Origin of the sequence: Pseudomonas sp. NyZ480, assembly GCF_029537255.1 — a bacterium.
Taxonomy (GTDB): Bacteria; Pseudomonadota; Gammaproteobacteria; order Pseudomonadales; family Pseudomonadaceae; genus Aquipseudomonas; species Aquipseudomonas taiwanensis.
On sequence record NZ_CP120626.1, the window covers coordinates 343,661 to 574,346 of the forward strand.

At 62.9% G+C, this 230,686-nt stretch carries 190 protein-coding genes, 1 pseudogene and 2 riboswitches (1 of these 193 only partly in view); of the genes and pseudogenes, 100 read left to right on the plus strand and 91 right to left on the minus strand.

Features of this window, described 5'->3' with window-relative positions; genetic code table 11:
* From P3R38_RS01565 to P3R38_RS01610, 10 genes are all read left to right on the plus strand, one after another.
* Window positions 1-1,093 carry the 3' portion of a secretin N-terminal domain-containing protein gene (locus P3R38_RS01565; protein WP_081669738.1) on the plus strand. 176 nt of this gene lie to the left of the window's left edge, so the window shows 1,093 of its 1,269 coding nt (coding positions 177-1,269); its start codon lies beyond the left edge, outside the window; the stop codon is at window positions 1,091-1,093.
* Window positions 1,094-1,097: 4 nt separating this feature from the next.
* Window positions 1,098-1,616: a shikimate kinase AroK gene (aroK, locus tag P3R38_RS01570; RefSeq protein ID WP_023378227.1), complete on the plus strand. Its 519-nt coding sequence runs from the start codon at window positions 1,098-1,100 to the stop codon at window positions 1,614-1,616.
* A gap of 97 nt (window positions 1,617-1,713) precedes the next feature.
* On the plus strand, window positions 1,714-2,811 hold the full coding sequence (gene aroB, locus P3R38_RS01575; RefSeq protein ID WP_023378228.1) for a 3-dehydroquinate synthase: 1,098 nt from the start codon (window positions 1,714-1,716) through the stop codon (window positions 2,809-2,811).
* Window positions 2,812-2,826: 15 nt separating this feature from the next.
* Window positions 2,827-4,452, plus strand: a complete 1,626-nt coding sequence (locus tag P3R38_RS01580; RefSeq protein WP_104883044.1) for an AAA family ATPase — start codon at window positions 2,827-2,829, stop codon at window positions 4,450-4,452.
* Window positions 4,453-4,826: 374 nt separating this feature from the next.
* Window positions 4,827-9,272, plus strand: coding sequence for a glutamate synthase large subunit (gltB, locus tag P3R38_RS01585; RefSeq protein WP_023378230.1), 4,446 nt, complete (start codon window positions 4,827-4,829; stop codon window positions 9,270-9,272).
* Between the two features lie 106 nt (window positions 9,273-9,378).
* Window positions 9,379-10,797, plus strand: coding sequence for an FAD-dependent oxidoreductase (locus P3R38_RS01590; protein ID WP_023378231.1), 1,419 nt, complete (start codon window positions 9,379-9,381; stop codon window positions 10,795-10,797).
* Between the two features lie 207 nt (window positions 10,798-11,004).
* The gene (gene hemE / locus P3R38_RS01595) at window positions 11,005-12,069 is read left to right on the plus strand and encodes a uroporphyrinogen decarboxylase (protein ID WP_023378232.1); all 1,065 of its coding nucleotides are present in this window, start codon (window positions 11,005-11,007) and stop codon (window positions 12,067-12,069) included.
* Between the two features lie 245 nt (window positions 12,070-12,314).
* Window positions 12,315-12,827 carry a cytochrome b/b6 domain-containing protein gene (locus P3R38_RS01600; RefSeq protein ID WP_277686768.1) on the plus strand — a complete coding sequence of 171 codons (513 nt, stop codon included), beginning with the start codon at window positions 12,315-12,317 and terminating at the stop codon, window positions 12,825-12,827.
* A 121-nt stretch (window positions 12,828-12,948) separates the two neighbouring features.
* Window positions 12,949-13,395, plus strand: coding sequence for a type II secretion system major pseudopilin GspG (gene gspG / locus P3R38_RS01605; RefSeq protein WP_027907913.1), 447 nt, complete (start codon window positions 12,949-12,951; stop codon window positions 13,393-13,395).
* Window positions 13,396-13,476: 81 nt separating this feature from the next.
* The gene (locus P3R38_RS01610; protein ID WP_104882279.1) at window positions 13,477-13,824 is read left to right on the plus strand and encodes a NirD/YgiW/YdeI family stress tolerance protein; all 348 of its coding nucleotides are present in this window, start codon (window positions 13,477-13,479) and stop codon (window positions 13,822-13,824) included.
* Window positions 13,825-13,860: 36 nt separating this feature from the next.
* Here P3R38_RS01610 and P3R38_RS01615 read toward each other — a convergent pair whose 3' ends face one another.
* On the minus strand, window positions 13,861-15,018 hold the full coding sequence (locus P3R38_RS01615) for an MFS transporter (RefSeq protein WP_238546552.1): 1,158 nt from the start codon (window positions 15,016-15,018) through the stop codon (window positions 13,861-13,863).
* 195 nt (window positions 15,019-15,213) lie between these two features.
* Here P3R38_RS01615 and P3R38_RS01620 point away from each other — a divergent pair, with 195 nt between their 5' ends.
* Window positions 15,214-16,107 carry a LysR family transcriptional regulator gene (locus P3R38_RS01620; protein WP_027907915.1) on the plus strand — a complete coding sequence of 298 codons (894 nt, stop codon included), beginning with the start codon at window positions 15,214-15,216 and terminating at the stop codon, window positions 16,105-16,107.
* A gap of 68 nt (window positions 16,108-16,175) precedes the next feature.
* On the opposite strand, the gene P3R38_RS01625 is transcribed toward P3R38_RS01620, so the two are convergent.
* From P3R38_RS01625 to P3R38_RS01705, 17 genes are read right to left on the minus strand one after another with little or no spacing between them, the layout of a single operon-like run.
* Window positions 16,176-17,402, minus strand: a complete 1,227-nt coding sequence (locus P3R38_RS01625) for a beta-ketoacyl-ACP synthase (protein WP_023378238.1) — start codon at window positions 17,400-17,402, stop codon at window positions 16,176-16,178.
* Window positions 17,402-18,130: a 3-oxoacyl-ACP reductase FabG gene (gene fabG, locus P3R38_RS01630; protein ID WP_023378239.1), complete on the minus strand. Its 729-nt coding sequence runs from the start codon at window positions 18,128-18,130 to the stop codon at window positions 17,402-17,404. Before fabG ends, P3R38_RS01625 begins: the two co-directional genes overlap by 1 nt.
* Entirely contained in the window at window positions 18,123-18,593 is a 471-nt protein-coding gene (locus P3R38_RS01635; protein WP_023378240.1) for a hotdog family protein, read from the minus strand. The genes fabG and P3R38_RS01635 overlap by 8 nt, the downstream gene beginning before the upstream one ends.
* Entirely contained in the window at window positions 18,590-19,783 is a 1,194-nt protein-coding gene (locus tag P3R38_RS01640; protein ID WP_277686769.1) for a beta-ketoacyl-[acyl-carrier-protein] synthase family protein, read from the minus strand. Before P3R38_RS01640 ends, P3R38_RS01635 begins: the two co-directional genes overlap by 4 nt.
* Window positions 19,780-20,265: a hypothetical protein gene (locus P3R38_RS01645; RefSeq protein WP_277686770.1), complete on the minus strand. Its 486-nt coding sequence runs from the start codon at window positions 20,263-20,265 to the stop codon at window positions 19,780-19,782. Before P3R38_RS01645 ends, P3R38_RS01640 begins: the two co-directional genes overlap by 4 nt.
* Window positions 20,262-22,571 (minus strand): MMPL family transporter, encoded by a 2,310-nt coding sequence (locus P3R38_RS01650; RefSeq protein WP_277686771.1) that lies wholly within the window; start codon window positions 22,569-22,571, stop codon window positions 20,262-20,264. Before P3R38_RS01650 ends, P3R38_RS01645 begins: the two co-directional genes overlap by 4 nt.
* The gene (locus P3R38_RS01655) at window positions 22,561-23,271 is read right to left on the minus strand and encodes an outer membrane lipoprotein carrier protein LolA (protein ID WP_277686772.1); all 711 of its coding nucleotides are present in this window, start codon (window positions 23,269-23,271) and stop codon (window positions 22,561-22,563) included. Before P3R38_RS01655 ends, P3R38_RS01650 begins: the two co-directional genes overlap by 11 nt.
* A complete protein-coding gene (locus P3R38_RS01660; protein ID WP_023378245.1) occupies window positions 23,268-23,693 on the minus strand; it encodes an acyl-CoA thioesterase in 426 nt (141 codons plus the stop codon). Before P3R38_RS01660 ends, P3R38_RS01655 begins: the two co-directional genes overlap by 4 nt.
* A complete protein-coding gene (locus P3R38_RS01665) occupies window positions 23,686-25,230 on the minus strand; it encodes an aromatic amino acid ammonia-lyase (protein ID WP_104883040.1) in 1,545 nt (514 codons plus the stop codon). Before P3R38_RS01665 ends, P3R38_RS01660 begins: the two co-directional genes overlap by 8 nt.
* Window positions 25,211-26,152, minus strand: coding sequence for a hypothetical protein (locus P3R38_RS01670; RefSeq protein ID WP_023378247.1), 942 nt, complete (start codon window positions 26,150-26,152; stop codon window positions 25,211-25,213). The genes P3R38_RS01665 and P3R38_RS01670 overlap by 20 nt, the downstream gene beginning before the upstream one ends.
* Window positions 26,149-26,883: a glycosyltransferase family 2 protein gene (locus tag P3R38_RS01675; RefSeq protein ID WP_277686773.1), complete on the minus strand. Its 735-nt coding sequence runs from the start codon at window positions 26,881-26,883 to the stop codon at window positions 26,149-26,151. The genes P3R38_RS01670 and P3R38_RS01675 overlap by 4 nt, the downstream gene beginning before the upstream one ends.
* Window positions 26,876-28,555 (minus strand): AMP-binding protein, encoded by a 1,680-nt coding sequence (locus P3R38_RS01680; RefSeq protein WP_027907919.1) that lies wholly within the window; start codon window positions 28,553-28,555, stop codon window positions 26,876-26,878. The genes P3R38_RS01675 and P3R38_RS01680 overlap by 8 nt, the downstream gene beginning before the upstream one ends.
* The gene (locus tag P3R38_RS01685) at window positions 28,552-29,097 is read right to left on the minus strand and encodes a membrane protein (protein WP_027907920.1); all 546 of its coding nucleotides are present in this window, start codon (window positions 29,095-29,097) and stop codon (window positions 28,552-28,554) included. The genes P3R38_RS01680 and P3R38_RS01685 overlap by 4 nt, the downstream gene beginning before the upstream one ends.
* Entirely contained in the window at window positions 29,094-29,348 is a 255-nt protein-coding gene (locus tag P3R38_RS01690; protein WP_023378251.1) for an acyl carrier protein, read from the minus strand. The genes P3R38_RS01685 and P3R38_RS01690 overlap by 4 nt, the downstream gene beginning before the upstream one ends.
* 9 nt (window positions 29,349-29,357) lie before the next feature.
* A complete protein-coding gene (locus P3R38_RS01695) occupies window positions 29,358-29,630 on the minus strand; it encodes a phosphopantetheine-binding protein (protein WP_023378252.1) in 273 nt (90 codons plus the stop codon).
* Window positions 29,599-30,417, minus strand: coding sequence for a lysophospholipid acyltransferase family protein (locus P3R38_RS01700; protein ID WP_023378253.1), 819 nt, complete (start codon window positions 30,415-30,417; stop codon window positions 29,599-29,601). Before P3R38_RS01700 ends, P3R38_RS01695 begins: the two co-directional genes overlap by 32 nt.
* Window positions 30,393-31,109, minus strand: a complete 717-nt coding sequence (locus tag P3R38_RS01705) for a beta-ketoacyl synthase chain length factor (RefSeq protein ID WP_023378254.1) — start codon at window positions 31,107-31,109, stop codon at window positions 30,393-30,395. The genes P3R38_RS01700 and P3R38_RS01705 overlap by 25 nt, the downstream gene beginning before the upstream one ends.
* Window positions 31,110-31,429: 320 nt before the next feature.
* Between P3R38_RS01705 and P3R38_RS01710 the strand changes: the two genes are divergently transcribed.
* Window positions 31,430-32,203 (plus strand): ParA family protein, encoded by a 774-nt coding sequence (locus tag P3R38_RS01710; protein ID WP_023378255.1) that lies wholly within the window; start codon window positions 31,430-31,432, stop codon window positions 32,201-32,203.
* Between the two features lie 201 nt (window positions 32,204-32,404).
* Here P3R38_RS01710 and trxC read toward each other — a convergent pair whose 3' ends face one another.
* The 7 genes from trxC to betI all read right to left on the minus strand — a co-directional run bounded on the left by trxC (window position 32,405) and on the right by betI (window position 43,733).
* Window positions 32,405-32,839 (minus strand): thioredoxin TrxC, encoded by a 435-nt coding sequence (trxC, locus tag P3R38_RS01715; protein WP_023378256.1) that lies wholly within the window; start codon window positions 32,837-32,839, stop codon window positions 32,405-32,407.
* Between the two features lie 47 nt (window positions 32,840-32,886).
* Complete coding sequence (selO, locus tag P3R38_RS01720; RefSeq protein WP_023378257.1) at window positions 32,887-34,347, minus strand: protein adenylyltransferase SelO; 1,461 nt, start codon at window positions 34,345-34,347, stop codon at window positions 32,887-32,889.
* Between the two features lie 152 nt (window positions 34,348-34,499).
* Window positions 34,500-37,808 (minus strand): mechanosensitive channel MscK, encoded by a 3,309-nt coding sequence (mscK, locus tag P3R38_RS01725; RefSeq protein ID WP_027907922.1) that lies wholly within the window; start codon window positions 37,806-37,808, stop codon window positions 34,500-34,502.
* A gap of 36 nt (window positions 37,809-37,844) precedes the next feature.
* Window positions 37,845-39,587, minus strand: coding sequence for a potassium/proton antiporter (locus P3R38_RS01730; protein ID WP_023378259.1), 1,743 nt, complete (start codon window positions 39,585-39,587; stop codon window positions 37,845-37,847).
* Window positions 39,588-39,790: 203 nt separating this feature from the next.
* Window positions 39,791-41,488, minus strand: a complete 1,698-nt coding sequence (betA, locus tag P3R38_RS01735) for a choline dehydrogenase (RefSeq protein WP_023378260.1) — start codon at window positions 41,486-41,488, stop codon at window positions 39,791-39,793.
* A 77-nt stretch (window positions 41,489-41,565) separates the two neighbouring features.
* Complete coding sequence (gene betB / locus P3R38_RS01740; protein ID WP_023378261.1) at window positions 41,566-43,038, minus strand: betaine-aldehyde dehydrogenase; 1,473 nt, start codon at window positions 43,036-43,038, stop codon at window positions 41,566-41,568.
* Window positions 43,039-43,076: 38 nt separating this feature from the next.
* Entirely contained in the window at window positions 43,077-43,733 is a 657-nt protein-coding gene (betI, locus tag P3R38_RS01745; protein WP_023378262.1) for a transcriptional regulator BetI, read from the minus strand.
* Window positions 43,734-44,267: 534 nt separating this feature from the next.
* Here betI and P3R38_RS01750 point away from each other — a divergent pair.
* Window positions 44,268-46,214 (plus strand): BCCT family transporter, encoded by a 1,947-nt coding sequence (locus tag P3R38_RS01750; RefSeq protein WP_238546553.1) that lies wholly within the window; start codon window positions 44,268-44,270, stop codon window positions 46,212-46,214.
* Between the two features lie 119 nt (window positions 46,215-46,333).
* Window positions 46,334-51,007 carry a DUF6543 domain-containing protein gene (locus P3R38_RS01755; RefSeq protein WP_277686774.1) on the plus strand — a complete coding sequence of 1,558 codons (4,674 nt, stop codon included), beginning with the start codon at window positions 46,334-46,336 and terminating at the stop codon, window positions 51,005-51,007.
* 4 nt (window positions 51,008-51,011) lie between these two features.
* On the opposite strand, the gene P3R38_RS01760 is transcribed toward P3R38_RS01755, so the two are convergent.
* The 4 genes from P3R38_RS01760 to gpmI all read right to left on the minus strand — a co-directional run bounded on the left by P3R38_RS01760 (window position 51,012) and on the right by gpmI (window position 56,154).
* Window positions 51,012-51,779 carry a divergent polysaccharide deacetylase family protein gene (locus P3R38_RS01760; protein WP_023378265.1) on the minus strand — a complete coding sequence of 256 codons (768 nt, stop codon included), beginning with the start codon at window positions 51,777-51,779 and terminating at the stop codon, window positions 51,012-51,014.
* 8 nt (window positions 51,780-51,787) lie between these two features.
* Window positions 51,788-53,104, minus strand: a complete 1,317-nt coding sequence (locus P3R38_RS01765) for a S41 family peptidase (protein WP_023378266.1) — start codon at window positions 53,102-53,104, stop codon at window positions 51,788-51,790.
* A gap of 81 nt (window positions 53,105-53,185) precedes the next feature.
* Window positions 53,186-54,478 (minus strand): murein hydrolase activator EnvC, encoded by a 1,293-nt coding sequence (locus P3R38_RS01770; protein ID WP_027907925.1) that lies wholly within the window; start codon window positions 54,476-54,478, stop codon window positions 53,186-53,188.
* A 140-nt stretch (window positions 54,479-54,618) separates the two neighbouring features.
* Entirely contained in the window at window positions 54,619-56,154 is a 1,536-nt protein-coding gene (gene gpmI / locus P3R38_RS01775; RefSeq protein ID WP_023378269.1) for a 2,3-bisphosphoglycerate-independent phosphoglycerate mutase, read from the minus strand.
* 205 nt (window positions 56,155-56,359) lie between these two features.
* Between gpmI and P3R38_RS01780 the strand changes: the two genes are divergently transcribed.
* The 3 genes from P3R38_RS01780 to secB are packed head-to-tail and all read left to right on the plus strand — an operon-like array spanning window position 56,360 to window position 57,548.
* Entirely contained in the window at window positions 56,360-56,773 is a 414-nt protein-coding gene (locus P3R38_RS01780; RefSeq protein ID WP_023378270.1) for a rhodanese-like domain-containing protein, read from the plus strand.
* Between the two features lies 1 nt (window position 56,774).
* A complete protein-coding gene (gene grxC, locus P3R38_RS01785) occupies window positions 56,775-57,029 on the plus strand; it encodes a glutaredoxin 3 (RefSeq protein ID WP_023378271.1) in 255 nt (84 codons plus the stop codon).
* A gap of 39 nt (window positions 57,030-57,068) precedes the next feature.
* Entirely contained in the window at window positions 57,069-57,548 is a 480-nt protein-coding gene (secB, locus tag P3R38_RS01790; RefSeq protein WP_027907926.1) for a protein-export chaperone SecB, read from the plus strand.
* A gap of 121 nt (window positions 57,549-57,669) precedes the next feature.
* Here the strand turns inward: secB and trmL are convergent, their stop codons facing one another.
* On the minus strand, window positions 57,670-58,131 hold the full coding sequence (trmL, locus tag P3R38_RS01795; RefSeq protein ID WP_013974580.1) for a tRNA (uridine(34)/cytosine(34)/5-carboxymethylaminomethyluridine(34)-2'-O)-methyltransferase TrmL: 462 nt from the start codon (window positions 58,129-58,131) through the stop codon (window positions 57,670-57,672).
* On the opposite strand from trmL, the gene P3R38_RS01800 reads away from it, so the two are divergent.
* Together P3R38_RS01800 and P3R38_RS01805 are read left to right on the plus strand one after the other, a co-directional pair.
* Window positions 58,130-58,567, plus strand: a complete 438-nt coding sequence (locus tag P3R38_RS01800) for a hypothetical protein (RefSeq protein ID WP_104882271.1) — start codon at window positions 58,130-58,132, stop codon at window positions 58,565-58,567. The two genes, trmL and P3R38_RS01800, sit on opposite strands and share 2 nt — an antisense overlap.
* A 568-nt stretch (window positions 58,568-59,135) precedes the next feature.
* Window positions 59,136-59,321, plus strand: a complete 186-nt coding sequence (locus P3R38_RS01805; RefSeq protein WP_023378274.1) for a hypothetical protein — start codon at window positions 59,136-59,138, stop codon at window positions 59,319-59,321.
* A gap of 85 nt (window positions 59,322-59,406) precedes the next feature.
* On the opposite strand, the gene ntrC is transcribed toward P3R38_RS01805, so the two are convergent.
* From ntrC to glnA, 4 genes are all read right to left on the minus strand, one after another.
* Complete coding sequence (ntrC, locus tag P3R38_RS01810; protein ID WP_023378275.1) at window positions 59,407-60,843, minus strand: nitrogen regulation protein NR(I); 1,437 nt, start codon at window positions 60,841-60,843, stop codon at window positions 59,407-59,409.
* Window positions 60,840-61,925, minus strand: a complete 1,086-nt coding sequence (gene glnL, locus P3R38_RS01815; protein ID WP_023378276.1) for a nitrogen regulation protein NR(II) — start codon at window positions 61,923-61,925, stop codon at window positions 60,840-60,842. The genes ntrC and glnL overlap by 4 nt, the downstream gene beginning before the upstream one ends.
* 255 nt (window positions 61,926-62,180) lie before the next feature.
* Entirely contained in the window at window positions 62,181-62,723 is a 543-nt protein-coding gene (locus tag P3R38_RS01820; protein WP_023378278.1) for a chorismate mutase, read from the minus strand.
* 148 nt (window positions 62,724-62,871) lie between these two features.
* Window positions 62,872-64,278 (minus strand): glutamate--ammonia ligase, encoded by a 1,407-nt coding sequence (gene glnA / locus P3R38_RS01825; protein ID WP_023378279.1) that lies wholly within the window; start codon window positions 64,276-64,278, stop codon window positions 62,872-62,874.
* A 614-nt stretch (window positions 64,279-64,892) separates the two neighbouring features.
* On the opposite strand from glnA, the gene thiI reads away from it, so the two are divergent.
* Window positions 64,893-66,347, plus strand: a complete 1,455-nt coding sequence (gene thiI / locus P3R38_RS01830) for a tRNA uracil 4-sulfurtransferase ThiI (protein ID WP_023378280.1) — start codon at window positions 64,893-64,895, stop codon at window positions 66,345-66,347.
* Window positions 66,348-66,476: 129 nt separating this feature from the next.
* Window positions 66,477-68,297 (plus strand): translational GTPase TypA, encoded by a 1,821-nt coding sequence (typA, locus tag P3R38_RS01835; protein ID WP_023378281.1) that lies wholly within the window; start codon window positions 66,477-66,479, stop codon window positions 68,295-68,297.
* A gap of 97 nt (window positions 68,298-68,394) precedes the next feature.
* Here the strand turns inward: typA and P3R38_RS01840 are convergent, their stop codons facing one another.
* Complete coding sequence (locus P3R38_RS01840; protein WP_023378282.1) at window positions 68,395-68,799, minus strand: YkgJ family cysteine cluster protein; 405 nt, start codon at window positions 68,797-68,799, stop codon at window positions 68,395-68,397.
* Between the two features lie 188 nt (window positions 68,800-68,987).
* On the opposite strand from P3R38_RS01840, the gene P3R38_RS01845 reads away from it, so the two are divergent.
* The 3 genes from P3R38_RS01845 (at window position 68,988) to P3R38_RS01855 (ending at window position 73,256) form a co-directional block, all read left to right on the plus strand.
* Window positions 68,988-71,438, plus strand: coding sequence for a glycogen/starch/alpha-glucan phosphorylase (locus P3R38_RS01845; RefSeq protein WP_027907930.1), 2,451 nt, complete (start codon window positions 68,988-68,990; stop codon window positions 71,436-71,438).
* Between the two features lie 207 nt (window positions 71,439-71,645).
* Window positions 71,646-72,656 (plus strand): class 1 fructose-bisphosphatase, encoded by a 1,011-nt coding sequence (locus P3R38_RS01850; protein ID WP_023378284.1) that lies wholly within the window; start codon window positions 71,646-71,648, stop codon window positions 72,654-72,656.
* A gap of 3 nt (window positions 72,657-72,659) precedes the next feature.
* Window positions 72,660-73,256: a DUF924 family protein gene (locus P3R38_RS01855; RefSeq protein ID WP_023378285.1), complete on the plus strand. Its 597-nt coding sequence runs from the start codon at window positions 72,660-72,662 to the stop codon at window positions 73,254-73,256.
* Between the two features lie 63 nt (window positions 73,257-73,319).
* On the opposite strand, the gene P3R38_RS01860 is transcribed toward P3R38_RS01855, so the two are convergent.
* On the minus strand, window positions 73,320-75,212 hold the full coding sequence (locus P3R38_RS01860; RefSeq protein WP_277686775.1) for a methyl-accepting chemotaxis protein: 1,893 nt from the start codon (window positions 75,210-75,212) through the stop codon (window positions 73,320-73,322).
* 226 nt (window positions 75,213-75,438) lie between these two features.
* Between P3R38_RS01860 and bamE the strand changes: the two genes are divergently transcribed.
* Complete coding sequence (bamE, locus tag P3R38_RS01865) at window positions 75,439-75,693, plus strand: outer membrane protein assembly factor BamE (RefSeq protein WP_023378287.1); 255 nt, start codon at window positions 75,439-75,441, stop codon at window positions 75,691-75,693.
* Entirely contained in the window at window positions 75,690-76,262 is a 573-nt protein-coding gene (locus P3R38_RS01870; protein ID WP_277686776.1) for a lipocalin family protein, read from the plus strand. The genes bamE and P3R38_RS01870 overlap by 4 nt, the downstream gene beginning before the upstream one ends.
* Before the next feature lie 73 nt (window positions 76,263-76,335).
* Here P3R38_RS01870 and P3R38_RS01875 read toward each other — a convergent pair whose 3' ends face one another.
* Complete coding sequence (locus P3R38_RS01875; protein ID WP_277686777.1) at window positions 76,336-77,700, minus strand: formimidoylglutamate deiminase; 1,365 nt, start codon at window positions 77,698-77,700, stop codon at window positions 76,336-76,338.
* A 144-nt stretch (window positions 77,701-77,844) separates the two neighbouring features.
* Between P3R38_RS01875 and hutC the strand changes: the two genes are divergently transcribed.
* The 10 genes from hutC to hutG all read left to right on the plus strand — a co-directional run bounded on the left by hutC (window position 77,845) and on the right by hutG (window position 89,085).
* A complete protein-coding gene (hutC, locus tag P3R38_RS01880; RefSeq protein WP_177325254.1) occupies window positions 77,845-78,555 on the plus strand; it encodes a histidine utilization repressor in 711 nt (236 codons plus the stop codon).
* Complete coding sequence (locus P3R38_RS01885) at window positions 78,552-79,130, plus strand: HutD family protein (RefSeq protein ID WP_023378291.1); 579 nt, start codon at window positions 78,552-78,554, stop codon at window positions 79,128-79,130. Before hutC ends, P3R38_RS01885 begins: the two co-directional genes overlap by 4 nt.
* A 317-nt stretch (window positions 79,131-79,447) precedes the next feature.
* Complete coding sequence (gene hutU / locus P3R38_RS01890) at window positions 79,448-81,127, plus strand: urocanate hydratase (protein WP_023378292.1); 1,680 nt, start codon at window positions 79,448-79,450, stop codon at window positions 81,125-81,127.
* Between the two features lie 165 nt (window positions 81,128-81,292).
* Complete coding sequence (locus tag P3R38_RS01895; protein WP_023378293.1) at window positions 81,293-82,261, plus strand: ABC transporter substrate-binding protein; 969 nt, start codon at window positions 81,293-81,295, stop codon at window positions 82,259-82,261.
* 26 nt (window positions 82,262-82,287) lie between these two features.
* Complete coding sequence (locus P3R38_RS01900; RefSeq protein WP_023378294.1) at window positions 82,288-83,139, plus strand: proline/glycine betaine ABC transporter permease; 852 nt, start codon at window positions 82,288-82,290, stop codon at window positions 83,137-83,139.
* Window positions 83,136-83,966: a glycine betaine/L-proline ABC transporter ATP-binding protein gene (locus tag P3R38_RS01905; RefSeq protein WP_023378295.1), complete on the plus strand. Its 831-nt coding sequence runs from the start codon at window positions 83,136-83,138 to the stop codon at window positions 83,964-83,966. Before P3R38_RS01900 ends, P3R38_RS01905 begins: the two co-directional genes overlap by 4 nt.
* 8 nt (window positions 83,967-83,974) lie before the next feature.
* Entirely contained in the window at window positions 83,975-85,498 is a 1,524-nt protein-coding gene (gene hutH / locus P3R38_RS01910; protein ID WP_023378296.1) for a histidine ammonia-lyase, read from the plus strand.
* 21 nt (window positions 85,499-85,519) lie between these two features.
* On the plus strand, window positions 85,520-87,052 hold the full coding sequence (hutH, locus tag P3R38_RS01915; protein ID WP_023378297.1) for a histidine ammonia-lyase: 1,533 nt from the start codon (window positions 85,520-85,522) through the stop codon (window positions 87,050-87,052).
* Window positions 87,053-87,065: 13 nt separating this feature from the next.
* Window positions 87,066-88,271 (plus strand): imidazolonepropionase, encoded by a 1,206-nt coding sequence (gene hutI, locus P3R38_RS01920; RefSeq protein ID WP_023378298.1) that lies wholly within the window; start codon window positions 87,066-87,068, stop codon window positions 88,269-88,271.
* Window positions 88,272-88,281: 10 nt separating this feature from the next.
* The gene (gene hutG, locus P3R38_RS01925) at window positions 88,282-89,085 is read left to right on the plus strand and encodes an N-formylglutamate deformylase (RefSeq protein WP_277686778.1); all 804 of its coding nucleotides are present in this window, start codon (window positions 88,282-88,284) and stop codon (window positions 89,083-89,085) included.
* A 69-nt stretch (window positions 89,086-89,154) separates the two neighbouring features.
* Here the strand turns inward: hutG and P3R38_RS01930 are convergent, their stop codons facing one another.
* The gene (locus P3R38_RS01930) at window positions 89,155-94,680 is read right to left on the minus strand and encodes a DUF6543 domain-containing protein (RefSeq protein WP_277686779.1); all 5,526 of its coding nucleotides are present in this window, start codon (window positions 94,678-94,680) and stop codon (window positions 89,155-89,157) included.
* 147 nt (window positions 94,681-94,827) lie between these two features.
* Here P3R38_RS01930 and pip point away from each other — a divergent pair, with 147 nt between their 5' ends.
* The 7 genes from pip to P3R38_RS01965 all read left to right on the plus strand — a co-directional run bounded on the left by pip (window position 94,828) and on the right by P3R38_RS01965 (window position 103,587).
* Window positions 94,828-95,799 (plus strand): prolyl aminopeptidase, encoded by a 972-nt coding sequence (gene pip / locus P3R38_RS01935; protein ID WP_023378301.1) that lies wholly within the window; start codon window positions 94,828-94,830, stop codon window positions 95,797-95,799.
* Window positions 95,796-96,233 carry a D-aminoacyl-tRNA deacylase gene (dtd, locus tag P3R38_RS01940; protein WP_023378302.1) on the plus strand — a complete coding sequence of 146 codons (438 nt, stop codon included), beginning with the start codon at window positions 95,796-95,798 and terminating at the stop codon, window positions 96,231-96,233. The genes pip and dtd overlap by 4 nt, the downstream gene beginning before the upstream one ends.
* Before the next feature lie 263 nt (window positions 96,234-96,496).
* Window positions 96,497-98,227 (plus strand): glucan biosynthesis protein G, encoded by a 1,731-nt coding sequence (locus P3R38_RS01945; protein WP_209439668.1) that lies wholly within the window; start codon window positions 96,497-96,499, stop codon window positions 98,225-98,227.
* A complete protein-coding gene (mdoH, locus tag P3R38_RS01950; protein WP_023378304.1) occupies window positions 98,220-100,793 on the plus strand; it encodes a glucans biosynthesis glucosyltransferase MdoH in 2,574 nt (857 codons plus the stop codon). The genes P3R38_RS01945 and mdoH overlap by 8 nt, the downstream gene beginning before the upstream one ends.
* 230 nt (window positions 100,794-101,023) lie before the next feature.
* Window positions 101,024-101,821, plus strand: coding sequence for a transporter substrate-binding domain-containing protein (locus P3R38_RS01955; protein ID WP_027907935.1), 798 nt, complete (start codon window positions 101,024-101,026; stop codon window positions 101,819-101,821).
* Between the two features lie 76 nt (window positions 101,822-101,897).
* Window positions 101,898-102,860, plus strand: coding sequence for an amino acid ABC transporter permease (locus P3R38_RS01960; protein WP_027907936.1), 963 nt, complete (start codon window positions 101,898-101,900; stop codon window positions 102,858-102,860).
* Window positions 102,853-103,587: an amino acid ABC transporter ATP-binding protein gene (locus tag P3R38_RS01965; RefSeq protein ID WP_023378307.1), complete on the plus strand. Its 735-nt coding sequence runs from the start codon at window positions 102,853-102,855 to the stop codon at window positions 103,585-103,587. Before P3R38_RS01960 ends, P3R38_RS01965 begins: the two co-directional genes overlap by 8 nt.
* A 254-nt stretch (window positions 103,588-103,841) precedes the next feature.
* On the opposite strand, the gene P3R38_RS01970 is transcribed toward P3R38_RS01965, so the two are convergent.
* From P3R38_RS01970 to ubiE, 11 genes are all read right to left on the minus strand, one after another.
* A complete protein-coding gene (locus P3R38_RS01970; protein WP_104882266.1) occupies window positions 103,842-105,785 on the minus strand; it encodes a methyl-accepting chemotaxis protein in 1,944 nt (647 codons plus the stop codon).
* Between the two features lie 199 nt (window positions 105,786-105,984).
* The gene (locus P3R38_RS01975) at window positions 105,985-107,901 is read right to left on the minus strand and encodes a methyl-accepting chemotaxis protein (RefSeq protein WP_277686780.1); all 1,917 of its coding nucleotides are present in this window, start codon (window positions 107,899-107,901) and stop codon (window positions 105,985-105,987) included.
* 102 nt (window positions 107,902-108,003) lie between these two features.
* The gene (locus P3R38_RS01980) at window positions 108,004-108,711 is read right to left on the minus strand and encodes a 16S rRNA (uracil(1498)-N(3))-methyltransferase (RefSeq protein ID WP_277686781.1); all 708 of its coding nucleotides are present in this window, start codon (window positions 108,709-108,711) and stop codon (window positions 108,004-108,006) included.
* Window positions 108,708-109,496 (minus strand): twin-arginine translocase subunit TatC, encoded by a 789-nt coding sequence (gene tatC, locus P3R38_RS01985; RefSeq protein ID WP_023378311.1) that lies wholly within the window; start codon window positions 109,494-109,496, stop codon window positions 108,708-108,710. The genes P3R38_RS01980 and tatC overlap by 4 nt, the downstream gene beginning before the upstream one ends.
* A complete protein-coding gene (gene tatB, locus P3R38_RS01990; protein ID WP_023378312.1) occupies window positions 109,493-109,864 on the minus strand; it encodes a Sec-independent protein translocase protein TatB in 372 nt (123 codons plus the stop codon). The genes tatC and tatB overlap by 4 nt, the downstream gene beginning before the upstream one ends.
* Window positions 109,865-109,867: 3 nt before the next feature.
* A complete protein-coding gene (locus P3R38_RS01995) occupies window positions 109,868-110,140 on the minus strand; it encodes a twin-arginine translocase TatA/TatE family subunit (RefSeq protein ID WP_023378313.1) in 273 nt (90 codons plus the stop codon).
* Between the two features lie 167 nt (window positions 110,141-110,307).
* The gene (locus tag P3R38_RS02000; protein WP_023378314.1) at window positions 110,308-110,643 is read right to left on the minus strand and encodes a phosphoribosyl-ATP diphosphatase; all 336 of its coding nucleotides are present in this window, start codon (window positions 110,641-110,643) and stop codon (window positions 110,308-110,310) included.
* Between the two features lies 1 nt (window position 110,644).
* A complete protein-coding gene (gene hisI / locus P3R38_RS02005) occupies window positions 110,645-111,037 on the minus strand; it encodes a phosphoribosyl-AMP cyclohydrolase (RefSeq protein WP_023378315.1) in 393 nt (130 codons plus the stop codon).
* 73 nt (window positions 111,038-111,110) lie between these two features.
* Entirely contained in the window at window positions 111,111-112,730 is a 1,620-nt protein-coding gene (ubiB, locus tag P3R38_RS02010; RefSeq protein ID WP_023378316.1) for a ubiquinone biosynthesis regulatory protein kinase UbiB, read from the minus strand.
* Window positions 112,727-113,350 (minus strand): SCP2 sterol-binding domain-containing protein, encoded by a 624-nt coding sequence (locus P3R38_RS02015; protein WP_027907938.1) that lies wholly within the window; start codon window positions 113,348-113,350, stop codon window positions 112,727-112,729. The genes ubiB and P3R38_RS02015 overlap by 4 nt, the downstream gene beginning before the upstream one ends.
* A complete protein-coding gene (gene ubiE, locus P3R38_RS02020; protein ID WP_023378318.1) occupies window positions 113,350-114,120 on the minus strand; it encodes a bifunctional demethylmenaquinone methyltransferase/2-methoxy-6-polyprenyl-1,4-benzoquinol methylase UbiE in 771 nt (256 codons plus the stop codon). Before ubiE ends, P3R38_RS02015 begins: the two co-directional genes overlap by 1 nt.
* 123 nt (window positions 114,121-114,243) lie before the next feature.
* Here ubiE and P3R38_RS02025 point away from each other — a divergent pair, with 123 nt between their 5' ends.
* The 3 genes from P3R38_RS02025 (at window position 114,244) to P3R38_RS02035 (ending at window position 115,877) form a co-directional block, all read left to right on the plus strand.
* Window positions 114,244-114,519: a polyhydroxyalkanoic acid system family protein gene (locus P3R38_RS02025; protein ID WP_023378319.1), complete on the plus strand. Its 276-nt coding sequence runs from the start codon at window positions 114,244-114,246 to the stop codon at window positions 114,517-114,519.
* 139 nt (window positions 114,520-114,658) lie between these two features.
* Window positions 114,659-115,078 (plus strand): phasin family protein, encoded by a 420-nt coding sequence (locus P3R38_RS02030; protein WP_023378320.1) that lies wholly within the window; start codon window positions 114,659-114,661, stop codon window positions 115,076-115,078.
* A gap of 10 nt (window positions 115,079-115,088) precedes the next feature.
* Window positions 115,089-115,877: a phasin family protein gene (locus P3R38_RS02035; RefSeq protein WP_277686782.1), complete on the plus strand. Its 789-nt coding sequence runs from the start codon at window positions 115,089-115,091 to the stop codon at window positions 115,875-115,877.
* Window positions 115,878-115,969: 92 nt separating this feature from the next.
* Here P3R38_RS02035 and P3R38_RS02040 read toward each other — a convergent pair whose 3' ends face one another.
* The 14 genes from P3R38_RS02040 to gshB form a co-directional block, all read right to left on the minus strand.
* Complete coding sequence (locus P3R38_RS02040) at window positions 115,970-116,584, minus strand: TetR/AcrR family transcriptional regulator (protein WP_023378322.1); 615 nt, start codon at window positions 116,582-116,584, stop codon at window positions 115,970-115,972.
* 13 nt (window positions 116,585-116,597) lie between these two features.
* Window positions 116,598-118,280 carry a class II poly(R)-hydroxyalkanoic acid synthase gene (phaC, locus tag P3R38_RS02045; RefSeq protein ID WP_023378323.1) on the minus strand — a complete coding sequence of 561 codons (1,683 nt, stop codon included), beginning with the start codon at window positions 118,278-118,280 and terminating at the stop codon, window positions 116,598-116,600.
* Window positions 118,281-118,345: 65 nt separating this feature from the next.
* Window positions 118,346-119,197, minus strand: a complete 852-nt coding sequence (gene phaZ / locus P3R38_RS02050; RefSeq protein ID WP_023378324.1) for a poly(3-hydroxyalkanoate) depolymerase — start codon at window positions 119,195-119,197, stop codon at window positions 118,346-118,348.
* A 63-nt stretch (window positions 119,198-119,260) separates the two neighbouring features.
* Complete coding sequence (gene phaC / locus P3R38_RS02055) at window positions 119,261-120,940, minus strand: class II poly(R)-hydroxyalkanoic acid synthase (RefSeq protein WP_023378325.1); 1,680 nt, start codon at window positions 120,938-120,940, stop codon at window positions 119,261-119,263.
* Window positions 120,941-121,293: 353 nt separating this feature from the next.
* On the minus strand, window positions 121,294-121,671 hold the full coding sequence (locus P3R38_RS02060; protein ID WP_023378326.1) for a DUF971 domain-containing protein: 378 nt from the start codon (window positions 121,669-121,671) through the stop codon (window positions 121,294-121,296).
* A 143-nt stretch (window positions 121,672-121,814) separates the two neighbouring features.
* Complete coding sequence (gene hslU / locus P3R38_RS02065) at window positions 121,815-123,158, minus strand: ATP-dependent protease ATPase subunit HslU (RefSeq protein ID WP_023378327.1); 1,344 nt, start codon at window positions 123,156-123,158, stop codon at window positions 121,815-121,817.
* Window positions 123,159-123,234: 76 nt separating this feature from the next.
* Window positions 123,235-123,765 carry an ATP-dependent protease subunit HslV gene (hslV, locus tag P3R38_RS02070; protein ID WP_023378328.1) on the minus strand — a complete coding sequence of 177 codons (531 nt, stop codon included), beginning with the start codon at window positions 123,763-123,765 and terminating at the stop codon, window positions 123,235-123,237.
* A gap of 213 nt (window positions 123,766-123,978) precedes the next feature.
* A complete protein-coding gene (locus P3R38_RS02075) occupies window positions 123,979-125,250 on the minus strand; it encodes a dihydroorotase (protein WP_023378329.1) in 1,272 nt (423 codons plus the stop codon).
* Window positions 125,247-126,251 carry an aspartate carbamoyltransferase catalytic subunit gene (locus tag P3R38_RS02080; protein ID WP_027907939.1) on the minus strand — a complete coding sequence of 335 codons (1,005 nt, stop codon included), beginning with the start codon at window positions 126,249-126,251 and terminating at the stop codon, window positions 125,247-125,249. Before P3R38_RS02080 ends, P3R38_RS02075 begins: the two co-directional genes overlap by 4 nt.
* Before the next feature lie 12 nt (window positions 126,252-126,263).
* Window positions 126,264-126,782, minus strand: coding sequence for a bifunctional pyr operon transcriptional regulator/uracil phosphoribosyltransferase PyrR (gene pyrR, locus P3R38_RS02085; RefSeq protein WP_023378331.1), 519 nt, complete (start codon window positions 126,780-126,782; stop codon window positions 126,264-126,266).
* A 48-nt stretch (window positions 126,783-126,830) separates the two neighbouring features.
* Window positions 126,831-127,256 carry a Holliday junction resolvase RuvX gene (gene ruvX / locus P3R38_RS02090; protein ID WP_023378332.1) on the minus strand — a complete coding sequence of 142 codons (426 nt, stop codon included), beginning with the start codon at window positions 127,254-127,256 and terminating at the stop codon, window positions 126,831-126,833.
* Window positions 127,256-127,825, minus strand: coding sequence for a YqgE/AlgH family protein (locus P3R38_RS02095; protein WP_023378333.1), 570 nt, complete (start codon window positions 127,823-127,825; stop codon window positions 127,256-127,258). Before P3R38_RS02095 ends, ruvX begins: the two co-directional genes overlap by 1 nt.
* 255 nt (window positions 127,826-128,080) lie before the next feature.
* A complete protein-coding gene (locus P3R38_RS02100; RefSeq protein WP_104882261.1) occupies window positions 128,081-128,986 on the minus strand; it encodes an energy transducer TonB in 906 nt (301 codons plus the stop codon).
* Between the two features lie 91 nt (window positions 128,987-129,077).
* Entirely contained in the window at window positions 129,078-130,031 is a 954-nt protein-coding gene (gene gshB, locus P3R38_RS02105) for a glutathione synthase (RefSeq protein WP_023378335.1), read from the minus strand.
* A 265-nt stretch (window positions 130,032-130,296) separates the two neighbouring features.
* On the opposite strand from gshB, the gene P3R38_RS02110 reads away from it, so the two are divergent.
* The 7 genes from P3R38_RS02110 (at window position 130,297) to P3R38_RS02140 (ending at window position 140,234) form a co-directional block, all read left to right on the plus strand.
* The gene (locus tag P3R38_RS02110; RefSeq protein ID WP_023378336.1) at window positions 130,297-130,698 is read left to right on the plus strand and encodes a response regulator; all 402 of its coding nucleotides are present in this window, start codon (window positions 130,297-130,299) and stop codon (window positions 130,696-130,698) included.
* Window positions 130,699-130,745: 47 nt separating this feature from the next.
* Entirely contained in the window at window positions 130,746-131,111 is a 366-nt protein-coding gene (gene pilH / locus P3R38_RS02115; protein WP_023378337.1) for a twitching motility response regulator PilH, read from the plus strand.
* The gene (locus P3R38_RS02120; protein WP_023378338.1) at window positions 131,108-131,662 is read left to right on the plus strand and encodes a chemotaxis protein CheW; all 555 of its coding nucleotides are present in this window, start codon (window positions 131,108-131,110) and stop codon (window positions 131,660-131,662) included. The genes pilH and P3R38_RS02120 overlap by 4 nt, the downstream gene beginning before the upstream one ends.
* 11 nt (window positions 131,663-131,673) lie before the next feature.
* Entirely contained in the window at window positions 131,674-133,734 is a 2,061-nt protein-coding gene (locus P3R38_RS02125; protein ID WP_277686783.1) for a methyl-accepting chemotaxis protein, read from the plus strand.
* Window positions 133,735-133,744: 10 nt separating this feature from the next.
* The gene (locus P3R38_RS02130) at window positions 133,745-139,036 is read left to right on the plus strand and encodes an Hpt domain-containing protein (RefSeq protein WP_277686784.1); all 5,292 of its coding nucleotides are present in this window, start codon (window positions 133,745-133,747) and stop codon (window positions 139,034-139,036) included.
* Window positions 139,029-139,502, plus strand: a complete 474-nt coding sequence (locus P3R38_RS02135) for a chemotaxis protein CheW (RefSeq protein WP_023378341.1) — start codon at window positions 139,029-139,031, stop codon at window positions 139,500-139,502. The genes P3R38_RS02130 and P3R38_RS02135 overlap by 8 nt, the downstream gene beginning before the upstream one ends.
* Window positions 139,503-139,616: 114 nt before the next feature.
* A complete protein-coding gene (locus P3R38_RS02140) occupies window positions 139,617-140,234 on the plus strand; it encodes a hemolysin III family protein (protein ID WP_023378343.1) in 618 nt (205 codons plus the stop codon).
* Here the strand turns inward: P3R38_RS02140 and P3R38_RS02145 are convergent.
* Together P3R38_RS02145 and P3R38_RS02150 are read right to left on the minus strand one after the other, a co-directional pair.
* Window positions 140,231-140,950 (minus strand): 16S rRNA (uracil(1498)-N(3))-methyltransferase, encoded by a 720-nt coding sequence (locus P3R38_RS02145; RefSeq protein WP_186598249.1) that lies wholly within the window; start codon window positions 140,948-140,950, stop codon window positions 140,231-140,233. The genes P3R38_RS02140 and P3R38_RS02145 overlap by 4 nt on opposite strands.
* Window positions 140,951-141,008: 58 nt before the next feature.
* Complete coding sequence (locus P3R38_RS02150; RefSeq protein ID WP_027907943.1) at window positions 141,009-142,415, minus strand: adenosylmethionine--8-amino-7-oxononanoate transaminase; 1,407 nt, start codon at window positions 142,413-142,415, stop codon at window positions 141,009-141,011.
* A gap of 290 nt (window positions 142,416-142,705) precedes the next feature.
* On the opposite strand from P3R38_RS02150, the gene P3R38_RS02155 reads away from it, so the two are divergent.
* The 3 genes from P3R38_RS02155 (at window position 142,706) to P3R38_RS02165 (ending at window position 145,855) form a co-directional block, all read left to right on the plus strand.
* Window positions 142,706-144,472: an FAD-dependent oxidoreductase gene (locus tag P3R38_RS02155; protein ID WP_277686785.1), complete on the plus strand. Its 1,767-nt coding sequence runs from the start codon at window positions 142,706-142,708 to the stop codon at window positions 144,470-144,472.
* 221 nt (window positions 144,473-144,693) lie between these two features.
* Complete coding sequence (locus P3R38_RS02160) at window positions 144,694-145,245, plus strand: cytochrome b (RefSeq protein ID WP_277686786.1); 552 nt, start codon at window positions 144,694-144,696, stop codon at window positions 145,243-145,245.
* A gap of 31 nt (window positions 145,246-145,276) precedes the next feature.
* Window positions 145,277-145,855, plus strand: coding sequence for a YceI family protein (locus P3R38_RS02165; RefSeq protein ID WP_027907944.1), 579 nt, complete (start codon window positions 145,277-145,279; stop codon window positions 145,853-145,855).
* Window positions 145,856-145,914: 59 nt separating this feature from the next.
* Here P3R38_RS02165 and P3R38_RS02170 read toward each other — a convergent pair whose 3' ends face one another.
* The 5 genes from P3R38_RS02170 to ahcY all read right to left on the minus strand — a co-directional run bounded on the left by P3R38_RS02170 (window position 145,915) and on the right by ahcY (window position 152,439).
* Entirely contained in the window at window positions 145,915-147,816 is a 1,902-nt protein-coding gene (locus P3R38_RS02170) for a DEAD/DEAH box helicase (protein ID WP_023378358.1), read from the minus strand.
* A 218-nt stretch (window positions 147,817-148,034) separates the two neighbouring features.
* Window positions 148,035-148,823 carry a transporter substrate-binding domain-containing protein gene (locus tag P3R38_RS02175; RefSeq protein WP_104883028.1) on the minus strand — a complete coding sequence of 263 codons (789 nt, stop codon included), beginning with the start codon at window positions 148,821-148,823 and terminating at the stop codon, window positions 148,035-148,037.
* Between the two features lie 52 nt (window positions 148,824-148,875).
* The gene (locus tag P3R38_RS02180) at window positions 148,876-149,952 is read right to left on the minus strand and encodes a hypothetical protein (protein ID WP_027907945.1); all 1,077 of its coding nucleotides are present in this window, start codon (window positions 149,950-149,952) and stop codon (window positions 148,876-148,878) included.
* Between the two features lie 92 nt (window positions 149,953-150,044).
* A complete protein-coding gene (gene metF / locus P3R38_RS02185; RefSeq protein ID WP_023378361.1) occupies window positions 150,045-150,890 on the minus strand; it encodes a methylenetetrahydrofolate reductase [NAD(P)H] in 846 nt (281 codons plus the stop codon).
* Between the two features lie 139 nt (window positions 150,891-151,029).
* Window positions 151,030-152,439: an adenosylhomocysteinase gene (ahcY, locus tag P3R38_RS02190; RefSeq protein ID WP_277686787.1), complete on the minus strand. Its 1,410-nt coding sequence runs from the start codon at window positions 152,437-152,439 to the stop codon at window positions 151,030-151,032.
* A 21-nt stretch (window positions 152,440-152,460) separates the two neighbouring features.
* Window positions 152,461-152,556: riboswitch (S-adenosyl-L-homocysteine riboswitch) on the minus strand.
* Between the two features lie 179 nt (window positions 152,557-152,735).
* Between ahcY and P3R38_RS02195 the strand changes: the two genes are divergently transcribed.
* A complete protein-coding gene (locus tag P3R38_RS02195; protein WP_023378363.1) occupies window positions 152,736-153,137 on the plus strand; it encodes a hotdog domain-containing protein in 402 nt (133 codons plus the stop codon).
* Window positions 153,138-153,243: 106 nt separating this feature from the next.
* Here the strand turns inward: P3R38_RS02195 and P3R38_RS02200 are convergent, their stop codons facing one another.
* The gene (locus P3R38_RS02200; protein WP_023378364.1) at window positions 153,244-154,482 is read right to left on the minus strand and encodes a sodium:proton antiporter; all 1,239 of its coding nucleotides are present in this window, start codon (window positions 154,480-154,482) and stop codon (window positions 153,244-153,246) included.
* A 234-nt stretch (window positions 154,483-154,716) separates the two neighbouring features.
* Between P3R38_RS02200 and P3R38_RS02205 the strand changes: the two genes are divergently transcribed.
* Together P3R38_RS02205 and P3R38_RS02210 are read left to right on the plus strand one after the other, a co-directional pair.
* On the plus strand, window positions 154,717-155,550 hold the full coding sequence (locus P3R38_RS02205) for a DMT family transporter (RefSeq protein ID WP_277686788.1): 834 nt from the start codon (window positions 154,717-154,719) through the stop codon (window positions 155,548-155,550).
* 28 nt (window positions 155,551-155,578) lie between these two features.
* Window positions 155,579-155,962 (plus strand): MAPEG family protein, encoded by a 384-nt coding sequence (locus P3R38_RS02210; protein WP_023378368.1) that lies wholly within the window; start codon window positions 155,579-155,581, stop codon window positions 155,960-155,962.
* A 49-nt stretch (window positions 155,963-156,011) separates the two neighbouring features.
* Here the strand turns inward: P3R38_RS02210 and P3R38_RS02215 are convergent, their stop codons facing one another.
* Window positions 156,012-157,163, minus strand: coding sequence for an MltA domain-containing protein (locus tag P3R38_RS02215; RefSeq protein ID WP_023378369.1), 1,152 nt, complete (start codon window positions 157,161-157,163; stop codon window positions 156,012-156,014).
* Between the two features lie 114 nt (window positions 157,164-157,277).
* Between P3R38_RS02215 and P3R38_RS02220 the strand changes: the two genes are divergently transcribed.
* Window positions 157,278-157,724: a cytochrome c gene (locus tag P3R38_RS02220; protein WP_023378370.1), complete on the plus strand. Its 447-nt coding sequence runs from the start codon at window positions 157,278-157,280 to the stop codon at window positions 157,722-157,724.
* Between the two features lie 44 nt (window positions 157,725-157,768).
* Here P3R38_RS02220 and P3R38_RS02225 read toward each other — a convergent pair whose 3' ends face one another.
* The 4 genes from P3R38_RS02225 to P3R38_RS02240 all read right to left on the minus strand — a co-directional run bounded on the left by P3R38_RS02225 (window position 157,769) and on the right by P3R38_RS02240 (window position 162,339).
* Entirely contained in the window at window positions 157,769-158,161 is a 393-nt protein-coding gene (locus P3R38_RS02225; protein ID WP_023378371.1) for a DUF1090 domain-containing protein, read from the minus strand.
* A gap of 118 nt (window positions 158,162-158,279) precedes the next feature.
* Window positions 158,280-159,989 (minus strand): NAD-dependent DNA ligase LigB, encoded by a 1,710-nt coding sequence (gene ligB / locus P3R38_RS02230; protein ID WP_277686789.1) that lies wholly within the window; start codon window positions 159,987-159,989, stop codon window positions 158,280-158,282.
* Window positions 159,990-160,133: 144 nt separating this feature from the next.
* The gene (gene metK, locus P3R38_RS02235; protein WP_023378373.1) at window positions 160,134-161,324 is read right to left on the minus strand and encodes a methionine adenosyltransferase; all 1,191 of its coding nucleotides are present in this window, start codon (window positions 161,322-161,324) and stop codon (window positions 160,134-160,136) included.
* A gap of 19 nt (window positions 161,325-161,343) precedes the next feature.
* Window positions 161,344-162,339: a metalloregulator ArsR/SmtB family transcription factor gene (locus P3R38_RS02240; RefSeq protein ID WP_023378374.1), complete on the minus strand. Its 996-nt coding sequence runs from the start codon at window positions 162,337-162,339 to the stop codon at window positions 161,344-161,346.
* Between the two features lie 284 nt (window positions 162,340-162,623).
* Here P3R38_RS02240 and tkt point away from each other — a divergent pair, with 284 nt between their 5' ends.
* From tkt to P3R38_RS02305, 13 genes are all read left to right on the plus strand, one after another.
* Complete coding sequence (tkt, locus tag P3R38_RS02245) at window positions 162,624-164,621, plus strand: transketolase (protein WP_023378375.1); 1,998 nt, start codon at window positions 162,624-162,626, stop codon at window positions 164,619-164,621.
* Window positions 164,622-164,772: 151 nt separating this feature from the next.
* On the plus strand, window positions 164,773-165,834 hold the full coding sequence (gene epd, locus P3R38_RS02250; protein ID WP_023378376.1) for an erythrose-4-phosphate dehydrogenase: 1,062 nt from the start codon (window positions 164,773-164,775) through the stop codon (window positions 165,832-165,834).
* 12 nt (window positions 165,835-165,846) lie between these two features.
* Entirely contained in the window at window positions 165,847-167,010 is a 1,164-nt protein-coding gene (locus P3R38_RS02255; RefSeq protein WP_023378377.1) for a phosphoglycerate kinase, read from the plus strand.
* Between the two features lie 32 nt (window positions 167,011-167,042).
* Window positions 167,043-167,261, plus strand: coding sequence for a hypothetical protein (locus tag P3R38_RS02260; protein ID WP_023378379.1), 219 nt, complete (start codon window positions 167,043-167,045; stop codon window positions 167,259-167,261).
* A 99-nt stretch (window positions 167,262-167,360) separates the two neighbouring features.
* Window positions 167,361-167,690, plus strand: coding sequence for an MliC family protein (locus tag P3R38_RS02265; protein WP_023378381.1), 330 nt, complete (start codon window positions 167,361-167,363; stop codon window positions 167,688-167,690).
* A gap of 100 nt (window positions 167,691-167,790) precedes the next feature.
* Entirely contained in the window at window positions 167,791-168,855 is a 1,065-nt protein-coding gene (gene fba / locus P3R38_RS02270) for a class II fructose-bisphosphate aldolase (protein ID WP_023378382.1), read from the plus strand.
* 239 nt (window positions 168,856-169,094) lie between these two features.
* Window positions 169,095-171,215, plus strand: a complete 2,121-nt coding sequence (locus tag P3R38_RS02275) for an EAL domain-containing protein (RefSeq protein ID WP_023378384.1) — start codon at window positions 169,095-169,097, stop codon at window positions 171,213-171,215.
* 39 nt (window positions 171,216-171,254) lie between these two features.
* On the plus strand, window positions 171,255-171,755 hold the full coding sequence (locus P3R38_RS02280) for a M48 family metallopeptidase (RefSeq protein ID WP_023378386.1): 501 nt from the start codon (window positions 171,255-171,257) through the stop codon (window positions 171,753-171,755).
* 12 nt (window positions 171,756-171,767) lie between these two features.
* Complete coding sequence (locus P3R38_RS02285; protein WP_023378388.1) at window positions 171,768-172,064, plus strand: winged helix-turn-helix domain-containing protein; 297 nt, start codon at window positions 171,768-171,770, stop codon at window positions 172,062-172,064.
* A 74-nt stretch (window positions 172,065-172,138) separates the two neighbouring features.
* Window positions 172,139-172,774, plus strand: a complete 636-nt coding sequence (locus tag P3R38_RS02290) for a PAS domain-containing protein (RefSeq protein ID WP_027907947.1) — start codon at window positions 172,139-172,141, stop codon at window positions 172,772-172,774.
* Window positions 172,775-172,888: 114 nt separating this feature from the next.
* The gene (locus P3R38_RS02295; RefSeq protein ID WP_104882252.1) at window positions 172,889-173,866 is read left to right on the plus strand and encodes a threonine/serine dehydratase; all 978 of its coding nucleotides are present in this window, start codon (window positions 172,889-172,891) and stop codon (window positions 173,864-173,866) included.
* Window positions 173,863-174,810 carry an ornithine cyclodeaminase family protein gene (locus tag P3R38_RS02300; RefSeq protein ID WP_023378393.1) on the plus strand — a complete coding sequence of 316 codons (948 nt, stop codon included), beginning with the start codon at window positions 173,863-173,865 and terminating at the stop codon, window positions 174,808-174,810. The genes P3R38_RS02295 and P3R38_RS02300 overlap by 4 nt, the downstream gene beginning before the upstream one ends.
* Before the next feature lie 187 nt (window positions 174,811-174,997).
* Window positions 174,998-175,735, plus strand: a complete 738-nt coding sequence (locus P3R38_RS02305; RefSeq protein WP_104883025.1) for a transporter substrate-binding domain-containing protein — start codon at window positions 174,998-175,000, stop codon at window positions 175,733-175,735.
* Window positions 175,736-175,782: 47 nt separating this feature from the next.
* Here the strand turns inward: P3R38_RS02305 and yccS are convergent, their stop codons facing one another.
* The 6 genes from yccS to P3R38_RS02335 all read right to left on the minus strand — a co-directional run bounded on the left by yccS (window position 175,783) and on the right by P3R38_RS02335 (window position 185,154).
* The gene (gene yccS / locus P3R38_RS02310) at window positions 175,783-177,966 is read right to left on the minus strand and encodes a YccS family putative transporter (protein WP_104883024.1); all 2,184 of its coding nucleotides are present in this window, start codon (window positions 177,964-177,966) and stop codon (window positions 175,783-175,785) included.
* Between the two features lie 134 nt (window positions 177,967-178,100).
* A complete protein-coding gene (locus P3R38_RS02315; RefSeq protein WP_023378398.1) occupies window positions 178,101-179,282 on the minus strand; it encodes an NAD(P)/FAD-dependent oxidoreductase in 1,182 nt (393 codons plus the stop codon).
* Window positions 179,283-179,403: 121 nt separating this feature from the next.
* A complete protein-coding gene (gene dbpA, locus P3R38_RS02320) occupies window positions 179,404-180,741 on the minus strand; it encodes an ATP-dependent RNA helicase DbpA (protein WP_238346403.1) in 1,338 nt (445 codons plus the stop codon).
* Window positions 180,742-180,853: 112 nt separating this feature from the next.
* The gene (gene mdtD / locus P3R38_RS02325; RefSeq protein WP_023378401.1) at window positions 180,854-182,281 is read right to left on the minus strand and encodes a multidrug transporter subunit MdtD; all 1,428 of its coding nucleotides are present in this window, start codon (window positions 182,279-182,281) and stop codon (window positions 180,854-180,856) included.
* Window positions 182,282-182,392: 111 nt separating this feature from the next.
* Window positions 182,393-183,712 (minus strand): TldD/PmbA family protein, encoded by a 1,320-nt coding sequence (locus P3R38_RS02330; RefSeq protein ID WP_023378402.1) that lies wholly within the window; start codon window positions 183,710-183,712, stop codon window positions 182,393-182,395.
* Window positions 183,712-185,154: a TldD/PmbA family protein gene (locus P3R38_RS02335; protein ID WP_277686790.1), complete on the minus strand. Its 1,443-nt coding sequence runs from the start codon at window positions 185,152-185,154 to the stop codon at window positions 183,712-183,714. The genes P3R38_RS02330 and P3R38_RS02335 overlap by 1 nt, the downstream gene beginning before the upstream one ends.
* A gap of 274 nt (window positions 185,155-185,428) precedes the next feature.
* Between P3R38_RS02335 and P3R38_RS02340 the strand changes: the two genes are divergently transcribed.
* Both P3R38_RS02340 and P3R38_RS02345 read left to right on the plus strand, forming a co-directional pair.
* Window positions 185,429-186,142, plus strand: coding sequence for a hypothetical protein (locus P3R38_RS02340; RefSeq protein WP_277686791.1), 714 nt, complete (start codon window positions 185,429-185,431; stop codon window positions 186,140-186,142).
* Entirely contained in the window at window positions 186,143-186,592 is a 450-nt protein-coding gene (locus P3R38_RS02345) for a hypothetical protein (RefSeq protein ID WP_277686792.1), read from the plus strand.
* Between the two features lie 48 nt (window positions 186,593-186,640).
* Here the strand turns inward: P3R38_RS02345 and P3R38_RS02350 are convergent, their stop codons facing one another.
* Both P3R38_RS02350 and putA read right to left on the minus strand, forming a co-directional pair.
* Entirely contained in the window at window positions 186,641-188,443 is a 1,803-nt protein-coding gene (locus P3R38_RS02350; protein WP_023378409.1) for an acyl-CoA dehydrogenase, read from the minus strand.
* Between the two features lie 502 nt (window positions 188,444-188,945).
* Window positions 188,946-192,899 (minus strand): trifunctional transcriptional regulator/proline dehydrogenase/L-glutamate gamma-semialdehyde dehydrogenase, encoded by a 3,954-nt coding sequence (gene putA, locus P3R38_RS02355; protein WP_277686793.1) that lies wholly within the window; start codon window positions 192,897-192,899, stop codon window positions 188,946-188,948.
* A gap of 355 nt (window positions 192,900-193,254) precedes the next feature.
* Here putA and putP point away from each other — a divergent pair, with 355 nt between their 5' ends.
* The 9 genes from putP to P3R38_RS02400 all read left to right on the plus strand — a co-directional run bounded on the left by putP (window position 193,255) and on the right by P3R38_RS02400 (window position 204,097).
* Window positions 193,255-194,733, plus strand: coding sequence for a sodium/proline symporter PutP (gene putP, locus P3R38_RS02360; RefSeq protein ID WP_023378411.1), 1,479 nt, complete (start codon window positions 193,255-193,257; stop codon window positions 194,731-194,733).
* A 153-nt stretch (window positions 194,734-194,886) separates the two neighbouring features.
* Entirely contained in the window at window positions 194,887-195,723 is an 837-nt protein-coding gene (gene rlmJ / locus P3R38_RS02365; protein WP_023378412.1) for a 23S rRNA (adenine(2030)-N(6))-methyltransferase RlmJ, read from the plus strand.
* A 229-nt stretch (window positions 195,724-195,952) separates the two neighbouring features.
* Window positions 195,953-197,710 carry a carbamoyltransferase gene (locus P3R38_RS02370; RefSeq protein WP_277686794.1) on the plus strand — a complete coding sequence of 586 codons (1,758 nt, stop codon included), beginning with the start codon at window positions 195,953-195,955 and terminating at the stop codon, window positions 197,708-197,710.
* Window positions 197,694-198,824 carry a glycosyltransferase gene (locus tag P3R38_RS02375; RefSeq protein ID WP_277686795.1) on the plus strand — a complete coding sequence of 377 codons (1,131 nt, stop codon included), beginning with the start codon at window positions 197,694-197,696 and terminating at the stop codon, window positions 198,822-198,824. The genes P3R38_RS02370 and P3R38_RS02375 overlap by 17 nt, the downstream gene beginning before the upstream one ends.
* Window positions 198,824-199,720 (plus strand): antimicrobial resistance protein Mig-14, encoded by an 897-nt coding sequence (locus P3R38_RS02380; RefSeq protein WP_023378415.1) that lies wholly within the window; start codon window positions 198,824-198,826, stop codon window positions 199,718-199,720. Before P3R38_RS02375 ends, P3R38_RS02380 begins: the two co-directional genes overlap by 1 nt.
* Entirely contained in the window at window positions 199,717-201,120 is a 1,404-nt protein-coding gene (locus P3R38_RS02385; protein ID WP_023378416.1) for a PIG-L family deacetylase, read from the plus strand. Before P3R38_RS02380 ends, P3R38_RS02385 begins: the two co-directional genes overlap by 4 nt.
* Before the next feature lie 46 nt (window positions 201,121-201,166).
* Complete coding sequence (locus P3R38_RS02390) at window positions 201,167-202,123, plus strand: glycosyltransferase (protein ID WP_023378417.1); 957 nt, start codon at window positions 201,167-201,169, stop codon at window positions 202,121-202,123.
* 64 nt (window positions 202,124-202,187) lie between these two features.
* Entirely contained in the window at window positions 202,188-202,961 is a 774-nt protein-coding gene (locus P3R38_RS02395; RefSeq protein ID WP_023378418.1) for a hypothetical protein, read from the plus strand.
* Window positions 202,962-203,005: 44 nt separating this feature from the next.
* Window positions 203,006-204,097 carry a glycosyltransferase gene (locus tag P3R38_RS02400; RefSeq protein ID WP_023378419.1) on the plus strand — a complete coding sequence of 364 codons (1,092 nt, stop codon included), beginning with the start codon at window positions 203,006-203,008 and terminating at the stop codon, window positions 204,095-204,097.
* A gap of 3 nt (window positions 204,098-204,100) precedes the next feature.
* Here P3R38_RS02400 and P3R38_RS02405 read toward each other — a convergent pair whose 3' ends face one another.
* Window positions 204,101-204,706, minus strand: coding sequence for a toluene tolerance protein (locus P3R38_RS02405; protein ID WP_023378420.1), 606 nt, complete (start codon window positions 204,704-204,706; stop codon window positions 204,101-204,103).
* 99 nt (window positions 204,707-204,805) lie between these two features.
* Between P3R38_RS02405 and P3R38_RS02410 the strand changes: the two are divergent.
* The 3 genes and pseudogenes from P3R38_RS02410 to hldE form a co-directional block, all read left to right on the plus strand.
* Window positions 204,806-205,977 (plus strand): annotated as a pseudogene (locus tag P3R38_RS02410) (O-antigen ligase family protein); the annotation flags it as partial.
* Window positions 205,978-205,995: 18 nt separating this feature from the next.
* Window positions 205,996-207,804 carry a lipid A export permease/ATP-binding protein MsbA gene (gene msbA, locus P3R38_RS02415; protein WP_023378422.1) on the plus strand — a complete coding sequence of 603 codons (1,809 nt, stop codon included), beginning with the start codon at window positions 205,996-205,998 and terminating at the stop codon, window positions 207,802-207,804.
* Between the two features lie 131 nt (window positions 207,805-207,935).
* Window positions 207,936-209,357: a bifunctional D-glycero-beta-D-manno-heptose-7-phosphate kinase/D-glycero-beta-D-manno-heptose 1-phosphate adenylyltransferase HldE gene (gene hldE / locus P3R38_RS02420; RefSeq protein ID WP_023378423.1), complete on the plus strand. Its 1,422-nt coding sequence runs from the start codon at window positions 207,936-207,938 to the stop codon at window positions 209,355-209,357.
* Between the two features lie 35 nt (window positions 209,358-209,392).
* On the opposite strand, the gene P3R38_RS02425 is transcribed toward hldE, so the two are convergent.
* From P3R38_RS02425 to P3R38_RS02440, 4 genes are all read right to left on the minus strand, one after another.
* Window positions 209,393-210,355, minus strand: coding sequence for a metal ABC transporter ATPase (locus P3R38_RS02425; RefSeq protein ID WP_104882241.1), 963 nt, complete (start codon window positions 210,353-210,355; stop codon window positions 209,393-209,395).
* Between the two features lie 50 nt (window positions 210,356-210,405).
* On the minus strand, window positions 210,406-211,218 hold the full coding sequence (locus P3R38_RS02430) for an aldo/keto reductase (protein WP_023378425.1): 813 nt from the start codon (window positions 211,216-211,218) through the stop codon (window positions 210,406-210,408).
* Window positions 211,215-212,390 (minus strand): FAD-dependent oxidoreductase, encoded by a 1,176-nt coding sequence (locus tag P3R38_RS02435; RefSeq protein WP_027907953.1) that lies wholly within the window; start codon window positions 212,388-212,390, stop codon window positions 211,215-211,217. Before P3R38_RS02435 ends, P3R38_RS02430 begins: the two co-directional genes overlap by 4 nt.
* Before the next feature lie 143 nt (window positions 212,391-212,533).
* Window positions 212,534-212,866 carry an SMR family transporter gene (locus P3R38_RS02440; RefSeq protein WP_023378427.1) on the minus strand — a complete coding sequence of 111 codons (333 nt, stop codon included), beginning with the start codon at window positions 212,864-212,866 and terminating at the stop codon, window positions 212,534-212,536.
* 86 nt (window positions 212,867-212,952) lie between these two features.
* On the opposite strand from P3R38_RS02440, the gene P3R38_RS02445 reads away from it, so the two are divergent.
* Window positions 212,953-213,843 carry a LysR family transcriptional regulator gene (locus tag P3R38_RS02445; RefSeq protein ID WP_023378428.1) on the plus strand — a complete coding sequence of 297 codons (891 nt, stop codon included), beginning with the start codon at window positions 212,953-212,955 and terminating at the stop codon, window positions 213,841-213,843.
* 36 nt (window positions 213,844-213,879) lie between these two features.
* Window positions 213,880-215,151 (plus strand): lipid IV(A) 3-deoxy-D-manno-octulosonic acid transferase, encoded by a 1,272-nt coding sequence (gene waaA, locus P3R38_RS02450; protein WP_023378429.1) that lies wholly within the window; start codon window positions 213,880-213,882, stop codon window positions 215,149-215,151.
* Window positions 215,152-215,201: 50 nt separating this feature from the next.
* On the opposite strand, the gene P3R38_RS02455 is transcribed toward waaA, so the two are convergent.
* Entirely contained in the window at window positions 215,202-216,632 is a 1,431-nt protein-coding gene (locus tag P3R38_RS02455; RefSeq protein ID WP_027907956.1) for a TolC family outer membrane protein, read from the minus strand.
* Between the two features lie 161 nt (window positions 216,633-216,793).
* A riboswitch (TPP riboswitch) is annotated at window positions 216,794-216,900 on the plus strand.
* Between the two features lie 159 nt (window positions 216,901-217,059).
* Here P3R38_RS02455 and thiC point away from each other — a divergent pair.
* Window positions 217,060-218,946 (plus strand): phosphomethylpyrimidine synthase ThiC, encoded by a 1,887-nt coding sequence (thiC, locus tag P3R38_RS02460; protein ID WP_023378431.1) that lies wholly within the window; start codon window positions 217,060-217,062, stop codon window positions 218,944-218,946.
* Between the two features lie 126 nt (window positions 218,947-219,072).
* Entirely contained in the window at window positions 219,073-220,356 is a 1,284-nt protein-coding gene (gene cytX / locus P3R38_RS02465) for a putative hydroxymethylpyrimidine transporter CytX (protein ID WP_027907957.1), read from the plus strand.
* Here cytX and P3R38_RS02470 read toward each other — a convergent pair.
* Window positions 220,325-221,071 (minus strand): RsiV family protein, encoded by a 747-nt coding sequence (locus P3R38_RS02470; protein WP_023378435.1) that lies wholly within the window; start codon window positions 221,069-221,071, stop codon window positions 220,325-220,327. The genes cytX and P3R38_RS02470 overlap by 32 nt on opposite strands.
* Before the next feature lie 184 nt (window positions 221,072-221,255).
* Between P3R38_RS02470 and P3R38_RS02475 the strand changes: the two genes are divergently transcribed.
* The 9 genes from P3R38_RS02475 (at window position 221,256) to P3R38_RS02515 (ending at window position 230,583) form a co-directional block, all read left to right on the plus strand.
* Complete coding sequence (locus P3R38_RS02475; RefSeq protein ID WP_023378437.1) at window positions 221,256-221,873, plus strand: NUDIX domain-containing protein; 618 nt, start codon at window positions 221,256-221,258, stop codon at window positions 221,871-221,873.
* On the plus strand, window positions 221,864-222,316 hold the full coding sequence (locus P3R38_RS02480) for a DUF1249 domain-containing protein (RefSeq protein ID WP_027907958.1): 453 nt from the start codon (window positions 221,864-221,866) through the stop codon (window positions 222,314-222,316). Before P3R38_RS02475 ends, P3R38_RS02480 begins: the two co-directional genes overlap by 10 nt.
* 85 nt (window positions 222,317-222,401) lie before the next feature.
* Window positions 222,402-223,205 carry a 3',5'-cyclic-AMP phosphodiesterase gene (gene cpdA, locus P3R38_RS02485; RefSeq protein ID WP_023378440.1) on the plus strand — a complete coding sequence of 268 codons (804 nt, stop codon included), beginning with the start codon at window positions 222,402-222,404 and terminating at the stop codon, window positions 223,203-223,205.
* 176 nt (window positions 223,206-223,381) lie between these two features.
* Window positions 223,382-223,990, plus strand: a complete 609-nt coding sequence (locus P3R38_RS02490; protein ID WP_023378442.1) for a YqiA/YcfP family alpha/beta fold hydrolase — start codon at window positions 223,382-223,384, stop codon at window positions 223,988-223,990.
* 35 nt (window positions 223,991-224,025) lie between these two features.
* Window positions 224,026-225,930, plus strand: coding sequence for a DNA topoisomerase IV subunit B (gene parE / locus P3R38_RS02495; RefSeq protein ID WP_277686796.1), 1,905 nt, complete (start codon window positions 224,026-224,028; stop codon window positions 225,928-225,930).
* Window positions 225,927-226,913: an esterase-like activity of phytase family protein gene (locus P3R38_RS02500; RefSeq protein ID WP_023378445.1), complete on the plus strand. Its 987-nt coding sequence runs from the start codon at window positions 225,927-225,929 to the stop codon at window positions 226,911-226,913. The genes parE and P3R38_RS02500 overlap by 4 nt, the downstream gene beginning before the upstream one ends.
* Window positions 226,910-227,428: a TIGR02281 family clan AA aspartic protease gene (locus P3R38_RS02505; RefSeq protein ID WP_023378447.1), complete on the plus strand. Its 519-nt coding sequence runs from the start codon at window positions 226,910-226,912 to the stop codon at window positions 227,426-227,428. The genes P3R38_RS02500 and P3R38_RS02505 overlap by 4 nt, the downstream gene beginning before the upstream one ends.
* A gap of 10 nt (window positions 227,429-227,438) precedes the next feature.
* A complete protein-coding gene (gene parC / locus P3R38_RS02510; RefSeq protein ID WP_023378448.1) occupies window positions 227,439-229,697 on the plus strand; it encodes a DNA topoisomerase IV subunit A in 2,259 nt (752 codons plus the stop codon).
* 175 nt (window positions 229,698-229,872) lie between these two features.
* Window positions 229,873-230,583, plus strand: coding sequence for a PqiC family protein (locus P3R38_RS02515; RefSeq protein WP_027907960.1), 711 nt, complete (start codon window positions 229,873-229,875; stop codon window positions 230,581-230,583).
* Window positions 230,584-230,686 lie beyond the last annotated feature (103 nt).

Below are 230,686 nucleotides of genomic sequence, written 5' to 3' on the forward strand. Positions count from 1 at the left end.
AGGCAACATCACGTTGAGATTGCAGGATGTGCCGTGGGATCAGGCGCTGGAGCTGGTGTTGCGCAGCAAGGGGCTGGGCCGTCGCCAAGAGGGCAATGTGTTGCTTGTGGCGCCGGCCGCCGAGTTGGCCGAGCAGTCCCGGGGCGAGCGGATCGGGCAGGAGCTGGAGGCTCAGTTGCAGCCCCTGAGCCGGGCATTGCTGCCCATCCACCATGCCAAGGCTTCTGAACTTGTCGAGTTGCTCCAGGCGACCCTGGCGGACGACGGTATTCTGACCGGTCGCGGCAGCCTGGCGGTCGATGCGCGTACCAACACGCTGATCGCCCACCAGCCAGCCGATAGGCTGGCCGAATTGCGCAGATTGGTGGCCGAACTGGACGTGCCGCTGCGGCAAGTGGCGATCGAGGCGCGCATCGTCGAGGCCAATGTCGACTACGAAAAGAGCCTGGGCGTGCGCTGGGGTGGACCGCTGTATGGCGAAACGGCGCAGTTGGGTCGTGATTTGTTCGTTGACTTGGGGGTAGACAGGGCGACCTCCGGGGTGGGGTTGGGCTTGCTGCGCGCGGAAGTGCTGCTGGATCTTGAGCTCAGTGCCATGGAGAAAAGCGGCAACGGCGAAATCATCTCGCAGCCCAAGGTGGTGACGGGCGACAAGGAAACCGCCAGAATTCTCAAAGGCACCGAAGTGCCATATCAGGAGACCAGCAAGAGCGGCGCCACGTCTGTCGCTTTCCGCGAGGCATCGTTGTCCCTCGAGGTCACGCCGCAGATCACCCCAGACGGCAAGGTGATCATGGCAGTCAGAGTGACCAAGGACGAGCCGGACTACGTCAACGCCTTGAACGACGTGCCTCCGATCCGCAAGAACGAGGTCAATGCCAGGGTTCGTGTAGCTGATGGCGAAACGATAGTGATCGGCGGAGTCTATTCGACCACGCAAAACAAAGTGATCGACAAGGTGCCATTTTTTGGCGATCTGCCGTATGTTGGGCGGCTGTTTCGACGCGATGCATTACAAGAGAAAAAATCCGAGCTGCTGGTCTTCCTGACTCCGCGTATCATGAGTGACCAGGCGATTGCTGTGAGTCGTTGATTCTGTGCGAAATTTGATACTTGTGGGGCCCATGGGCGCTGGAAAGAGCACCATCGGGCGCCTGTTGGCCAAAGAGTTGCGCCTGCTGTTCAAGGATTCCGACAAGGAAATTGAATTGCGAACCGGCGCCAACATCCCGTGGATCTTCGACAAAGAGGGCGAACCGGGCTTTCGTGACCGTGAGCAGGCGATGATCGCCGAGCTCTGCGGCCTCGATGGCGTGGTCCTGGCGACCGGCGGTGGTGCTGTGTTGCGCGAAGCCAACCGTCAGGCCCTGCATCGGGGCGGGCGGGTCATCTACCTGCATGCGTCGGTCGAGCAACAGGTCGGCCGGACAGCGCGGGACCGGAATCGCCCGTTGTTGCGCACAGCCAATCCGGAAGCGACCCTGCGAGCCTTGCTCGAAGCTCGCGACCCGCTCTACCGTGAAATCGCTGACGTGGTGGTGGAAACCGACGAGCGGCCGCCACGCATGGTCGTGCTCGATATCCTGGAGCGCTTGCAGCAGTTGCCGCCCCGGTAAGCCGGGACTATTCTCGGCGTCCGGCGCCGAGGCGAGGTTCAACGTCACCGCGTGGGTCGCTCTACCGACGCCGCGCCAAAGTACATTGTGGGGATACATGCAGACACTAAAGGTCGACCTGGGTGAGCGTAGCTACCCGATCTACATTGGCGAAGGCCTGTTGGACCAGCCTGAATTGCTGGCACCCCACATTGCCGGGCGGCAAGTCGCCATCGTCTCCAATGAGACCGTCGCGCCTCTGTACCTCGAACGCCTTGCCAATACCCTGGGCGCCTACTCGGTGCTTCCTGTGGTGTTGCCGGACGGCGAGGCCCACAAGAACTGGGAAACCCTGCAACTGATCTTCGACGCGCTGTTGACCGCCCGCCATGACCGTCGTACCACCGTGGTAGCCCTGGGTGGCGGCGTGATCGGCGACATGGCCGGTTTTGCGGCCGCCTGTTACCAGCGTGGTGTCGACTTCATCCAAGTGCCCACCACCCTGTTGTCGCAGGTCGACTCCTCCGTAGGTGGCAAGACAGGGATCAATCACCCGCTGGGCAAGAACATGGTCGGTGCCTTCTATCAGCCCAACGCGGTGCTGATCGACACCACCAGCCTCAAGACCTTGCCCCAGCGTGAGCTGTCCGCCGGCCTGGCTGAAGTGATCAAGTACGGCCTGATCTGCGACAAGCCTTTCCTGGACTGGCTCGAACAGAATATGAAAGCCCTGCGCGCCCTGGAGCCTGCGGCCTTGACCGAAGCCATCCGTCGCTCCTGTGCGGCCAAGGCGGCCGTGGTCGGTGCCGACGAGCGCGAGTCCGGCGTACGGGCGACCCTGAACCTTGGGCATACCTTTGGCCACGCCATCGAAACCCACATGGGTTATGGTGTCTGGCTGCACGGCGAAGCCGTGGCAGCGGGCACGGTAATGGCCCTGGAAATGTCCATGCGCCTTGGCTGGATCGACCAGCCGGCGCGGGACCGCGGAATCCGCCTGATGCAGGAAGCAGGTTTGCCGGTGGTGCCACCACAGGAAATGACCCCGGCGCATTTCATGGAGCATATGGCGGTCGACAAGAAGGTGCTCGACGGTCGCCTGCGTCTGGTGCTGTTGCGCCAGCTGGGTGAAGCCGTGGTAACCGACGACTATCCGAAAGAGATTCTTCAGGCCACGCTGTCGGCGGACTACCGCGCGATCGTGGCCCAGCTTTGAGGTTGTGACAGCGCAATGACCAGTTTGCATGCCGATGAGGCGTTTCTCGACCATTACCAGTTGAGCCACGATCCGTTCGCGCCGCGTGTGCCCGGCTTCAAGTTCTTCCCGGCCCAACGCAAGCCGGTGCTCGGGCAATTGCATCACTTGGCCCGTTATAGCCATTTGATGCTGGTCGTCACAGGTCCTGTAGGCAGCGGCAAGACCCTGCTGCGCCAGGCACTGGTGGCCAGCACCAACAAACAGTCCGTGCAAAGCGTGGTGGTTTCCGCCCGCGGTGCCAGCGATGCCGCCAGCGTGCTCGGGCAAGTCGCGCAGTCGCTGAGTGTGGCCCAGCCGGAGGTGCAGGCTATCCTGTCCCAGGTGGTGCAGCTGGCGCTGACCGGGCAAGAAGTCTACTTGCTGGTGGACGATGCGGAACAACTCGACGAGTCGGCACTCCAAGCGTTGCTGGAATTGGCGGCGGGCATGCCGGAAGGGCGTCCGCATGTGTTCCTGTTCGGCGAGCCGTCCCTGATTGCCGGGTTGGAGGCAATCGAAGTCGAGGAAGAGCGTTTTCATATCATCGAGCTTGCGCCCTACAGCGAGGAGGAAACCCGCGAGTACCTGGAGCAACGCCTGGATGGTGCTGGCCGGGGCATCGAGGTGTTCACCCGTGAACAGATCGTCGATATCCATGAAAACTCCGACGGCTGGCCTGGCAACATCAACCAGGTCGCCCGCGATACTTTGATCGAAGCCATGATCGCCAGCCGTGGAACGGCCAAGCGACCAACCATGGGGTTCAAAATGCCTAAGAAACACGTGCTCGCGCTGTCCGCTGTGGTTGTGGTCGCCGTTGCGGCCGCGGTTCTGATGCCGAAGAAAAGCGACAAGGCGCCCGCCGAAGCCCCTGCCGCACAGGCGCAGTTGCCGTTGGGCGAAGGTCAGCCGGGGGCTGCGCAGTCGAACAATGGTGGCCCGGCCATCGAGTTCTCCGGTACGTCCCAGCCGATGCCGCTGCCGCTGGTAGGGCAGTCGCAGCCAGTGATGCGTGAGCCGCTGGCTCAGGCCGCGGGCATGGGTGAGGGTGAGGAAGGCAGCCCGGCTGGCGACACCGCGCTGCAACCGGGCACTCCCCCTACAGTGACGACCATCGCACCGCCCCAGGGCGTGGCTGCTGGCCCTGCGCCGACGCCTGCGCAACCTGTCACCACGGCTCCGGTGCAGCCGGTTGCGCCTGCGCAGAAGCCTGTTGCAACCCAGCCTGCCAAACCGGTTGCGCCTACCAAGCCAGCCCAGGCACCGACCCAGGTCGCTGCGGCCAAGCCGGCCGCCAAGCCGGCCGAAAAACCGGCAGCCGGTGGCAGTGGCAACAGCGGCTGGTACGCGGGCCAGAAACCTGGCAACTATGTGGTGCAGATCCTTGGTACCAGCTCCGAGGCATCGGCACAGGCGTTCGTCAAGGCGCAGGGTGGCGACTATCGCTACTTCAAGAAAAACCTGCAGGGCAAGCCGCTGTACGTCGTCACTTATGGCAACTTCGCCAACCGCGATGCAGCGGTTGCGGCAATCAAGAACTTGCCAGCCAAGGTCCAGGCTGGTAAACCTTGGCCACGTACCGTCGCCAGCGTCCAACAAGAGCTGGCCTCGGCCCGCTGAAACCTTCCGGGCGGCAATACCCCGCCGCCCAGTTGCTGAGCGACCACTGACATTCGACTAGCCTGCTGCGCCTGAGCGCGGCAGGCTTTTCTGTCCCAGACTGCCGGCCACAAGCCAATCTTGCAGTCATGGCTGAAACGCTTCAGACTCGAGCCAGGCTGCTATCACGGCGCATGGCGCAAAAACATTCAAAATTGCGACATAAATTTTCAATGGTGAGACATGAAAATTTGTGAGTATCACTGTCGCTGTGCAACAATGGTTTTCCATGGCCACCGCAAAAAAGCTGGCGTTTGATCGGCGTGGATGGTAAGTGGTTGTACTAAAAAGAGATTTGCCTCCGGTTGAGAGGTGAACCTGGTGAGAAAGTGTCTATGAAAACAGGTCTGTACCATCCCGAAGAATTCAAGGACAACTGTGGTTTCGGCCTGATCGCCCATATGACGGGCGAGCCGAGTCACCACCTTCTGCAAACCGCCATGCAGGCGCTGACCTGCATGACCCACCGTGGTGGGATCAACGCCGACGGCAAGACCGGTGACGGTTGCGGTCTGCTCATGCAGAAGCCCGATCAATTCCTGCGTGCCGTAGCCCAGGAGCACTTTGCCGTCGAACTGCCCAAGCAGTACGCCGTCGGCATGGTGTTCTTCAACCAGGATCCGGTCAAAGCCGAAGCCGCCCGTGCCAACATGGACCGCGAAATCCTCGCGGCTGGCCTGAAGCTGGTTGGCTGGCGCAAAGTCCCGATCGACACCAGCGTGCTTGGCCGCCTGGCCCTGGAGCGCCTGCCGCAGATCGAACAGGTGTTCATCGGCGGTGAAGGCCTGAGCGACCAGGAATTCGCGATCAAGCTGTTCAGTGCCCGTCGCCGCTCGTCCGTGGCCAACGCCCATGATGCCGACCACTACATCTGCAGCTTCTCGCACAAGACCATCATCTACAAAGGCCTGATGATGCCGCGTGACCTTGCGGCGTTTTACCCAGACCTGAGCGACGAGCGCCTGCAGACCGCGATCTGTGTGTTCCACCAGCGCTTCTCCACCAATACCCTGCCGAAATGGCCGCTGGCGCAGCCGTTCCGTTTCCTCGCCCACAACGGCGAGATCAATACCATCACTGGCAACCGCAACTGGGCCATGGCCCGTCGCACCAAATTCGCCAATGACCTGATCCCCGACCTCGAAGAGCTTGGCCCACTGGTCAACCGCGTCGGTTCCGACTCCTCGAGCATGGACAACATGCTGGAGCTGATGGTCACCGGTGGCATCGACCTGTTCCGCGGCGTGCGCATGCTGGTGCCGCCAGCCTGGCAGAACGTCGAGACCATGGATGCCGACCTGCGCGCCTTCTACGAATACAACTCCATGCACATGGAGCCGTGGGACGGCCCGGCCGGCATCGTCATGACCGAAGGTCGCCACGCAGTCTGCCTGCTCGACCGTAACGGCCTGCGTCCTGCACGTTGGGTGACGACCAAGAACGGCTACATCACCCTGGCTTCGGAAATCGGCGTGTGGGACTACAAGCCGGAAGACGTGCTGGCCAAGGGCCGTGTCGGCCCGGGTCAGATCTTCGCCGTCGATACCGAGACTGGCCAGATCCTCGACACCGATGCCATCGACAACCGTCTGAAGTCGCGTCACCCATACAAGCGCTGGCTGCGTCAGCACGCCTTGCGTATCCAGGCGACCCTGACCGACGACCAGGGCGTGGCCAGCTACGATGCTGACCAGCTCAAGCAATACATGAAGATGTTCCAGGTCACCTTCGAAGAGCGTGACCAAGTGTTGCGTCCGCTCGGCGAGCAGGGCCAGGAAGCGGTCGGCTCGATGGGCGACGACACGCCGATGGCCGTGCTGTCCCAGCGCGTGCGTTCGCCTTACGACTTCTTCCGCCAGCAGTTCGCCCAGGTGACCAACCCACCGATCGACCCGCTGCGCGAAGCGATCGTGATGTCCCTGGAAATCTGCCTGGGTGCCGAACGCAACATCTTCCAGGAGTCCCCGGAGCATGCTTCGCGGGTGATTCTCAGCTCGCCGGTCATCTCGCCCGCCAAATGGCGTTCGCTGATGAGCCTGGAGCGCGAAGGTTTCGACCGCCAGCTGATCGACCTCAACTATGAGGAAAGCGTCGGTCTGGAAGCAGCCATCCGCAATATCGCCGACCAGGCTGAGGAAGCGGTGCGCAGCGGCAAGACCCAGCTGGTGCTGAGCGACCGCTACATCGCCCCGGGCAAGCTGCCGGTGCATGCCTCCCTGGCCGTTGGCGCGGTGCACCACCGCCTGACCGAGCAAGGCCTGCGCTGCGACAGCAACATCCTGGTGGAAACCGCCACCGCCCGTGACCCGCACCACTTCGCCGTGCTGCTGGGCTTCGGCGCCTCGGCTGTCTACCCGTACCTGGCTTACGAAGTGCTGGCCGACCTGATCCGCACCGGTGAAGTGCTGGGCGACCTGGACGAAGTGTTCAAGTACTACCGCAAAGGCATCTCCAAAGGCTTGCTCAAGATCCTGTCGAAGATGGGTATCTCGACCATCGCCTCGTACCGTGGCGCCCAGCTGTTCGAAGCGGTGGGCCTGTCCGAGGAAGTGGTTGGCCTGAGCTTCAAAGGGGTCTCCAGCCGGATCAAGGGCGCGCGCTTCGTCGACCTCGAAGGTGACCAGAAGCTGCTGGCGGCCGAAGCCTGGAGCGCGCGCAAGCCGATCCAGCAAGGCGGCTTGCTGAAGTTCGTCCACGGCGGCGAATACCACGCCTACAACCCAGACGTGGTCAACACCCTGCAGGCTGCCGTGCAGCAGGGCGACTACGCCAAGTTCAAGGAATACACCACGCTGGTCGACCAGCGCCCGGTGTCGATGATCCGTGACCTGCTGAAGGTGAAGGTGGCCGACCAGCCGCTGCCGCTGGATCAGATCGAGCCGCTGGAGGACATCCTCAAGCGCTTCGACTCCGCAGGTATCTCGCTGGGTGCGTTGTCGCCAGAGGCCCACGAGGCGCTGGCCGAGGCCATGAACCGTCTGGGCGCGCGCTCCAACTCCGGTGAAGGCGGCGAGGACCCATCGCGCTACGGCACCATCCGCAGCTCCAAGATCAAGCAGGTGGCCACCGGCCGTTTCGGTGTGACCCCCGAGTACCTGGTCAACGCCGAAGTGCTGCAGATCAAGGTCGCCCAAGGCGCCAAGCCCGGCGAAGGCGGCCAGCTGCCAGGTGGCAAGGTCAACGGCCTGATCGCCAAGCTTCGCTATGCGGTTCCTGGCGTGACCCTGATCTCGCCACCACCGCACCACGACATCTACTCGATCGAAGACCTCGCGCAGCTGATCTACGACCTCAAGCAGGTCAACCCGCAGGCGCTGGTTTCGGTCAAGCTGGTGGCTGAGGCGGGCGTGGGTACCATCGCCGCTGGCGTGGCCAAGGCCTATGCCGACCTGATCACCATCTCCGGTTACGACGGTGGTACCGGTGCATCGCCGCTGACCTCCATCAAGTACGCTGGTGCCCCGTGGGAACTCGGCCTGGCCGAAACCCACCAGACCCTGCGCGGAAACGACCTGCGCGGCAAGGTCCGGGTACAGACCGACGGCGGTCTGAAAACCGGTCTGGACGTGATCAAGGCCGCGATCCTCGGCGCCGAGAGCTTCGGCTTCGGCACCGCGCCAATGATTGCCCTGGGCTGTAAGTACCTGCGCATCTGCCACCTGAACAACTGCGCGACTGGCGTCGCCACTCAGAACGAGAAGCTGCGCAAGGACCACTACATCGGCACCGTCGACATGGTGATCAACTTCTTCACCTTCGTCGCCGAAGAGACCCGCGAGTGGCTGGCCAAGCTCGGCGTGCGCAGCCTCGGCGAGCTGATCGGCCGCACCGACCTGCTTGATGTGCTGCCAGGCGACACCGAGCGCCAGCAGTACCTCGACCTGACACCGCTGCTGGGCAGCTCGCACATTCCGGCCGACAAGCCGCAGTTCTGCGAAGTGGACAAGAACCCGCCGTTCGACAAGGGTGAGCTGGCTGAGAAAATGGTCGAGATGGCCCTTCCGGCGATCCGCGACCAGGCGGGTGGCGAGTTCGCGCTCGACATCTGCAACTGCGACCGCTCCATCGGTGCCCGCATCTCTGGCGAAATCGCCAAGCTGTACGGCAACCAGGGCATGGCCGACAAGCCAATCACCTTCCGTTTCAAGGGGACTGCGGGCCAGAGCTTTGGCGTGTGGAACGCCGGTGGCCTGAATCTGCACCTGGAAGGTGATGCCAACGACTACGTCGGCAAGGGCATGACTGGCGGCAAGGTGACCATCGTGCCACCGGCCGGAAGCCCGTTCGAAACCCAACACAGTGCTATCGTCGGCAACACCTGCCTGTACGGCGCCACTGGCGGCAAGCTGTTCGCCGCTGGCACTGCCGGCGAGCGCTTCGCTGTGCGTAACTCCGGCGCCCACGCTGTTGTCGAGGGTACTGGCGATCACTGCTGTGAGTACATGACCGGTGGCTTTGTCTGCGTTCTGGGCAAGACCGGTTACAACTTCGGTTCTGGCATGACTGGCGGCTTCGCCTACGTGCTCGACATGGACAATACCTTCGTCGACAAACTCAACCACGAGCTGGTGGAAATCCAGCGGATCAGTGGCGAGGCGATGGAGGCCTATCGGAGCCACCTGGCGCGCGTCCTGGCTGAGTATGTGGAAGAGACCGGCAGCGAGTGGGGGCGTGAGCTCTCCGAGAACCTGGACGACTACGTGCGGCGTTTCTGGCTGGTCAAGCCGAAGGCGGCCAACCTGAAGCAACTGCTGTCCAGCACCCGTGCCAACCCGCAGTAAGAACAGCTGCAAGTGACGGCCCCGTGCGCGGGGCCCGTCGTGCTCAAGTGATCGTCTTGCAGCTTGCGGCCTGAGGCTTGCAACTGCGGTAAAGAGGTTTTGAAAAATGGCTGAACGTCTGAACAACGACTTCCAGTTCATCGAAGTGGGCCGCAAGGACCCGAAGAAAAAGTTGCTGCGCCAGCGCAAGAAGGAGTTCGTGGAAATCTACGAGCCCTTCAAGCCGCAGCAATCCGTGGAGCAGGCGCACCGTTGCCTGGGCTGCGGTAACCCTTACTGCGAATGGAAGTGCCCGGTTCACAACTTCATCCCCAACTGGTTGAAGCTGGTGTCCGAAGGCAACATCCTGGCCGCGGCGGAGTTGTCGCACCAGACCAACACCTTGCCGGAAGTGTGCGGTCGTGTCTGCCCGCAGGACCGTCTGTGCGAGGGTGCCTGTACCCTGAACGACGGTTTCGGTGCAGTGACCATCGGCTCGGTGGAGAAGTACATCACCGACACCGCTTTCGCCATGGGTTGGCGCCCGGACATGTCCAAGGTCAAGCCGACTGGCAAGCGTGTGGCGATCATCGGCGCAGGCCCGGCAGGCCTGGGTTGTGCCGATGTGCTGGTACGCGCCGGTGTGACGCCGGTGGTGTTCGACAAGAACCCGGAAATCGGTGGCCTGCTGACCTTTGGCATCCCTGAGTTCAAGCTGGAAAAGACCGTGTTGAGCAATCGCCGCGAAGTCTTCACCGGTATGGGCATCGAGTTCCGCCTGAACACCGAGGTAGGCAAGGACATCACCATGGAACAACTGCTCGCCGAGTACGACGCGGTGTTCATGGGCATGGGTACCTACACCTACATGAAGGGCGGCTTCCCAGGCGAGGACCTGCCGGGCGTGCATGACGCGCTGGACTTCTTGATCGCCAACGTCAACCGCAACCTGGGCTTCGAAAAGTCGCCGGAAGACTTCGTCGACATGCAAGGCAAGAAGGTGGTGGTGCTCGGTGGTGGTGACACCGCGATGGACTGCAACCGCACCTCGATCCGCCAGGGCGCCAAGTCGGTGACCTGCGCCTACCGTCGTGACGAGGCCAACATGCCGGGTTCGCGCCGTGAGGTGAAGAATGCCAAGGAAGAGGGCGTGAAGTTCCTCTACAACCGCCAGCCCATCGCCATCGTTGGTGAAGACAAGGTCGAAGGCGTGAAGGTGGTCGAGACCCGTCTCGGCGAGCCAGATGCCCGTGGCCGCCGCAGCCCCGAACCGATTCCGGGCTCCGAAGAGATCCTGCCGGCCGACGCCGTGGTGATCGCCTTCGGTTTCCGCCCGAGCCCGGCGCCGTGGTTCGAACAGTTCGATATCCAGACCGACAGCCAGGGCCGCGTAGTGGCGCCTGAAAAAGGCAAGTTCAAGCACCAGACCAGCAACCCGAAAGTGTTCGCCGGTGGTGACATGGTGCGCGGGTCCGACCTGGTGGTGACCGCCATTTTCGAAGGCCGTACCGCTGCCGAAGGCATCCTGGACTACCTGGAGGTGTGATCCTGGCCTGTCGCTGGTGCAAGGACTTTGCAGTCTTCGTAGGCGGCGACTTGCCGGCGACAGGGGCGTTAGCGACAGCCTATCAATAGTTTTGTATACAAAATCTATTGATCCAGGACATACCGATAGACAAAAGGCACGGCAAACAGCCGTGCCTTTTCTTTGTGCGTCTGAGAAAATGCCCGCACTTTTTTTCCGGATGCCGACATGACTGCCCTGAAGAACGATCGTTTCCTGCGTGCTCTGCTCAAGCAACCCGTAGACGTCACCCCGGTGTGGATGATGCGCCAGGCCGGCCGCTACTTGCCGGAGTACCGCGCCAGCCGCGCCAAGGCCGGTGATTTCATGAGCCTGTGCATGAACCCGCAGTTCGCCTGCGAAGTCACCCTGCAGCCGCTGGACCGCTACCCTCTGGACGCGGCGATCCTCTTCTCGGACATCCTCACCATCCCCGATGCCATGGGCCAGGGCCTGTACTTCGAGACAGGCGAAGGCCCTCGCTTCAAGAAAGTCATCAGCACCCTGGCCGACATCGAGGCGCTGCCGATCCCCGATCCGCAGAAGGACCTGGGCTATGTGATGGACGCCGTCAGCACCATTCGCCGCGAGCTCAATGGCCGCGTGCCGCTGATCGGCTTCTCGGGAAGCCCATGGACTCTCGCCACCTACATGGTCGAAGGCGGCTCATCCAAGGACTTCCGCAAAACCAAGGCCATGGCCTACGACAACCCCGAAGCCCTGCACCTGCTGCTGGACAAGCTGGCCCAGTCGGTGACCAGTTACCTCAATGGCCAGATCCTTGCCGGTGCTCAAGCGGTGCAGATCTTCGATACCTGGGGCGGTAACCTGTCGGCGGCGGCCTACCAGGAGTTCTCCCTGGCCTACATGCGCAAGATCGTCAGCGGTCTTGTTCGCGAGCACGAAGGCCGCAAGGTTCCGGTGATCCTGTTCACCAAGAATGGCGGCTTGTGGCTGGAAAGCATTGCCGAGGCGGGTGCCGATGCACTGGGCCTGGACTGGACCTGCGAGATCGGCGATGCCCGTCGCCGGGTGGGTGACAAGGTGGCCCTGCAGGGCAACATGGACCCGACCGTGCTGTATGCCAAGCCAGAGGCCATCCGCAAGGAAGTGGCGCGCATCCTGGCCAGCTACGGCAAGGGGAGCGGCCATGTATTCAACCTCGGTCACGGCATTACCCCGGAAGTCGACCCTGAGCATGCTGGCGTGTTCATCAACGCCGTCCACGAGTTGTCGGCGCAGTACCACAACTAAGCGTTCTTCCAGTGGCTGTCAGGTCGCAATGGCCTGACAGCGCCTGGTTAGGTTTTGCAGCCAGCCGCCAGACTTTTCCTATAGGGCGGTCTGGAGCGGTTCTCTAGTCTTGAGGCTTCGCCCGAACCCCTCACGTGCGCCTGGAGCCTTCATGCAAAACACATCCATCAGGCAAGTATCCACCTTCGGTCCTCCCTGTGTTCACGTCAGAGAGCTGCTGGCCTGGCCGCCTCAAAGACCGTGTCATGCATGAACGAAAGTATTGCTGGCAACGGATTCTGCTCCACTGGCTTTCCGCTGTATTGATTCTGTGGGTACTGCTCAGTGACCTTTGCGTCGCACTGATGGATGTAGAGCGCTCGACCTACGAACGCATCAGTGGTTTCAATGCGGCGATCTGCGTGCTCTATATTCCCCTGTTCCTGCTGCGTTGCCTGTTGTACCGGCTCTGCACCCAGCGCGAAGTCGGCCCCGCCGGTCAACCACTGAAATTGATGGTTTGCACGGTGCACGAGGCGCTCTACTTTAGTACCGCTGCCGTTTTGTTGTCCGGCGTATTGATGATCAGGCGCGAGGTCGATGTGCTCGGCTGGTTCATCGTTCCTGCGTTGCTGGACGATCCGCTGTGGCTGGATATCTGGTTTGAACTGCATCGTGTCTCCCGCGCACTCCTGACGGTCTTGTTGCTGGTGCATGTCGGCGCGGTCGTCGTGCAGGGCTATCAGGGACGTAACGTGCTGCGACGAATGCTGCCCTGAGTGGCTGATGCCCTCCTGAGTCCTGGTCTGGCCGGTGACGCTGCATCTTGCGATGTCGGTGGGGAGGGGCGTGTTCGCTGCCTATTGGTCCTCCCCAAACTCCATCAACAGGTTTGTTTACATGCTCATACGTTTTACTCGTCCGCTCCGGCGAGGTTTGACGCTGGTCGAAATCATGATGGTGATGGCGACGCTTGGCATGCTGGGAGTGCTGGTGATGCTCAGCCTCCTGGTTCTCCCCGCTCAGCCGAGTGTGTTCACGGTGCGGGAAGACCTGAAGTCGATCGCCTCGGCGCTGGAGGTGTATCGACTGGACAATGGCACCTATCCCACCACGGCGCAGGGGCTTGAGGCGCTGGTCAAATTGCCTACCCGGCCACCCCTGCCAAGATTCTGGGATGCCCAAGGCTATTTGGCGTCATTGCCAGCCGACCCCTGGGGCTCTGCCTACCAGTACGAAATTCCGGGCACGCGCTCGAACCTGGACTATGACCTGTTCTCCTGGGGCGCCGACGGTGAAGCGGGTGGGGAAGGGGAAAACGCCGACGTTGGCAACTGGGCCGAGTGAGCCCACCGCCGAGCGATTAAGTTTCGCTTCAGCAGTGCTCGCTACTCTGAGGCCATCGAAACCCAAACAAGGACTTACCCTATGAAATTTCGTTACCTGGCCTTCCTGCTTGTGCCTGTGTTCAGCACCGCTGCCCTGGCTGCAGGCTACACCGGCCCCGGTGCCCAACCCGTGATCACCGTGGCAGCGGCCAACGAAGCCGCAGACGACACCCCGGTCGTACTGCAAGGGTTCGTGACCAAGAAGATCAACAACGACGACAAGTACGAATTCAAGGACAACACCGGCACCATCACCGTTGAAATCGACGATGAGGACCTGCCAGCAACGCCGTTCAACGAGAAGACCAAGGTAAAACTGACCGGCGAAGTGGAAAAGCACCTGATGAGCCGTGAGGTGGACGTGGACATCGTCGAGATCATCAACTGACTCGGTGCCTGCTGGGGCCGTTGCCCGGCCCTGGCTTCACGCTGTCTTGGTCGGCAATGTGCTCAGGTGCAGCGCCACCAGGAGTGCCACCGCCAAGAGGCTGCCGATGAACAGCCCGATTCCGTTCCAGCCCGCATGGTGCCAGAACACACCACCTGCCGTCCCGGCCACGCTCGACCCCGCGTAATAGCAGAACAGGTACAGCGATGATGCCTGCCCTTTCGCCTTCAGTGCCCGACGGCCGATCCAGCTGCTGGCCACCGAGTGCGCACCGAAGAAGCCGAACGTGAACACCAGCATGCCGAGGATGACCATCGCCAACGGGCTGAACAAGGTCATCAACAAACCGCTGGCCATCACCAGGATACTGGCCCAGAACACCTTGCGCCGGCCCAGCTTGTCGGCCAGCGCGCCTACCTGCGCGGAACTGTAGATACCCGACAGGTACACCACCGACAGCAGGCCGACCAGCGCCTGGTTCATGTGGTAGGGCTCGGCCAGCAGGCGGTAGCCAATGTAGTTGAACAGGGTGACGAAAGCGCCCATCAGCAGGAAGGCTTCGAGAAACAGCCAGGGCAGGCCTGCGTCTTTGAAGTGCATGACGAAGCCATCCAGCAGGTTGCGCGGGTTCATGGCCTGCGGGCGGAAGTTGCGCGATTCGGGCAGCACTTTCCAGAACACCACCGCTGCCACCAGGGCCAGGCCGCCAATGGTCAGCATCGCCGTGTGCCAGCTGACGAAGTCGATCAGGACGCCGGTGATCAGCCGCCCACTCATGCCGCCAATGGCATTGCCGCCGATGTACAGGCCCATGGCCAGGCCGATGTGCTGGGGATGGATCTCTTCGCTCAAGTAAGTCATTGCCACCGCTGCCAGGCCGCTCAGCGACAGACCGACCAGTGCACGAGTTGCCAGTACCCCTTCCCAGGTCGGCATGACTGCGCTGGCCAAGGTCGACAGTGCCGCGCACAGCAGCGCGAACACCATCACCGGCTTGCGCCCGATGCGATCGGAAATCGGCCCGGTGATCAACAGTCCGAAGGCCAGCATGGCAGTCGAAACCGACAACACCAGGCTGCTCTGCGCGGCGTTGATGGCAAACTCCTTGGAGAGCAGCGGCATCATTGGCTGCACACAGTACAACAGGGCGAAGGTGGCGAAGCCACCGCTGAACAGGGCCAGCACGGTCTTCATGAAGGCGGGGGTGCCTTTTTCGATCCAGGTGTCGTTGAAGGTCGTCGGGTCAGGTTCGGTAGGCTGGGAAGCTACAGCTGTTTTCACGGACAGGTACCTCAAGCGCGATGAAAAAAGCATATAGCTCGCTAATGATTACATCCAATATATTGTTCGACCTATTTGAGATGTTCTGCGACTTGATTGGAGCCCTTCATGGAACTGCGCCATCTGCGGTACTTCATTGCCGTGGCCGAAGAACTGCACTTTGGCCGTGCCGCTCAACAACTGGGAATCTCTCAGCCCCCTCTGAGCCAGCAGATCCAGGCATTGGAACTCGAGTTGGGGGCGCGTCTGTTCGAGCGCACCAACCGCCGCGTCGAACTGAGCGAAGCAGGACGCCTGTTTCTCGAGGAAGCGCGTCAAGTGCTGGCCCAGGTCGAGAAGGCGGCCGATGTGGCGCGTCGGGCTCAGTTGGGTGAGCTGGGTGAAATGAAGATCGGCTTCACCTCGTCGGCACCGTTCACGTCGAAGATCCCCAAGGCCATCCATGCGTTTCGCCAGCGCTTTCCCGCGGTGCATCTGAACCTGAAGGAAATGAGCAGCCGCGATGTTGCCGAAGGGGTGTTCGATGAGTCGATCGAGGTCGGCCTGATGCGTCCGATGCCCTTACCGGACGGGCTGGTAGCCACCGAGCTGTTTCGAGAGCCGCTGGTGGCGGTGATCAACGCATCGCACCCCTTGGCCGTTGGCACCGAGCGGGGAGTGCACATCGCGGCGCTGGCCCATGAACCGTTCGTGTTCTTCCCGCGTAGCTATGGCAGTGGCCTGTATGCGCAACTGCTGAACCTGGCGCGCGATGCCGGGTTCAGTCCGCACTTCGCCCAGGAGGCAGGTGAAGCGATGACCATCATTGGGCTGGTTTCAGCGGGCCTGGGGGTGTCGGTGTTGCCTGCTTCGTTCCAGCGCATGCAGATCGAGGGCGTTGTGTATCGCACCTTGCTGGACGAGGGGGCGACGAGCGCGGTGTGGCTGGTGCAGCGTGAGGGTGGTGGATCGGTCATGGCCAAGGCATTTGCCGAGCTGCTGACGGGATTGTTGATGGGATGAAGGGCTGGGTAAGGGCGCAGCCCCGGCAACCCGGCGCCCACTGCAGGGGCCGGATCGCCGGCGCTTGGTCAGCCCCAGCGACGGAAGATCAGCGAAGTGTTGACCCCACCAAAGGCAAAGTTGTTGTTCATCACGTACTCGTGGCTCATGGTGCGAAAACCGCCGGTCAGGTAGTCCAGCTCGCCACAGCGCGGGTCGATGCGATCGAGGTTGAGGGTATGCACGTAGCGGTCGCTGTTCATCATCTCGATGCTGAACCACGACTCCAGTGCACCGCAGGCGCCCAAGGTGTGGCCTAGGAAACTCTTCTGCGAGCTGATGGGCATGCGTGGGCCGAACAGGCTGCTGGTGGCCAGGGTTTCGGCGATGTCACCCTGTTCGGTGGCGGTGCCGTGGCCGTTGACGTAGCCGATGGCGTCGGGTGCCAGGGCTGCGTCTTCCAGCGCCAGTTCCATGGCTCGGCGCATGGTGGCCTGCTCCGGTCGGGTGATGTGCTGGCCATCGGCATTGCTGCCAAAGCCCACCACCTCGGCATAGATCTTCGCCCCCCGCGCCAAGGCGTGCTCCAGCTCTTCGAGCACCAGCATCCCTGCGCCTTCGCCAATCACCAGGCCGTCGCGGTCGAGGTCGTAGGGCCTTGGGGTCAGGTGCGGCGTATCGTTCTTGAGGCTGGTGGCGTACAGCGCATCGAACACCATGGCTTCGGTGGGGCACAGCTCCTCGGCACCCCCGGCGAGCATCATCGGCAGACGACCGTACTTGATCGCCTCGTAGGCGTAGCCGATGCCCTGGCTGCCGCTGGTGCAGGCGCTGGAAGTGGGGATCAGGCGTCCGGTGAGGCCGAAGAAGATGCTGATATTGGCGGCAGTGGTGTGGGGCATCATGCGCACGTAGGAGTTGGCGTTCAGGCCGTCGGCCACTGCGTTCATCAGCATGTTGCCGAAGGTCTTGATCTCGTCGGTGCTGCCGGTGGATGAGCCGCAGGCTACCCCCATGCGCCCATCGCGGATGCTCGGGTCGTCGAGCAGCCCGGCGTCAGCCAGGGCGCGCTCGGCGCCAGCGACCGCCAGGCGCGAGACACGGCCCATGCTGCGCAGCTGCTTGCGGGTCCAGTGGCTGGGGACCTTGAAGTCATCGACCGGGCCTGCCAGGCGGGTATTGAGCTCTGCATAACGGTCCCATTCGTCCATGCGGCGGATCCCGCTGCGCTGGCTGGCGAAATGCCCGGCGATGGTGGCCCAGTCATTGCCCAAGGAGGTGATGCCGGCCATGCCGGTGACCACGACACGGCGCATCAGCACAACCCTCCATTGACCGCCAGGACCTGGCGGGTGATGTACGCGGCTTCAGGCGACATCAGGAAGTTCACCGCCCCGGCAACTTCTTCGGCCGTGCCCATGCGCCCGGCCGGGATCATCTTGAGCAACTCGTCCACGGGCACATGCTCGTCGAGCATGGCTGTGTCGATCAGGCCAGGGGCCACGCAGTTGACAGTGATGCGTCGTTTGCCCAGCTCGATGGCCAGCGCCTTGGCGGCGCCGATCAGGCCGGCTTTGGAGGCACTGTAGTTGACCTGGCCACGGTTGCCGATCAACCCCGACACCGAGGTGATGCAGACGATGCGGCCCGGCGCGCGGCGGCGGATCATGGGCATCGTCAGGGGATGCAAGACGTTGTAGAAGCCGTCCAGATTGGTGCGCATGACCTGGTCCCAATCCTCGTCGGTCAGTGCCGGGAACGCGCCGTCGCGGGTCAGCCCTGCGTTGCACACCACGCCATAGTAGGCACCGTGGGTTTCGACATCCTCTTCCAGGATGGTCTTGCACGCTGTGCGGTCAGCCACGTCGAATTGCAGCACCCGTGCCTGCTGGCCCAGAGCCCGGACCTCGGCGGCAACCGCGTCGGCTTCGGCACGGCCACTGCGGCAATGCAGCACCAGGTCGAAGCCTGCACGGGCCAGGCGCAGGGCGATGGCTCGGCCGATGCCGCGGCTGGAGCCTGTGACCAGGATGGTGTCAGTCATGGGGGGACTCCTCTGGGTCTGCCTCGGCCAGATAATGGGCGGTTTGCGGCGGGCGATAGACATTCAGGCGCGCGGTGGCATGGATGCCGGGGCCACGCAGGTGGCACTCGAACACACCCATGCCGCTGTCATCTTCCAGTGAACGCAGGGCGTGAAGGTGCAGTTCGGTGCCCGCCGGGAAGTGTTCTACATCGCAGCTGTACTTGCGGGTGCCGAGCAGGAAACCCAACTCCACCGGTTGGCCTTGTCGACGCGCCCGGCAACCGGCGAAGGCGGCCACTGTCTGGGCCATCAGTTCGATCCCGAACCATGCCGGCAGGCTGCCGTCGGCGCGATTGAACAGGCCGCCGTGGCGCACGGTGGCGCGAGCATGAATCTGCTCGTCGTCGCAGCTGTCGACCTGGTCGATCAGAATCATGTCGCCAGCGTGTGGCAACAGCTCGGCCAGTGGCCAGGGGATCATGCGGTGTCTCCGAGAATCAGACTGACATTGTTGCCGCCGAAGGCGAACGAATTGCTCATCAACCGGCGTGGGTGCTGCGCTGGCAGCCGTTGTTGGCCGTCGACGAGGTTCAGCGCTGCCAGTTCAGGGTCGCGCTGGCCATCCCACACGTGGGGCGGCAGCAGCCCCTCAGGGTTGTGCTCGCTCAGCGTCAGCCAGCAGAACGCGGCTTCGAGCGCGCCAGCAGCACCCAGGGTGTGACCGGTCATGGGCTTGCTCGACGAACACGGCAGGTCGGCGCCGAACAGTGCGCTGACGGCCAGGCTTTCCATGGCGTCATTATGCACCGTGGCGGTGCCATGCAGGTTGAGGTAGTCGATCTGCGTTGGGGCCAGGCCTGCATTGTCCAAGGCTTTGGCCATGCACTGCAAGGCGCCGGCGCCAGTCGGGTCTGGCGCTGATATGTGGTGAGCGTCGGAACTGGCGCCGGCCCCGAGCAAGGCGATGGAGGGGCCTTCGTTGTTGACTTCACGGGTCATCAGGAACAGCGCAGCGGCCTCACCGATATTGATGCCGTTGCGGTTGATCGAGAACGGGTTGCAGCGCTGCTCGCTGATCGCTTCCAGCGCGCTGAAGCCATTGAGCGTAAGACCGCACAGGCTGTCGACACCGCCGCACAGCACCGCATCGCAGATACCCTGTCGCAGCAGTCGGTGAGCGCTTGCCAGGGCGCGGCCGCTGGAGGTGCAAGCGGTGGAGATCACGTAGGCCGGGCCGCTCAGTTGCAACCAGTCCGCCAGGAAGTTGGCCGGTGCACTCAGGGCCTGCTGGGCGTAGCGGTAGTCGTCCGGAAAGTGCTGTTGCCGAAGGTAATGGGCAATGCTTTCGGTGGCTTCGGCGATCCCCGAGGTGCTGGTGCCCAGTATGACCGCCACCCGGTGTGCACCATGGCGTGCGATGGCCTGGCGGATGGCAGGCTCGATCTGCAGGGCGGCGCTGTACAGCAGTTGATTGTTGCGGCTGTGCTGGTCAGGCAAGGGCAGTACGGGCAGTTGGCCGGGCACGGCACCGACGGGAGGTCGGCGGTCGGGTATCCGGCCGTCCTCGGGCTGCACGCCCGAGCAGTCGCCTGCGAACAGGCGGGCGGCGACTTCGGCCTGGCCGTGGCCCAGCGCGCAGACCACGCCCAGGGCGTTGAGGTAGGCAGTCATGGCAGGTTCTCGCTGGGCAAAGGGGCAATTACATAACGCAGGCCCTCACCGAGGTTCAAGTCGAATCCATCGGCGTCTCGATAAGCGATGTGCCAGCGGTCTTCCAGCCAGCGTTGCCCGCGCTGTTGGCGAGCGCCGGGGTAGAGCGCCTGCAATTGCTCGCCCGGAGTCAGGGCGAACAGCACGGCGGCGAACAGCTCGCGCGCCGCTGGATTGGGCGGTAAAAGGCCATCCGCCTGCCAGCGCTGGTCTTCGAGCAACTGACGGGCCTGGGGAATGCCGAGCAGGTCGAGCAGCGACCAGCGCAGGTGGCCGTCTTCACGTTGAATCACCAGTAGCCAGTCTTGTTGCTGCCCGGCCTGTTCGCGCCGGACGTGCAACTGCTGCGGCAGGTCGAGCGTAGGCAGGTGTGCCGGCAATGGTGGGCGTGCGCTGCAAGCGCCCAGCAGCGCACAAAAGGCAATCAGCAGCAGCTGTTTCATGCGTGCTCCAGGGGTTTGGCCCATGGGGCCAGTATGAAACTGAACACCAGGCCCAGGCTTACCGCCAGGCCGAAATTGCTCACCGCCGGTGTGCTGGAAAGCGCCAGCAGACCGAACGACAGCCAGGTGGTGAGTGCGGCCAGCAGCGTGCCCAGCAGACTCACAGCGGCCCCGCCGATCTGCTCGTGCATGAGGATCGCGTAGTCGACGCTGATGGCGGTGACCAGCAACAGGCCGAACAGGCTGAACAAGGTCAGCGGTTGTCCCAGCCAGCCCAGGCAGGCCAGGCTGCACAGGGCTGCCAGCAACGGCAGGGCGACGATGCGCAGGGCACCCCGCAGGCCGAATGGCAGCACCAGCAACAGCAGGATCAGCACGCACGACAACAGCTTGAGCTCGGCGGCGCTGAGCTGGGTGGCGGCGAATAGCTGGTTCAGTTCGCCGAGACGGTCCACCAGTTGCACCCCCTCCAGATCGTCGGTCTGCACACGCAGCAGCGCAGTATCGTTCAGGCCCTGCAAGCTGACGATGGCGGCCACCCCCGAGTCGGTCCGCCCCAGCCACAATGGCCGCCAGGCTTCGCCCAGCGGTCCCGCCAGTACCTGTTCGACGGTCAGTGTGGGTAGTTGCAGCAGGTGGTTCAGCTCGTTCTCCAGCGCCGCCTGCGGCACACCTAGCGCCTGCAGCGGTTGCCAATGCTCGCGCAGGACGGCCAGTGCCTGTTGGGTCTGCTGTTGTTCTGCCGGGCTTGCGACGATCTGGTCCAGGCTCATGTAGCCCTTGAGCTTACCCAGTTCGACCAGCTCGTCGAGCTTGGCGGACAGCGTCCCCAGGCGGTCGAGCAACTGCTGCGGGTCGTGGCCACGTACCAGGTAGAACTGGCTGGTGGGTTGGTAGCCGGTGATCCGCGCCACTGCCTGGGCTTGCGCCAGCAACTGGGGTGGGCTGCTGACCCACTGGCGGATGTCATTGCGGCTGTCGAGGCGCCACAGGCCGGCAGCGCAGAACAGCATCACCAGGACCAGCAGCACGGCACTGGGCATTTTGCGCAGCAGGCGTTCACGCCAGCGCATGAGCGTTTCGGCGACCTGTAGCGGCCAGTGCGCCGGGCGTAGTGCCACACCGTTCAGCAGGGCCGGCAGCAGGCATACCGCGCAGAGGTAGGCTCCGAGCAGGCCCGCGGCGGAAAACGCGGCAATCTGGGTCAGCGCCGGGAAGGGCGTGAACGCCAGGGCAAGGTAGCCGATGCAACTGGTCGCCAGGCTCAGGCTCAGGCCTGGAAGTGTCAGGCGCAAGGCGGGCCAGCTACGCCAGGGCTTGAGGCTCCAGCTCTTGGACAGATAGTGCAAAGGGTAGTCCACGGCTACACCAATCAGGCTCGAGCCCAGGACCAGCGTCATGACATGGATCTGGTCGAACAGCGCTACGCACACCACCGTCCCGAAGAGCACTCCCACCAGCACGGGAACGAAGGCCAACAGCCCGCGCCAGCGGCGAAACGCCAGCAGTAGCAACAGCAGAATGGCAAGGGTTGCGCCGCCACCGACCCAGGTGATTTCGCGGCTGGCTTGCTGTTGCCCGGCGGCGGCATACAGCAAGCCACTGGCGGCGACCAGTTGGGCGCCGGATTGCTCCGCTTGTTGGCGACTCTTGTCCACCAGGTCGGCCACTTGCAGCGGCAGGTTCAAGTCGAACGCATTGCCCTCGGTGCGTGCGCGCAGCAGCACCCAGTGCAGGCCCTCGGCGCTGGCCACCAGCGCGCCGCTGGCGGTATCCAGTTCTACGTTCGGCGGTTTCGGTTGGCTGGCCTGGATGCGCCCGGTCAGGCCTAGCCAGTCGTCCTGGCTGGGTACCAGGCTGAAACCGGTGAAGGGGTCGAACAGGCTTTGCACGCGCTGCTCGATGAAAACGTCTGGCTGGAGGCGCAGTTGCTGGCGGTCCTGGGGCGCAAGCATGGCCAGCCGCCCTTGCAGCAGCTGTTCGCGCACGGCGGCGAGGTCGGTTTGCAGGTTCCACTGCACCCTGCTGAATAAACCGCTGGCTTGCCACTGCGCGGCCAGATGCTCGGCGAGGGCGAGTGCCTGCTGGCGTTCGGTGTGGCCAACCAGCACCAGTATTTCGCGGTTGAGCGGCTCTTGTATGCGCAGTTCGGCGCGTTTGACCAGCGGGTCTTGGGTAGCGCCGGGCACCAGTGTCATCAGGTCGGCCGACATCGGCGCCCCACGGTGCCACTGCCAGCCAGCGACCGCGAGCACAATGAGCAACAACCCCAGGAAGGCGCGTGGGAGCAGGCGTTCAATCGGCAAGATCGCGGCGCTCCCTGTCGCTCAGGGCAGTCTCGGCGCTGCTTTCAGGCATGCGCAGGACGGTGCTGTCGCCTTGGGTTTCGCTGAGCTCGATGCGCTCGACGAACGAGCCACCGCTGATTTCGATGGCGCTGAATACCTGCTTGAGCAGCAGCGAGCGAGGCGTCAGGTGCAATGTCCAGTGCGCGGCATCGCCCGACAGGCTCAGGTCGAAGTCGCGTTGCAGGCCACTGCTGTCGCCCTGCAGTACGGCAAAGAACAGGCGGTTTTGTTCGGCTCCAGCGCTGCGGCTGGGCAATGTTTGCCAGCCGCTCGGATCGCGGCGGGCGATGCCGTCGGCGCGAATGCGGTAATCCTGGCGCAGCGGGGTTTGCAGCAGCCATAGCAGGCCGTGGTCGCGGGCCAGGATGAAGTGGCCCTTGCTCAGCAGTGGCTGGGGCAGGGCGCGCAGGTGCTTTTCCTGGATGAACGGGCCTTTGACGACCGCGGGCGTGCTGAGCTGTTTTTGCAGATCGTCCAGGCTGAATGCCAGGGTCAGCGGGCTGATGAACAGCAGGACGAGGACGGTGAGCGTGCACAACAGCGGGTGGACAGGGGTGGCGTGAGCAGGTGGCGCCGCGTCGCGCCTCTGTCGCGACGCAAGGCCACTCCCACGGAATCCGCGCAGTGGCTTCAGGCGTGTCGTGACGAGTCGATTCATGAGAGTACCTTGGCTACCGCGTCGAGCATCACCTGCGGCGAGGCCAGTTGCATCTCGCCGCTTTCCACATGTACGGCGACCTGCACGGTGCTGGCGCGGGTCATGCGCTCGCCCGTCTCGGCATCGCTGATCAGGTAATGGATCTTCAGGCGGTTTTCCCATTCCACCAAGCTGGCACGCACCTTCAGGCGCTGGCCGAAGGTGGCGCCGCGGATGTAGCGCAGCTGCAGGTCGATCACCGGCCAGATGTAGCCGCTGGCGTGCATTTGCAGGTAATTGTGCTCGAGTCGGTCGAGCAGCGCGCAGCGGGCCACTTCGAGGTATTTGACGTAGTGACCGTGCCAGACGATGTGCATGCTGTCGACGTCGAAGAAGGGTACGACGATTTCGCTGTCGACATGGAAGACGCCGGGGTTACGCATGCAACCTCCAGTGGCGCTGGGCGATGCGTTGCAGGCACAGGCGCAAGTCGCTTTCCAGGGCACGGTCTTCGACGACCGGAGCGAACTCCGCCACCAGCGCTTGATGCATCTGAGCCAAGGCTGGCGGCAACGGCCGTGCGTTGTCCTGGCGGCCACGCAGCCACACGCCCTGGTTGGCTGCCAGCAAGGCTGCGGCGGCGACCTGTTCGGTCAGCTCCAGCACCCGCAAGGCGTCACGGGCGGCGATGGTGCCCATGCTCACCTTGTCCTGGTTGTGGCATTCGGTGGAGCGCGAGAACACGCTGGCTGGCATGGTCTGCTTGAGTGCTTCGGCAGTCCAGGCGCTGGCACCGATCTGCACGGCCTTGAAACCGTGGTTGAGCATGGCTCGGTCGGCTTCGGCGCCGGACAGGTTGCTGGGCAGGCCATGGTTGTAACGTACGTCCACCAACAATGCGAGCTGGCGGTCGAGCAGGTCGGCGACGTTGGCGACCAGGGTCTTGAGGCTGTCCATGGCGAAGGCGATATGACCGCCATAGAAGTGCCCACCATGCAGCACCCGCTCGGCGTCGCCGTCGATGATCGGGTTGTCGTTGGCGCTGTTGAGCTCCGTCTCGATGAAGCCGCGCAGCCAGCCCAGGCTGTCGGCCAGCACGCCCAGCACATGGGGTGCGCAGCGCAGCGAATAGCGGTCCTGCAGACGATGCAGGGACGGTAACGGTGCGTCGATGGCGAGGTCCTGGCGGAGCCAGGCGGCAACCTGCATCTGTCCAGGGTGCGGCTTGGCGGCGAACAGGCGCTCGTCGAAATGCTCGGGATTGCCTTGCAGGCCAATGACGTTGAGGGCGGTGATGCGCGTAGCCAGTTTCAGCAGGTAGTCGGCGCGGGCAAACGCCAGGCAGGCCAGGCCGGTCATCACCGCGGTGCCGTTCATCAGCGCCAGGGCTTCCTTGGGCCGCAGCACCAGTGGCTGCCAGCCCAGTTCGCGGTGCACGTCAGCGCTGCCACGGCGTTGACCTTGGTACATCACCTCGCGCTCGCCGGCCAACGTGGCCGCGACGTAGGACAGTGGCGTCAAGTCTCCGCTGGCGCCCACCGAGCCTTCTTCGGGAATCAGTGGGAGGATGTCGTGAGCGAGGAAATCACGCAGACGTTCGAGCAACTCCAGGCGCACCCCCGATACGCCGTGGCTCAGCGATCGCAGGCGGGCAGCCAGCACGGCGCGGGTTGCAGGGGCGTCCAGCAGGCGGCCCAGGCCACACCCATGGAAGGTGTAAAGGTGTTGTGGCAGGGCCTCCACATGCTCAAGCGGCACGGCGACCACGCAGGAGTCGCCGTAGCCGGTGGTTACGCCGTAGATTACGCCTTCCTTGTCCAGCAAGGTGTCCAGGAACCGCGCACCACGCGCGATACGCTCGCGGTACCGGGCATCGTCCTGCAGCCGCGCCGAGGCGCGGCACTCGGCCAGGGCCAGGATGTCTTCGATCGCCAGCGGCGACTCGCCGAACGTGACAGGTTCATGCGGATGCATCGTCATCGGTCTTCCAGAAGGGGTAGAAGTTGAACCACTGCAATGGCGCCTGGCTGCAGTATTGGCCCAGGCGTTCGGCATAGCGTGAGGCCCACTGGGCAATCACCTGGTCACGCTGGCCGCGGCGCCACTGCAGACGCTCGGCGAAGGGCTCCAGGGTGATGCGGTAGCGGCCTTGGCGCTTCAGGCAGAACAGTAGGTTGACCGGGCAATCGAGCAGGCCGGCCAGCAGCCAGGGGCCTTGCGGGAATGGCGCGGGCTGGCCGAGGAAGTCCACCTCGACCGTACGTGTGCCGTGCAGCGGCACGCGGTCGCCGGCAATGGCCAGCCACTCGCCGCGCTCCAGGCGCTCGGAGAGTTGCAGCATCACTGCCGGGTCCAGTTCGCTGACCTGGATCAGTCGCAGGTTGGTCGCGCCGGCCTCGCCCAGCAGGCGGTTGAAGCGCTCGGCATGGCGGGTGTGGACCAGCACGTTCATGGTCACCTGCTCGCCGATTTCAGCCAAGGCGCGGCACACTTCAAGATTACCCAGGTGCGCACCCACCAGCATCTGACCGCGCTCGCCGCGCAGTTGCTGACGCAGATGAGCGGGGTCGACGATGTCGATGTCTTCCAGCCGCAGCCGGCCATTCCATACGTCGAGCTTGTCCAGCAGGGCGTCGGCGAAGGCCATGAACTGGCGAAATACCTGGCGTTGGCTGGGCGCTGGGGTTTGCCCGCCATTCCAGCGATGCAGTCGCTGCTGGTACTGCCAGGCGCTGCGCCGGGCGCGGCGGCCGAACACGAAGAAGTAGGCGACGATGATGCGTATCAGGGGGCCGAGCACACGCCGGCCACACAGCCGCACCAGGGCAGCGGTCAGTTTCATCAGCCAGAAACTGCCACGCTCCTGCTGATCGGCCCAGTGTTGCGAAGGATTGCTGCTCATCCACGCCACCTGCGCCAGAGAATCAGCGGTGCGCGCAGCAGCATGCCGAAGAACAGCTTGGCGTGCATTTTCGAGATCAGCGCATTGTCATGGAACAGGCGAAAGTGCGACAGGCCGTCCTGCGGGTAATGGACCCTGGTCGGCAGCCAGCGCATCGGCTGGTCGCGCCACGACAGGCGTACGAGAATCTCGGGGTCGAAGTCCATGCGCCGGCCGAGTTTGACGCTATCGATCATCGCCAGGGTTGGCGGCAGCGGGTACACGCGAAAGCCGCACATCGAGTCCGGTATCTGCAGCGACAGGCTGTTGATCCATACCCACACGTGGGTGAGGTAACGGGCATACAGACGGCCCTTGGGCACGCTGGCGTCGTACTGTGGATAACCGCATACCAGCGCCTGTGGATAAGCCTGCGACTGTTCGAGGAAGCGGCGAACATCGGTCAGGTCATGCTGGCCGTCGGCGTCCACTTGCAAGGCATGGCTGAACCCCAGCTGTGAAGCTTCACGCAGCCCGGCCATGACCGCGCCACCTTTGCCCTGGTTGGTCGCGAGCGTGACCAGGTGCACGTCAGGATGCAGGGCCAGTTGGCGCAGCACCTGGGCGCAAGGCGCATGACTGGCGTCGTCGACCAACACGCAGGGCAGGCCCGCGTCAAGCAAGTCGGCCACCACTGCTGGAACGGCCAGTTCGTGGTTGTACACCGGGATCACCGCGCAAGGCTTATGCACAGGCAGTCTCCATCAGGATGCGGCCACTGGAGCAGGCCTGCCCGGCGCAGCTGTAGGCGAAATACAGTTTGCCGCGCTCACCATCCCAGCGCAGGTTCAGCACCAGTTCATCGCCAGGGCGCACCACATGCTGGAACTTGAGCACTTCCATGCCGGCGAAGCGGTAGCCCGGCAGCAGGTGTTCGCTGGCCAGGGCGATGGCCCAGTCGATCTGCACCACGCCGGGCAGCACCGGGGCTTCTGGGAAGTGACCGGCAAAGCATGCCAGGTCCACGGGGACGACCAGGGTCAGGTGCAGTTCATCGCCTTCATGGCGCTGCTCCAACACCTCAGGCGTCATGTTGCGCGGCGCCAGCAACAAGGCCTGGACGTCGGCCCGTGGCAGTTTGCCCTGCGCATTGAGCGGCAGTTGCCGCAGCAACCGCCAGCGTCGTGGCAGGGCCAAGGGCTCGCAATGCCCCGCCAGGTGCGCCCGCAGGCGCTCGACCAACGCCTTGCGGCCCTTGCTGCGCAGCGCGTGCAGGCCAGAGGGGGTCAGCACTACCAGCGCGGCGAGGTAGGCGCGGCCGTGTTCGACCATGCCCAGCCGGGCTTCACCGACCCAGGCGTGGGCGCATAGCGCCTGTTCGAGCATGGGCAGGGAGATGCGTTTCTCTTCCAGCTTGACGATGCGGTCGAGACGGCCGAGCAGATGGAAGCGCCCGTCATCGGCGAACGCGACGGCGTCAGCACTCTGCTCGACATGGCCTGCGGGTAAGTATGGCGAAGCGATGCACAAGGCGCCTCGTGCGTCCTGGCTCAGGCGTACATCGGCAAATGGCTGCCACAATGCTTCACCCTGACGCCAGGCAATACCACCTGTCTCCGAGCTGCCGAGGATTTCCGTCGGCCATTGGCCCAGACGCTGCTGCAGGCGATGGGCGGCGTCGGCCGGCAATTCACCGCCGGAGGAAAACACCTGGCGGACCTGGCCCAGGGCTGCCCAGTCGAGATTGTCGCCCATGCGCTTGAGCAGGGCCGGGCTGGCCACCCAGGCGAAGGCAGGATGGGCCAGGCTGGCGCGCTGCAAGTCTTCAGGGAAGGGCAATTGGCGCCGTTCGAAGCCGCGCCCGGCACACAGCGGCCAGAGCACGCGGAACAACAGCCCGTAGATGTGCTGGGTGGCGACACTGCCGACGATCCATGCATCGCCCAGGGTGTGGCCCCACAGTCGCTCCAGGGCCTGGACTTCATTGGCCAGCTGACGAAGGCACTTGTCGATGCGCTTGGGTTCGCCGCTGGAGCCAGAAGTGCACAGGCTGATGCGGCATCGGTCCAGGTCGAGGTCGGCAGGCGTTAGCGGCTCGCCGAGCAAGGAGGCGAAGTCCAGGTCACCGGGCTGGTCGCTGAGCCACAGGTCTACCTGACTGTGCCAGCGCTCGCGGGTCGCCGGTTGCAGGTCCGAAGGCAGCAACACCTCGACATCGGCGCGCCAGGCACCCAGCAAGGCGGCGGCGAGTTCGGCAGCATCTTCCAGGTGCACAGCCAGCTGTTTCACGCCACGCTGGCGCAGGCCGCCGGCCAGGCGCAGTGCCTGTTGGCTCAACTGGGCATGATCCAGGCTCGGGCACTGGCTCACCTGGCGCGGCGCATCCAGCGGGCGCAGCAGGTGTTCGAGGTTGATCCAGTTCATGAGCGTCCTCGCACACGTTGTCTTACCCACCATTCGACCGCGAACAGCAGCCCCATTGCGGCATAGGCGATCACGCCGTTGTACAGCGTCCACCAGCGCAGTGGCGCCCACAGGGTCAGGCTCGCGGCGATCAGGCCGTTGATCACGAAAAACAGGCACCATACCTGCGTTACCTGGCGGGTGTAGTGCACCGCTGCCGGGGGAAGTTGCGGCTCCTGCAGACGGGCCAGGCGCTCGACCAGCGGCATGCCGTGCACCAGGCTGGTGCCGAACAGGACGAGCATGAAGGCATTGACCAGCACTGGGTACCAGCGCAGCAGCTGCTGGCTGTCGGACAGACCCAGGGCGGCGCAGAACGCCAGCGCCGCCGCGGCCATCCACACAGCGCCCGGGCGACGTGGCGTACTCAGCGCACGGGCCAGCCACAGGGCGCCAAGCAGCACGCCGAACTGCCAGGGGGCGAAACGGGCCATGCCGAAATGCACCGCGAAGGGATACAGCACGCCGGCCAGCAACAGGCCGAGGCCGATCAGTCGCTTCATGCCGCGGTGTTGACCAGGCGGTACACCGCTTCGACCACGTCATTGACGGTACGCACTGCCTTGAAGTCTTCGGCGGCGATTTTCTTTCCGGTCTGGCGCTTGATGTGGTCGAGCAGGTCGATGGCATCGATGCTGTCGATTTCCAGGTCCTGGTACAGGTTGGCATCGAGGTTGATGCTGGCGGGGTCGAGCTCGAACAGCTCGACCAGGGCGTCGCGCAGGGTATTGAAGATATCTTCGCGGGTTTGCATGGTGCAGTCTCAGGCAGCCTTACGGGCAGTGACGAACGCGGCCAAGGTGGCGACGTTACGGAAATGGTTGCGGGTGTCCTTGGCATCGGCGTCGATCTTGAAGCCATAGCGCTTCTGCAGTGCCAGGCCCAATTCCAGTGCATCCACCGAGTCCAGGCCCAGGCCTTCGCCAAACAGCGGTTGCTGGTCGTCGATGTCCTGCACGCCGATGTCTTCAAGGCCGAGGGCGTCGATGATCAGTTGCTTGAGGTCACGGTGCAGGTCGTGTTGTGGATCGCTCATCTGTGGCGAGCTCCTTGAGGTAGTACTGATGCAGGTAGTCGTTCAGCTTGCGTGATGCTTGAGGCGCCGGCCCCTGTGTGGCGAAGGCCTGAGGGTCGATATCGGCGCCGACCGTGAGGGTGAAGTGCACGCGACGGCTGGGGATGCGGTACCAGGGTTCGTTCTTGGTCAGGGTGGTCGGGCTGACCTTGATGGTCACCGGCGTGATGATATTCGCACCCCGCAAGGCAATCGCGGCGGCGCCGCGATGAAAGGCCGGTACCTGGCCGGGCGGGGTGCGCGTACCTTCCGGGAATATGATCAACGGCTGTCCTTGGCGCAACACGTCCACGGCTTCTTCGAGCATGTCCATGCTGCCGTCGTTGCCAATGTACTGGGCCTCGCCGACCGGGCCACGGGTGAATGGGTTGTCGAACAGGCTGTGCTTGACCACGCAATTGGCCTGGCGCACCAGGCCGATGAGAAAGACCACATCGATCAGCGACGGGTGGTTGGCGATGATCAGCTGACCAGGGCGGCCCAGGCGTTCGGCGCCAATGACCTGGTAGGTCAAGACGCCAGCGCCCTTCATGAAGCGAATGAAGTGCCAGAACAGCCAACCGATGGTTTGCCGGGCACGCTGGCGGTGGCGTTCGCGACCGCCCGGCATACAGGCCAACAGGGGGAACACCAGCAGCCGCAGGCACAGGCCGCCGAGCCCAAATACGGCAAAGCTCAAGGCGGTGGCCAGCAGGCGCCAGTAGTAGGCATCGCGGGGGCGGTTCACGGCTGTCGTTGCCAGGTCCATACACGACGCTTCACGGTGTGGGTGACGGTATTCTGGTCGGTCAGCGAAGCACGCAGCCAGCTCAGGGCATGGGGCAATGCGGTGCCTTGGCCCGCCGGCGTCTGGCCCAGGGTGAGCTGCCATTGTTGGCCGGATGTCAGCAACAGGCCCAGGGCGTAGGAAAAGGGTACGTCGTCGATCCAGTTGCGGTAGGCCTCGGGTGGTCGCTCTTCGGTGATGATCAGCAGCACGGCCGGGGCGCCCTCGGCCAGCAAGGCCGCAGCTTCGATCACGCCCTGCTCGAAGCCATCCTGCTCGGCTGCCAGCGCGGTCATCTCGCTGGTTTCACTGCGCATGATCGACCACAGGCCGATCACCGCATTGTGCACCGACAGGCTGAACTGGGTGGGCGACAGCGGCTGTTGCTCGGCCAGCTCGCTGAGCATCGCGAAGGTCCGTGGGGTTTCTCCATGGCGCGAGACGAACACCAGCGGCAGTGCATCGTGGCCCTCGGCCAGCGGCCAGCCGACGGCAAATGCCATGCGGGCCAGCAGGCTCAGGCGACGGCGCTGCATGGCCGGCAAAAACGAAACATCGGGAGGCGGCCCGTCGCTCTGCGACGGCTGCGTGCCGTGTGCCCAGGCGTGCCAGTCGGCAGGTGTCTGCAACCCTGGGGACCAGGCGCGCCATTGGCTGATATCGAAGCTGATCACGATAGTGTTGACTTTCCGCCCTGAGGAACTTCCTTGTCGAGGGAATCACTCGAAACAACGACCTGACAGGGTTGGCGCAATCGCCGAGTGGCGCGCATTATCCCGGTGCTGGCGGCGTGTAGCAAATGTTGGTTAGCTGATTGCCATCAGACAATGGGCAGAGGCGATTGCGTCAAGTCCGACCGCGGGCTTGCGTGATTTCCGATGGGCGGTACGAAGAGGTTGTCGGTCGCCGTTCGCTCAAGTTGAGCGAATAGGTGCTGGTCATTGCGCAGACGCCGCCACATACTCGGGCATTCGTTGATACACGGAGGTCTCTCATGCGGCGCGTGGTGTTCAATCAGAAAGGTGGCGTGGGCAAGTCGAGCATCGCCTGCAACCTGGCGGCAGTCAGTGCCAGCGAAGGTTACCGGACCCTGTTGATCGACCTGGATGCCCAGGCGAATTCGACTCAGTACCTCACCGGCCTCACCGGCGAGGACATTCCCATGGGCATTGCCGACTTCTTCAAGCAGAGCCTGTCCAGCGGCCCGTTCAGCAAGAAGAACAAGGTCGATATCTACGAAACGCCGTTTGACAACCTTCATGTGGTGACGGCGACGGCCGAACTGGCCGACCTTCAGCCCAAGCTCGAGGCCAAGCACAAGATCAACAAGCTGCGTAAGTTGCTCGACGATCTGGACGAGGACTACGAGCGCATCTACATCGATACGCCCCCTGCACTCAATTTTTATGCGGTTTCTGCGCTGATTGCCGCTGATCGCGTGCTTATTCCCTTCGATTGCGACAGTTTCTCGCGCCAGGCGCTGTATGGCCTGCTGGCCGAGATCGAAGAGCTCAAGGACGACCACAACGAGGACCTGGTGGTCGAAGGCATCGTGGTCAATCAGTTCCAGTCCCGCGCCAGCCTGCCTCAGCAGATGCTCGACGAACTGCTGGCCGAGGGTCTTCCGGTGTTACCGGTATATCTGGGCAGTTCGGTGAAGATGCGCGAATCGCACCATGCCAGCCTGCCGCTGATCCACTTGGAGCCACGGCACAAGCTCACGCAGCAGTTTGTCGAGTTGCATGACCTTCTTGAGGAAAATGGGTGATCTGCGACGCCTGCCAGAGCGAGCGCCGCCTGCGCGGCGCATCGCGAGCGAGGCTCGCTCCTACAGGCGTACGGCGCGGTATCGAGTCAAATCAAAAAGGCGGCCGTGCGCGACTGTTACAGGCATCATTGGCCCGAAACAAACGTGGCGAGCTTTGCTCGCGATGCGCCGCGCGGGCGGCGCTCGATCTCACAGCCGACCCTAAACCCCCTGGCTGCGCAGCCATTCCAGCAGTGTCTGCAGTGGAAACGCCCCGGCCTGGCGGGCGACTTCGCGGCCGTTCTTGAACAGGATCAGGCTGGGGATCGAGCGGATGCCCAACTGGCCTGCCAGGTTGCGGTTGGCTTCGCTGTCGAGCTTGGCCAGGCGGCAGCGGCCCTGAAGCTGGCGAGCGGCCTGTTCGAAGGTGGGGGCGAAGGATTTGCAGGGGCCGCACCAGTCCGCCCAGACGTCCAGCAGCAGTGGCAAGTCGCCTTTGATCTGGCTGGCATAGCTGCTTTCGGTGAGCGCGAAGGGTTTGCTCAGCAGCACGTCCTGTTTGCAACGCCCGCATTTGGGCGCGTCGCCCAGGCGGGCGGCGGGCAGGCGGTTGAGGCCGTTGCAGTGGGGGCAGGGGATCAGCAGCGGGTCGGACATGAGGGCTCCTTGGGTGTTTGTTCTGGCCTTGTCGCCGGCCGTGTGAATCAGGACGAGCAGCTGATTTCCAGGTGCTTGCCCCACTCAGGTGGCCGTTCGGCATAGGCCTGCATGCCGGGTTGTTCGTCGAACGGCCGGCTCAGCACCAGGTGCAGTCGCCTCACTTCACTGTAATCCCCTGCCTCGGCCGCTTCGATAGCTTTCTGCGCCAAATAGTTACGCAGCACATACAGCGGGTTCACCGCATGCATGCGTTCACGCCGTCCGTCGGCATTACCGGCTTCCCGTTGGCAGCGCGCCAGGTAGTCCACGCCCCAGGCATCGAAGCCGGCCAGGTCGACGAAATCGTCGCGCACCGCCTTCAAGGCATCGGCCACCGGTTGCTCGCCCAGCCTGCGGAAGAACAGGTTGTAGTCCACGCCACCGCTTTGCATACGCTGCAGCAGTCGTTCGACCAGCGCCAGGTCGTCATCCTCGGCAGTGGTCAGGCCCAGGCGCCGCCGCATCAGGTCCAGGTAATGTGCCTGGTACAACGGCAGGAACAATTCCAGCGCTTGCTTGAGCGGTTCCACCTCGATCACAGTGGTCAAGGCCTGGGCCAGCGCGCTGAGGTTCCAGTGGGCGATAGGTACCTGGTTGCTGTAGCTGTAGCGGCCACGGTCATCGGAGTGGTTGCAGATGAAGTTGGCGTCGAAGTCGTCGAGGAAGGCGTAAGGGCCAAAGTCGAAGGTGATGCCGAGGATCGACATGTTGTCGGTGTTCATCACCCCGTGACAGAAGCCATAGGCCTGCCAGCGGGCGATCAGTTCGGCATTGCGCTCGACGATGGTACGGAACATCGCAAGGTAAGGCTGTTCGGCCTCGCGGCACTCGGGGTAGTGCTGTTCCAGTACATGGTCGAGGAGTATGCGCTGCTGCTCGGGTTGGCGGGTGTAGTAAAAATACTCGAAATGACCAAAGCGAACGTGGCTTGGCGCCAGACGCATCAGCATGGCGGCGCTTTCGCGGGTTTCGCGCCACACTGGAGTGCTCGAACCTACCACGCACAAGGCTCGGCTGCTGGGAATGCCGAGGGCGTGCAGGGCCTCGGAGGCGAGGAACTCGCGGATCGACGAGCGCAACACGGCGCGGCCGTCGCCCATGCGCGAGTACGGCGTCTGGCCGGCACCCTTGAGGTGCAGGTCCCAGTGCTCGCCGGCATCGTTCAGTACCTCGGCCAACAGCAGGCCGCGGCCATCGCCCAGGCGCGGATTGTAGGAGCCGAACTGGTGGCCTGAATACACCATCGCTCGCGGGTCGGCTTCTTCCCACAGCTTGTGACCGCTGAACAGCTCGGCGAACAGCGGGGATTGGGCCTCTGTTGGGTCGAGGTCGAGCAGTGCCATGGCCGACTCGCTCGCCACTACCAGGCGCGGCTCGGCGATGGGCTCGGGCAGTACCTGGGTGGAGAACGCATCGCCCAGGCGGGCGAAGCGGTTGTCGAAGCTGAGTTGGTCGAGGGTTTTCACGGGCGGCTCCTGAGTGGGGTGCCTGGGGCCGCTTCACGGCCCAATCGCTGGCGAGCCTGCTCCCCACAGGGCAGTTGCAGGAGCGGGATCGCCTGTGATCGAGGGCATCGCCCTCGCAGGGATTGTGCACAGCATAAAGGATTCGAACCCACTCAGGCCGGTTGAGCTCCATCCGGTTTCGGTTGCTCCATCGGAATCAGCTGCTGCTTGCCACCCTTGGGATCTATCAGGAACACCTCGACCTGGCGTACCGAGATCTTGATGTTGTGTGCCTTGAACTCACGGTTGATGTAGCGGTTGATCTCATCCAGGGTCGGGTTGCGGTCGCCCAGGTCGCGCACATGCATGCGCAGTTCGTGGTCGAGCGAGCTTTCGCCGAAGTTGAGGAAGTACACGATCGGCTCAGGGTCCTTGAGTACCCGCGGGTTCTCATGGGCGCCCTTGAGCAGAATCTCACGGACCAGGTCCAGGTCCGAACCGTAGTCGATACCCAGCTTCAGGGTTACCCGGGTGACCGTGTCCGTCAGCGACCAGTTGATCAGCTGGCCGGTGATGAAGGTCTTGTTGGGGACGATGATGTCCTTGCGGTCGAAGTCGGTGATGGTGGTGGCGCGGATGCGGATCTTGCTCACCGTGCCGGACAGATTGCCGATGGTGATGGTGTCGCCGATTCGTACCGGGCGCTCGAACAGGATCATGATGCCGGAGATGAAGTTGGCGAAGATTTCCTGCATGCCGAAGCCCAAGCCAACCGACAGCGCCGCCACCAGCCATTGCAGCTTGTCCCAGCTCACGCCAAGGGTCGACAGCGTAGTCACGATACCGACGCCGACAATGGTGTACGACAGCAGCGTGGTGGTGGCATAGGCACTGCCTTGCGCCAGGTTCAGGCGTGACAGTACCAGCACCTCCAGCAAACCGGGCAGGTTGCGGGCGAGGGCGAAGGTAATGCCCACGATCACCAGCGCGCCCAGCAGGTCGCCCAGGCTGATGGGCACCATGCTGGCGTTGGCGCCGGTGCCGCTGGTGTATTCGTACAAGGTGAAGTTGTTCAGGTATGCGAACACCGAGATGAGGTCTGCCCAAACCCAGTACAGGCCGGCGATGAAACCACCGAGCAAGGCCAGTCGGATCAGGCGCAAGGACTGCTGGTTGACCTGTTCGATATCCAGGGTCGGCTCTTCGGTGACGACCTCGCCATCGAGGCCCTCCTTGGCCGCCGCACGTTTGCTCAGGGCACGCTGGTACGCCAGGCGCCGCGCGGCAACCGACAGGCCGCGCACGAAGGCGGCTTCGATCACCAGCCAGAACAGCAGCAGGTACAGGGTGTAGATCAGGCGATCGGTAAGCTTCAGGGCGGTGTAGTAGTAGCCGAAGCACACCGCCACGAACAAGGCGATGGGCAGGGCGGTGAAGGCAACCCCGACGGCCTTGCGGAACAGCGACGTGTCGCGGTGAGCAGGGCTACTCAGCAGCAGGCGGCTGAGCAACCAAGCCATCAGTGCGTAGCACGCCAGCACCACGCCGATGCCTAGCACATCGTCGGCCAGTGCCGAGGGCTGGTGCTCGGCGACCGCCACCACACCGACCAAAGCCAGCACCACGGAGCCCAGGCGGCGCACCCAGCCCCGCAGGAACTCGACCTGCGGCTTGTACCAGCGGAAGTGAATTTCCGCCACGCCACCCGGGGCGAGGATGCGGTAGGCGGTGTAGAACACAAGCCACGCCTGTGCCAGCTGCCACAGCGCCGCGCCGAGGTTGGCGTTCTGACCACGTGCATCGATCTGCAAGGCATAGCTGCACAAGGCCAGGCCCAAGCTGACTGGCATGGCAAGGAGGATGTTGATAAGGATGGCCTGCGGCGTGTGCCACTGGCTGTCGCGGCGGAAGTGGCCGATGTCCTGATGCACCTTGCCCAGGCGCTGGTAGAGGTACTTGCGTCGCCACAGCAGCCCGCCAATCACCAGCAGCAATGGCAGGAACAACAGCGGTCGCTGGCCCAAGCCGTCGGCCAGCTCCTTGAGGCCCGACCCCCAGGGCAGGCTGGCAACCTGAGCGGTGAAGCGCTCGGGTACGTAGCGCAGCCAGTCCCAATCCAGCGGCTTGTTGCTGGGAATCCAGAACATCTGCTCTTCGAGGGTGGTGCGCAGCCCTTGTGCGGTGCTGAGCAACTGCTTCTGGTTCAGTTGCAGGGTGATCGACTCATTGAGCAACGCCGACAGTTCGCGGTTCAAGCGTTCGAGCAGGTCGCTGCGGGTGATCGCCACTTCCAGCAGGGCCTTGCGCAGTTGCGGGGTGACGTCGTCCGGCGGCTGGTTGGCCAGCAGCTTGTCGACATAGCTCACCGGGCTGCTCATCTGCTCGCGTTGCTGGTTGATCTCGAACTGGTACAGGCGAATGTCGGCGATCTGGTCGGCCAGGTCGCGGTCGAGCTTCAGGTGCGGCAGTGCCTGCTTCTGCTTGTAGAGGATCTTCGACAGCAGCAGGCTGCCCTTGAGCACGTTGATCTGTTCATCCAGGGCTTGGTCGGCCTGGGTCAGGCTGTCGAGTTGCTGTTTGGTGCGCAGGTTCTGCTGGGTCAGCTCGTTGAGGCGGTCGGTGCTCTTGAGCAGATAGTCGGAGAGCTTGAGGTTGGCGGCACTCTCGTTGGCCAACAAGGTGCTGCCGCCAGCCTTCTGCGCCTCGATCGACTGCTGGGTGACGGTCTGCTGAGACTGGGCCAGGCGCTTGTCGTTGATCAGCGTCTGCAGGTCCTGGATTTCCTGCTCAAGGCGCGCTGCGCGTTCGATCAACAGGTCGTGCCGGGCGTTGCCCAGGTCTTGCAGCAAGCCGTTGCCGGCCAGCTCCTGGCGACGCAGCAGGGTCAGGGCATTGAGCGATGCCAGCTCGGCGTTGAGCTGGTTGCGTTGGTCGGCGTTGAGTGGCTTGCCGTTGTCCTTGCCGTTCTTGAGGCTGCTGTTGATCTGCTGGGTACGGGTCTGGTTGTTGCTGATTTCGGCCTGGGCCCGCTCCGGCCGGGTCTGCGAACTGATGATCAGGCTGTTGGCTTCGGACAAGGCCTTTTGCAACTCGCCTTGTTGGGTGCTGCGCTCGCTGAGCAGTTGTTCAAGCTGAGGCACTGTGAAGTTGGCATAGCGCTGGGCCACCGGCAGTGGCTTGCTGTCCTTGAGCTTGGCCAGTTCGCGTTGGCTGTCGGTGGTTTCTTTCGGCGCTGTGGCCAGTTGTTGCTTCAGCGCAGTGAGCTTCTTCTCGCTGTCTTCTTTGCTGGCCAGCAGGCTCAGGGTCTGTTCGAGAACCTGCTGCAGGGCCTTCTGTTCGGCCTCGGGCAATTTGCGCTCGGCGATCTTGTCGAGGCTGTTCTGGATGCTGGCGGTGGTCGGGACCTCGGCCGCGGTGGCCGCGAACGAGAGGGACAGGCACAGCCCGAGCAGGGCTGCGCGAAGGTGCGCGCGCAGGGACATAGGCAGACTACATTGTGGATCGGGCAGAATCGGAGTTTAGAGGAACAAGCCCGGGCCGGGTCGGGTTCCTTCGGGGAATCTGACGCCGACTTTCTGGACATTGTTCCCGTCCATGGTCGCGACGGTCCAGATGGTGCCATGCCATTCGACCTGGTCGCCTACTACTGGAGCGCCTCCGACCTTCTGTCGGATGAACTGCGCCAGTGGCATTTTTGCGTCGAGACCATCGAGTTTCAGGCCGTAAAGCGCCGCCACCGCACCCAGTTCGGCATCGCCTTCGAGGACGAAGTCGCCGAAGAAGCGCAGGTCGAGGCCGCGCTGCGGCGCCTGGCTGAACAATTTGCCCAGGGCTGGAAGGTTATGTTCATGGCCAATCACGCAGAGCATGTCGCCGACTTCCAGCACGGTGCTTCCGGAGGGGTGCAGCAACTGCTCGCCCCTGAACAATGCAGCGATGCGCGTGCCTTCGGGCATCTTCAGCTCACGCAGGGCGGCGCCGATGCACCATTTCTCGGCGCCCAGGCGATAGACGAACAACTCCCACTCGCTGGTGACGTGCACCTCCAGTGCGGAGCGGGAAATCGGCGCAGGGTCTGGCGGTACGGTGACCTTGAGCAGCTTGGCCATCCACGGCAGGCTGGTGCCTTGGACCAGCAGCGACACCAGGACGATGAAGAAGGCCAGGTTGAAGAACAGCTGGGCGTCCGGCAAGCCCGCCATGAGCGGAAACACCGCCAGGATGATGGGTACCGCGCCGCGCAGGCCGACCCACGAGATGAAGGCCTTCTCGCGGCCATGGAAGGCCTTGAATGGCAGCAGGCTGGCCACTACCGAAAGCGGGCGGGCCACCAGGATCATCCACAGCGCAAGGCCAAGTGCAGGCAGGGCGATGGGGAGCAGGTCATGAGGGGTTACCAGCAGGCCCAGGACCAGGAACATGCCGATCTGCGCCAGCCAGGCCATGCCGTCGAGCATGTGCAGAATGCCGTGGCGGCTGCGAATGGGTTTGTTGCCCAGCACCAGGCCGCACAGGTAGACGGCGAGGAAGCCGCTGCCATGCAGGGCGTTGGTCAGCGAGAACACCACCAGGCCGCCTGCCACCACGAGGATCGGGTACAGGCCACCGGCCAGGTTGATGCGGTTGACCAGTTGCAGCATCAGCCAGCCACCGCCCAGGCCCAGCAGGCCACCGATACCGAACTCGCGGATCAGGTGGGTCAGCAGGCTCCAGTGCAGGCCAGTCTGGCCGCTGGCGATCATGTCGATCAGGGTGACGGTGAGAAACACCGCCATGGGGTCGTTGCTGCCCGACTCGATCTCCAGCGTCGCCGTCACCCGCTCGTTCAGGCCCTTGCCGCCCAGCAGCGAGAACACCGCCGCGGCGTCTGTGGAGCCAACGATGGCGCCGATCAGCAGGCCCTGGATCAGGTTCAGGTCGAACAGCCAGGCAGCGACCATGCCCGTCAGGCCGGTGGTGATCAGCACGCCGACGGTGGCCAGCGACAGGGCCGGCCACAGGGCTACGCGGAAGCTCGCCACCCGTGTACGCAGGCCGCCATCGAGCAGGATCACGGCCAATGCCAGGTTACCCACCAGGTAGGCGGTCGGGTAGTTGTTGAAGATGATGCCGCCACCGTCCACGCCCGCGACCATGCCGACGGCGAGGATGATGACCAGGATGGGGATGCCCAGGCGCGAAGATAGCGAGCTGACCAGAATACTTGCGCCCACCAGCAATGCGCCGATCAGGAACAGGCTGTTGATGGTGCTTGCATCCAAAGGCAGGTACTCCGGGACATCGCGAGAGAAGGGACTTGCGAGAATGAACTAGCAGGTCGCGTGCCAACTGATTCTAACCTGATGAATTAGCAGGCTGTAAAGCGTTTCCGCAGATGAAAAAAAGGCACCGCGCAGGGTGCCTTTTCTGGTGTTGCAGGGGTGGGCTCTTTCGCGGGTTCACCCGCGAAGAGGCCGGGGCAGGTTCATGCCTGCTTCACCTCGCGCATCGGCTTGCCCTTCACCGGTGCACCATTGGCCACGTAGTACTTGGCGGTGCTGCGCGGCAGTGGCTTGCGGCCACGGATCTTGTCCGAGATCTTCTCGGCGATCATGATCGTGGTGGCGTTGAGGTTGCCGGTGATGATGATCGGCATGATCGACGCATCGACCACACGCAGGCCTTGCATGCCATGCACTCGGCCTTCGCCATCGACCACCGCCATGTCGTCGGTGCCCATCTTGCACGAGCAGGACGGGTGGAAGGCGGTTTCGGCGTGCTCGCGGATGAACTTGTCCAGTTCTTCGTCCGTCTGCACGTGCGCGCCCGGGCTGATCTCGCGGCCACGGTACGGGTCGAGTGCCGGCTGGGCCATGATCTCGCGGGTCAGGCGGATACCGTCACGGAATTCCTGCCAGTCCTGCTCGGTGGCCATGTAGTTGAACAGGATGCTTGGGTGCTGGCGTGGGTCTTTGGACTTGAGCTTGATGCGGCCACGGCTAGGCGAACGCATGGAGCCCATGTGTGCCTGGAAGCCGTGCTCCTTGACCCCGTTGGAACCGTTGTAGTTAATCGCGACCGGCAGGAAGTGGTACTGAATGTTCGGCCACTTGAACTCAGGGCGAGTACGGATGAAACCGCCCGCCTCGAACTGGTTGCTGGCGCCGATACCGGTGCCGTTGAACATCCATTCGGCGCCGATGGCCGGCTGGTTCCACCACAGCAGCGACGGGTACAGCGAGACTGGCTGGGTGCAGGCGTACTGCAGGTACAACTCGAGGTGGTCCTGCAGGTTCTCGCCAACGCCAGGCAGGTCGTGCACGACCGGGATGTCGAGGCTTTCCAGCAGGGCGCGCGGGCCCACGCCGGAGCGCTGCAGCAGCTGTGGCGAGGCGATGGCGCCGGAGCTGACGATGACTTCCTTGCGGGCGCGGGCTTCGACGCGCTCTTCGCTGTCGCCGACCAGGTAAGTCACGCCGATGGCGCGCTTGCCGTCGAACAGCACGCGGTCGGTCAGGGCATGGGTGACGATGGTCAGGTTCGGACGCTTCTTGGCCTGGTCCAGGTAGCCTCGGGCGGTGCTCGAACGGCGGCCTTTCTTGGTCACGGTACGGTCCATCGGACCGAAGCCTTCCTGCTGGTAGCCGTTGAGGTCTTCGGTGCGTGGGTAGCCAGCTTGCACACCGGCTTCGACCATGGCGTGGAACAGCGGGTTGTTGCCGGCCTTGGGCGTGGTGACGCTGACCGGGCCTTCGCCGCCGTGGTAGTCGTTCGGGCCGATGTCGCGAGTTTCTGCCTTGCGGAAGTACGGCAGGCAGTCCAGGTAGGTCCAGTCTTCCAGGCCTGGCAGTTCTGCCCAGCCGTCGAAGTCCATGGCGTTACCGCGGATGTAGCACATGCCGTTGATCAGCGAGGAGCCACCCAGGCCCTTGCCACGACCACATTCCATGCGGCGGCCATCCATGTGCGGCTCTGGATCGGTCTCGTAGGCCCAGTTGTAGCGGCGGCCCTGCAGTGGGAAGGCCAAGGCGGCTGGCATCTGGGTGCGGAAGTCGAAGCGGTAGTCGGGGCCACCGGCTTCCAGCAGCAGTACGGTGACGCCGGCGTCTTCGGTCAGGCGGGCGGCCAGGGTGTTACCGGCCGAGCCGGCACCGACGATGATGTAATCGAATTCTTGGGACATGGAAGTACCCTCGTGTTGGCGGTGATCAGGGAGCGGAAACGCCCGTGCTCATTGGCACGGGCGTGGCTAGACAGGGTTCAGAAAACCGAGTTGTAGCCGCCCAGCTCGACCTGGACCGACTTGATGCGAGTGTATTGAGCCAGCGAGCTGACGCCGTTCTCACGGCCGACGCCCGACTGCTTGTAGCCACCGACCGGCATTTCCGCCGGCGATTCACCCCAGGCGTTGATCCAGCAGATACCGGCTTCGAGCTTGTGGATGATGCGGTGGGCGCGGCTGATGTCGTTGGTGCACACGCCAGCGGCCAGGCCGTATTCGGTGTCGTTGGCGCGGCGGATGACTTCTTCTTCGGTTTCGTAGGTGAGGATGCTCATCACCGGGCCGAAGATTTCTTCCTTGACGATGGTCATGTCGTCGGTGCAGTCGGTGAAGACGGTCGGGGCCACGAAGGCACCCTTGGCGAAGTCGCCTTGGGTCAGACGCTCACCGCCGCACAGAACGCGGGCACCTTCTTCCTTGCCCTTGGCGATGTAGCCCAGGACGCTCTCCATGTGCGGGAAGCTGACCAGCGGACCGAAGTTGGTGTTTTCGTCTTCTGGGTTGCCAGCACGGATACGGGCCACGCGCTCGACGATCTTGGCTTCGAAGGCTGCCTTGAGTTCGGCTGGGATGAACACGCGGGTGCCGTTGGTGCACACCTGGCCCGAGCTGTAGAAGTTGGCCATCATGGCGATGTCGGCGGCCTTGTCCAGGTCGGCGTCGGCGCAGATGATCAGCGGCGACTTACCGCCCAGTTCCATGGTCACTTCCTTCAGCGAGGAGCTGGAGGCGCTGGCCATGACCTTCTTGCCGGTGGTGGTGCCGCCGGTGAAGGAGACTTTCTCGATGCGTGGGTGCTCGGTCAGCCAGGTGCCGACTTCACGGCCGCTACCGGTCAGGACGTTGAATACGCCATCCGGCAGGCCGGCTTCGGTGTAGATCTCGGCCAGTTTCAGCGTGGTCAGCGAAGTGACTTCCGAAGGCTTGAAGATCATCGCGTTGCCGGCAGCCAGGGCTGGCGCGGATTTCCACAGGGCGATCTGGATCGGGTAGTTCCAGGCGCCGATACCGACGGTTACGCCCAGTGGCTCGCGGCGGGTATAGACGAAGGAGGATTCACGCAGCGGAATCTGCTCGCCTTCGATGGCCGGTACCAGGCCAGCGTAGTACTCCAGCACGTCGGCGCCGGTGACGATATCGACGTAGCGGGTTTCGGAGTACGACTTGCCGGTGTCCAGGGTTTCCAGCATGGCCAGTTCGTCGTTGCGCTCGCGCAGGATGTCGACGGCGCGGCGCAGGATGCGCGAGCGCTGCATGGCGGTCATGGCAGCCCAGACTTTCTGGCCGCGCTCGGCGCTTTCCACGGCTTTTTCGACGTCAGCCTGGGTAGCGCGCTGTACGTAGGCGAGGACTTCGCCAGTGGCCGGGTTGATGGCTTCGAAAGTGGCATCGCTGCCGGCGTCGACATAACCACCATCAATGTAGAGTTTTTGCGTTCCGAAACGGGCCATAGTGTCCTCGCAAGTGCAGTGTGTGGTTGGCTTTCGCGTCACGCTCCTGCCGGGTTGGCAAGTGCCGTGCGCGGTTGTTCAGCGGCCTGGTCGTCAGTGCCCAGGGTGTGCTGTTTAGCCAGTTGTAGATCCATGTATTCGTAAGCAATCCGTATCGCCTGATCGGTGTCGAATGCGTCACCCGACAGTGCTCCACGCAGCCACAAGCCGTCGATCAGGGCCGCCAGGCCGCGGGCTGCCTTGCGCGCATGGTAGAGCGGCAGGGCGCGGCGGAACTGGCAGCACAGGTTGGAGTACAAGCGGTGGTCATTGATCCGCTGCAACCTGTGCAAATCGGGCTGGTGCATGCTGGAAGCCCAAAAGGCCAACCAGGTTTTCATCGCCGGGCCGTTCACCTGGCTGGCATCGAAGTTGCCCTCGATGATCACTTTCAGGTGGGCTCGCGGGCTGTCGTCGGTCAGTGACTGGCGACGCGCCCTCACGCCTTCGTTGAGCATGCTCATGATGTAACCCATCGTCGCTGCGATCAGGCCGTTCTTGTCCCGAAAGTAGTGACTGATGATGCCGTTCGACACCCCGGCCAAACGGGCAATCAGCGCAATGCTGGCGTCCCCCAGGCCGACCTGATCGACCGCCTGTAACGTGGCTTCGATCAACTGCTGGCGGCGGATGGGTTGCATACCGACCTTGGGCATCTTGCTATCTCCTCAGGCCTGCGAGCAGACGACGGGCGGCTGACTCGGCGAAGGCCAGTCTATTTTGTTTTGATTGAACGTTCAATCAATAAAGAATAAGCTCTGCGACAATTTGTGCCATTGACAGTATTTCACACGGTCGAGAAGGCACGAATCGACACCCCAGGAAATCGTGTAACCCCCGGAATACAAGGCGTTGACGGGCTAGAGCGAAGCGAAAGACAGATTCTGCCAGACGGTCGACGACCTGCGGCAGGCCCTTGGAGCGGGCGGTGTGCTCTGTGACCAATGCGCGCACTTTCAGGGTGAGTGCACAGTCGGACACGGACCACCTGTCTGGTTTTTTGCAACGTTTCGATTCGGGATCACGGTTTCCAGGGTGCTTTTATAACACCTGACGCAGTGGGGCTATTGCACCAATTGCGCGGGAAAAGACTGATTAGCCTCCACAGCCGCACTGCCCGGAGCATTCGTGCAATGAGTTCTGCCTCCCTTACCAAACCCCCCGCCGAGAGGGTGCGGGTCAATCGCGTGGTGTTCTACACCTCCGCGCTGTTGGTCCTTGTTCTGACTGCCTTGCTGATCGCTGTACCCGAAACCGCCGGCCAAGTACTGGGCGTAGCCCAGAAATGGCTCACCCGTACCTTCGGTTGGTACTACATGCTGGTGATCTGCGGTTACCTGCTGTTCGTCGTTTACCTGGCTTTCTCCGATTTCGGAAAACTCAAGCTCGGTGGCAAGGACGACCAGCCCGACTTCAGCTACGGCGCCTGGGCCGGCATGCTGTTCTCTTCGGGTATCGGCATTTCGCTGCTGTACTTCGGCGCTTCCGAGCCGCTGGACCACTACTTCAACCCGCCGGAAGGCACGCCAGCCAGTCTCGAAGCCGCGCGCCAGGGCTTGCAGCTGACCTTCCTGCACTGGGGCCTGCATGGCTGGGCGATCTATGCGCTGGTCGGCCTGGCCGTGGGTTACTTCGCCTACCGTCACAACCAGCCGCTGGCATTGCGCTCGGCACTGTTCCCGCTGGTCGGTGAGCGTTGGGTCAAGGGCGCTGCCGGCAATGCCGTGGACATCTTCGGGATGTTCGTCACCCTGCTGGGTCTGGTGACCAACCTGGGTATCGGCGCGATGCAGGTATCGTCGGGCCTGGAGTACCTGTTCGGCATGCAACACAGCCAGACCAACCTGCTGATGGTGATCCTGGTGATGGCTGGCGTTGCTACCGTCGCTGCGGTATCGGGTGTCGAGAACGGTATCCGCCGCCTGTCGAACCTGAACATCATGCTGTTCAGCGGCCTGCTGATCTTCGTTCTGCTGGGTGGCCAGACCCTGCACCTGCTCAATGGCTTCGTGCAAAACATTGGCGACTACCTCAATGGCATCGTGCTGAAGACGTTCGACCTGTACGTCTATGAAGGCGAAGCGGGCAAGTCCGAGCGCTGGTTGGGCCTGTGGACCGTGTTCTACTGGGCCTGGTGGATTTCCTGGGGTCCATTCGTCGGCATGTTCATCGCCCGTATTTCCAAGGGCCGTACCGTGCGTCAGCTGGTCAGCGGTGTACTGTTGATTCCACTGGGCTTCACCCTGGCCTGGCTGTCGATCTTCGGCAACACTGCGCTGGACCTGGTGATCAACCAGGGTGCTGTGGAATTGGGCAAGACCGCGCTGGAACAGCCGTCGATGTCGATCTACCAGCTGCTGGAATACTTCCCTGCGGCCAAGATCGTGATCGGTGTGGCGGTGTTCGTTGGCTTCGTGCTGTTCCTCACCCCAGCCGACTCCGGCGCGGTGATGATGGCCAACCTGTCGTGCAAAGGCGGTAAGGTCGATGAAGACGCCCCGCACTGGATGGTGGTGTTCTGGTCGGTGGTCATCACCCTGGTAACCATCGGTCTGCTGTTCGCGGGTAACTTCGAGGCCATGCAGACCATGGTGGTTCTGGCAGGCCTGCCGTTCTCGGTGGTGCTGGTGCTGTTCATGTTCGGCCTGTACAAGGCCATGAAGCAGGACGTTGCGGTTGAAAACGAGCGCGCCGAGCTGGCAGCCCGCGGCCGTCGCGGTTTCAGCGAGCGCTTGACTCAGCTGGATCTGCAGCCGACCCAAGCGGTGGTTCAGCGCTTCATGGACAAGCAGGTCAGCCCGGCGCTGAAAGAGGCGGCCACACAGCTGCAGAACCTTGGCTTCGACGTGGAAACCCGTGTAGGCCAGTCGCGCAACATGATGGGCCTGCGGGTGATGATGGAAGAGGGCAACCCGTTCGTCTATGAAGTGAGCCTGGATGGCTACCTGGCCGCGCCGAGCGAGGCCCCCGTGGAGGGCGAACCGCAAGTGCGCCAACGCTTCTACCGTGCCGAGGTCTACCTGCACGATGGCAGTCAGGAGTACGACCTGATGGGCTTCGCGCCTGATCAGATCGTGCGTGATGTGCTCGATCAGTTCGAGAGCCATCGGCAATTGCTGGGACGCGTCTACAGCTGATGCGTATGAAAAAGCCCTGCTGCAATAGCAGGGCTTTTTGTCGGTGCTTGCAATAAGTAGCACCGCAGGCGCGACCCTGCGCGCAAGGCTTCCGGTCCACTCACCAGGAGGCCAAGGGCATGCCCAGTTTCGACACCCCGACATTCGACTTTCAACGCGCCGCTGCCCGGCAGTTCGGCGATCGACCGACGCTGCGCCAGGTCGCGAGCGAACAACTGCTCAAACTGCTGCTTGCCGAGCTGCCGTGGCTGGCATCCGTACAGCCTGCATTGTCGTCCGCCGACCCATTGACGTTGGACAGTCCAGACCCATCGACCCCGTACTGGAACACCCAACCGTTGGTCGAGCGCGTTCTGCAGGCCATGCTCCAGACCCAGTCCATCGACCTGCAACCGCTTGATGGGCGCCACCATAACCTCGGGCTGATCGCACCTTATCGCTTCGCCGGTTCCAGCAGCGCGTACGACACCCGCCAGTTGCCGGACCTAGGCCCGGCGCTCGACGAGCTGATCGAGCGATTGCCGCAACATTTCTGCCAGGCTCAGCTCGACTATTGGAACGGTGTCGGCAGTGGTGCAAGCAGCCGAGACAGCTGGATGCAGTTGCTGTTGAAGACCGCGCTATTGCGTGGGTTGCCATTGCAAGGCCTGGATGCCCAGGAGCAGGCGTGCATACGAGGGCTGATTCGCGGTGGTGGCGATCAGCCTGACGTGAGCTTCGTGCAGGTCGAGTTATCCACAGGCTCGCGTAGCGTGAACGAAACCTTGGGTCATCTGCTGGTCACCGGCGAGTGGGATGAGCGGGAGGTCATCCTATGGTGCGCGCCTTCTGGGCAGGTGAGCAGTTTCGCCTCGATGAAGGCGTTTGCCGTGGCCCTGCGCAATGAACTGGCGCAGCGCTACAGCTTCGATGCCATGAGCTGGCAGCGATACAGGGTGGAGGGCAATGTCGCGGCGCAACAAGTGGTGCAGTTGCTGGAGCAGATGTTCGAACGGGTCCAAAGGGTGCGCTACGGGCGCTTGGCCGATGTGCCGGCGCTGGAACAGCTGTTCGCCCAGCTGAGCGACCCGGCGCAGTGGTTCGTCAGCTACCTGGACGACACGCCTGCGGTCAAACCGCCACCGGGGCTGCTGACAAGCGCAGCCAATGACACGTTCCAATACCGCAATGCGTTGCTGCAGCTCGCTGTGGACCACTTGGATGCCGAAGGCGTGGCTGCCCTGGATGGCGTCATGAGCTTGCACGACTACACCCACCAACGACTGAGCGAGCAAATGCTCAAGGAGCATGGCGATGCCATGTCGCCGGATGAACTGCTCCTTGAATTCTACATCGCGTCGGGTATCCCCGGAGGATCGGCCACAGGAGCCGGTGGGGGCGAGCCTCTTGCCTGGGCGGGCGAAAAGACCTTGACCGAATATGCCATCGGCAAGCTTGGCTCACTCAAGGACGCCTCGGTAATACGTATCCGTCATGCACAGGGGGCCGCAGTACCCGCGTGGCTGAACGCCGAAGCGGCCAGGCGACTGGTCGAGCGCGTCGACATCGGCGGCACCTATCCTCGCTATGTAGCGCAAGTGCTGGATGATCCGCTGCAGCGGGACCGGCGTGTCCAACGGTTTGGCCGGGAATGGCGCAATGCCCTGCGGTTCAGCGCCCTGCAAGGCAAGCTGGACGGTAAGATCACCGATACTGGCCTGCAGTGTGTCGTCAACTTCTGCAATGGTCATGACGATCCGGACGCACCGCGAATTACCCTGATGCCACTGACCTTCAGGCGCCAGCCCCAGTCCCGCCACGATGACACGGTGCGTGGCATGTACGTGTTGTTCTGCGCCGAGCCCACGCGGGTGCTGCTGTATCGTCCGTTGTACAGGCAGGACACACTGCGTGAGTATGCAAGCTTCGAGAAGTTGCTGGAACACGTGCAAACGTCCGTGCGATTGCAAGCGAGCGTACTCGACTGGTTGCAGCCGCAGGTTCGCCATATCTATGACAACGGCGGTTTCATCGAGCCGCATGTCGCCAGCATCGGCCTGGACCCTTCCAGCTTGCCCGAGCGACCGGCTCCGCCAGTCCTTCAGCCGGTGTTCTGGAATACCAGTCTGGACAACAAGCTTTACGACGCGAACCGTGATTTGCTGGTAGAGCTGGCCGACCAGCAGTCCACCTCCAATGCCGAGCGCCGCTGGGAAACGCTTTCACAAGGCGCTTGGCTGCTGTTCGATGTGGTCACGCTGGTGTTGCGCGGGCCTGTGGCCAGCGTGACGTGGATGGTGCAACTGCTAACGTCCCTCGATCACGATTTGCTTGCCCTTGAACAGGAAGGTGACTTCGACCGGTCTGCCGCCGTGGTCGATTTGTTGCTGAATCTGGGAATGGTCCTGTTGCATGCACGCCAACCCGGCGCTTTGCCTGAAGGTTTTGGGCATATCCCTGACGCATTGGCTCTTGAAGGGCTGGCCGCGCAGAGCGGTGCGTTTCGCGAGATTTCCCTGGTGCCCTTAGAAGGGCCGGTAGCGATGGTCGGTGCACTGGGGGCGCTGCCCGACCGCCAGCTGGACTTCACCTGGCGGGGCAACCATGGTTTCAACTGGCTGCCACCTACTCAGCGCCAGGCGTTGCGCGCCATGCGCTCGGGCGTGGCGTTCGATTCCTCCAGCCTGCAGGCCAGCGGAGGTGCCGCGGGCCTGCACCTTGTCGACGGGCAGTTCTATGCCGTCATGAGCGCAGACGCCTACCCTGTGGAGGTGACGGCGCAGGGCGTGCGGGTAATCGACGGCAAGGGCGGTTACGGGCCCTGGTTAGTCCATGTGGATGGCGGCTGGCGAGTGGATAGCACGCTGCGCCTTGCCGGAGGCATGAAGAACAGTCGCTTGGGCAAGAACCTTGCCGCTCAATTCGAAGCGCTCAGGCACTCGGTCGAAGCGCTCGATAGTCAAGGCAAGGTCGCGATCAGTGCCTTCAGCCAGATCAGTCTGGACATCACCGAACTGCTGGAGAAGATCGACAAGCTCAAGGCGCTTCGCCAAGGTGCGCAGGCCACGCTCGAGGCTGGAGGCTCAGCCGACCAACGCAAGTCGACCGAGGCTGTCATCGAGCACTACGACGCTCGGATCGGTCAATGGCAAGCGCAACTGCTCAGCAAGCGCCATGAATCGGTTCCTCACCTTGAGGTGGCCGTGCAAAAAGACAAGCAGATCAAGGTCAAGCTCGACGCCATGCTTGAACCGAAGTATTCCAACAGCCGCAGCCAGGCGCTCGATAGTGCGATCCAGCAACACAGGGACAATGTCCTGAGCAGCCTCATCTATTACAGCGACTTCATCCTCAACGAACTGTGGAGCCTTGCTGACTACACCGAGTTGTTGGCGCTCAAAGCGGCAGTCGAAGGGCAGCCGCTGGTGCAGGTACAAGAACAGTACCTGGCCTATCTCGACAAGCTCAAGCGTGTCGCGGCAGTCCAGGATCGCATTCTGAGCGCCTATGAGGACCTCGACGTGTTGCTGGTCGAGGCTCCTGCCGATCTGGTCATAAGCATCGGCATGGAAGCCGTCACTCGAACCGCTGGTTCACTCATTCCCAAGCGAAAGTTCAGTACGGTGCAGTTTCGCTTTCACCATGTCCTGAATCTGGCCGACCTGGCGCTGAATCTGGGGTCTGTGAATGATCAGCACATCTTGCGTGGTTACCGGAAAGAATTGGCCGGGCATGAGTTGCGTAATGTGGCCGGTGCCCATGGTGAGCTTGATTTCGCCAATCTGCCGGTCGATGACCGCATAACCATTCTCCAGGATGCCTGGGATGGCTACTCCGAGGCGCTGCTCAACAGCGCGCGCATCGGCAGGGAAGGTGGTGCCTTGGTCAGGGGCGAGATGCTTGACCGCTACCGGACCGAACTGGAAAAACTCAAGGCAGATGCAGGACGACGGCTGGTGGACGCCGTCGAGGAGGCCGAGAAAGGCGTCGTGGCAAGCCAACGTAAAGCTTATCTGGCTACCACCAACTCTCAACGGGTGGTGCGTAACGGGAAGGGGCAGATACTCATCGGCACTGTGATCTCGGAGAACGGACAGGACGTCCTGGAGGTGCGGGAGCCATTCAGCGATACGCTGCTGGCCCGTTTCGACCGGGTGAATGACCGTTGGCAAGAGCGCGACTCAGAGCCAGTCTCTGCCGAGCCGGTGGTGCAAGAGACGGATTCGGCGATGCGCGTGCAGCGCTTGTTGGATGAAAATGCTCAGCTCTCGCGCAAGGCTGATGAATATGTCAAAAGCGACATCAAGGGAACGCGGCTGGCGCAACTGTTCGATGAACAAGTCGATAAGCTAGGCCGTGAGGTGGACTGGTTGACCAGGCAAGGTGCTAGCACCAGTTTGATCAAGGCATTGGAGGCTGCCTCCGACGAGCTGCGCGCGGAAAAGAACCTGAAGCTGATCAAACTCTACACCGAAACGCGTTATCCAACCGCCGAGGCGCTTCGCTTCCTGCATTCTCAGCAGCTGCTGAGAGTGCAGTACATGGGCCCGCGACAGGTCATGCGCAATGACAGTGCATTCGATGAGTACAAGATTATGCGCACCCAGGCGGGCGCTGCGTCTGGCAGGCCGTTGTGGGTGGCGCATTTTCACATGCGATCTGCGGACTCGCCGGCGCGGGATTTCACCCGAGGCCACCTCAAAACCTGGGCTCAGCGGCGCGTGAGTAGCCAGGAGGCCGCGCAGATGGGGCGTCGGGTCCATCGTGGCAGGCTGACCCTCGAGCAAGCCGAGGGCATCATCCCGTTCGATTGAAGCCTCAGCGGTTGCTGTAGCGGCCATGCTTGCCATGGGCAGGCATGGCCTGGTTGCTTCGTACGCTTATCATCTGGCGCAGACCAATCAGGACAACACCTTCAGACTTCAGGCGAGGCAGCTCGCGCTCGAGCACTTGCAGGGTCTGTGGGTAAGGATGCCCGATCACCACGGCCGAGCCTTGGCGCTGCGCCAAGGCGACAGCCTGGTGCAGCTGTCCCTCGATCGCCTCCACGGTGCGTACGTCATCCAGGAACACATCCCGCGAGACATGCGCGACGTCCTGGGCCTGCGCCTCGGCTGCGGCCACGGTGGCGGCGCTGGTGCGGCTGTCGACGAAGAACAGATGGCGCCGTTGCAGCTCGCCCATCAGCCAGGTCATGGGCTCGCGTTGGGCGGTCATGCGGCTGCCCATGTGGTTGTTGAGACCGGCGGCATAGGGCACTTTGGCCAGGGCTGCATCCAGTCGACTGGCCAGTTCCGGCAACGGGGTGCCGGGGTGCCAGGCATAGGGGCCGGTGGCCGGATCCATGGGCATGTGCAGGATGACGGTCTTGCCTGCCTTATGGGCCTGGCGGGCGAAGTCGGTGGCATGGGGCGTATCGGGCATCACGGCCAGGGTGATCGGGCCGGGCAGGGCGAGGGTGCGGCTGTCGCGCTCGCTGCTCTGGCCTAGGTCGTCAATGATGATGCTGATGTAGGCCTTGCCGGCCGGTGCCGCTTGCGCGACCCCGGCCAACAGCCATAGCAGTGAGAACAACAGGTACCGCATGGGGGGCATCATTTACCCGAGGTGATGTTCAAACCTTTGAGCAGGCTCAGCGCCTGGCTCAGTTGGAAGTCATTGTCCTGCGGGCGCTCCTTGCGCTTGCCGCTACCGGTCGGACGGTCGGCGCCACCGTTACCGTTGCCCAGGTGGCCTTGCAGGTCGGCTTCCTTGAAGTTGTCATTGTCGACCTCTGCGGTGAGCTTGGCCGGGCGCACTTCGATGTCCGGCACGATACCCTGGGCTTGGATCGAGCGGCCATTGGGGGTGAAGTACAGTGCAGTGGTGAGCTTCAAGGCACGGTCGTTGGCCAGCGGCAATACGGTCTGCACCGAGCCCTTGCCGAAACTGTCGGTACCCATCAGCACGGCGCGTTTCTGGTCCTGAAGGGCACCGGCGACGATCTCCGAGGCCGAGGCGCTGCCGCCGTTGATCAGTACCACCAACGGCACGCCTTCGCTGGCGTCGGCCGGGTCGGCGGAGAAGCGCAGCTCGGAGTTGGCGATGCGGCCCTTGGTGTAGACGATCAGGCCCTTGGTCAGGAAGTGGTCGGCCACCTCCACGGCAGACTGCAGCACGCCGCCTGGGTTGTTGCGCAGGTCCAGCACCACGCCGCGCAGTTTCTTGCCGTTGTCCTTGCGCAGCTTGGCCAGGGCCTTGCCCACTTCGTCGCCGGTCTTGACCTGGAACTGGGTGATACGGATGTAGCCGTAATCGTTTTCCAGCAGCTGGCTCTTCACGCTCTTGACCTGGATCACCGCGCGGGTGAGGGTCACATCGAATGGGTTGCCGCCATCGCGAACCAGGGTCAGGGTGATCTTTTCGCCAACCTTACCGCGCATCTTGTCCACGGCTTCGGTCATGGTCTGGCCGCGAGTCGGTGCGCCGTTGATCTTCACGATCAAGTCGCCAGCCTGGACGCCTGCGCGCGAGGCCGGGGTGTCGTCGATGGGCGAGACCACCTTGATGAAACCGTCTTCCTGGCCGACTTCGATGCCCAGGCCGCCGAATTCGCCGCTGGTGCTTTCCTGCAGCTCCTGGAAGTCTTCCGGGCCCAGGTAGGCCGAGTGTGGGTCGAGGTTGCTGAGCATACCCTTGATGGCGTTCTCCAGCAGGGTCTTGTCGTCCACGGGTTCGACGTATGCGGCCTTGATACGGTCCATGACCTCGGCAAAGGTACGCAGCTCCTCCAGCGGCAACGGCGCCTTGGCCGTCACTTCGGTGGCCGGTACCGAGGCTGGCTTGGCCGGCTCGGCAGCGATGGCCAGGGGCGCGCCGACCACCAGGGCGATGGTCAGGGCCAGCTGGGTGAGACGTGGGGAGTGCAGCATGTCGAACGAACTCCTGATCCTGTAGGCGCTCCCTGCGGGAGCATCGGTGCGGTGCCGGGCACCGCGCCGTAAAAAAGTGAACTAGCCTCGGCACCACTGTGCTGGGTCGGTAGGACGACCCTGCTGACGGATGGCGAAGTACAAACCTGCGCTGTCCTGCCCACCGCTGTCACCCACGGTGGATATGGCCTCGCCGGCCTTGACGATGTCGCCGGCGCTCTTGAGCAGGCTTTGATTGTGGCCGTACAAGCTCAGATAACCATTGCCATGGTCCAGAATGACCAGAAGTCCGGCGCCACGCAACCAGTCGGCGAACACCACGCGCCCGCCATGCACGGCGCGGACCTGGGTGCCGGGGCTGGCGCTGATCATCACGCCGTCCCACTTGGCCCGGGCATCGCTGCCTCGGGCATCGCCGAAGCGTGCAAGCAATCGACCATTGACCGGCCATGGAAGTTTTCCCCGTGCGGCGGAAAATGCACCGCCATAGCTTGCGCCATCGCTGGACACCATCGGGCCCAGGGTGGTGCGGGCCTTTTTCGCAGGCTCGGCATCGTCGCGCTCGCGGGCGGCGGCCAGGGCCTCCTGCTGACGGCGCTTTTCCGCTTCCTGCTGGGCCAGCAGGGCTTTCTTGCGCGCCTCCTCGGCCTCGCGGGCCTGGCGAGCCAAGGTTTCCTCGATGGTCTTGAGCACCTTGGCCAGGTCGGCCTGGTCCTGCTCGCGGGCCTGCAGTTTCTGGTCGCGGTCCTTCATGTCGCTGTTGAGCTTGGCCAGCACTTGCTGACGCTTGCTGCGCTCAGCCTCCAGGGCCTGGCGCTGGGTATCGAGGTCGGCGCGCTGGGTGAGCAATTGTTCCTGCTGGCGAGCGATGTCCTGTTCGACATTGGCCAGTTGGCGCAGGGTTTCGTTGAAGGCGCGCAGTTGCTCCATGCGTGCCTTGCTCAGGTAGTCGTAGTAGGTCAGGGTGCGCGCGAACTTCTCCGGGTTCTGCTGGTTGAGCAGCAGCTTGAGGTACTCCTCGCGACCGTTCTGGTAGGCCGAACGGGCCTGGATGGCAATCAGTCGCTGTTGTTCAGTGCGGGCGCTCTGGAGTTTTTTTTTCTCGGTATCAAGGCGCTCCAGCTCGCCCTCGGTCTTTTTTAGTTCTTGCTGCAGAGCCTCCACCTGCTTTTCGAGGTTGCCGATGTCGGTCTCGGTGCTCTTGAGGTCTTTTTGCACGCCTGATTTTTCTTCCTGGAGCTTGCCCAGCATCTTCTTGAGCTCGGCGATGTCCTGGCGGGTGGCGTCCAGTTGTTGCTGGGTCTGTGCGCGCTCGTCGGCGAAGGCCGGGCTGAGCAGGCAAGACAGGGCGAGGAGGATCAGGGCGCGAAGCATGAGGTTGGGCGTACCAAGGATGGAGACTGGCCTAGTATGCCCGCGCAAGCCTGCAAAAAAAACGCCTCACTGCCGGTGCAGAGAGGCGTTTGTCTGGAATTCATGTGCCAGGGGGCCGCAAAGCAGCCCCTGGGTGTCGATCAGGCATCGACCAGAATCGAGGTGCCGGTCATCTCCACCGGCTTTTCCAGCCCCAGCAGCTTCAGCATGGTCGGCGCCACGTCAGCCAGGACGCCGCCTTCGCGGACCTTGACGTTGCGCTTGCCGACATAGATGAACGGTACCGGCTCGGTGGTGTGGGCGGTGTGCGCCTGGCCTGTGCACTCGTCTTCCATTTGCTCGACGTTGCCGTGGTCGGCGGTGATCAGCGCCTCGCCGCCGACTTTATCCAGAGCCTCGACAATGCGCCCGACACAGCCGTCCAGTGCCTCGACCGCCTTGACCGCTGCTTCGAACACGCCGGTGTGACCGACCATGTCGCCGTTCGCGTAGTTGACCACGATCACGTCATAGCGCTGCTGCTCGATGGCTTCGACGATACGGTCGGTGACCTCGGGGGCGCTCATCTCCGGTTGCAGGTCGTAGGTGGCGACCTTCGGCGAAGGGATCAGGATGCGTTCTTCGCCTTCGAACGGCTCTTCGCGGCCGCCCGAGAAGAAGAAGGTCACATGGGCGTATTTCTCGGTCTCGGCGATGCGCAGCTGGGTCTTGCCCTGTTTCGCCAGATACTCGCCCAGTACGTTGTTCAGGCTGGCCGGGGCGAAGGCGGCGGGTGCCGGGATTTTGGCCGAGTACTGCGTCAGGCCGATGTAGGCGGCCAGTTTCGGCAGGCGGGCGCGAGGGAATTCGTTGAAGTCCGGCTCCACGAACACCCGGGACAGCTCGCGGGCGCGGTCGGCACGGAAGTTCATGAAGATCACGGCATCGCCATCTTCGACCTTGACCGCTTCGCCGATACGCGTGGCCTTGACGAACTCGTCGCTTTCGTCACGGGCGTAGGCGGCTTCCAGGCCAGCAACGGCGCTGTCTGCGGTGTACTCGGCAACGCTGTCGACGATCAGGTTGTAGGCGGCGCTGACGCGGTCCCAGCGGTTGTCACGGTCCATCGCGTAGTAGCGGCCGATCAGGCTGGCGATACGGCCCTTGCCGAGCTTGGCGAAAGTGGCGTCGAGCAGCTCGATGGAGGTCTGCGCGCTACGCGGCGGAGTGTCACGGCCGTCCAGGAAGGCATGCAGGTAGATTTTTTCAGCGCCACGTCGAGCGGCCAGTTCGGCCATGGCGATCAGGTGGTCCTGGTGGCTGTGCACGCCGCCGTCGGAGAGCAGGCCGAGGATGTGCACCGCCTTGCCGGCACCGGCAGCCTTGTCCACGGCGCCAGTGAGTACGGGGTTTTCGAAGAACTCGCCGTCGCGGATGGCTTTGGTGACGCGGGTGAAGTCCTGGTACACGACACGGCCAGCGCCGAGGTTCATGTGACCGACTTCGGAGTTGCCCATCTGCCCGTCCGGCAGGCCGACGTCCATCCCGGAACCGGAAATCAGACCATGCGGCTGACTGGCGCGCAGGCGGTCGTAGACCGGGGTGTTGGCGGCATAGATGGCATTGTATTCGGGGCTTTCGCTATGACCGAAGCCATCCAGGATGATCAGGACCAGGGGTTTGGGCGTGCTCGTCATCAATCAAACTCACGGTTGTTCAAAGATGATAAAGACACGCATTTTAGGGCAAATGCGCCATCAACGGCGAATAATCGTCCCGTTGCCCGACCGGCGCGGCGATGGTGCGGGATGAAAGTGCCTTCGCCGCCGGCCCGTCGGGCTTTGGTGGTCATAAGCGGCTGTGTATACTGGCCGGCATTTTCAATCGCGTGGAACACCCCAGATGGTTGCTAACCTGATTCAATTTGCGACAAACCACTACATCCTGGTGGCGATCTTCGTTGTCTTGCTGGTCGCCCTGTTGGTCAACGAAATCCGTCGTGGCGGGCAGAGCCTGAGCAACGGCCAGTTGACCGCACTGGTCAACGCCGAAAAAGGTCTGGTCATCGACATTCGTCCGGCCAAGGAATACTCCACCGGTCACATCGTCGGCGCGCTGAACATCCCCCAGGACAAACTGGTCAACCGCATGACCGAGCTGGAAAAGCACAAGGCCAAGACCCTGATCGTCGTCGATGCAATGGGCCAACAGTCCGGCACCATCTGCCGCGAGTTGCTCAAAGCTGGTTACACAGCCGCCAAGCTCAGCGGTGGCGTTTCCAGCTGGAAAGCCGATAACCTGCCCCTGGTGAAGTGATATGAAGCCCGTCATCGTCTATTCCAGCGACTACTGCCCCTACTGCATGCGCGCCAAGTACCTGCTCGAGAGCAAAGGCGTGGAGTTCGAGGAAATCAAGGTCGACGGCAAGCCGCAGGTACGCGCCGAGATGAGCCAGAAGGCCGGCCGTACTTCGGTGCCGCAGATCTGGATCGGCAGCACCCACGTCGGTGGATGCGATGACCTCTACGCCCTGGAGCGTGCCGGCAAGCTCGACGCGCTGCTGGCGGCCTGATTTGCATTGCATTCAAAAACATTAGGATAAGGATCTGCCATGACTGACCAACAGACCAACGGCGCAGCAGAAGACAACAGCCCTCAGTTCTCCATGCAGCGCATCTATGTGCGTGACCTGTCGTTCGAGGCCCCGAAAAGCCCGCAGATCTTCCGCCAGCAGTGGGAGCCGAGTGTTGCCCTGGACCTGAACACCAAGCAGAAGGCACTGGAAGGCGACTTCCACGAAGTGGTGCTGACCCTGTCGGTTACCGTGAAGAACGGCGAAGAAGTGGCCTTCATCGCTGAAGTCCAGCAGGCCGGCATCTTCCTGATCAAGAACCTGGATGCGGCGTCCATGAGCCACACCCTGGGCGCTTTCTGCCCGAACATCCTGTTCCCTTATGCCCGTGAGACCCTGGACAGCCTGGTCACCCGCGGTTCGTTCCCGGCGCTGATGCTGTCGCCGGTCAACTTCGACGCCCTGTACGCTCAAGAAATGCAGCGTATGCAGGAAGCCGGTGAAGTGACCGTGCAGTAATCGCTGCCCACGAAAAAGGCGACTTCGGTCGCCTTTTTTTATATTCGCGTGCCGTGCTGATCGCCGGCAAGCCGGCGCCTGCAGGGACTGCGATGGTTTTCCGAACGCCGTAGGTGGTCGATCAACTCCCGGCAAACCCGTTTTGTCGCCACGCCTCGTACACCGTCACCGCCACGGTATTGGACAGGTTCAGGCTGCGGCACCCAGGCCGCATCGGCAGGCGCAGGCGTTGTTCGGCTGGCAGGCTGTCCAGCACCTCGGCCGGTAGCCCACGGCTCTCGGGCCCGAACAGGAACGCATCGCCCGGCTGGTAGGCCACTTCGTGAAAGGGGTGCGAGCCTTTGGTGGTGAAGGCGAACAAGCGGGGATTGCCGAGGCTCTCCAGGCATCCGGCCAGGCTCTCGTGGCGTTTGAGCGTGGCATACTCGTGGTAATCCAGCCCCGCCCGGCGCAGGCGCTTGTCATCGAGCTCGAAGCTGATGGGTTCGATCAGGTGCAGGTCGCAACCGCTGTTGGCACAGAGGCGAATGATGTTGCCGGTATTCGGCGGAATTTCTGGTTGAAAAAGGATGACGTGAAACATGCACGGCTCCAAGCGTGAAGATGGCGAGCATTCTACCCCTGAACCGGACCTGCGTTCGAAAGGCTTCCCACGGGTGATGCTCTCGTTGGCGATCATCGGTCTGATGGTCGGCCTGATGATCGGTAAGTTGACCACCCCTGACCAGCGTGTGCTGGAGCAGGTGGAGGTGGTGCAGGACGGGCTGGACCTGTGGTTCAACGAAGAACCCAAGCTGCATGGCGAGAACGTGGAGGGAACGGTCGCGGTGCTTTTCGAGGCTGAGGGCAAAGCCCAGCGAGGCCAGTTGAGCCTTCAGGGCAAGCCAGTGGGCTGGCGTTTACAGAAGCGTGATGAAGGGCTGCTGCTGACCCTGGTAGCCGCGCGTCCCCTGCACGGCGAGTGGGCCGGTGCAGAGGACGCCGGACGTTGGCGCGTGCAGGTGAGGCTGCACGAATAAAAGAGGGGATTCCCGGCCTGCCTGTACCGAGGTCCCCGAAGGGTGATGCTACGGCATGTAAAAGAGGGGATGTCTCGGCCTGCCTGTACCAAGGTCCCCGAAGGGTGGAGCTACCGCGTGTAAAAGAGGGGATGTCTCGGCCTGCCTGTACCAAGGTCCCCGAAGGGTGGAGCTACCGCGTGTAAAAGAGGGGATGTCTCGGCCTGCCTGTACCAAGGTCCCCGAAGGGTGGAGCTACTGCGTGTAAAAGAGGGGATGTCTCGGCCTGCCTGTACCAAGGTCCCCAAAACTGGAGCGACTGCGAATAAAAGAGGGGTTCACCCGGCCTGCCTGTACCGAGGCCCCCGAAACTGTAGGTACAGGTCTTATTGCAGATGGCGTGCCAGTTTTGAAATACCCGGAAACAGGCGGGTTTAGGGTGATTTGGCCGACTTTTGAGGGGGTTTGTGCCTTAGCAAGGTGCAGCGGGCACAGGATCGGTGCAGGAAGCCTTACCGAGTTCAGTCAAGGGCGCTTGGGTTTTAGTGTCGATATCGGCATTTGCCATCCATCGAAACGGAGATGAATCATGAGCGAAGACAAGCAGCCCACCACCGTGGAGCAGGCGATGAAGATCCTGGATGATCTGTCCCAGCTGGGGAAAGTCGAAGAGATCGGGAAGGGCGGCCAGCAGTCGCTGGCGCTTCTGGTCGATAAGCTCCTGGGTGTCCGTGGGGCCTTCGACAAGTGGCGGGCCAAAGCCCAAGCAGAGTAATTGATCCAAATGCTGGTCGCCCTACACCACTGGCCTGCCAGATTGGCCGGTGGTGCAGGGCAGCGACGGGTTTGAGGATTGGGACTTAACCTTCCTCGTCTCCATCGTCATCCGCGGCATCGACATTCATGCCCAGTTCCTTGATCTTGCGGGTCAGCGTGTTGCGACCCCAGCCCAGCAACACCGCGGCATCCCGGCGACGGCCAGCAGTGTGCTTGAGCGCTGTCTCGATCATGATCCGCTCGAAACTGGGCACCGCGCTGTCGAGCAAGTTCGACTGCCCGCGTGCCAGTGCCTGGTCGGCCCACTGACGCAGGGCCTGCTCCCAGTTGGTCACCGGGGCGGCGTCCTGAGGCAGGTTGAGCAGTTCAGGGGGCAGGTCGCCAATCAGCACTTCGCGGCTGGATGCCATCACCGTGATCCAGCGGCAGGTATTTTCCAGCTGGCGCACGTTGCCCGGCCACGGCAGGTTACGGATGAACTCCTCGGTCTCAGGCTTCAGCAGCTTCGGCTCGACCGCCAGCTCCTGGGCCGCGCGGCCGAGGAAATGACGAGCCAGGGCCGGAATATCTTCACGACGGTCCGCCAGGCGCGGAATGTGGATACGGATCACATTCAGGCGGTGGAACAGGTCTTCACGGAACTTGCCAGCCTGTACCAGGGATTCGAGGTTCTGGTGCGTCGCGGCGATGATGCGCACATCGACCTTCACCGGAATATGGCCGCCGACCCGATAGAATTCGCCATCGGCCAGGACCCGCAGGAGACGGGTCTGGGTGTCGGCGGGCATGTCGCCGATCTCGTCGAGGAACAGCGTGCCACCGTCGGCTTGCTCGAAGCGGCCACGGCGCAGGTTGGCCGCACCGGTAAATGCGCCTTTCTCGTGGCCGAACAGTTCCGATTCCATCAGATCCTTGGGAATGGCCGCCATGTTCAAAGCGATGAACGGCGATGCCGCTCGCGGACTGTGGCGGTGCAGGGCGTGGGCCACCAACTCCTTGCCGGTACCGGATTCGCCGTTGATCAGTACGGTGATGTTGGAGTGGCTGAGGCGGCCGATGGCGCGGAATACCTCCTGCATGGCCGGCGCTTCGCCGATGATTTCCGGCGTGCGCGCCAGGCTTTGCGGAACATCCAGTCCCTGCTGCTCCTGTGCGTGCTGGTTGGCCCGCTTGACCAGCGAGACCGCCTCGTCCACGTCGAACGGCTTGGGCAGGTACTCGAAGGCGCCGCCCTGGTAGGACGCCACTGCGCTGTCCAGGTCCGAGTGGGCCGTCATGATGATGACCGGCAGGCGTGGGTGCTGCTCGCGGATCTGTGCCAGCAGGTCGAGGCCGCTGGCACCCGGCATGCGGATGTCAGAGATGATCACATCCGGTTGCTGGCGGGCCAGCCGGCTCATCACGCCATCGGCGCTGTCGAAGCTCTGGGTGGCCATGCCTTCCTGTTGTAGGGCTTTTTCCAGGACCCAGCGAATGGAACGATCATCGTCGACGATCCATACGGTTTCACTTCGGCTCATGAGGCAGTGGCTCCTTGTTCCAGGGGCAGGAAGATCGAGAAAGCGGTATGGCCGGCATGGCTTTCGCACTCGATCAGGCCCTGGTGCTGGCTGATGATGTTCTGGGTGATGGCCAGGCCCAGCCCGGTACCGTCCGGGCGTCCACTGACCATGGGATAGAAGAGGGTGTCCTGCAGTTCCGCCGGAATGCCTGGGCCGTTGTCGATGATCTCGACCCGGGCGACCAGGCGGTGGCGCACATGGCCGATGGTGAACTGACGCACCGCACGGCTGCGCAGGGTGATGCGGCCAAGGCGCAGTTCGTTCTGCGAGCTGATCGCCTGCATGGCGTTGCGCACGATGTTGAGCACCGCCTGGATCATCTGCTCGCGGTCGATCAGTACGTCTGGCAGGCTAGGGTCGTAGTCACGCACCAAAGTGATGCAACCCTGGCTTTCGGCCTCCACCAAGCTGCAGACCCGCTCCAGGACCTCATGGATGTTGGTCATGGCCAATGACGGCAGCTTGTTCGAGCCGAGCATCCGGTCGACCAGATTACGCAGGCGATCGGCCTCTTCGATGATTACGTTGGTGTAGTCGCGCAGTCCGTCATCGGGCAGTTCGCGCGATAGCAACTGCGCCGCGCCGCGAATGCCGCCAAGGGGGTTCTTGATTTCATGGGCCAGGCCGCGCACCAGCATCTTGGTGGTTTCCTGCTTGCTCAGCTGGGCTTCTTCCTTGGTGATGCGCAGCAGTCGGTCACGCGGGTGCACCTCCAGCAGCAGCAAGGTATTGCCCAGGTGCAGGATTGGCGTGACGGCATAATCGACGGTGATGGTCTGGCCGGTCAGCGACGTCAGTTGCGCCTCGCGCTTGGTGAACGGGTGTGCCTGTTCCACCGCCTGGCGCAGCGAATTGAGCGCTTCGGTCGATTCGGTGAACAGCTCGCTGATGAACTGCCCGTGGCTGCGCTGACCGCTGACTGCCAGAAGCATTTCGGCAGCCGGGTTCATGTACTCCAGACGCAGCTCCGAATTGAGCAGGAGCGTGGCCGTGGTCAGGTTGTCCAGAAGCAGACGGTGCTGTGCATCGCTGATGGTCATAAGGCGTCGGTGACCTCTTTTTGCGCTGGCGTATCCTTGGCCGTGCCAGGGATGGGGGCGCTATGGATCCGCTGATGCCAGGAAAATGCAAGAAACAAACCAAAGCTCCGAAAAGAAGCGGTATTTCGTGACAAAGTCCCGAAATTGCGCTTATTCGGATCAAAAAGCGGTGGTTTAACGTTTCAAGTGACCTTTTTTGGGCTGCAGCGTGGGGCGTCGATCATTGTTGCGCACCAATATAGAGCATAGCGATGGTCAGGACTTCACGCACAGCTGCGCCGTGGCTCGGACCAGCGCTATGTGCCGTAGCGGATCATTGGTGCGTTGTTGCAGTGCGCTAGCCAGCTTTTTCGGGCAGTCACGCATGTCGAGCAGGTCAAAACGGCGGAGCTCGTCCAGCAAAGTCGCTTGAAGCGTGTCCAGCCGTGGGCGAAGTTCGTGCACGAGGTCGCGGGATGTGCTGGTGGGCTGACTGCCCAGGGCATTCCAACGATCGATCAGCGTGTATTGAACGAGCTTGTTGGCTTCGATCTGGTCGCTGAAGAATGCCGCTGCGCGAGGTGGATCGAGGTCGTAGTCGGGCGCATCCTGGCAGACCTTGGCCAGGACTTGCTGCTCGCGTTCAGGGGCTTGGACCGGTAGCGTGAGTTTCCATTTGTGCGTCGCGACCGAAACAGCAAGGTCCAGGCGGTGTTCGATGGCGGTGAGCAACGGGTCGAATTCGGGCTGGGTGGGCGGGGTTGCGCGGCAGCCGTTAAGGGGCAAGGCCAAGCACATCATGGCGGGGATAAGGCGCATGTTGATCTCCTTTTCGTGGAGACCTGAGTGTGGCCAGTCTGCGGGCTTTCATTTGTAGGAAGCTGCTGATAGGTCTGTGCGTAAACAAAAACGGCCTTCGTATGAAGGCCGTTTCTGGTGATTCAATCAGCGCAGCGCGCCGATGTCATCAAACGCTGTAGTACAGGTCGTATTCCAGCGGGTGAACGAAGGTACGGACCTTGATCTCTTCTTCCGATTTCAGCTCGATGTAGGCATCGATGAAGTCGTCGGAGAACACGCCGCCCTTGGTCAGGAACGCACGGCCCTTGTCCAGCTCTTCCAGAGCTTCCTTCAGGCTGCCGCAAACCTGCGGGATTTCCTTGGCCTCTTCAGGCGGCAGGTCGTACAGGTTCTTGTCGGCTGCATCGCCTGGGTGGATCTTGTTCTGGATACCATCCAGACCAGCCATCAGCAGGGCGGCGAAGCACAGGTACGGGTTGGCAGCTGGGTCCGGGAAGCGCGCTTCGATACGGCGGGCTTTCGGGCTGGAAACGTAAGGGATACGGATCGAGGCCGAACGGTTACGGGCCGAGTAGGCCAGCATGACCGGCGCTTCGAAGCCAGGTACCAGACGCTTGTAGGAGTTGGTCGCCGGGTTGGTGAAGCCGTTCAGGGCCTTACCGTGCTTGATGATACCGCCGATGAAGTACAGGGCGGTGTCGGACAGGCCGGCATAGCCTTCGCCCGAGAAGGTGTTCTTGCCGTCTTTGGAGATCGACATGTGAACGTGCATGCCCGAGCCGTTGTCGCCGTACAGCGGCTTCGGCATGAAGGTAGCGGTCTTGCCGTAGGCATCGGCAACGTTGTGCACGCAGTACTTCAGGGTCTGAACTTCGTCAGCCTTGGTGACCAGGGTGTTGAAGCGCACACCGATTTCGTTCTGGCCGGCAGTGGCCACTTCGTGGTGGTGAACTTCGACGACCAGGCCCATTTCTTCCATGGCGTTGCACATGGCGGTACGGATTTCGTGGTCGTGGTCGCACGGCGGAACCGGGAAGTAGCCGCCTTTCACGGCAGGGCGGTGGCCCTTGTTGCCGCCTTCGACGTCCTGATCGGTCATCCAGGAGCCTTGCTCGGAGTAGATCTTGAACATCGAGCCCGAGATGTCGGACTTGAACTTCACCTGGTCGAAGATGAAGAACTCAGGCTCCGGGCCTACCAGTACGGTGTCACCGATACCGGTCGACTTCAGGAATTCTTCGGCACGCTTGGCGATGGCGCGTGGGTCGCGGTCGTAGCCTTGCATGGTGGACGGCTCGATCACGTCGCAGACCAGGATCAGGGTCGGCTCTTCGGTGAACGGGTCCAGGACGGCGGAGGAGTCGTCCGGCAGCAGGATCATGTCGGAAGCTTCGATGCCTTTCCAGCCTTCGATCGACGAGCCGTCGAACATCTTGCCAGCTTCGAAGAAGTCGTCATCCAGCGCGTCGCGAGCGGGCATGGTGACGTGGTGCTGCTTGCCTTTGGTGTCCGTGAAACGCAGATCAATCCACTTGACGTCATGATCTTTGATGAGTTGAACCGACTTCGACATGTTGTCCTCCGGATGGTCTAGGGCGCTTAGCCGCTGCCCTGGAAAAAGGGTGTCGCCGGGCGCGCATAGTCGGCCAAGCTTACCTGCCTCACAAGAGAGCAAATTGCATGCCAGTGCCCAAAAATGGCGAGGGCGGGATAAAAGGGGGCGTTTACGGGCATCTGGCCGGCGTCTGGCGTACAAAAGTGCATCTTTTGAGGGCGCTTTATGGTGCTCGTGCACCAAATATGTGCGTGTCGTGGTTTTTGTGGTGCGCCTGAGGTCGCACCGCCCGCGCGGCGCATCGCGAGCAAGGCTCGCTCCTACATTTGTTCCTGGCCACTAACGTCAATGACAGGCGCGCGCGACCGCCTTGTGTGTACGCCGCGATATCGTGCCGGGCACCAAGGCGTTCGCGCGTAGATCCCACAGACCTCATAGGCCAGAAACAAATGTAGGAGCGAGCCTTGCTCGCGATGCGTCGCGCGGGCGGCATTCGATCTCACAGGCAGCGGAAAACCCGCCCCCCGCATCCCCTCCCAAACGCTCTGACCAAAAGTTGGTCAAAACCTGAGCAATATCCGCTATAATTCGCGCCCCTCATTTTCGGCAGGCCCTGCGCGCGCTGTTAACCAATGAAACTTATCGTCAAAGTCTTCCCAGAGATCACCATCAAGAGCCGGCCGGTGCGCAAGCGTTTCATCCGTCAGCTCGGCAAGAATATCCGTGTCGTGCTCAAGGACCTAGACCCTGAGCTCGCGGTCGATGGTGTCTGGGACAATCTCGAAGTGGTCACCCGCATCGAGGACGAGAAAGTCCAGCGCGAAATGATCGAGCGCCTCACCTGCACGCCGGGTATCACCCATTTCCTGCAGGTCGAAGAATACCCGCTGGGCGACTTCGACGATATCGTCGCCAAGTGCAAGCAGCACTTCGGCCACCTGCTGGCCGGCAAGCGTTTCGCCGTGCGCTGCAAGCGCGGCGGCCATCACGATTTCACCTCGATGGACGTTGACCGCTACGTCGGCAGCCAGTTGCGTCAGCAGTGCGGCGCCGTCGGCATCGACCTGAAGAACCCGGAAGTGCTGGTGCGCATCGAAATCCGCGATCAGCGCCTGTACGTCATTCACAACCAGCACAACGGCATCGGCGGCTACCCGCTGGGTGCCCTTGAGCAGACCCTGGTGCTGATGTCCGGTGGCTTCGACTCCACCGTGGCGGCCTATCAGATGATGCGCCGCGGCCTGATGACCCACTTCTGCTTCTTCAACCTGGGCGGCCGTGCCCACGAGCTGGGCGTGATGGAAGTGGCCCACTACTTGTGGAAGAAGTTCGGCAGCAGCCAGCGCGTGCTGTTCATCAGTGTGCCGTTCGAGGAAGTGGTCGGCGAGATTCTGAACAAGGTCGACAACAGCTACATGGGCGTGACCCTCAAGCGCATGATGCTGCGCGGTGCCGCGCGCATGGCCGAGCGTCTGGAAATCGATGCGCTGGTCACCGGCGAGGCGATTTCCCAGGTTTCCAGCCAGACCCTGCCGAACCTGTCGATCATCGATTCGGCTACCGACAAGCTGGTACTGCGTCCGCTGCTGGCCAGCCACAAGCAGGACATCATCGACACAGCCTCCCAGATCGGCACCGCCGAGTTCGCCAAGCACATGCCCGAGTACTGTGGCGTGATCTCGGTGAACCCTACTACCCATGCCAAGCGTCACCGCATGGAGCATGAAGAGAAGCAGTTCGACATGGCTGTGCTCGAGCGCGCCCTGGAGCGCGCCAAGTTCATCTCCATCGACCATGTGATCGACGAGCTGGGCAAGGACGTCGAAATCGAGGAAGTGGCGCAGGCCTTGCCTGGTCAGATCGTCATCGACATCCGCCACCCCGATGCCCAGGAAGACGAACCTCTGGTCATCGACGGTATCGAAGTCCAGGCCATGCCGTTCTATGCGATCAACAGCAAGTTCAAGCACCTGGATGCCAACCGCCAGTACCTGCTGTATTGCGACAAGGGTGTGATGAGCCGTCTGCACGCACACCATCTGCTCAGTGAGGGACATGCCAATGTGCGTGTTTATCGTCCGACATAAGACGCCAGGGCTGTATGGCGGCAGCATCCGCCATCGCCCTCCCGACAGCCGGCCCCGCTGAGCCTTATGCCTTACATATTGGCCGCCTAGACTGGGCGGCAACCCGAATCCTCTGATCGAGATACAGTTGTGATCGAAAATCTGCGTAACATCGCCATCATCGCCCACGTTGACCATGGTAAAACCACCCTGGTCGACAAACTCCTGCGCCAGTCCGGCACCCTGGAGCGTAACGAGCTCAACGACGAGCGCGTCATGGACTCCAACGACCAGGAAAAAGAGCGCGGTATCACCATCCTGGCGAAAAACACCGCCATCCGTTGGAACGACTACCGCATCAACATCGTCGACACCCCCGGCCACGCCGACTTCGGTGGCGAGGTTGAGCGTGTCATGTCGATGGTCGACTCGGTGCTGCTGCTGGTCGATGCCCAGGACGGCCCGATGCCGCAAACCCGCTTCGTGACCAAGAAGGCCTTCGAAGCTGGCCTCAAGCCGATCGTCGTGATCAACAAGGTCGACCGTCCGGGCGCGCGTCCTGACTGGGTACTGGACCAGATCTTCGACCTGTTCGACAACCTCGGCGCCACCGACGACCAGCTGGACTTCCAGGTTGTCTACGCCTCGGCCCTGAACGGCATCGCCGGTCTGGACCACACCAACATGGCCGAAGACATGACCCCGCTGTACCAGGCCATCGTCGACCACGTTCCGGCTCCGACCGTTGACGTCGACGGCCCGTTCCAGATGCAGATCTCCGCGCTGGACTACAACAGCTTCCTGGGTGTTATCGGCGTAGGCCGTATCGCCCGTGGCCGCGTCAAGCCGAACACTCCGGTCGTCGCCATCGACACCGAAGGCAAGAAGCGCAACGGCCGTATTCTCAAGCTGATGGGCCACCACGGCCTGCACCGTGTCGACGTCGAAGAAGCTACCGCTGGCGACATCGTCTGCATCAGCGGTTTCGACGAGCTGTTCATCTCCGACACCCTGTGCGACATGAACCACGTCGAGGCGATGAAGCCGCTGACTGTCGACGAGCCGACCGTTTCGATGACCTTCCAGGTCAACGACTCGCCGTTCTGCGGCAAGGAAGGCAAGTTCGTCACCAGCCGTAACATCAAAGAACGTCTGGACAAAGAACTGCTGTACAACGTTGCCCTGCGCGTCGAAGAAGGCGACTCGGCTGACAAGTTCAAGGTTTCCGGCCGTGGTGAGCTGCACCTGTCGGTACTGATCGAAACCATGCGCCGTGAAGGCTTCGAGATGGCTGTAGGCCGTCCTGAAGTGATCATCCGTGAGGTGAACGGCGTCAAGCAGGAACCGTACGAGAACGTCACCATCGACATCCCTGAAGAATCCCAGGGCAAGGTCATGGAAGAAATGGGCCTGCGTAAGGGCGACCTGACCAACATGGCGCCGGATGGCAAAGGCCGTGTTCGTCTGGAGTACAACGTCCCAGCTCGCGGTCTGATCGGTTTCCGTAACCAGTTCCTGACCCTGACCAACGGTGCAGGCATCCTGACCTCGATCTTCGATCGCTATGACACCATGAAGCCTGGCCAGATGTCCGGCCGTCTGAACGGTGTTCTGGTTTCGATCGAGACCGGCAAGGCCCTGACCTACTCGCTGGAAACCCTGCAGGCTCGTGGCAAGCTGTTCATCGAGCACGGCCAGGATATCTACAACGGTCAGATCATCGGTCTGAACAGCCGTGACAACGACCTGGGCGTCAACCCGACCAAAGGCAAGAAGCTCGACAACATGCGTGCTTCGGGCAAGGACGAAGTCATCGCCTTGGTTCCGCCGGTTCGCCACACGCTGGAACAGGCCCTGGAATTCATCCAGGACGACGAGCTGTGCGAAGTCACGCCGAAGTCGATCCGTCTGCGCAAGAAGATCCTGGACGAAGGCGAGCGTACCCGCGCTGCCAAGAAAGCCAAGGCTTGATCGTCTAGCTTGAGTTGAAACGAAAACGCCCCCGGTCGAAAGGCCGGGGGCGTTTTTGTTTGCCTGCTGTTCCTGAGAGAACAGGGCAGGCAGGCGATCAGCGGGTTGTGGCCTTGGGCTTGTAGGCGCAGTACCCCGGGCGAGGCCCGACCTTCGGATGGTTCCGGCAGGTATCCGGTCGCTTGTCATAAATGGTGCACAGCCGGCTCTTGCGATCCAGATAGAGGCAATCGTCGTTGCTCATCCGCGTCAGGGTGAAAATGCCTGACTTCTGGTTGAAACGCTCGATGATGCCGTCTTTCTGCAGGCGTTTGGCGATGTTCTTCGGCGGCTCGTCCTTCTCGAACTCGTCTACCACGCCGATGCGGATCAAGTCTTTGATCTTCACTTCAACCGGCAGGGTGCAGCAGGTCGAATGGCAGCCCCCGCACATGTGGCTGGCATAGCGCTGCCAGGTTTCCAGGCGGTCTACTTCGGCCGCGGCAATCAGGGTCGTTTTCATCGTTTTTTAAGAGGTGAATCACGGTCTTGGGGCGCGCGATCATACCGGAGTTGTTCAAATTGTGAACAACCTTTTGCCGGAATCGTAAAGCGGGCATGAAAACTGCGAACAGGTGCTGTCACTCCTTGTCGAAGGGTCTAGTCTCAACACTCTCCCTCCGCTTTCGTCAACTTGCCCGAGGATGCCGCATGTCCCAGGAACCCAAAGCACGTGACGCCGAGGTGGCCGAGTTCCGTGCCGCTGTACTGGCCAAACTGACCTATGCGGTCGGCAAGGACCCAGAGCACGCTTTCGACCATGACTGGTTCGAAGCCATCGCCCTGGCTGCCCGCGACCACATGGTCGAACACTGGATGGATCACACCCGTCGCGCCTATAGACGCAGTCAGAAACGGGTCTATTACCTTTCCCTGGAGTTCCTCATCGGTCGGCTGCTGTATGACAGCCTGAGCAATCTGGGCCTGCTGGACATTGCCCGTGAAGCCTTGGAAGGGCTGGACGTGGACCTGGAGCGGATTCGCCTGCTGGAGCCGGATGCAGCGCTGGGCAACGGTGGCCTGGGCCGGTTGGCGGCGTGCTTCATGGAGAGCATGTCGACCCTGGGCATCGCGGCCCATGGCTATGGCATTCGCTACGAGCATGGCCTGTTCCGTCAGGCGGTGGTCGATGGCTGGCAGCAGGAACAGACCGAGAACTGGCTGGATTTCGGCAACCCCTGGGAGTTCGAGCGGGCAGAGGTCATCTACCCGATCAGCTTCGGTGGCAGCGTCGAGACGGTACACGATGCCAATGGCCAGCAGCGCCAGGTATGGTGGCCGGGCGAAACGGTGCGGGCGGTGGCCTACGATACGCCGGTAGTCGGCTGGCGTGGCGCCAGCGTCAATACCTTGCGGCTATGGCGTGCCCGGGCGCTGGAAGAGCTGCATTTGGAGCGCTTCAATGCGGGCGACCACCTGGGCGCGGTGGCCGAAGTGGCAAGGGCCGAGAGCATTTCGCGGGTACTGTACCCCGCGGACAGCACCGAGGCCGGCCAGGAACTGCGGCTGCGTCAGGAATACTTCTTCGTGTCCGCCTCGCTGCAGGATTTGCTGCGCCGCCACCTGAACATGCACAAGGACTTCCTCAACCTGCCTGATGCGGCCGCCATCCAGCTCAACGATACCCACCCCTCGATTGCCGTGGCCGAGTTGATGCGGCTGTTGGTCGACCAGCATGAAGTGCCTTGGGACAAGGCCTGGGAGCTGACCGTCGGCACGCTGGCCTACACCAATCACACGTTGTTGCCCGAGGCACTGGAAACCTGGCCTGTGGCCCTGATGGAGCGCATGCTGCCACGGCACATGCAGATCATCTATCTGATCAACGCCTACCATATCGACGCCTTGCGCGCCAAAGGCCTGCACGATTTCGACGTGCTGCGCGCGGTCTCGCTGATCGAGGAGGACAATGGCCGCCGTGTGCGCATGGGCAACCTGGCGTTCCTCGGTTCGCACAGCGTCAACGGTGTTTCGGCGCTGCACAGCAAGCTGATGAAAAGCACGGTGTTCGCTGAGCTGCACAAGCTCTACCCGCATCGAATCAACAACAAGACCAATGGCATCACCTTCCGCCGCTGGCTGTATCAGTCCAACCCGCCGCTGACCGCGATGCTGGTCGAGGCGCTGGGGCCAGAGCTGTTGGATGACCCGGAAGGGCGCCTGGCCAATCTGGTGCCTTTCGCGGACAAAGGCAGTTTCCGCAAGCAGTTCGCCGCCCAGCGCCTGCACAGCAAGCGTGCGCTGGCCAGCATCATCCAGGACCGCCTGGGGGTGACGGTCAATCCCGAGGCGCTGTTCGACGTGCAGGTGAAGCGTATCCACGAGTACAAGCGGCAATTGCTCAACCTGCTGCACACCGTGGCGTTGTACCAGGCGATGCGCGCCGAGCCCGGTACCGCGTGGGTGCCACGGGTGAAGATCTTCGCCGGCAAGGCGGCAGCCAGCTATCACCAGGCCAAGCTGATCATAAAGCTGGCCAATGACATCGCCCGTGTGGTCAACAACGACCCGACCGTGCGCGGGCTGCTCAAGGTGGTGTTCCTGCCCAACTACAACGTCAGCCTGGCCGAAAGCATTATCCCGGCGGCAGACCTTTCCGAGCAGATCTCCACAGCCGGGTACGAGGCGTCGGGCACCAGCAACATGAAGTTCGGCCTCAACGGCGCACTGACCATCGGGACCCTGGACGGCGCCAACGTGGAGATGTGCGAGCAGGTCGGTGCCGACAACATGTTCATCTTCGGCCTGACCGCCCAGCAGGTGGAGACGCGGCGCCGTGCTGGGGATTTCGGTGCCGGTGCCGCCATTGCCGCCTCCACGCGCCTGAGCGACGTATTGCAAGCAATCCGCAGCGGGGTGTTCTCGCCAGACGACCCCTCGCGCTACGCTGGGCTGATCGATGGCCTGGTGGCCCATGACCGGTTTCTGGTATGCGCCGACTTCGACGCCTATTGGGATGCCCAGCGACGGGTGGAGGAGTTGTGGCACAAGCCGGAGGAATGGTGGCGCATGGCGGTACTGAATACGGCGCGAATGGGCTGGTTCTCGTCTGACCGGACCATACGCGAGTACGCCACCGAAATCTGGAAGGCGCTGGATTGATGCAAAGGGGCCGCGACGCGGCCCATCGCCGGCTATTCGGCACCTGCCGTAAGCTCGCGCGGGAGACGGCTTGCCGGCGACCGGCCCCGACCATTGGCAGGGCGGTGGCTGAACTCAAGGCAGCAAGATGAGTCTCTTTGCTCGCTAGCATTGAACACTCCCTGTAAACTGCGGGGGTTTTCTCCCCCTATCCTTTCGGAGCCATACATGTCCCGCGTTACCCTGAGTCGCTATCTGATTGAGCAGACCCGCAGCAACAATACCCCTGCCGATCTGCGCTTCCTGATCGAAGTGGTGGCGCGTGCGTGCAAGGAAATCAGCCACAACGTGTCCAAGGGCGCCCTGGGTGGCGTGCTGGGTAGCATGGGCACTGAAAACGTGCAGGGCGAAGTACAGAAGAAACTGGACGTCATCTCCAACGAGATCCTGCTCGAAGCCAACGAGTGGGGCGGTCACCTGGCCGGCATGGCCTCCGAGGAAATGGACAACGCCTACCAGATCCCGGGCAAATACCCCAAGGGTGCTTACCTGCTGGTCTTCGACCCGCTGGATGGCTCGTCCAACATCGACGTCAACGTCTCGGTCGGCACCATCTTCTCGGTACTGCGCTGCCCGAACGAGTACCTGAGCCAGAACGAAACCCTGAACGAAAAAGCCTTCCTGCAGCCAGGTACCCAGCAGGTCGCCGCCGGTTATGCCATCTATGGCCCGCAGACCATGCTGATCCTGACCCTGGGCAATGGCGTCAAGGGCTTCACCCTGGACCGCGAGCTGGGCAGCTTCGTCCTGACCCACGAAAACATTCGCGTACCGGAAAGCACCGCCGAGTTCGCCATCAACATGTCCAACCAGCGTCACTGGGAAGCCCCGGTTCAGCGCTACGTGGGCGAACTGCTGGCTGGCGAGACCGGCCCGCTGAACAAGAACTACAACATGCGCTGGATCGCCTCGATGGTGGCCGACGTACACCGCATCCTGACCCGTGGTGGCCTGTTCATGTACCCGCGCGACGCGCGCGAGCCGAGCAAGCCGGGCAAGCTGCGCCTGATGTACGAAGCCAACCCGATGTCCTTCATCATCGAGCAGGCGGGTGGCGCTTCCACCAACGGTTACGATCGCATCCTCGATATCCAGCCAGAAAGCCTGCACCAGCGCGTGTCGGTCATCCTGGGCTCGAAGGAAGAGGTCGAGCGCGTTACCGCTTACCACAAGGAGTAAGACATGCTCGCACCTTGGCAGCCGTTGCTGGAGTGGTGGTTCGGTTGGGGCACCAGTCCCCAGGCCGTGGCTGACGAGAAGAGCACGTTGTGGTTCGGCAAACACCACGACGGCGAGGCTCAGGCGCTGTTCGGCGAGCTCGTCGAGCAGGCCTTGGCCGGCGGCCTCGATGAATGGCAGCAAAGCCCGCAAGGCTGGCTGGCCCTGCTGATCCTGCTGGACCAACTGCCGCGCATGATCTACCGCGACACGCCGCGCGCCTTCGACGGCGACCGGCGTGCCCAGGTGGTTGCCATGCAGGGGCTGCAGAAGGACTGGGATTACCAGCTGCTGCCTATTCAGCGGGTGTTCGTGCTGCTGGTGCTGGAGCATGCCGAGGTGCTGGACTGGCAGAACCTGTGCGTCGAGCGTTACCAGATCCTGCTCGATGAACAGCCGGAGGCGAACCGCCGGTTGTTCGAAGGGTTCCTCGACTATGCCGAAAAGCACCAGCGGGTAATTGCCCGGTTCGGGCGTTTCCCGCATCGCAACCTGGTGCTGGGGCGGCCGAGCACCAGTGAAGAGATGGACTTTCTGCTGGAGCCTGGGTCCAGGTTCTAGCGCCGTGCGCCGGCTCCCACAAGACGCGTAGGAGCCGGTTTGCCGGCGATGCGGCCCGCCATCTCAGATCCGGAAACTCCCCACCAGCTGTTTCAACCGCTCCACCTGGTGTTCGAGGTCGGTGCAGGCACGCAAGGTGCTCTGCAGGTTTTGCACGCCTTCCTGATTCAATGCATTGATCTCGGTAATGTCGACGTTGATCGACTCCACCACGGCAGTCTGTTCTTCGGTAGCGGTCGCGACCGACTGGTTCATGCCATCGATTTCCCCAATGCGCTGGGTCACGCTGCTCAACCGTTCACCCGCCTGATTGGCGATGCCAACGCTGTGGTCGCTGTGCTGTCGGCTCTGGTTCATGGTGCTGACCGCCACCTGCGCGCCGGCCTGCAGCTCTTCGATCAGGCGCTGTACCTGCTGTGCCGATTCCTGGGTGCGATGGGCCAGGTTGCGTACCTCATCGGCCACCACGGCAAAACCACGTCCGGCCTCGCCCGCGCGAGCAGCTTCGATCGCGGCGTTGAGCGCCAGCAGGTTGGTCTGCTGGGAAATACCGCTGATCACATCGAGAATCTGGCCGATGTTCGCGGTGTGTGCGTTCAGCGTTTCGATGTTGCCGCAGGAGTCGCTGATGCGCGCCGACAGCTGGTTCATCACCTCTATCGTGCGACCAACCACCTGGTGACCATCCTCGGCCAGGCCTCGTGCTTCGCTGGAATGCTGCGAGGCCAGCGCCGCGTTCTGGGCGATTTCCTGGGCCGCGGCACCCAGCTGGTTGATGGCCGCGGCCACGCTGCTGGTGCGGCTGGACTGCTGGTCGGCATTGTCGATCGAGGCATTGGAGGCCGACACCACCTGTGCCGCTACCGCATTGACCTGGCCAGTGGCCGAGGCGACTTCGCGGATGGACTCGTGGATTCGCTCGACGAAGCGGTTGAACGATTTGCCGAGGCTGCCGAATTCGTCCTGAGCATGAATGGTCAGGCGGCGGGTCAGGTCACCTTCACCTTCGGCGATGTCATGCATCGCGCGTCCCATCAAGTGCAGTGGCTCCATCAGCACGCGTATCAGCAGGCTCAGCAGGCCAATGATCACCACCACCGCAATCAGGGTCGCGACGATGGCCGAGGTGCGTAGCTCGCCCAGCATGGCGAAGGCCGCGTCTTGGTCGAGGACCAGTGCCACGTACCAATCAGCAGAGGGTACGCCGTCGACATGGGTGAAGCTGATGAACTGCTTGCGCCCGTCCAGCTCGACCTCCTGCAGGCCGTTGGTGGTGCGCGGCGGAGTGCCTGGATAGACGTCGGCCAAGGTCTTGAGCGCAAGTTCGGCCTTGGGGTGGATCAGGATCTTGCCTTCGCCGTTGACGATAAATGCATGCCCGCGGCCATCGAAGTCCAGGGTGTTGATCAGGTTGCTGATGGTCTGCAGGTCGGTGTCTACGCCGCTGACGCCAATCAGCTTGCCAGCCTGTTGCACCGGCGTGGCCAGGGTGATCACCAGCTTACCGGCGGATGCCGAGATGTAGGGTTCGGTGACGATGGTCCGGTTGGCGGCGCTGGCGGCCTTGTACCAGCCTCTTGCACGAGGGTCGTAGTCGGCGGCGCGGTTGCCGACCGGTACCGACTGCATGCTGCCATCCTGGCCGCCGAAGTAGGTGAGTTGGAAGTTGCTGCCATACACCGGCAGCGACAGGCTGCGGTCGAGGCTGGCCTTGCCAGGGCCGTCCAGCGCGACTTGCTGGGCCAGCGAGTCGAGCAGTTGGATGCGGCTGTCGAGCCAGTTGTGGATGTTGCCCGCCGTCAGATTGCCCAGGTCCCTCAGGGTAGCTTGCGTATCGCTGCGCAGCGACTGACGTTGTCGGTAGTCGTTGAACAGGACGAAACAGGTGAAGGCGACCGCTACCACGAGGGCGGCGGCCAGCAGAATCTTGTGGCTGAACTTCAGGTTCTTGGTCATGAATACGGTCTGCGCAAGGCAAGTCGGAGGGAGAGGGTGTGGCAATCCGCCACAGCGCCGCTCGCTGTGTCGACCTGGCGCAAGGAAACCTTAATCGTTTGCGCAGCGCCAGCCGACCGACGGTGCATGTGTAAAGGGTGGCATCCAGGGAACCAGGGAGGGTTTTTCCCGTCGAAGGACACTGCAGGCCACTCGCCTGCACCTACTTGTCCAGGAGTGTCCCTTCATGTCGTTGCGTTCCCTCGCCCTGTTGTCCTTGTGCGTCGTCCTGACTGCGTGCAGCAAGATCAATCAGGAAAACTATTCCAAGCTCAAGGCCGGTATGAACAAGGCCGAGGTCGAGCAACTGCTCGGCACGCCCACCGAGTGCTCTGGCGCACTGGGCATGAGCAGCTGCACCTGGGGGGACGAAAAGAGCTTCATCAGCGTGCAGTACGCAGCTGACAGGGTTCTGATGTACTCAGGGCAGGGTCTCAAATGAAGCGTCTGCACCTGCTGCTGGGTCTGTGCCTGGTGATGCTGCTGGGGGGGTGCGCCACGTCGGCCAACGACCCGCTGGCACCAAAGACCGCAGGCAACGTCGACCTCAAGCGTTACCAAGGCAAGTGGTACGAGCTGGCCCGACTGCCAATGCCTTACCAGAGCGAATGTGCCCAGTCAGAGGCCCATTACAACCTCAAGCAGGATGGCTCGTATGGCGTGCTCAACCGGTGCCGGACGATGGGCGACGAGTGGTTGCGCGCCGAGGGGCATGCCAACATTCAGGAGCCAGGCCATACCGACAAGTTATGGGTGGAATTCGATAACTGGTTCACCCGCCTGGTACCGGGTCTGACCAAGGGCGAGTACTGGATCCTGTACGTGGATGACCGTTACCGCACGGCAATCGTCGGCAGCCCGGACCGCAAGTACCTGTGGATTCTTTCGCGCACGCCGACCTTGCCGGCCTGGGAGCGCGAGAACCTGTTGTCCGAAGCCCGGCAGCAGGGTTACGACACCAGTCGCTTGATCTGGCGCACGGCCGACAAGCAGATCGTGCAGATGCATTGATGCCAGCCTCCTCGCCGGCATCCAGCTCCTCGTAGGAGCCGGCTTGCCGGCGAAAGGGCCATTTCTCGACACGTCATCCCAACAGCTGCCGCAACACCTGTGCGAACGCCCGTGCGCTTTCCTCTTCCTGGGCATGTCGCCCCTGACGCACTACCCACTGACCATTGACCATTACATCCCGTACCTGACGATCTCCACCGGCAAACAGCCAGCGGTTCAGAATGGCGTCGCCATCGGCAGTGGCGATGTACGGGTCCTGCCCGTCGAGCACGAGCCAGTCGGCCCGTTTGCCCCGTTCCAGGGTGCCGATGGTCTGGCCCAGCGCCTGGGCCCCGCCGCTTAGCGCTGCGTCATACAGCGTACGTCCCACCATCGGCTGGCGTTCACCATGCAGGCGGTTGCGCCGCTGGTCCCGCAGGCGCTGTCCGTATTCCAGCCAGCGCAGTTCTTCCACTACGCTCAGCGAGACATGGCTGTCCGAGCCGATGCCCAGTCGTCCACCTTCAGCCAGGTAATCCACCGCCGGGAAGATGCCATCACCCAGGTTGGCTTCGGTGGTCAGGCACAGGCCTGCGACGGCACCGCTGCGGGCCATGGCCGTCACTTCATCGGCAATGGCGTGGGTGGCATGTACCAGGCACCAGCGCTGGTCGACGCTTACGTGCTCGTACAGCCACTGCAGTGGGCGCAGGCCGCTCCAGGCCAGGCAGTCATCCACTTCTTTCTGCTGTTCGGCGATGTGGATGTGAACCGGGCACTGCTGATTGGTCGCTGCCAGCACCTGGTCGATCTGCCCAGGGGTAACCGCACGCAAGGAGTGGAAGCACAGGCCGAGCTGCTGCGCGGGTTGGGCCGCCAGGACAGGGGCGAGCTGTGCCTGCAGGGCCAGGTACTGTTCCGTGGTGTTGATGAAGCGGCGCTGGCCTTCATTGGGGGCCTGGCCGCCGAAGCCTGAATGGCTGTAAAGCACGGGCAGCAAGGTCAGGCCGATACCGCTGCTGTTGGCGGCGGCGCTGATGCGCCGGGACAGCTCGGTGGGGTCGGCGTAGGCCTTTCCTGCCTGGTCATGATGGACATAGTGGAACTCGGCCACCGAGGTATAACCGGCCTTGAGCATCTCGATGTAAAGCTGGCGGGCGATGACGTGCAGTTGCTCCGGCGAGATCTTGCCGACCATCCGGTACATCAGCTCGCGCCAGGTCCAGAAGCTGTCGTTGGGATTGCCGGCCACCTCGGCCAGGCCTGCCATGGCGCGCTGGAATGCGTGGGAGTGCAAGTTCGGCATGCCCGGCAACAGCGGCCCGTGCAACCGTTCGGCGCCCTCAGCGCTGGCATTGGCTTGCACGTCTGTCAGGTGGCCATCGACAGCGACCTCCAGACGGACATCGTTAGCCCAACCGTTGGGCAGGAGGGCGCGTTCGGCGAAGTAGGCGGGCATGTGGCGATCCTGTTATTGTTCAGCTTGTATATACATATACAGCCGTTTGCCTGCCGGGTAAACTCCGGCAAGCTACCGCTCAATCAATTCGCACAAGGACCAAACGCCGTGCCGACACCTCCTGTCTCCACGCTGGTCGCCCAGATGGGCGAAGGGCCGGCGCCGCTGTATGCCCGGGTCAAGCAGATGATCGTCCAGCAGATCGAAAACGGCAGCTGGCCGCCACACCACCGGGTTCCCTCGGAAAGCGAGCTGGTCAGCGAACTGGGCTTCAGTCGCATGACCATCAACCGCGCCCTGCGCGAGCTGACCGCAGAGGGCTTGCTGGTCCGCATGCAGGGCGTAGGTACCTTCGTCGCCGAACCCAAGACCCGCTCGGCGCTGTTCGAAGTCCATAACATCGCCGACGAAATTGCCGCCCGGGGCCACCAGCATAGCTGTCAGGTGATCACCCTTGCCGAAGAGGCGGCCGGTTCCGAGCGGGCGCTGGCCCTGGACATGCGCGAAGGTCAGCGGGTGTTCCACTCGCTGATCGTGCACTACGAGAATGGCGTACCGGTGCAAATCGAGGACCGCTATGTCAACGCTGCCATCGCCCCGGACTACCTCAAGCAGGATTTTACCCGGCAGACCCCGTATGCCTACCTGTCCCAGGTTGCGCCACTGACAGAAGGCGAGCATGTGGTCGAGGCCATCCTCGCCGAACCCGATGAGTGCCAATTACTGCAGATCGAGCGTGGCGAGCCTTGCCTGCTGATCCGTCGGCGTACTTGGTCCGGTCGTCTGCCCGTGACCGCCGCTCGGTTGATTCACCCCGGTTCCCGTCATCGCCTGGAAGGACGTTTCAGCAAATGAGCCAGCTGCAGTTGTTACGCGCACGGGACTACCCGCGCATGCCTTGGAAGAACGGTGGCGGTTTCACCGAAGAAATCACGCGCGATGCGGGTGATGGCCTGGACGGTTTCGGCTGGCGCCTTTCCATTGCCGACATTGAAGCATCCGGCGGATTTTCCAGCTTCGCCGGCTACCAGCGGATCATCACCGTGCTGCAGGGTGACGGCATGCGCCTCAGTGTCGATGGCGTCGCGTCACGGCCATTGTTACCGCTCGATGCGTTCGCCTTCGATGGCCAGAGCCAGGTGAGTTGTCACCTGCTGGGTGGGCCGATCCGTGATTTCAACCTCATCTATGCCCCCGAGCGTTACCGTGCGCGCCTGCAATGGTTCAACGGCAGTACCCGGCTGTTCAGTGCTGCCGGCACTGTGTTGGTGTTCAGCGGGCAGGCGCAACTGCAAGTCAGTGTCGGTGGCCAGCCTGTGGATAACCTCGACCGCTATGACTGCCTGCACCTGAGCGGTAATGAGCGCCTGATGGAACTGGCGATCACTGGCTTGTGCTGTGTCATCGAACTGAGCGACGTTTCCCGGTAACGCACTGCGATCGCACAATTTGTTACCGAATGCCCCAGGGTGGCGCAATGCCGCCTTGGCCTGAATCCTCTACCGCAACGCCTCCCCAGATTTTTCTCACATCCCGTAACCCTTGAATGACGTGGCTTTCAAGCAGCCGCGGGGCCGCTGTCGCGCGCTGGGAAAAGTGACTTGGCAATTCAATTGCATATGCTTGTATGTACAAGTAAAGCCAAGTGCGCGAAAGTGGATAGGCCGTCCCTCTCGCGTTTGACCCAACGCACCACTGGCCCGCCGATCACGTCGGGTTTGGATAGATCGCTCAAGGAGCACTTTTCGTGACTGACAACAACTTGAACAAATTCCGTGACGTCGAGATCCGCGCCCCGCGTGGCAACAAGCTGACCGCCAAAAGCTGGCTGACCGAAGCGCCGCTGCGCATGCTGATGAACAACCTCGACCCACAAGTGGCGGAGAACCCCAAGGAGTTGGTGGTATACGGTGGTATTGGCCGCGCCGCGCGCAATTGGGCGTGCTACGACAAGATCGTCGAGAGCCTGACCAACCTGAATGACGACGAAACCCTGCTGGTGCAATCGGGCAAGCCGGTCGGTGTGTTCAAGACCCACGCCAACGCCCCGCGTGTGCTGATCGCTAACTCCAACCTGGTGCCGCACTGGGCCAACTGGGAACACTTCAACGAGCTGGATGCGAAGGGCCTGGCCATGTACGGCCAGATGACCGCTGGCAGCTGGATCTATATCGGCAGCCAGGGCATCGTTCAGGGCACCTATGAAACCTTCGTCGAAGCAGGCCGCCAGCACTACAACGGCAGCCTCAAGGGCAAGTGGGTACTGACCGCCGGCCTTGGCGGCATGGGCGGCGCCCAGCCGCTGGCCGCGACCTTGGCAGGTGCCTGCTCGCTGAACATCGAATGCCAGCAGAGCCGCATCGACTTCCGCCTGCAGACCCGCTACGTGGATGAGCAGGCCACCGATCTGGACGATGCCCTGGCGCGCATCGCCAAGTACACCGCCGAAGGCAAGGCCATCTCCATCGCCCTGCACGGCAACGCCGCCGAGATCCTGCCCGAGCTGGTCAAGCGTGGCGTACGTCCGGACATGGTCACCGACCAGACCAGCGCCCACGACCCGCTCAACGGCTACCTGCCAGCCGGTTGGACCTGGGAGCAGTACCGTGATCGCGCCCAGACCGAGCCCGCCGCTGTGGTCAAGGCCGCCAAGCAGTCCATGGCCGTGCACGTCCAGGCCATGCTCGACTTCCAGAAACAGGGCATCCCGACCTTCGACTATGGCAACAACATCCGCCAGATGGCCAAGGAAGAGGGTGTGAGCAACGCCTTCGACTTCCCAGGCTTCGTGCCGGCCTACATCCGTCCGCTGTTCTGCCGGGGCATCGGCCCGTTCCGCTGGGCGGCGCTGTCCGGCGACGCCGAGGACATCTACAAGACCGACGCCAAGGTCAAGGAACTGATCCCGGACGATGCCCACCTGCATCGCTGGCTGGACATGGCCCGCGAACGCATCAGTTTCCAGGGCCTGCCGGCGCGTATTTGCTGGGTTGGCCTGGGTCTGCGCGCGAAGTTGGGCCTGGCGTTCAACGAAATGGTACGCAGCGGCGAACTGTCGGCACCGATCGTGATTGGCCGTGACCATCTGGACTCGGGTTCTGTATCGAGCCCCAACCGCGAAACCGAAGCCATGCGCGACGGCTCGGATGCGGTGTCCGACTGGCCGCTGCTCAACGCCCTGCTGAACACCGCCAGTGGCGCCACCTGGGTGTCGCTGCACCATGGTGGCGGCGTGGGGATGGGCTTCTCGCAGCATTCGGGCATGGTAATTGTCTGCGATGGTACCGACGAAGCCGCCGAGCGTATCGCCCGCGTACTGACCAACGACCCGGCCACTGGCGTGATGCGCCATGCCGATGCGGGGTATCAGATTGCGATTGATTGCGCCAAAGAGCAGGGGCTGAACCTGCCGATGATCACTGGCTGACGGGCCCTGAGGCTGCTGTGCAGACCATGGCCGGTACGCCGGCTCCTACAGGTACGGTGTTTAGCCCTGAGGGAGCCGATTTGCCGGCAATGGTCCGTCACGTGGCCTCGTCCCCCTTTTTCGAGCCCTGCCGATTTCCACTTTCAAGTTTGGGAGCGTCACGCAATGAAAACCAACAAGACCCTGCTCGCCTCGCTGTTCGCCCTTGGTCTGCTCGGTGCTGCCGGTAGCAGCCAGGCCGCGGGCTGGTGTGAATCCGGCAAGCCGGTGAAGTTCGCCGGGCTGAACTGGGAAAGCGGCATGCTGCTGACCGACGTGATGCAGTTCGTGCTAAAGCACGGCTACGGCTGCGAGACCGACAGCCTGCCCGGCAACTCCATCACCATGGAGAACGCCCTGGGCACCAATGACATCCAGGTGTTCGCCGAGGAGTGGGTAGGCCGCAGCGAGGTCTGGAACAAGGCCGAAGCCGCCGGCAAGGTGGTAGGTGTCGGCGCCCCTGTGGTGGGCGCGCAAGAGGGCTGGTACGTGCCGCGCTACGTGATCGAGGGCGATGCCAAGCGCAAGCTCGAAGCCAAGGCGCCAGACCTGAAGAACGTCGCCGACCTGGCCAAGTATTCCAGCGTGTTCAAGGACCAGGAGGAGCCGAGCAAAGGCCGCTTCTACAACTGCCCTGCCGGTTGGACCTGTGAGCTGGACAACACCAAGATGCTCAAGGAGTACGGCCTGGAAAGCAGCTACACCAACTTCCGTCCAGGTACTGGCCCGGCACTGGATGCTGCCGTGCTGTCGAGCTACAAGCGCGGCGAGCCGATTCTTTTCTACTACTGGACCCCAACCCCGCTGATGGGCCAGGTCGACCTGGTCAAGCTGCAAGAGAAGGAAGGCGTGGACAAGTCCGTGACCATCAAGGTCGGTCTGTCGAAAGCGTTCCACGAGCAAGCCCCCGAACTGGTCGCGGTGCTGGAGAAGGTCAATCTGCCGATCGACCTGCTGAACCAGAACCTGGCGCGCATGACCAAGGATCGGATCGAATCGCCAGAACTGGCCAAGACGTTCCTCAAGGAACATCCTGAAGTTTGGCAGTCCTGGGTCAGCACGGATGCCGCCAAGAAGATCAACGCGGCGCTCTGAGCGTCCTCAGCTGATGAGTGGAACCTATGTTTCCTGACAACCTGACATTCTCCATCGCCGACTGGGTCAACGGCTGGGTCGACGCCCTGGTGACCAACTACGGCGATGTGTTCCGGCACATTTCCGACACCCTGCTATGGGCCATCGTCAGTCTCGAAGGCCTGCTGCGTGCCACACCCTGGTGGCTGATGCTGGGGGTGGTGGCGGTCATCGCCTGGCACGCCACCCGGCGTGTACTGCCGACCTTGGTGATCACCGGCTTGTTGTTCCTGGTCGGCGCTGTCGGCCTCTGGGACAAGTTGATGCAGACGTTGGCACTGATGCTGGTCGCCACCGTGATCTCGGTGCTGGTGGGCATTCCGCTGGGCATCCTGTCGGCGCGCAGCAACCGCTTGCGCGCAGTGTTGATGCCATTGCTGGACATCATGCAGACCATGCCAAGCTTCGTGTACCTGATTCCGGTGCTGATGCTGTTCGGCCTGGGCAAGGTGCCGGCGATCTTCGCCACGGTGATCTACGCCGCGCCGCCCCTGATCCGCCTGACCGACCTGGGGATTCGTCAGGTCGACGGTGAAGTGATGGAGGCCATCAACGCCTTCGGCGCCAACCGCTGGCAACAGCTGTTCGGCGTGCAGTTGCCACTGGCATTGCCCAGCATCATGGCCGGCATCAACCAGACCACCATGATGGCGCTGTCGATGGTGGTGATTGCCTCGATGATCGGCGCCCGGGGGCTGGGCGAAGACGTGCTGGTCGGTATCCAGACCCTGAACGTCGGCCGCGGCCTCGAAGCGGGTCTGGCGATCGTCATTCTCGCGGTGGTGATCGACCGCATTACCCAGGCCTATGGCCGGCCACGCCACGAGGTGAGCAAATGAGCACGCAGGCGATCAGCAAGATCGAGGTGAAGAACGTCTTCAAGATCTTCGGCGACCGTGCCGAGGAAGCCTTGCAACTGATCCGCAACAAGCAGGGCAAGGAGCAGGTGCTGGCGCAGACGGGTTGCGTGGTCGGGGTCAACGACCTGTCGCTGTCCATCGGCAGCGGCGAGATCTTCGTAATCATGGGACTGTCCGGTTCCGGCAAGTCGACCCTGGTGCGCCACTTCAACCGGCTGATCGACCCCACCAGTGGGCAGATCCTGGTCGATGGCGAGGACATTCTGAAATACGACATGGAAGCCTTGCGCGAGTTTCGCCGGCGCAAGATCAGCATGGTGTTCCAGAGTTTTGGCCTGTTGCCGCACCGCAACGTGCTGGACAACGTCGCCTATGGCCTGAAGGTGCGGGGCGAGAGCAAGCAACTGTGCGCAGAGCGCGCTCAGCAGTGGATCGAGACCGTCGGTCTGAAGGGCTACGAGAAGAAGTATCCGCACCAGCTGTCGGGCGGCATGCGCCAGCGCGTCGGCCTGGCCCGGGCCTTGGCGGCGGACACCGACATCATCCTCATGGACGAGGCGTTCAGCGCCCTGGACCCGCTGATCCGCGCTGAAATGCAGGACCAATTGCTCGAACTGCAGAAAACGCTGCACAAGACCATCGTGTTCATCACCCATGACCTGGATGAAGCCGTGCGCATTGGCAACCGCATCGCCATTCTCAAGGATGGCCGCCTGATCCAGGTCGGTACGCCGCACCAGATCCTTCACAACCCGGCCGACGAATACGTCGACCGTTTTGTCCAGCGCCGCGCGGTTGCGGTATGAGGAGCGCCATGTCGCAAGCTGAAACCGTCGTCATCACTGGCGCCCCGGTGCGCTGGCAGGACATCGCCGCCGTCGCCCGCCATGGCGCGCGCCTTGAGCTGGCACCTTTGGTGTGGGCGCGTATCGACAACGCCCAGGCCATCGTGCGGCATATCGTCGACAGTGGTGAGCGTGCCTATGGGGTCAACACCGGCCTCGGCGCGCTGTGCAACGTATCGCTGCAAGGCGAGCAACTGAGCGCGCTGTCGCGCAACACCTTGCTCAGTCACGCCTGCGGCGTGGGGCCGGCGCTGCCCGATGAGCAGACCAGGGCGATCATCTGCGCCGCCATCGTCAACTACAGCCATGGCAAGTCCGGCCTGCAGCGTGGCGTGGTCGAAGCGCTGCTTGCACTGCTCAACCACGGCATCACCCCGCAGGTGCCGTCCCAGGGTTCGGTGGGCTACCTGACCCACATGGCCCATGTCGGTGTGTGCCTGCTGGGTATCGGCAGGGTCAGCTATCGCGGGCAGGTCGTGGAAGCCGCCCAGGCCCTGAGTGCCGAAGGGCTGGAGCCTGTCCAGCTGGGTGCCAAGGACGGCCTGTGCCTGGTCAATGGCACGCCGTGCATGACCGGCTTGGCCAGCTTGGCCGTGGACGATGCCAGCCGCTTGCTGCAATGGGCCGATGTGATCGGGGCCATGAGTTTCGAAGCGTTGCGTGGTCAGATCGCCGCCTTCGACCCCGAGATCATCGCCCTCAAACCTCATGCGGGCATGCAGGTGGTGGGTGCGAATCTGCGCGCCTTGCTCGAAGGCAGCGAAGTGATCGCCACCAGCAAGGGTATCCGCACCCAGGATGCGCTGAGCATTCGTTCGATCCCGCAGGTGCATGGCGCTGCCCGTGACCAATTGGCTCACGCGGTGCGGCAGATCGAGGCGGAACTCAACGGTGCCAACGACAACCCGTTGCTGCTGGGCACGCCGGACGATTTCCGCGTGGTCTCTCAGGCCAACCCCCACGGCCAGTCGGTGGCCATGGCGGCGGACCTTCTGGCAATCGCCATGGCCGAGATCGGCTCGATCGCCGAGCGCCGTCTGGACCGTCTGGTGAACCCGCATGTCAGCGGCCTGCCGGCATTCCTGGTCAGCGACCCTGGAGTCAACTCGGGCATGATGATCGCCCAGTACGTCGCGGCCTCGCTGTGCGCACAGAACCGTCAGCTGGCGCAACCGGCGGTGCTCGACAACTTCGTCACCTCGGGCTTGCAGGAAGACCACCTGAGCCTGGGCACCAACGCCGCCTTGAAGCTGCACCAAGTCCTGGAAAACTGCACGCAGATCCTCGCCATCGAGTACCTGCTGGCAGCTCAGGCCTTCGAGTTTCTCAAGGAGCAGCGCTTCGGCGTCGGTACCGACGCTGCCTGGCGCCTGCTGCGCAAACAGGTTCCGGCCTACCTGCAGGATCGTTGGCTGGCACCGGACATCGCCTGTGCCGCAGCCCTGCTCAAAGATCCCCGGTTGCCGCAGCCTGTGCTGTCGGCGCTGAACTGAACAATAACAAGGAGCCAGCACATGGAAGCTTTCAACCTCGTTCCCGGCAGCCTGACTTTGGCCCAATTGCGCCGGATCCACCATGCACCGGTTCGGCTGACGCTGGACCCAAGTGCTGACGCTGGGATCGACGCCAGCGTCGCCTGTGTCGAGCGCATCATCGCCGAAGACCGCACTGCCTACGGCATCAACACCGGTTTCGGTCTGCTCGCCTCGACCCGTATCGCCAGCCACGACCTGGAGAACTTGCAGCGCTCGCTGGTGCTGTCCCATGCAGCCGGCATCGGCGCGCCACTGGACGATGCCATGGTGCGGCTGATCATGGTGCTGAAGATCAACAGCCTGAGCCGCGGTTTCTCGGGCATCCGGCGCAAGGTGATCGATGCGCTGATTGCCTTGGTCAACGCCGAGGTCTACCCGCACATCCCGCTCAAAGGGTCGGTCGGTGCTTCCGGCGACCTCGCACCGCTGGCGCACATGTCGCTGGTCTTGCTGGGCGAAGGTAAGGCGCGCTACCAAGGTGAATGGCTCCCCGCCAACCAAGCCCTGGCTGTGGCGGGCCTCGAGCCGCTGACCCTGGCTGCCAAGGAAGGTCTGGCGCTGCTCAACGGCACCCAGGCCTCCACCGCCTACGCCTTGCGCGGGCTGTTCCAGGCCGAAGACCTGTTCGCCGCGGCCATCGCCTGTGGTGGGTTGACCGTGGAAGCCGCGCTGGGCTCGCGTGCACCGTTCGATGCCCGCATCCATGCGGCGCGCGGCCAGCCTGGACAGATCGACACCGCAGCCTGCTTCCGTGATTTGCTGAGCGACTCGACCGAAGTGTCGCGCTCGCACCAGAACTGCGGCAAGGTCCAGGACCCGTACTCCCTGCGGTGCCAGCCTCAAGTCATGGGGGCTTGCCTGACCCAGTTGCGTCAGGCAGCGCAGGTGCTGGCAGTGGAGTCCAATGCCGTGTCCGACAACCCATTGGTATTCGCCGAGCAGGGCGATGTGATTTCCGGTGGCAACTTCCACGCCGAACCGGTAGCCATGGCCGCGGACAACATCGCCCTGGCGATTGCCGAGATCGGTGCGCTGAGCGAGCGCCGCATCTCGCTGATGATGGACAAGCACATGTCCCAGCTACCGCCGTTCCTGGTGGAAAACGGCGGGGTGAACTCAGGGTTCATGATCGCCCAGGTCACCGCTGCCGCATTGGCCAGCGAAAACAAGGCCCTGTCCCATCCGCACAGTGTCGACAGCCTGCCGACCTCGGCCAACCAGGAAGACCATGTGTCCATGGCGCCGGCCGCTGGCAAGCGTCTGTGGGAAATGGCCGAGAACACCCGGGGCGTGCTGGCCATCGAATGGCTGGGCGCCTGTCAGGGCTTGGACCTGCGCGAGGGGCTGAAAACCTCGGTGAAACTGGAGCAGGCGCGCCAGGTGCTGCGCCGCGAGGTGCCGCACTATGACCGCGACCGCTTCTTCTCGCCGGACATCGAAGTGGCCAGCGCCTTGTTGGCTGAAGGCAAATTGACCGCGCTGTTGCCGGCCGGCGTGCTGCCAAGCCTCTGACAGGAGTACCCATATGAGAACGCTTTGGCAGCACTGCCACGCGGCAACCATGGCCCAAGGCAGCTACTCGATCATCGAGGACGCGGCCATTGTCAGTAGCGCAGGGCTGATCGAATGGATCGGCCCGCGTGGCGAACTGCCGACGCTAGAGATCGACCGCACGGTGGACCTGAACGGCGCCTGGGTCACTCCAGGCTTGATCGACTGCCACACCCACGCCGTGTTTGGCGGCAATCGCAGCGGTGAATTCGAGCAGCGCCTGCAAGGCGTGAGCTACGCCGAGATCGCCGCGCAAGGCGGCGGCATCGCCAGTACCGTGCGGGCCACACGCGCAGCCAGCGAGGACGCGTTGTTCGCCAGTGCCAGGCAGCGAGTCCAGGCGCTGATGCGCGATGGCGTGACGGCGATCGAGATCAAGTCCGGCTACGGCCTGGACCTGGCCAACGAACGCAAGATGCTGCGCGTCGCGCGGCGCTTGGCCGAAGAGCTGCCGGTGGCCGTGCGCGCCACCTGCCTGGCGGCCCACGCCCTGCCGCCGGAGTATGCCGGCAGGGCGGATGACTACATCGCCCACATCTGTGACGAGATGCTGCCTGCGCTGGCCGAGGAAGGGCTGGTGGACGCCGTGGATGCCTTCTGTGAACACCTGGCGTTCTCGCCCGACCAGGTGGAGCGGGTGTTCATAAAGGCGCGCGAACTGGGCCTGCCGGTCAAGCTGCATGCCGAACAGTTGTCGTCACTGCACGGTTCGAGCCTGGCGGCACGCTATCAGGCGTTGTCGGCAGACCATCTGGAGTTCATGACCGAAGACGATGCAATTGCCATGGCCAAGGCCGGCACGGTGGCCGTCTTGCTGCCAGGCGCCTTCTACTTCCTGCGTGAAACCCAACTGCCGCCGATGGATGCCCTGCGCCGTCATGGCGTGAGAATCGCCCTGGCCAGCGACCTCAACCCCGGCACCTCGCCTGGGCTGTCGTTACGGCTGATGTTGAACATGGGCTGCACGCTGTTTCGCATGACGCCGGAGGAGGCGCTGGCAGGGGTGACCCTGCATGCCGCCATGGCGTTGGGCCTGGGTGCCAGCCACGGTTCGCTGGAGCCTGGCAAGGCGGCGGACTTCGTCGCCTGGCGGATCGAGCGCCCCGCCGACCTGGCCTACTGGCTCGGGGGGGACTTGCCCAAGCGTATCGTGCGCATGGGTCACGAGATTTCCAATTGAGCGAGACGAGATGGACAAGGTACTGAGTTTCCACCAAGGCACGCTGCCGTTGCTGATCAGCATGCCCCATGCCGGCCTGAAACTGTCTGCCACGGTGCGTGATGGGCTGGTCGATCAGGCCCGCAGCCTGCCGGATACCGACTGGCATATCCCCCGGTTGTACGATTTTGCCCGTGAGCTGGGTGCCAGCGTCGTAGCGGCGGAGTACTCGCGGTTTGTCATCGACCTGAATCGTCCCGACGATGACAAGCCCCTGTACGCTGGTGCTACCACTGGCCTTTATCCGGGCACGCTGTTCGACGGCGAGCCTCTGTTCAAGGACGGCCTGGCGCCCAGTGGCGAAGAGCGCAAGACCTACCTGGAGCGAATTTGGCGTCCCTACCACGACACTGTCCGTCACGAGCTGGCGCGCCTGCGTGAAATCCATGGCTACGCCCTGTTGTGGGATGCCCACTCGATCCGTTCGGTGATTCCGCACTTGTTCGACGGCACGTTGCCCGACTTCAACCTGGGGACCTTCAACGGCAACAGTTGCGATGCTCAGCTGGCCGAGCGGCTGGAGAAGGTTTGCGCCGAGGCCAAGGGTTACACCCACGTACTGAATGGGCGTTTCAAGGGCGGGCATATCACCCGTCACTACGGTCAGCCGGCCTCGCATGTCCATGCGGTGCAGCTTGAGCTGGCGCAAAGTACCTACATGGAGGAGGTGGAACCCTTCGCCTACCGCGAAGACCTCGCAGCGCCAACCCAGAAGGTGCTGAGGCAATTGCTCACGGCGATGCTCGATTGGGGGCGTGAACGCTACCCTGGCTGATGGCCGGGTACGGCCTGCGCAGTGCCGTGGAGCAGTCTGCGCAGGCTGGCCTGGTGAGGTGGGTGGCAGCTACGCGCTTGTCGAGCGTGGTCGGCGATCAGGGTTTGCAAAAGCGGTGAGTTCACGGATCAGCCGTGATTCGCGAGCTTTCTTGCTGCGATCCAAGGCTTCGAGCGCTTCGGTAAGGGTGCTGAGCGGGCTGTCGGCATGTTGCTCCGACAGTTCGGTTACCTGGGCGCGATAGGTGTTCTCGATATCGGCGAACCGTTCGGCGTGGGTCAGGCGCAGGTGTTGCACCCAGCGCTCGTTCCCTTCGGCGAAGTGCAGGAAGTCCTCGCCCAGTTCGCCACGCTGTACCTGCAACTCCGCATCGGTCAGCTCCTCGATGCTGGCGTTGATCGCATAGCGCAGGCTGTCCACGGGTTGGCCGAGTTCCAGGGGGACGTTCAACTCGCGCAGGTAGGTCAGGCGCACCTCCGCTTCGTCCCTGTCGCCGGTCTCCCGCTTGGCCACTTCGTCCAGCGTGTGCAGGCGATACAGGCGTCGTACCTCCCGGTACAGGTTGGCCTCGGAATCGACCCCGTCGATCTGCAAGCGTTGGTTGGCCATGTAGAACTCGATGTTCTTGAAAGCCAGCAGTGCCCCGTCATGGCAGGTCTGGCTACCGTTCTCCTGGGGCAGGGCTTCCCTGGCCTGGAGGTTGAACAACACCAGGTCGTCCGGGTTGAGCAAGGCCTGGACCAGCACCTTGCGCACCCGCTCGCAGAACGCCAGGCGAGTGCTGCCGTTCTGGTAAGACGCGGTATTTTTCAGGCGACCCACCAGCATCAACAGGTCGTTTGCCGCGCCGGATGCTTCGAGTTGCTGCCAACAATCGCTCATGGCCTGATTTTCGACCTCCGATGCCAGCAGCCAGTCGTCCAGGCGTGGCTCATCGCTGAGCGTGTCGAGCACGGGCGAATGGAAATGGCCGAACCAATCGCCGTCGTCCGAAGAGTCTGGAGCATCCATGGCGAAGGTAAAACTGCGCTGACTGTCCGAAGACAGCCGGGCACGGTAGACCGTTTCGTCGGTCAGTGGGTTGTTCAGCAACAGGATCGAGCTGATGGGAAGGTCGCTATCGAGGTTGGCCAGGACATTCGCCGGCAATTCGGTGAGGCGGTTGTCACTCAGGTCCAGCATCTCCAGGGGAAGCAGACTGTCGACCCAGCTGGGCCAATGCCTCAAGCCCATCTCGTTCAGGTCCAGTCGACGCAACGAGCGCAGTGCCGGCGGCGTGGTGGTGATCTGGCCCATCCGGTTACCGCTGAGGTCCAGTGTATCGAGGCTGTGCAGGCGCCCAAGCGTATCGAGTACGGCCTGGTCGATCTCCAGCCCCGAGTTGCGCAGTGCGAGTTCGGTCAGGTTGGGCAGACGCAGCAGTGCCGACGGCAGTGTCTGCTGTGCCTGGAGATAACTGTCGACGGTCAGGCGCGTGACCTGCGCGAAGCGGCCTAGCAGTTCGCTCAACTGGTTGCTGGTGCCTCTGACGCGCTCCAGTGTGAGGCTGCGTACCTGGTCTGTGAAGAACGCGGGCAAACGCCTGGGGAAATGTTCCAGTGAAATGCCCTCCAGGCGCAGTGGCGAGCGCGTCAGGCCGATCTCTTGGTTGTGCCAGAAATCGGACAGGGCAGTTGCGATGCGCATTCGACTGGCCATTACCGCCTGACTGAGGATAGCGGTCGAGCTGGAGGCATTGACGTAGTTATCGATAAGGTCGCGCAACTGCTGCCGCCGCTCCAGCAGCAGGGCGAGGTGGGCCCTGAAATCGGCGGTCTGGTCCATTTCGAAGCGGGCTGCGCGACCATCTTCGCTCAGCAGCACACGTTGCATCTCGTCCTCGAAGATCTGGTTGCCCTGCAAAGAGAGCTGGGCATGCTCGGCGACGCTGACGCGGTTGCTCAGGAGCAGGTTGGGCAACACCCTGATCTGATTGTTGCGCAGGGAAATGTGACGTATGTGGCTGACGGCGTTGTAGCCCAGGCCGCGTGGCCAATGGTCCAGGTTCATATTGTCCAGGCCGAGGTAATCCAGCGTCAGTTCGTCGAAGCTGGGTGGGTATTCCTCCGACAGCCGATTACCGCTCAGGTCCAGGCGTCGCAGGCTCGTCAGTGTCATCAGGCTGTCGATGTCCGTTGCCGACAGCGACAGGTTCTGATGGGTAAGGCTGAGCGATTCGAGTGAATGAACGTGCTGGGCAATCAGTGGCAGGCTGAACTGGAACGGAGAGGGCGGCGCATCAGGTCGATAGGCGCGGCTGATGTCCAAGGTCCTCAGGTTCGAAAACTGTCGCAGCAGGTTGTTCAGTTGTGGCGCGTGCCGAGTCCAGCCTTCGAAGGCTTCGGGTGATGTGTCGACCAGTTGCAGGTCGGTAACGCCCTCGGTGAAGAACTCCGGCAAATTGAGCGGGAATTCGAGCAAGGACAGGCGTTCGAGCCGCAGCGGCTGACTGGCCGGAGCAAATGCACTGTCGTACCAGTACTGCGAAATGGTGCTTAGCAGTCGCTCCAAGTGATCAGCCGGCTGATGGGGCATGCGTTCGGCCAGTCGCCGCCATTGCCCGAGGCTGCTGTGCAACTGATTGCGCTGGCCCATCAGGTTTTGTAGCAGGTCGTTGATCGAGGTGCGTGTCATGCCTCGGCTTTCCAGGGCGGCCAAGGTCTGTTCGGCAGGCCTGGGGACTGGTGCGTGAAGCCCTATCTGGCGGATGGCGTTGAGCAACGTTTGCCGGGAAATGCTGGTGATGCGAGGGCGAGTGCCACCCAGCGGGTAGCCGATGCGGCCATCCGCCAGGCGCATGGGCGAGCGAAAACCTGGACGCACAGGCTGCATTCCCAGCACCTTGCGCAAGGCCGCACGCGTTAATGGAGTGCCTTGCTGAACCAATCGTTTGAGCGCCTGCCCATGCGTTACGCCCAGCGCCTGGCGCTGCGTGGGTGCAAGCACTTCGAATAGAGCCCCGTACAGTGAGCCGTGAGCGAAAATCGGTTGGTCGAGGCTGTCACTGTCCACCACGACGTAACCGGTGTGCGTGCAGATGATCGTTTTGCGTCCCGACGCATCATGCGGGCCAATGCTGTCGGCCTGGGTCGGTGAATGCAGGCGCTGCTCCAGGGTGATAGCGATATCGGGTGACCAGCCAGGCAGGCCTTCCAGGGTGTGCAGGACCAGCAGGTCGGTATCCCAGTTGCGCACATTCTCCAGGTACAGGCCTTCATAGGCGCGATTGAGCCTTACCTGCTGTTGCAGCAGGCGGGCCTCTTCGGCGAGGCGCCGAGGGATTCTTCCCGTGCGCAGCTCGGCCAGTTCGTCCGGCACGACGTTTTGCAGCAGCTCTTCGATGACCGGCTTCGGGAGGTTCGGGTAGCGCGAGCGGACAGTATCGGCGCCGGGGAAGACGCTGACGGGTTGCTCCAGGTACTGCGCCTGGAATGCGGCATGGATGTGGCCGGGCTCTGTCAGCTCGGGCTGCTGGGTGATCGACTGGTACAACTCGAAGCGGGTCATCGAGTCTTGCAGGGGCCCCGGCAGTCGGTGCTGCTCGATGACTGTCCGTCGCAGGACATCTTCATCGGTACCACTCACACGCAGCAGGCGCACCGCTGTCCGATCATCGAACCTTGTGCTCAGGTGGCTGGCGCGGCGGAACAATGCCAGTTCCTGCCATTGCTCGGGGCGGTCCAGGGGATGCAACCAGGCGCCCGCGCCATTATGACGCAGCGGTGGTTCATAGCTCAAAGGACGGACGGGGTGAACGAGGCGATATTCATTCTGGGGAGGTGACTGTTCGACCCTGTAGGTTTCGCCGTCGATGGGTAGCCAGGTCTTGCCGTCATGGTGGTACAGACCGGCCTCGTCAGGTTCGAGGCCGGCAGGCAGCACAATGTCATGAGCGAACGGCTTGAGGTCTGGCTGCCACAGGCGAGTATCGCCGTCGGGCAGGGTGACAGGTTCGAGCGCTTCGATGAACGAAGGCGTTTCCACCGAAATACGCTCGATGGCGGGCGTGCCATTGGCTCCGCCCGTTGCGCCCAGCACGCCTAGGAGAGCGACGTTTTCCACCACGTCCAGCAAATAGTCGAATGCTTGATCCCGGTCGCCGTCTGCCCAGCTCTCGACGCCTTCGTACACTTCGTAACTCAGTTGGATGGCCGAGAGGCCCAGCATCAGCGCGCCCAGGCCGGGTACGACGAACGCACCGATATTCAGTGCGGTGAATGCCAGTTGCTCGAAATAGGCACGCCGTTTCTGCGCACTTTTCTGGTCCTCGAACGCAGTCGGTACGGCATGGAACAGCGCGTCATCCTTGAACCGAAGCTGTTTCTGACGGGCCAGTTCATCGGCGAGCGGACGGGTGATCGGTTGCAAGGTGACCGGGACCCAGGCGTCGGGGTCGCGTACCCGCTGGGCCTGGCCACCCTGATGCCCCGGCTTCGGGGTGTACGTGGTCCAGTCGATCGGTTGCAGGCAATCGCGCAGCCTGGTGATGAACGTGGCGCTGTCGCGAGCCGCTACGGCCTGCTGCAGGTGGCGCACCTCCATGGCCCACAATTGCTCCCGCAGATGCGCCTGAGCCTGGTGCACGCCAGCATGGGCCTTCAAGGGTATAGGCGCGCCTGGCAGATAGGTGAGCAGAACGTCCTTGTAGGGCAGGGTGGTCGCGTCGTACCACAGGAGCTGCTCTGGGGACGGCACGACACCGATGACCAGCGCGCCAGTAAGCGGTATTTCAAAAAGGTTGAGGAACGCGCATCGCAGGTAGCCACCCTGGTAGTCGCCCTGGCCATGATCGACGAAGGCCAGAAGGGCTTCATGCAAGGTCTGGTCGATCAGCTCGCCGAGATAAGCCCTATGGATCTCGAGGCGGAACGCCGATTGCTCCGCCGCTGCGAGGGCTGTCGAAGCGTCCTGGATCAAGGCCTGGTATTGGCCGCCAATGTCCAGTTCGCGCACCCGCGCAGCGAACGCGTGTGGCGCAAGCCGCACAGGGTTGCCAGTCGGTTGAAGCCCCTGGAAAGCGTTGCTGTCCAGCACGCTGGACACCAGCGTTTCGCCATCGAGCCCCCCAGGCAGCGCTTCGGCTGCTTCAAAATTCTGCAGGGCACAGTGCAGCAAGGACTGCGTCGCAAGCCTGAAGGCCCGCTGGGCGCCAATGAGCGGATCGCCATTGACGGGCGCCTGGTAGGCTTGGGCCTTGCTTGCGTTGAACAGAAAGGTCTGGGTGACATCCAGGTCGAGGTCGAATCGCGTTTTCATTGCCGCCGTCAGCTGTTGCCTGGCGAACTGCTCCAGGTCGGGCAAGGACTCGAAGTGGGACCGTACCTGCGCCTGTGCGGTTCGGTAGACCTCATAGTCGCGGGCCAGGCGGCGTGCGACCGTCGGTTTGCTGGCGCATGCTTGCAGGAAAACGTGTGGCGCGTCTTTGATCGCCGCACGCATTTGCTCGAACGTGTGTGGCGCAGCGCTGAGCATCCAGGTGGGGAGCTTGGCGAGGATAAGGTCGTGGGGATGAAGGTGCTGGTGGTTATCCAGCGGCAAGTCGCTAAAGGTGGTCATTCGGGCGCCTCGTTCGGTAAAGCGCCGATGCTAGGGATCGCTGTTCTGCTCAAGCACATAACATGATCTATCCATAGACACATGCTCAAAGGCCAATTCAGGTTTATGATGCCCAACGGCAGATTAAATCCTCACACGGAGTGCGTAATGCAGACCCTGTACCCGCAGATCAAACCCTACGCCCGGCACGATCTGGCCGTGGAAGCGCCGCATGTGCTGTATGTCGACGAGAGCGGTTCGCCAGAAGGTCTGCCGGTGGTGTTCATCCACGGGGGGCCAGGCGCGGGCTGCGATGCCCAGAGCCGTTGCTACTTCGATCCCAACCTGTATCGCATCATCACCTTCGACCAGCGCGGCTGTGGCCGCTCCACGCCTCATGCGAGCCTGGAGAACAACACCACCTGGCATCTGGTCGAGGACCTGGAGCGCATTCGCAAGCACCTGGGTATCGACAAGTGGGTGCTGTTCGGTGGCTCGTGGGGTTCTACCCTGGCCCTGGCCTATGCCCAGACCCACCCCGAGCGGGTCCACGGCCTGATCCTGCGCGGCATTTTCCTGTGCAGGCCGCAGGAGATCGAATGGTTCTACCAGGAAGGTGCCAGCCGCTTGTTCCCTGACTACTGGCAGGACTACATCGCACCGATTCCGCCGGAGGAGCGAGGTGACTTGGTCAAGGCCTTCCACAAGCGCCTGACCGGCAACGACCAGATCGCCCAGATGCATGCCGCCAAGGCGTGGTCCACCTGGGAGGGTCGCACCGCTACGCTGCGCCCGAATCCGCTGGTGGTCGATCGATTCTCCGAGCCTCAGCGGGCGTTGTCGATCGCCCGCATCGAGTGCCATTACTTCATGAACAACGCCTTCCTCGAACCGGACCAGCTGATCCGTGACATGCCGAAGATCGCCCACTTGCCGGCGGTGATCGTGCATGGTCGCTACGACGTGATCTGCCCGCTGGACAACGCCTGGGCGCTGCATCAGGCCTGGCCGAACAGCGAGCTCAAGGTCATTCGCGATGCCGGTCATGCCGCTTCCGAGCCGGGTATCACCGATGCGCTGGTGCGTGCCGCCGACCAGATGGCCCGCCGTTTGCTTGATCTGCCACTGGAAGAAGCATGAAGGGGTTGTTGCAACGGGTACGCGGCGCAAGGGTAGAGGTAGCGGGCGAGATCGTCGGGGCCGTCGACCAGGGTTTGTTGGTGCTGGTGGCCGTCGAACCTGGGGATACCCGCGAACATGCCGACAAATTGCTGCACAAGCTGCTCAACTATCGGGTGTTCAGCGACGAGCAGGGCAAGATGAACTTGTCCCTCAAGGATGTAGCGGGTGGTTTGCTGCTGGTGTCCCAGTTCACTCTGGCCGCCGACACACGAAGTGGGATGCGTCCGAGCTTCTCGACAGCCGCTTCACCTGCCTTGGGCGCCGAGCTGTTCGACTATCTTTTGCAGCAAGCCAAGGGCCAGCACGCCGATGTGGCCAGCGGGCGCTTCGGTGCCGACATGCAGGTGCATCTGGTCAATGATGGCCCCGTAACATTTATGTTACAAATATGAGGTCGAAAAACCCCTTGTTTGTAGGAAAACAAGGGGTTTTGTACGATAAATAGTTGCTCCAGCCTGATGCGTTGTAACGCGACCTGCTGGATAATCGCGCGCTGCGTGGACCTGCGTTCGCAGGTTCGTTTTACTCTGACTTGAGCATTGTCTGGATCCGTTTGGGGAATCATTGCGCCCTTACGGGGTCCGAACAGTGCTCGCCAACCCGGCATTGGTCGCTGGCCGTTGGTTTCATGATCTGTTTTCGGCGAGGGTTGCTCGTGATTGTTAGTCCCCATAATGCATCAAGAATCCCCGGCAATCGGTTGCGCAAGGCTCTGATGGCCAGCGTGGCGCTGGTTGGCCTGATGAGCGCGGGCCAGCTGTGGGCATTCAATCTTGACGATGTTGCAGCCAAGGCAAAGGATCTGGCCGGCCAGAAGTACGAAGCACCGAAAAGCAACCTGCCTGCGGTTTTCCGCGACATGAAGTTCGCCGACTACCAGAAGATTCGCTTCCTGCAGGAGAAAGCGGAGTGGGCCACGGACAAGACCCCCTTCAAGCTGTCCTTCTATCACCAGGGCATGCACTTCGACACCCCGGTGAAGATCAACGAAGTCACCGCCACCAAGGTCGAGGAAATCAAGTACGACCCGAGCCGCTTCGAGTTCGGTGACGTCCCGCATGACCCGGAAACCACCAAGAACCTGGGCTACGCCGGTTTCCGCGTGCTGTACCCGATCAACAAGGCCGACAAGCAGGACGAGATCATGACCCTGCTTGGTGCCAGCTACTTCCGCGTTGTGGGCAAGGGCCACGTGTACGGCCTGTCGGCCCGTGGCCTTGCCATCGACACCGCGCTGCCGTCGGGCGAGGAGTTCCCGCGCTTCACCGAATTCTGGGTCGAGAAGCCGAAGCCTGCCGACAAGCACCTGGTGATCTACGCCCTGCTCGACTCGCCACGCTCCACTGGCGCCTACAAGCTGACCCTGCGTCCGGGCACCGACACCATCGTCGACGTCAAGTCGCGTGTGTTCCTGCGTGACCAGGTCAGCCGCCTGGGCATCGCGCCGCTGACCAGCATGTTCCTGTTCGGCCCGAACCAGCCGTCGAAGGTCCTGAACTACCGTCCGGCCCTGCACGACTCCGAAGGCCTGGCCATCCATGCCGGCAACGGCGAGTGGCTGTGGCGCCCGCTGAACAACCCGAAACACCTGGCTGTGAGCAACTTCAGCATCGAGAACCCGCGTGGTTTCGGTCTGATGCAGCGTCAGCGCGCGTTCAGCGACTATGAAGACCTCGACGACAACTACCAGAAGCGCCCAAGCGCCTGGATCGAGCCCAAGGGTGACTGGGGCAAGGGTACCGTCGATCTGGTCGAGATCCCGACCGCTGACGAGACCAACGACAATATCGTGGCGTTCTGGAGCCCGGAAAAGCTGCCCGAGCCAGGTAAGCCGTTCGAGTACGACTACCGCCTGCACTGGACCATCGACGATGCCAAGTTCCAGGCCCCTGAGTTGGGCTGGGTCAAGCAGACCCTGCGCTCCACGGGCGATGTCAAGCAGTCCAACCTGATCCGTCAGCCTGACGGCAGCGTGGCCTTCCTGGTCGACTTCGCCGGCCCGGCGCTGGCCAGCTTGCCGGAAGATACCCCGGTGCGTAGCCAGATCAGCGTTGGCGACAACGCCGAGGTGGTCGAAAACAACCTGCGTTACAACCCCGAGACCAAGGGCTGGCGCCTGACCCTGCGCTTGAAGGTCAAGGAAGCCAACAAATCCACCGAAATGCGCGCGGCATTGGTACGCGACGTTCCGGTCGAGCCGGCCAAGGATGCCAAGCAGGACAAGGCTGCCGCCAAGCATGCCAAGGCTGAGAAGGCCGCCAAGACCGAACAGCCAGCCAAGGCCGAACAACCTGCCGCCGATGCGGCGTCCACCAACGGGACCCCGGCCACCACCGAAAAAGTGCTGACCGAGACCTGGAGCTATCAGTTGCCTGCCGATGAGTAACTCAAGCGCACGGCCAGAGTCGCTTCGCGAATACCTGGCCCATCTACCACTGAGCGACGAGCAGCGTGCGGAACTCGCCAGCTGCACATCGTTCAGTGAGCTGCACCAACGTCTGGCGGCCAAACCGGCCGCCGACCCAACCGAGGCCGTGCAGGCCTCGGTCGGCCCGCGCCTGACCGTGGGCAGCGCCGCCGAGCTGGAAGACGCCGAGATGCTCAGCGTCGACGGCAGCGGCCGCCTGTGCCTGAAGATCGCCCCGCCGATCAAACGCACCAAGGTGGTGCCCGAGCCGTGGCGTACCAACGTACTGATTCGCATGTGGCGGCGCATGACCGGCCGCACCAACGCGCCGCAGCCGCCCAAGCGCGAGCTGCCGCCTGCGCGCTGGCGCACCGTGGGCTCGATTCGCCGCTACATCCTGCTGGCCTTGATGATCGGCCAGACCATCGTAGCCGGCTGGTACATGAAGGGCATCCTGCCTTACCAGGGCTGGTCGTTCGTCGACTTCGACGAAGTCGTGCAGCAACCGCTCTGGGATACCGTGGTGCAGGTTTGGCCCTATGCGCTGCAGACGTCCATCCTGATCCTCTTCGGCATTCTGTTCTGCTGGGTATCGGCAGGCTTCTGGACCGCGTTGATGGGCTTCCTCGAGTTGCTCACCGGGCGTGACAAGTACAAGATTTCGGGCAGCAGCGCTGGCAACGAGCCGATTGCCCCCGAAGCGCGCACCGCTCTGGTGATGCCAATCTGCAACGAAGACGTGCCGCGGGTGTTCGCCGGTCTGCGCGCCACCTTCGAGTCGGTGGCCGCCAGCGGTAACCTCGACCGCTTCGACTTCTTCGTGCTCAGCGACACCAACGACACCGACATCGCCGTCGCCGAACAGCAGGCCTGGCTGGACGTATGCCGCGAAACCAAGGGTTTCGGCCGCATCTTCTACCGCCGTCGCCGTCGCCGCGTGAAGCGCAAGAGCGGCAACCTCGACGACTTCTGCCGTCGTTGGGGTGGCGACTACAAGTACATGGTCGTGCTCGACGCCGACAGCGTCATGAGCGGCGAGTGCCTGAGCAGCCTGGTGCGCCTGATGGAGGCCAACCCCGACGCCGGCATCATCCAGACCGGGCCGAAAGCCTCGGGCATGGACACCCTGTATGCACGTCTGCAGCAGTTCGCCACCCGTGTATACGGCCCGCTGTTCACCGCCGGCCTGCACTTCTGGCAGCTGGGCGAGTCGCACTATTGGGGCCATAACGCGATCATCCGCATGAAGCCGTTCATCGAGCACTGCGCCCTGGCGCCGTTGCCCGGCAAGGGCGCCTTCGCCGGTGCGATCCTGTCCCATGACTTCGTCGAAGCCGCGTTGATGCGCCGCGCCGGTTGGGGCGTATGGATCGCCTACGATCTGCCGGGTAGCTACGAAGAGCTGCCGCCGAACCTGCTCGACGAGCTCAAGCGTGACCGTCGCTGGTGCCACGGCAACCTGATGAACTTCCGCCTGTTCCTGGTCAAGGGTATGCACCCGGTCCACCGCGCGGTGTTCCTCACCGGCGTGATGTCGTACCTGTCGGCGCCGTTGTGGTTCCTGTTCCTGGTGCTGTCGACGGCATTGTTGGCGACCAACACGCTGATGGAACCGCAGTATTTCATCGAGCCGTACCAACTCTACCCGCTGTGGCCGCAGTGGCACCCGGAGAAGGCTGTTGCGCTGTTCTCCACCACCATCGTGCTGCTGTTCCTGCCCAAGCTGCTCAGCGTCATCCTGATCTGGGCCAAGGGCGCCACCGAGTACGGCGGTCGCATCAAGGTCACCCTGTCGATGCTGATGGAGATGCTGTTCTCGATGCTGCTTGCCCCGGTGCGGATGATCTTCCATACCCGCTTCGTGCTGGCCGCCTTCCTTGGCTGGGCCGCGACCTGGAACTCGCCGCAGCGTGACGACGACTCCACCCCATGGAGCGAGGCGGTGCGCCGCCATGGCCCGCAGACTTTGCTGGGTATCGCCTGGGCGGCGCTGGTTGCTTGGCTGAACCCCAGCTTCCTGTGGTGGCTGGCGCCGATCGTCGGCTCGCTGGTGCTGTCGATTCCGGTTTCGGTGATCTCCAGCCGTACGCGCCTGGGCCTGGCGGCCAAGGACGAGAAGCTGTTCCTCATCCCTGAGGAATACGCGACGCCACAGGAACTGCTGGCGACCGACCAGTACACCCATGAAAACCGCTGGCACGCCCTGCACGATGGCTTCGTGCGCGCGGTGGTCGACCCACGGCAGAACGCCCTGGCTTGCGCCATGGCCACGGCCCGTCACGGGCAGGCTGCGCCGATCGAGGCGTTGCGTGCCGAGCGTGTGGCCAAGGCGATGGAGGTCGGGCCCAAAGGACTGGATCTCACTACCCGCCTGGCCCTGCTGAGCGACCCGGTGGCGCTCACCCGCCTGCACGAGCAGGTGTGGGCCGAGCACAACGCAGCGTGGATCGACGTGTGGCGTGCTTCGATCAAGAACGACCCGCATTCGCCGCTGTTGCCGCTGCACCCGGAGAACGAAGGCCAGCCGGCGCTGGTCGGCGCCTGATCGGGCCTCTTCGCGGGTGAGCCGCTCCCACAGGGTATTCAACGTCCCTGCAGGAGCGGGTTACCCGCGAAGCGTTTCGGGCCCCACCGATTTTGGCCAACAAAGTCCCCCCCGGCTCTAGGTCCCAGAGCCGCCATGCGTTAGCATCCTTCTCCGATATTCCGCATAGGCCTGTAAGGCCGTGCCAACAATAAGATTCGATTATTTTCTTGCTAGGGGACCTGGTGATGATCAAGAAATACCTCTCGCGACTGCTGGTCGGTGTCACCGCCCTGGTCGCCGTGACGGCGGCCCAGGCTGGCGCCATCGATGACGCGGTCAAGCGTGGCACCCTGCGTGTGGGCATGGACCCCACCTACATGCCGTTCCAGATGACCAACAAGCGCGGCGAAATCATTGGTTTCGAAGTCGATATCCTCAAGGCCATGGCCAAGTCCATGGGCGTCAAGCTGGAGACGGTCTCCACCGCCTATGACGGGATCATCCCGGCCCTGCTGACCGACAAGTTCGACATGATCGGCAGCGGTATGACCCTGACCCAGGAACGTAACCTGCGCCTGAACTTCAGCGAACCCTTCATCGTCGTGGGCCAGACCCTGCTGATCCGCAAGGAGCTGGCGGGCGAGATCAAGTCGTACAAAGACCTGAACAACGAGAAGTACCGCATTACCTCCAAGCTTGGCACCACCGGTGAGATGGTCGCCAAGAAGTTGATCAGCAAAGCCAAGTACCACGGCTACGACAACGAGCAGGAAGCGGTGATGGACGTGGTCAACGGCAAGGCCGACGCCTTCGTCTATGACGCGCCTTACAACGTGGTTGCGGTGGAGAAGGCCGGCGCTGGCAAGCTGCTGTTCCTCGACGAGCCCTTCACCTACGAGCCACTGGCTTTCGGCCTGAAGAAAGGCGACTACGACAGCATCAATTTCATCAACAACTTCCTGCACCAGATCAAGCATGACGGGACCTACGATCGTATTCACGACAAGTGGTTCAAGAACAAGGACTGGCTGAAGGAAATGGAATAAGGCCAGGCCACAAGCCCAGGCTTTGACCCCGACGCGCAGGCAAACCCTGCGCGTTCGCATTTACGGAAGTACCCTCGTGATCAAACACAAGAAAGCCCAGTGGCCCTGGCATGCGCTGACCGCGCTGGTCCTGGTGGGCCTGGCGTTCAGCCTGTACCTGGCCACCTCGATGATTTCCTACGAGTGGCGCTGGAACCGCGTGCCGCAATACTTCGCCTACCAGGCCGAAGAAGCCCAGCGCGCCGCCAGCTACGGCACGGTCCAGGACATCGTCGTTTCCGGTGACACCGCGCGTGTCACGCTCAAGGACGAAAACGGCGACCAGCAGGTGCTCGACGTGGCCAAGGACAGCCTGCAACTGAGCCGCGGTGACGATGTCTCCGAAGGCGATCAGATCGGTGTGACCCGTCACTGGGCAGCCGGTCCTCTGGCGTGGGGCTTGTGGACCACGCTGTGGATTTCTGTGGTTTCCGGGGCACTTGGCCTGGTGATCGGCTTGTTTGCCGGATTGTGCCGGCTTTCCAGCAACCCGACCCTGCGCGACCTTTCGACGGTCTATGTCGAGTTGGTCCGCGGTACGCCGCTGTTGGTGCAGATCTTCATCTTCTACTTCTTCATCGGTACGGTGCTCAACCTGTCCCGCGAATTCGCCGGGGTGGCGGCCCTGGCGCTGTTCACCGGCGCCTACGTCGCCGAAATCGTCCGTGCCGGCGTACAGTCGATCGCCAAAGGCCAGAACGAAGCTGCGCGCTCGCTGGGCCTGAACGCCAGCCAGTCGATGCGTCACGTGATCCTGCCTCAGGCATTCAAGCGCGTGCTGCCGCCCTTGGCCGGGCAGTTCATCAGCCTGGTCAAGGACACCTCGCTGGTTTCGGTGATCGCCATCACCGAACTGACCAAGAGTGGCCGCGAGGCCATTACCACCTCGTTCTCGACCTTCGAGATCTGGTTCTGCGTGGCAGGCCTTTACCTGCTGATCAACCTGCCGCTGTCGCACCTGGCCAGCCGGCTCGAGCGGAGGCTTGCGCAAAGTGATTGAAGTTCGTGACCTGTTGAAAGTCTTCGACACGCGTGGCCAAGTGGTGCGCGCGGTGGACAAGGTGACCACGCACGTGGCCAAGGGCGAAGTGGTGGTGGTGCTGGGCCCTTCGGGGTCGGGCAAGTCGACCTTCCTGCGTTGCCTCAACGGCCTGGAGCACTTCGACGACGGCCACGTGGCCATCGACGGCCTGCAGCTGGACGACCCGAAGACCGACATCAACGCCTACCGCCGTGAAGTCGGCATGGTGTTCCAGCATTTCAACCTGTTCCCGCACATGACCGTGCTCGAGAACCTGTGCCTTGCCCAGAAAGTCGTGCGCAAGCGTGGCAAGGCCGAGCGCGAGGCCAAGGCCCGGGCATTGCTGGAGAAGGTCGGGATCGCGCAGAAAGCCAACGAGTATCCGTCCCGGCTCTCGGGCGGCCAGCAGCAGCGGGTGGCGATTGCCCGGGCGTTGGCCATGGAGCCCAAAGTGATGCTGTTCGACGAACCGACCTCGGCGCTTGACCCGGAAATGGTCGGTGAAGTGCTCGATGTCATGAAGACCCTGGCCCAGGAGGGCATGACGATGGTCTGCGTGACCCACGAGATGGGCTTTGCCCGGGAAGTGGCGGATCGGGTGCTGTTCTTCGATCACGGCAAGCTGCTGGAAGATTCGTCGCCAGCGGAGTTCTTCGCATCGCCTAAGGACCCACGGGCACAGGCGTTTCTGCGGCAGGTGCTGTAACTGCGGGGCGCGTGATGCAGGTCATGCGCTTGCCGGGGGTGCTTCAGCGTTTATCCGACCAAGCGCCGCTCTCGCGGCGCATGGCGAGCGAGGCTCCTACGTTCGTTTCTGGCCAATTGACAGAGGCGCGCGCAGATCGCGCAGGGAAAACTGGCCCGAAACAGCCGTAGGAGCGAGCCTCGCTCGCGATGCGCCGCGCGAGCGGCGCTCGATTCACGCAACACCTCAAGACTCAAGACCGGCGCCGCAACCTCTCAAAGGCTGAACCGCCCCACCATCCCCCTCAACTGTCGTCCCAACTGCTCCAGCTCACCACTGGACGCTGCGGTCTGCTCGCTCGCCGTACTGGTCTGGTCCGACGCATCGCGGACGTTGATCACGCTGCGGTTGATCTGCTCGGCCACCACGCTCTGTTCTTCGCTGGCCGTGGCGATCTGCTGATTCATGCCCTGGATACTCGAGACGGTATCGGTGATTTGACTCAACGCACAACCTGCCTTGCGACTCAACTCGACACTTTGCTCGGTCAGGAGCTTGCTGCTGTCGAGCAGTGTGGTGACCTCATCGGTCCCGCTGTGCAGGTTCTCGATCAGTTGCTCGATTTCTTCGGTCGATTGCTGGGTGCGCTGGGCTAATCCGCGCACTTCGTCGGCGACCACGGCAAAACCGCGACCTGCCTCCCCAGCGCGGGCCGCCTCGATGGCCGCGTTCAGCGCCAGCAGGTTGGTCTGCTCGGAAACCGACTTGATCACATCGAGAATGCTGCCGATCCGCTCGCTTTCTCCGGCAAGGTGCTGCATGGCGGCCAGGCAGCGGTCCATTTGCCCCGCCAGTTGCTCGATGCGACCAATGGCCTGCGCTACCACCTGATCGCCCAGCTGTGCCTGGTGATCGGCGTCGGTGGCCGCCAGCGAGGCCTGTTCGGCATTCTGAGCCACCTCTTGCACGGTCGCGCTCATCTGGTTCATGGCCGTGGCCACCTGGTCGGTTTCCTCGCGTTGCTGATTGATCCGTTGCTTGGTGTCTTCGCTGCTGGCAGCCAGCTGTGTCGCGGCCTGGGACAGGTGGCTGACGCCCTGGTCGATACCGCCGATCAGCTCACGGAGGCTGATGGTCATCTCGCGCATGCTCGCTTGGAGTTGCCCCATTTCGTCGCGCCGTTGTACTGGCTCCAGTTGACTGAGGTCGCCACGGGCGATGCGTGCAGCCAAGGCCAGGGTCTGGCGCAGGGGTTGGGTGATCTGCAAGGTGATCAACCAGCCGGCCACCACGCCCACCACCAAAGCCAGCATGGCGACGCTGGTAAGCAGCGAACGGGCCGCCAGAGCCTCGCTGTCTCGCTGCTCGATCTTTCTCTGGCTCAGTTCCAGACTGGTGGCGCCCAGCTCATCGCCCATTGTTTCCATACGCTCCTGCAGTTGCTCGACAGCCAGGGCAGCGTTGCGGTATTCGTTCAAGCTGGTCCGGTACTTGGCCAGCTCGACGCCGGGCTGCTCTCTCAATGCGCGGGATAGCCCCAGGGGAGCAAGGCCGACAAGCAACTGGGCGAGGCCTTTGTCGGCCGCATCCAGTGCTGAGTCCCCGACCTTGGCGAAGTCACTGAGCGGCGAGAAGGTGTAGGCCGGCATCTGGCTCTGCTGGTTGGCCCCATCTATGTGCCGGCCAAGCGTGTCCATCAGCCCCAGTACGCTTGCTTGCTGGCTGTCGGCAGGCATTTTCAGCAAGGCCTGGGTCTGTAGCTCGTCGATTACCTCGCTGAGTGTCTGCTCCTGCATCGCCATGGCCTGGCGTAGCGTCTGGCGGCTCTCGACCGTGCGTTGCAGGGTGGCGAAATCCTCGCGCAGACGCTGCAACTGCTGCAGCTTCTGCGTGAGCATCTGGCGTGAGGCATCCACGCCACTGCGCTGATGCAGGGTGGTCAGCATGCTTTCGAGTTGTTCGAGTATCTGCCCGATGCGGGCCTTGCTGGTGTCGTCGCTGAGGACACGGTAGGTAATGCGCTCGGCGCGCAGGTCCTTGACCAGGTCGTTGATCAGGCCGATTTCACTGAGCTGTTCCGAGCGCTCGATGGCGCCGTCCAGGGCGGTCCAGCCGGTGACGGTGGTGGTCAGGGTAAGCAGCAGGACCACGGCGAAGCCCATGGCGAGCTTCGCGGCGACGCTGATGTTGCCGAGCTTGCGATTGAGGTAGCCGAACATGTTGAGTCTCCGTGCGATTGAGAGGGGGATGAGGGCGCATTGCCAGCATCACACCTCTGCCAATCGGCAGCGGAGCTGTAGGACTTGACCTGAAAATCAGGTAGGAAATTTCACCGCAGCATGCAAGAAAATTCTGCCTGTACTGGCCTCTGCACGGGACTACCCCCGAAGAGGCCAGTACAGGCGCCCCCCGGGCAGCCTAGAGCCTGAACCGCCCCACCAACCCTTGCAGGTGCGTACCCAGGCGTGCCAGTTCCACGCTGGAGCTGGCTGTTTCCTCGCTCGCCGCCGAGGTCTGGTCGGAGATGTCCCGCACATTCATCACGCTGCGGTTGATCTCCTCGGCCACGGCGCTTTGCTGCTCGGCAGCCGTGGCGATTTGCTGGTTCATCGCCTGGATCGACGACACGGTGCGGGTGATGGTCTCGAGCGAGCTGCCGGCACGGCGGGTCAGTTCGACACTGCTGTCGGTGAGTCCGCGGCTGCTGTCCATGACGTTGGCCACGCGCTCGGTGCCACTTTGCAGGCCGGCGATCAGCTCTTCGATCTCTTCGGTCGACTGCTGAGTGCGCTGGGCAAGGCTGCGTACCTCGTCAGCGACCACGGCGAATCCGCGCCCGGCTTCGCCTGCGCGGGCCGCTTCGATGGCGGCGTTCAGGGCCAGCAAATTGGTCTGCTGTGCCACCGACTTGATCACATCCAGCACGCTGCCGATCTTGTCGCTCTCGGCCTTCAACTGGTTCATGGCTTCGCTGGAATTGACCACCTCGTTGGCCAGACGCTCGATCTGGGCAATGGCTTCGCCGACCACCCGATCACCCTCACGGGCCTGCTGGTCGGCCATGACTGCCGCTTCCGACGCCTGCTCGGCGTTACGCGCCACTTCGTGAACAGTGGCCGACATTTCGTTCATGGCCGTCGCAACCTGGTCGGTCTCGACCTTCTGGTTGCTGACCCCGGCGCTGGTCTGTTCCGTGACAGCCGACAACTCCTCGGCGGCACTGGCGATCTGGGTGACGCCGTCGCCTATACCGCCGATCAGCTCTCGCAGGCTCTTGGTCATGCGCTGCATGGTCGCTTGCAGTTGGCCAAGCTCGTCGCGGCGATCGACCGGCAGATCGTGGCGCAGGTCGCCATCGGCCACGCGCTCGGCGGCGGTGAGCGTATTGCGCAGCGGAATGATGATTTGACGGGTGATGACCCAGGCGGCCAGCACGCCCAACAGCAGAGCCAGGCCCGTTGCGGCGGCCAGCATCATCTTGGCCTGGCGAGTGCCGGCATTACGCACGTCAGTCTGCGAAACCGTCATTGCCTGGCTGGCCTGCAGCAACACCGTGCCTTGCTCAGCCATGCGTTGCAGGGCCTGTTCGCTGGCCGCCTGGGCAGTACCGAACTGGCTGACCGCATCGCGGTAGCCCGCCAGCGCGGTGGCTGCGTCGTCGAGGCTGGAGGCGTGTTCGGCGCCCACTTTGGCAGGCAGTGCCTTGAGTTCGGCCATGGCCTGGTCGATAGCTTGCAGAGCGGTCTGCTGGAAGTCGGCATTGCCGCTGTAGGTGTAGCCCCGTACCTGGAAGCGCGCTTGCTGCAGCAGGGCGCTGACTTCAACGGCGTACTGGTACTGGTTGATGTCGCCGCCTTGCAGCAGGCGCTGCTGGACCTTGCCGATCAGGTCGGCAGCCTTGTCGGCACTGTCACCCAGCACGCTGCGGCTGGCTTCGCGGCGTTGGCTGGACTGCTTGAGCTGTTTGAAAGCCTGCTGGTACTGGCGAACGGCTTCCTGTTGTTGTTCCAGGCGCTGGCGATCGACTGGCTGTTCGATCTGGCCGAGCATCAGTTGCACCTGGCGCTCCAGGTTCGTCAGGGACTTTTCCAGCTCGCCGATGGAGGTGTCATCACGTTTGCGCTCATAGTGCTGGCGCGCGATGCGTAGTTCCTGGGTGTACTGGTAGATCACGGAAATATTGCCTAGCTTGTCGCCACGATCGATGACGCTGTCCAGGCCTTTCCAACCGGTCAGCGTGATAGCCAGGGTCAGCAGCAGCACCAGCCCGAACCCCAGCCCCAATTTGCGATTGACGCTCATATTTCCCAGCGATTGGGCAAACCAACGGTACATGATCGACTCCCCGGTTAACTCGCAACACGGATTATTGTTGTGTTGTTAAACCATCGGCCTGCGCGGAGGAAACTTGATGGGCAGAAATATCTGACTTAACTGTCAGAATATTCGCGATAACAGTGCAGTGACGGCAGTTTCGACTCGCAGGATGCGGTCACCCAGTTGCACAGGTGTCAGCCCGGCCTTGCCCAAGAGCTCGATTTCATAGGGAATCCAGCCGCCTTCAGGGCCGATGGCCAGTGTCACGGGGCCTTCGACAGCGCGTGGGCACGCCGGGTAAGGGCCAGGATGACCGACCAGGCCAAGGGTGTTTTCGACGATGGCTGGCAGGCGGTCTTCGACGAACGGCTTGAAGCGCTTCTCGATGATGACCTCGGGCAGCACCGTGTCGCGGGCCTGCTCAAGGCCGAGGATGAGGTTTTCGCGGATGCTGTCGGGGTGCAGGAAAGGCGTTTGCCAGAAGCTTTTCTCGACCTTGTAGCTGTTGACCAGGACCAACCGGGGCACACCAAGGGTGGCAACGGTCTGGAACAGCCGGCGCAGCATCTTCGGCCGTGGCACGGCCAGCACCAGGGTCAATGGCAGCTTGGCCGGTGGCGGCTGGTCGAAGCTGACGTCCAGCTGCGCCTGGTGTTTCTCCAGGCGGACCACTGTCGCTTTGCCCATCAGGCCACCGATACGTCCGACGCGCAGGGTATCCCCCACCGCGACCCGGTGGATCTCCTGCATGTGGGTGAAACGGCGGTCGGCCAGGACGACGCGGTCGGCCGAAACGAAGTCGGCCTCCTCCAGTAACAGCAGGTTCACGATTGCGTCGCTGGCGGTTGGTCGTTGTGGTCGTCTGCGGCTTCGTTCTCGTGGCCGCGTTTACGGATCAGGCTGCCACACAGCACGCCGATCTCGAACAGCAGCCACATGGGGACCGCCAGCAAGGTCTGGGAGAAGATATCCGGTGGCGTCAGGACCATGCCGACCACGAAGCAGCCGATGATCACGTAGGGGCGGATCTTCTTCAGGTACTTCACGTCGACCACGCCGATCCACACCAGCAGCACCACGGCCACTGGGATCTCGAAGGCGACGCCGAAGGCGAAGAACAGCGTCATGACGAAATCCAGGTAACTGGCAATGTCCGTCATCATCGACACGCCTTCCGGCGTGGCGCTGGCGAAGAAACCGAAGATCAGCGGGAACACCAGGAAATAGGCGAAGGCCATGCCGGCATAGAACAGCAGGATGCTCGACACCAGCAATGGGATAGCGATGCGCTTTTCATGGCGGTACAGCCCTGGCGCGATGAAGCCCCAGATCTGCTGGAGGATGAACGGGATCGCCAGGAACAGCGAGACGATCATGGTCAGTTTGAACGGCGTCAGGAACGGCGAAGCCACGTCGGTGGCGATCATCGTCGCATTGGCTGGCAGGTGTTCGCGCAGCGGGGCCGAGACCAGGGTGTAGATCTGCTGGGCGAACGAGAACAGCCCGGCAAAGATCAGGAAGATGACCGCCACGCAGCGCAGCAGGCGGGTACGCAGTTCAGTCAGGTGCGAAACCAGCGGCATCGGCTGGTCGTGTTCCGGATTTTCGCTCATGGGGCTCGCGGCGGTTGGGGCTGTTCGGACGTTTCCGGCGCACCGCCGGAGGTTACAGGCGTTGTCGCGGCTGCGGCGGGCGGTTGGCCAGGCGCGGCGGTCGGCGGCTGAGCGGGCGGCGTCTGTGGGTTGAGGATGCGCCGTGCTTCCTGCTCCATCTGCAGGATGTGCTCGTTGTGCAGCTGGCGGCGGATGTCGTCGGCGCCGATTTCACGCTCGACTTCCATCTTGATGCTGTTGAAGCTGCGCTTGAGGCGGCCGATCCACAGCCCAGCGGTACGGGCGGCGCCGGGCAAGCGCTCGGGTCCGAGCACCAGCAGGGCAACCAGGCCGACGAGCAGCAACTCGCTGAAGCTGATGCCGAACATGGGTCAGTCTTTCCGTTGCGGCTCTTGGACCGGCTGGGCCTGGCCCTCGATGGTCTGGCCCTGGGCTTGTTGCGGCGCGCTTTGCACCGGCGGCACGGGTTGGGCTGGGGGAGGCGTCTGTTCGGCTGGCTTGTTCTCTTCTTCGTTCATGGCCTTGCGAAAGCCCTTGATCGACTCGCCAAGGTCGCTGCCGAAGTTCTTCAGCTTCTTGGTGCCGAAGACCAGGACTACGACGACCAGCAGGACAATCCAGTGTTTCCAGTCAAAAATACCCATTTCGTACTCCTGAAATTTACAGGTACAGCGAAATTGTCTGGCAGCGCGGTCCCTGTGGGAGCGGTTTCACCCGCGAACACCGGCTAAGCCGGGCGATGCACCGCGTTGCACTCTTCGCGGGTAAACCCGCCCCCACGATAGGCGCGCCAAGCGCCCTCGAAAACGTATCAGGCAGAAGGCTGACGCGCGGCCTTCTCGTCATGCCCGGAAAGACCGAAACGGCGCTCCAGCTCATCGAGCACGGCTTGCGGATGCTGGCCCAGCGCACTGAGCATCACCAGGCTATGAAACCACAAGTCGGCGGTTTCATAGATGACATCGCTGTAATCCTTGCTGACGGCAGCATCCTTTGCAGCGATGATGGTTTCGACGGACTCTTCGCCAAGTTTCTCAAGGATCTTGTTCAGGCCCTTGTGGTACAGGCTGGCCACGTAAGAGCTGTCGGGGGCCGCTTGCTTGCGTTGCTCAAGCACTTCGGCCAGGCGGTTCAGGGTGTCGCTCATGTCAGTGTCCTGCGCTGTAGATGGCGTGCGGGTCCTTCAGGACCGGGTCGACGGTTTTCCACTGGCCGTCTTCGTAGACGCGGTAGAAGCAGCTTTCGCGTCCGGTATGGCAGGCGATATGGCCCAGTTGCTCGACCATCAGGATGATCACATCGGCATCGCAGTCCAGGCGCATTTCGTGCAGCTTTTGCACATGGCCCGACTCCTCGCCCTTGCGCCACAGCTTGCCACGTGAGCGCGACCAGTAGATAGCGCGTTGTTCGGCGGCGGTCAGGGCCAGCGATTCGCGGTTCATCCAGGCCATCATCAGCACGCGTCCGGTCTTATGGTCCTGGGCGATTGCCGGTACCAGGCCATCGCTGTTCCACTTGATCTCGTCCAGCCAGTCTTTCATCGTCGACTCCAAAACCGGGCCCGCGCCTGTGCCGAGCCCTTTGCGCTAGTGTGCCAGCCAGCCACGCTGCTGGCTATTGGCGCACGATCAGGTAAAGCCCCGCGGCCAGCATCAACCAGGCCGGCCAGGCGACAGGGGCGGCCAGGCTGGCAGTCTCGGCAGCGCCCACCGCCAACACCGCGCCACCGCCGAGCAGTCCCGCACCGAGCAGGCGCAGCGCCCAGCGGTCGCCCTGGCGACGACGCTCCGGCAACTGCGGATCGTGCAGGTGCGGTTGTGACAGGCGTTCGAGCAAGTCGCGGGTCATGTCGGCCAGGTGCGGCAGTTGCTCGACCTGGCTGTGCAGGTTGCCCAGAACCGCCTTGGGGCTCATGCGCTCGCGCATCCAACGCTCCAGGTACGGCTTGGCGGTGCTCCACAGGTCCAGGTCCGGGTACAGCTGACGGCCCAAGCCCTCGATGTTGAGCAAGGTCTTCTGCAGCAGCACCAGTTGCGGTTGCACTTCCATGTTGAAGCGCCGTGCGGTCTGGAACAGGCGCATCAGTACCTGGCCGAAGGAAATGTCCTTGAGTGGCTTCTCGAAGATCGGTTCGCATACGGTGCGGATAGCTGCTTCGAACTCATTGACCTTGGTGTGCGCCGGTACCCACCCAGAGTCGATGTGCAATTGCGCGACACGGCGGTAGTCACGCTTGAAGAAGGCGATCAGGTTGCGCGCCAGGTAGTCCTGGTCCTCGGCGGTGAGGCTGCCGACGATGCCGCAGTCGATGGCAATGTACTGCGGGCTCCACGGCTTGACCGTGCTGACGAAGATGTTGCCTGGGTGCATGTCGGCATGGAAGAAACTGTCGCGGAACACCTGGGTGAAGAACACCTCGACACCCCGTTCGGCCAGCATCTTCATGTCGGTACGCTGGTCGGCCAAGGTCACCATGTCGGTCACCGGTACGCCATAGATGCGCTCCATCACCAGCACCTTCGGGCGGCACAGGTCCCAGTAGACCTGGGGCACGTACATCAGCTCCGAGCCCTCGAAATTACGCCGCAACTGGCTGGCATTGGCCGCCTCGCGGAGCAGGTCGAGCTCGTCGTAGATGGTTTTTTCGTAATCGCTGACCACTTCCACCGGGTGCAGGCGGCGCGCATCGGCCGACACCCGTTCGGCGCCCTTGGCGATCAGGAACAGCCACGCCAGGTCCTGGGCAATCACCGGCTTGAGGCCGGGGCGTACCACTTTGACCACCACCTCTTCGCCGGTTTTCAAGCGCGCGGCGTGCACCTGGGCCACCGATGCCGAGGCCAGGGGCTCGACATCGAAGCGACTGAACACATCGCTGACCCGGGCGCCCAGTTGCTCTTCGATCAGGGCCACGGCCTTTTTCGGGTCGAAGGGCGGGACACGGTCCTGCAGCAGCATCAGCTCGTCGGCGATGTCGGTGGGCAGCAGGTCGCGGCGGGTGGAGAGCAACTGGCCGAACTTGATGAAGATCGGCCCCAGGTCTTGCAAGGCCAGGCGCAGGCGCGCACCACGGCTGAGCTCGGAAGGCTTGCGCGGCAGCCAGCGCCAAGGCATCAGCAGGCGCAGGCTCATCAGCCACCAGGGCAGGGGCAGGTCGAACAGCAGGTCATCGAGGCGGTAGCGGATCACGACGCGCTGGATGCGCAACAGACGGCGGACGGCAAGCAGCTTCATGCTTTATCGCTGGTATCAAGGGTTCGGGAAAGGCGCTGGAGGCGCGCCTCGAGGCGTTCGATGTCGACTTTAAGGGCGTCGAGCTCGCTGAAGGCGGCTTCGGCTTCGCGCTTGCCCACGAGGGTGCGCGACTCTTCGGCCAGGTACTCGGACAGGTTCTGGCTGAAGCGGGTCAGGCCTTGGCGGGTCCAGCGCGCGCGCAGACGAAGGTGGCCTGCGAGCAGCGAGGTGGCCACTGGTCCCAGCCAGCGCGACAGCTCGAACTCCCAGTCCAGTTCCAGGTCCTGCAGCACCCCGACCAGGTCGAGCAGCACGGCACTGTCACCATGCAATTCGACCTGTGGGCTGTGCAGCACGGCGTTCTTGTCTTTGGCCAGAGCCAGTTGGGCCAGGCTGCCCGCCGGGGCGCGAAGGCTGCAGTCGACCTCGCCCTCCCAGTGGGCTGCGAGCATCAGGCCTTCCTCGTCCGGCAGGATGAATACCTGCAGGGCGGGTTGGCGACAGTCGATTTCGATGACCTTGCCTTCCAGCGCAGCCAGCCGCGGCAGGGCGGTGCTGTCCATGCGCAGGACGCGGTTCAGGCCATGTTCGACGCTGGCGAGCAGCCCGGCCAGCAACATCAGGGCTTGATTCCCCGGTGCACGGCAACGATACCGCTGGTCATGTTGTGGTAGGTGACGCGGTCGAAACCGGCATCGACCATCATGGCCTTCAGGGTTTCCTGGTCGGGGTGCATGCGGATCGACTCGGCCAGGTAGCGATAGCTCTCCGAGTCGTTGGTGATCAGCTTGCCGGCCAGTGGCATGAAGGCGAACGAGTAGGCGTCGTAGGCCTTGGACATCAGCTTGTTGGTCGGCTTGGAGAACTCCAGTACCAACAGGCGACCACCGGGCTTGAGCACGCGCAGCATCGAACGCAGGGCTTCGTCCTTGTGGGTGACGTTACGCAGACCAAAGGCAATGGTCACGCAGTCGAAGTGGTTGTCGGGGAACGGCAGCTTCTCGGCATCGGCCTGGACGAACTCGATGTTGCCGGCAACACCACGGTCGAGCAGGCGGTCGCGGCCGACCTTGAGCATCGATTCGTTGATGTCGGCGAGCACCACCTGGCCGGTAGGGCCCACGAGACGGGAAAACTTGGCCGCCAGATCGCCGGTCCCGCCAGCGATGTCCAGCACGCGGTTGCCGCTGCGCACGCCCGACAGCTCGATGGTGAAGCGCTTCCACAGGCGGTGCATGCCGCCGGACAGCACATCGTTCATCAAGTCGTACTTGGCCGCCACCGAGTGGAACACCTCGGCGACCTTCTTCGCTTTTTGGCTTTCAGGCACGTCCTGGTAGCCGAAATGGGTGGTGGGTTCGGCGTGTTCGCCTTTGCGCTGGTCGTTCATATCGCTTCACCGGAAAAAATTACCGCCATTCTAGGGCGAACGGGCGGATTTGTCTTGGCGGGGTGTGCCTGGGGGAGGGGACGGGCATAATGGCGAGCATGTCTCATATCCAGGATCGTCCCCATGACCCAGATCAGCGTTGAACGCAAGCACTCCCTCGGCCGCGAAGCCGCCCGCGCCAAGGCCCAAGCGCTGGTGGAAAAGCTGTCCCGCGAATACGACCTCAAGGCCAACTGGAACGGTGACCGCGTCGATGTGACGCGCAGCGGCGCCAATGGCAGCGTCCATATCGGCGAGGACACCATTCGGGTCGAACTGAAGCTGGGCATGATGCTGTCGATCATGGGCAGCACCATCAAAAGCGAGATCGAGCGGGCGCTGGACAAGGCGTTGGCCTGATTCCACGGCCAGGGCGGTGCCCTCGCCAGTACCACCGCCCCACCTTAGGGTGAAGATTCTAATTTCACCCCCTACCTTATGCTCAAGCCCACCCCCATGGGCTCATCCTCCCTCCACTCATGAGCATGAGGTACAGAGCATGGCCAAAGTGAACGTGAAGAAAAAGGACGAAGTCCTGGGTACCTTGGGCGAGGTACGCGGCTACGCACGCAAGATCTGGCTGGCGGGCATCGGCGCTTACGCCCGTGTCGGCCAGGAAGGCTCCGATTACTTCAAGGAGCTGGTAAAAGCCGGTGAAGGCGTCGAGAAACGTGGCAAGAAGCGCATCGACAAAGAGCTCGATGCCGCCAACAGCCACATCGACGAGGCCACCGAGGAAGTGAGTCGCGTACGTGGCAAAGTCGAAGTTCAACTCGACAAAATCGAAAAGGCCTTCGACGCACGCGTCGGTCGCGCCTTGAATCGCCTCGGCATTCCGTCTAAACATGACGTTGAGGCGCTGTCCATCAAGCTTGAACAGCTTCATGAGCTGCTCGAGCGCGTCGCGCACAAACCATAAGGAGAGCAGGATGGCTGGCAAGAAGAGTACCGACAAAGAAAGCAGCTCCTGGATCGGCGGGATCGAAAAGTACTCCCGCAAGATCTGGCTGGCAGGCCTGGGTATCTATTCGAAGATCGACCAGGATGGCCCCAAGCTGTTCGACTCGCTGGTGAAGGACGGCGAGAAGGCTGAGAAGCAGGCCAAGAAGACCGCTGAAGACGTGGCGGAAAGCGCCAAGTCCACCACCACCTCGCGTGTGTCCGGCGTCAAGGACCGTGCCTTGGGCAAGTGGAGCGAGCTCGAGGAAGCCTTCGACAAGCGCCTGAACAGTGCCATCTCGCGTCTGGGCGTGCCGAGCCGCAACGAGATCAAGGCCCTGCACCAGCAGGTGGACAGTCTGACCAAGCAGATCGAGAAACTGACTGGTGCGTCCGTCACCCCGATCTCCTCCCGTAGCGCGGCCAGCAAGGCTTCCGCAACCAAGACAGCGGCCAAGCCGTTGGCCAAGGCTGCTGCCAAGCCTGCGGCGAAAACCGTAGCTGCCAAACCCGCCGCCAAGACCGCTGCAGCCAAACCAGCAGCTGCCAAACCAGCAGCAGCCAAGCCAGCAGCGAAGCCGGCTACCAAGCCTGCGGCCGCCAAGCCTGCTGCCGCGAAGAAACCGGCAGCGAAGAAGCCCCCGGCCAAACCGGCCGCCGCTAAGCCAGCAGCACCCGCTGCGAGCGCTGCTCCGGCCGCTACCGCCGCTCCGGCGCCTGCTGCCACTGCGGCCAGCAGCACGCCGTCGGCGCCGCTGAGCGTGGTCGGCCAGGCCTGATACCGCGCCGTGCCATCGCCGGCAAGCCAGCGCCTACACCTGAACCGTAGGAGCCGGCTTGCCAGCGATCGCGTCAACCCTTGTGCTCGCTTTCATCCTTCCAGATACCGCACCGCCAACTGTTCTGCCGCCACGCGCGCGGGTGGCTGCAAATGCGGCGCCACTAGCATCATCACCTGGTAGACCACGATCCCCACATCGCCTTCCCGGCCTAGTACCCGCTGGTAATCCAGCGAACACATCAAGGTCAGGGTGATCTGTTCCACCAGTTGCCCCAACGCCTGCGTTTCGCTGACGACCTGCCCCTGGGCCTTGAGGCTGGCCAGCAAGGCAGCGAGCGTGCGCTTGAGGGCATTGATCAGGCTGCGGATGCCACGGGCCAGCTTCGGCAGGCGTCCGATCAGATTCGACAAGTCTTGGAACAGAAACCGGTACTGGGCCATGCGCTCGACGATCAGGTGCAGGAACAGCCAATAGTCCTCGGCGTCCAGACGTACATCCAGCGGAGGATCGAGCAGCGGCAGCAGTTCCTCTTCGAAGCGCTCGAACAACCCAATCACCAGTGGCTCCTTGCCATGGAAGTGGTAGTACAGGTTGCCGGGACTGATGCCCAGTTCGTTGGCGATCTCAAGGGTCGAGACATTGGGTTCGCCCTGCTGGTTGAACAACTGCAGGGCGCATTCGAGGATACGGTCGCGGGTCTTCATCCGGTCAAGGTGCTCAGCGTGCCAGTACGTAGCTGCCTGGCGCGGGGCCCAGCGGTGGATAGGTGCTGTTGCCTAGCTCCAGGCGCGGGGCCTTGAGCGGGCCGGAACGCGGTGTGATCCATTCCAGCCACAGCGGCCACCAGCTGCCATCGCTGCGCTTGGCGTCATGGAACCAGGCGCGAGGGTCGCTGGAGAGCTTTGGGTTGTCCAGGTAGTAGGACTTGGGGTTGCCAGGCGGGTTGATGATGCTCTGGATGTGCCCGCTGTTGGCCAGCACGAAGCGCCGCTCGCCCCCCAGCAGCAACGCCGATCGGTACACCGCGTCCCACGGGGTGATGTGGTCGTTGCTGCCAGCCACGGTAAAACTGTCGAGATCGACCTGCTTGAGGTCGATGGGCGTGCCACACACTTCCAGCCCCGCAGGGTGGGTCAGTGGATTGTGTTTGAAGAAGTCCAGCAGGTCGCCATGCAGCGCGGCGGGTAGGCGCGTGCTGTCGGCGTTCCAGTAGAGGATGTCGAAGGCCGGTGGGGCCTTGCCGAGCAGATAGTTGTTGACCCAGTAGTTCCAGATCAGGTCGTTGGGCCGCATCCAGGCGAAGATCCGCGCTACCTCGGCGCCATCGAGGACGCCACGTTGGTACGAGCGGCGTTTGGCTGCCTCGATGGTCTGCTCGTCTGCGAACAGGCTGGCCGGGCTGTCGAACTTGCTGTCGAGCAGGCTGACCAGGTAAGTCGCGCTGCGTACCCGGCGCAACTGATGCTTGGCTTGCAGGTGGCCCTGCAACGCCGCCATGGTCAGGCCACCCGCGCAGGCGCCCATCAGGTTGGGGTCACGGTTGCCGCTGATACTGCGGCAGGCATTGAGCGCTTCTTCGACGGCCTGGACGTAGGTGGACAGCCCCCATTCGCGGTGGCGTGGGTCGGGGTTGCGCCAGCTGATCATGAATACCTGCAGACCATTCTTGAGCATGTACTGGACGAAGCTGTTGGTCGGCCCCAGGTCGAAGATGTAGAACTTGTTGATCTGCGGCGGTACCACCAGTAGTGGCCGTGCATGCTGCTTCTCGCTCATTGGCTTGTACTGGATCAGCTCCAGCAGCTCATTGCGAAACACCACTGCGCCCGGGGTCGAAGCCAGGTTGCCGCCGACTTCGAAGGCGCGTTCGTCGACCTGGCGTGGCAGACCGTCGTTGTGGCGCAGGTCGTCGAGCAGGTGGGACACGCCCCTTAACAGGCTTTGGCCGCCAGTATTGAGCAGTTCTTTCACCGCCAGCGGGTTGAGCAGCGAGTTGCTTGGCGCCAGGGCATCGTTGATCAAGGTGAACAGAAACTGCGCGCGAGCCCGGTCGTCATCGGACAGTGAACTGTCTTCGATCCAGAGGCGGGTTTGCTTCTGCCAGGCCAGGTAGGCTTGCAGGCCACGACTGTAGAGCGGATTCTGGCTCCAGGTCGGATCGCTGAAGCGGTTATCGCGGGGGTTGGGCTGGTTGGGCGTATCGCCGAGCATCACCCGTCCCAGCTGGCCACCCAAGGCCAGCAGGTGGCGTGCGGTATGCAGCGGGTTGCGCAGGCCATGGCGCCCGACATGGCGCAGGGTGGAAATCAGGTCGCGACCACGCAGGCCGACGATGGCGCTCTGCACGTTCATGCTGCTCACGGGAGCGTGGATCGTCCCTCTTTCCGGTTTCTCTTTCATGTCAACACTCCCTCGTTGAACCGTTCTCACCTTCACGCCGTACAAACAAGAGCGCAGCGCGCTGCTCAGCCACCAGAGGCGGGCCGAGGGTGCATGACTGCCCGTTGGCGTTCTTCGTGGAGGAACTTCATGATGATCGGGGCCACGGCTTCTGCCCGTGTAATCAGGAACAGGTGGCCATCGTCGATTATGTGTAGCTCGGCGTTGGGAATTCGCCAGGCCAGCAAACGCATGTTGATCAGCGGGATCAGTGGGTCGTCGTCGCCTGCCAGTACCAGCGTGGGCTGGCTGATCTTGTGCAGCCAGTGAATGCTGGTCCAGCCAAGCCCCGCGAACAGTTGCCAGTAGTAGCCCATCTTGCCGCCGGAGCGAACCTTGGCGGCATGGTGCATGGCCAGTTCAGGGTCGCGGCGAAAACCGCCGCCGTAGATCAACGGTGCGATGCGGATTACATGGGAAGGCTGCACGTAGCGCCGGGGACTGGCCATCATCCACAACACCTTGGGCTTGCCTGGCACCATCACCGCGCCCGCGGCAGTCGCCGCCAGCACCAGTTTCTTGCAGCGCTCGGGGTAGTCATGAGCGAATTGCTGGGCAAGCGCTCCGCCCCAGGACACTCCGATGACGTTGACTTGGCCATAGTCGAGGTAGTCGAGCATGCGTGCAGTAAGCTTGGCCAAGCCGGGAAAGCGATAGGGGTGGCGTGGGGTCGACGAACCCCCGACGCCGGGCACATCGAAGGCGATGACTTCCAGGTCTGGGTCCAGGGCCTCGATGAACGGAAACACCAGTTCCAGGTTGGCACCGATGCCATTGAATATCAGCAACGGCGTCAAGTGCGGCTTGCCTGGTCGGACGGCGGTGCGGATGGACTGGTTGTCCAGCTCGACAGTCCTGAATATGTAAGGTTGCGGCATGCGCGTGACTCTGTGGTGAAAGTAGCGCCGTGGCTCACCGCTCGGTGGCCACGGCTGTGCAACTTAACGTTCGTGGACGTAGGTGCCTGGCGATGCCTCCCCGGCAGCGTAGGTGCGGTTGCCAAGGCGCGTCGGTGCTTTCTTGAGCTCGCCTGCACGCTCGCCCAGCCAGCTTTGCCAGTGCAGCCACCAGGAGTCGGCGTGCTTGGTGGCGTTTTCCTGCCAGGCCAGTGGGTCGCCGGGGCGGTCGGCACCGGTCATGAAGCGCGCCTTGGGGTTGCCCGGCGGGTTGAGAATGCTCTGGATATGGCCGCTGCTGGAAAGCACGAACTCGATCTTGCCACCGAACAGATGCGCCGAGCGGTAGCATGACTGCCATGGCGTGATGTGGTCGGCAGTACCGGCAAGGCTATAGATATCGCATTTGACCTGTTTCAGGTCGATGGCTGTGCCGCACACTTCCAGCGCGTCGGGGCGGGTCAGCGGGTTGTTCTTGAACATCTCGATGAGGTCGCCGTGGAAGGCGGCCGGCAGGCGCGTGGTGTCGTTGTTCCAGAACAGGATGTCGAACACCGGTGGCTCGTTGCCCAGCAGGTAGTTGTTGACCCAGTAGTTCCAGATCAGGTCGTTGGGGCGCATCCAGGCGAAGACCTTGGCCATGTCGCTGCCTTCGAGCACGCCGGCCTGGTAGGAGTGGCGCTTGGCCGACTCGAGGGTCTGCTCGTCGACGAACAGCGCGACCTGGTTGTCCACCGTGGTGTCCAGCACACTGACCAGCAAGGTCAGGGCATTGACCTTCTTCTCACCCAGTGCGGCGTAGTGCCCGACCAGCGCGGTGCAGGTGATGCCGCCGGAGCAGGCGCCGAGCATGTTCAGGTCCTTGCTGCCGGTGATCGACAGCACGGCGTCCACCGCCTCCTTGAGCGCATCGATGTAGGTCGACAGGCCCCATTCGCGCTGGGCCTTGGTCGGGTTGCGCCAGCTGATGATGAATGTCTGCTGCTGGGAGCGCAGGCAGAAGCGTGCCAGGCTCTTTTCCGGGCTCAGGTCGAAGACATAGAACTTGTTGATCTGCGGCGGTACCACCAGCAGCGGGCGACTGTGCACCTGTTCGGTGATCGGGCTGTACTGGATCAGCTCCAGCACGTCGTTGCGGTACACCACCGCCCCCTCGCTGGTGCCGAGGTTCTTGCCGACTTCGAACGCCTTCATGTTCACCTGGCTGGGCATGCCGCCATTGTGCACGAGGTCCTTGGCCAGATTGGACAGGCCATCGAGCAGGCTCTTGCCGCCGGTTTCGAAGAAGCGTTTGACTGCTGCCGGGTTGGACAGGGTATTGGTCGGCGCCATCGCTTCGGTCATCAGGTTGATGACGAACTGGCCGCGACTGATGTCTTGCGGGGACAGGTCGCTTTCACCGATCCAGTCGTGCAGCTCCTTGCGCCAGGCCAGGTAGGTCTGCAGGTAACGACGGTACAGTGGGTTGTTGCTCCAGGCCGGATCGGTGAAGCGACGGTCGTCGTTCTCGGGTTTCAGGGCGGACTTGCCCAGCAACACGTTTTTCAATTCCAGGCCGAAATGCGCCACGTGCTTGGCACTGTGCAGGGGTTGGCGCACCGCCTGGCGCAGTACGGTACGAGCAGAGCTCAGCAGGTCCTTGCGGCGAATGCCGATGACCGGGTTCAACCCCAGGGTGTTTTCCGAGGCTTGCCGCTGCAACTCATCGTTGTTCTTGTTACTCATCTACGACGCTCCGTTGTCCTGAGACGCGTACCGGTTTTCCGTGACAGGTGCACGGACGACAGCCCGGTACTACTACTCGGTTGACCAGTGATAAGGAACAGCGGTACTGCGACCGGGTGCGTGTCGGTGATGAGCTGCGGGGATTCTGCGTGTGAAGACAGCCTGCTTTCGCTCGCGACCTCTACAACAACCAGCCTCTCCCCCGAACGCATGAATAGCGATGCAGGGAACTTGCCAGCTCCATTGGTTACCCGACTTTCATGTAATGCGCAAGACAACCCGTAGCGGGTCGTCACTAAGGCATTCAAGCAGATGAGATTAGAAAATGCGCTCTAATGCGTGCGGCCATTGAGCTAGAGCATCAGCTTGACGACGGATTCCGAGGGATCGCGGGATTTTCCGGCCTTGTGCAGTTCATCCAGGTACTCGGCCCAGAGTTGTTCCTGGCGCAGGCACAGTTGCTCGAGGTACTCCCAAGTGAACAAACCGCTGTCATGCCCGTCGTCGAAGGTCAATTTCAGTGCATATTGACCCGCCGGTTCCAAACCGACCAGACCGACGTTGATCTTGCCAAATTGCAAGATGGGATTGCCGTGGCCCTGGACCTCGGCGGAGGGGGAGTGCACCCGCAGGAATTCGGCAGGCAGGTGGTAGACCTCGTCGGGGCCGTAGGTGAGGCTGAGGGTTTTCGAAGCTTTGTGCAGGTTGATGGCGGTGGGCAGGCGGGCCATGGGGCGAATCTCTCGGACGCGGATATCGCTAGCTTCCAGCTTCCGCTGCAGGGATTCAAGGGCCCATTCGCGGCTAAACCCACCGCCACAGGCTCACGGGTGATCCTATGGCGGCGGGTTTAGCCTTGATGCAGTTGCCAGTCTTACAGGATGTAGCGCGACAGGTCTTCGTTCTGCGCCAGCTCACCCAGGTGGCCATTGACGTAAGCTGCGTCGATCTTGATCGGCGTCTCGTCATGGGCGCTGGCCAGATCGCCGGCACTGAACGACACCTCTTCGAGCAGGCGCTCGAGCAGGGTGTGCAGGCGACGGGCACCGATGTTCTCGGTCTTCTCGTTGACTTGGTAGGCGATCTCGGCCAGGCGCTTGATGCCGTCGGCGGCGAACTCGATGTTCAGGCCTTCGGTTTTCAGCAGCGCGGCGTACTGCTCGGTCAGCGATGCGTGCGGCTCTTGCAGGATGCGCTCGAAGTCTTCCGGGGTCAGCGCCTTGAGCTCCACGCGGATCGGCAGACGGCCTTGCAGCTCGGGCACCAGGTCGCTTGGCTTGCTCAGGTGGAACGCACCTGAGGCAATGAACAGGATGTGGTCGGTCTTGACCATGCCCAGCTTGGTATTGACGGTGCAGCCTTCGATCAGCGGCAGCAGGTCGCGCTGCACGCCTTCACGGGACACATCGGCACCGCCGACGTTGCCACGCTTGGCCACCTTGTCGATTTCGTCGATGAACACGATGCCGTGCTGTTCGACCGCTTCCAGAGCCTTGGCCTTGAGCTCTTCCTCGTTGACCAGGCGGCTCGCCTCTTCGTCGCGCACCATCTTAAGCGCTTCCTTGACCTTGAGCTTGCGCGACTTGCGCTTGCCCTTGCCCATGTTGGCGAACAGGCTTTGCAGCTGGTTGGTCATCTCTTCCATGCCCGGCGGCGCGGCGATTTCGACGCCCATGGAGTCAGCCACTTCGATCTCGATTTCCTTGTCGTCCAGCTGGCCTTCGCGCAGGCGCTTGCGGAACAGCTGGCGGGTGTTGGAGTCGGTGCTGGTCTGTGCGGCCTCTTCGGCGAAGCTGCTGACACGGGCTTGCGGCAGCAGTGCGTCGAGGATGCGATCTTCGGCAGCGTCTTCGGCGCGGTGGCGCACGCGGATGATCTCTTGCTCGCGCAGCATCTTCAGGGCGGCATCGGCCAAGTCGCGGATGATCGATTCGACATCGCGGCCCACATAGCCCACCTCGGTGAACTTGGTAGCTTCGACCTTGAGGAACGGCGCGTTGGCCAGCTTGGCCAGTCGGCGGGCGATTTCGGTCTTGCCGACGCCGGTAGGGCCGATCATCAGGATGTTCTTCGGGGTTACCTCGGCGCGCAGCTCGGCGGGCAGCTGCATGCGCCGCCAGCGGTTGCGCAGGGCGATCGCCACGGCGCGCTTGGCGTCGTCCTGGCCGATGATGTGGCGGTTGAGTTCGTGGACGATCTCGCGGGGGGTCATGGACATGGTCAAAACGGTCCTTGGGCGGAGTGGTTCAGTGTGGAAAAGCCCCATCACCGGGAGGGGGCGCCAGAACAACTGATTACTCGGCCAGGTCCTGCTCCTCGATGGTCAGGTTATGGTTGGTGAACACGCAGATGTCGGCGGCGATGTTCAGGGCGGATTCGGCGATCTCGCGCGCCGAAAGGTCGGTCTTGTCCAGCAGGGCGCGGGCTGCGGCCTGGGCGTAGGCGCCGCCGGAACCCATGGCGATCAGGCCATCTTCGGGTTCGACTACGTCGCCGTTGCCGGTGATGATCAGGGAGGCGTCCTTGTTGGCGACGGCCAGCATGGCTTCCAGGCGGCTCAGGGAGCGGTCGGTACGCCATTCCTTGGCCAGCTCGACGGCGGCGCGGATCAAATGGCCTTGGTGCTTTTCCAGCTGGCCTTCGAAGCGCTCGAACAGGGTGAAGGCGTCGGCAGTGGCGCCAGCGAAGCCCGCGATGACCTGTCCGTGGTACAGGCGGCGCACCTTCTTGGCATTGCCTTTCATCACGGTGTTGCCAAGGGATACCTGGCCGTCGCCGCCCATGACGACTTTGCCGTTACGGCGGACAGAAACGATGGTGGTCAAGGGGAGAGTCTCCACGCAGCGGGGCGAAAGTGCCTGATGCAGACTCATATGGGGGTGTGGGGAAGGATTTCAACCGCGGGGGATGAATGGTCAGGCTTGGCAGGTAGGCCTGTGTCGGATCATTCGCGGGTAAACCCGCTCCTACAGGTCTTGCGCTGCCCTTGAAAACAGCCGTGTCCCAGTAGAAGCGGGTTTGCCCGCGAATGTCTTGACTCAGGCCTCGTGGCAGAGGTGCCCATCGACCAAGGTATAACGCACCGCACCCGGCAGGCAGTGGCCGATGAACGGACAGTTCTCACCCCGGGAGAACCACTGTTCGCCAGCAACCGTCGACGCTTTGGGATCGAACAGCACCAGGTCGGCCGCGCCGCCTGCTTTGAGCTCACCGGCCGGCAGGCGCAGGGCTGCAGCCGGGCCACTGGTCAGGCGAGCCAGCAGGGTCGGCAGATCCAGCAGGCCGTCGTCAACCAGGGTCATGGCCAGTGGCAGCAAAAGCTCGACGCTGCTGATGCCTGGCTCGGTCGCGCCGAAGGGGGCCAGCTTGGCGTCACGTTCGTGGGGTTGGTGGTGGCTGGAGATCGCCTGGATCACCCCCGACTTGACCGCCTCGCGCAGGCCATCGCGGTCAGCGGCGGTGCGCAGCGGCGGTTGTACGTGGTACAGGCTGGAGAAATCTCGCAGCGATTCGTCGGTGAGAATCAACTGGTACAGTGCCACGTCAGCGGTCACCGGCAGCCCCAACTGCTGCGCCTGGGCGATCAGCCGGGCGCCGCGGGCGCTGGTGATCTGGGTGAAGTGCGCACGCACGCCGGTCTGCTCGACCAGCAGCAGGTTGCGCGCCAGGGCAACGGTCTCGGCGGTTTCCGGGATGCCCGGCAAGCCGAGGAAGCTTGCCATGGCGCCTTCGTGAGCCAGGCCGCCTTGGGCCAGGTCGCGGTCCTGGGAGTGGAACACCACTGTCAGGTCGAAGGTGGCGGCGTACTCCAAGGCACGAGCCAGGGTGCGGTTGTTGGGGATTTCCTTGAGGCCGTTGCCGAAGGCTACGCAACCGGTGTCGCGCAGGGCCACCAGCTCGGCCAGTTGCTCGCCTTCCAGGCCTTTGGTCAGGGCGCCGATGGGGTAGACCTTGCTGTTGCCTGCCTCGCGCGCGCGGTCGAGGATCAGTTCGGCCACCGCCGAAGTGTCCAGCACTGGGCGGGTTTGTGGCGGGCAGCACAGGCTGGTCACGCCGCCAGCCACGGCCGCACGGGTTTCACTGGCAATGTTGCCTTTGCGGCTGTAGCCCGGTTCGCGCAGCGAAACACCCAGGTCTACCAGGCCGGGCGCGGCGACCAGGCCGTCGGCCTGGATCGTGCGGCTGGCGCTGAAACCTGCCGGTGCCGCCCCGATGGCAGCGATGCGGCCACCGTCCAGGTGCAGGTCGGTGACCTGGTCCAGGCCAGTCTTGGGATCGATGACCCGGGCGCCGAGAATACTGATGGTCACTGGGCGTTCTCCTGGTCGAGTTGACGTTGCGCGTTCTGCCCGCTCATGGCCATGGACAGCACGGCCATGCGCACGGCGATGCCGTAGGTGACCTGATTGAGGATCACCGAGTGTTTGCCATCGGCCACTGCCGACTCGATTTCCACGCCGCGGTTGATCGGCCCCGGGTGCATGACGATGGCGTCGGGCTTGGCGGTGGCCAGACGAGCGGTGGTCAGGCCGAACAAACGGTAGAACTCGCCTTCGCTGGGCAGCAGGCCACCGGCCATGCGCTCGCGCTGAAGGCGCAGCATGATCACCACGTCGACATCCTTCAGGCCTTCGGCGAGGTCGGTGTAGACCTTCACGCCGTATTGCTCGATGCCGATCGGAATCAGGGTTTTCGGGCCGACCACGCGGATGTCCGGGCAGCCCAGGGCCTTGAGCGCCAGCATGTCGGAGCGGGCGACGCGCGAATGCAGGATATCGCCGACGATGGCCACCGAAAGGTTCTCGAAGCTGCCTTTGTGGCGGCGGATGGTGAGCATGTCGAGCATGCCCTGGGTGGGGTGTGCATGGCGGCCGTCACCGCCGTTGATCACCGCGACATCCGGGCAGACATGCTCGGCGATGAAGTGGGCGGCACCGGAGTCGGAGTGGCGTACGACGAACATGTCGGCGGCCATCGCTTCGAGGTTGCGCAGGGTGTCGAACAGGGTCTCGCCCTTGCTGGTCGAGGAGGTCGATACGTTGAGGCTGATCACGTCAGCCGACAGGCGTTGGGCAGCCAGTTCGAAGGTGGTGCGGGTTCGGGTGGAGTTCTCGAAGAACACGTTGCACACGGTCTTGCCGCGCAGCAAAGGAACTTTCTTGACGGCCCGGGCGCCGACTTCCAGGAAGGAGTCGGCAGTGTCGAGGATCTCGGTCAGCAGTTCGCGGGGCAAACCGTCGAGCGAGAGGAAGTGGCGCAGCTGGCCCTGATCATTGAGCTGCAGCGGGCGCTTGGCGTCGAGTGGCGTCATCGCGGGGGACTCTTAAAGGGCGGAAGCGGTGGCGAGGTCCTGGCGCTCGAGTGCGAGCGGTGCGGGTCCGGTCAATTTTACCCGCTCATTGGGGGCCAGCGACAGGGTGGCACCGAGCACGTTCGGGCGGATCGGCAGTTCACCGGCGTCGAGATCGACCAGGCAGACCAGTGTCACGCTGGCCGGGCGGCCGTAGTCGAACAGTTCGTTGAGGGCGGCGCGGATGGTGCGGCCGCTCATCAGCACGTCATCGATCAGCACCAGATGCTGGCCTTCGACCTCGAACGGCAGCTCGGACGGCCGCACCTGCGGATGCAGGCCGTTCTGGCTGAAGTCGTCACGGTAGAACGAGACATCCAGGGTCCCCAGTGGGCTGCTATCACCCATTTCCTGCTGCAGGGCCTGGGCTACCCAGACACCGCCCGTGCGGATGCCGATGAAGCGGGGTTCGGTAATGGCGCGGCGGGCCAGATGGGCGCGAAGATCGACAGCCATCTGCCGGATCAGCTCGGCGGGGTTGGGTAGGCTCATTGCGTGCTCCTTGGGAGGGCGCCGGGTTGGCCCGGCGGCAAAGCGGATTTAAGTGTTGGCCTCCAGCCAGCCTTGCAGCAGCAGGGCAGCGGCGATGGCATCGACCGGGTTGTCGCGGTAGCTGCCGTGCCGGCCGCCACGGGCCATCTGCTCGCCTTTGGCTTCAAAGGTAGTCAGGCGTTCATCGTGGGTGTGCACGGGCAGGTTGAAGCGGCCATTGAGGCGGCGGGCAAACTTTTCAGCACGCTCGCTCATGTCGCTGGGCGTGCCGTCCATGTTCAGCGGCAGGCCGACGACGATGGCGTCGGGTTTCCATTCCTTGATCAGCTTCTCCACCTGGTTCCAGTCCGGTACGCCGTTCTGCGCCTTGAGCACACATAGCTCGCGGGCTTGTCCGGTGATCACTTGGCCCACTGCCACGCCAATTTGTTTACTGCCGTAGTCGAAGCCCAGCAGCAGGCGAAGTTCGGCCATCAGGCGTGGCCCGCCTGGCTGGTCAGCAGATTGAGGTTGATCCCCAGGCTGGCGGCGGCGGCATCAAGCCGCAGGTCGCTGGCCAGGCCAAAGATGATCTCGGGGTCGAAGGGGCAGTTGAGCCAGGCGTTGTCGGCCAGTTCGGCCTCCAGCTGGCCAGCTTCCCAGCCCGCGTAGCCCAGGGTGATTAGACTCTGTTTAGGGCCCACCCCGGCAGCGATGGCCAGCAGCACGTCCTGCGAAGTGGTCAGCGACAGGCCGTCGAGGGCGACGGTGGCCTGGAAGCTGCATTCGTTGGTGTGCAGGACGAACCCTCGGTCGGTCTGCACCGGGCCGCCTTGGTAGATCGGCACCTGCAAGGTGCTGGCCGGTGGCTCCTCGTCCGGGCGCAACTGCTCGAGAATGTCGGCCAGGTTCAGCTCCTGAGGTCGGTTGACCACCAGGCCCATGGCGCCATTGGCGTTATGCTCGACGATGTACGTGAGGGTCTGGGCAAAGTTCGGATCGGTCATGTGTGGCATGGCGATCAGGAACTGGTGCTTGAGGTAGCTCGGAGTGAGGGTTTTCATGGGAGATAGTGTGGCGCCAGGTGGCGAGACTGACAAGGTGCTCTGTATGTCGGGAGGTTTTTGGCGTTTGTGGGATTGAGCGCCGCTTGTGCGGCGCATCGCGAGCAAGGCTCGCTCCTACGGGGAGGGGCGGGTGCTAATTACGCTGGCGTGACCGGCCCGAACAAAGCGTAGGAGCGAGCCTTGCTCGCGATGCGCAGCGCGAGCGGCGCTCGATTCACGCCCCACCACAAGCCCCAGACCGTACCCTCTCGATCAATTACTGGACAGCCGGTCCCCACGGGCAAATCGCCAGGTCCGAATGATCTCCAGCCGATCGAACTCCGCCAGATCCCCGGTAAACGGCGCAAACGGCGCAGCCAGCCGCACGATTCGTTGCGCTGCCTGGTCCAATACTGGCTGTCCGGATGACTCCAGCACCAGCACCTCGTACAGCGAACCATCGCGGTTGATCGACACCATCATCCGCAAGTTGCCGTAGATCTGCTGCCGGCGCGCCTCTTCGGGGTAGTTGAGGTTGCCCACCCGTTCGACCTTTTTGCGCCACTCCTCTTTGTACCAGGCGCCCTTGTCGCGCATGGTCGAGGCCGCGTTGAGCCGGTGGATGCGCGGGCGTTTGGCATACAGCTGCTGCTCGTGGGACAACTCGGCCTCGAGGCTGGCGATCTGGCTGGACAATTGCGAGCTGTCGAAGTCCGGTGCGGGCACCGCAGGCTTGGGCTGCGGTTTGCTCTCCTTGGGCTTGGGCTCGACCTTCTGCGGTTTGGGCGCCTTGGTGGCCACTGCGGATTTTTGCGGCGCCGGTGGTGGCTCCACGTCAGGCTTCGCCGCTGGAGGAGGGGTGACCTTGTTGATCTTGCTGTCCTGGAACGGTGCAACCTCGGTGGTCTTCGGGACCGCCTTTTTGTCCAGGGTACCGCTGCCTTGCTGGTCGTTCTGTGCCTGGAAGTCGGCCTTCTCCGGCGGCTTCTCGCTCTTGAAGGTGGCCAGGGTGATGTCCATGGTGTGACGGATCTGCGCCGGTTCGACGGCGCTGAAGCCCACACCAAGGATCAGCGCCAGGTGAACCAGGGCAGCCAGGAACAGGGTGAAGCCAAGCCGGTCCACCGGGCGAACGCGGGGTGGCAGCAGGTCGGCGGGGATGTCGGCAGGCAGCGTCATCAGGTATCCAGCAACCGCGGGGCGGGGCAGCAGGTCAGTTGTAAAGGACCGGCATCATACCCCACTCCGCGTATTTGCCGCGTGTCGGCGGTCAGCGCGTCTTCAACTGGCGATCAATGGCGTCCATCAGCTTGCCGCCGATGTCCGTGTTGTAGGCCGCATCGATCTCGCGGATGCAGGTCGGGCTGGTGACGTTGATTTCGGTCAGGTAGTCGCCGATCACATCCAGGCCGACGAACAGTAGGCCCTTCTCTCGAAGGGTCGGGCCCACCTGGGCGGCGATCCAGCGGTCGCGCTCGGTCAGCGGGCGGGCTTCGCCACGGCCGCCGGCGGCCAGGTTGCCACGGGTTTCGCCACTGGCCGGAATGCGCGCCAGGCAATAGTCGACCGGCTCGCCGTCGATCATCAGGATGCGCTTGTCGCCGTCCTTGATCTGGGGCAGGTAGGCCTGGGCCATGATCTGCTGGCCGCCGTGCTGGGTCAGGGTCTCGAGGATCACCGAGAGATTGGGGTCGCCCGGGCGGTGGCGGAATACCGAAGTGCCGCCCATGCCATCCAGCGGCTTGAGGATCACGTCGCCATGGGTGGCCGCGAATTTGCGCAGGATGTCGGCGCGACGGCTGACCAGGGTCGGGGCCATGCACTGCGGGAATTGCGTGGCAAAGAGCTTTTCGTTGCAGTCGCGCAGGCTTTGCGGGCGGTTGACCACCAGCAGGCCGTCACGCTCGGCCTGCTCCAGCAGGTAGGTGCTGTAGACGAACTCCATGTCGAAGGGTGGGTCCTTGCGCATCAGCACCACGTCCAGATCGGTCAGCGCGCTGTCCTGCTCCTCACCCAGCTCGAACCAGCGGGCCGGGTCGGCGAATACCTTCAGTGGGCGCATCTGCGCACGGGCCTGGCCAGCACCCAGGTACAGGTCACGCTGTTCCATGTAGAACAGGCTCCAGCCACGGGCCTGGGCGGCCAGCAGCATGGCCAGCGAACTGTCCTTCTTGTAGGAGATGGACGCGATGGGGTCCATGACAATGCCGAGGCGAACGCTCATGGGGTGGTTCCTCTTGGCGGCCCGAGGCCGCGATGGATCGAAAGAAAAGTGGCTCAGGGTGGCGCCGGGAACGCGGCTGGTCAAGGGGCGCGGCAGATGGAATGGCCTTGCGGAGTATGCTAAAAGTGCAGCTGCAAGCACTTTGTGGCGTCTGTGTCGCAGCGGGCGCACAGCCCATCGCCGGCAAGCCTGCGCTCACCGTGTAGGCGCCGGCTTGCCGGCGATGGCCGCACCACTTGCAGCTAACTTCCACTGGTAGGCATTTATGGAACAACCCCTGAAGGTGATGGTGATCGACGATTCACGCACGATCCGCCGCACCGCGCAGATGTTGCTCGGCGAAGCGGGCTGCGAGGTGATCACCGCCAGCGACGGCTTCGATGCCCTGGTCAAGATCGTCGACCACCAACCGCAGATCATCTTCGTCGATGTGTTGATGCCGCGTCTGGACGGGTATCAGACCTGCGCCGTGATCAAGCACAACAGCGCCTACAGGGACATCCCGGTCATTCTGCTGTCGTCCCGCGATGGCCTGTTCGACAAGGCTCGCGGCCGGGTGGTCGGCTCGGACCAGTTCCTGACCAAACCCTTCAGCAAGGAAGAGCTGCTCGACGCGATCAGGGCGCATGTCCCTGGTTTCGCCGCGCCCGAACAACACGCACCCTGATCGCGCCCGCCATGGCGCCGTTTTCATTGTCCTGATGGGGAACCAGCATGGCCCGAGTTCTGATTGTCGACGATTCGCCGACAGAGATGTACCGATTGACCGAGTGGCTTGAAAAACGCGGCTACCAGGTGCTCAAGGCCAACAACGGTGCCGATGGTGTCGCCTTGGCCCGCCAGGAAAAGCCCGACGCGGTGCTGATGGACATCGTCATGCCAGGCATGAATGGTTTCCAGGCTACCCGGCAGCTCAGCAAGGACCCGGAAACCAGCGCCATCCCGGTGATCGTGGTCACCACCAAGGACCAGGAAACCGACCGCATCTGGGCCACGCGCCAGGGCGCCCGTGACTTCCTGACCAAGCCCGTGGAAGAAGACGCACTGATCGCCAAGCTCAAAGAGGTGCTGGGCGCTTGACCACCCGTCCGCAAGGCGCGTCGCTCACCGCTTTCGAGCTGTTGCTGGACATAGACCGGCGCTGCCGTTTGCTGGTGGCTGACCAGCCACCGCAGGATACCCGCCTGCAACAGTGGAGCGGCATCGGCTTTCGCATTGCCGGACAATGGTTCGTAGCACCCATGGGCGAAGTCGCCGAAGTGCTGCGTGAGCCGCGCAGCAGTCGGGTGCCGGGCGTGCAGCCGTGGGTATGCGGTGTGGCCAATCTGCGTGGCCGGTTGCTGCCGGTCATGGACCTGAGCAGCTTTTTCGGCCTCGGCCCGGCGGCTCCGGGCAAGCAGCGTCGGGTCCTGGTGCTGGACCACGAAGACCTCTTCGTTGGGCTGTTGGTCGACGAGGTGCTGGGCCTGCAGCACTTCGCCTTGAGCAGCCTTGAACTGTCGCCGCCCCAGCCGTTGCTGCGTGCTGCGACGCGTTTCGTCCAGGGGCATTTCCCCCGCGAGCGCAACTGGGCGATTTTCAGCCCCTTCGCCCTGGCCCAGGCCCCGGGCTTTCTCGATGTGGCGTTATAGGACCTTCGAACGTGAACAAGCCGGCCACCAGTGTCACTCCGCCCCCAGTGACCCAGCGCACGCGCAGCAGCGCGCAGATCACCGTGTTGTTCGTGGTGTTGATTCTGTCGATCATCCTGCTGTTCGCCAATTTCGCCTACCTCAACACCCAGTCCAACCACGACAAGCAGTACATTGGTCATGCTGGCGAGTTGCGCGTGCTGTCCCAACGCATCGCCAAGAACGCCACCGAGGCGGCCGCCGGCAAGGCCCTGGCTTTCAAGCTGCTGTCCGATGCACGCAACGACTTCGAGCGGCGCTGGAGCTACCTGCGCGAAGGTGACAGGTCCACTGGCTTGCCTGCAGCGCCTGTCGCGGTGCGCGACGAGATGGAGGCGGTGCGCCAGGACTGGGAAAACCTGCGCAAGAACACCGATACCATCCTGGCCAGCGAGCAGACCGTGTTGTCGCTGCACCAGGTAGCGGCAACCCTGGCTGAGACCGTGCCGCAGTTGCAGGTCGAGTACGAAAAAGTCGTGGAGATCCTGCTGCAGAGCGGCGCCCCGGCCAACCAGGTGGTGGTCGCCCAGCGCCAGTTGTTGCTGGCCGAACGTATTCTCGGTTCGGTCAACACGGTGTTGGCGGGTGATGACACGGCCGCCCAGGCTGCCGACGCCTTTGGTCGCGATGCCAGCCGGTTCGGGCAGGTGCTCGAAGGCATGCTCGGGGGCAACCCGGCGATTCAGGTCACGCGCGTGGAGGACGCCGATGCGCGGGCGCGGTTGGCCGAAATTGCCGAGCTGTTCCAGTTCGTGGCCGGTTCGGTGGACGAAATTCTTGAAACTTCGCCCGAGCTGTTCCGCGTGCGCGAGGCTGCCAGCAACATCTTCAGCCTCTCGCAAACTTTGCTGGACGAGGCCTCGCACCTGGCCAACAGCTTCGAGAACCTGGCCAGTGGGCGGACCCTCGACACCGTCGGCGGTTACGTGCTGGGTCTGCTTGCACTGGCCTCGATCATCCTGATCGGCCTGGTGATGGTGCGGACAACGCATCGGCAGTTGCAGGAAACAGCAGAAAAGAACGAGCGCAACCAGCAGGCGATCATGCGCCTGCTCGATGAGATCGAAGAACTGGCCGACGGCGACCTGACCGTGACGGTGTCGGTGACCGAGGACTTTACCGGCGCCATCGCCGACTCGATCAACTATTCCGTGGACCAGCTCCGCGATCTGGTCGCGACCATCAACCACAGCGCCGAACAGGTCGCCGCGGCGGTGCAGGACACCCAGAACACCGCGCGCCAGCTGGCCAAGGCTTCGGAGCATCAGGCCGAGCAGATCAGCGAGGCGTCGCTGGCGGTGGGCGACATGGTCGAGTCGATCGACCGGGTATCGGCCCATGCCTACGAGTCGGCCAAGGTAGCCGAACGGTCGGTGGCCATCGCCAACAAAGGCAATGAGGTGGTGCACAACACCATCAACGGCATGGACAACATCCGCGAGCAGATCCAGGACACCGCCAAGCGGATCAAGCGGCTTGGCGAGTCCTCCCAGGAGATCGGTGATATCGTCAGCCTGATCGACGACATTGCCGACCAGACCAACATCCTTGCCCTTAACGCGGCAATCCAGGCATCGCTGGCGGGCGAAGCCGGTCGCGGCTTTGCCGTGGTCGCCGACGAGGTGCAGCGCCTGGCGGAGCGCTCCTCCTCGGCAACGCGGCAGATCGAGGCCTTGGTACGCACCATTCAGGCCGATACCAACGAAGCGGTCATCTCGATGGAACAGACCACCGCCGAAGTGGTGCGCGGCGCGCGCCTGGCGCAGGATGCCGGGGTAGCACTGGCTGAGATCGAAGGCGTGTCGCAGAACCTTGCCGAGCTGATCCACAGCATTTCCGATGCCGCCCAGTTGCAGACGTCGTCGGCTGGTCAGATTTCCCACACCATGGCGGTGATCCAGCAAATTACCGCGCAGACCTCCGCAGGCTCTGGGGCGACCGCCGACAGTATCCGCCACCTGGCTCGCATGGCCAGCGAGATGCGTCGCTCGGTGTCCGGCTTCACCTTGCCGGCACCTGCCGAGCCACGCTGAGGAGTTGTCCATGGCGTCTGCCGCAGTCACCCCCGAACGTCACGATACGGTTGCCCTGGCCTGGACCAAGGCAGCCATCCTCGATTGCCTTGGTCAGGCCCGCCAGGCGCTGGAGCGCTTTGCTGGGGAACCGGGCGACCTGTCGATACTGGCGTTCGTCGTCGATAACCTGCACCAGGTTCATGGTTGCTTGCGCATGCTTGAATTGCGGGGCGCGGCCCACCTGGCTGAAGAATTGGAGCTACTGGCCAGGGCCTTGGCCGAAGGCCAGGTCAGCCCACGAGGAGAGTGCCTGGGCGCGGTGTTCCGGGGCCTGGAGCAGTTGCCCTCCTATCTGGAGCGGTTGCGCGGTGCGCGCCACGACTTGCCCTTGGTGATGTTGCCCTTGCTCAACCAACTGCGCACCTGCCGTGGTGTAGGCCCGCTGGCCCAAGGCAGCCTGATCGGCGGCGCCGCCGAGCGCTTCGCCGGGGCCGACGACCTCGCCAACCTCGACCTGTCGCTGGGCAACTGGCGCGAGCAGATGCAGGCGGGGCCAGGGCGCGATGCCCTGCGCTCGGTGGTGACGGCGTTGTGCGATGACCTGATGCGCATCAAAGAGCGCCTGGACCATTTCGTGCGTGGCGACCGTCAGCACAGCGAGCAACTGGAAGACTTGCTGGCGCCCCTGCGCCATGTCGCGGACACCTTGGCGGTGTTAGGTTTCCAGCAACCACGACGGGTGATCATCGACCAGGTTCTGGCCCTGCAGGCACTGGCGCTCGGCGAGCGTGCAGCGGATGACGCCGTGCTGATGGATGTGGCGGGCGCGTTGCTGTACGTCGAAGCCACCCTCAACGGCATGGTCGGGCCGCTGGAGGAAGGCGGCCAGGGCGGGCTGCCTGGCTCGGACCTGGCCGAAATCCGACAGCTGGTGCTGAGCGAGTCGCTGTCAGTGGTGCAGCAGGCCAAGGACCTGATCGGTGACTGCCTGGAATCCGGCTGGCCCCGGCAACGTCTGCAGCCCCTGCCAGGCTTGCTGCAGCAGGTGCGCGGCGCGTTGTCGATGCTCATGCTGCCGGTTGCCGCCGAGGTGTTTGCCGGCTGCGCAAGTTACGTCCAGGGGTGGTTGCAGCACCTGGACGTCGAACCGCCAGCGGACGAGCTCTCGCACCTGGCCGAAGCACTGAGCGCTGCTGAGTGCTACTTGCAATGGCGGGTGGCCGATCCATTGGCCGATGGCCAGCCCTTCATCGACATGGCCCGTGCCAGCCTGGCGGCATTGGGGGTGCAATGCACGCTGGTCGAGACTGGCGCCGACTCGTCGGCGGGAAGCGACGGCATCGACGACGAACTGCGCCAGGTGTTCCTTGAGGAAGCCGGCGAATTGCTGCCGGACATCGAACGGCATTGGTTGCGCTGGCGGGCCGACAACCACCTGCGTGAAGCCTTGATCGAAGTGCGCCGCGCCCTGCACACGCTCAAGGGCAGTGGGCGCATGGTGCATGCCGAGGCGGTAGCGGAGCTGGCCTGGGGCGCCGAGCATTTGCTCAACCGCGTGCTGGAAGGGCGCATCGCGCTGGTGCCGGAGGCCGTGGTGACGTTGCAGCGGGTATTCGTTCACCTGCCCGACCTGCTGGCCGACTTTGCGGCAGGGCAGTTGCCACAACTGACCGAAATCGAACAGCTGGCGAGTCACCTGCACGTGCTGGCCGAGAACGATGCACCTGCCAGCACCGAGGTCGAGGGTCTCGACCCGCAACTACTGGACATTTTCCGCAACGAGGCACAGGGGCACCTGGCTTGCCTGGACAGCTTCCTGCAGGAGGCGGCCGGCCACGACACCCCCGTGAGCGATGCCCTGCAGCGTGCCTTGCATACCTTGAAAGGCAGCGCGGCCATGGCGGGTGTCATGCCGATCGCCGAGCTGGCCACCGCATTCGACCGGCTGGTTCGTGAATACAAGGGGCATCAGTTGCCGCTGCAAGTCGCCGAGCTGCAATGGCTGGAAGCAGCGCGCACCTTGTTCCACCTTGGCCTGGCCCAGCTCGGCAGTACGCCGCTGGCGGCCATTGCCGGTGCGGCGCAATTGATAGAGCAGGTCGGGCAAAGGGTGGACGAGCGCCTGGCCACGCTGCATGAAGACCCCCAGCATGGGCGTCGAAGCAAACGGGATCCGCAATTGATCGCCAGTTTCCTGGGGCAAGGCATGGACATCCTGCTCGATGCCGAGTCGCTGCTTTCACGCTGGCAGGAGCACCCCGGCCAGCGGCAGGAACTGGACACCCTGCTGGATGAACTGACCACCCTCGGTCACGGCGCGCACTTGGCGGACCTGTGGCAGATGGATGATGTCTGCGAGGCGCTGCTGGATCTTTACGGGGCAGTGGAAGAGGGCAGCCTGGTTGCGGATGCGCGCTTCTTCGCCCAGGCCCAGCAGGCCCACGAGGCGCTGCTGGACATGCTCGACGAAGTGGCGGCGGGGCAGGAGGTCACGGCCAGGCCGGAGCGGATCGATGCGTTGCGCAGCCTGCTGGCCGAGGCCCTGGCACCGGATGCCACCGGCCTGGTGGGCCGCGATTCGGTCAAGCCTCTGCCGCCCGCCGTGGACCTTGAAGACCCGGCGTTGGCGCAACTGTTCCTCGAAGAGGCGCGGGACATCCTCGACAGTGCCGACCAGGCCTTGGAGCAATGGGGTCAGGAACCGGACAATCTTTCCACGCTCTCGTCCCTGCAACACGACATGCAGACCCTCAAGGGGGCTGCACAAATGGCTGCGGTCGGCGCGGTCGAGCGGCTGGCCCAGGAGCTTGGCCTTTTTTACGAGGCCCTGGTCGACCGCCGTCTTGGCTCAAGTACCGGGTTGATCGCTTTGCTACGGCGGGGCCACGCGGCCCTGGGCGAGATGCTCGACACTTTGCGCCAGGGCCAGCCGCCGTCTTCGGCGGTCGACTTGTTGGGCGAAATGCGCGAGGTGCGCCACGCGCCGCCACCGCCCAGCAGCGAGGCGATTGTGGAGGAGGCGGACAGCCCGGGCGACAAGGAACTGCTGGAAGTCTTCCTGGAAGAGAGCTCGGACATCGTCGAAAGTGCCGCCGAGGCCCTGGCGCGCTGGCAAGCCGACCCGCGCAGCAGCGTCGAGGTGGATAACCTGCTGCGTGACCTGCACACCCTCAAGGGCGGGGCACGCATGGTCGAAATCGCGGCCATCGGCGACCTGGCCCATGAGCTGGAGTTCCTCTACGAACTGCTGGCCGCCGGGCGTCTGCCACCCAGCCCGCCATTGTTCGCCTTGCTGCAAAACTGTCACGACCGCCTGGCGCACATGCTCGATGCCGTGCGCCTGGGTCAGCCGTTGCATGCAGCCACGGCGCTGATCGACTACATCCGTAACTTCAGCAGTGCGGCCCTGACCGACAGCGCTGCCGGCCAGGCCCCGGCCGACGCGACACCGGCCGAAGCGCCCGCCACGACGCCCGAGCGGGCAGCGGGCGATATGGTCAAGGTCGATGCCGAGTTGCTCGATGAGCTGGGTAACCTGGCCGGCGAGCATTCGGTGATTCGCGGGCGTATCGAGCAGCAGGTCAACGACGCGCAGTTCGCGTTGAACGAAATGGAAACCACGCTGGAGCGCATGCGCGATCAACTGCTGCGCCTGGACATCGAGACCCAGGGGCGGATTTCCAGCCGTCAGCAAATCGAGGGCGATGCCTACGACGACTTCGACCCGCTGGAAATGGACCGTCACTCCCAGTTGCAGCAGCTGTCGCGGGCACTGTTCGAGTCGGCCTCCGACTTGCTCGACCTCAAGGAAACCTTGGCTCAGCGCGCCCAGGAGGCCTACAGCCTGCTGCAGCAGCAGGCACGGGTAGCCAGCCAGTTGCAGGAAGGCCTGACCGCGACCCTGATGGTGCCGTTCGAGCGGCTGGTGCCGCGCTTGCAGCGAGTGGTACGGCAGGTGGCGACCGAGCTGGGCAAGCAGGTGGAGCTGGTGGTCGGCAATGCCGAGGGCGAACTGGATCGCAGCGTTCTGGAGCGCATGGTAGCGCCCCTGGAACATATGCTGCGCAATGCCGTGGACCATGGTCTGGAGTCGCGTGAGGCACGCCTGGCCGCTGGCAAGCCGGAGCAGGGCACCATTCACCTGAACCTGCTGCACGAAGGCGCCGACATCGTCATCGAAATGACCGACGATGGTGCCGGTGTGCCGTTGGAGGCGGTGCGGCGCAAAGCGATCAAGCGCGGGTTGCTGGACCCGCAAGCACAATTGAGCGATCACGAAATCCTGCAGTTCATCCTGCGCCCAGGTTTTTCCACGGCCGAGAAGATCACCCAGATTTCAGGGCGCGGACTGGGCATGGATGTGGTCCATGAAGAGGTCAAGCAGCTGGGCGGCTCGATGAGCATCGAGTCGGCCCAAGGCAAGGGCGCGCGTTTCCTGATTCGCTTGCCGTTCACGGTGTCGATCAACCGCGCTCTGATGGTGCACCTGGGGGAAGAGCAGTACGCCATTCCGCTCAATACCATCGAAGGTATCGTCCGCGTGCCGCCAGCGGAACTCGATGCCTGCTACCAACTGAGTTCGCCTCGCTATGTGTACGCCGGCCATGCCTACGAGCTGCGTTATCTTGGCGAGTTGCTGCAGGGCGTGCCGCGGCCCAGCTTGCTGGGCCAGAGCGTGCCCCTGCCGGTCTTGCTGGTTCATTCCCAGGAGCAATCGTTCGCCATCCAGGTCGACAGCCTGTCACCCAGCCGTGAGATCGTGGTGAAGAGTCTGGGCCCGCAGTTCGCCGCAGTGGCGGGGCTGTCCGGTGCGACCCTGCTCGGTGACGGCCGCGTGGTGCTGATTCTTGACCTGCTGGGCCAGCTGCGTGGTCAGCAACGGCGTCTGGCACGCCTGCCGGGAGGCAGCGATGCGCAGCGCCAGGCATTTGGCCCCGCGCCACGACGGGCGCTGCTGGTGATGGTGGTGGACGACTCGGTTACCGTGCGTAAGGTCACCAGCCGCCTGCTGGAGCGTCACGGCATGAGCGTGTTGACGGCCAAGGACGGTGTAGATGCCATGACCCAGCTCGAAGAGCATCGGCCCGATGTGCTGCTGCTGGATATCGAAATGCCGCGCATGGACGGTTTCGAGGTGGCCACCCGCATTCGCCGCGACGAGCGCCTCAAGGACCTGCCGATCATCATGATCACCTCGCGTACTGGGCAGAAGCACCGTGATCGGGCGATGGCCATCGGCGTCAACGAATACCTCGGCAAGCCTTATCAGGAGTCGGTCCTGTTGCAGAGCATCGCCCACTGGAGCCAGACCCATGCTTGAACTGATCGCAGGCCAGCGCAGCAGCCTGACCGGGTTGCTGCTGCCCCTGGGGGACCGCACCTTGGTATTGCCCAACGTTGCCGTGGCCGAGTTGCTTGGCCGACGTTCGCTGCCGTGCGAGCGCAACGCGCTGGCCTGGCACCTGGGCTGGATCGACTGGCGCCAGCAGCACTTGCCGTTGATCGGTTTCGAAGCGGCCTGCGGCGGCGAAACCCCCTGTGGCGAACGCGCGCGCATCGTCGTGCTCAATGCCTTGGGCGACACCGGGCTGCGTTACCTGGCGTTGTTGCTGCAGGACATTCCCCGTTCGTGCAAGCTCGACAGCCAGCTCAACTATGTGGATGTGGCGCTGGGCAGCCTGGAGCTGGCAGCGGTGCAGGTGGGCGAGCAGGTGGCGCGGGTGCCGGACCTGGTGGCGCTGGAGCGGTTGGTGCGTGACGCGCAACTGCAACCTGTCGCCAGTTAGCATGTGCTTTGGCTGGCCCCTACACACAGCGAGTTGTAGAAGCCGGCTTGCCGACGATAGAGTCGGAATCGACCAAGACAGGAACCCTGCCCACCTCAGGAGGTCTGTGTTTGCATGTATTACGGTGAACGCTTCAACGCCTGGACGCATCTGGTCGGTGCTGTGCTGGCCTGCATCGGCGCCATCTGGCTGATCGTGGTAGCGGGCCTGCAGGGCGACCCCTGGAAAATCGTCAGTTTCTCCATCTATGGCAGCACATTGCTGCTGCTTTACAGCATTTCCACTCTCTACCACAGCACTCGTGGACGGGCGAAAGTGATCATGCGCAAGCTCGATCATCTTTCGATCTACCTGCTGATCGCCGGCAGCTACACGCCATTCTGCCTGGTCAGCTTGCGGGGGCCTTGGGGCTGGAGCCTGTTTGGCGTGGTCTGGGGCCTGGCGGTGATTGGGATGCTGCAGGAAATCAAGCCGCGTTCCGAAGCTCGGATCCTGTCGATCGTCATCTACGCGGTGATGGGCTGGATCGTCCTGGTCGCGGTCGAACCGTTGTTGCGCAGCCTGGGTGGCGCCGGCTTCGCCTGGTTGGCGGCCGGCGGGGTGTTCTACACCGTGGGCATCATCTTCTTCGCCTTCGACAGTCGCTTCCGCCACTGGCATGGCATCTGGCACCTGTTCGTGATCGCCGGCAGCCTGATGCACTTCATCGCCGTGTCGTTCTACGTGCGTTAGAAGTCGCCCCACAACTGCTGTGCCACCGACAGCGCCACCACCGGTGCAGTTTCGGTGCGCAGCACCCGTGGGCCGAGCCGGGCGGCGTGGTAGCCGGCGGCTTTTGCCTGGTCGACTTCCGCTTCGCTCAGGCCGCCTTCAGGGCCAATCAGGAAGGCCAGGCGCGTCGGTTTGGCGTGGCGGGTCAGAGGCTCTGCTACCGGGTGCAATACCAGCTTGAGGTCGGCTTCGGTGCTATTGAGCCACTCGGCGAGGGTGACGGGAGGGTGAATGATCGGCAGGGTGGATCGGCCACATTGCTCGCAGGCGCTGATCGCCACCTGGCGCCAATGGGCCAGGCGCTTGTCGGCGCGCTCGTCCTTCAGGCGCACTTCACAGCGTTCGCTGACGATTGGGGTAATCTCGTTCGCCCCAAGCTCGGTGGCTTTCTGAATCGCCCAGTCCATGCGTTCGCCTCGGGACAAGCCCTGGCCGAGATGAATGTGCAGTGGCGATTCGGCCTGCCCAGGCAGAGCCTGGTCAAGGCTGACGCGTACGCTTTTCTTGCCCACCTCCAACAGTTGGCCGAGGTACTCCTGGCCGCTGCCGTCGAACAGTTGCACGGCATCGCCAGCCGCCATGCGCAGCACGCGGCCAATGTAGTGGGCCTGCGCTTCGGGCAGGTCGTGCTCGCCTGGGCTCAGGGGGGCGTCTATGAAGAAGCGGGACAGTCTCATGGTTCTGCTCGGAGTATTGAGGGTACGAATCTCCCGGTGGGAGCGGCGAAATGCGAGGTCAGCCCGGATCACGGAAGCCAGGGTGGAAATCAGCCGGCACCGCGACACTCACACTGTCGCGCGTGGCGATGTCGATACCTTCGCTGGCCACGTCGGCAAGGAAGTCGATCTGCTCAGGGGTGATCACGTACGGCGGCAGGAAGTACACCACGCTGCCCAGCGGGCGCAGCAGTGCGCCGCGTGTCAGGGCATGCTCGAACACTTTCAGGCCGCGACGCTCTTGCCAGGGGTAGGCGACCTTGCCGGCTTTGTCCTGGACCATCTCGATGGCCAAGGCCATGCCGGTCTGACGGATTTCCGCGACATGCGCGTGATCGGCCAGGTGCGCAGTGGCACTGGCCATGCGCTTGGCCAGGGCCTTGTTGGCTTCGATGACGTTGTCTTGCTCGAAGATGTCCAGGGTCGCAAGTGCCGCTGCGCAGGCCAACGGGTTACCGGTGTAGCTGTGCGAATGGAGGAAGGCCCGCAGGGTCGGGTAATCGTCGTAGAACGCCTGGTACACGGTGTCTGTGGTCAGGCACGCGGCCAACGGCAGGTAGCCGCCGGTAAGGGCCTTGGACAAACACAGGAAGTCCGGACGTATGCCAGCCTGTTCGCACGCGAACATCGTCCCGGTGCGGCCGAAGCCGACGGCGATCTCGTCGTGGATCAGGTGCACGCCATAGCGGTCGCAGGCTTCGCGCAGCAGTTTGAGGTAGACCGGGTGGTACATGCGCATGCCGCCGGCACCCTGGATCAGCGGTTCGATGATGACGGCCGAGAGGGTCTGGTGGTGCTCGGCCAGGGTTTGCTCCATGGCCGCGAACATGTTGCGCGAGTGCTCTTCCCAGCTCATGCCTTCCGGGCGCAGGTAGCAATCCGGGCTAGGCACCTTGATGGTATCGAGCAGCAGCGCCTTGTAGGTTTCGGTGAACAGTGGCACGTCGCCCACCGACATCGCGGCGATGGTCTCGCCGTGGTAGCTGTTGGTCAGAGTGACGAAGCGCTTTTTCGCCGGCTTGCCGATGTTCTGCCAGTAATGGAAGCTCATCTTCAACGCCACTTCGATGCACGATGAGCCGTTGTCGGCGTAGAACACCCGGTCGAGCCCGGCCGGTGTCATGGCGACCAAGCGCTCGGACAGCTCGATGACCGGCTGGTGGCTGAAACCGGCCAGGATGACGTGCTCCAGCTGGTCGACCTGGTCCTTGATGCGCTGGTTGATGCGTGGGTTGGCGTGACCGAATACGTTGACCCACCAACTGCTGACGGCGTCCAGGTAGCGCTTGCCTTCGAAGTCCTCGAGCCACACACCTTCGCCGCGCTTGATCGGGATCAGCGGCAGCTGCTCGTGGTCTTTCATCTGGGTGCAGGGGTGCCACAGGACCTTCAGGTCACGTTGCATCCACTGATCGTTGAGGCCCATCGGCGCTTCTCCTGGCATTGCAGCTTGGTTTGACCGCGTAAGCCTAAGCAATGCCGCCGGGCACGACAACCGCTGCCGTCAGATGGCGACAGGTGCGCGTCCAGGCCCGCTTGGGCAAGGTGCTGAAAATCGTGTGCTGGCGAGACGCAAAAACAAAAATGTCAGTTGGCAAAGGCACTTGATATCACTGAGCTGGCAGGGTCTGCAGACCTGACGTATTCTTAACGCATCTCCCTCGGGGCATCCCTGCCTCTCCCTATTCTGTTGCTTTTAACTCGGAGTTCGCCGATATGGCCGCTGCTTGGGTGCGCCTGTGCGCGTTGGTATTGATTGGTGTGTCCAGCGGTGCCGCGCTGGCAAAGGACAAGACACCCTCGGCAATCGTGGTGGGTGGCGGCCTGGCAGGCCTGACCGCCGCTTACGAGCTGCAGAACAAGGGCTGGCAGGTGACTCTGCTGGAAGCCAAGTCGGGCATGGGTGGTCGCTCGGGGCTGGCCACCAGCGAGTGGATCGGCAACAGCAAGGCCCAGCCGGTGCTGAACCAGTACCTGGACCGTTTCAAGCTTGAAACACTGCCCGCGCCAGAGTTCGTTCGTACCCCTGGCTACCTGATCGACGGCGAGTATTTCAGTGCCACGGACCTGGCCGCCAAGCAGCCGGCCACCGCCGAAGCCATCAAGCGCTACGAGAAGACGCTCGATGATCTGGCCCGCTCGATCGAGGACCCGCTGAACCCGCAGGCAACCAGCACCCTGTTCGCTCTGGACCAGATCAACGTCTCCACCTGGCTCGACAAGTTGCAGTTGCCGACCACTGCACGACAGTTGATCAACCAGCAGATCCGTACCCGCTATGACGAGCCGTCGCGTCTGTCGCTGCTCTACTTCGCACAGCAGAACCGTGTCTATCGTGGGGTCAGTGACCGCGATCTGCGCGCCGCCCGTCTGCCCGGGGGTAGCCCGGTCCTGGCGCAGGCTTTCGTCAAGCAGCTCAAGACCATCAAAACCAGCTCGCCGGTGACCTCCATCGTGCAGGACAAGGACGGCGTGACGGTCAAGGTCGGTAGCGTCGGCTATCAGGCGGACTACCTGGTGATGGCCGTGCCGCTGCGTGCCCTGGCCAAGATCCAGATGACCCCAGGCCTGGACAGCCAGCACCTGGCGGCCCTCAAGGGCACCAACTATGGCTGGCGCGACCAGCTGATGCTCAAGTTCAAGCAGCCTGTGTGGGAAAGCAAGGCCCGGATGTCGGGTGAAATCTTCAGCAACGCTGGCCTTGGCATGCTGTGGATCGAACCAGCGCTCAAGGGCGGTGCCAACGTCGTTATCAACTTGTCCGGCGACAATGCCCGCCTGTTGCAGGCATTTGGCGACAAGCAGATGGTCGACCAGGTACTGATCCGGTTGCACGCGTTCTATCCAAAGGCCCGTGGTTCGTTCTCTGGGTATGAACTCAAGCGCTACAGCACCGACGCCAACACTGGCGGCGCTTACTTGGCCTATGGCCCAGGCCAGATCAGCAAGTACTGGCGCCTGTGGGAGCGTCCGGTGCAACGCATTAGCTTCGCCGGCGAGCACACCGATGCATTGTACCCAGGCACTCTCGAAGGCGCCCTGCGCAGTGGTCAGCGTGCTGCCAGCCAGGTTCAGGACCTGCTGGCAGGCAAGTCGTTCGACCCGGCTAAAGCGGCGCCGGTGGCTGCAGCTGCGGCAACCGGTGCTGTAGCGGCCAAGAAGGAGGGTGGGTTCTTCTCGCGTCTGTTTGGCGGCGGCGAGAAACCCGAAACCAAACCAGCAGCCGTCGTGAAAACAGATGCGGTGGCTCCGGCCCCGGCCCCTGTCGCCACCCCTGCGCCGACCCCTGTAGCAGCGCCTGCGGTCGTGGCCAAGGAAGAGCCGGCCAAGCCTGCCGCTACCAAGGCCACCCCGGCCAAGCACGCCCCGGCGCACAAGCCGGCAGTCAAGCAGGCGCACAAACCTGTCGAGGCGAAGAAGGCTACGGTCAAATCGGAGCCGGTCAAGAAAGCGGTAAACAACACCCAAGCGAAAGCTGACTGAAGCCCGCGTACCGGCTCCTGCACGACCTGCAGGAGCCGGCCTGGCGGCGCTGAGTCCGGCACTGACAAGCGATCCCTCCCCGACTATTGTTAATGTTTCCTTAATAGGAAACGTTCACAATCGGCATCGGAATTTTCGATTAATCGAAGCAACTTTTTGTGCTTTTCTTCGATACGTTACGCGTTAGTCTGTGCACAGCTTTCACGGGGGAACACGTCGACATGCAACTGCGCAACTCACCCGCTCGTTACGGCGCGGTCAGCATCTTTTTGCACTGGGGCGTGGCCCTGGCGGTCTTCGGGCTTTTTGGCCTGGGCCTGTGGATGGTCGGTCTCGACTACTACAGCCCATGGCGCAAATCCGGCCCTGATCTGCACAAGAGTATCGGTCTGGTGCTACTGGTGGTGATGGTATTGCGTGTGGTTTGGCGCTTCATCAGCCCTCCGCCTCCAGCGCCGGCCAACCATGGGCCGCTGACGCGTGTAGCTGCCAAACTGGGCCATCTGGCACTGTACCTGGGGCTGTTCGCGGTGATGATCGCCGGTTACCTGATCTCCACCGCCGATGGCGTCGGTATTCCGGTGTTCGGCTTGTTCGAAGTGCCGGCTCTGATCAGTGATTTGCCCGACCAGGCCGATCTGGCTGGCGAGATTCATCTCTACCTGGCTTGGGCGCTGGTGATTTTCGCCGCCTTGCATGGCCTGGCAGCGCTGAAGCACCACTTCATCGACCGTGACGCGACCCTGACCCGCATGCTGGGCCGCAAAGCTTGATTCTCAACCTCAATTGCAAAGGAAAGAAAGGATGTTGAAAAAGACTTTTGCCGCTCTGGCGCTCGGTACCGCTCTGATCTCTGCTGGCCAGGCCATGGCCGCCGAGTACAAGATCGACAAGGAAGGCCAGCACGCGTTCGTCGACTGGAAGATCAGCCATCTGGGCTATAGCTTCATCCACGGCACCTTCAAGGACTTCGACGGTAACTTCACCTGGGACAGCGCCAAGCCTGAAGCCAGCAAGATCAATGTCGACCTGAAGACCGCCAGCCTGTGGTCCAACCATGCCGAGCGTGACAAGCACATCGCCAGTGCCGACTTCCTGGATGTGAAGAAGTATCCGCAAGCCAAGTTCGTCTCCACCAGCGTCAAGTCCACTGGTGCCAAGACCGCTGACGTGACTGGCGACCTGACCCTGCACGGCGTCACCAAGCCGGTCACCTTCAAGGCTGTGTTCAACGGCGAAGGCAAAGACCCATGGGGCGGTGAGCGTGCTGGTTTCAACGCCACCACCACGCTGAACCTGAATGACTTCGGAATCAAAGGCCCAGGCCCTACCTCGCAGACCCTTGACCTGGATATCAGCGTCGAAGGTGTGAAGCAGAAGTAATTCGCGCTAGCAATGAAAACGCCGCCCAATGGGCGGCGTTTTCATTTGTAGCCGAACGATCAGCGATTGCGGGTCAGCAGCGCAGGGCGCTCACCACGCGGCCGGCTCGGCAGCTCTTCCAGTTGTTCCGGCGTTGGGTAGCGGTCGAGCTTGGATTCCTTGCGGATGATCACCGGCTGATGCTGCGGTTCGCGCGGACTACGCACTGCCGGTTCCTGCCGTGTGTTGTCGCTGCGACCGGCCGAGCGGTTACGACCACCCGCGTTACCATCACGGCGCGCACCGCCACCTCCACCGCCATTGTTGTTGCGGGGCGGGCGTTTCTCGCCGCTGGCGCCGCGTTGCTGGCCGCCATTTCGGCCTTGGCCCTGGCTGCCGCCGTTGCTGCGCTGTCCCTGACCTTGCTGTTGACCCTGGCCTGCGGCGCCTGGGCGACGGTTGCGGCCCTGGTTCTTGGCGTTTTGGTAGGGGCTGACGTAGTCGGCACGGTTACCGAAGTTGTCGATCTCGTCATCCAGGAACTCTTCTGGATCACGGTCGGCAGGTACTTTCGGCACAGCGTTGGTGCTGGCCTGCTGCTGGCGAGGCTTCTTGTCGCGTTGCTTGCGCTGCTGTTGCTGGCGCTCGCCGGACTTCTCCTTGTCAGCGGGTTTGTCGGCGGCCTGTTGCTTGGCCTTGCCTTTGTCCTTTCCCTTGTCCTTGCGTCCGCCACTGCCTTCCTGGCCTGCTTCGCCACGGGCCTGCTGGTTGCGACCACCACGGCCATTGTGCTGTTGACGCTCACGGGTTTCTGGCTTCTCGGCTTCGACCTTGCTGGCATCGAAGCCCATCAGGTCGCCGTCCGGGATCTTCTGCTTGGTGACGCGCTCAATGCTCTTGAGCAGCTTCTCTTCATCAGGAGCGACCATCGAGATCGCTTCGCCCGAACGCCCGGCGCGGCCGGTGCGGCCGATACGGTGGACGTAGTCTTCCTCGACATTGGGCAGCTCGAAGTTGACCACATGGGGCAACTGGTCGATGTCCAGGCCGCGGGCGGCGATGTCGGTGGCGACCAGTACGCGAACACTGTTGGCCTTGAAGTCAGCCAATGCCTTGGTGCGGGCGTTCTGGCTCTTGTTGCCATGGATCGCCGCGGCGGTGAGGCCGTGCTTTTCCAGGTATTCGGCCAGGCGGTTGGCGCCATGCTTGGTACGGGTGAAGACCAGCACTTGTTCCCAGGCGCCGAGGGTGATCAGGTGAGCCAGCAGTGCGCGCTTGTGGCTGGCGGGCAGACGGTAGACGCGCTGTTCGATTCGCTCGACCGTGGTATTCGGTGGTGTGACCTCGATACGCTCCGGGTTGTGCAGGAGCTTATCGGCCAGGTCGGTGATGTCCTTGGAGAAGGTAGCCGAGAACAGCAGGTTCTGGCGCTTGGCCGGCAGGCGGGCAAGGACTTTCTTCACGTCATGGATGAAGCCCATGTCGAGCATGCGGTCGGCTTCGTCGAGCACCAGGATTTCCACATGGGACAGATCGACACTGCCTTGGCCTGCCAAGTCCAGCAAGCGACCCGGGCAGGCGACCAGGACATCGACGCCCTTGGCCATGGCCTGAATCTGCGGGTTCATGCCGACGCCACCGAAGATGCAGGCGCTGACCAGGGAAAGGTCACGGGCATAGACCTTGAAGCTGTCATGGACCTGGGCCGCCAATTCGCGGGTTGGCGTCAGAACCAGCACGCGAGGCTGGCGTGGGCCATGGCGTTGCGATTTGTCGGGGTGGCCACCCGGGAACAGGCGCTCGAGGATCGGCAGGGCAAAACCGCCAGTTTTGCCAGTACCTGTCTGGGCGGCGACCATCAGGTCGCGACCTTGCAACACGGCGGGAATGGCCCGCTGTTGCACCGGAGTCGGCTGGGTGTAGCCCGCTGCCTCGATAGCGCGGACAAGAGCCTCGGAGAGACCGAGGGAAGCAAAGGACATGGGCAATCCTGTTCTCGTGGGGGCTGGGCCCGTTGGGATATTCTGCCTGGCGCGACGGGCATCGGCGGGATGCGATCGCGTCCGGTCCAGCTGGGCTTTCACTGCGCATCCGGGCAGCGGAGGGCGAGCGCGAAGGGGCGTCGTTACCGATCAGGATGCCTGTTGCGAGGCCGAGCGTCCGGGCGTGAGCCGGGCGGGAAGGCCCGAGTATAACAGAGCTATCGCTGCGTGCTGCGTTCCTGCTGCTCAACGGCGCCAGGAATATTGTCGAAGTCGTCGGAGTAGCGGTTGTTGATCGCCGCGTAGGCCGGTTCCTGCTTGAAGCGTTGCAGCTCTTCGGAGAAATGCCTGGCCAGGTCCTCGCGCCCAGGTTTGCGGGCCAAACCCAGGTATTGCGCCTGGCGACTGATCATCAGTGGCAGCTCCTCGACCTGCCGTTCGAGCCCCAATTGCTTGCGGAGATAACGACCGACCCGGCGGTCGGTCACCAGCAAGTCGATGCGGCCGAGCATCAATTTGCCGAAGTTGGCCTCATGGGTAGGGGCTGCCTCCCGGCGAAAGTAAGGCGATTCGCTGAACGAGGCGCCGTAGGAGTAGCCGGGCGAAGTGCCCACCGTCAGCCCGGTCAGGTCTTCCAGGCGGGTGACGGGGTGGCGGCGCACGCTGGCTTGGAACAGGACGAACTCGACGTCCGACATAGGCTCGTCGGGGTAGACCATGTACGGTTTGCGCGATTCGGTCTCGAAAATATCCATCACCCCGTCGGCCAGCCCTTGCTCGACCATGGCCAAGCACCGTTTCCAGGGTAGGAACTGCCATTCGACATCGAAGCCCAGGCGCTTGAACACTTCGGTGGTGACTTCGTAGTCGATGCCTTTGGGCTGGCCGTCGTGCTGGTACACGTACGGTGCCCAGTCGTCGGTGACCAGGCGCAAACGTTCACCCAAGGCCAGAGGGCTCAGGCAGGCGAACAACAGGAGGCACAGCAGGCGGGCGACGTCATGCATGGCCGCAGATTACGCGCTCGCTTAGGCCAAGGCCAGATATCGGCGCGCCAGTTCAGGTCTGCGGGACGTCGAGCAGGTGGCCCTCGATTTCCTTACGCCGGCCACCGAGTGACAGGCGCATGCCCGGATGGCGCAGGCAGCGGCGCAATTGCTCGGGCTCCATGCGGCCCTCGCGCGCCACATAGTTCTCCAGGGCTTTGTCCCACCAGGCCGGGGCGCAGGCCCGGTCGAACTCGTTGCCATACGGGTAGCAGCCGTACAGCAGTTCTCGGGCGAACTGGCGTTCCTGGCTCGGCAAGGTCAGCGTCAGTGCCTTGTAGCCCAACCGGTGCAGGGCTGGCGGGCGCGGCAGTCGGTCATTGACCTGCAGCACGTCGGCCCGGGCCGCCTCACTGAGTGGTTCATCGGCGTGCTTGCGCAGCCAGGCCTGGATCTTGGCGCGGAACTGCTGCTTGCGGCTCCAGTAGTGGTGGATCACATCGGTGCACTCGGCCAGCGCGAGGGTGCGGTGGGCGGCCACTGCAAGGCAGAACTCTTCGAGTGTGTAGGCGGTGGGTGCCAAGGGATAGAACTCGTCCATCATGGCAATGGAGCGGTCCAGTATCTGAGCATCAGCCTGGGTCAGGCCGATGACTCCGGAGTTGACCATGCGTGTCTGATCGTCAGCCAGTCCGCGTTGGCGAAGTATGGCGTGAAGGCTTTCGTACAGCACGGCCTTGCGGTTCGCGCCGTAGGGCGCGCCAATGAAGTTGCACAGCAACTGGCCTGGCTTGACGCGTTCGAACAGGCGCAGCGGCGAGGTGCGGAAGAACGTATCGGTGTCGATCAGTACCGCCAGCGGATGCTGTTCGAGCACTTGGCGCAATAGCACGTGCTTGCTGCGAAAGTGATAACCATGGGGAAGATTCCAGGCCGTGCGCGTCGCAGCGTCCAGCACGTGGACGTTGACGGGCAGTTTGCCGTAGGGCGCCGGGTTGTCGGTGTAGACATGGATGTCAACGGCGGCGCCAGGCGTTTCACCCAGGTGAGTGAGGGCGCTGACGATGCTGAAACAGGCCTCTTGGTGATAAGTCACCGGGCCGAACGCGAGGTAGATGAGCTGCGAGCGTGCAGGCGACGGTGTCTGCATATCGGGCAAACCTGGCTGTCCACAGGGATAATAAGGCTTTAGTGTAAGACTAAAGCCTTAATTGTTCCTTAAACAGATGTTTCCAAGTTGTTTCAGCGAGGCAGCTTCAGGTTGTTCCAGATAGCCAGACTTGGCTCGGCCTGGTTCAGGGTGTAGAAGTGCAGGCCCGGTGCGCCGCCTTGCAGCAGTTGTTCGCACATGCGGCTGATCACGTCTTCGCCGAAGGCCTGGATGCTGGCGGTGTCATCGCCATAGGCTTCCAGCTGCTTGCGGATCCAACGTGGAATCTCGGCGCCGCAGGCGTCGGAGAAACGGGCCAGCTTGCTGTAGTTGGTGATGGGCATGATGCCCGGCACTACAGGGATGTCCACGCCCATCTTCTGTGCGCGCTCGACGAAATAGAAGTAGCTGTCGGCGTTGAAGAAGTATTGGGTGATGGCGCTGTCGGCACCGGCCTTGACCTTGTGCACGAAATTGGCCAGGTCGTGTTCGAAGTTGCGTGCCTGCGGATGCATTTCCGGATAAGCGGCAACTTCCAGGTGGAAGTGATCGCCGGTTTCCTGGCGGATGAACTCGACCAGATCGCTGGCGTAGCGCAGCTCGCCGCTGGCCATGCCCATGCCCGATGGCAGGTCACCACGCAGGGCGACGATGCGCTTGATGCCGGCGGCCTGGTACTGGTTAAGCAGGGCGCGCAACTCGTCCTTGCTATCGCCGACGCAGGACAGGTGGGGGGCGGCCGGTACCTTAACTTCGCTTTCCAGCTGCAGCACGGTATTGAGCGTGCGGTCGCGGGTCGAGCCACCGGCACCGTAGGTGCAGGAGAAGAAGTCGGGGTTGTAGCTGGCCAGCTGGCGGGCAACGCCCATCAGTTTTTCGTGGCCGGCATCGGTCTTGGTGGGGAAGAACTCGAAACTGTAGCGGCGTTCTTGTGACATCTCTCGTTCCTTCAGCTGCCAGCGCCAGGCGGGCAACTGCAAATAAAAGCCAGGGCGGTTTGGGCCGGCCTGGCTCGGGCATCGTTGCGAAGCGTTGCCTGCAAGGGCCAGGCAAGGTGCCTGGCCCTTGGGCCGCTGATCAGTAGCGGTAGGCGTGCGGCTTGAACGGGCCTTCGACAGTCACACCGATGTACTCTGCCTGCTGCGGGGTCAGCTGGGTGACCACGCCGCCGAAGCCGCGGACCATTTCCAGGGCCACTTCTTCGTCGAGTTTCTTCGGCAGCACTTCAACGGTCAGGCGCTCGGCTTTCTTGGCGGCTGGCAGGTCGGCGAACTTCTGCTCGAACAGGAAGATCTGGGCCAGTACCTGGTTGGCGAACGAACCATCCATGATGCGGCTTGGGTGGCCAGTGGCGTTACCCAGGTTAACCAGGCGGCCTTCGGCCAGCAGGATCAGGTAGTCGTCGTTGTGCGGGTCGAAGGTACCAGCGCCGGTGCGGTGGATCTTGTGGACCTGTGGCTTGACCTCTTCCCATGCCCAGTTCTTGCGCATGAAGGCGGTGTCGATTTCGTTGTCGAAGTGGCCGATGTTGCAGACCACGGCACGCTTCTTCAGGGCCTTGAGCATGTTGGCGTCGCAGACGTTGACGTTACCGGTGGTGGTGACGATCAGGTCGATGCGGCCCAGCAGGTCGGCGTTGATGCCAGCTTCGGTACCGGTGTTGATACCGTCCTTGAACGGCGAGACGACTTCGAAGCCGTCCATGCAAGCCTGCATGGCGCAGATCGGGTCGATTTCGGTGACCTTGACGATCATGCCTTCCTGGCGCAGGGACTGGGCCGAGCCCTTGCCCACGTCACCGTAGCCGATCACCAGGGCTTGCTTGCCCGACAGCAGGTGGTCGGTGCCGCGCTTGATGGCGTCGTTCAGGCTGTGACGGCAGCCGTACTTGTTGTCGTTCTTGCTTTTGGTGACCGAGTCGTTGACGTTGATCGCCGGGACTTTCAGCTCGCCCTTGGCCAGCATGTCCAGCAGGCGGTGCACGCCAGTGGTGGTCTCTTCGGTCACGCCGTGGATGTTCTCCAGCATGGCCGGGTATTTCTTGTGCAGGATTTCGGTCAGGTCACCGCCGTCGTCCAGGACCATGTTGGCATCCCATGGCTGGCCGTCCTTGAGGATGGTCTGCTCGATGCACCATTCGTATTCCTGCTCGGTTTCGCCTTTCCAGGCGAACACAGGGATACCGGCGGCGGCGATGGCCGCGGCAGCCTGGTCCTGGGTGGAGAAGATGTTGCAGGACGACCAGCGAACTTCGGCACCCAGGGCAACCAGGGTTTCGATCAGCACGGCGGTCTGAATGGTCATGTGGATGCAGCCGATGATCTTAGCGCCCTTGAGCGGTTGCTCAGCCTGGTACTTGCGGCGCAGGCCCATCAGCGCTGGCATTTCCGATTCGGCGATGATGACTTCCTTGCGGCCCCAGTCGGCCAGGGAGATGTCGGCGACCTTGAAGTCGGAAAAACCTGCAGGCGTGTTTACAGCGCTCATTGAGAGCCTCCATTCGTAGTGTGCGAATGGGCGCCGTTGTGCGTTGAGCGTCCGCGTCGCGGACAACGCCCCAACCGAGCCTGACAGGCCGAGCCTGCTGCAGCGCCCCTCGGATGGGTGGCGGGCATGGCGCCACAGTGGGCGACCATGTTAAACGGCAGGGATTATAGCCTTGGCTGTGTGACACACCCAAGGCTTTCTGTCGATTAATCGCGACGATAGTCGATGTTCAATGGAGCGCCGGCGGCCGCTCTGCCATCATTACTCCACGTTAGCCAAGCAGGTCAGGAGTACCGATGAACTTTCACACCCGCAAATGGGTAAAGCCCGAAGACCTCAACCCCAATGGCACCCTGTTCGGCGGCAGTCTGCTGCGCTGGATCGACGAGGAGGCGGCGATCTACGCCATCGTGCAGCTGGGTAACCAGCGCGTGGTGACCAAGTACATGTCGGAGATCAACTTCGTCAGCGCCTCGCGTCAGGGCGACATCATCGAGCTGGGCATCACCGCCACCGAATTCGGCCGCACATCCATCACTCTCAAGTGTGAAGTACGCAACAAGATTACCCGCAAGATGATCCTCACCGTCGACAAGATGGTCTTCGTCAACCTGGGTGAGGACGGGCTGCCGGCGCCGCACGGGCGGACCGAAATCAAGTACATCCAGGACCAGTTCCCGGATACCGCTGTCGAGTAAGCGTCGCCCAAAGGTAGGAGCCAGCCTTGCTGGCGAACCAAGCACCACGGTGCATGGCGCCGGCTGTGCTGGTGTTCGCCGGCAAGGCCGGCTCCTACGCCGCGTGTCATTCGGCCGGTTGGCTCACCTTGCGCACCATCTTGCCGACCGTCAGACCCTGCACCAGGATCGACGACAGCACCACGATGTAGGTGATCGACAGCAACAGGTCACGCTCGTCGCCCACCGGCAGCGACAGTGCCAGTGCCACCGACACCCCTCCACGCAGGCCGCCCCAGGTCAGCACGCGCACGGTCCCCTTGGGCACGCTTCTCCAGCGGCGCAGCAGGACGATGGCCGGTGCCACAGTCAGCAGCCGTGACAGCAGTACCGCAACCGCCAGCACGCCGCCTGCCGCCAAGTGCAGCCAGTTGAATGGCAGCAGCAACAGTTCCAGGCCGATCAGGGCGAACAGCAGGGCGTTGAGCATGTCGTCGATCAGTTCCCAGAAACCGTCCATGTAGCGACGGGTCATGTCATTCATCGCCAGGTTGCGCCCCAGGTTCCCGATGATCAGGCCTGCCACCACCATGGCGATGGGGGCCGAGACATGCAGTTCGTAGCACATCGCCGAGCCACCAATCACCAGCGCCAGGGTCAGCATCACCTCGACCTGGTATTGCTCGACGCTTTTGATCATCCGGTAGGTGGCATAGCCGATCAGTCCGCCAAACAACACGCCACCCACGGCTTCGTGAACGAACAGCATGGCGGTTTCAGCGACGCTCGGCGTCTCGCCCATCTGGATGATGCCCAGCAGCACGGTGAACACCACGACCGCGGTGCCGTCATTGAACAGCGACTCGCCAACGATGGTGGTCTTCAGCGGTTTGGAGGCGTTCGCAGTACGTAGTGCACCGAGTACGGCAATGGGGTCGGTCGGTGAAATCAGTGCGCCGAACAGCAGGCAGTAGATCAGCGGCACGTTCCAGCCGAACAGGGCGAACACCCAGTGGGCGAGATAGCCGATGACGAAGGTGGCGATCAACACGCCAAGGGTGGCCAGCAGGCCGATCGGCCAACGGTAGCTGCGCAGGTCGGTGAGGTTGACGTGCAGTGCGCCGGCGAACAGCAGGAACGACAGCATCCAGTGCATCAGCAGGTCGTTGAAGTCGATCTGGTTCATCAGCCCTTCGACGCGCTCTTCCAGGCCAGGAAAGCCAATCAGGCTCAGGCCCTGCAGCATCAGGGAAAACAGCAGAGCAGTCACCATCACGCCGATGGCGGGGGGGAGACCGATGAACCGGTAATTGACGTAAGTGAGGAGGGTGGTAAGGCAGATAAACGCTGCAACTAATTCAAGCATCCCAAATCCTGTGACGGTGGCTTCCAAGTCGTAACCCGAATGGCTCGGGCAGTTCTTTGATGGCCTGGCGCGGGGTTCGGGACACAGACTTTGACCGGATTCTTTCGAATCGTTCCCGATATGGACTGTTGCACTGCCTAGATTCCATAGCAGCCGGTCTGCCAGCGATGCGGCGCACAGGGCGCCTCAATCGCTATATATTCACAGGCTTGAAACGTCACAAGGATACAAGGCGTGTTGGCAACATCCCTGGTGCTGGTCGCCGCCCTGCTGCATGCGACCTGGAACACCCTGATCAAATTCAGTGGCGAGCGACTGCTGGTCATTGCCAGCATGGATGCGGTGGCATTGGTCTTTGCGGTGTTGGCGGTAGCCTTCGTCGCGTTTCCTCCGGCTGAAATCTGGCCATGGCTGCTGGCGTCGGCCCTGGCCGAGCAGTTGTACCGTGTCCTGCTGATCAAGGCCTACCGGGTTGGCGACCTGGGGCTGGTCTATCCTCTGATGCGTGGCTTGTCGCCGCTGGTGGTGCTGGGGCTAACGCTGGCATTCGCGGGCGAGTCACTGAGCCAGCAGCAGATCATCGGTATCTTGCTGATCCCCTGCGGCATGGCGTGTCTGCTCTGGCAGGGCGGCGGCGGTGAGCGGCTGCCGTGGTCGATGCTGCCAGTGGTTGCACTGATCGGCTTGTGTATCGGTTGTTACACCTGGTTCGACGGGCAGGCCGTAAGGCTCTGGGGCAAGCCCTTGGACTACCTGGTCTGGCTGACGTTGCTGAGCGCCTGGCCCTTCCCGGTCCTGGCGTGTGTGGCCCGGCGGCCGCAGTTTGCGCTGTTTTGGCAAACCCAGTGGCGGCTGGGGTTGGCGGTGGGTTTGTGCGTGCTGTTCAGCTATGCATTGGTGTTGTGGGCCATGCACCTGGGGTCGGTGGCCGAAGCTGCCGCGCTGCGCGAACTGAGCGTGATTCTGGTGGTGCTGCTTGGCATGCGCTATCTCAAAGAACCTTTTGGCGGCCCGAGACTCCTAGCTTGCGGGCTGGTCCTGGCTGGCATGCTGGTGATGAAGCTCTAACCCCGAACTCGAACAAGGAGTCCTGAACATGACCGTTGCCCTGTGGTGCATCCTGATCGCGCTCGTGCTGCCACCGCTTTGTGCCTTGATCGCCAAGACGAGTGGTCGTTTCGGTCTGAAGGATAATCACGACCCGCGCGGCTTCCTCGACACATTGTCGGGTTTGCCACGTCGTGCCCATGCTGCGCAGCAGAACGGGTACGAGGCATTCCCAGCGTTTGCGGCGGCGGTGCTGGTGGCCGATATCGTCGGCAATGCGGAGCAGGTGACCCAGGATGTGCTGGCGGTGCTCTACATCACCAGCCGGCTGCTGTACATCATCTGCTACCTGGCAGACTGGGCTGCCCTGCGTTCGCTGGTGTGGTTTGCCGGGTTGGGCCTGATCGTTTCGTTCTTCGTGGTATCGATCTGAGTTGAAGTGGCGCTCATCGCCGGCTTGGCGGCGATGAGCCTGCGCAACCTCAAGGCACTTTAGGCACCTCAGGCAGCGGCTTGTCCTTGGGCCAGAGCATCCAGATCTGTCCCTGCTGCTTCATGTTACCGGCCAGTTCACCCGCTTCGGGCCCAGTGCCCCAGAACAGGTCCGCGCGCACCTCGCCGGTGATCGCGCCACCGGTGTCCTGAGCGCCCACCGGGCGTACCACGGGGGAGCCATCAGGGCGAGTGGTAGACAACCACAGCAAGCTGCCCAGCGGGATCACCTTGCGGTCGATCGCCACGCTGTAGCCAGCGGTCAGCGGCACGTTGAGCGAACCACGCGGCCCTTCGTTGCTGTCTGGGCGGGTGCTGAAGAAGACATAGCTGGGGTTGCTGGCCAGCAGCTCTGGCACTCGTTGTGGGTTCGCTTGTGCCCAGGCGTGGATGCTGCCCATGGTGACATCTTCTTTCTTCAATTGGCCTTGTTCGACCAGCCAGCGCCCAATGGGGCGATAGGGGTGGCCATTCTGGTCGGCGTAACCCAGGCGCACCTGTCGGCCATCTTCCAGCTGGATACGGCCCGAACCCTGGATCTGCAGGAACTGCAAGTCCATCGGGTCGGTCAGCCAAGCCAGCACTGGCGCTTTCACGCCATCGCGGTTGATCACTTCGGCCGTGTCATAGGGCTTGAGCACGCGACCGTCGAGCCGCCCGCGCAGGCGCTTGCCCTTGAGCTCCGGATAAACGCTGGCCAGGTCGACCACGATCATGTCCTCGGGAACGCCGTACACCGCGACCCGTGCTGCGTCGGTGCGCTCCAGGCTGCCGGGGTAGACCGGCTCGTAGTAGCCAGTGATCAGGCCGGTGGCGTTGTTCTCGGCCGAGCGCAGCCCCAGTACTTGCAACTGCTGTTGCAGGAAGGCGCGGATCTGCATCGCGTTGTCAGGCACTTTGGCCGCTGCTTCGCAGGTTGCAGCCCAGACAGGGTCGCGCTTGAGCTTTTCGCAGCCGTTGCGCCAAGCCTGGAAACCGGCCCGCAGGTCACTGTCGCTGACGCTGGGTAAGTCGTTCCAGGTGGCGGGGGCGTAGGTGGCAATGGCGTGGGGTTCGGGTTTGGCGTTCTCACCGCCGTTGCAGCCGGCCAGCAGGGCCAGGGCAGGCAGCGCCCAGGCGAGGTGGCGCAGAGCAGATTTCATGGCTGAATCCTTGAGGGGAGGCCTTGGAGCTTCCCTTGTTTTTCGTAAGGGTATTGGTCTTTGTCGAGCAGGCGAGGATACTGTCGGCCCTTTCCTTCTGCCAATGTGACCGTGATGTTCAAATGTTTCACAGCCCTGCTGCTGATCAGCCTGGCCCTGGTGGGCTGCGACCGTGTCGATCCTAACTCACCTTTGGGGCAGCGCAAGGCGATCTTCAAGCAGATGCTCAAGACCAGTGAGGATATGGGCGGCATGTTGCGCGGACGTTTGCCGTTCGATGGTGTGAAGTTCGCCGACGGGGCGGTGAAGCTCGATGGCCTGGCTCATGCGCCGTGGCAGCATTTTCCCCAGGTCAAGGATGAAGGTGACAGCAGTGCCCGGCCTGAAGTCTGGGAACGACAGGCGCGCTTTCACGACCTGGCGATGCAGTTGGAAGGGGTGACGGGCGAGTTGGTCGATGTTACCCGTAAGCAACCGCTGGATGCGGCAAGTCTGAAAGCGCCGATGGACAGGGTCGAAGCGGCTTGCAAAGCCTGTCATACGGAATTTCGTAACCATTGAGGGAGGGCGCCTCTCCCGAAGGTTCAGGGGAGGCGATGGGCGGGTCAGCGGTCCAGTTGGTCCACGGCTTCCTGCAGTTCCTTGCGGGACTCGGCAAGCTTGTCCTTGCGCTTGTTTATTTTTTCCGCGTCGCCTTTGGCTTCGGCCTTCTTCAGGTCCTTCTCGCGTTGCGCCACTTCATGGCGCGCATCGAGCACCTTCTGTTCGCGCTCTTTGCGCAGGCTGGCATCATTGCAGTTCTCAACCCCGCGCAGGGCTTCCTCCAGGCCCGCGACCTGAGCATCGTTACCGTGATCGCGGGCAATTTTCAGCTGATTCTCGATGGCGCTGCGCTTGGCGGCGCAGCCGGTCAGGCCTTCGTCCGGTTGAGCGGCCTGTACGGCGGTGGCCGCAAGGCCAAGTGTTGCCAGCAGGACGAGGGTGTGAACGCGTTTCATGAGGGCCTCCTTGACGGGGCGGGGCAGCAAAAGTTGGGGGAAATCCTGCCTTGGTTTTGCGGATTTATAAACCCTTGTTGGTTTTTCTAGCCCAGACAAAGATTTTTCCTACATGTTTTTAGGGGGTTCTTTGTTGAGCGGACCCGTCACCGATCATGAAACCGCGAATACCCGCCGCGCTCAGTCGAGCGGCTATGGTTTGCAGTTCATCGTCCACGAAAAAGGCGGCGAGCTGCTTCGATCGGGTGTCACCGATGCCTGGCAAGGCTTGCCAGTCCCTGGCGGACCTACCCGCCAGCGTTTCCCAATCGCCATCAAGTGCCAGGTTGCCCGGTGCGGGTATGCCGAGGCCGCGCAGCCAATGGGCAAAGGAGCGTGATCGGCCAGCTTCGAAGCTGTGCTTGAGCTGGCGGGCGCTGGCATGGCTGATGCCCGGAACTTCGGTCAATTGCTCCGAATCCAGCGTCAGCCAATCCGTCAAAGTGCGTACCTTGCCGCCCTGGACCAGGCGGCGCCAGGTGCCGGGGCCTACACCAGGCATGGCCAGCCCATGCTTGCCACTGAGCCAGGTGAGCCTGGCGATGAATTGCTCTTCGCAATCGTGGCTTGCTTGCCAGCAGCTTCTGGTGTGATACCGATCGGGCGTGGGGGATGCCACGGGTTGCCGCGCCAGGGCGCGGTGCACCACCTGCTCGAAGCGTGGAATGGTCAGTCCTGCCAGGCTGATCGCTACCTGGTCTCCCGGGCGTACGTCGAGTGCCTGCCAGCGAGCCAGTGAGCCCAGACTTACCTGGCTGATCATCCGGTCATCCAGGCGTATGGGCTGCAGTTGCAGCACAGGAGTGACCTTGCCCGTGCGCCCGACACGAAAGCGTACTTCGCGAACCGAGGCCAGCGCTTGCGAGTAGGGGTACTTCCATGCGGCGATCCAGTATGGCGCCTTGGCTTGCCAGCGCTCGGCGGGCGGTCGGTTGTCCTGGCGCAGAATGATGCCGTCGGTAGCGAAGGGCAGAGGGGTGCGGTACCAGTGTTGCCTCCAGTGGGCGGCATCGCTCGCTTGAACGATAGCCTTGCTGAAGCGTTGGCTGTCCGGAAACCCCAGCGCAGCCAACTGCGCCATGCGTTCGACCTGGGTGGACGGCCCATGAGGCCAGTCCCACACGAACAATCCGATGCTGGCGCCTTGTTCGGGTGAAAGCTGCTGACGCGCCAGCAGCCCTGCGACGGTCCCTCGGGCATTCATGCCACCGGCCTTGGCCTGAACGTGCTCTTCGAGGCGGTGGTACAGCTCTCCCTGCAGCACCAGGTCGATGGTTTGGGGTAGCTTCCGGGTGATCGACCCCAGATGAGGGATGTGGCGGCTCCAGTCATGGCCGTGGATGCCATCGCCCCGGCTCAGCAGACGGACCAGTCGACCTTGCCGGTAGACCAGCGAGACGGCGACCCCGTCGACCTTGGGTTGCACCCAAACGTCCGTCTTCCCAGTCAGCCAGCGTTCGGCCTCGGTGTTGTCGCTCAACTTGTCGACGCCGGTGTGGGGGACCGGGTGCGGGATCGGCCCTCGTGCACTTGCCAGGGGATTTGCGTGACCGGCGAGACCGAAGCAGGTTTCCAGGTGTTTCAGGCGCAGGCGGCTCTGGTCGTAGATGTCGTCAGCGACTTCGGCCTTGCCCAGGCGATGGTAATGGTCATCCCAGCCGGCCAGGGTGGCGCGTAGCTGGGCGATTTCGGCCTTGGCTTGTGAGAGTGGCCAGTCATGGCATGGCGCGGCGAAGGCCCCGCAGGCTTGGAACAGCAACAGCGAGAGCAGCAAGCGTTTGAGTGGCATGGCCAGCATCCTTGCATGGCGGGTGGAGCCCTCAGCCTAGGCAAGTACGGGGTCCGCTGCGGTGAACAGTTGTCAGTGCATATGTCATGAAAAAGCCCCTGCCGATCACTCGGCAGGGGCTTTCATTTCACCGCTGTAGGAAAATTACAGCCCGGCAGCGTCACGCAGCGACTGGGCGCGGTCGGTACGCTCCCAGGTGAAGGTGGTGAAGGTGTCGTCGCCGACAGTCTTCTGCTGCGGGGTACGGCCGAAGTGACCGTAGGCGGCGGTTTCCTGGTACATCGGGTGCAGCAGGTCGAGCATCTTGGTGATCGCGTATGGACGCAGGTCGAAGCACTCGCGCACCAGCTGGATGATCTTGTCGTCGGAGACCTTGCCGGTACCGAAGGTGTTGATCGAGATGGAGGTTGGCTGGGCTACGCCGATGGCATAGGACACCTGGATCTCGCAGCGCTCGGCCAGGCCGGCGGCAACGATGTTCTTGGCCACGTAGCGGCCAGCATAGGCGGCGGAGCGGTCGACCTTGGACGGGTCCTTGCCGGAGAACGCGCCACCACCGTGACGGGCCATGCCGCCGTAGGAGTCGACGATGATCTTGCGACCGGTCAGGCCGCAGTCGCCCACCGGGCCACCGATGATGAAGTTACCGGTCGGGTTGATGTGGTACTGGGTGCCTTTGTGCAGCAGCTCGGCCGGCAGGGTGTGCTTGACGATCAGCTCCATCACCGCTTCCTGCAGGTCTTTCTGCGAAACCTCAGGGTTGTGTTGGGTCGACAGCACCACGGCGTCGATGCCGACTACCTTGCCGTTCTCGTAGCGGCAGGTGACCTGCGACTTGGCGTCCGGGCGGAGCCATGGCAGCAGGCCGGACTTGCGCGCTTCAGCCTGGCGCTCGACCAGACGGTGCGAGAAGCAGATCGGTGCCGGCATCAGTACTTCGGTTTCGTTGCTGGCATAGCCGAACATCAGGCCCTGGTCGCCAGCGCCCTGGTCTTCAGGCTTGGAGCGGTCAACGCCTTGGGCGATGTCCACCGACTGCTTGCCGATGATGTTCATCACGGCGCAGGTGGCGCCGTCGAAGCCGACGTCGGAGCTGTTGTAGCCGATGTCGATGATGACTTTGCGCACCAGGTCTTCCAGGTCCACCCAGGCAGACGTGGTGACTTCGCCGGCGATGATGGCGACACCGGTCTTGACCAGGGTTTCACAGGCTACGCGAGCGTACTTGTCCTGGGCGATGATGGCGTCCAGGACCGCGTCGGAAATCTGGTCGGCGATCTTGTCCGGATGCCCTTCGGACACGGACTCGGAGGTGAAAAGGGAATATTCGCTCATCTCGACGGGTTCCTAAAATTTACCGATGGTGAGTGTCGCCAGCCGTCCGCTGGAAATGTCGGACCTGAATCTGGAAACCGTTACGCAAGCCTACATAGAGGCTGTCCCCGGGTGTCAGCCCGGCAGCATGGGCCCAGCGGGCCAGGTCGTCCTGCTCGAAACCTAGCCAGAGGTCGCCGCAGGCTTCCCGCGCCCAACTCTGGTCATGGCTGCACAGCTCGGTGACCAGCAGGCTGCCGCCGGCCTTCACCCGTTTGGCCAACTGGCACAAGGCCTGGGCCGGGTCGCTGAAATGGTGCAGGACCATGTTCAGCACAACGCAGTCGGCTTCCACATCCGTTGCACCCAGTGCATCGGCCAACTGCAGATTTACATTACCCAGGCCTTGGCGTTCGCAGACCTGGCGGGCCAGCTCGAGCATGGTCGGGCTGTTGTCCATGGCGGTGACCTGAGTGAAGCGCTGGGCCAGGTCTGGCAGGAAACCGCCGTCCCCTGGGCCGACTTCCAGGGCCGTGGCCGTGGGCGTGAAACTGAGATTGTCCAGCAGTGCCAACAGGCTTTCGCGGTACTGGGGCAGCCCCGCGATCAGGTCTTGCTGGGCGCGGAATTTTTCTTCCACCCGCAGGAAGAAGTCCTGGCTGGTGGCGGCGCGGCGTTGTTGCACCTGCGCGATTCGGGCCAGCACGTCTTCTGGCAGGGCCAGGTCGTCGACTTCTTCGAGCAGCGCCGCATGCAGCCGGCCGCCTGGGCGAAGGCCGTCGGGCAAGGCGCGGCGGTAGAAAATGGCATTGCCTTCGCGACGGGTGGCCACCAGTTCAGCCTGGGCCAGCACTTTCAGGTGATGGCTCATGCCCGACTGGCCGATGTCGAAAATCTGTGCCAGCTCCAGCACCCCGAACGAGTCGCTGGCCAGTGCGCGCAGGACATTCAGGCGCAGCGCGTCGCCACTGGCCTTGCACAGGGCGGCCAGGGTGTCGCTTCGCTGAATGGAAATGGGCTGCGCACGTAGGTTCATGACGCGGCAGTCTAGACAGGCAGGGCTACCCCCGCAATAGCAATATCAAAAAGTTTTGATATTGGGTGATGAGCGGAGCACGCACCCAGCACCACGTGAGCCTGCGCAAGCGGGTTTACCCGTGATCAATCCACCGCCGCTCCCTGTGTTTCCCCCGAATTGGAGGCCAATCACAGGAAAAATGCCCGACTGCGACCATCCGTCATTGCCCCCGAGCCCGCCTGTGGGCGAAAATGGCCGCCTTTTTTCGTTTCACTACCTATTCAAGCCCCAGGAGATTAGCGATGCCCAGCCGTCGTGAGCGTGCCAACGCCATTCGTGCCCTCAGCATGGATGCCGTGCAAAAGGCCAACAGCGGCCACCCAGGTGCCCCCATGGGCATGGCGGATATCGCCGAAGTGCTTTGGCGCGATTACCTGAAGCACAACCCGAGCAACCCGAAATTCGCCGACCGCGACCGCTTCGTGCTGTCCAACGGCCACGGCTCGATGCTGATCTACTCGCTGCTGCACCTGACCGGCTACGACGTCACCATCGATGACCTCAAAGGCTTCCGCCAGTTGCACAGCCGCACCCCGGGCCACCCCGAATATGGCTACACCCCAGGCGTCGAGACCACCACTGGCCCACTCGGCCAAGGTATCGCCAACGCCGTGGGCTTCGCCCTGGCCGAAAAGGTCCTGGCAGCCCAGTTCAACCGTGAAGGCCACAACATCGTAGACCACCACACCTACGTGTTCCTGGGCGATGGCTGCATGATGGAAGGTATTTCCCATGAAGTCGCCTCGCTGGCCGGCACCCTGGGCCTGAACAAGCTGATCGCCTTCTATGACGACAACGGCATTTCCATCGACGGCGAAGTGCACGGCTGGTTCACCGACAATACCCCGGCACGTTTCGAAGCGTACAACTGGCAGGTGATCCGCAACGTCGACGGCCATGACGCCGACGAAATCAAGACGGCCATCGAGACCGCTCGCAAGAGCGACCGTCCGACCCTGATCTGCTGCAAGACCATCATCGGCTTCGGCTCGCCGAACAAGCAGGGTAAAGAGGATTGCCACGGTGCCCCGCTGGGCAACGATGAGATCGCCCTGGCCCGCAAGGAACTGAATTGGAACCACGGCCCCTTCGAAATCCCTGCCGACATCTATGCCGAGTGGGATGCCAAGGCCGCTGGCGCCAAGGCAGAAGCCGACTGGAACCAGCGTTTCGACGCCTACGCCAAGGCCTACCCGGAACTGGCGGCCGAGTTCAAGCGCCGCGAGAGCGGTGAGCTGCCGGCTGACTTCTCCGAGAAAGCCCAGGCCTACATCAACGAAGTGGCTGCCAAGGGCGAAACCATCGCCAGCCGTAAAGCCAGCCAGAATGCCCTGAACGCATTCGGCCCGCTGCTGCCGGAGTTCCTGGGCGGTTCGGCCGACCTGGCCGGCTCCAACCTGACCCTGTGGAAAGGTTGCAAGGGCGTCGAAGCCAACGATGCCAGCGGCAACTACGTGTTCTACGGTGTGCGCGAATTCGGCATGACCGCCATCATGAACGGCGTTGCCCTGCACGGCGGCCTGGTACCTTACGGCGCGACCTTCCTGATGTTCATGGAATACGCCCGCAACGCCGTGCGCATGTCGGCACTGATGAAGCAGCGCGTCATCCACGTCTATACCCACGACTCCATCGGTCTGGGCGAAGACGGCCCGACCCACCAGCCGATCGAACAACTGACCAGCCTGCGCAGCACCCCGAACCTCGACACCTGGCGCCCGGCCGACGCGGTCGAATCCGCCGTGTCCTGGAAAGCTGCCCTGGAGCGCAAGGATGGCCCATCGGCGCTGATCTTCTCGCGTCAGAACCTGCAGCATCAGGACCGCGACGCCGACCAGATCGCCAACATCGCCCGTGGCGGCTACGTGCTGAAGGACTGCGCCGGCGAGCCTGAACTGATCCTGATCGCTACCGGTTCGGAAGTCGGCCTGGCCACCCAGGCACACGCCAAGCTCACCGAGCAAGGCCGCAAGGTTCGCGTCGTCTCGATGCCGTGCACCAGCGTGTTCGATGCCCAGGACGCGGCTTACAAGCAGTCCGTGCTGCCGGTCGAAGTCGGTGCGCGTATCGCCATCGAAGCCGCCCATGCTGACTTCTGGTACAAGTACGTCGGCCTGGAAGGTCGTATCATCGGCATGACCACCTACGGCGAGTCGGCTCCGGCCAGCGCGCTGTTCGAAGAGTTCGGCTTCACCCTGGACAACATCCTGGGTACCGCCGAAGAGCTGCTGGAAGACTGATACAGGCGTAAGGCGAGGGCTTAGCCCTCGTTTCGCGACACAAGGCCGCTCCCACAAGGTTACTGCACGTGCGGTCCCTGTGGGAGCGGCCTTGCGTCGCGATGGGCCGCAACGCGGCCCCAACCGCCATCATGCGTTAGCGAGCCAACGAATGTCCCACCTGCGTCCCTACAAAGTTGCACTCAACGGTTACGGCCGCATCGGCCGCTGTGTCCTGCGCGCACTGTTCGAACGTGGGGCAACGGCCGGTTTCGAGATCGTTGCGCTCAATGACCTGGCCGACCAGGCCAGCGTCGAATACCTGACTCGTTTCGACTCCACCCACGGGCGCTTCCCCGGCGAGGTGAAGGTCGATGGCGACTGTCTGCATATCAATGGCGACTGCGTGAAGGTAGTGCGCAGCGCCACGCCGGAAGGCGTCGACTGGGCGGCACTGGGCATCGACCTGGTGCTGGAGTGCTCCGGCGCCTACCACACCCGTGCCGATGGCCAGCGTTTCCTGGATGCCGGCGCGCCACGGGTATTGTTCTCTCAACCGATGGCCAGCGAGGCGGACGTGGATGCCACGGTGGTCTATGGCATCAACCAAGACTGCCTGAGCGGCAATGAACGCCTGGTGTCCAACGCCTCCTGCACCACCAACTGCGGCGTGCCGCTGCTGCGGGTGCTGGACCAGGCTTTCGGCATCGAGTACGTGCAGATCACCACCATTCACTCGGCGATGAACGACCAGCCAGTGATCGACGCCTATCACCACGAAGACCTGCGCCGCACGCGCTCTGCCTTCCAGTCGGTGATACCGGTGTCCACCGGTCTTGCTCGTGGTATCGAACGCCTGCTTCCGGAACTTGCCGGACGAATTCAGGCCAAAGCGGTACGCGTGCCGACCGTGAACGTGTCGTGCCTGGACATCACCCTGCAGACCGCCCGCGACACCAGCGCGGCCGAGGTCAACCGGGTGCTGCGAGAGGCGGCGCTGGATGGCCCGCTGAAAGGCTTGCTGGCCTATACCGAGCTGCCGCATGCCAGCTGTGACTTTAACCATGACCCGCATTCGGCCATCGTCGATGCCAGCCAGACCCGTGTTTCAGGCCCACGCCTGGTCAACCTGCTGGCATGGTTCGACAACGAATGGGGGTTCGCCAACCGTATGCTCGACGTAGCCGAACATTTTCTGCACGTCGTACACCCAACCCGCACCAAACAGCCCTGAAGGACTGCATTCATGACCGTGTTGAAGATGACCGACCTCGACCTGCAAGGTAAGCGCGTTTTGATCCGCGAAGACCTCAACGTCCCTGTGAAGGACGGTGTGGTAGCCAGCGACGCGCGTATCCTGGCAGCGCTGCCGACCATCAAGCTGGCCCTGGAAAAGGGCGCGGCGGTAATGGTTTGCTCGCACCTGGGCCGCCCGACCGAGGGTGAGTTCTCTGCCGAGAACAGCCTCAAGCCAGTTGCCGACTACCTGAGCAAGGCGCTGGGCCGCGAAGTGCCGCTGGTGGCCGACTACCTGGACGGCGTCGAGGTCAAGGCGGGTGATCTGGTGCTGTTCGAGAACGTACGCTTCAACAAGGGCGAGAAGAAAAACGCCGACGAGCTGGCGCAGAAGTACGCCGCCCTGTGCGATGTGTTTGTCATGGACGCCTTCGGGACGGCCCACCGCGCCGAAGGCTCGACCCACGGTGTCGCCAAGTTCGCCAAGGTCGCCGCTGCCGGCCCGCTGCTGGCTGCCGAGCTGGATGCCCTGGGCAAGGCCCTGAAGGCCCCGGCCAAACCGATGGCGGCCATCGTTGCCGGCTCCAAGGTGTCCACCAAGCTGGACGTGCTGAACAGCCTCAGCGCGGTCTGCGACCAACTGATCGTCGGTGGTGGCATCGCCAACACCTTCCTCGCTGCCGCAGGTCACCCGGTTGGCAAGTCGCTTTACGAGCCGGACCTGGTCGATACCGCCAAGGCCATCGCCGCCAAGGTCAGCGTTCCGCTGCCCGTGGACGTGGTGGTTGCCAAGGCGTTCGCCGAGAGCGCTGAAGCCACCGTCAAGGCCATCGCCGACGTGGCTGCCGACGACATGATCCTGGATATCGGCCCACAGACCGCTGCCAACTTCGCCGAGCTACTGAAGTCGTCCAAGACCATCCTGTGGAACGGCCCGGTTGGCGTGTTCGAGTTCGACCAGTTCGGTAACGGCACCAAGGTACTGGCCAAGGCCATCGCCGACAGCGCCGCCTTCTCCATCGCAGGTGGCGGTGACACCCTGGCGGCCATCGACAAATATGGCGTTGGCGCCGATATCTCCTACATTTCTACCGGTGGCGGTGCGTTCCTCGAATTCGTCGAGGGCAAGGTCCTGCCTGCCGTGGCAATCCTGGAAGAACGGGCCAAGGCCTGATAGAGAAGGCGCCTGGCAAAGGGAGCGACCGGATGGTCAAGCAATTGCCTGTGATGATCCTTGCCGGACTGCTGGGCGCATGCTCCAGCAGCCCGTCCTCGGATGCCGAAGGCCCGCAACCGCCCAAAGGCGGTTGCTACCAGTCTGAATGGCAGGCCGAGACCGTGCCGGTGATCAACAAGCGCCTGGGGCCGACCGGCCTGGAAAAGTACGACGACGAGCATCAGCGCAAAGCGCCCGGCTGCCCTTGATCGGGTGGCAGGCAACCTGACGGGTATTTCGTGGTCTGCGTGATGAGGAGCCGGCTTGCCGGCGATGGGCTGCAATGCAGCTTCAAGCGGAGTAATTTGATGAAAGCGCTGCTGGCCTCGATGGCCCTGGCGACACTGGCAGGATGCTCACTGCTGCAACCGGCGCAGCCCGCGCCGACGGACAACTGGACCCGTTGGGTCTGCGACACCCAGACCGAAGTCCTGTGGCGTTTCGCTGATGCGAAACGGGATGAAGTCGACGTACGCCTTGGCGGCGGTGACCAGGTCTACCGGCTCAAGTCCGAACCGGGTGCTTCCGGCGCGCTGTACAGCGATGGCGTGCTGGCCTTCCACACCAAGGGCGAAGAAGGCCTGGTGTACTGGGTGGCGACGAACGATCTGATTGGGCGGGGCTGCAAGGCACCGTGACTGGCCGGGCCGCGCTGGCGGCCCACACTACTTGAACAGCAACCGCCCCTGCGGCAGGCTTGCACGAAACAAACGACGCTTGTCGGGAGAGAGATACACAATGGCACTCATTAGCATGCGCCAGATGCTGGACCACGCCGCCGAGTTCGGTTACGGCGTTCCGGCTTTCAACGTCAACAACCTCGAGCAGATGCGCGCCATCATGGAAGCGGCCGACAAGACCGACTCCCCGGTGATCGTCCAGGCCTCGGCCGGCGCCCGCAAATATGCCGGTGCCCCTTTCCTGCGCCACCTGATCCTGGCGGCCATCGAAGAATTCCCGCACATTCCGGTGTGCATGCACCAGGACCACGGCACCAGCCCTGACGTCTGCCAGCGCTCCATCCAGCTGGGCTTCAGTTCGGTCATGATGGACGGTTCGCTCAAGGAAGACGGCAAGACTCCGTCCGACTACGAGTACAACGTTCGCGTCACCCAGCAGACCGTGGCATTCGCCCACGCCTGCGGTGTATCGGTAGAAGGCGAGCTGGGTTGCCTGGGCAGCCTGGAAACCGGCCAGGCCGGTGAAGAGGACGGTGTGGGCGCCGAAGGCATCCTGGACCACAGCCAGATGCTGACCGACCCAGAAGAAGCCGCTGACTTCGTCAAGAAGACCCAGGTCGATGCCCTGGCCATCGCCATCGGTACCAGCCACGGTGCTTACAAGTTCACCAAGCCGCCAACCGGCGACATCCTGGCCATCGACCGCATCAAGGAAATCCACAAGCGCATCCCGAACACCCACCTGGTGATGCACGGCTCCTCCTCGGTACCTCAGGAGTGGCTGAAAGTGATCAACGAGTACGGCGGTGACATCAAGGAAACCTACGGCGTGCCGGTCGAAGAAATCGTCGAAGGCATCAAGTACGGTGTACGCAAGGTCAACATCGACACCGACCTGCGCCTGGCTTCCACGGGTGCCATCCGTCGCTACATGGCTCAGCACCCGAGCGAGTTCGACCCACGCAAGTTCTTCGCCGAAACCGTGAAGGCCATGCGTGACGTGTGCATCGCCCGTTACGAAGCCTTCGGCACTGCGGGCAATGCCTCGAAGATCAAACCGATCTCCCTGGAAGGCATGTTCCAACGTTATGCCAAGGGTGAGCTGGCCGCCAAGGTCAACTGATCCGGCTGCTGCGTAACCCGAAAAGCCCGCATTCGATATGCGGGCTTTTTGTTTGTGCAAGGCTTGACCGGCTTCCCAGGCCTTGCTCGACTTTTTGCTGGTGGCGGGTTGACCGTTAGTCGGCTACCGTCCTAGTTGATGGCGCTTAGCCATTCCTTGCATTGCGCGTTTGGTCATCAAGGCTAGAGTTCATAATCGGATCCAATTGGATTCGAAGGCAGTCTTACAAGAGAAGCAGCATGGATGGCGCTCATACTCAATTGCCGGATGGCAACTCGGTTTTACTGGTTGTAGACGACTACCCGGAAAACCTCATCAGCATGCGGGCGCTCTTGGCCCGCAAGGATTGGCAGGTGTTGACGGCGAGCTCGGGGATGGAAGCCCTTAGCGCGTTGCTCGAGCACGATGTCGATTTGGTGCTGCTGGACGTTCAGATGCCGGAAATGGACGGCTTCGAAGTCGCCCGCCTGATGCGCGGCAGTCAGCGCACGCGGCTGACGCCGATCATTTTCCTGACGGCCAACGAGCAGTCCGACGAAGCCGTGCTCAAGGGGTACGCCAGCGGCGCCGTGGACTACATGTTCAAGCCGTTCGACCCGCAGATACTCAAGCCCAAGGTCCAGGCTTTGCTCGACCAGCAGAGTAACCGGCGCATGCTCCAGCGCCTGACCCGGGAGCTGGAGGCTGCCAGGGCGTTCAATGCCTCGATTCTGGAGAATGCCGCCGAGGGCATTCTAGTGGTGGATGCTACAGGCATCATCAGTTTCGCCAACCCGGCTATCTCGCGGCTGTTGCAGGCGCCGGTCGAGCAATTGCAGGGCGTGTCCGTACTGGACTTGGTGCAACTGCCCAATGTCAGCCTGTGGGTCGATTCAGAGTTCTACCAGGCCTACCTGGCACGGCGGATTTTTCGTGTGCATGACGCCCAGCTGCGTACCCAGACCGGTCAGTTGGTACCGGTGGCGCTGTCGTGCGCGCCACTGCCCGCCGAGCAGCAGGCCATGGTAGTGACGGTGCTGGACATGTCGGTGGTGCGCAACCTGCATCAGCAGCTCGAATATCAAGCCGTGACCGACCCCCTCACGGGCCTGCTCAATCGTCGCGGCTTCTATCAGGCGGCCGACGCGGTGCTGATGCGTAACGAACACTCGGACAAGTGCCAGGCGCTCATGTACATGGATCTGGACGGGTTCAAGCGCATCAATGACTCCCTGGGTCACGACGCCGGTGATCGTGTGCTGCGTTGGGTCGGCGAGCAGCTCAAGGACTGCTTGGGTAATGAAGCCCTGCTGGCACGCATGGGGGGCGATGAATTCACCGCGCTGTTCGACGGGCTACCGTATCCGGAACAGGCCGGGCGTTTTGCCGAGCGACTGCTCGAGCGGATGTCCAGCTGCCAGCATATAGATGATCTGGACCTGAACCTGGGGGTCAGCATCGGGATCGCCACGTACCCGGACTGCGGTGCCAGCGTCGAAGGCCTGCTGCGGGCCGCCGATGTGGCGATGTATGCAGCCAAGCGAGCCGGACGTCAGCAATACCGCTTCTATGATCAGGAGCTCAACGGCCGAGCACGTTCGAGGCTGATGCTCGAAGACGGTGTCCGCGCTGCCATCGAGGAACGCGCCTTCACCCTGGTGTATCAGCCCCAGGTCAGTTTCGCCGACGGTCACCTGCGTGGTTTCGAGGCATTGTTGCGCTGGCAGCACCCTAGTGTCGGCGATGTGCCGCCGGGGCTGTTCATTCCATTGCTGGAAGAGGCCCGGTTGATCAACCGCCTGGCCAGTTGGATCTATCGTCAGGGCGTGTCCCAGCGCCGGGCCTGGCGTGAACACTTCGCGCCGGACGTGGTACTGGGTATCAGCCTCAGTCGCGCACAGTTTTCCATGCCCAGCCTGGTGGACGAACTGCAGCGGGTAATCAACGAACAAGGGCTGAGCCCGTCGCAGTTGGAGGTCGAGGTCGCGGAGACTTCGCTGATGTACAACATCGACGAGGCGGTCAAGCAGGTCAATCGTTTGCGTGAGCTGGGTGTTCGGGTAGCCCTGGACGACTTTGGCGCAGGCGATTGTTCGCTGCGCATGCTGCGCGACCTGCCAATAGATACCTTGAAGATCGACCGTCATCTGGTTGCACGACTGCCGGACTCCGCGGTTGATGCAGCCCTGGTGCGCAGCGTGATCGCCTTGTGCGCGGACTACGCCATCACGGTCATCGCCGAAGGCGTTGAAACCCCGGCCCAGGCAGCTTGGCTCAAAGCCAACGGTTGTGCGTACGTGCAGGGTTTCATCGTCGCCCACCCGATGACGGCAGCGGATGCCGGGCGCTTCCCGACAATTTTCCCCTGGCCGAGGCTATGATTGGCTAAACTCGCCCTTCGTTCCGCCATACCCTGTGCCATGACCGCATTACGCTACTTGCAAGCCTACCCGCCGCACCTGCAGGCGCAGGTGCGCCAGATGATCGACAGCAACCGCCTGGGCGATTACCTGCAACGCCGTTACCCTGAACGTCACGACATTCAGAGCGACAAGGCGTTGTACGGTTATGCCCAGGATTTGCGTCAGCAGTACCTGCGCAGTGCACCGAGCCTGGACAAGGTGTTGTTCGATAATCGTCTGGACCTCACCCACCGTGCGTTGGGGCTGAACACGGCGGTGTCGAGGATCCAGGGCGGCAAGCTCAAGGCAAAGAAGGAAATCCGCATTGCCTCGCTGTTCAAGGAGGCCGCGCCACAGTTCCTGCGCATGATCGTGGTGCATGAGCTGGCCCATCTGCGGGAGCGGGAGCACAACAAGGCGTTCTACCAGCTCTGTCAGCACATGGAACCGGACTATCACCAACTGGAATTCGACCTGCGCGTCTACCTGACCTATCGGGAGCTGCAGGGCAATTGTTAAGGACCAAGCGGCATGGATGTGAGCAAGACCAAGAGCAGTTTCTATCGTCGTCTGTATGTGGCCTGGCTGATCGATAGTCAGACAGCCACCAGCGTACCGGCGCTGATGGAGGCCACCGGTATGCCACGGCGCACGGCGCAAGACACCATTGCCGCGCTGGCCGACCTGGATATCGTCTGCGAGTTCGAGCAACAGGAAGGTGCGCGCAACCATGCCGGGCATTACCGCATCCATGACTGGGGGGCCATCGACAAGCAGTGGATCATCCAGCACCTGCGGCAGATCCGTGAAGTCTTGGGGTACCCTTGACCGCTGTGGCGCGAGCCCCCTTGAACAGCGCAAGGCCGTCCTCCAGATCGCATCCATACGCCAGGAATTTGCAGATGTCCGCTAATCGGCAGGCTCTATCCCCTCGTTTCAGTAATTACGCCGCCATGGCCGATGGCGTTGCTACCCTGCTGTTCCCCCATGCCGAAGTCGTGGTTCACGACTTGCGCAGCCAGACCGTGGTGCATATCGCCAACAACATCTCCAAGCGCCAGCTGGGGGATGATTCGGCGCTGGATGACCTGCCCGCCGAACTGGACCCCTCGGCGCCCCTGGGGCCCTACGAAAAGCTCAATTGGAATGGCCAGAAGATCCGCTCCATCAGCAGCGTGATGGTCGATGAGTCCGGTCAGCCGGAAGCGCTGCTGTGCATCAATTTCAACATCTCGGTGCTCGAGCAGGCCAAGCAGGCGCTGGACCTGTTCTTCCAGGCCAGCCGCTTGCTGCCACAGCCAGAAGCACTGTTCCGCGACGATTGGCAGGAGCGGATCAATACCTTCCTGCACGCCTGGCTCGCGGACAAGGGGTTGAGCCTCGGCAGCCTCGACCGTGACCACAAGCGTGAGCTGGTGCAGGCCCTGCATGGACAAGGGGCTTTTCGTGGCAAGAGTGCCTATGACTACGTGGCCAATGTCCTGGGCATGGGGCGGGCGACGGTCTACAAATATGTGAAGCTCATGCGGGAAGCGTGAAGGCAGTCTCCAGCGACAGGCGATGCTTGCTGTTTGTAGATAAATATTCTACGGTGGACGAATATTCTATTCGTGGCGGCACTGTGGCCGCCTTTCACCCCGGAGAACCCGTCCATGGAAATCAACGATGCCGAGCTCGACGCGCTGTTTCTGTCGATCTTCCAGGCTCATCAGGCGCTACGCCCGCAGGTACCCGTCACCCCGTTGCTCCCCAGTGCTGGGTTGTCCGCGCTGACCGGCTGTAACGTTCTTCTGAAGTGCGAGCACTTGCAGTGCACGGGGTCGTTCAAATTCAGGGGGGCCAGTAACAAGCTGCGGCTGTTGGATGCTCAGCAGCGTCACCTCGGGGTAATCGCCGCGTCCTCGGGCAACCATGGCCAAGGCCTGGCGCTGGCTGGCCAGTTGCTGGGGGTGCCCGTCACGGTCTACGCCAGCAGCGAGGCATCGCCGGTGAAGATCGACGCCATGCGCGCGCTGGGTGCCAATGTCCAATTGCTGGATTGCGACCCGCTTGAGGTCGAGCTCGAGGCAGGACGCCGGGCAAGGCAGCAAGGCAAGCCGTTCGTCTCGCCGTACAACGATCTGGAGGTCATCGCCGGGCAGGGCACCATCGGCATGGAATTGCTGGAGCAGCATTTCGACCTGGATGCAGTGTTCGTTGCCGTCGGTGGCGGGGGGATGATTTCCGGCATCGCTGCCGCGCTGCATAAACTCAAGCCGTCGGTGGAGGTGATCGGTTGCTGGCCGGTCAATGCGCCGACGCTGCAGCGCTCGCTGGTAGCGGGACGGATCATCGAGGTCGAAGAAACCGACACGCTCTCGGACGGCACCGCAGGCGGAGTCGAACCCGACAGCATCACTTTCGGCCTATGCCAGCGGCTGCTGGACAGGACCGTGCTGGTCAGCGAGCGTGAAATCAAGGACGCAATGCGCGATGTCGCCTCCCATGAACGCTGGATCATCGAAGGCGCGGCAGCGGTCGCTCTGGCGGGCATGAAGCAATTGGCCAAAGACTATCAAGGCAAGAATGTCGCGGTGGTGCTGTGCGGGCGCAACATCCAACTGGAGCAATACCTGGAGGCGATCGCATGAACGTCTTCGACAGGCACCGCATCGAACAACATCTTGACCTGGGCGTGGCCGAGCGTTGGCTCGAAGAGGGTTTCATCGCCTATTCCCAGGGAAAGGTCCAGGCACCCCCGGTCCAGACCTTCGTTTTTGCCCAGTCCAATGGTGACTGTTGCATCAAGTCGGCCTACGTGGAAGGCAGCGAGACCTTTACCGTCAAAGTGTCCACCGGCTTCTACGACAACCCTGCACGAGGATTGGAGAGCAATGACGGCTTGATGCTGGTGCTCTGTGCCCGAACCGGTCAGCCGCTGGCGTTGCTGGCGGACCAAGGTTGGCTGACCGGCATGCGTACAGCATTGGCCGGGCGGATCGTCGCGCGGCGGATGGCACCCGCGAAGGTCGAGGCGATCGGGATTCTTGGGACTGGAACCCAGGCGCGAATGCAACTGGCGCAACTCATGCCCGTTACCACGTGCCGCGAGGTGAGTGTGTGGGGGCGCAGCGATGCGGGGCTGGCTGCCTACCGGGATTACGCCCAGGCACTGGGGTTCGACGTGCGGGTGGAACGTGAGCCCAAGGCGGTCGCCGAAGCGGCCAACCTGATCGTCTGCACCACCCCGTCTCGTGAGGCCTTGCTGCAACGTGAATGGATACGGCCCGGTACGCACATCACTGCGTTGGGCGCCGACACGTCCGGCAAGCAAGAACTCGACCCAAGGCTGGTAGCCAGTGCCGACCGCATCGTGGTCGACTCGATCCGCCAGTGCAGTCAATATGGCGAGGTGTCCCACGCCTTGCAGGCTGGCTTGATGAGCCCGGCCAGGCTAGTGGAAATCGGGACTGTGCTCGCCGGTGACGCCATCGCTCGCGAAGATGAGGGGCAATTGACCGTGGCGGACCTGACCGGTGTCGCGGTTCAGGATGCGCAGATCGCGCGCTGTGCCTTCGAGTCGCTGCGTGGCTGAGAATCAGGCCTCGCAATGAGGCCTGAACATTACGCCCAGTCATGGCGGCATATCGCAGACCAAAATAGAGGCTATTTGACATCATTGCCCGCTATCGCTTACCTCTCCCGATGTGTAACCTGCAAGTCCTGTAGTTGCGAAGACCGCCTTCAATAGCGTGAGCCCTCTACTACAAAAGGACTTGAGCATGCGGCCACTGCTGTGCGTTCTGGGGTTACTGGGAGTGTTGCTGGCCATGCCTGCCGTGGGCCAGGAGAAGTTGCGGCTGGTAGCCGACAACTGGCCTCCGTTCACCGACAGTGGCATGCCAGGGGGGGGATTAGCCACCCGCATCGTCACCACGGCGCTCGCCCGCGCAGGCTATGACAGCGAAGTGGAAGAGGTGCCTTGGGCGCGGGCACTGATGGGGGTCGGGGAGGGGCGCTATGACGTCCTGATCGACGCGTGGTACACCGACTCACGGACGCAGATTGGCCACTTTTCCAAAGCCTACCTGACCAACCGCATTCGTCTGCTCCAGCGTAAGGGAAGCAACGTGCGCTACCAGCGTCAGTCGGATCTGTATCCCTACAGCATTGCCGTGGTACGCGATTATGCCTATTCGCCGCAATTCGATGGCGACAGCCGTCTGAACAAGGTGACTGTACGAAACTTTTCCACTGCCTTGCGCATGCTGGCCGCAGGACGGGTTCAGCTGGCGGTGGAGGATGAGTACGTTGCCCGCTACAACCTGCAGCGTGAATCTTCGAAAGTGCGCGATGAAGTCGAGTTGGTCGAGCCACCACTGGGGGAGAACAGCCTGCACATTCTGGTCAGCCTAAAACGGCCCGACCATCTGCAGATCGTCGATCGTTTCGAGCGCGCCATCGCAGCGATGAAAGCCGATGGCAGCTATGCCCGCCTCATGCACCAGTACGGCTTCTGATCCCACCCTCTGAAACCGGCGTGCCGGCGATAGGGTGTACAGGTCAATCAGCCCGGTGCACCCTCCTTGATCAGATGCGCCGCCAGCGTTCGCAGCGGCCCCAATTGCCGGCAGATCAATGCCAATTGGGTCTGTACCAACCGCTGTTGTTCATCCAGCTCTTCCGGCATCTGCTCCAGCGTGTTGGCCAAGGCCTCTTCGGTATCGCTATGGATCGGCACCGGCAGTCGCGCCGCCAGTCCGTTGGCGATTTCGTCTAGGCTGCTGGCCAGGCTCTGGCCGGCACCTTCGATCAACTGCTCCTGGACTTCGGTCGGCAGCGTCGTATCGCGGTGGGCACCCAGCCCGGAGAGGTAGCTGAGCAAGGTATGCGACAGCACCAGGAAACGGAAACCGACATCGGCCTCTTTGCGAAAGTGCCCAGGCTCCATCAGCATGTTGGCCAGGGTAGTGGACAGCGCCGCATCGGCGTTGTGAGCATTGCGCCGCGCCAGGCGATAGGCCAGGTCATCGCGCTTGCCATGGGCATACTGCTGCATGATCTGGCGCAGGTACGCGCTGGCGCAGGACAGGGTGTTGGCCAGCGCCTTGTTCAGGTTACGGCCCTGCCAGTCAGGAAGGAACAGGAATACCGCGAGAATGGCGATCAGGCTACCCACCAGGGTATCGAACAGACGCGGCAGGAACAGCCCGTAACCGTCGCCGATCTGGTTGAAGCAGAACAGCACCATCAGGGTGATCGCAGCGGTGGCCAAAGTGTAGCGGGTCGTGCGGTTGACGAAGAACACCACGCCGGCGACCACGGCGAACATTGACTGGATGATCGGGCTGGGGAACAGGTCGAACAACGCCCAACCCACCGTGAGGCCGATGGCTGTGCCGATGACCCGCTGCACCAGTTTGCGCCGCGTGGCGCCGTAGTTGGGCTGGCAGACGAACAGCGTGGTAAGGATGATCCAGTAGCCCTGGGTCGGGTGAATCAGGTGCACCATGCCGTAGCCGACCGACAGTGCCAACGGCAGGCGCAGGGCATGGCGGAACAGCAACGAGGTGGGCGTAAGCTGCGTCCGCAGGCGGTTCCATACGTCCTTGAGGTTGCGTGGCGAACGGTCGAGCAGGCTGCTGTCGCTGGCGTCGGCAAGGCTGTCCGGGTTGCTTGCCGCCCCTAGAAGCCGGTCAAGGGTGGCAAGGTTGGCCGCCAGCGCACGCAATGAGCGCAGCAGCCCACGCCAGGCCGGGTTGCTCTGGATGCGCAAGTGCTCCAGTGAGGCGTTGAGGTCTTCCAGTGCTTCGGCAAAGCCAGTGTCCAGGACGAAGGGCTGGCGCAGGCGGATCGAGCGCGACAGCTCCTGGCACGCCGAACCCTGCTGGCGCAGCAGGCGCTGGCAGCGGAACATGACGTCACTGTGGAAGAACGCCTCGGCCAGGGCATTGTAGGGGTAGTGCGAGGCGCTGACCCGCTCGTGAATGTCTTGTGCCAGGAAGTACAGCTTCAGGTAGCGGCTGAGCTTGGAGTTCGGCTGGCTGTTGCCTACCCGGTGCAGAATGATTTCCTTGGCTGCGTTCAAGGCCGCTACGACCTTGCCGTTCTGCTGGGCCAGTTCCAGTCGCCGGGCCTCCACGTCGAGGTTGCGGATGGGCTCGAACAGATTGGCCTTGAGCTTAAGGTAGTGCCCCAGTTCACGGAATAACTTGGCCAGACTCTGTTGCACCGGCTGGTTGGAAAACAGTGCCTGCCACAAAACCGACAGCAGACCATACCAGGCGGCGCCTGCCACCAGCAGCAGTGGTTCGTGCCAGAAATCGGTTACCTGGCCGCCGCGCTGGTCCACGCCAATCATGGTGTAGACCGAAAGAATCAACGTTGCCGAGGCGATCGCGCCGTAGCGCTCGCCCAAGGCGCCGAGCATGGTCAGGCTGAAGGCTGCCAGGGCCAGGGCTGCGGCGAAGATCCAGGGATAGGGGAACAGCAACTCGACCGACAGGGCGGCGATGGCGAAGCACGCCAGGGTAACCGCCAGTGCGCTGAGACGGCCCTGCCAACTGTCATCGGTTTCGGCCAGGGCGCTGGCGATGATACCGAGGAACAGCGGGATCAGCAGTGCCATCTCGTCTTGATACCAGCACAGGGCCATGCTGCCGGTCAGGGCGATCGTTACCCGAATGCTGTAGCTGAACTTGTCTTGGCCCCACAAACGACGCAATGAATGGCGGAACGAGCTCGATGACATGATGGCCTTGGGCAGTGATCGAATGAATACCTTTCGAGGCCGGGCAATCGGGGCCGTTCACATCAGCCCCGGAAAACCGGCACTCCGCGCACAGACCAGCAAGAAGCGTTCCGTGCTGCTGAATGGATTCTACTCTACACGAACTGCGCCGCGGCGTTAGCAGATGCCCAAGCCCATTGGAAATTGAAGCCGCCCAGGTGCCCGGTCACGTCCAGCACTTCTCCGATGAAGTAAAGACCTGGGCTCTTGAGCGACTCCATGGTCTTGGACGACACCTCTCGGGTGTCCACGCCGCCCAGGGTTACCTCGGCGGTGCGATAACCCTCGGTGCCGGCGGGCACCAGTTGCCAGGCCGACAACTTGTCGGCGATCTGGCCAAGCTCCGCCGGGGTGTACTGCTTCATGGGCTTGGACTCGAACCACTGCTCGGCCAACAGGTTGGCCAGCTTGCGGGTGAAAACTTCACCAAGCACGGTCTTCAGTTCGGCGTTGGCGCGCTCGGTCTGCTGTTGCTGCAACCATTCCAGCGCGTCGCGATCCGGCAGCAGGTTGATCTCGACCGTGTCGCCGGCTTCCCAGAACGACGAAATCTGCAGAATTGCCGGCCCGCTCAGGCCGCGGTGAGTGAACAGCAGGTTCTCGCGGAAACGGGTGCCGTTGCAGCTGGCGGTGCAGTCCAGCGAGGTGCCCGAAAGCTCGCTGCACAATGCCTTGAGTTGGGGCTCGGTGATGGTGAACGGCACCAAGCCGGCGCGGGTCGGCAGCAGGGTATGGCCGAACTGGCGGGCCACCTGGTAACCAAAGCCGGTGGCGCCCAGTGTCGGGATCGACAGCCCGCCCGTGGCGATCACCAGCGACTGGCAGGCGAACGGGCCGGCGCTAGTCTGCAGCAGGTAACCCTGCTCGGTCTTTTCGATGTGCTCGATGCGCGTTTCCATGCGCAGTTCGGCACCCGCTTCATCGCACTCGGCCAGCAGCATGTTGAGGATGTCGCTGGACTTGTTGTCGCAGAACAGCTGGCCGAGCTTCTTCTCGTGGTAGGGCACGCCATGCTTGGCCACCAGTTCGATGAAGTCCCACTGGGTGTAGCGGGCCAGGGCCGACTTGCAGAAGTGCGGGTTCTGCGACAGGAAGTTGGACGGCTCGGTGTACATGTTGGTGAAGTTGCAGCGCCCGCCGCCGGACATGAGGATTTTCTTGCCTGGCTTGTTGGCGTGGTCGAGCAGCAACACACGGCGGCCTCGGCGGGCACTGAGCTGGGCGCACATCAGGCCGGCGGCGCCGGCGCCGAGGATGATCACATCGGTGGAATGCACGGTGTAAACCTGTCGGTATGAAACACGGAACCCTATGGCAGCGGGTTGACCCGCGAATACGGGGGTGCATTCGCTGGCGCATTCGCGGGTCAACCCGCTCCCACAGGATAGGCGTTTGGCTTTAGAGGATGCGAACCTTCAGTGAGCGTCCCTTGATCTTGCCGCTATTGAGCCGCTGCATGGCCTGCTTGGCCAGAGGACGCTCCACCGCCACGAACGCCTGGAAGTCGAAGATGGCGATCTTGCCCACCTGCTTACCCGGAATTCCGGCGTCACCCGTCAGCGCACCCAGGATATCGCCCGGGCGCAGCTTGTCCTTGCGGCCAGCCGCGATGCACAGCGTGGTCATTGGCGGAAGCAACGGCTCGCCGCCCTTGTGCTTCAGGCTGTCCAACTGGTCCCAGCGCAGCGGGCTCTTCTGCAGGGTCTCGATGGCCTGGGCGCGGTGACCTTCAGCCGGGGCCACCAGGCTGATGGCGATGCCTTTCTCGCCAGCACGGCCAGTCCGGCCGACACGGTGCACGTGGATTTCCGCGTCGCGGGCCAGTTCAACGTTGATGACCATGTCCAGGCCGTCGATATCCAGGCCTCGGGCGGCCACGTCGGTCGCCACCAGTACCGAGCTGCTGCGGTTGGCGAACATGGTTAGCACCTGATCGCGATCACGTTGCTCCAGGTCACCATGCAACGCCTGGGCGACGATGCCTTTGGCGGTGAGGTGGGCGACCACGTCTTCGCATTGTTGCTTGGTGAAGCAGAACGCCACGCAGGACTGCGGGCGATAGTGGCCCAGTACACGGGTGACCGCCTCCAGGCGCTGCTGTGGGTCGATCTCGATGAAGCGCTGCTCGATCTGGTTGTCGGCGTGCAGGCTCTCGACCTTCACTTGCTGTGGCTTGCGCATGAAATCGGCAGCCAACTGCTCGATGCCTGCCGGGTAGGTGGCGGAGAACAGCAGGGTCTGACGGCGCGACGGGGTCTTGCCGATGATGCTGGCGATGGCGTCGAAGAAGCCCATGTCGAGCATGCGGTCGGCTTCGTCCAGCACCAGGGTGTTAAGGCCGTCGAGCACCAGGGTGCCCTTGTCCAGGTGCTGCTGCACCCGGCCTGGCGTGCCGACGATGATGTGCGCACCATGCTCCAGCGAAGCGATCTGCGGGCCGAGCGAAACACCGCCACACAGGGTGAGGATCTTGATGTTGTCCTCGGCACGGGCCAGACGACGCAACTCCTTGGCCACCTGGTCGGCGAGCTCGCGGGTCGGGCATAGCACCAGGGCCTGGCAGCCGAAGTAGCGCGGGTTGATCGGGTTGAGCAGGCCAATGCCGAAGGCGGCAGTCTTGCCGCTGCCGGTCTTGGCCTGGGCGATCAGGTCCTGGCCCTTGAGAATGACCGGCAGGCTCTGGGCCTGGATCGGCGTCATCGAGGCGTAGCCGAGGGCGTCCAGATTGGCCAGCATGGCAGCGGACAACGGCAAAGTGGCAAAGGCGGTGGTTTCGGTGGTCACGAGGCGGGCCTGCGGTGCGAAGCGAAAAATGCCGCACAGTCTACCAGCCTCGTGGCCATTCGCCCTACGAATCCATGTGGGCTTCCTGACGACGGGCACGCCTTCCGTCAGTCGGGGCCAGTTGCAGGAAGATCGCAGCGGCCAGCATGGCCATGATGCCAACCGTCAAGAACGTGAGCTGGAAGGCGCCAAGTGTCGTTTCCACGCCTTCGGCGCTGCCCGCCGCGGTGAAGCCGCCAAGCAGGGCGCCAGCGCAGGCTACGCCCAGGCTCAGCGACAATTGCGCGACCACCGACAACAAGCTGTTGCCGCTGCTGGCGCTGGCGTCGTCCAGGTCGATCAGGGTCACCGTGTTCATGGCGGTGAACTGCAACGAGTTCACCGCGCCGAGCAAGGCCAGTTGCACCAGCAGCAGGGCATAGGGCGTCTGCTCATCGACCAGGCCCAGGCTGGCCAGGAGCATGCCCAGCAGCAGCGTATTGCCGGTCAGCACGATGCGATAGCCCAGGCGCTCGATCATCGGTCTGGCGACCGACTTGGCCACCATCGCTGCGGCGGCCAGCGGAATCATGCTCATGCCGGCCTGGGACGGCGAGTAGCCTAGAGCGACCTGCAGCAGCAACGGCACCAGGAAGGGCAGGGCGCCGCTACCTAGGCGTGCGAACAGGTTGCCAAGGATGCCGATGGCGAATGTACGCACGCGGAATAGGCTGGGCGAAAACAGCGGCTGTGGGTCGCGCCCGGCGCGCAGCCAGTAGGCGGCCAGGCAGGCCATGCCGGCGAACAGCAACAGCATCACCCGCAGGTGCGGCAAATGCAGCTCGCCCAGGCCTTCCATGGCGATGGTGATCAGCACCATCGCTGCGCCAAACAGGATGAAGCCGGGCGTGTCGAAGGAGGTACGCTCGGCGCCGCGCAGGTCGGGGATGAATTTCCACACCGCCAGGCAACCGATTGCCCCTACCGGCAGGTTGAGCAGGAAGATCCAGTGCCAGCTCAGGATTTCTACCAGCCAGCCGCCCAGGGTTGGGCCCAGCAGCGGGCCGAGCAGGCCGGGGATGGTGATGAAGCTCATGATCCGCACCAGCTCTGAGCGCGGATAGGCACGCAGCACCACCAACCTGCCGACCGGCAGCATCAGCGCGCCCCCCAGGCCTTGCACGACGCGGGCGAAAATCAGGAAACCCAGGCTGTTGGCGGCGGCGCACAGCAGCGAGCCGAAGCTGAACAGCAAGATGGCGCTGAAGAAAATGTGCTTGGTACCGAAACGGTCGGCGATCCAGCCCGAGGCTGGAATCAGCAAAGCCACGGTCAGCATGTAGGAGATGATCACGCCCTGCATGCGCAACGGGTCCTCCTGCAGCGAGCGGGCCATGGCCGGCAGGGCGGTGTTGAGGATGGTGCCGTCCAGGGACTGCATGAAAAAGGCGATGGCCACCACCCAGGGGATCCAGCGGGCGGTGACGGGGTCCATCGGTGCACGATCAGGCATGACGTCCTCTTTTGTCTGTGCCGGCCGCTTCGCGGGCATACCGGTAATGCACCGGATGCTGTGCACTACCCTCAGGTACGGGCTTGCCCACGAAGAGGCCGCTAATGCCTATCACAATGTCAGGGTCAGGCTTTTGACCAGCGCCCCTGGTAAATGACTCGACCCGGTACTGCGCTGTCCATAGGTGCTGGTCGACAGGATCATTTCGCGCTCGCGGGTCAGATCCTGCAGTTGGCTACCCAGCAGGTTGAACAGGCTGTCATCGAAACGCATGGTGCTCACCGGTCCCTGGATCTTGCCGTCTTCCACCCAGAACGTGGCGAAGCGGGTCAGCCCGGTCATGCGTGCTGCCGGCAAGTCCGAGTAATTCAGGTACCAGAGGTTGCTGATGTACAGACCAGTGCCAAGCCGTTGGAGAACCTCCGAGCGGGACAGGTTTCCTGCAGCCATGCTCAGCGCGCATGGCGATTCATGGCTGTCGGCCCCATTGGCCACCCCTTCGAACTCGGCTGCACTGCGCGCACTGATCAGCCGCTGCAACGCCTCGCCTTGCTGGATCAATGGCACGTCCATGCGCGGCGAGCCCTCATCGGAAAATGCCGGGCTCAGTGAACCGCTGACTTGCTCCGTGAAGCTGACCAGCGGACTCAGCCTGGCATCCCCGTTGTAAAGGCGCTGCAGGGGGCTGTTACCGGTAGCCAGGGCCTGGGCCGAAAAGCCTCCCCAGCACAGCATGCTGGCGATTTCGTCCATGGCGGCGGGCGCCAGGTAGGCACGGTAGCTGCCAGGTTCGAGGTTAATCGCTGGGCGACCGAGGAAGCCCAACTGCTCGCGTGCCTGGCGCAGGCGGGCGGTGAAGTCATCGGCGCTCCAGACCTGTCCTGCATAGTTGGACTTCACGGCCTGGCCGTTTGCGTGGAACAGGCTCCAGTCGAAGTTGAAACTGTTGGCCTGGTGCCAGCCGAAAGCCCCGAACGAGCTGGCAAAACCTCGGTAGATCGGCCCGGCGGCGTAGATGCCGACCAGATCCAGGTCGCCGGCCTCCCGGTCGAGCAGGGCCAGTACTTCGCTCAGTTCCGGAAGTGACTGCTCCTGCAGGCTGTGGCTGTTCCAGGCGTTTTCGTCCAGGCGCAGGTAGGGGTCGACTGCCAACAGTGGCAAGGTCTGGCGCAGTTGTGCGAGAGCGTCGAACAGGCGCTGTTGGTCAAGCTGGGCGTCACCACTCAACGTCACGTGCTGTTCCGCCTGGCGGCCGTCGCGAATCAGCCGCATCTGCGCGCTGGCCTGGCTGACTTCGCCGGCCTGGCGCACCCTGGCGTGGTTGAAACGCACGAATTGCGACTGCTCGGCGCCATAGCCGAGCGTGAACTGCTCGCCCGGTTGCAGGGCGCTGCGCACCGCGCCGACCAGGGCTTCGAAAGTGCGTTTCATCAGGCGTCTCCCCCGAATACGTCGATCTGGCGGAATACGCAGGCTGGCGAAGCATGGCCGACCCGTACCACTTGGTTGGGTTCGCCCTTGCCGCAGTTGGGCGTACCGAGAACCTGGAAAGTACTACGGTCGCCGACCGCCGAGAGGTCACGCCAGAACTGCGCGGAGATGCCGCGGTAATTGGGGTTCTTGACGATGCCCTTGAGCTCGCCGTTCTCGATCAACTGGCCCCATTCGCAGCCGAACTGGAACTTGTTGCGTGCGTCGTCAATGGACCATGAGCGATTGGTGCGCATCAGGATGCCATGCTCGATGCCCTGGATCAGTTGTTCGAGCGACTGGTCGCCTGGCTCGATGTTGAGGTTGGCCATGCGGTCGATGGGTGCGCGGTTCCAGCCGCATGCCCGGCTGTTGGCCACGCCATCGAGGCCGGAGCGGAACTGCGACAGGGCGCCGCCCAGCGGGCGCAGCAACAGGCCGTCGCGAATCAGGAATTGCTTGCTGGCTTCGGTGCCGTCGTCATCGAAGCTGTAGCTGGCCAGTTCTTCGCCGATGGTGGGATCGAAGGTCACGTTCAGCAGCGTCGAGCCGTATTGCAGGTGACCGAAATCAGTGGTCTTGACGAAGCTGGTGCCGGCGTAGTTGCGTTCGTCACCCAGGATTCGGTCCATTTCCAGCGGATGGCCGATGGACTCGTGAATCTGCAGCATCATCTGGTCAGGCATCAGCAGCAGGTCACGTGGCCCGCTGGGGGTATTGGGCGCCAGCAGCAATTGCAGCGCTTCATCGGCAACACGGCGGGCCGCGCCAACCAGGCCGCAGCGCTCGATGATTTCGAAGCCCCCTTGCTGGCCAAAGTTCTCGCGGCCCAGGCTCCGGCTTTGGCTGTCCTGGCCATCGCTGGCGGTCACGCTCAGCCCAGGGAACAGGAAGCGTTGGGCATGGCGCAGCTCGGCACCGGCAGAGTTCAGGAAGGTTTGCTCGACCAGGCTAAGGCCAAGGCTCGCCTGCCAGTCCACCAGGCGGCTGTCCTTGGGTACGCTGGCCGACTCGTCGGCGAGCAGATCCAGGCAGTCGGCAAGGCTCGGCAGCGACTGGTCGTAGTTGGGCGAGATGTGATCGTGGCGTGCGCAGGCGACTGGTTGTTCGCGCAGATCGAGCAGGCTGTGCGCAGCAATTTGCCGGGCCAGTGCCTCGGCCTGCTCCAACGCCCGCTGCAGGCCCACCTGAGACAGGTCGGCGGTGGCCGCGTAGGCCTCGACGCCATTGAGCCGGACGCTGAGCATGGCACCTTCGTCCTGGCTGAAGAGCGGCGGCTCGGCCACGTTGCGACGTACGGAAAGTGACTGGTGCGACTGCTTTACATGACGCAGGGAAAACAACTCGGCCGTACTGCGCAGCGCGGCGAAGCGCTGACGCAGCAGGGCGCCGGAATCGAACATGCGGAAACCTCCGTTGGCACGGTGGCTCCCCCTAGAACCACCCGTCTTGCATGGCGAGGCAGGTGTCGTCGCGTGCCTCGAGCAATGCCAGGTCATTATGGCAGGGCGGCAGTTCCCAGGTCAGGAAATAACGAACGGCTTGCAGCTTGCTGAGCCGGCTCACGCCGCTACAGCGCAGAGAAAAGAGAAAAGCCCTACGCGCTATCAGGAATTGGCTGGCTAACCTTTTTTGTGGAGTGGGAGCTTGATAGATTTTTAATCAGTTGGTGTCCACATGATACTTCTCATTCCTCGCTCGAAAGCGGACGTTCACTGTTCATTTCGCTTCGAAACGCCTTTCTTTGCCGTTTATCGTGTGTCCGAATCCTTGTTAAGGCCGGACGATTTGCCGGGGCTGCATGAGCTAATCCAAGAGTGCGGATTTTCACCCCATGAGTGCTTATTTGAGTACGCCAAAAATATCATTCTAAAAAGAGTCGGTGATGGTGATTGGTTGCTAGCGTGTTCAGAGCCAATCAGTCCATTCAAGCCTAAAAGGGCTGAGTTTTGGCCCCTGCACAGCTCTCATGGCCAAGATTATTTGGAGTCAGTGACAGACAGTGCACGGGCAGAGGTTTTTTCAGCAGGATCGAACCCAACGGAAACCAGCGGGCCAGGAAAGTGGTTGTTAAAAGTGATCGATAATGATGCGTTGTGGAACATATTGGCAATAGCCTCGAATAGAACCGGCACGATTGCCAATGAAGGAAGTATGATTTTTTCGGATGGTAAGGACTGGGCAAATACTAGCCGTACACTCACACATGAATGGACTAGACTGGCGGATGACGAGCAGCACTTCGAGTCGGGCTCTGCGGTTTACCGTTATGGCACTCTGAAAAAAACGGTTCAGAAGTATGTGGAGTCGGATGACAATTGGGCGGTGAAAGGCCAGTCATGGTATTGGGTGCCGGTGACGCCCAATGTTATTTTCGAACGGAAGCATTAAATGGATGAGAGGGTAGCGAGGAAGTACGTGTGGTGGGGATGGGGCGCCTTGGATGCACTGTATATGTTGAACTATGTGGCGAAGAGTGTGCTGCAAGATCGGCTCCCCTTTTTCTCAGACGCGCTGAGTGCGTTGAGGATCATTGATGATCACGGCAGCTATGCCGCTGTATTCATAACGCTGGGGTGGTGTTTGCAGTTGTCCATTGCTGCAAGTGGTATCTTGCTCTTGCGCAGGAGTCGGTGGGGTGAACGCTTGGTTTGGCTGCAGTTGCCATTTAGGTTATTGCTGTTCGTACCTTCTGCATCGGTGCTGTTTTATTATATGGCTCCTCATTTTTCGCAGGGCTCAGTTGTAGGGATTGCACTTGTGGTTGCTAGCGAGCTCGCAAAGGTCTGGAGCCTGTGGTTTTTCAAAGAATCTGCACCCACCACAGGAAGCATCACATAACGGGGAGTCGAGTTGGTATGAGCCACCGTGTTCTCGGTGGCTCCCCCTTTAGAACCACCCGTCTTGCATGGCGAGGCAGGTGTCGTCGCGTACCTCGAGCAATGCCAGGTCATTATGGCAGGGCGGCAGTTCCCAGGTCAGGAAATAACGAGCGGCTTGCAGCTTGCCGAGGTAGAAGTCGCGGTCCGCTTCGGTGCCCTTGATCAAGCCCAGCTCGGCATGAATTGCCTGCTCCAGCCAGCGCCAGCCAATGACGCAGTGGCCGAAGGCCTTGAGGTACAGCGCCGAGTTGGCCAAGGCTCCTGCGACCTTGCCCTGGGCCAAATCGCCGAGCAAGGCAAGGGTCACGGCTTGCAGCCGATTGACCAGCTGCTCGAGAGGTTGGCGCAGCGCGTCGAGGCTCGGGTGGTGGCTGGCGCGCTCGGCAGTGGCGGCGATCAGACGGACCAGCTGCTTGAGCCCGGAGCCACCGTTTTGCGCGAGCTTGCGGCCCAGCAAATCGAGTGACTGGATGCCGTGGGTGCCTTCGTGGATCGGATTCAGGCGGTTGTCGCGGTAGTACTGCTCGACCGGGTATTCGCGGGTGTAGCCGTGGCCGCCGAGAATCTGGATGGCCAGTTCGTTGGCCTTGAGGCAGAACTGCGAAGGCCATGACTTGACGATGGGCGTCAGCAGGTCGAGCAGTTCGTGGGCCTGGCGGCGTGCTGCGTCGTCGCTGGCGGTTTGAGTGTCATCGAACAGCCGCGCGGCATACAGGCCGAGGTCGAAGGCACCCTCGACATAAGCTTTCTGTGCCAGCAGCATGCGCCTGACATCAGTGTGAGCGATGATCGGCACTGCCGGGCTCTGAGGATCTTTGTTGTCCGGCAGTCGTCCTTGTGGCCGCTGGCGGGCGTATTCCAGTGAGTACAGGTAGCCTGCATAACCCAACATCACCGCACCCATGCCCACGCCGATGCGAGCTTCATTCATCATCTGGAACATGCACGCCAGGCCTTGGTGTGGCTGGCCGATCAGGTAGCCGACGCACGCGCCGTTGTCACCGAAGTTCAGTGCAGTGGACGTGGTGCCGCGCCAGCCCATCTTGTGGAACAGCCCGGCCAGCAGTACATCGTTGCGCGCGCCGCGGCTGCCATCTTCGTTGACCCGGTACTTGGGCACGATGAACAGCGAGATGCCCTTCACTCCGGGGGGCGCATCCGGCAGTTTGGCCAGGACCATGTGCACGATGTTTTCCGACAGTTCGTGATCGCCGCCGGAAATGAAAATCTTGTTGCCCTTGATGCGGTAGCTGCCGTCGCCAGCAGGTTCGGCGCGGGTGCGGATGTCGGCCAGCGACGAGCCCGCGTGGGGTTCGGTCAGGGCCATGGTGCCGAAGTAGCGGCCCTCGATCATCGGCTGGAGGAACAGGCGTTTCTGTTCCTCGGTGCCGAAGCTTTCGATCAGGTTGGCCGCACCCATGGTCAGGAACGGGTAGGCCGTGGTGCCAGCGTTGGCGGCCTGGAAATGGGCGAAGCAGGCCTGCGAGAGCAGGCTTGGCAGCTGCATGCCGCCCACTTCGAAGTCACGGTTGGCGTTGAGGAAGCCGGCTTCCAGAAACGCATCGACGGCCGGTTTCACGTCCGGGATCAATTCCGCGCGGCCATCCACGTAGCGCGGCTCGTGCTCGTCGCCTTTGCGGTTGTGTGGGGCGAAGAACTTTTCGGCGATGGTACGGGCGGTGGTGAGCGCCGCGTCGAAAGTCTCGCGGCTGTGCTCGGCGAAGCGCGGGCGCTGGGTCAGGGCCTCGGCGTCGAGGACTTCGTAGAGTTCGAAGGCAAGGTTGCGTGGGCTGAGCAGGGTCTCGGGCATGGTGGCGGTCCTTGGACGGGCTTGGGGCGAGTCTAGGGCTGCTGTTTTGGTAGGGACAGGGTTATTGGTGTTGGTGATATGGGAGAAGAAGGCGGAGCGGCAGCTGGATGGAAGGCGTGATGGCGGGCAGGTGCTTGTCGTTGGTTTGGCTGGGGTCTTGAGATCGAGCGCCGCCCGCGCGGCGCATCGCGAGCAAGGCTCGCTCCTACGGCTGTTTCGGGCCAGTAACGCCAGTGGCAGACGCGCGCGACCGTCTTGTTTGGACGACTCGATATCGCGCCGTTCACCAAAGCGGTCGCGCGCCAATATCACAGGAATAATTGGCCCGAAACAAACGTAGGAGCGAGCCTTGCTCGCGATGCGCCGCGCGGGCGGCGCTCGATCTCACGGCCACTGCAACGCCTACGTCGAACCCCCCTGAAGCATCGCCATATGCATTACCTGAACGCCAGCCAAAAAAAAAGGAGAGCCTAAGCTCTCCTTCCTTTTCGCATCAGCCCAATCAGCCAATGGTCATCAAGCTGGCGTTACCGCCCGCCGCTGCGGTGTTCACACTTACCGCGCGCTCGATCACCAATCGCTCCAGCGCAATCTGATGGTCGCCGCTGGACAGCCCGTGAACGCCGACGATCGCACCGGTACGCTTGGCCACCTGTTGGCAAATGCCGCGCAGCTGGTCCGAGTCGCCATGATGGAGGACTGCATCGAAGGCCACTTCGTCCTTGTTCCAGTCAGCCACCAGCTTGACCTTGGCCTGCAGCTCTTTCGGCAGGCGGGCGCGCAGGCTCTTGGCCGGTTCGCCATCCTGGAACACCGCCGAGCTGCCGACCGCCAGCACTGCAGCCAACTGAGCCAGCAGGTCCGCTTCGTTGTCCGCCAGGCACAGCACGTGCTCGCGTGGCAGGATGGTATAGCTGTTGCGCTCGCCAGTCGGTCCTGGCAGGACGCGGGAGATACCGCTTTGCGACTGCGCGGCGAACTGCTCGCAGAGGGCGGCCAGATCGCTCAGCTGGTTGCTGTCTGCCCAGGCCTTGAGGCTGTGCAGCGGCTTGGTCATCTGTTCGTGCAAGGTGCGGTCCGGCTTGCCTTCGCCATCCTGATGCTGGAAGTGACGGGCAATGGCATCGCCCGGACGGGTCGACAGCAGGCGATACAGGTACAGCGGGCCGCCCGCTTTCGGGCCGGTGCCGGACAGGCCTTCGCCACCGAATGGCTGTACACCCACCACCGCGCCGACGATGTTGCGGTTGACGTACATGTTGCCAGCGTTAGCGGTCTCGACCACCTTGGCGATGGTCTCGTCGATACGGGTATGCACGCCGAGGGTCAGGCCATAGCCGGAAGCATTGATCTGCTCGATCAGCTGGTCGAGGTTGCGGCGGTTGTAGCGCACGACGTGCAGCACAGGACCAAAGATCTCGCGCTTGAGCTCGTCGAAGCTCTCCAGTTCGATCAGGGTCGGCATGACGAAGGTGCCGCGCTTGCATTCCTCGGCGTTGGCGATGGCGACCTGGTAGACCGAGCGACCTTTCTCGCGCATACCCTGGATGTGCTTCTCGATGCCAGCCTTGGCCTCGGCGTCGATCACCGGGCCGATGTCCACGGCCAAGCGGTCCGGGTTGCCCAGGCGGCTTTCGGCCATGGCGCCCTTGAGCATCTCGATCACGCGGTCGGCGGAGTCTTCCTGCAGGCACAGGACCCGCAGGGCCGAGCAACGCTGGCCAGCACTGTCGAAGGCCGAGGACACCACGTCGATCACCACCTGTTCGGTCAGGGCCGAAGAGTCGACGATCATTGCGTTCTGGCCACCGGTTTCGGCGATCAGCGGAATTGGGCGGCCCTGGTTGTCCAGGCGACCGGCGACGTTGCGTTGCAGCAGGCGAGCAACTTCGGTGGAGCCGGTGAACATGACACCCTTGACGCGCTCGTCACCGACCAGGCCGGCGCCGACGGTTTCACCGCGGCCTGGCAGCAGTTGCAGCACGCCTTCCGGAATGCCGGCTTCCAGCAGCAGACGCACGGCCTGGGCTGCGATCAGCGGGGTTTGCTCGGCCGGCTTGGCCAGCACCGGGTTACCGGCAGCCAGCGCTGCGGCCACCTGGCCGGTGAAGATCGCCAGCGGGAAGTTCCACGGGCTGATGCACACCACCGGGCCCAGTGGGCGGTGGGCGTCGTTGCTGAAGTCGTTGCGTGCCTGTACTGCGTAGTAGCGCAGGAAGTCCACCGCCTCGCGCACTTCGGCGATGGCGTTGGCGAAGGTCTTGCCGGCTTCGCGGATGAGCAGGCCCATCAGCGGCTGGATCTCGGCTTCCATCAGGTCGGCGGTGCGTTCGAGGATCGCCGCGCGTTCGGCCGGTGGAGTGGCCTGCCAGATCGGCCCGGCATTGAGCGCGCACTGGATGGCGTTGTCTACGTCGGCAACCGTGGCTTCCTGAACGTGACCGACCACGTCACGATGGTCGGCTGGGTTCAGTACCGGCGCGGCAGTGCTTTCGCTGGCGGCGCAGGCCAGCAGCGGGGCGGCTTTCCAGTCGTTGTGAGCGGTGGCCAGCATGGCGCAGGACAGCGACGCCAGGCGATGTTCGTTGGCCATGTCGATACCGGCGGAGTTGGCTCGCTCGGTGCCATACAGATCACGCGGCAGCGGGATGCGCGGGTGTGGCAGGCCGATGCTGCCTTCCTGAGTGGCCATGCGCTCGATGCTGGCGACTGGGTCGGCGACCAGTTCCTGGATCGAGATCGAGTGGTCGGCAATGCGGTTGACGAACGAGGTGTTGGCGCCGTTTTCCAGCAGACGACGTACCAGGTAGGCCAGCAGCGTTTCGTGCGTACCGACCGGTGCATAGACGCGGCACGGGCGGTTGAGCTTGCCTTCGGAGATCTTGCCGACAACCTGCTCGTACAGCGGCTCGCCCATGCCGTGCAGGCACTGGAACTCATACTGGCCCGGATAGTAGTTCTGGCCGGCGATGTGGTAGATGGCCGACAGGGTGTGGGCGTTGTGGGTGGCGAACTGCGGGTAGATGGCTTCTGGCACCGACAGCAGCTTGCGGGCACAGGCGATGTAGGAAACGTCGGTGTACACCTTGCGGGTATAGACCGGGTAGCCTTCCAGGCCTTCCACTTGGGCGCGCTTGATCTCGCTGTCCCAGTAGGCGCCTTTCACCAGTCGGATCATCAGGCGGTGACGGCTGCGCTTGGCCAGGTCGATGACGTAGTCGATCACGTACGGGCAGCGCTTCTGATAGGCCTGGATAACGAAACCGATACCGTTCCAGCCTGCCAGCGACGGCTCGAAGCACAGGCGCTCGAGCAGGTCGAGGGACAGTTCGAGGCGGTCGGCTTCTTCGGCGTCGATGTTCAGGCCGATGTCGTACTGCTTGGCCAGCAGGGTCAGTGACAGCAGGCGCGGGTACAGCTCTTCCATCACGCGCTCGTACTGGGCGCGGCTGTAGCGTGGGTGCAGGGCCGACAGCTTGATGGAGATGCCCGGGCCTTCATAGATGCCGCGGCCATGGGAGGCCTTGCCGATCGAGTGAATGGCTTGTTCGTAGGACGCCAGGTATTTCTGCGCATCGTGTTCGGTCAGTGCGGCTTCGCCGAGCATGTCGTAGGAATAGCGGAAACCTTTGGACTCGAAACGGCTGGCGTTGGCCAGGGCTTCGGCGATGGTTTCACCGGTGACGAATTGCTCACCCATCAGGCGCATGGCCATGTCGACGCCCTTGCGGATCATCGGTTCGCCGCTCTTGCCGATGATGCGGGTGAGCGAGGAGGTCAGGCCGGATTCGTTGTGGGTGCTGACCAGCTTGCCGGTCAGCAGCAGGCCCCAGGTGGCGGCATTGACGAACAGCGACGGGCTGTTGCCCAGGTGCGGCTGCCAGTTGCCAGTACTGATCTTGTCGCGGATCAGGGCGTCGCGAGTGCCTTTGTCAGGGATGCGCAGCAGGGCTTCGGCCAGGCACATCAGGGCTACGCCCTCCTGGGACGACAGCGAAAACTCCTGCAGCAGGCCCTGGACGATACCGGCACGGCCTCCAGCGCTCTTCTGGTTACGCAATTTTTCAGCGATGCCGGCGGCCATCTTGTTGGTGGCTTCGGCTTGCGCTGCGCTCAGGCGAGCCTGCTCCAGCAGCATCGGAATGACTTCCTGCTCCGGACGGCGATAGGCGGCAGTGATGGCCGAGCGCAGTACCGATTGCGGCAGGATGCTCTCGGCGAACTCGAGGAAGCACTGGTGGACGTGGTCGGGCTGGACTTCGCCAGCTTCGTCCGCCAGGTTGCTGGCATGACCGTTGAGTTCGGTCAGGGTGGCGCCACCCTCTAGCTTCTCCAGATAGTTGAAGATCGCTTGCTTGATCAACCAATGCGGCGTGCGGTCGATGGACTGCGCAGCTGCTTTGAGTCGCTCACGGGTCGGGTCGTCGAGTTTGACCCCAAGGGTGGTCGTCGCCATTTCTTATCCTCGTTATTGCCACGGCTGTGGCCTAAGCTGTGCCAAGAGTATCCGTAGGTGTTTCCGGGTGCAACCAGGTGCAACCCGAATTTTTTCGGGAAAAGGTGCAACTCGTCCGGTCGGGTGCTTGGCATCCGAAAATGAGGCGTTCCTGGTGCATTTTCTTCTGAAAAACGGGGTTTTTGCTCCAAAAGGGAGCAAGAAATCGGCTTTCTCTGAAAACGCTCGGGCAGGTGCAACTTGCAAGTGAAAAATGGTTGCACCCACTTTGCGTTGTTGCATAGGATTCGCCGCCTGGGTGCAACCGTCTCGCTACGGTTGCGCATGAGATAAAAACAAACGCCAGGGCACACGCATGGGCAATCCACTAACGATCACCTTCGTGATCTACATCGCGGCAATGGTGCTGATCGGCTTCGCCGCCTATCGCTCCACCAAGAACCTTTCCGACTACATCCTTGGCGGTCGTAGCCTGGGCAGCGTGGTTACCGCGCTTTCCGCCGGCGCTTCCGACATGAGCGGCTGGCTGCTGATGGGCCTGCCGGGCGCCATCTACTTCGCAGGTCTTTCCGAAGCCTGGATCGCCATTGGCCTGACCATCGGTGCCTACCTCAACTGGCTGTTCGTCGCCGGTCGTCTGCGTGTGCAGACCGAGTACAACGGCGATGCGCTGACCCTGCCGGACTATTTCTCGAGCCGGTTCGAGGACAACAGCGGTCTGCTGCGAGTCATCTCGGCCATCGTGATCCTGGTGTTCTTCACCATCTATTGCGCCTCCGGCATCGTTGCGGGCGCCCGTCTGTTCGAAAGCACCTTCGGCATGTCCTACGAGACTGCACTGTGGGCCGGTGCTGCCGCGACCATCGCCTACACCTTCGTCGGCGGCTTCCTGGCAGTGAGCTGGACCGACACCGTGCAGGCTTCGCTGATGATCTTCGCGCTGATCCTCACCCCGATCATCGTGCTGATCTCCACTGGCGGCTTCGATACCACCTTCCTGGCCATCGAGGCGCAGAACCCGGCGAACTTCGACATGTTCCGCGGTGCGACCTTCATCGGTGTCATCTCGCTGATGGGTTGGGGCCTGGGCTACTTCGGCCAGCCGCACATCCTGGCACGCTTCATGGCAGCCGATTCGGTCAAGTCCATCGCCAACGCCCGTCGCATTTCGATGACCTGGATGATCCTGTGCCTGGCCGGTACCTGCGCCGTCGGCTTCTTCGGCATCGCCTACTTCTCGGCTCACCCTGAGCTGGCAGGCCCGGTCACCGAAAACCACGAACGCGTATTCATCGAGCTGGCCAAGATCCTGTTCAACCCTTGGATCGCCGGTGTGCTGCTGTCGGCCATTTTGGCGGCGGTGATGAGCACCCTGAGCTGCCAGCTGCTGGTGTGCTCCAGTGCGCTGACCGAAGACTTCTACAAATCGTTCCTGCGCAAGAATGCGTCCCAGAAGGAACTGGTCTGGGTCGGTCGCCTGATGGTGCTGGCCGTTGCCCTGATCGCCATCGCCATGGCGTCCAATCCGGAAAACCGCGTGCTGGGCCTGGTGGCATACGCCTGGGCAGGCTTCGGCGCCGCGTTCGGTCCGGTCGTTCTGATCTCGGTGCTGTGGAAAGGCATGACCCGTAACGGCGCGCTGGCTGGCATCGTGGTCGGTGCACTCACTGTGATCCTGTGGAAGAACTATGTAGGTCTGGGTCTGTACGAAATCATTCCAGGCTTCCTGTTCGCCACCCTCGCCATCCTGTTGGTGAGCAAGCTGGGCAGCCCGTCGAAGAGCATGGTCACTTGCTTCGAGAAGGCTGATGCCGCGTATCACGCTGGCAAGTAATGCCTGCTGACTCGGTGTAGTCCTGCGCCGCCAAGCCGGCTCCTGCGTCCCCTGCAGGAGTCGGCCTGCCGGCGAAGGCTGGCCACCGATCGGCTGCCGGGCCTGACTCCGCCCGCAAGGCAAGGTAAACTTGCCGCCCCCGCAGGAGTTGCCATGAACTATCGTCACGCCTTCCACGCCGGCAACCACGCCGACGTCCTCAAGCACATCGTGCTGACTCGCCTCATCGCCCTGATGTCGCGCAAGGAACAGCCGTTCGCCTATATCGACACCCACGCCGGCCTTGGGCTGTATGACCTGCAAGGCGACCAGGCTACCCGCACCGGCGAGTATCTCGAAGGCGTCGCCCGGCTGTGGAATCGCGATGACCTGCCGGCAGCGACCGCCGATTACCTGCGCATCATCAAACGCCTGAATGCCGATGGCGAGCTGCGTTACTACCCCGGTTCGCCTGAGCTGGCCCGGCGCCTGATGCGCCAGCAGGACCGTGCGCTGCTCAACGAGAAGCACCCTGAAGACGGTCCGCTGCTCAAGGAAAACATGAAGAAAGACCCGCGTGTGGTCGTGCACTTGGGTGAGGGTTGGCATGTGCCGCGGGCATTGCTGCCGGTACAGGAAAAGCGCGCGATCATGCTGATCGATCCGCCATTCGAGCAGGCTGACGAGCTCAAGCGTTGTACCGTGGCGATGAAAGAGGCCATCGGCCGCATGCGCCAGACCGTCGCGGCCATCTGGTACCCGATCAAGGACCAGCGCTCGCTGACCCGCTTCTATCAGGACCTGACCAGCACCGGCGCGCCGAAGCTGCTGCGGGTCGAGCTGTACGTGCATCACCAGGACAGCCCGCAGGGGCTCAACGGCTCCGGCCTGGCCATCGCCAACCCGCCATGGGGCCTGGAGGAAGAGCTCAAGGAGCTGCTGCCATGGCTGGCCAAGGAGCTGGCCCAAACCGCGGGCAGCTATCGTATGGACTGGCTGATCGCTGAATAACCGATCGGCATGTTTCACTGTGGGGGCGGCCTTGTGTCGCGAAAGGCTTGCACGACACCCCCGCCAATCCCGCAGTGAGCTCGGCGCGCGTCGGCGGCCCTTTCGCGACACAAGGCCGCCCCTACAACGACCGTGCAGGCCATGCTGTTTGCGTTATAATCCCGCCTTTTAGCCGCCACCCGCCTATGAGGCCGCTGGCGCATCTCTACCGAATGAAGAGGCTAGTCCCTTGGCATTGACGATTCTTGGCCTGTCCGGCGCCCTTAGCCATGACCCTTCCGCGGCCCTGTACATCGACGGCAAACTGATTGCCGCCGCCGAAGAAGAGCGCTTCGTGCGTGACAAGCATGCGAAGAACCGCATGCCCTACGAGTCGGCGAAGTTCTGCCTGGAGCAGGCTGGCATCAAACCGTCCGATGTGGACGTGGTGGCCATTCCGTTCGCCCCGATCAGCCTGTTCGGCAAGGCCCGCTGGCACTATGCCAAGCGCTATTGGTACGCCCCGGACCGCGCGCTCGACGCCATCCTGATGGGCAACCGTCGCTACAAGCGCTACCGCAAGAAGATCGTCTGGTGCCTGGAACAACTCGGCTTCGACCCGAAAAAGGTCAAGATCGAACCCGTCGAACACCACCTGGCGCACGCTTCCAGTGCCTACCACTGCTCGGGCTTCAAGGAAAAAACCGCGATCCTCGGCATTGACGGCAAGGGCGAGTACGCCACCACCTTCTTTGGCTACGGCGAAAACGGCAAGATCCACAAGATCAAGGAGTTCTTCGATCCGGACTCGCTGGGCGGCCTGTATGGCGCGATCACCGAGTTCCTCGGTTTCGAAATGCTCGACGGCGAGTTCAAGGTCATGGGCATGGCGCCGTACGGCGATGCCAGCAAGTACGACTTCTCCCGCCTGGCCAGCTTCGAGAATGGCGAACTGGTGATCAACACCGAGTACGCCAACGTCATCGGCCTGCGCCGCTATAAAGAGAAGGGCAAAGGCTTCTACTTCTCGCCGAAGCTCATCGAGTGGCTGGGGCCGAAGCGTGAAGGCGATATCGCCGACGAGCCGTACATTCACTACGCGGCCAGCATGCAGGCGCTGTTCGAGAAAATCGCCCTGCAGATGATCGACTACTACCTGGGCGACACCCTCAAGCAGACCGGCAAGCTCGCTTTCGCCGGCGGCTGCGCGCTGAACGTCAAGCTCAACCAGAAAATCATCGCTCGCCCCGACGTCAAGGAGCTGTTCGTCCAGCCGGCTTCCGGCGACGCCGGTACCGCCGTGGGTGCCGCAGCCTATGTTTCCCATGCCCGGGGCGTGCCGGTCGAGAAGATGGAACACGTCTACCTCGGCCCGTCCTACTCCAACGAGGACGTGATCGCCGCCTGTGCCCGTCACTCGAGCGCGCCGAAGTGGCGCAAGATCGACGACATGCCGCAGCGCATCGCCAAGATCATGGTCGACGGCAACCCGGTGGCCTGGTTCCAGGGCCGGATGGAGTTCGGTCCGCGTGCCCTGGGCGGCCGTTCCATCATCGGCTGCCCAAGCGTGCCGGGCGTGGCCGACCGCATCAACGAGCAGATCAAGTTCCGCGAACGCTGGAGACCTTTCTGCCCGTCGATGCTCGACACCGTGGCACCGCAGATGATCAAGGTCGATCACCCTGCGCCGTTCATGACCTTCACCTTCGAAGTGGCCGAAGAGTGGAAGACCCGTGTGCCGGAAGTGGTCCACGAGGACGGCACCTCCCGTGCCCAGGTGCTCAAGCGCGAGTACAACCCGCGTTACTACGACATGATGAAGGCCCTGGAAGACCTGACTGGCAACGGTGTGTCGCTGAACACCTCGTTGAACCGTCGTGGCGAACCCATGATCTGCTCGCCGACCGATGCCTTGAACATGTTCTTCGGCTCGGACCTGCAGTACCTGATCATGGAAGACATCCTGGTCGTCAAGGACGGTGCGGCCCCGTATGACCAGCCGCTCTGACCTGCGCGTCCTGCAGTTCTGCCATGGCTATGACGGGCCGTTCCTCGACTGTGCCCGTCAGTACGCCAGCCTGTTCCAGGGCACCGGCTACAAAGTCACCACGGTGTTCCTCACCGGCGCCGCCGACCCGCAGGTTGCCGCTGGCTGTGCGTCGGACGAGGTGCTGTTCCTGGAGTTCAGCTCCAAGGCCGTGCGTGGCCTGAAGCTCGGGGCTATCCGCGCATTGCGCCGGATTGCCGCCGAGCGCGAATTCAGTTTCTGCATCGCCCACCGCTTCAAGCCGATCTATATTGCGTTGCTGGGCACAGGGTTGCCGGTGATCGGCGTGCACCATGCCTTCGGTGACTATGAGCGCAAAGGTCGTCGGCTATTCGCCAACCTGTTCAGCAAGCGCTTGAGCCTGCTCGGTGTGTCCGATGCCGTGCGTGACGACATGCGCCGTTGCTTGCCACAGTGGCCGGCTGAGCGTATCCAGACGCTCTACAACCGAATCGACATCCAAGCCTTGCAGGCCTCGCTCGTGCCCCGAGCCCAAGCCCGCGAGGCCTTGGGCCTGGATGCGCAGGCCTGGGTCGTCGGCAACGTTGGCCGGCTGCATCCAGACAAGGACCAGGCGACCTTGCTGCGAGGCTTTGCCCAGGCACTGCCAGGGCTGCCCGCCGGATCGCGGCTGGCCATACTGGGGCAAGGGCGTCTGGAGGGTAAGCTCAAGGCGCTGGCCGGCGAGTTGGGTATCGCCGGCCAGGTGGATTTCCTGGGCCAGGTGCCGAACGCTCGCTGTTATTTCAAGGCGTTCGATGTTTTTGCCCTGAGCTCTGACCACGAGCCTTTCGGCATGGTCCTGCTCGAAGCCATGGTTGCCGGGGTGCCGGTGCTGGCCACGGCCTGCGGCGGTGCCCGCGAAGTGGTCGAGGGCGTGGGCGTGCTGTTCACGCTGGGCGATGCTGCGCAGCTGGCGCAGGGCCTGCAGCACATGGCGCAGCTGGATGCGCAGCAACGCCAGGCCTGCGCCGGACACATGCTTGAGCGCCTGCACGAGCGTTTCTCCGACGCGGCCGTGCGTGAGGCCTTCTGGCAGTTGCCGCAGGTGCGTGCGATGGTGGCGCAGGCGTGATGCTCAATCATATTCAAGCGTTTCGCGAGCGTGGCTGGCAGGCCATCGACGCTGCAACCTATGCCGAAGTCTGGGGGCGGTACGGGGGAAGCGTCGCGACGCATCCGCTGGTGGTCGAGCAGTTGGCCCAATTGGCGCGAATTCCCGTGCGTTACCTGGGCTGGCAGCAGGGCGGCGAGCTCAAGGCCGCGATTCCCACCTGGGGGCGACACCTGGCGCTGTCCAAGGACGTGCTCAAACGTGCCGGCAAGAAAGGCCTTTTCGACCTGGGCAATGCCGAGATCATCCTGCCTGCCGCCGCGCAGGCAGGAGCCCCGTTGCGTCATGCCGGGCGTTATTTGTCCGAGCTCAACCAGGGGCGGTTCATCGGCCTCAAGGCGCAACCAGAGCAACTGGCTATGGCGCGGGCACACGAAGACCTGTCGAAGAAATTTCGCTACAACCAGCGCCGCGAGCTGCGCCTGTTGGAAGAGGCGGGCGGTGTGGTACGCCCGATCGGCGACTTCAGCGCCAGCGACATCGCCGCCATGTACTGCGACCTGTTCCAGCGGCGCTGGGGCTTCCCGGCCACCGGTGCGGCGCACATGGCCGAGGTGCTGGAGCGTCTTCGCGAGCTGCTGATCGGCTCGGTGCTGATGCTGGATGGCAATGCTATTGCGATCCAGTTGGTGTATCGGGTCGAGGCGCCGGAGTGGGTCAGCGTCGAGTACATCAACGGCGGCGTCGATCCCGAAACCAAGGCCTTCAGCCCCGGTAGTGTGTTGAGCTTCCTCAATACCCAGGCGGCCTGGGACGACGCACAGGCGCGCAACAAGCCACTGCGTTTCTCGTTCGGGCGCGCCGACCGCGAGTACAAGGACCGCTGGTGCAACCCCGTGCCGGTGTTCCAGGTATGAGCCGCAAGCAGCAGTTGCTCAAGCGTCACCGGCGCAACAAACGCCTTGGCCTGCTGGCCAGCCTCGGGCTCTTGCTGGCCTTGGGCTGGCTGACCTGGTGGTGGCTGGCGCTGCTGCTGTTGCCTGTCCTGTGGGCGGCCCATGAGGCTTGGTTCGCCGACCACCTGTTCTATACCCCGGGGGAAGACTACGTCTATCGCTTCGGTGACCAGACCCGCGAGGCAAAGGCCAGCCTGCAAGGTGGCACGCTGCGCACCGACGCCGCACTGAATGGCGATGAAACCTTGGTGCTGCAAGTGCGCGTCAAGAGCCGCTGGCTCGGGCGCTTCCTCGACCCGCGTGTCGAACTGTTCAGCGACGGAGGGCAGGACAGCCAGGCATTCGAGCGTGGCGTCGATGGCGTGCGTTTTCTCAACCTTACCGGCCTTGCTGCCCCGCTACAGGCAGGGAAATTGCGGTTGCGCGGACGTTGCTGCCGGCTGCAGGGCGAGCCACGGCTGTGGATAACCCCCAGCGTCGAGCTGCAGCGTCGCCGGGTGATGGTCATCGCTCCCCACGCCGATGACGCCGAGCTGGCGGCCTATGGACTCTACAGCCAGGCTGACGAAACCTGGGTGGTGACGCTGACTGCAGGCGAGATCGAAGCCGAGCATTACCAGCGGATGGGAATGAGCGGTGCCGAGGCGGCGCGGTTGAAGGGTCGCCTGCGCGCCTGGGACAGCATTGCCGTACCGCGTTGGGCCGGCGTTCCGGAGTCTCGCTGCGTCCAGCTGGGTTATTTCTGCCTGCAATTGCCCGCCATGCAGGCCGCGCCCGATCAGCCAGCTGTTTCCCGTGAAGCCGAGATGGTCGATATTCGCCCGTTTCGCCAGTTCAACCCGTTCCCGTTGCCGGCCGACAGCGATGGCCGGCCGACCTGGAACAACCTGCTGGCCGACCTGCGTGCCCTGTTGGAGCTGGCCAGGCCCGAGGTGCTGGTGATGCCGCATCCGCAACTCGACCCTCATCCAGACCATATCTGTGCCCAGGCTGCTGTGCTGGAGGCCTTGCAGGGCCTGGCGTGGCAACCGCAGACCCTGCTGTGCTACGCCAACCATCTGCACGACAACGACCGCTGGCCGATGGGGGACAGTGGCGATGGCGTAGCCTTGCCGCCGCAGCTGAGCGCCGACCAAGCCTGGGCGCCTTGCAGCCTGGTGCTGGACGTGGCAACTCAGCGCGACAAGGCGATGGCCCTGGGCATGATGCACGACCTGCAACCGCCCGCGCCGTTCAAGCGACGTGTGCGTCGGCTGCTGCAGCGCTGGCTGGCCGGGCGCCGTCCATCGCCCTACGGGGAGAACGAATTCTTCCGTAAGGCCGTGCGCCGGCATGAACTGTTCTGGCGGCGTGAGCTGTAACACGCCTCCGGTTGACCGAGTTGGCGCCGAGCGCCCAAGGAATGCAATGAAAGTCCTATTTCTGGTGCAGAAGGAACAACGGGCGATTCTCGACCGCCTGTACGATGGCGTCGCGGCCAACTGCGAGTGCGACCTGCGCTGGCTGAGCAGCGAGGACCAACGCAACCTGCGCCGTTACTTCAAGCGTGAAGTGGATGTCGAGCGCTACGACCGGATTCTGTTCTTCCTGCGTTTCAAGCAGGAGATCCGCCAGGTGGCATTCATCCGCAGCGTACCGAACCTGGTCATCCTCGAACACGATGCCTACCAGAACTACATCCCCTGCAAGTACACCGGCAAGTTCAGCGCGCACTACCGCAAGCTGCCGTGGGCGCGGGTGATCAGTTCGGGCTACATGGTCAGCGAACGCCTGCGCCAGGAGGGTTTCGACGCGGTGTTCGTGCCCAAGGGCTATGATGAGCAACTGCTGGCCGACCAGGGGCGCGAGCGCGATATCGAACTCGCGTTCGTCGGCAGCACCAAAAGCGTGGCCTACAGTGGCCGCAAGGCCCTGCTGGACGAACTGGGACGGGTCGAAAACCTGGTGGTGACCCGCACCAAGTCGGGTGAGGACTACTGCAACACGCTCAATCGCATCCGCTTCTTCGTCAGCGCCGATGTCGGCATGGGCGAGTACATGATCAAGAATTTCGAGGCCATGGCCTGCGGCTGCGTGCTGCTGGCCTATGATCAGGGCGAGGCGGAGAACCGCGCCCTGGGACTTGAGGACATGCACAACGTAGTCCTTTACGACAGCATTCCAATGCTGCAGGAAAAACTTCGTATACTGCGTGCAGACCCTTCGCTGGCTCAGCGGATTGCAGAAAATGGACGACGTTTGTCCGTATCCCGTTTCAGCTTCGCGGAAGTAGGTCGTAGCATCGTCGAACACATGCGCCCTGCACTGAGGCCTCATCCCCCGCTGACGTTCTTGCAGCGGCTTCGTCTCAAGCTCGGCATCTGACCAGCAGGCGTTTCGCTCGCCAGGGACGGTGAGCAGCGGTTGAAAGCATTGCGGAGGGAATCCGGTGCGCTTTTCCGTTGATAGTGACATCACGCTCGTCGTGACCAGTTGTGGACGGTTCGATCTGCTCAGGCAGACCCTGGACAGTTTCGACCGTTGCAACACAGCACCCATTCGCGAGGTCTTCATCACCGAGGACTCAGGCGACGACGCCGTGCACGCCTGCGTGCCCGAGCACTGGAAGCCCCACTGCCAGGTGTTCGTCAATCGGCCCAAGCTCGGTCAGTTGGCCTCGATCGACCTGGCCTACCGTCACGTCAAGACACCCTACATCTTCCACTGCGAGGATGACTGGAAGTTCTACCGGCAAGGTTTCGTCGAGGACTCCCATGCCATTCTGGAGGCCAGTCCGAGCCTTTTGCAGGTCTGGCTTCGCAGTTACGCGCACGATCTGGCGATTCACAGCCCCTACATTCACCTGGGTGAGCGCCAGGTGATTGCCGGCGTGCCCTGTTATCCGTTGCTTTCCGACAAGGCCGACTGGCAGGCGTTTTCCCTCAATCCCGGCCTGCGACGGCTGAGCGATTATCAGCGGCTTGCACCATTTGCCGCCTATGCTGGGGAGAAGGCGCTTTCCCGACGTTACGCCGAGTTGAACCTGGCCGCCGTGACTCTTGAGGGCGATGCGGTCTTGCACACCGGCTTCGGCATGCATGTGACCTTGCCCGGAGAAGACCGGCGCAAGGCCAGGCGGCGCAAGCGTGATCGGGTGAAGCTGGCATTGACGCTGCTGATAGGCGCGCTGCTTGGTATGGGAATTACCCTGTTCGTTCACTGAGATCGCAGTCCCACCTGGTTCGAGCGGGAGGGGAGCGTTATGCCATGAACATCGTCAACATGATGTGGTCGGGTGGTTCGCGGTACATCTCCATCCACAAGGTGCATTGTCAGGTGCTTGCCTGCATTGGCACCGATGCGCGCATCAGCAACTGGTTGTTGCTGGGCAGCGGCGTGTGCCATGCACTCGGACCGACCCAGGAGTGGCATCTGCCACCGAGGGCCCTGAAGGGCCGCCACCTCTGGCGCCTGCTGCGCCCGTGGCTGCGCAGGCGCCTGCGCAAGGCGCTGGTCGAGGCCCGGGCCGAAGTGCTGCTGCTCGACGGCGTGGGTGTTGCCCGTCTGGTCCTGCCGCTATTGCGACAGGTGCCAGAACTACGGGCCAATGTGTTGTTCCATGGCGGAACCCGGCTAAGCGCCGCCGACATTCGCCTGCTGCGTGAACAGCCCTCCGACCGCCTGAATCTTGCGGCGGTTTCGCAAACCCTTGCCCAATCCCTGTCGCACGACCTGGGCAAGCCGGTCAGGACGCTGCGTATCGCGCTCGACCCGAAGGCTGTTGCCGAGTCGTCGCTCAACGCGGCGCAAGCCCGACATACCCTGAAGCTGCTGCCGCCGCCAAACCTGGTCTTTGGGGCCGTGGGCCGCCTGGTGGAGGGGAAGGGGTTCGAGATGCTGATCGAGGCCTTCGCCAAGGCCGCCTCCCGGCAAGCGCACCTACACTTGGCGATCCTCGGCGATGGGCCGCTGCACGCCACCCTGCAGGCGCGAATCGAGGCGTTGGGCTTGGCCGAGCGCATACACTTGCGCGGTCATCGAGAGGACGTGCAGCAGCTGTACCGCGCATTCGACTGGGTGTTGATCCCTTCGCGCTCGGAAGGTTTGGGGCTGGTGGTGCAGGAAGCGGTGCTGGCCGGTGTGCCTGTGATTTGCAGCGACCTGCCGGTATTTCGCGAGCAGTTGCAGGACGCCGGCTGCTATTTACCTGTGGGCGACGCTTGCGAGTGGGCGGTGGCGATAGAGCGCTGCATCACGCTCGACCCTGCCTCCATGGCTGCTCGGCAGCGCCAGGTGCTGGCGCCGGAACAGGCATGGCAGATGTTTCAGGAAAGCTCGGCGAGCCTTCTGCGTGGCTGACCCTCAGCGGGCCAGCAGACTGGCTTCGAATTCGGCGAGCGGGAAGCGATCGCCCAGTTTCTCTCGTTCGATATAGCGCACCATGTGCTGGACGTTGCGTCGGATCATCCGCGCCGACAGCGGTGGGCGCAGGAAGCGCATGTCCGCCACGTCGATCAGCCCCAGGCGCTGGTCGGGGGTAACGACCACGTTGCCCAGGTGCAGCGAGCGGAAGTAGATGCCAGAGCGGTGCAAGTGGCGAATCAGCGTGATCAGTTCTGGCAGGTAGGTGTCCCAGCTGAAGCCTTCGTCGCGCGACATCTGCAACAATGTCCGGCCTGGCAGCGGGCGGTACAGCACCGCCGTCCTGCCCGGCAGGTCGAGCTTGTGCTGACTGATGACCTCCAGTGTCGGGATACCCAACTGCGCCAGGCGTGCGGCGTTGTCGACGAAGCGCTGGGAGTAGGGGCGCAGCAGCGCAGATGAAATCAGACGCTTGCGGCGGAAAACCTTGAGGAAATTGCCATCCTTGAGCAGATAGACTTTGGCTCCATGGCTGTCTGCCTCGAGCACCTGGGCGCCGAGTGTCAGCTGATCGAATTCGACCTGGGTGAGCCGGGAGCTATGCATGAGTAGGGCCTTGCCGTCTGGCGAACAAAATGACCGGCAATAATGCCGAAAATAACGCGTGAGCACCATGTCGGTGTCGGTGATTCACAGGGAGCGCAGATGTTGCATCAGAAAAGCTGGGCGCAGGTCTGGTTGGGTTTCGGTCTGGTCTGGTTCATGGCGGCAATCGCACTGGCACCCAGCAACAAGGTCTACCAGCAGGGTTTGATCCTGTTCCTTTGGTTGCCGACCCTGATCATGGCATGGCCTGCCCGACAGGTGCTGGCCGAGGCCTTTCGGCGTCAGCCCGTATTGTGGTGCAGCGTGCTGTTGCTGCTGGCCTGGAGCGCCATCAGCCTGGCCTGGTCAGCGAACCCTCAAGTGCTGCGGGAAAGCAAGCGCCTGCTGTATATCCTGGTGTTCCTGCTGGCGTTCCCCTTGCTGGCGCAGGCTGGCGAGCCCAGGCTGCGGCGCTTGCTGCAGGCCGGTGGGCTGTTGCTGGCGGTCGCGGCGCTGGTTTCGATGATCAACTTCTACGGGGTGCATGGGCTCGCGCTGCGGTCCAGGCTGCAAGGCATCGGCGAGATTTCGCACCCCATCCTGGGTGCCTATGTCATTGGCGCTGGATTGCTGGTGTTGTTGTACGAGGTTCCGCTTCATCGTGGCCTGCAGTTGGCCTGGCTGCTGGCTTTGCTACTGCTGGGGGTATTCGTCGCGTTCAGTCAGAGCCGTGGGGCGATCCTGTCGCTGGTCTTTACCGTGGTGGTTGCGCCGCTGTGGTTCCGTGACCGGTACAGCCGCCTGGTGGCGGCTTTGGCACTGCTGGCCAGTGGCATGGCGTTGTTCTTCATGTACGACCTGCTCACCCTGCGCGGTGCGTCCTATCGGCCCGAGATTTTCCAGGTGGCGTTGCAGATGATCGCCCAGCATCCATGGACCGGCGTGGGGCTGGGGGGTGATTACAACGTGTTTGCAGCGGGCAGGCGCTTCGACCACACCCATAACATGTTCACCCATGTGGCCCTTGAACTGGGGGTACCGGGGATGTTGCTGTGGATTGCCGTGTGGCTGTCGGCCCTGCGGGAAATCCTGCGTGCCCGGAGCAGCCTGTTCGGCAAGGTGTTGCTCGGCCTTTGGCTATTCTCCACGCTGGCCATGCAATTCGATGCCGCCAGTCTTACCGCTACGCCCCGTGCAGAGTGGTTCATCAGCTGGCTGCCCGTGGGTTTGGCCATGTTGTTACCCTGGGGAGTGCCGAAAATGACGCCTGTGGTAAAATTCGTCGTTCAACCTCAACAGCGAGCTCAATGATGGCCGAAACACCGCGACCTGCGGAGCATACCTCCAGCCTGAAGATCTATTTCCGGCTGCTGAGCTACGTGAAACCTTACGTCGGCATTTTCCTGCTGAGTATCGTGGGTTTCGTCATATTCGCCTCGACCCAGCCAATGTTGGCCGGGATCCTCAAGTATTTCGTCGACGGCCTGAGCAACCCGGAAGCGGTGTTGTTCCCCAATGTACCTTACCTGCGCGACCTGCAATTGCTGCAGGCAGTCCCCTTGCTGATCATTTTGATCGCCGCGTGGCAGGGGCTGGGGTCCTTCCTCGGCAACTACTTCCTGGCCAAGGTTTCCCTGTGCCTGGTGCACGATCTGCGCGTCGAGCTGTTCAACAAGTTGCTGGTGTTGCCTAACCGTTACTTCGACAACCACAACTCGGGGCACCTGATTTCGCGCATCACCTTCAACGTGACCATGGTCACCGGCGCGGCAACCGATGCGATCAAGGTGGTCATCCGTGAAGGCCTTACCGTGGTGTTCCTGTTCGCCTACCTGCTGTGGATGAACTGGCACCTGACCCTGGTGATGGTCGCCATCCTGCCAGTGATCGCGGTCATGGTGAGCGTGGCCAGCAAGAAATTCCGCAAGCAGAGCAAGAAGATCCAGGTGGCCATGGGCGATGTGACCCATGTTGCCTCCGAGACCATCCAGGGCTACCGCGTGGTGCGCAGCTTCGGCGGCGAGGCCTACGAAGAGCGCCGCTTCGGTCGTGCCAGCCAGAGCAACACCGACAAGCAGCTGCGCATGACCAAGACTGGCGCGTTGTATACGCCCATGTTGCAGCTGGTGATCTACACCGCCATGGCTGCCCTGATGTTCCTGGTCCTGTTCCTGCGTGGCGAGTCCACCGCCGGTGACCTGGTGGCTTACATCACCGCGGCAGGCCTGCTGCCCAAGCCGATCCGCCAGCTTTCCGAAGTCAGCTCGACCATCCAGAAAGGCCTCGCAGGTGCGGAAAGCATCTTCGAGCAGCTCGACGAAGAGCCGGAAGTCGACACGGGCACGGTCGAGAAGGCGCGTGTGGACGGCCGTCTTGAAGTTCGGAACCTGAGCTTCACCTATCCAGGGACCGACCGCGAAGTGCTCAGCGACATCAGCTTTGTCGCAGAACCTGGGCAGATGATCGCTCTGGTAGGGCGTTCGGGTAGCGGCAAGTCGACCCTGGCGGCACTGATTCCGCGCTTCTATCACCATGACAAGGGGCAGATCCTGCTCGATGGCGTGGAGATCGAGAACTACCGCTTGCGCAATCTGCGTCGCCATGTGTCTCAGGTGAACCAGCACGTGACCCTGTTCAACGACACCGTGGCCAACAACATTGCCTACGGCGACCTGGCCGGGGCTCCGCGCGCGGATATCGAAGCCGCAGCCGCCGATGCCTATGCCAAGGAGTTCATCGACCAGCTGCCCAAGGGCTTCGACACCGAGGTCGGCGAGAACGGCGTGCTGTTGTCCGGCGGCCAGCGCCAGCGCCTGGCCATTGCTCGTGCGCTGCTCAAGAACGCGCCATTGCTCATTCTCGATGAGGCGACTTCGGCGCTGGATACCGAGTCCGAACGGCATATCCAGGCGGCACTGGACCATGTGATGCAAGGTCGTACCACGCTGGTGATCGCCCACCGATTGTCTACCATCGAAAAGGCAGACCAGATTCTGGTGATGGACCAGGGGCGTTTGGTGGAGCGCGGCACCCATGCCGAGCTGCTCGCAGCCAATGGCTATTATGCCCGCTTGCACGCCATGGGCCTGGACGAGCCCGAAAAGGCCGACATCACCTGAAACACCCTGTGTCGGGGCCCTTGTGGCCCCGATTGTCACCGGAATTTTCCAGGGCCTGATCTGGCCGTAAAGCCGTCGTCCACCCTGTGCTAATATCCTGCCCCTGTTCATTTTTTCATTTTGGGTTGCCCATGAAGTTGTCCATGCCGCGTTTCGATCAAGCCCCGGTACTGGTGGTCGGCGATGTCATGCTTGACCGCTACTGGCATGGCGGTACTTCGCGTATCTCGCCGGAAGCGCCAGTGCCGGTGGTCAAGGTCGATCAGATCGAGGATCGTCCCGGCGGTGCGGCCAACGTTGCCTTGAACATCGCGGCGCTCGGCGCGCCTGCGTTGCTGGTCGGTGTCACCGGCCAGGACGAGGCCGCCGACAGCCTGGCCAACAGCCTGCATGCCGCTGGCGTGCGTTCGGTGTTCCAGCGCATTGCGCACCAGCCGACCATCGTCAAGCTTCGGGTCATGAGCCGTCACCAGCAGCTGCTGCGTATCGACTTCGAAGAACCCTTCGCCACCGACCCGCTGTCGCTGGGCGCTGAGGTCGACAACCTGCTCGAAGGCGTCAAGGTGTTGGTGCTATCCGACTACGGCAAAGGCGCTTTGCGCAATCACCAAAGCCTGATCCAGGCGGCGCGGGCCAAAGGCATTCCGGTGCTGGCCGACCCCAAGGGCAAGGACTTTTCCATCTACCGTGGCGCGAGCCTGATTACCCCGAACCTCAGCGAGTTCGAAACCATCGTCGGCCGCTGCGCCGATGAGACCGAACTGGTCGCCAAAGGGCTGCAACTGTTGCAGGACCTGGACCTGGGAGCACTGCTGGTGACCCGTGGCGAGCACGGCATGACCTTGCTGCGTGCGGGTCAGCCAGCCCTTCACCTGCCCGCGCGTGCCCGTGAAGTGTTCGATGTCACCGGTGCCGGCGACACCGTGATTTCCACCCTGGCGGCCGCCATCGCTGCTGGCGAGGACCTGCCCCACGCGGTGGCGCTGGCCAACCTGGCGGCCGGTATCGTGGTCGGCAAGCTGGGTACTGCGGCCATCAGCGCGCCTGAATTGCGCCGGGCGATTCAGCGCGAGGAGGGCTCCGAGCGCGGTGTGCTGGGCCTGGAGCAGTTGTTGCTGGCTATCGACGATGCCCGCGCGCACAAAGAGAAGATCGTCTTCACCAACGGTTGCTTCGACATCCTGCATGCCGGCCATGTCACCTACCTGGAGCAGGCAAGGGCCCAGGGCGATCGCCTGATCGTCGCGGTCAATGACGATGCTTCGGTCAGCCGTCTGAAAGGCCCTGGGCGGCCGATCAATAGCGTCGACCGGCGCATGGCCGTGCTGGCAGGCCTGGGTGCGGTGGACTGGGTGATCAGCTTCCCTGAGAGTACGCCGGAGAACCTGCTGAGCCAGGTCAAGCCGGATGTGCTGGTCAAAGGCGGTGACTACGGCATCGACCAGGTAGTGGGCGCTGATATCGTCAAGGCTTACGGCGGTACCGTGAAGGTGCTGGGGCTGGTCGAGAACAGCTCGACCACGGCGATCGTCGAGAAAATCCGCAAGCACTGAAATAGGTTAGAGGGGCCGCTTCGCGGCCCCACGCGTTACTTGTGCAACGAGGTTCGCGCCCGCGCCAGCAACGCCCGTGCCTTTTCACCGAACCGGCGCAAGTGCGAGCCGGTATTGCTATCGGCCAACCCCTGCTGTTTCAGCCAATCCTTCCAGCGTATCCGCTCTTCCTTGACGACCCATCCTGTCTGGTTGGCGAAACTCTCCGCCAGGTAAAGCCCTCGTGTGCTGGCCGGCACCAGTTCGTCTTTCTTCAGGGTGTACAGCTCGGCCAGCGGTTGGCCGTCTTTCAGGGGCATCAGGTACAGGTCAGGCCGTTTGCGGTTGAGCCGCGCCACCAGCTGGTCACCCTCCAGCCGCTCATCGACGTGAAACAGGCTGAGTTTCTTGGCGTCCCGGGGTACCTGCAGGCGCATGTCGTAGATCAACTGCAACGAGGCGGTGGGCAAATGCACATAGGCCCTGGGCCGCTCCAGTAGCATCAGGTTGCCGCAATGCACAGGGCGAGCGGCGCCGGATTCCGGTGTGAGGATGAAGGGCAAGGTTTCACGATAATGCAAGGCAGCGGCATAGGGCGCGGGTAGCCAGGTGTCGTTGAAGCGTCCCCCCAGCCAGCCTTCCGGGGTTTCCAGCAAGCATTCCTCGGCCACCTCCTGCACTGCCGTGTGCAGGGGCAGGTTGAGCTCTTGTGCGGGGACATATCCGGATATCAGTTTCAGCACCACATCGCCCCGGTCCTGGCGGCGCTGGCGCACCAGCACCCAGTAGTCGCGGTGCTGCCAGTGCAGGGTCAGGCGTACCGAGACGCCCAGGTTGGCTAGCTCGACCACGAAACGCTGGTTGTCCGGCAGCTCGATGGCCTTGCGCCGCTGCTGGGTCTGAGCGAAGTTCAGCGGCATGCCGATGCTCTGGTAGATCAGGCCTTCGGGCGTCGCTTCGACATGCAGGGGCAGTGTCTTGAAGTTGCTTGGGTTCTTGCGAATCAGCGTACGCGGCACGAGGCTCCTCCTTGCGTCGGATCAGTCTCCAGACCTTGGGCCCAGACGGCTCAGTGCTGGCTCAGGATGCGGGCGACAGTGGCCACGTTGTGGGCCAGATGCAACGGATTGATGGTGCCGACGATAGCACTGCTCACACCAGGGTGGGAGAACAGCAGCTCGAAGCTGGCTTGCACCGGGTCGACACCAGGGGCCAGGCAGATGTGCCCGCTGGCCAGGGCCTTCTTCACCAGAATGGCTTTGCCATGTTCGGCAGCGTAGTCCAGGACCGGGCGCTCTGCCTGCTCGTTGAGGTTGTAGGTGACCATGGCGCAATCGCCGGTCTCCAGCGCCTTCAGGCCGCCGGCGACCGTCTTGCCGGAAAAGCCGAAGCCCAGGATCTTGCCCTCTTGCTTGAGCTCGGCAAGGGTCTGATAGACCTCCTGCTGCTCGAGAATGGCCAGGTCATTGCCGTCCGAGTGCACCAGCACCAGTTCGATGCGGTCGGTTTCCAGGCGGCGCAGGCTGCGCTCAACCGAGCGGCGGGTATGGGCGGCGCTGAAATCGAAGTGCGACTGGCCGTTCTCGAATTCCTCGCCGACCTTGCTGACGATCACCCATTGCTCGCGCTGGCCGCGCAGCAGTGGGCCCAGACGTTCTTCGCTGCGGCCATAGGCCGGTGCGGTGTCGATCAGGTTGATACCCAGCTCGCGGGCCTGGGCCAGCAGCAGGCGTGCTTCGTCATCGTCTGGAATGGTGAAGCCGTTCGGGTATTTGACGCCCTGGTCGCGGCCGAGCTTGACCGTTCCCAGGCCCAAGGGCGACACCTTGAAGCCGGTGCTGCCCAGCGGGCGGTGAATGTCGTGCAGGGTAGGCAGGGTCATGGCAGCAGTTGCTCCCAGGCCGGTACGCCCAGCGCCGGGCGCGGAAGGTTATCGAGGGCGGGTTGAGCGCTTGGGCGAATGCCATCGCGATCGAGACTTGCCAGTACCCGATCACTGAAGTCGGGGGCCAATGCCAGTTTGGTCGGCCAGCCCACCAGCAGACGCTGCTGGTCGGCCAGGAAGGCATTGTCCGGGCGTACCAGGCCAGATTGCGCGGGTTCGGCGCGATCCACACGCAAGGTCGCCCATTTCAGTAGCGTCTGGTCTACCCATGGCAGCAGGTGTGCGATTTCCTTTTGCGCCGCGGCGATCTGCGCGGCTGGGTCGCGGGCTACGCCATCGGCTTCGGCCAGGTCGCCACCCATGTACCACACCCACTGGCCATCGGCTGCCGGGTGAGTGGTGATCGTCACCCGTGGCTTCGGGCCGCCGCCCAGGCAGTGGGCGTAGAGGGGTTTGAGGTTCGGCCCCTTGGCCATGACCATGTGCAGCGGCCGCAACTGCATCGCTGGCTGGTTGAGGCCGAGGGCCTGCAACAGCGCCTCGGTACCGCCACCTGCACTGAGGACGATGCGCTGGGCGCGGATTTCACGGCCATCGACGCGCAAGCCGACCAGCGCTTGGCCTTCACGCAAGGGTTCGATCTGCTCGCCCGCCAGCAGGCTGTCACCGGCCAGCTCGGCCAGGTTGGCAAGCAGGCTGGGGACGTCGATCACCAGTTCGGCCAGGCGATAGACCTTGCCCTTGAACGCGCGGTCTTGAAGGGCAGGCGGCAGTTGCTCGCCCTTGACCTGGTCTACCCGGCCACGCACTGCCTTGCTGGCGAAAAAGCTGGTGAGGTTGCCGGCCAGGGTGCCGGGGGACCACAGGTAGTGCGCATCGGACAGCAGGCGGGTCTTGTCCAGCGCCAGCTCGCCGGTGCCGGCCAAGGCTTCGCGCCAACGTCGCGGCATGTCGGCGATGGCTTCCGAGGCGCCGGTCAGGGCGCCGTGCAGGGCGTACTTGGTGCCGCCATGGATGATGCCTTGCGATTTGATGGTCTGCTCACCGCCCAGGCTGGCACGCTCCACCAGCACTGTCGAATAGCCCAGTCTGCGCAGACGAGCATTGAGCCAGAGGCCTGCGACCCCGGCGCCGACGATCAATACGTCAGTGGAAATGGCAGATGGCATGGCGGTACCTCGGAGACTGGGACAGCTGGCAAGTATACAGGCTTACCTTGTCATGACCCTATCGCTGCGCTATCCGCCTCCTTCCACGACCGCGCCGGCCGCCTAGCCGCCGGCTTGCCGGGGAGGCCGAACACCCAGGCGACTCAGTGTCCGGCAGTCTTCGAAAACAGCTGGATCACTACCACGCCCCCGACGATCATCGCCATCCCCAGCATTGCCGGTACATCCAGCTTCTGCCCGTAGATCACCAGCGCTGCCACGCTGATCAGCACGATGCCCAGCCCAGACCAGATCGCGTAGGCAATGCCCACCGGTATGCTGCGCACCACCAGGGTCAGCATCCAGAAGGCGATGGCGTAGCCACACACCATCAGCAACAGCGGCAGCGGCGTGCTCAAGCCCTTGACCGCTTTCATGGAGGCGGTGGCGATGACTTCGGCGCAGATGGCGATGGCCAGGTAGGTGTAGGCATTCATGGTGGTTTCCTCCGGTTTCTGCCGGGCATTTTAGGCATGTGCTGGATGGGGTAAAGTCATTACCTATCAGTATTGGAGATAGGTTGATGGCAGAGCAGTGGAATCTCGAGCAACTGCGCGTGTTCGTGCGTGTCGCCGAACTGCGGTCCTTTTCCGCGGTGGCCCGGGAGCAGCGCCGGGCGCAGTCGGCGGTCAGCAGTGCCATCGCAATGCTCGAAACGGACTTGGGTGTGACCTTGTTCGAGCGCAGCAGCGGTCGTCAGCCCAAGTTGACGGAAAACGGCGTGGCCTTGCTGGAGGATGCCCGCGAGCTGTTGCGCCAGTGCGAGCGCCTGGACGGCCGTGCGCTGGCGTTGATGCGTGGGCAGGAGGCGCTGTTGCGGGTTGCTCAGGACGAGGCCATGCCCTATCAGCCGGTGATCGACAGCCTTGACGAGTTGGCCAGCCGTTTTCCCTTCCTGGAAGTGCAGTTGGCCAGCGGCGCCCAAGGGGATGTGGCACGCAAGCTGGTGGAACGGCGCGCCGACCTGGGGTTGTTCTTCCATCACGAAAGCATCCCCAGTTCGCTGGAGCGGCGCGCCCTGGGCAGCGTGGAAATGGTCACTGTCTGCGCGGTCGGGCATCCGCTCGCCAAGGAGCTACGGGTCACCCGCCAGCAATTGGCGCGGCATCGACAGTTGTTGATCACCCCCCAGCAGAGCGGCTACCCGGGTGGCGAAGCGATCAGTCCGCAGATCTGGCGTGCGGACAGCTTCTATGCCATGGCCGAACTGCTGATGCGCGGCCTCGGCTGGGCCTGGTTGCCACGGCATGTGGTGCAGTATCCGACCTATCAGACACAGATGGTCGAGTTGGACAGCGAATGGCGGCCACCTGCTTTGGTGGCGGAGCTTGCCTGGCGGCGCGACGAGCCCTTGGGACCGGCGGCGCAATGGCTGGCCGAGCGCTTCGCGGTGCACCTGCGCGCGATCGGCTAGCCATTTTCCAGATGGTTCCTAGTACACTTCGCCACCATGAACAGAACCCTTTATTCCTTGTTGTTTCACCTGGGCCTGCCGCTGGTCGCGCTACGCCTGTTCCTGCGTGCCCGCAAGGCGCCGGCCTACGGCCAGCGCATCGCTGAGCGCTTTGCCCTGAACCTTCCGGCCATGCGCCAAGGGGGGATCTGGGTGCATGCGGTGTCGGTAGGCGAGAGCATTGCCGCCGCACCCATGGTTCGCGCCCTGCTCAAGGCCTACCCGGACCTGCCGATCACCCTCACCTGCATGACCCCGACTGGATCGGAGCGCATCCGCGCGATGTTCGGCGACGAGCCGCGCATCCAGCATTGCTACCTGCCCTATGACCTGCCGTGGGCGGCGGGGCGCTTTCTGGACCATGTGCGTCCACGTCTGGGCATCATCATGGAAACCGAACTTTGGCCCAATCACATTCACCAGTGCGCCAAGCGCGGCATTCCCGTGGCCTTGGCCAATGCACGGCTATCCGAACGGTCGGCCCGTGGCTACGCACGGTTTGCTGGCCTGACCCGGCCGATGCTCACCGAGATGAACCTCATCGCGGTGCAAACCGAAACCGAAGCCCAGCGATTCCGTGACCTGGGCGCACGGCCTGAATGCGTGAAGGTGACCGGCTCGATCAAGTTCGACTTGAAGATCGACGAGCAACTGCAGCCTCGGGCGCAGGCATTGCGCGGGCAGTGGGGGGCCGACCAGCGCCCGGTGTGGATCGCCGCCAGTACCCACGAAGGCGAAGACGCCCTGATCTTGCAGGCGCACCGCCAGTTGCTGCAGGTACATGGCGACGCGCTGCTGATTCTGGTGCCTCGCCACCCTGAGCGCTTCAATGCCGTGCATGCCCTGTGCCGTGAGCAGTTCACTACTGTGCGCCGCTCCTCGGGTGGTGCCGTCGACAGCCAGACCCAGGTGCTGCTGGGCGACACCATGGGTGAGTTGCTGTTCCTCTATGCGCTGGCCGATATCGCCTTCGTCGGCGGCAGTCTTGTCGCCACCGGCGGTCATAACCCGTTAGAGCCAGCGGCGCTGTCGTTGCCGGTGATCATGGGCCCGCATGTGTTCAACTTCCTCGAGATCAGCGCGATGTTGCGAGACGCAGGGGCGTTGCAGCAGGTGGATGATGTCGAAGGGCTGGCGGCGGCAGTACGTCGGCTGGTCGAGCTGCCTCAGGATGCCCAGCGCATGGGGGCGGCGGGCAAGCAGGTGATGTTGGCGAACCAGGGGGCGTTGCAGCGGTTGCTGGATGGGCTTGGGGCGTTGATTGGCTGAAATCCGAGCAGGCATCATCGCCGGCACGCCGGCGATGATGCAGCACCGACCTACGGCCTGCGCTCGAAATTCTTCGCCGCCGCCGCTGCCAAATCCGGTGGCAGGAAGTCCTTGTCCGGGTTGTAGTCTGGCTTCAGATACCGCTTGAGGTCCTGCAGGTCCTGCGGGCTCAAGGTTCCGGCAGCCTGTTTCAGGCTCAGGTTGTCGAGAATGTAGTCATACCGGCTGTTGTTGTAGTCGCGCACCGAGGTATACAGCTGGCGCTGGGCGTCGAGCACGTCGACGATGTTGCGGGTACCGACCTGGTAGCCGATCTCGGTGGCTTCGAGCGCGCTCTGGTTGGAAATGATCGACTGCTTGCGCGCCTGGACCTGTTCCACGTCGGTGTTGACCGCGCGGTGCAGGTTACGGGTGTTTTCCACCACTTGGCGGCGCAGGCTTTCGCGCTGCTGCTCGCTCTGGCTCAGGCGCTGGTAGGCCTCGCGTACCTGTGAGCTGGTCAGACCGCCGCTGTAGATCGGGATGTTCAGTTGCAGGCCGATGCTGGTTTGCTCAACGTCGCCGGCATAGCGCACGTTTGGCTGCGGGTTGCTGAATCCGAGGCTGTCGTTATCGCCCTTCTGGTAGCGAGCTACCGCATCGACCGTGGGCGCATGGCCGGCCTTGCGCTGGCGCAAGGTCTCTTCAGCGGCGGTGACGGCATAGTTGGTGGCCAGAAGGTTGAGGTTCTGGCGAGCAGCGGTTTCGACCCAGGCCTTGGCATCATTGGGCGTGGGCACCTGCACCGGCAGGGTGTGGACCACGCCCTGGATCGAGGCGTATTCGCGATTGGTCAGGGTCACCAGGGCCTCGAAGGCATCCTGGACCTGGCGTTCGGCAATGATCCGGTTGGCCCGGGCAGTGTCGTAGCTGGCTTGCGATTGCAGGACGTCGGTCTTGTCGGAGAGGCCCACGTCGAAACGTTCGTTGGACTGATCCAGCTGGCGCTTGAACGCCGCCTCCTCGGCCTTGGTGGCAGCCAGGTTGTCTTGGGCGCGGAGTACGGCGAAATAGTTCTGCGCGGTTTGCAGGATCAGGTTCTGCTCGGTGGCCGACAGCTCAAGCGCCGCCTGTTCATTGACAGACTCGGCTGCCTTCAACTGGAACCAGCGGTCGGCGCGGAAAATCGGTTGCGAGAGGGTCGCGCTCCACGAATTGCCGCTGCGGTTGGAGGTGATCGATGGCTCATCGAACTTGGTGCGGGTGTTCATCATTTCGGCACCTGCCGACAGGTTCGGCAGCAACCCGGCCCTGGCCTGGGGCACCACCTCGCGACGGGCGCCGTAGTCGGCGCGGGCCGCAGCCAGGTCGGCGTTGTTATCGACCGCTTCCTGGTAGACGCTGACCAGATCGGTCTTTACCGTTGCGGGCACATCCGCTGCCCAGACCACTCCGTTGGACGCACAAGACACGGCTATCGCCAGTGAGAGTTTGCGCAGCATAGAGGCAATCCTTGTACGAAATTTAATTACTGAACTGTTGAGTATCGAAAGACCGGCCAGTGTAGTGCCATGTGCAGCTGGCAACAATCGTCGACGGTGCCTTTCATCATCCGTGCGTTTTAGTCGCTTGGCTTTGCCGACCACTCCAGTCTAGACTGCGCATGTTCTTGTCGGGGTGCCTTGAAGCAAAGGCTGAGATCGGAAAGTTCCGGATCCCGTTGAACCTGATCAGGTTAGCGCCTGCGTAGGGAACAAGATTGCTCGCCTTCCCGGGGAGCCTCTTGTGCCAGGTCCGGGAATGTCACAGCTCGCGTAGCTCAAGGCACCTCCATGTACCGGCACTGCACACCCGTCCAGGGGGTGCGTCCGCGTCTTTCAGGTTCACCCCGACATTCCGTCCGCAAGGAAGACGTCTGGAGAGCCTGTGATGAGTAAACAAGAAAAAACGATCAACCTCAGCGAGTCGGCACAAGTCGACCAGCAGTCCGTGCAACCCTTCCCGCGTTCGCGCAAGGTGTACGTCGAAGGTTCGCGCCCGGACATCCGCGTGCCCATGCGCGAGATCAGCCTGCACGACACCCCCACCGATTTTGGCGGCGAGACCAACGCACCGGTGCTGGTCTATGACACCTCCGGCCCCTACACCGACCCCAATGTCGTCATTGACGTGCGCAAAGGCTTGGCCGATGTTCGTTCGTCCTGGATCGATGCCCGTGGCGACACCCTGCGCCTGGACGGGCTGAGCTCTGATTTCGGCCAGCAGCGCCTGAACGATGCCGAGCTGGCCAAGCTGCGCTTCGCCCATGTGCGCAATCCGCGTCGCGCCAAGCCTGGTGCCAACGTCACGCAGATGCACTACGCCCGCCAGGGCATCATCACCGCCGAGATGGAATACGTTGCCATCCGCGAAAACATGAAGCTGCAGGAAGCCCGCGCCGCCGGCCTGCTGAACCAGCAGCACGCTGGCCACAGCTTCGGTGCCAGCATCCCGAAGGAAATCACACCCGAGTTCGTTCGCGAGGAAATCGCTCGCGGCCGCGCGATCATCCCGGCCAACATCAACCACCCTGAACTGGAGCCGATGATCATCGGCCGCAACTTCCTGGTGAAGATCAATGGCAACATCGGCAACAGTGCCCTGGGTTCCTCCATCGAGGAAGAAGTGGCCAAACTGACCTGGGGTATCCGCTGGGGCTCGGATACCGTCATGGACCTGTCCACCGGCAAGCACATCCATGAAACCCGCGAGTGGATCATCCGCAACTCGCCGGTGCCGATCGGCACGGTGCCGATCTACCAGGCCCTGGAAAAGGTCAATGGTATCGCTGAGGACCTGACCTGGGAGTTGTTCCGCGACACCCTGATCGAACAGGCCGAGCAGGGCGTTGACTACTTCACCATCCATGCTGGCGTACTGCTGCGCTACGTGCCGCTGACCGCCAAGCGGGTTACCGGCATCGTCAGCCGTGGCGGCTCGATCATGGCCAAGTGGTGCCTGGCGCATCACAAGGAAAACTTCCTGTACACGCACTTCGACGAGATCTGCGAAATCATGAAGGCCTACGACGTCAGCTTCTCGCTGGGCGATGGTCTGCGCCCAGGCTCGATCGCCGACGCCAATGACGCCGCCCAGTTCGGTGAACTGGAAACCCTCGGCGAGCTGACCAAGATCGCCTGGAAACACGACGTGCAGTGCATGATCGAAGGTCCTGGCCATGTGCCGATGCAGTTGATCAAAGAGAACATGGACAAGCAGCTGGAGTGCTGTGACGAGGCGCCGTTCTACACCCTCGGTCCGCTGACGACCGACATCGCCCCAGGCTACGACCACATCACCTCTGGCATTGGTGCGGCGATGATCGGTTGGTTCGGTTGCGCCATGCTTTGCTATGTAACCCCCAAGGAGCACCTGGGCCTGCCGAACAAGGATGACGTCAAGACCGGCATCATCACCTACAAGATCGCCGCCCATGCGGCCGACCTTGCCAAAGGCCACCCTGGCGCGCAAATTCGTGACAACGCTTTGTCCAAGGCACGCTTCGAATTCCGTTGGGAAGACCAGTTCAACCTCGGTCTGGACCCGGACACTGCCCGCGCGTTCCACGACGAGACCCTGCCGAAGGAGTCGGCCAAGGTCGCCCACTTCTGCTCAATGTGCGGGCCGAAGTTCTGTTCGATGAAGATCACCCAGGAAGTACGTGAATATGCCGCCAACCAGCGTATCGACTCGGTCGATGTGTCGGTTGAGGAGGGCATGCGCGAGCAGGCCGAGCGGTTCCGCCAGGAAGGTAGCCAGCTCTACAAGAAGGTGTAAGTAGACCTTGGGGCCGCTTTGCAGCCCTTTCGCGACACAAGGCCGCTCCCCCTGAGATCGCGTGATCTTTGTGGGAGCGGCCTTGTGCCGCGCCAACCCCAACAACAAATCCGGCGAGCTACAAGCATGACCACCCCCAGCCACTTCTCCGCGGACCACCCGGTCCCCTCCAGCCACCGCCTGTTCGGTGCCCGCGACCTGTTCGCACTCTGGTTCTCCCTCGGCATCGGCCTGATGGTCCTGCAGGTCGGTGCCATGCTTGCCCCCGGCCTGGGGCTGGCGGGAGCCGTTCTGGCCATCGCCCTCGGCACAGGCGTGGGCGTGCTGTTGCTCGGGGCCGCTGGCGTCATCGGCAGCGACACCGGCCTGCCCGCCATGGGCACCCTGCGCTTGAGCCTGGGCCGCCATGGCGCCCGACTGCCGGCAGTGCTCAACCTGCTGCAACTGGTTGGTTGGGGCGCGTTCGAGATCATCGTCATGCGCGATGCCGCCAGCCTGCTCGGCGCACGCGCCTTCGGCGAGGACAGCCTGTGGAACAGCCCGATGCTGTGGACGGTGTGTTTCGGTGCCATGGCCACCTTGCTTGCGGTCAGCGGGCCGCTGGCTTTCGTACGCAAGATTCTGCGCAAATGGGGTATCTGGGTGTTGATGGCCGCCTGCCTGTGGCTGACCTGGAACCTGTTCGCCAAGGCCGACCTGGCCGAGCTGTGGGCACGTGCCGGTGACGGTTCGATGTCGCTGGCCGTAGGCTTTGACATCGTCATCGCCATGCCGCTGTCCTGGTTGCCGCTGATTGCCGACTACTCGCGTTTCGCCAGCAGTGCCAAGCGCGTCTTCGGCGGTACCGTGCTGGGTTACTTCATCGGCAACACCTGGCTGATGAGCCTGGGCGTGGCCTACACCCTGGCCTTTGCGTCGAGTGGCGAGGCCAATGCCCTGCTGTTGGCCCTGGCTGGCGCGGGTATAGGTATCCCGCTGTTGCTGATCCTGCTGGACGAGTCGGAGAAGGCGTTCGCCGATATCCACTCCGCTGCAGTCTCGACCAGCGTGCTGGTGCGCTTCAAAGTCGAGCACTTGGCCCTGGCCATCGGCGTGGTGTGCACCCTCATCGCGCTGCTGGCGCCGCTGGCCCAGTACGAGAACTTCCTGCTGCTGATCGGTTCTGTGTTCGCGCCGCTGTTCGGCGTGGTGCTGATGGACCACTTCGTGATCCGCCGCCGCCGCGCGCCAGCGTTGGTCGAAGGGCTGCACTGGCAAGCGCTGGTGGCCTGGGTGGTGGGTGTTGCCGCTTATCACACGATTGCCGCGCAGGCCCCTGAGTTTGGCGCGACCCTGCCAGCACTGGTACTGGCAGGTGGGCTGCATGCGCTACTGAGCGTCAGCCGCGGCCGGGAAACAGTTCGGGCTTGAGCACGCCATTGAGGCGTGGGTACGGGATCTTCAGCTCGACGTGGCCCATGGAATAGGGCGCGATGGAATAGACTTCGTACTTCACCACTACCGCGCCGTACGTCAGGGCGATGTGCGGCGACTTCTTGAACGGCCAGGTCTTCACGAACTCGGCATCCTTGTCCATGCCAACGCTGATCAGCCAAGCGCGGTGGGACTCTTCGACGGTCTTCCAGAAGGTGTCTTCCTGGCCGGGCACCAGCATGTCCTGCAAGGTCAGCACTTTGTCCAGCTTGCGCGAGTAGTTGATGAAGCCGCGTCCTGGCATGCCATGTGCACCGCCGCTGTCCAGGTAGCTGGACAGTTCGATGATCACCAGTCCGTCATGCTGCTCGCGTACCTTGGCCTGCAGGTAGCTGCTATTGCGCTTGTCGGCGCTGGCCAGGTAGTGCTGTTCGTAGGCCTGCAGCGAGGCAGGCGCGGTGCCACGCTGGTTATCTTCGGTCAGTTGCAGCAGGCGTTGCTCGACGATGCCGTCGAGCTTGGGCAGCGCCGGGAAGTGGATGGTGTCGATGTTCACCAGCGGGCAGTCGCTTTCGGTGCAACCAGGTTTTACATGCTCCCAGGCGTCGCGCTTGACCTCCAGCGGAGCCCGGTAGTTGGGTGCGAACACGCTTTGGCAGGCACCAAGCGCCAGTGCCAGCACGGCCACGGAAGTCAGTTTGACCAGTGTCATGATGATCCTTGCAGAACAGGAAAAGTCGCCCTTTGACCGTCGGCGCGGCCTTCAGTTCGCCACTAAGCTAACAGAGAGAAGGCCTGCTGTCCCGAGTGGGCGAACGGTTGCCAGAAAGGGATGAAACAGGCTGGCGTGCAGAGTAGGATGGCGCGATGCGGTAAATGAGGTCATGAGGATTTCCATGTCAGACACGTTCAATTCGGTGCCCAAGGCGGTCGAGATCGTCAAGCGGGTCAATTGCTTCCAGGGTTTCTACAAGCTCGACAAGGTGCACCTGCGCCACGAGCTGTTCGCTGGAGGCATGGGCCGCGAGATCAGTCGCGAACTGTTCGTGCGGCATGACGCGGTCTGTGTGCTGCCCTACGACCCGTTGCGCGATGAGGTGGTGCTGATCGAGCAGTTTCGCGTGGGCGCCATGGACAAGGTCGCCAACCCGTGGCTGATCGAGATGGTGGCGGGGCTGATCGACAAGGACGAGCAGCCAGAAGAAGTCGCCCATCGCGAGGCTGAAGAGGAGGCAGGGCTTACCTTCAGCGCGCTGTGGCCAATGACCCGCTACTTCCCGTCTCCGGGCGGTAGCGATGAGTATGTTCATCTGTTCCTCGGTCGTTGCAGCAGCGAAGGCGCCGGTGGCCTGCATGGCCTGGAAGAAGAGGGCGAGGACATTCGTGTTCGCGTGTGGTCATTCGAAGATGCCCTGCAAGCGGTACGTGACGGGCGTATCTGCAATGCCGCGACCATAATCGGGTTGCAGTGGCTGGCGTTGAATCGAGACGAAGTACGAGGTATGTGGAAGTGAACCTGTTGCGTGAGCGTTATCGGGTAGATCTGGCCGGGCTGCAGGCAGCCTGTGAGGCCAACTATGCCCGGCTCATGCGCTTGCTGCCAGACATGCGCACCACCCAGAGTTCGCGCCGCATCGGCATGACCCAGGGCGACCAGATGCTTGGCGTACTGGTGCTCGACGTGGTGCTGGCATGCCCCTATACCACCACCTTGCGCGTACGCCAGGAGCACAGCCTGCCCTGGCTGCCGGTGCCGCACCTGGAGGTGCAGGTGTATCACGATGCGCGCATGGCCGAGGTGGTCAGTGCCGAGCACGCCCGACGCCTGCGCAGCATCTACCCGTACCCCAATGCCGCCATGCACCAGCCGGACGAAAAAGCCCAGCTCAATCTGTTCCTGGGCGAATGGCTGAGTCACTGCCTGGCCTGTGGTCACGAACTGGCAAGTGTGCGCTGAAATGTGACGCGGGTTGGTTTCGAGTATTTGCTCGAAAGCCTTCCGCCGCCATAATCCGTGCAATATCCGTTCGAGGAGACGGCCGTTGCCGCACCCAGACTCCCTACCGGCACCCATTCATGTGGTGCAACTGACCGACGCCCACCTGTTCGCCGACCCGGCTGGTTCGCTGCTGGGCTTGAGGACTCGGGACAGCCTGCGCCACGTGATTGCCCAGGTGCGCCGTGAGCAGCCGCGCATCGACTTGCTGCTGTGCACAGGTGACCTGTCCCAGGACGCCAGCGTGGCTTCCTACCAGGCTTTTCGAGCGCTCACCGCTGAGTTCGGTGCGCCGTCCCGCTGGTTGCCAGGCAATCATGACGAAGCCCGGGTGATGGCCGAGGTAGCGCCGGAGCAGACGCAGGCCGTGACCGATATCGGCGCCTGGCGCATCGTGATGCTCGATTCGGCAGTCGTCGGCGCAACCCACGGCTTGCTGGCAGATCAGCAACTGGCCACGCTGGACGCAGCGCTGGCAGGTGCCGGCGAGCGCCACTGCCTGGTGTGCTGCCACCATCAGCCGGTGGACATCGGTTGCGCCTGGATCGCCCCGATCGGCCTGCGTAACGCCGATGTACTGCTGCAGCGCCTGCTACGTTATCCACAGGTGAAGGCGTTGCTGTGGGGGCATGTTCATCAAGAGTGGGATGAAGTGCGCGATGGGCTGCGTTTGCTGGCCACACCCTCGACCTGCATCCAATTCGCAGCGCGCAGCGAAGAGTTCAAGGTGAGTGAGGAACAGCCAGGGTATCGCTGGTTGCGTCTGCATGCCGACGGACGGTTGGAGACCGGCGTGGAGCGGGCGCTGGATTTCGAAGTGAAGCTCGACTTCGACAGCCCCGGCTACTGAGGTGAACGCCCGTCGACGCGGCCTGGTGTCGCCAGCGGGCCACATCGCGGCCGATGCTTGATTGAAGATTGTGTTGCGAAATTCCCGATCCAGCGCCAAAACCCGGCGAACACGCTACACTGCGCGTCCCTGCGCCCACTCCGATCGGGCGCGAAGCCACAGATTCCGGGGGCAGCATGTCGGGTTCCATCCTCTATATCCATGGCTTCAACAGCTCGCCGCTTTCAACCAAGGCGCGGCAGCTGGAGGCCGTCATGCAGCAGTTGGGGCTGTCCGACCACGTGCGCATACCCGCTTTGCACCATCATCCGCGCCAGGCCATCGCCCAGCTCGAAGCGGCCATCGCCGAACTGGGCAAGCCCCTGCTGGTAGGCAGTTCGCTCGGCGGCTACTATGCCACCCATCTGGCCGAGCGCCATGGCCTCAAGGCCTTGCTGGTCAACCCAGCGGTTACCCCGCACAAGCTGTTCGACGGCTACCTGGGTACCCAGCGCAACTTCTACACCGATGAAACCTGGGAGCTGACCCTGGATCATGTGCAGGCCCTGGCCGAACTGGAAGTGCCGGCGCCCACGGACCCAAGCCGCTATCAAGTGTGGCTGCAGACCGCCGATGAAACCCTGGACTACCGCCATGCCGAGCGCTATTACCGCGCGTGCGCCCTGCGTATCCAGGCCGGAGGCGATCACGGCTTCCAAGGCTTTGCCCAGCGGTTGCCGGCTTTGCTGGCGTTTGCCGGTATTGCCCGAGGGCAGTACGCAGCGCTCGATTTTTCTGTATTTTGATCTTTTTGCATTCACCAGACTGACGACGAGAACCCATGGCCAATCCCAGCGCTAGCGCCTATAACGCAGACGCCATCGAAGTCCTCTCGGGCCTTGACCCGGTCCGTAAGCGGCCGGGCATGTACACCGATACCAGCCGGCCGAACCACCTGGCTCAGGAAGTCATCGACAACAGTGTCGACGAAGCCTTGGCCGGCCACGCCCGTTCGGTGCAGGTGATCCTCCACGCCAACCACTCGCTGGAAGTCAGCGACGATGGCCGCGGCATGCCGGTGGACATCCACCCTGAAGAAGGCGTGTCGGGGGTCGAGCTGATCCTGACCAAGCTGCACGCAGGCGGCAAGTTCTCCAACAAGAACTACCAGTTCTCCGGCGGCCTGCATGGTGTCGGTATCTCCGTGGTCAACGCCCTGTCGACCCAGGTGCGTGTGCGCGTCAAGCGCGACGGCAACGAATACCAGATGACCTTCGCCGACGGCTTCAAGGCCAGCGAGCTGGAAGTGGTCGGTACGGTGGGCAAGCGCAACACCGGTACCAGCGTGTACTTCAGCCCCGACCCGAAGTATTTCGATTCGCCGAAGTTTTCCATCAGCCGCCTCAAGCATGTGCTCAAGGCCAAGGCCGTGTTGTGCCCGGGCCTGCTGGTCAGCTTCGAGGACAAGTCCACGGGCGAGAAAGTCGAGTGGCATTACGAGGACGGCCTGCGTTCTTACCTGGTCGACTCGGTCAGCGAGTTCCAGCGCCTGCCCGATGAGCCGTTTTGTGGCAGCCTGGCGGGCAACAAGGAAGCCGTCGACTGGGCACTGTTGTGGTTGCCTGAGGGCGGTGACAGTGTTCAGGAAAGCTACGTCAACCTGATTCCCACCGCCCAGGGCGGTACCCACGTCAATGGCCTGCGCCAGGGCCTGCTCGATGCCATGCGCGAGTTCTGCGAGTTCCGTAACCTGCTGCCACGGGGTGTGAAGCTGGCGCCGGAAGATGTCTGGGAGCGCATCACCTTCGTCCTGTCGATGAAGATGCAGGAACCCCAGTTTTCCGGTCAGACCAAGGAGCGCTTGTCCTCCCGCGAGGCGGCGGCGTTCGTCTCGGGCGTGGTCAAGGACGCGTTCAGCCTGTGGCTCAACGCCCACCCCGAGATGGGTATGCAACTGGCGGAGCTTGCCATCAGCAACGCCGGCCGCCGCCTCAAAGCCAGCAAGAAGGTCGAGCGCAAGCGCGTGACCCAGGGCCCGGCGCTGCCTGGCAAACTGGCGGACTGCGCAGGTCAGGACCCGATGCGGGCCGAGCTTTTCCTGGTCGAGGGTGATTCGGCCGGTGGCTCGGCCAAGCAGGCGCGCGACAAGGAGTTCCAGGCGATCCTGCCGCTGCGCGGCAAGATCCTCAACACCTGGGAAGTGGACGGTGGCGAAGTCCTGGCCAGCCAGGAAGTGCACAACATCGCCGTTGCCATCGGTGTCGATCCGGGTGCCGCGGACCTGTCGCAGCTGCGTTACGGCAAGATCTGCATCCTCGCCGACGCCGACTCCGACGGCCTGCACATCGCAACCTTGTTGTGTGCCCTGTTTGTGCAGCACTTCCGGCCGCTGGTCGAGGCCGGCCACGTCTATGTGGCGATGCCGCCGCTGTACCGCATCGACCTGGGCAAGGAAATCTACTACGCCCTCGACGAGGCTGAGCGCGACGGTATTCTCGACCGCCTGGTGGCCGAGAAGAAGCGTGGCAAGCCGCAGGTCACCCGATTCAAGGGCCTGGGTGAAATGAACCCGCCGCAGCTGCGCGAGACCACTATGGATCCGAACACCCGGCGCCTGGTCCAACTGACCCTGGATGATCTGCAGGGCACCACCGAAATCATGGACATGCTGTTGGCCAAGAAGCGTGCCAGTGACCGCAAGAGCTGGCTGGAAACCAAAGGTAACCTGGCCGAGGTCCTGGTTTGATTCGTCTGCTGTTCGCGGCCTGCCTTGCGTTGGTTGCCCTGCCGAGCCTGGCGGGCAACTGGCCGGAGCTCAAGCTCACCGCAGAGCACCCGATCGAGGGCATGCGTGGTGGCAACCTGTCCGGTCTGGCCTTTTGCCGCGGCGGCTTATGGGGCGTGTCCGACCGGGATGACGACCGCATCTACCGCTTCGACCAGCAAGGTGCAGTCTGGCGTGCCCAGCCGCTGACCTTCACGCCGCCGCCCGTGCCGGAAAGCGGCTTGCCCTGGGGGCTGAAGTCGCGCAACTGGGCGGCTTCGTACATTCGCGGTGGCGAATTGGACTACGAAGGCATTACCTGCGATCAGGCAGGCAATATCTTCCTGGTCAGCGAGGCCCACGCGGCGGTGCTGCAGTTGCCCGTCGACGGGGAGCCAGTCTGGTTGAAGATCGACCCTGCGATGATTCGCCAGGCCCGTGCCAGTGGCATGCTGCTGAACTTCAATGCCTTGTTCGAAGGACTGGCGATCAACCCGGCGGGCGACCGCCTGTGGTTGGCAGCAGAGCGTGAGCGCCGGGGCCTGGTGGCGGTGCAGCGCCAGCAGTCGGTCTGGACCTGCGAGCGCAGTTGCGTGCTGCTCAGCGAGGCCGGTGTCGAGATGCAGCCCGCACAGATGCCTAACCCGCAAGCGTTATCGCGAGACTTTTCCGATCTGGCCTGGTTCGACGGCAAGCTATTCACGCTCGAGCGCAACGCCTACCGCATCTGCCGTCGCGATGCCGGTACGGGCACGGTCGAGCGTTGCTGGTCGTTCGCCGCCGATGCCCTGGTGGAGGGGCGCCGGTATGATCAGCCGTTCGGTCTGGCCGAGGCCTTGGTAATCGATGCGAAAGGGGCCTGGGTCGGCCTGGACAACAACAACGGCGACCGTGCCGACGGTGAAACGCGCCCGATCGTCTGGCGCTTCGCTGCGCCCGAAGGTGGTTGGAGTGCCAAGCCATGAGCCAGCCACCGGGAAAGCGCGCGGGCAAGGTCCTGATGTTCGTCGCCTGGGTGGCGGCGCTGTTTCTGGCCACGCGTTTTTTTGGTGATTGGGAAGCCCGTGAACACAATCCGAACGTGCACGTGCAGTCCGAGCATGGCGAAGGTTTCATCGAGGTGCGCTTGCTGAGCAATGGCCAGGGCCATTTCGTCGCGGACGGCGCGATCAATGGCCAGGGGGTGCATTTCATGCTCGACACTGGCGCTACGGATGTGGCGATACCCGAAACGCTGGCCCGCGACCTGGACCTGGAGCGGGGCAGCCCGGTGACCCTGAGCACCGCCAACGGTCGCACCGAGGGCTATCGGACTCGCCTGGACAGCCTGCAGTTGGGCGATATCCGCCTGCAAGGCGTGCGCGCACTGGTGGTGCCCGGTCTGGATGGCCAGACGGTACTGCTGGGCATGAGCGCGCTGAAACAACTTGAATTTACCCAGCGCGGCGGCACCATGCTGCTGCGCCAGAACCTGAAATGACGAGGCCCGCATGAGCGACTCACTGGAACTCAGCCTCGACGGCGTCGAACGCCGCTCGCTGGCTGACTTCACCGAACAGGCCTACCTCAACTATTCCATGTACGTGATCATGGACCGGGCCCTGCCGCATATCGGCGACGGCCTGAAGCCGGTGCAGCGACGCATCGTCTACGCCATGAGCGAGTTGGGGCTCGATGCCGACGCCAAGCACAAGAAATCCGCCCGTACCGTCGGTGACGTGCTCGGCAAGTTCCACCCCCACGGCGACTCGGCCTGCTACGAAGCGATGGTGTTGATGGCGCAGCCGTTCAGCTACCGCTACACCCTGGTCGATGGCCAGGGTAACTGGGGTGCGCCGGATGATCCGAAGTCGTTCGCCGCGATGCGTTACACCGAGGCGCGCCTGTCGCGTTACTCCGAAGTGCTGCTCAGCGAGCTGGGCCAAGGTACGGTGGACTGGGTGCCGAACTTCGACGGTACCTTGCAGGAGCCGGCGGTGCTGCCGGCGCGCCTGCCGAACATCCTGCTCAACGGCACCACGGGTATCGCCGTGGGCATGGCGACCGACGTGCCGCCGCACAACCTGCGCGAGGTGGCCAGCGCCTGTGTGCGCCTGCTCGACGAGCCCAAGGCCACCATCGAGCAACTGTGCGAGCATATCCAGGGCCCGGATTACCCGACCGAAGCCGAAATCGTCACGCCGCGTGCCGAGATCCTCAAGATCTACGAAAGTGGCCGCGGCTCGATCCGCATGCGTGCGGTCTATCGCGTCGAAGACGGCGATATCGTGGTCACCGCGCTGCCGCATCAGGTCTCCGGTGCCAAGGTGCTGGAGCAGATCGCCGCGCAGATGCAGGCAAAGAAGCTGCCGATGGTTGCCGACCTGCGCGATGAGTCGGACCACGAGAACCCTTGCCGTATCGTCATCATCCCGCGTTCCAACCGTGTGGATGCCGCCGAACTGATGCAGCACCTGTTCGCTACCACTGATCTGGAAAGCAGTTATCGGGTCAACGTCAACATCATTGGTCTGGATGGCCGTCCGCAGCTCAAGAATCTGCGTGCGCTGTTGCTGGAGTGGCTGGAATACCGCATCGGTACTGTCCGCCGCCGCCTGCAGCACCGTCTGGAAAAGGTCGAGAAGCGCCTGCACCTGTTGGAGGGTTTGCTCACCGCGTTCCTCAACCTGGACGAAGTGATCCACATCATCCGCACCGAGGACCAGCCCAAGCAGGCCCTGATCGCGCGTTTCGACCTGACTGAAATCCAGGCCGAGTACATCCTTGAAACCCGCTTGCGCCAGCTGGCTCGCCTGGAAGAAATGAAAATCCGTGGCGAGCAGGACGAGTTGCTCAAGGAACAGGCCAAGCTGCTCGCGCTGCTTGGCAGCGATGCGAAACTGCGCAAGCTGGTGCGCAGCGAGCTGATCAAGGACGCTGAAACCTACGGCGACGACCGCCGTTCGCCGATCGTCGAGCGCGCAGAGGCCAAGGCGCTGTCGGAAAATGAGCTGATGCCGACTGAGCCTGTGACCGTGGTGTTGTCGGAAAAGGGCTGGGTACGCTGCGCCAAAGGCCACGATATCGATGCCACCGGGCTTTCGTACAAGGCGGGCGACGGCTTCAAGGCGGCGGCTGCTGGTCGCTCCAACCAGTTTGCCGTGCTCATCGACTCGACCGGCCGCAGCTATTCGCTGGCTGCGCACACCCTGCCTTCGGCACGGGGCCAGGGTGAGCCACTGACCGGTCGTCTGACACCGCCGCCAGGTGCCACCTTCGAGTGCGTGCTATTGCCGGACGACGATGCGCTCTACGTGGTGGCTTCGGACGCCGGTTACGGCTTCGTGGTCAAGGGCGAGGACCTGCAGGCGAAGAACAAGGCCGGCAAGGGCCTGCTGAGCCTGCCAAACGGTGCCAAGGTGATGACTCCGCGCCCGGTGGCCAACCGTGAGCAGGACTGGCTGGCCGCGGTGACGAGCGAAGGGCGCCTGCTGGTGTTCAAGGTTGCCGACCTGCCGCAGTTGGCCAAGGGCAAGGGCAACAAGATCATTGGCGTGCCCGGTGATCGAGTGGCCAGCCGTGAAGAATTTGTCACAGATTTGGCCGTCATCGCCGAGGGAGCGACTCTTGTGTTGCAAGCTGGCAAGCGTACCCTATCCCTGAAACCAGATGACCTTGAGCACTACAAGGGTGAGCGGGGCCGACGCGGTAGTAAGCTGCCACGCGGGTTCCAGCGGGTAGACGGGTTGCAGGTGGAAGTCCCGGCATAAGCGAGTAGTCTGTCTGGAACGGCAATTTCAGCGTCGTTCCAGGCAGAAATGCTGGAGTCGGGCCAATATTTCGCGGATGATAGTGCCCTTGTGGTGCCGGCGTGGCCGAGTACCCGATTGAATCTACATGAGTATCACTGCGGTTTGCCTGGTGGCGACCGCCTGGATGGGATGAATGAAATTCCTGCGCCTTCCATTTGCGCTGCTGATGACGGGTTTGCTGGGACTGGGCGGATGCAGCATGCATCAGCCCATGGCCCTGTACCAACTCGATAGTGGTGATCCCGGCCAGCCTTCGCAGAGTGCGGGCATGGCCGTGGTGCTCGGCCCGGTATCGATCGCCGATTACCTGCAGCGCGAAACCTTCCTGCAGCGTCAGCCTGACGGCAGCTTGAGTTCGGCCACCGATGGCCGTTGGGCGGGCAGCCTGTCGGCGGATATCGATCAATTGCTGGTACGTCAGCTGGCCTGGCGCCTGGACAGCCAGCGCGTCGTCCTGGCCCCGGCGAGCACGGGCTTCACGCCGGACGTGCAGGTGCTGCTGTCGATTACCCGCCTGGATTCGGGCAAGAACCAACCGGCGATCCTCGACGCCCAGTGGCGTCTGCTCGACCGTCGTGGCCACGTCCGTGACAACCGCATCGTCCACCTCGAGCAGCCGCACGAGGGTAGCGAAGCTTCGCAAGTGCAAGCCCAGGGGCAGTTGCTGCAGAAGCTGGCTGAACAGTTGAGCACCGCGGTCAAGCCGTTGGCCAATCAACCGGCCATCGCCGAAGAGGCGCCGAAGAAACCCGCTGCACCGGTGCAGGTGAAGAAAGGGCCAGAGAAATCCAAGATTCCGATGGCGTCACCGATTCGTACCGATATGGAAGTCTATCGGTTCTGATCGAATCGCCAGGCAAAAAAAGGCCCGCATCGCTGCGGGCTTTTTTGTGTCTGGCATTCTGGCCATGCAGCCTCTGCAGGGCGCCGGTTCCAGGAACGCTTGG

What these genes read in the sequence shown, in the direction of transcription:
- P3R38_RS01710 (WP_023378255.1), top strand. Translation starts at nt 31,430, where the DNA reads ATGCGGCGCGTGGTGTTCAATCAGAAAGGTGGCGTGGGCAAGTCGAGC.
- P3R38_RS02095 (WP_023378333.1), bottom strand. Translation starts at nt 127,825, where the DNA reads ATGAAAACCCTCACTCCGAGCTACCTCAAGCACCAGTTCCTGATCGCC.
- P3R38_RS01695 (WP_023378252.1), bottom strand. Translation starts at nt 29,630, where the DNA reads ATGAGCGATCCACAACACGACCTGCACCGTGACCTCAAGCAACTGATC.
- P3R38_RS02210 (WP_023378368.1), top strand. Translation starts at nt 155,579, where the DNA reads ATGACCGTTGCCCTGTGGTGCATCCTGATCGCGCTCGTGCTGCCACCG.
- P3R38_RS01620 (WP_027907915.1), top strand. Translation starts at nt 15,214, where the DNA reads ATGGAACTGCGCCATCTGCGGTACTTCATTGCCGTGGCCGAAGAACTG.
- P3R38_RS01895 (WP_023378293.1), top strand. Translation starts at nt 81,293, where the DNA reads ATGAAAACCAACAAGACCCTGCTCGCCTCGCTGTTCGCCCTTGGTCTG.
- betI (WP_023378262.1), bottom strand. Translation starts at nt 43,733, where the DNA reads ATGCCCAAGGTCGGTATGCAACCCATCCGCCGCCAGCAGTTGATCGAA.
- P3R38_RS02135 (WP_023378341.1), top strand. Translation starts at nt 139,029, where the DNA reads ATGCTTGAACTGATCGCAGGCCAGCGCAGCAGCCTGACCGGGTTGCTG.
- P3R38_RS02000 (WP_023378314.1), bottom strand. Translation starts at nt 110,643, where the DNA reads ATGAGCGACACCCTGAACCGCCTGGCCGAAGTGCTTGAGCAACGCAAG.
- P3R38_RS01820 (WP_023378278.1), bottom strand. Translation starts at nt 62,723, where the DNA reads ATGCGCCTTATCCCCGCCATGATGTGCTTGGCCTTGCCCCTTAACGGC.
- P3R38_RS02030 (WP_023378320.1), top strand. Translation starts at nt 114,659, where the DNA reads ATGGCCAAAGTGAACGTGAAGAAAAAGGACGAAGTCCTGGGTACCTTG.
- P3R38_RS01635 (WP_023378240.1), bottom strand. Translation starts at nt 18,593, where the DNA reads ATGATCCCCTGGCCACTGGCCGAGCTGTTGCCACACGCTGGCGACATG.
- P3R38_RS02040 (WP_023378322.1), bottom strand. Translation starts at nt 116,584, where the DNA reads ATGAAGACCCGCGACCGTATCCTCGAATGCGCCCTGCAGTTGTTCAAC.
- gltB (WP_023378230.1), top strand. Translation starts at nt 4,827, where the DNA reads ATGAAAACAGGTCTGTACCATCCCGAAGAATTCAAGGACAACTGTGGT.
- P3R38_RS02515 (WP_027907960.1), top strand. Translation starts at nt 229,873, where the DNA reads ATGAAATTCCTGCGCCTTCCATTTGCGCTGCTGATGACGGGTTTGCTG.
- P3R38_RS02390 (WP_023378417.1), top strand. Translation starts at nt 201,167, where the DNA reads ATGAAAGTCCTATTTCTGGTGCAGAAGGAACAACGGGCGATTCTCGAC.
- P3R38_RS02300 (WP_023378393.1), top strand. Translation starts at nt 173,863, where the DNA reads ATGAACGTCTTCGACAGGCACCGCATCGAACAACATCTTGACCTGGGC.
- putA (WP_277686793.1), bottom strand. Translation starts at nt 192,899, where the DNA reads ATGGCGACGACCACCCTTGGGGTCAAACTCGACGACCCGACCCGTGAG.
- epd (WP_023378376.1), top strand. Translation starts at nt 164,773, where the DNA reads ATGTCCCACCTGCGTCCCTACAAAGTTGCACTCAACGGTTACGGCCGC.
- P3R38_RS02305 (WP_104883025.1), top strand. Translation starts at nt 174,998, where the DNA reads ATGCGGCCACTGCTGTGCGTTCTGGGGTTACTGGGAGTGTTGCTGGCC.
- P3R38_RS01685 (WP_027907920.1), bottom strand. Translation starts at nt 29,097, where the DNA reads ATGAAGCGACTGATCGGCCTCGGCCTGTTGCTGGCCGGCGTGCTGTAT.
- P3R38_RS01700 (WP_023378253.1), bottom strand. Translation starts at nt 30,417, where the DNA reads ATGGACCTGGCAACGACAGCCGTGAACCGCCCCCGCGATGCCTACTAC.
- gspG (WP_027907913.1), top strand. Translation starts at nt 12,949, where the DNA reads ATGCTCATACGTTTTACTCGTCCGCTCCGGCGAGGTTTGACGCTGGTC.
- pyrR (WP_023378331.1), bottom strand. Translation starts at nt 126,782, where the DNA reads ATGAGCCTACCCAACCCCGCCGAGCTGATCCGGCAGATGGCTGTCGAT.
- P3R38_RS01655 (WP_277686772.1), bottom strand. Translation starts at nt 23,271, where the DNA reads ATGAATCGACTCGTCACGACACGCCTGAAGCCACTGCGCGGATTCCGT.
- P3R38_RS01845 (WP_027907930.1), top strand. Translation starts at nt 68,988, where the DNA reads ATGTCCCAGGAACCCAAAGCACGTGACGCCGAGGTGGCCGAGTTCCGT.
- P3R38_RS02490 (WP_023378442.1), top strand. Translation starts at nt 223,382, where the DNA reads ATGTCGGGTTCCATCCTCTATATCCATGGCTTCAACAGCTCGCCGCTT.
- metK (WP_023378373.1), bottom strand. Translation starts at nt 161,324, where the DNA reads ATGAGCGAATATTCCCTTTTCACCTCCGAGTCCGTGTCCGAAGGGCAT.
- P3R38_RS01645 (WP_277686770.1), bottom strand. Translation starts at nt 20,265, where the DNA reads ATGAAACAGCTGCTGCTGATTGCCTTTTGTGCGCTGCTGGGCGCTTGC.
- P3R38_RS01580 (WP_104883044.1), top strand. Translation starts at nt 2,827, where the DNA reads ATGACCAGTTTGCATGCCGATGAGGCGTTTCTCGACCATTACCAGTTG.
- P3R38_RS02335 (WP_277686790.1), bottom strand. Translation starts at nt 185,154, where the DNA reads ATGTTCGATTCCGGCGCCCTGCTGCGTCAGCGCTTCGCCGCGCTGCGC.
- dbpA (WP_238346403.1), bottom strand. Translation starts at nt 180,741, where the DNA reads ATGCTGGCCAATCTGGACGCCCTCGGCTACGCCTCGATGACGCCGATC.
- P3R38_RS01800 (WP_104882271.1), top strand. Translation starts at nt 58,130, where the DNA reads ATGCACGGCTCCAAGCGTGAAGATGGCGAGCATTCTACCCCTGAACCG.
- trxC (WP_023378256.1), bottom strand. Translation starts at nt 32,839, where the DNA reads ATGTCCGACCCGCTGCTGATCCCCTGCCCCCACTGCAACGGCCTCAAC.
- hldE (WP_023378423.1), top strand. Translation starts at nt 207,936, where the DNA reads ATGAAGTTGTCCATGCCGCGTTTCGATCAAGCCCCGGTACTGGTGGTC.
- grxC (WP_023378271.1), top strand. Translation starts at nt 56,775, where the DNA reads ATGAAGCCCGTCATCGTCTATTCCAGCGACTACTGCCCCTACTGCATG.
- P3R38_RS01660 (WP_023378245.1), bottom strand. Translation starts at nt 23,693, where the DNA reads ATGCGTAACCCCGGCGTCTTCCATGTCGACAGCGAAATCGTCGTACCC.
- P3R38_RS02475 (WP_023378437.1), top strand. Translation starts at nt 221,256, where the DNA reads ATGTCAGACACGTTCAATTCGGTGCCCAAGGCGGTCGAGATCGTCAAG.
- P3R38_RS02385 (WP_023378416.1), top strand. Translation starts at nt 199,717, where the DNA reads ATGAGCCGCAAGCAGCAGTTGCTCAAGCGTCACCGGCGCAACAAACGC.
- ruvX (WP_023378332.1), bottom strand. Translation starts at nt 127,256, where the DNA reads ATGGCCGAACTTCGCCTGCTGCTGGGCTTCGACTACGGCAGTAAACAA.
- P3R38_RS01850 (WP_023378284.1), top strand. Translation starts at nt 71,646, where the DNA reads ATGTCCCGCGTTACCCTGAGTCGCTATCTGATTGAGCAGACCCGCAGC.
- parE (WP_277686796.1), top strand. Translation starts at nt 224,026, where the DNA reads ATGGCCAATCCCAGCGCTAGCGCCTATAACGCAGACGCCATCGAAGTC.
- ubiB (WP_023378316.1), bottom strand. Translation starts at nt 112,730, where the DNA reads ATGAAGCTGCTTGCCGTCCGCCGTCTGTTGCGCATCCAGCGCGTCGTG.
- yccS (WP_104883024.1), bottom strand. Translation starts at nt 177,966, where the DNA reads ATGTCATCGAGCTCGTTCCGCCATTCATTGCGTCGTTTGTGGGGCCAA.
- tatC (WP_023378311.1), bottom strand. Translation starts at nt 109,496, where the DNA reads ATGAGCGAAAATCCGGAACACGACCAGCCGATGCCGCTGGTTTCGCAC.
- bamE (WP_023378287.1), top strand. Translation starts at nt 75,439, where the DNA reads ATGTCGTTGCGTTCCCTCGCCCTGTTGTCCTTGTGCGTCGTCCTGACT.
- P3R38_RS01900 (WP_023378294.1), top strand. Translation starts at nt 82,288, where the DNA reads ATGTTTCCTGACAACCTGACATTCTCCATCGCCGACTGGGTCAACGGC.
- P3R38_RS01665 (WP_104883040.1), bottom strand. Translation starts at nt 25,230, where the DNA reads ATGACGATGCATCCGCATGAACCTGTCACGTTCGGCGAGTCGCCGCTG.
- P3R38_RS02155 (WP_277686785.1), top strand. Translation starts at nt 142,706, where the DNA reads ATGGCCGCTGCTTGGGTGCGCCTGTGCGCGTTGGTATTGATTGGTGTG.
- betA (WP_023378260.1), bottom strand. Translation starts at nt 41,488, where the DNA reads ATGTCCCAAGAATTCGATTACATCATCGTCGGTGCCGGCTCGGCCGGT.
- pip (WP_023378301.1), top strand. Translation starts at nt 94,828, where the DNA reads ATGCAGACCCTGTACCCGCAGATCAAACCCTACGCCCGGCACGATCTG.
- P3R38_RS02265 (WP_023378381.1), top strand. Translation starts at nt 167,361, where the DNA reads ATGAAAGCGCTGCTGGCCTCGATGGCCCTGGCGACACTGGCAGGATGC.
- P3R38_RS02290 (WP_027907947.1), top strand. Translation starts at nt 172,139, where the DNA reads ATGTCCGCTAATCGGCAGGCTCTATCCCCTCGTTTCAGTAATTACGCC.
- mdoH (WP_023378304.1), top strand. Translation starts at nt 98,220, where the DNA reads ATGAGTAACTCAAGCGCACGGCCAGAGTCGCTTCGCGAATACCTGGCC.
- P3R38_RS02140 (WP_023378343.1), top strand. Translation starts at nt 139,617, where the DNA reads ATGTATTACGGTGAACGCTTCAACGCCTGGACGCATCTGGTCGGTGCT.
- P3R38_RS02215 (WP_023378369.1), bottom strand. Translation starts at nt 157,163, where the DNA reads ATGAAATCTGCTCTGCGCCACCTCGCCTGGGCGCTGCCTGCCCTGGCC.
- P3R38_RS01870 (WP_277686776.1), top strand. Translation starts at nt 75,690, where the DNA reads ATGAAGCGTCTGCACCTGCTGCTGGGTCTGTGCCTGGTGATGCTGCTG.
- tatB (WP_023378312.1), bottom strand. Translation starts at nt 109,864, where the DNA reads ATGTTCGGCATCAGCTTCAGCGAGTTGCTGCTCGTCGGCCTGGTTGCC.
- rlmJ (WP_023378412.1), top strand. Translation starts at nt 194,887, where the DNA reads ATGAACTATCGTCACGCCTTCCACGCCGGCAACCACGCCGACGTCCTC.
- P3R38_RS02180 (WP_027907945.1), bottom strand. Translation starts at nt 149,952, where the DNA reads ATGCAGACACCGTCGCCTGCACGCTCGCAGCTCATCTACCTCGCGTTC.
- P3R38_RS02455 (WP_027907956.1), bottom strand. Translation starts at nt 216,632, where the DNA reads ATGCTGCGCAAACTCTCACTGGCGATAGCCGTGTCTTGTGCGTCCAAC.
- P3R38_RS01615 (WP_238546552.1), bottom strand. Translation starts at nt 15,018, where the DNA reads ATGAAGACCGTGCTGGCCCTGTTCAGCGGTGGCTTCGCCACCTTCGCC.
- P3R38_RS01780 (WP_023378270.1), top strand. Translation starts at nt 56,360, where the DNA reads ATGGTTGCTAACCTGATTCAATTTGCGACAAACCACTACATCCTGGTG.
- P3R38_RS02295 (WP_104882252.1), top strand. Translation starts at nt 172,889, where the DNA reads ATGGAAATCAACGATGCCGAGCTCGACGCGCTGTTTCTGTCGATCTTC.
- P3R38_RS02350 (WP_023378409.1), bottom strand. Translation starts at nt 188,443, where the DNA reads ATGCCCGAGACCCTGCTCAGCCCACGCAACCTTGCCTTCGAACTCTAC.
- ntrC (WP_023378275.1), bottom strand. Translation starts at nt 60,843, where the DNA reads ATGAGCCGAAGTGAAACCGTATGGATCGTCGACGATGATCGTTCCATT.
- ligB (WP_277686789.1), bottom strand. Translation starts at nt 159,989, where the DNA reads ATGCCACTCAAACGCTTGCTGCTCTCGCTGTTGCTGTTCCAAGCCTGC.
- P3R38_RS02240 (WP_023378374.1), bottom strand. Translation starts at nt 162,339, where the DNA reads ATGAACCTACGTGCGCAGCCCATTTCCATTCAGCGAAGCGACACCCTG.
- pilH (WP_023378337.1), top strand. Translation starts at nt 130,746, where the DNA reads ATGGCCCGAGTTCTGATTGTCGACGATTCGCCGACAGAGATGTACCGA.
- P3R38_RS01755 (WP_277686774.1), top strand. Translation starts at nt 46,334, where the DNA reads ATGCCCAGTTTCGACACCCCGACATTCGACTTTCAACGCGCCGCTGCC.
- hisI (WP_023378315.1), bottom strand. Translation starts at nt 111,037, where the DNA reads ATGAAAGACTGGCTGGACGAGATCAAGTGGAACAGCGATGGCCTGGTA.
- tkt (WP_023378375.1), top strand. Translation starts at nt 162,624, where the DNA reads ATGCCCAGCCGTCGTGAGCGTGCCAACGCCATTCGTGCCCTCAGCATG.
- P3R38_RS01875 (WP_277686777.1), bottom strand. Translation starts at nt 77,700, where the DNA reads ATGCCCGCCTACTTCGCCGAACGCGCCCTCCTGCCCAACGGTTGGGCT.
- thiI (WP_023378280.1), top strand. Translation starts at nt 64,893, where the DNA reads ATGAAACTTATCGTCAAAGTCTTCCCAGAGATCACCATCAAGAGCCGG.
- parC (WP_023378448.1), top strand. Translation starts at nt 227,439, where the DNA reads ATGAGCGACTCACTGGAACTCAGCCTCGACGGCGTCGAACGCCGCTCG.
- metF (WP_023378361.1), bottom strand. Translation starts at nt 150,890, where the DNA reads ATGTCACAAGAACGCCGCTACAGTTTCGAGTTCTTCCCCACCAAGACC.
- gshB (WP_023378335.1), bottom strand. Translation starts at nt 130,031, where the DNA reads ATGAGCGTTCGCCTCGGCATTGTCATGGACCCCATCGCGTCCATCTCC.
- P3R38_RS02060 (WP_023378326.1), bottom strand. Translation starts at nt 121,671, where the DNA reads ATGGCCCGCCTGCCCACCGCCATCAACCTGCACAAAGCTTCGAAAACC.
- P3R38_RS02145 (WP_186598249.1), bottom strand. Translation starts at nt 140,950, where the DNA reads ATGAGACTGTCCCGCTTCTTCATAGACGCCCCCCTGAGCCCAGGCGAG.
- P3R38_RS02435 (WP_027907953.1), bottom strand. Translation starts at nt 212,390, where the DNA reads ATGCCATCTGCCATTTCCACTGACGTATTGATCGTCGGCGCCGGGGTC.
- hutH (WP_023378296.1), top strand. Translation starts at nt 83,975, where the DNA reads ATGTCGCAAGCTGAAACCGTCGTCATCACTGGCGCCCCGGTGCGCTGG.
- P3R38_RS02405 (WP_023378420.1), bottom strand. Translation starts at nt 204,706, where the DNA reads ATGCATAGCTCCCGGCTCACCCAGGTCGAATTCGATCAGCTGACACTC.
- P3R38_RS02400 (WP_023378419.1), top strand. Translation starts at nt 203,006, where the DNA reads ATGAACATCGTCAACATGATGTGGTCGGGTGGTTCGCGGTACATCTCC.
- gpmI (WP_023378269.1), bottom strand. Translation starts at nt 56,154, where the DNA reads ATGACGAGCACGCCCAAACCCCTGGTCCTGATCATCCTGGATGGCTTC.
- P3R38_RS01995 (WP_023378313.1), bottom strand. Translation starts at nt 110,140, where the DNA reads ATGGGTATTTTTGACTGGAAACACTGGATTGTCCTGCTGGTCGTCGTA.
- phaC (WP_023378325.1), bottom strand. Translation starts at nt 120,940, where the DNA reads ATGAGTAACAAGAACAACGATGAGTTGCAGCGGCAAGCCTCGGAAAAC.
- fabG (WP_023378239.1), bottom strand. Translation starts at nt 18,130, where the DNA reads ATGACTGACACCATCCTGGTCACAGGCTCCAGCCGCGGCATCGGCCGA.
- P3R38_RS02025 (WP_023378319.1), top strand. Translation starts at nt 114,244, where the DNA reads ATGACCCAGATCAGCGTTGAACGCAAGCACTCCCTCGGCCGCGAAGCC.
- P3R38_RS02255 (WP_023378377.1), top strand. Translation starts at nt 165,847, where the DNA reads ATGACCGTGTTGAAGATGACCGACCTCGACCTGCAAGGTAAGCGCGTT.
- P3R38_RS02445 (WP_023378428.1), top strand. Translation starts at nt 212,953, where the DNA reads ATGGCAGAGCAGTGGAATCTCGAGCAACTGCGCGTGTTCGTGCGTGTC.
- P3R38_RS02280 (WP_023378386.1), top strand. Translation starts at nt 171,255, where the DNA reads ATGACCGCATTACGCTACTTGCAAGCCTACCCGCCGCACCTGCAGGCG.
- phaZ (WP_023378324.1), bottom strand. Translation starts at nt 119,197, where the DNA reads ATGCCGCAACCTTACATATTCAGGACTGTCGAGCTGGACAACCAGTCC.
- P3R38_RS01590 (WP_023378231.1), top strand. Translation starts at nt 9,379, where the DNA reads ATGGCTGAACGTCTGAACAACGACTTCCAGTTCATCGAAGTGGGCCGC.
- glnA (WP_023378279.1), bottom strand. Translation starts at nt 64,278, where the DNA reads ATGTCGAAGTCGGTTCAACTCATCAAAGATCATGACGTCAAGTGGATT.
- P3R38_RS01760 (WP_023378265.1), bottom strand. Translation starts at nt 51,779, where the DNA reads ATGCGGTACCTGTTGTTCTCACTGCTATGGCTGTTGGCCGGGGTCGCG.
- hutH (WP_023378297.1), top strand. Translation starts at nt 85,520, where the DNA reads ATGGAAGCTTTCAACCTCGTTCCCGGCAGCCTGACTTTGGCCCAATTG.
- P3R38_RS01640 (WP_277686769.1), bottom strand. Translation starts at nt 19,783, where the DNA reads ATGACTGCCTACCTCAACGCCCTGGGCGTGGTCTGCGCGCTGGGCCAC.
- hutI (WP_023378298.1), top strand. Translation starts at nt 87,066, where the DNA reads ATGAGAACGCTTTGGCAGCACTGCCACGCGGCAACCATGGCCCAAGGC.
- hutG (WP_277686778.1), top strand. Translation starts at nt 88,282, where the DNA reads ATGGACAAGGTACTGAGTTTCCACCAAGGCACGCTGCCGTTGCTGATC.
- P3R38_RS02110 (WP_023378336.1), top strand. Translation starts at nt 130,297, where the DNA reads ATGGAACAACCCCTGAAGGTGATGGTGATCGACGATTCACGCACGATC.
- P3R38_RS02220 (WP_023378370.1), top strand. Translation starts at nt 157,278, where the DNA reads ATGTTCAAATGTTTCACAGCCCTGCTGCTGATCAGCCTGGCCCTGGTG.
- dtd (WP_023378302.1), top strand. Translation starts at nt 95,796, where the DNA reads ATGAAGGGGTTGTTGCAACGGGTACGCGGCGCAAGGGTAGAGGTAGCG.
- P3R38_RS01905 (WP_023378295.1), top strand. Translation starts at nt 83,136, where the DNA reads ATGAGCACGCAGGCGATCAGCAAGATCGAGGTGAAGAACGTCTTCAAG.
- P3R38_RS02260 (WP_023378379.1), top strand. Translation starts at nt 167,043, where the DNA reads ATGGTCAAGCAATTGCCTGTGATGATCCTTGCCGGACTGCTGGGCGCA.
- betB (WP_023378261.1), bottom strand. Translation starts at nt 43,038, where the DNA reads ATGGCCCGTTTCGGAACGCAAAAACTCTACATTGATGGTGGTTATGTC.
- P3R38_RS02440 (WP_023378427.1), bottom strand. Translation starts at nt 212,866, where the DNA reads ATGAATGCCTACACCTACCTGGCCATCGCCATCTGCGCCGAAGTCATC.
- P3R38_RS01670 (WP_023378247.1), bottom strand. Translation starts at nt 26,152, where the DNA reads ATGAGCAGCAATCCTTCGCAACACTGGGCCGATCAGCAGGAGCGTGGC.
- fba (WP_023378382.1), top strand. Translation starts at nt 167,791, where the DNA reads ATGGCACTCATTAGCATGCGCCAGATGCTGGACCACGCCGCCGAGTTC.
- P3R38_RS02035 (WP_277686782.1), top strand. Translation starts at nt 115,089, where the DNA reads ATGGCTGGCAAGAAGAGTACCGACAAAGAAAGCAGCTCCTGGATCGGC.
- P3R38_RS02275 (WP_023378384.1), top strand. Translation starts at nt 169,095, where the DNA reads ATGGATGGCGCTCATACTCAATTGCCGGATGGCAACTCGGTTTTACTG.
- mscK (WP_027907922.1), bottom strand. Translation starts at nt 37,808, where the DNA reads ATGTCCCTGCGCGCGCACCTTCGCGCAGCCCTGCTCGGGCTGTGCCTG.
- ubiE (WP_023378318.1), bottom strand. Translation starts at nt 114,120, where the DNA reads ATGAACGACCAGCGCAAAGGCGAACACGCCGAACCCACCACCCATTTC.
- glnL (WP_023378276.1), bottom strand. Translation starts at nt 61,925, where the DNA reads ATGACCATCAGCGATGCACAGCACCGTCTGCTTCTGGACAACCTGACC.
- P3R38_RS02100 (WP_104882261.1), bottom strand. Translation starts at nt 128,986, where the DNA reads ATGACGCTGCCTGCCGACATCCCCGCCGACCTGCTGCCACCCCGCGTT.
- P3R38_RS02430 (WP_023378425.1), bottom strand. Translation starts at nt 211,218, where the DNA reads ATGACCCTGCCTACCCTGCACGACATTCACCGCCCGCTGGGCAGCACC.
- phaC (WP_023378323.1), bottom strand. Translation starts at nt 118,280, where the DNA reads ATGAAAGAGAAACCGGAAAGAGGGACGATCCACGCTCCCGTGAGCAGC.
- P3R38_RS01805 (WP_023378274.1), top strand. Translation starts at nt 59,136, where the DNA reads ATGAGCGAAGACAAGCAGCCCACCACCGTGGAGCAGGCGATGAAGATC.
- P3R38_RS02165 (WP_027907944.1), top strand. Translation starts at nt 145,277, where the DNA reads ATGTTGAAAAAGACTTTTGCCGCTCTGGCGCTCGGTACCGCTCTGATC.
- P3R38_RS01600 (WP_277686768.1), top strand. Translation starts at nt 12,315, where the DNA reads ATGCATGAACGAAAGTATTGCTGGCAACGGATTCTGCTCCACTGGCTT.
- P3R38_RS01690 (WP_023378251.1), bottom strand. Translation starts at nt 29,348, where the DNA reads ATGCAAACCCGCGAAGATATCTTCAATACCCTGCGCGACGCCCTGGTC.
- P3R38_RS01860 (WP_277686775.1), bottom strand. Translation starts at nt 75,212, where the DNA reads ATGACCAAGAACCTGAAGTTCAGCCACAAGATTCTGCTGGCCGCCGCC.
- P3R38_RS02345 (WP_277686792.1), top strand. Translation starts at nt 186,143, where the DNA reads ATGGATGAGAGGGTAGCGAGGAAGTACGTGTGGTGGGGATGGGGCGCC.
- P3R38_RS02160 (WP_277686786.1), top strand. Translation starts at nt 144,694, where the DNA reads ATGCAACTGCGCAACTCACCCGCTCGTTACGGCGCGGTCAGCATCTTT.
- P3R38_RS02130 (WP_277686784.1), top strand. Translation starts at nt 133,745, where the DNA reads ATGGCGTCTGCCGCAGTCACCCCCGAACGTCACGATACGGTTGCCCTG.
- P3R38_RS02285 (WP_023378388.1), top strand. Translation starts at nt 171,768, where the DNA reads ATGGATGTGAGCAAGACCAAGAGCAGTTTCTATCGTCGTCTGTATGTG.
- putP (WP_023378411.1), top strand. Translation starts at nt 193,255, where the DNA reads ATGGGCAATCCACTAACGATCACCTTCGTGATCTACATCGCGGCAATG.
- P3R38_RS01930 (WP_277686779.1), bottom strand. Translation starts at nt 94,680, where the DNA reads ATGACCACCTTTAGCGACTTGCCGCTGGATAACCACCAGCACCTTCAT.
- P3R38_RS02225 (WP_023378371.1), bottom strand. Translation starts at nt 158,161, where the DNA reads ATGAAACGCGTTCACACCCTCGTCCTGCTGGCAACACTTGGCCTTGCG.
- P3R38_RS02080 (WP_027907939.1), bottom strand. Translation starts at nt 126,251, where the DNA reads ATGACGCCACTCGACGCCAAGCGCCCGCTGCAGCTCAATGATCAGGGC.
- P3R38_RS01770 (WP_027907925.1), bottom strand. Translation starts at nt 54,478, where the DNA reads ATGCTTCGCGCCCTGATCCTCCTCGCCCTGTCTTGCCTGCTCAGCCCG.
- P3R38_RS01855 (WP_023378285.1), top strand. Translation starts at nt 72,660, where the DNA reads ATGCTCGCACCTTGGCAGCCGTTGCTGGAGTGGTGGTTCGGTTGGGGC.
- P3R38_RS02375 (WP_277686795.1), top strand. Translation starts at nt 197,694, where the DNA reads ATGACCAGCCGCTCTGACCTGCGCGTCCTGCAGTTCTGCCATGGCTAT.
- P3R38_RS02505 (WP_023378447.1), top strand. Translation starts at nt 226,910, where the DNA reads ATGAGCCAGCCACCGGGAAAGCGCGCGGGCAAGGTCCTGATGTTCGTC.
- P3R38_RS01610 (WP_104882279.1), top strand. Translation starts at nt 13,477, where the DNA reads ATGAAATTTCGTTACCTGGCCTTCCTGCTTGTGCCTGTGTTCAGCACC.
- P3R38_RS02150 (WP_027907943.1), bottom strand. Translation starts at nt 142,415, where the DNA reads ATGGGCCTCAACGATCAGTGGATGCAACGTGACCTGAAGGTCCTGTGG.
- P3R38_RS01970 (WP_104882266.1), bottom strand. Translation starts at nt 105,785, where the DNA reads ATGTTCGGCTACCTCAATCGCAAGCTCGGCAACATCAGCGTCGCCGCG.
- P3R38_RS01840 (WP_023378282.1), bottom strand. Translation starts at nt 68,799, where the DNA reads ATGAAAACGACCCTGATTGCCGCGGCCGAAGTAGACCGCCTGGAAACC.
- hemE (WP_023378232.1), top strand. Translation starts at nt 11,005, where the DNA reads ATGACTGCCCTGAAGAACGATCGTTTCCTGCGTGCTCTGCTCAAGCAA.
- cytX (WP_027907957.1), top strand. Translation starts at nt 219,073, where the DNA reads ATGACCACCCCCAGCCACTTCTCCGCGGACCACCCGGTCCCCTCCAGC.
- P3R38_RS02175 (WP_104883028.1), bottom strand. Translation starts at nt 148,823, where the DNA reads ATGCATGACGTCGCCCGCCTGCTGTGCCTCCTGTTGTTCGCCTGCCTG.
- hutC (WP_177325254.1), top strand. Translation starts at nt 77,845, where the DNA reads ATGGGCGAAGGGCCGGCGCCGCTGTATGCCCGGGTCAAGCAGATGATC.
- P3R38_RS01680 (WP_027907919.1), bottom strand. Translation starts at nt 28,555, where the DNA reads ATGAACTGGATCAACCTCGAACACCTGCTGCGCCCGCTGGATGCGCCG.
- msbA (WP_023378422.1), top strand. Translation starts at nt 205,996, where the DNA reads ATGGCCGAAACACCGCGACCTGCGGAGCATACCTCCAGCCTGAAGATC.
- hslU (WP_023378327.1), bottom strand. Translation starts at nt 123,158, where the DNA reads ATGTCCATGACCCCCCGCGAGATCGTCCACGAACTCAACCGCCACATC.
- secB (WP_027907926.1), top strand. Translation starts at nt 57,069, where the DNA reads ATGACTGACCAACAGACCAACGGCGCAGCAGAAGACAACAGCCCTCAG.
- mdtD (WP_023378401.1), bottom strand. Translation starts at nt 182,281, where the DNA reads ATGCCTGATCGTGCACCGATGGACCCCGTCACCGCCCGCTGGATCCCC.
- P3R38_RS02200 (WP_023378364.1), bottom strand. Translation starts at nt 154,482, where the DNA reads ATGCTTGAATTAGTTGCAGCGTTTATCTGCCTTACCACCCTCCTCACT.
- trmL (WP_013974580.1), bottom strand. Translation starts at nt 58,131, where the DNA reads ATGTTTCACGTCATCCTTTTTCAACCAGAAATTCCGCCGAATACCGGC.
- P3R38_RS02470 (WP_023378435.1), bottom strand. Translation starts at nt 221,071, where the DNA reads ATGACACTGGTCAAACTGACTTCCGTGGCCGTGCTGGCACTGGCGCTT.
- P3R38_RS02195 (WP_023378363.1), top strand. Translation starts at nt 152,736, where the DNA reads ATGAACTTTCACACCCGCAAATGGGTAAAGCCCGAAGACCTCAACCCC.
- aroB (WP_023378228.1), top strand. Translation starts at nt 1,714, where the DNA reads ATGCAGACACTAAAGGTCGACCTGGGTGAGCGTAGCTACCCGATCTAC.
- thiC (WP_023378431.1), top strand. Translation starts at nt 217,060, where the DNA reads ATGAGTAAACAAGAAAAAACGATCAACCTCAGCGAGTCGGCACAAGTC.
- P3R38_RS01625 (WP_023378238.1), bottom strand. Translation starts at nt 17,402, where the DNA reads ATGCGCCGTGTCGTGGTCACCGGCATGGCCGGCATCACCTCCTTGGGC.
- P3R38_RS02340 (WP_277686791.1), top strand. Translation starts at nt 185,429, where the DNA reads ATGATACTTCTCATTCCTCGCTCGAAAGCGGACGTTCACTGTTCATTT.
- P3R38_RS01975 (WP_277686780.1), bottom strand. Translation starts at nt 107,901, where the DNA reads ATGTACCGTTGGTTTGCCCAATCGCTGGGAAATATGAGCGTCAATCGC.
- P3R38_RS02015 (WP_027907938.1), bottom strand. Translation starts at nt 113,350, where the DNA reads ATGTTGCTGGCCGGGCTGCTCGCCAGCGTCGAACATGGCCTGAACCGC.
- waaA (WP_023378429.1), top strand. Translation starts at nt 213,880, where the DNA reads ATGAACAGAACCCTTTATTCCTTGTTGTTTCACCTGGGCCTGCCGCTG.
- P3R38_RS02170 (WP_023378358.1), bottom strand. Translation starts at nt 147,816, where the DNA reads ATGTCCTTTGCTTCCCTCGGTCTCTCCGAGGCTCTTGTCCGCGCTATC.
- P3R38_RS01765 (WP_023378266.1), bottom strand. Translation starts at nt 53,104, where the DNA reads ATGCTGCACTCCCCACGTCTCACCCAGCTGGCCCTGACCATCGCCCTG.
- ahcY (WP_277686787.1), bottom strand. Translation starts at nt 152,439, where the DNA reads ATGAGCGCTGTAAACACGCCTGCAGGTTTTTCCGACTTCAAGGTCGCC.
- P3R38_RS02380 (WP_023378415.1), top strand. Translation starts at nt 198,824, where the DNA reads ATGCTCAATCATATTCAAGCGTTTCGCGAGCGTGGCTGGCAGGCCATC.
- P3R38_RS01885 (WP_023378291.1), top strand. Translation starts at nt 78,552, where the DNA reads ATGAGCCAGCTGCAGTTGTTACGCGCACGGGACTACCCGCGCATGCCT.
- P3R38_RS02330 (WP_023378402.1), bottom strand. Translation starts at nt 183,712, where the DNA reads ATGAAACGCACTTTCGAAGCCCTGGTCGGCGCGGTGCGCAGCGCCCTG.